This is a genomic window from Paenibacillus barengoltzii G22 (assembly GCF_000403375.2).
Classification (GTDB): domain Bacteria; phylum Bacillota; class Bacilli; order Paenibacillales; family Paenibacillaceae; genus Fontibacillus; species Fontibacillus barengoltzii.
In genome coordinates this window covers 1,244,817-1,475,502 of record NZ_KE159653.1, presented here as the reverse complement: position 1 = coordinate 1,475,502, position 230,686 = coordinate 1,244,817, and the positions used below count along the sequence as shown (strand labels likewise).

Genomic DNA, 230,686 nt, shown 5'->3' with positions numbered 1-230,686 from the left:
TTACTCACTTGACTATTTTCGCACCTGGGGGTATATTTGAACCATTAAGGAAATGTGAGTAAGTACTCACATCAATAACCTGTCCCCTAGAGGAGTGGTGCAGATGTCTAGCCAAGAAGTTTGTATTCGAACGCAAGGTGTGACTCGCAAGTTCAATGATAAAGAGGTGCTGCACGGGATCAGCCTGGAGGTGCGGCGCAATGAGATTTTTGGACTGCTGGGACCGTCGGGCTCGGGCAAGACAACGCTTGTCAAAATGATCGCCGGCATCGACGAAGCGACTAGCGGCGAGGTTGAGGTGCTGGGCATCCGCATGCCCAAGCTTAGCATGATGAACCGCATCGGCTATATGGCTCAATCTGACGCAATGTATAACGAGCTTACTGCGAAGGAGAATCTGGAGTTTTTTGGGGCGTTGTTTGGGCTGAAAGGTGCAAAAATGAAGCGTCGGATCGAAGAGGTGATGGCGCTCGTCAATTTGACGGATCATCTGAAGCGTCCGCTCAGCGCATACTCCGGCGGGATGAAACGCCGCTTATCGCTGGCGATCGCGCTTATGCATGAGCCCGAGGTGCTCATTCTCGACGAACCTACCGTCGGGATCGACCCGGTGCTGCGCAAGTCAATTTGGGACGAATTCGAAAACCTGAGCCAAAAAGGCACAACGATTCTCGTCACGACCCACGTCATGGACGAAGCTGACAAATGCCATCGGCTGGGGATGGTGAGGGACGGCCATCTGATCGCCGTAGGTACGCCGGAGGCGCTGAAACAAGAGACTGGCAGCGCAACGATTGAGGAAGCATTTTTGCATTACGGAGGGGTTCGTGTATGAGAATCCGGGCTGTCATTGTTCGTATCGCTCGTCAGTTTATTCATGATAAAAGAACGATGGCGTTGTTGGTTGTCGCTCCGCTTCTGGTCTTATCCTTAATGTATCTTGTGTTTAATGGGGATACCTACCAACCGAAAATTGGTACCGTAGAGCTGCCGGCGGCGATAACGGAGAAATTAACCGCTGCTGATGCGAAAGTCACTGCCTACGATACCGTGGAAGCGGCTGAAGCAGCCTTGGCTGATCAAGAGATTGATGCATTTATTCGCTTAGATCAGGGGGCAGCGCAGGTGAAGCTGGAAGGCAGTGATCCCTCCAAAAACCAGGCGGTCATGCTTCTTATGCAAAAAACGCTTCAAGGGCAAGCGGCTCCAGCCGGAGTCGCAGGAAGTTCGAACGGGCAGGCCGTTGCACCGGAGTTCCAATACTTGCACGGATCCGCAGACATGTCGAGCTTCGACAGCTTTAGTCCGGTGTTGATCGGATTGTTTGCTTTCTTCTTCGTGTTTCTGATCGCGGGGGTGTCTTTTCTGCGCGAACGAACAAGCGGCACGCTGGAACGGCTGCTCGCGACGCCGCTGCGTCGATGGGAAATCGTCGTTGGTTATATGGCGGGCTTTGGGATTTTCACCAGCCTGCAGGCGGTGTTGATCGCCGGGTTTACGGTGTATGCGCTGGGCAGCTTGATGGTGGGCTCTTTTGGATATGTGTTGCTCATCATGTTACTGCTGTCCCTGACGGCACTGAGTTTCGGCACGTTACTGTCCGCGTTCGCCAATACCGAGTTCCAGATGATTCAGTTCATCCCGATTGTGATCGTGCCGCAGGTATTTTTCTCCGGATTGTTTGACCTGGAGAGCATCTCGCCTTGGCTGCGCTGGATCACGCATATCACACCGCTGAAGTATGGCGCGGATGCGCTGCGCGGCATCATGATCCGCGGCGAAGGTTGGAGCGGAATTGCCCTGGATGTGTATGTGTTGGCTGTCTTGTCCCTCGTCTTTATGCTCGCGAATGTCCTTGCGTTGCGCAAGCACCGTAAAATATAGTACGCTGGACAAAGAAGCTAACGATACGAAGGGAAAGGAGAGAGGCCTCTATGTCGGAGAAGAAAGAGCAGTGGCTGGAGGACTTGATCCGGTTGACGGAAGAGGATACGGAGAAGAAGACGGAGAAGCAGATCAAAATTTTGGAGGCAGCCACGGAGATTTTTGCCGAGAAAGGGTATGCCGCCACATCCACCAGTGAAATCGCGCAGAAGGCCGGGGTAGCTGAGGGAACGATTTTCCGCCACTATAAGACGAAGAAGGATCTGCTGCTATCTATCGCCGGACCTATTGTGATCAAGCTGGTTGCGCCGTTTCTGCTGCGGGATTTTGCCAAAACGATTGATATGCCGTATGAACGGGCAGAGGACTTCTTTCGCGCGCTGGCGAAGGATCGGTTCAAGTTTGTTCGGGAGAATATGCGAATTATCAAAATCTTGATCCAGGAGGTCCCGTTTCAGCCGGAGCTGCTGGAGCAGGTGAAGAGTCTGGCCTCCGAGATCGTGTTTGAACGACTCAAGCGAGTGGTCCAGCATTTTCAGGAACAAGGGCAGCTTGTTGATGCGCCGCCTTGGCGAATCCTCCGAACCGGTGCCAGTGTCATGATTGGAATGATTTTGGTTCATGTGCTCTTGGTGCCAGATTTTTCGATCGATGAAGACGAAGAAATTGAGTATACGGTGGACCTGTTGATGTATGGGATTGCTGGTCGTCCCCGATAAATTAAATAGAACTTAAACCCGTTTTAGGCTGAGCCTGAACTGTGACCCAGTTTATGGACAGTGAAAGAAGCCCCGTTTAGGCGGACAATAGATGGCTCCTGTATTGATCAGGAGTCATCTTTTTTAATGTCCATTGGTAACGTTCTGCGTTGTAGTACTGGATATATTCCTCAATCTTCTGGCGTAGTTCCCCTAATGTTTCACAACGACGGTACTCGAGCTCATCCTTTAAGTGACCGAAAAATGTCTCCATAGAGGCGTTATCCCAGCAGTTTCCCTTGCGGGACATCGACTGTTGAATTCCTATCCTGGCGACGCGTTGACGGAACCTAGGATGGGTGTAATGGCTGCCCTGGTCAGAGTGAAGGATCGCTTCGGGATGAATGTTCCCGTCCAGTCGTTCAATCAAATTGTCCAGCGTCCGCTCTACAAGAGACATCTCTAGTGAAGAGGATACGTAGTGGGCGAGGATCTGGCGAGTAGCGCCGTCTTTAACACAAGACAGATAAGCCCACTGCCCGTTACCATATCGGAGATACGTAATGTCTGTCAGCAGTACCTTCTCCGGCACACCTGGGTTAAACTGACGGTTTAACAGATTGGGGCATGTCTTGTGTTCCTGTGTGGCTCTTGCCATTTTACGATAAGGATTGGCTTGGCGTATTCTGGCGACCAGATTGTACTTTCGCATTAATCGGCGAATCTTCTTGTGATTCATGATTACGCCGTTATGCCCTTCTAAACGCATCTTAATAGTCAGTGCACCGGCTTTGCCGCGTAACTGGTCATAGTGACCCTTAATGAGCGCTAAATCCTGCTCATCTGAACGCTTACGTAGTTGTCGCTTTTCTTCAGCCCCCAGCCAGCGATAGTAACCACTGCGGCTGACGCCGGCGAGGATGCACAAGTATTGCGTCATCTTTTTAAAACCGTAGGCTCGAATCGTATGGTTGATTATGGCATAGCGCTCTGCGGACGTTAAAACTGTTTTTGTCTTTCGAGCGCTTCGAGCTTTTTTAGCAGTTCATTCTCTGCTTCAAGTAGTTTGATTCGAGCCTCTGCTCGTTTCAACTTCTGCTCAACCGATAACTCACCTTGAGATGGTCTTCCAACACTGTTTTTGCCTCGTCGATCCTCAAGCAGTCCAGCTTCTCCAAGTTTTTGATACTGCTCTCTCCAACGCTTTAGGCACTTCTTGGGCTTTTCGTTGCCGATAGCTGCGATGTCAAATCCCGCATTCAGAAAGATCTCCATCGGTGTTTTACCTTCTTGATAGGCCTTAATTGCTGCTAGCTTAAAAGAGGGCGTATACGTGATAGTGCGATCTGTGACATGCTGCACGTTAGGATTACTCTCCAGCTGCTTTCTTTGCTGTTCCGTAAACAGCTTGTTTTCGCCTCTTACTTTCCTCATGTTCTTCTCTCCCGTTATCAGATATTCTGATTAAAACACAAATGACCCGCAAGAGGGGCACTTTTTCTTAAAGTGTCCATCTTACGGGTCACAGTTCAGCCTGAAGCGGGTTTTGTTATTTTCTTGGGGGGTGTAAGACTTTCGTAAGACTTTTCTAACACTTTTGCAAGTGGTTTGTTCTTGGATGGTTAGCATTATTCGCTAAGATAATGGGCGAACCAAGTTAAATAATGAAAGGAAGAGAGAAATGAAAAAATTTGGATTGATTCTTATGCTGGGGGCCATGTTGACGTTAGCCGCATGTGGGGCCAAAAGCAATGACATGAACAAAGAGAACATGATGAATGACGGGGGCAACGCCTCCACGGAGATGAACAATTCCTCCGGCAGCGGTGAGATGAACCAAGAGATGATGGGTGAAGAGATGAAAGAGAGCGATATGGACCAGGACATGATGGGCGATGAGATGAAGGATAAAGAAATGATGGACAATGAAATGATGGATGATATGGGCAGCGAGATGGGCAAATAACTTAAAGTTCGTAACCAATCAAACTTCAAGGTATAATGTGATTAACATTGCAGGGAAGACTTACCATATGCCAGGGGGCCATTGTTGTGAGCGCCAAAATTGTAGTTGCCGACGATGAACAAAATATAACAGATGTCTGCCGCCGCTATCTTGAGCGAGAGGGCTGGACGGTTTGGGTCGCCTCAGACGGAGAGGAAGCGCTGCGCCTTTGGGAAGAACATCATCCCGATTTGCTGGTGCTTGACCTCATGATGCCAAAGCTTGGCGGTCTGGAGGTGTGTGATCGGATCCGGCAGCAGGAGGATACGCCGATTATCATGCTAACGGCCCGAGGGGAGGAAGCCGACCGTTTGCTGGGACTCACTATGGGAGCGGACGATTACCTGACCAAGCCGTTTAGTCCACGCGAGCTGGTGCTGCGAATCAAAAACATTTTGCGTCGCACAGGCGTTCAAACGGGTAAAGCCGCTGCAGCGGTCCCCTCAAATTTATCGATGGAAGAAGAACACGGGCCGGCGATTGCGTTTGACGGTCTGGAAATTTATCCGCAGGAGCGGCGGGTGCTGATCAGGGGAGCAGAAGTGGATTTGACGATGAAGGAATTTGATCTTCTGCATTTGCTTGCGAAGTACCCGGGTAAAGTGTTTTCCCGTAGCCAACTGCTAAACCAGGTGTGGGATGTGGCCTATGACGGTGATACTACAACGGTGACCGTGCATATCCGCCGGCTGCGGGAAAAAATCGAGACCAACCCATCGACCCCGGACTGGATCAAAACGGTCTGGGGAATTGGTTATAAGCTGGAAGCGAGGGGGCAGGAGCGATGAAGCTGCGAACCTATCTCCTGTTGGCCAACCTGCTCAGTATCGCGATGATCATCCTTCTGTTGCTGGCATTTTATCGATATATGTTGTTGAACAAGGAGCAGTTTGTCTGGCTGACCGTCGCCTCGATTGGTGCGGGGCTGGTGTCGGCGCTGCTTCATTTCGTGCTGGTGCGGCCGCTGGAAGCTTCGGTGAAACGAATTGGCGAAGGGGCCAAACGGATTGCCGAAGGCGATCTGAAGGCACGGGTGGAGTACACGGGGTTGAAGGAGTTCCGTCAACTCGCCGATCGGTTTAACCATATGGGCGACAGCCTGGAGGCCAGCTTCAAACAAGTATCGGCAGCGGAAGCCGCCCAGCGTGAGCTGGTCGCCAACATGGCTCATGACTTGAGGACACCGTTGGCATCGGTTCAATCCTATGTGGAGGCGTTGGAGGACGATGTCATCCAAGATGAAGCTACATTTCGGCAATATTTAGCGACCATTCGGACGGAGACAGTACGGTTGGGGGAGCTGATTCAGGACTTGTTTGAGCTGTCAACGCTTGAATCGGCCAAACAGGAAACAGAAGAATTCAAGATTTCAGTCGCAGAAGATGTGCTGATTGAGCTGCTGCCGCGATTCGTCAAGCCGTGCGAAGCGAAGTCGCTGCAACTGAAGGTAGAGCTGCCCGATCGTCCGTTAAAGCTGCGAATGGCCCCCCGACACCTGGAACGAGTGCTGCAAAATTTACTGGAAAACGCCGTCAGGTATTCTCCCAAAGGGGGGACAATTTCATGCTCGGCTGTGGAGGTCGACGGCGGTCCTGCAAGTGGTTGGATCCGTTTTGCGATCGAAGATCAGGGACCGGGTATCCCTCCCGAAGAGAGGGAGCGGATCTTCGAGCGGTTTTATCGTTCGGATCGATCACGCAACCGAGAAAGCGGGGGCGCCGGTTTAGGGCTGTCCATTGCGAAGCGTTTAGTGGAGCAATACGGCGGTGAGATCGGCGTCGTTGAATCGGAGACAGGGGGCAGTACGTTTTGGTTCACAGTACTAGAAGCGAATGATGGCAGGCATGCTGAGAATATACAACTAAAATAAGGAGGAGGTGGAGGTATGAAGGGGGTACTGGAGCGCCTGCGCAAAGGGTATGGCAAGAAACTCGTAGCCCTGCATACCTGGAACGGCTGGATCATTGTGATCCTTGCACTGACGGGGCTGCTGCTGGTTGGCGGGTTTTGGCGCGGTTTGCTTGGCGAGGGCCGGGTTTGGCTCAAATGGCTGCATATTGCGGTAGGCGTTGCTTCGATCCTTCCGGTCATTTATTACTTGCTGTTAGCGGGGCAGCATTGGAAGCAACTGAGACAAAAGCCTTGGCAACGGTTGAATGTCATCGTGGTCCTAGCCTTGTTGTTAGGCTGGTTTGGCTCTGGCGTGCTGCTCTGGCAGTTCAAGGCCGTGGGGCCGAGGGTGTCTAATGTCGCGCTCGTCGTGCATGATCTCTTGACCTGGATTGGCTTGCCGTATATCATTTACCATTCCATCACCCGAACCAAATGGTTGAAGGAACCGGCCCGACGGTCAATTAAACCTGAGGCTCGCCCAGCCGCTGCAGGCAAGAAGGCAGAGGTTGTGGCGGCGGGAGGCGCTGGATCCCAGCAAGGTCCCTCATCTCCTCAGCCGGTCTATACCCGCCGAGCGTTTATCCGCGGAGCTATCGGCGTAGGGTTGGCGGTCACGGTAGGGCCAACCTTTCTGAAATGGTTGGGGGACTCCTTTGGCAGCATCGGCGGTACGACAGCGGTGGATAAACTGCTGGAGGAGAATGCGAACAAGCTCGTCCCCAATCCGGTGCCGCTGCCGGACTCCGCACAGGTGGTTGGCGGCGGAGCGCAGGGGCGTTTCCGGATCTATACGGTGACGGATATTCCTACTTTCACCAATGAGAACTGGTCGTTCACGATCGATGGGCTGGTGAACAACAAGTTCAAGTGGAACTGGGAGGAATTCCTTAAGCTGAAGCGTAAGGTGCAGGTCAGTGATTTTCACTGTGTGACAGGCTGGTCGGTGTACAACAATACTTGGGAAGGCATCCCGCTGCGCGAGTTGCTCCAACAAGCCGGCGTGAAGCCCAACGCTCAAACGGTGAAGTTCTACTCGGGGGACGGGGTCTACACCGATACCCTCACTTTGGATCAGGCGAATATGGACGATGTGATGGTTGCGGTGATGCATGATGGCAAACCGATCCCAAGCGATTTGGGCGGCCCGGTAAGGCTGATTGTGCCGAAGATGTACGCCTACAAGTCGGTGAAGTGGCTGAACCGCATCGAGCTTATCGAAGGCGAGCATGTCGGATATTGGGAGCAGCGCGGTTACTCCAACGATGCGTGGGTAGGGCTGAGCTGATGATTCATATCGTAAAAGAAGAAGCTGGATACTCCGTTCAGGAGTTCCGGCTTTTTTGGTTGGAGTCTGTTTTTTGCCCCCTCTTTTTGAGGATTATCCCGTTGCATCAGATCGGTCGCGAAAAACTCATGAAGTATAAACCAAAAAAACGACGATCCCCAGTTCTGATCCAAAGGGATAATCTTGAGATGAGGTGTGCGGAAGATACAGATCCCCATTTTCATCCCCCCGTTTGCTGGGTGTTTTTTTGGTGTAGAGTAACAAATTTGGGGTGCGGTGCTTTATGTTCCGGCTGCGGACGGCTACAATAACAGAAAAGAGAGAACGCGACAAGGAGTGCAAGAGCCATGAATATCCACGAACTCAGAGAGCACCGCCAATACCCGGACAATATCGGACATGAAAATAACCGCGCCACCTTCGAACGCGATTATTCACGGCTGATCCATTCCCCGACCTTCCGCCGGCTGCAAGGGAAGTCGCAAGTATTTGGGGCCGGCACAGGCGATTATTATCGAACCCGGCTGACACATTCGCTGGAGGTCGCCCAGATCGCCCGGGAAGCCGCGCGCAGTCTGCTGCGCACGTATCCGGAGCTGGATGCTGACCGCGCTCAGCATCCAGGATTGGTTATCGATCCGGAGGTGGTGGAATGCGCCGCCATTTGCCATGATTTTGGTCATCCCCCGTTTGGGCATAAAGGCGAAGAGGTACTGGATCAAATTTTGGAGAAGCTCATTGAGGAGAAGGTACGGGCAGCTTTAAAGGGCAAACAGCCGACTCCGGAAGAAGAGCAGCAAACGAGGGCTGCCTTCCGTCAGAAATACGAGCATTTTGAAGGCAACGCCCACAATTTCCGGCTCATGATGTTCCTGGAGAAGCGGGAAAACATCGATGGGTTGAACCTATCCGATGCGGTGTTACTCGGAACAAATAAATACCCTTATCCCGGTACGATCAACAAGAAAGGGTTATATCTGCATGAATGGGAGTACATCTCTTACATACGCGACCGCTGGGGCATTCCTGAGGGCAAGAAGACGTTTGAGGCGCAGCTCATGGACCTGTGCGACGACATCGCTTATTCGGCCCACGATCTTGAAGATGGCATCAAGGCGGGAAAAATCGAGGTGCACGAGCATTTCCTTAAGGACTCGCACATTCAGCGGCTGATTGTCGAGAAGATCATGACGCTGGAGGATGCTTGCTGGACGGGATGGCAACCGCCACAAATTCAGGTCAAGGTGGCCGAGGTGCTTGACGATTTCCTGCGCATCTGGAACGTTAAAATGCCGGTGTGCGATCATGACTATTCCCGCACGCGCCGGGAAGTCAAGGCTTATTGGGTCAGCTTGTTCGTTGGCAGCCTGGGAGTGACCGACGACGGCAATTGGCAGAAGGTTACGTTCGTGAAGGACGGGCAGGAGGACATGGATATGCTGCGGACGGTGAGCGTGCTGAAGAGCTTCGCTTGGGTGACGATGATCCGAGATTTGCGGGTTCAACGGCTGCAGAAGCGCAGTGCTTGGATTATCAAGCGGTTGTGGGATGCCTTTGTTGATCCGGAGACCAGCAAATCGATTATCCCCGGCGACTGGCTGCGCAGATTTGATCGGGACCAAGCTAGACCTAAGCCGATTTGGACATGGGAGCATATGATCATCGATTATATTGCCGGCATGACGGACGCCTACGCGGAAAAGATCTACAACGAGCTGTACGGACTGAAGGTAGGCACAATTTACGACATGGATTAGAAAAGACAAACGGACCGGCGAATAGCCGGTCCGTTATTTTAGATGTGGAAGCTTTACAGCGGCGGATTGGCGTGACATTTCCGGCACACCGGATAATACGACTCGTTGCCGCCGATTTGGATCTGCTCGCCGGTGTAAACAGGTTTACCGTTCTCCACCCGCAGGTTCATTGTCGCTTTGCGTGCGCAGAACCAGCAGATCGTTTTCATTTCCTCGATTTTGTCGGCATAAATCAGCAGCAGGCGGCTGCCCTCAAACAACTGGTTCTGGAAATCGTTCTTCAATCCGAACGCCATCACAGGAATATCCAGTTCATCAACGATACGAACCAGCTGCTTGATATTGCTCTCATTCAGAAATTGGCATTCGTCCACCAATACGCAGTATAAGCGCGGCGTATGATTTTTGACGATTTCAAAGATGTTCGTATCCGGATAAATCGGAATCGCCTCTCGGCGCAATCCGATCCGCGAGGAGACGTAACCAACCTCATCACGGTTATCGATCGCCGAAGTAAAGAGCAGCACCGGTTTGTTCTGCTCTTCGTAATTGTGGGCAACCTTCAAAATTTCGATCGATTTGCCGCTGTTCATTGCTCCGTACTTGTAAAATAATTGTGCCAACGATGACGTCCCTTTCTATTCGTTCTATCGCAAACCATGCTCTTTATTCTAGCATACTTCGCTTCGGTTGTTGGATAGGCTGGCGCGAAATTTGGAGAAAATCAGCGTCTGGAAAAAGTTACATCGCTGCTTCGACCGCGCGGCTGTGCGCTTTGCGGATTTGCATCGCCATCACAGATACCTTGCATGCTCCAGCAGGTGTATAATGGAAATTGGGTAAAAGGCCCAATGAAGGGAGAGGTGGAAATGTCCGTCCATACGGAGAAATCGCTGCCTAGAAAAAGCCTGAAGGAGCTGGGGATCTCGGCTCGGAACGTGATTCATTTTTTGGAATATTTGAAAGCGCATTCGATTGAATTGCATAGCTTCATGCTCATGCGGCAGGGGCATGTTGCGGCGGAGGGCTGGTGGGCGCCTTATGGGCCGGATCTGCCGCATATGTTATTTTCCCTGAGCAAAAGCTTCACCTCAACCGCCATCGGCATGGCTGTTTATGAGGGCAAGCTGAGTTTGGATGATCCGGTTGTTTCTTTCTTTCCGGAAGATGTGCCGGAGGAAGTATCGCCGAATTTGGCTGCCATGCAGGTCAAGCATCTGCTGATGATGGGGACGGGCCATGCGGTGGATACGATGGGGGCGCTTGCTGGGGCGAAGGACGGGAACTGGGTGAAGTCGTTTTTAGCCTTGCCGGTAGAGCATGAGCCGGGGACGGTCTTCGTGTACAATACGGGAGCGACCTACATGCTGTCCGCCATCCTGCAGAAGATCACCGGGGAAACCTTGCTGGAATATTTGCAGCCCCGTCTGTTCGAGCCGCTGGGTATCGAGAATCCAACTTGGGAGAGCTGCCCGCGAGGCATTAATACCGGGGGATTTGGACTCAAAGTAACGACAGAGGATGTTGCGAAATTCGGCCAGCTGTACTTGCAAAAAGGCGTGTGGCAAGGCAAACGCCTGGTGGAGGAGAGCTGGATTGATGCCGCAACCTCCAAGCAGATCTCCAATGGAAACGGCGGAGACAGCGACTGGGCGCAAGGCTACGGGTACCAGTTCTGGCGCTGCCGCCACGGTGTATATCGGGGGGACGGAGCGTTTGGCCAATTCTGCATCGTTCTGCCGGAGCAGGAGGCCGTTCTCGCGATGACGTCCGGGACCAACGATATGCAGGGAATTCTGAACGGCGTATGGGAGCACCTGCTGAGTGCCTTCTCTGAAGGAAATGGAGGCTCTTCCGAAGAAGATGCGGCGGCGGAGCAAGAACTGCGGCATGTATTGGAGGGGCTGGTCTTGGAGCCGCCTCGATTGCAGGCGGATTCGGAGGGGGAGGCTGAGCTCGGCAGCGGTAAAGAATGCGTGCTGGAACCGAATGACTTGGATCTTCAAAGCACGAAGATCGAGATTCAAGGGGATACGGCTGTGCTGACGGTTAAGAACCCGCGCGGTGAGCACCGGATCGAATTAGGTCGCCACACGTGGCGATTGGGGCGGACGGCGCTGTTTGGCGGGGAGGAGCAGATTGCAGCCTCCTTTACCTGGAAGTCGCCGGAAACGCTGCTGCTCACCATCCAGCGCATCGAGACGCCGTTCCGGTCCAGCATCGACATCGAATGGCTGGCCGAGGGCGTTGAAATCCGCCATGCCATCAACGTGTCCTTCGGGGAGACAGCTTCGCCTCCTATCCGGGGGCACGAACAGTAACCGCCGAGAGCAGTTATTCCCTTGGGTAACGTTCCGTCAGCAACCGGTTCACCAAGTCGCTCATGCCCTCCCATGAATCCTTCATGAGGAATTGCTGCTGAATCGGGGCGTTCCATGGGCGCGGGATCCCGATCGTGAGCCGTCCGGCTTCCTTGGCTGGCAGCAAATTATGCGGTCCGTCATCGATGAGCAGATCGAAGTCGAGTAACGTTTTTCGCTTGGCGACGAAGAAGTTTTCAAACGGGATAAACGGTATCCAGCGTTGCAGCCAGTTCCATTTTTCCTGTACAGATGAAGGGCGGGCGGCGGTAACGATGATGACATCATGGTCCTGCGTCATCTTGCGTACTTCCTCGACGGTGTGCTCATCAAAGATCTCCAGCTCCTCATACAAGCCGGGGCGCCCGAAGAAGATGTCTTCATTGCACTCGGGATGCCAAATTTTCGTCATATCGAAGCTGATCATTTGATCCATCGTGAGCGGACGGTCGGGGAACTGCAAATTATGATAATAGATCGCCTTGGGCACGAGATGACAGAGGGTATCGTCCATATCGATGGCTACAATGTGTTTGCGCATGAGGGAAATCTCCTGATTCGATGTATTCTTGGATTGGTATGACTTCCTCTAAGATATCAGAAAAATGCGGTTTTGGGATACCGTAAGGCATGTAAAAAAAGAACCCGGCTCCGTAGCAACGGAACCGGGTTCTTCTGCATGAACAGCCATAGGCGGTTTACAGCTTCACTTCATCTCTGAGAATCTCTTCGATTCGTGTCAATACGTCTTCGCTCAGCTTGATGCCGGAAGCTTTGGCGTTCTCGATCACCTGCTCCGGACGGCTGGCGCCAACCAGTGCGCTAGCCACGTTGTTTTGACGTAAAATCCAAGCCAGGGCCAGGTTACCTACCGTGATTCCAAGTTCAGCAGCAATTCCCTCAAGCTGCTTCACCTTGGCGATGTTCTCTTCCGTAATTCCTTTGCGGACCCATTCCAGCTTAGCTGCGCGGCTGTCCTGCGGAATGTCATTTGCCGATGTATATTTACCGGTGAGCAGACCTTGAGCCAGCGGGGAGAACACTACCTGGCCGATGCCGTGGCGTTCGCTGACCGGAATAACTTCCTTCTCGATATAACGATTAAACATGTTATATACCGGCTGGTTCACAACGATGCGATCCAGCAGGTAACGATCCGCCAAGCCCACGGCTTCCGCAATTTGCGAAGCCTGCCATTCGCTGACGCCAGCGTACAGGATTTTACCTTGGCGAATCAGGTCATCGATCGTGCGCAGCGTTTCGTAAAGCGGTGTTTCCGGATCGTGACGGTGGCAATAAAAGATATCAATATAGTCATGGCCAAGACGCTTCAGGCTGGCATGAACTTGCTCCATCACGTGCTTGCGCGACAAGCCGCGATCGTTAGGTCCGTCCCCCATCGGCCAGAACGCTTTCGTAGCGAGTACGTAGGATTCCCGCGGATAAGCTTTCAGCGCTTTGCCTACCAGCTCTTCGGCAGCTCCTCTTTCATATACATTGGCGGTGTCAAAGAAGTTGATCCCTAGATCGTAGGCGGTTTTGATCGATTTCTCCGCATTTTCACGTTCGACATACCCGCCGTAAGTCAGCCAGCTTCCCAAGCTGATTTCACTGACTTTGAGGCCGCTTCCGCCTAGTCTTCTATATTCCATGTTTCGTCATCCTCCTTGAGCATTTGAATTGTAACCATTTTCATTCTATAAAAGTTCATATACAATTGAAAGAAGTGAAAACTCTTTCACTAAATTATATCCATGATACTTACTATACAAAGTATAGTGTCCTATATCGAATCTATAGGGCCTGAGATAGCACCATGAATCCATCATACGAAACCATCGATTTCAGGGGAGGATATACCGAATGAACAGCATCCGTAAAGCAAGCAATTACATTCCGAAAACACCGGAGCATATCGAATGCAATATCGAAAAAACGTTGGACGTCCTTGGTGGAAAATGGGCGTTTCTGGTGATTCGCGAGCTGTTTGGGGGGACGCTGCGTTTTGGGGAGCTGCAGCGCCGCATCCCGCAAGTGAGCCCGCGGGCGTTAACCAGTACGTTGCGCCATCTGGAGGAGAAGGGCGTACTGGAGCGGACGGTGTATCCTACCGTTCCCGTGACGGTCGAATATACCCTTACGCCGAAGGGGATGGACTTGCATGTGATCTGTCATGAGATGAAGGTTTGGGCTGCGCGGTGGACCTAATGGAACAGGGGAGGGGGGCCATGATTAAACTGATCGGCCGAAGCATCCGTGACTTCCGCAAGTATTCCGGTAAGCTGCTGCTGTTTCAACTGTTATATATGCTGGCTACGAGCGTCTTTGTCCTGCCGGTGACGACGTTTCTGTTCAACCGCGTTCTCCGGGTCGTCGGCTCCGGTTCTCTATTAAACGGGGAGGTGTACCGGCTCGGGTTGAGCTATAAAGGTGTGGCGGGACTGATTCTCATCGGGCTCGTTGCCTCTTTTACCCTGCTGATTGAATTGTTGGTCCTTATCGTGCTGATTCAGCAGCGCTTTTTTGGCAAATCGATCGCCATTTCTGACGCCGTGTTAACCGTGCTGCATAAAATGCCCAAGCTGTTCGGGTTCGGCGTCTTCCAACTGCTGCTGTTGTTGCTGCTCTTGATTCCGTTTGTAGACTCGCCGTTGTCAGCTTCGTTTTACGCGTTGTTTAACGTTCCGATCTTCTTGAACAATCAAGTGCTGGATGCTTCATTCACCATGACCGTAGCTTATCTCATGCTGATCGCAGGGCTGCTGTATACTTTGCTCCGCTGGATTTTTGTCCTGCATTGCATCGTGCTCGAGGATATGAATCTCCGGCAGGCGGTTCGCCAAAGTCATCAGTTGACGCAAGGTCGGCGGTGGCGGCTGTTTGGAACGTTGCTCCTATTCAACTGCATGGTAGTGGGGGTCACCTCTGCGGTGGTAACTGCTCTGGGGAACATTCCGTCCTGGCTGGATCTAGATGTGCTTGCGCTGGTGTCCCAACACTATTCACTGACGGTTTCGACGGTACTGGCTTATCTGCTGGAGCTTCTGTTGCTGCCCATCAACCTGTTCGTACTGACGAGGCTTTATTATGCGCTGGGCCGCTTAAAATGGATTCGGCCAAAGGATCAGCTGCAAGTGCGCCGCAGCCGAATCGGTCGCCTGGAGAACCAGATCATCGATTGGTGGAAGGGGCTAAAGTGGAAAAGGATGGCGTACGTCCTGAGCGCCGCCCTCTATATCTCCCTAGCGTTGCTGATCGGTCTGCGGGCAAACGAGAGCCTCGTCTACGCAAAATGGAACGTGCAGATCGCAGTCCATCGCGGGGATACGTCGAACGCTCCGGAAAATTCGCTGCCTGCCCTGATCTCCGCAATTGAAAAAGGCTTTCAGGTTGTGGAGTTGGATGTGCAGTTGACCAAGGATGGCATCGCCGTGTTAAACCACGATTCTGACCTGCGGCGGATGACTGGCTTGAAGAAGCGGGTCGCGGATATGAACTTCAATGAAGTGCAGCAACTGTACATCGGGATGGATGCGAATGGTTATCCGATACATATTCCCTCGTTATCCAGCGTGCTCGCTGAGGCGCAAGGGCGCATTAAGCTGCTGCTGGACCTGAAGCCTAACGGCGCGCCGAGTGAAGCGCTGGCGGAGGAGGTTGTCCGCCTCATCAAGGAAGCGGGAGTCGAGGAAGAGGTGAGGGTGCAATCCTTCGACGGCGAAGTGCTTGGCCGCATCCGTGAATTGGCTCCCGAGATCAAGATCGGGCGCATTCTGTTTTTCGCCCTTGGAGATCTGTCGGTGCTCGACGTTGATTTCTATACGATCGAGCAGGTGATGTTAACCGATTTTCTCGTGGACCAGGCCCATGCCGACGGCCGCGAGGTTTGGGTGTGGACCGTCAATTCCCGAAGAGATATGAAGGAAGTGCTCAAATATCCGATTGACGGCATCATCACCGATTATCCGGAGACCGCCCAGTCGATGGTAGAGGTGGATTTGTGAACTGAATAGATCAGAACCCAAAAAGCGCCATCCCGTTGAAGGGATGACGCTTTTGATTATGGCTTTAGCCAGTTGAGCTCGCGAAGCGTGCGAAACAAAAAACCACCCGCTATGCGGGTGGAGGAACGAAGGTTTGACCAACTAGACCATTCCCATAAAATTGAGATGTTCAGGCTCAATAAAAGAAAGGAATGGTCTTAGATGGCAAACAAGAGCTATAGTTTAGCTCACACGAAGTGGATGTGCAAATACCATATCGTGTTCACCCCGAAGTATAGACGGAAAGAGATCTATAATCAAGTGAGGAGAGATTTGATCGAAATATTTAAGCGTCTGTGCAAATACAAGGGAGTGGAGATCATAGAAGGCCACATGATGCCGGATCATGTACACATGCTGGTAGCGATACCACCCAAAATCTCAGTATCCTCATTTATGGGGTATCTGAAGGGAAAGAGCTCACTAATGATATTCGAAAAGCATGCCACCCTAAAGTATAAATATGGAAATCGGAAATTTTGGGCGGAGGGATACTACGTAAGCACAGTGGGCTTGAATGAGGCCACTGTCGCAAAGTATATCCGCGAGCAGGAAGCACATGACCAGGCAATCGATAAACTGAGCGTCAAAGAGTATGAAGATCCATTTAGCAGAAACGGTAGCAAGAAAAAGTAAACCAGTTTAACTGGTAAGTGAAAGTGACAAAAACACTGAGCCTGAACAATTTTATTGTCAGGCTAGCGTCTTTAGGCGCAGTTTGGCAACAAGGGGTTATACCCCAAGAGCAAACCACCCGTTGGACGGGTGGTTATGATTTCATGCTGACTGGCCAAGTATGGAATTCTTCTACTCTTCCCCCGTTGCGATCGGGTTCTCGGGGTACGAGATCCAGTCGCTCCAGCTGCCGGCGTACAGCTTGACCTGCGGGTAGCCGAGCCGGTAGAGGGCGAGCACGTTCGGGCAAGCGCTCACGCCGGAGCCGCAGTAGACGATGGCTTCGCGGCCTTCGTCGAGTGCGGCGATGACCGGCGCCAGCTGCTCGCGCAGCTCGCCCTCGCTTTTCCAGGAGCCGCTGTCATCCAGCACTTGCTTCCAGAACCGGTTGATGGCCCCGGGAATGTGGCCGGCTTTGGCGTCGAGCGGCTCCTGGCGTCCGGCGTAGCGATCCGCGGCGCGCGAGTCCACCAGCAGGACGCCGGGATCGCTGAGCGCCCGGCGGATGTCCCGGACCTCGGCCAGCAGGTGCGGCCGGGGGGAGGGGGTGAAAGCGGCGGGGACGATCGTCCGCCGCTCCGAGGTCACGGGATAGCCGCCGGCTTGCCAGGCGGCGAACCCCTCGTCCATGACGTAGACCTCGTCATGGCCCAACCAGCGCAGCAGCCACCATAGGCGGGAGGCGTTCATGCCTCCCTGGTCGTCGTAGGCGACCACCCTGGTGGCGTTGCCGATGCCGGCGCGGGCGAAGCGCGCGGCTAACTCGTCCGGGGCGGGCAGTGGATGACGCCCGCCATGCGTGGTGACCGGTGCCGACAGATCCTGCTCCAGATCGAGATAGACGGCACCGGGAATATGCGCAGCGTCATAAGCCGCGCGCCCGGCCTCCGGCTGGCCCAGCTCAAAGCGGCAATCGACGATCACGAGATCCGGTTCATACATTCTAGCTAACAGCCAACGTTTGGATACGATTGGTTCCATAAGGCATACACATCCTCTGCACACATCATATGGAACCATTATAAGCTTAAAACTTAGATCAGGCGATATCCGCTAGGCAATGTTCCGCTGGTGCGAATTTGCCGAACTTGTTCTACCGTGAGCCGTTGGTTGGTCGCAATGAGAGATTCCACGTCTTCGCCGCCGATCAGATCATCTAAGTCATTCAGGCGCCGGCTGCCGCGGAGGATCCGGAAGTTCCCTCTAAAGCGGGGCCGCGTAAAGAGTACAAGCGTTGCGTTAGGATTGGAAGAAACGAAGCGCAGGCTCTCGATTCCGTCCAAAATAGCATCGGTGTTACGGATGCCGAGGTTCCCGGTATAGACACGGCTTCTTCCCGTCAGATTTTCCTCGGAATAAACCGTCAGCCGGGGAGAAGTTTGAGAGATGTGAACCAGCTTTTTCATAGAAAGCTCCTCCTTATCTTTTTTGGCGATAGATTGGGGCTGCTTCTATTAGATCTTAAGGGTCTATGAATATTGCATATTACTCTATTCTTTTTAGTGTTGAGGGGTGAAGATAAAAGTAACCCCCGGCAGCCCGATTCTATAAAAATCAGGCCAAAAGAGGAGAAGGCAATGGATAGAGAGGTGCGGGAGGAACAGGCTTGAAACACAGCTATTTTTCAATTGAGGAACCGCCATAACTTAGCTATAATGAAGTGGTTTGCAGCCCGAATGGGTGACAAAATTTGATAAGAAAGCTGGGACCTTAACACAAATGCATACCACCACGAAGTCCATGGGGAAATACGAAATCCTCTACGTGATAGGCATTATCGCCATCTCGTTTTCTTCGATCTTCATCCGCTGGTCTAATGCCGAAGTGTCGGTGATTGCCATGTACCGGATGTATATCACGAACATCTTGATGCTGCCGCTGCTGTGGCGCTACCGGGGAGAAATTGCGCAACTGACGGGTAAGCAATGGGGGCGTCTTATGTTTTCGGGGCTGATGCTGGGGCTGCATTTCTTGCTTTGGATGGGCTCCCTGCGCTTGACGACGGTCGCAAGCTCCACGGTCCTCCTGACCTTGGAACCGATCATCGTGATGTTTGGATCGTTCTTCTTGTTTGGGGCAAAAATCAATAAAGCGATGATCCTCGGCATTACGTTGGCCTGCATCGGTTCGATTGCGATCGGCTCCGGAGATTTTGCCTTATCCGGTAAGGCGGTGAAGGGAGATTTGCTCTCCTTGCTCGGGACAATTGCGGTCGCGATTCATATTTTGGTCGGCAAGCAACTGCTGCAGACAATCAGTGCGTTTGTTTATAACTTCCTCGTGTTTGCCGTGGCAGGAACGTCGATGGCGGTATATAATGCAGCTGCCGGCATCCGGTTTACCGGCTATGAACCGCGGGAATGGGGCATTTTCCTCCTGCTGGCGATCGTCCCTACGTTATTTGGCCATTACCTGTTCAACTGGCTGATGAAATACCTCAGTGCTTCGGCGGTGTCGATGGCCGTTCTCGGCGAGCCGGTATTTGCCTCTCTGCTGGCATGGTTGCTGCTGAAGGAAAGCTTAACTCCGCTGCAGCTGTCAGCAGGCGTGCTCATCTTGTGTGGGGTATGGATCTTTATTCGCTATGGCAAAGAAACGCCTGCCGTAACTAAGGAAAATCCAGTATTACCGACAGGGCAGGAAGGGAAGGCAAGTTAAGGTCAGGCGGAGGGACATAAGAACAAAGGGACGAACCCGGAGAAAACTCGCTTGGTTAACGTCCCTTGGGGTTATTTTTTGAGCTCAAAAAATTGACATTCGCGGCGCGGATGATAGGACAACTCGTCCACACCCGCCTGCGTGATAATGGTGTCCTCGGTGAATCGGATAATCATGCTGCCGTTGTCGATCATATGATCGTCGCGGAATACGCGAATGCGCAGCTTCCGGTCCAACGCTTCCTGAAAGTCCTGATCAGTAAACAGTTCTCTGAGAGTAGGCATCGTACGATATCTCCTTCGGTTACTAGATGGGCGGATCGGCGGATCGTAAAGAATGACTCCTGTTATTGTACCTGGAAGCCTGCTGATTGAAAAGGGAACCTCTCCGACGCGAGGGCACGTGTAAGAGGTGCCTCCCCCTCGGCGGGCGCTTTTGCATGATTATCCCGTTCGTTCAGAACAGAAGTAATTTGAAGCCCCGGTCCTTCTTCCCTTACCAAAAGGGATAATGATGCAAAGGGCCGTGCAGATAGACATATTGCGCGCTTCCAGCCCCCACACTCTTCGAAACAAAAGTCGACCAGGATTTTCACCTCCTGGTCGACTTTTGTTATGATTGCGGCAAATCCGGTACAGCCCAGCGCAGGATTAAACCGGCGTGGGTTAGGCCGCTGCCAAAGCCGTACACCAGCACGCGGTCGCCATATTTCAAGCGGCCCTCATCAATGCCAGCCTGGAGCGCCAGCGGGATGGAAGCAGAGGACGTATTCCCCATGTCCTGCACGCTTTGCAGGGTTTTGGCGAGGGGGAGATCTGCTTTCTCGCAGATCGATTCGATCATGCGCAGGTTAGCGCTGTGCGGCACAAACCAGTCGATGTCCTCGCGAGCCAGACCCGCCTGCTCCAGCAGCTGCTCGATACCGGCGGTCACGGTGCGGACGGCCCATTTGAATACCTCGCGGCCGTTTTGGACGATTTTGCCTTTCCCTTCAAGGGGCTCCCCGTTCATTTGATCCGACAGCCCGGTGCGATACACATGGATGCCGCCGGAACCGTTCGTTCCTAGAATAAACGATTCGAATCCCGGCCATTCGGCTTCCGCCTCAGGGGTTGCCTCGACCAACACGGCCCCGGCTCCATCCCCAAACAGGATGCAGGTGCTGCGGTCGGTGTAGTCTGTAATTTTGGACATCGTTTCCCCGGCCACGACCAGAATTTTGCGATGCAGGCCAGCGCTGATCATGCCGTTCGCCAAATGAAGTGCATAAGCGAACCCGGCGCAGGTTGCGTTTAAATCAATCGCTCCTGTCTGTTCCATGCCAAAATGCTCCTGAATCCGGCAAGACACGGTCGGAAACGAATAATCCGGCGTTGTCGTCGAGGTGATGATGAAGTCGACGTCGTCCAGCGAAGTCTTGTATGTCTCGCGAAGCCGTTCTACTGCCTTAATGCTCAGGTGGGAAGTGAATTCGTGCTCCGCAGTAATATGTCGTTCTTTAATCCCCGTGCGCTGCACAATCCACTCGTCGCTCGTATCCACAAGCTGCTCCAAATCCGCATTGCTCAGGATTTTGTCCGGAACATAGGTGCCGATTGCGGTAATACGAGCCTTGGATGGCGGTGTTTGTACGGTCATCGATGATCACTCCTTTGTCGTGAAGTTATTTATTTTATGATCTGATATTAGTACCTGGTTCTAAAAACAGTATATCATGTTTTCAATTTCAAGCAACCGTGACTTGAATGCTATAATGGTTCAGTGGAAAGGAGTGTTCGATCGAACTTATGAAGACATTGGTGTTAGCCGAGAAGCCCTCGGTTGCCAGAGAGATCGCGCGAGTGATCGGCAGTCGAGATAAGCATAAAAGCCATTTTGAGGGACCTCAATATGTGGTAACCTGGGCATTAGGCCATCTGGTGGGGTTGGCCGAGCCGGAGGATTATGATAAGAAATACGCGACGTGGGCGCTGGAGGATTTGCCGATTTTGCCGGATAAAATGAAGCTTAAGGTACTGCGCGAAACCAGCCACCAGTTTAAGTCGGTGCAACAATTGATGCGCCGTCAGGACATCGACGAGCTGATCGTGGCGACGGACGCTGCGCGCGAAGGGGAGCTGCTTGCCCGCTGGATCATGGATATGGCCAAGTGGAACAAGCCGTTTAAGCGGTTATGGATTTCGTCGCAAACCGACAAAGCGATCAAGGAAGGGTTCGCGTCGCTGAAGCCGGGCAAGCAATATGAACGCTTGTACCAATCGGCGCGCTGCCGGGCGGAAGCCGACTGGATGGTGGGACTGAACGTGACCCGGGCGCTGACCACCAAGTTTGGCGCTCCGCTCTCCGCGGGGCGGGTGCAGACACCGACCCTTGGCATGATCATGCAGCGGGAGAACGAAATTCTTCGTTTCCGCTCAGAGGAGTATCATGTGCTGCGCGCGGACTTCGGCAAGTTCGAAGCGGTTTGGCGCGGTGGGAACGGCGATGCGCGTATTTTTGATCAGGACAAGTTAAATGCGTTGAAGCAGAAGCTGGAGGGCACTTCCGGCCAAATCGTGAAGCTGGTGAAGCATGAAAAAACGGTGCCCCATCCGCTCGCTTACGATTTGACCGAGCTGCAACGGGATGCCAACCGGATTCTGGGCTTTTCGGCGAAGCAGACCTCAAACGTACTGCAGCGGCTCTATGAGCAGCATAAGCTGGTGACGTATCCGCGGACGGACTCGCGGTATTTGACCTCGGATATGACAGGTACGCTCAAAGAGCGCCTAACGAGCGTTGCTGTCGGCCCTTACGCAAGTTTGGCGCGTCCGTTGCTGCGAGGTTCACTGCATCTGAGCAAACGAGTGGTTGACGACAGCAAGGTCACCGATCACCATGCGATTATTCCTACGGAACAGACGGTGCTGTTGAACGCGCTGAATACGGATGAGCGCAAGCTGTACGATTTAATTGTTCGGCGGTTTATCAGTTTGTTTTATCCTCCGGCAAGGTTTGATCAAGTTAGTGTGACGGTACAAATTGCCGGGGAGACGCTGCATGCCAAGGGGACGACGATTAAGGATGCCGGATGGCGGGCAGTTTATGACGGGCAGGTCATGGAGGATGATGAAGGCGGCGAAGACGATGCCGAGAGCGGCTCCGTGCTGCCGGAGCTGACGCAAGGTGAGGCCGTGAAGGTGCAACGCTGCCGCGTGACGCCGGGGCGGACCCAGCCGCCGAAGCGCTACACGGAAGCCGCCCTGCTGACCCAGATGGAGAAGCATGGGCTGGGCACGCCAGCTACGCGAGCGGACATTATTGAGAAGCTGATCAGCTCCGATACGATTGAGCGGCAAGGGAACTACCTGCACCCGACCGGCAAAGGGAAGCAGCTGATCGAGCTGGCACCGGCCGATTTGCGTACGCCGGAGCTGACAGCTCGCTGGGAAGCGGAGCTGGAGCGGATTGCGCGAGGGCAAGGCCAGCCGGAGCCGTTTTTAAGTGGAATCCGTGAGATGGCGACCAACCTCGTGCAAGGCGTGAAACGCAGTGAAGCGACGTATAAGCCGCATAACGTCTCCAACAGCCATTGTCCGGAATGCGGAACAAGGCTGCTTGAGAAGAAGACCGGGCGCGGCCTGATGCTGGTCTGCCCGAGCGAGGATTGCGGCTATCGCCGATCCGGCGAGAAGCGCCTGTCCAACCGTCGCTGTCCACAATGCCACAAGAAGATGGAACTCAAGGAAGGCAAAGCTGGCAAGTATGTACAATGTCTGTCCTGCGGGATTACCGAAGTGTTGGGGAAAGACAAGGATAAGCATATGAGCAAGCGCGAGCAGCAACGCCTCGTGAAGCAATATACACAGAAGCAGGAGTCCGGCGGCATCAATCTTGGAGAACTGCTGAAGGCAGCATTGGAGAAGCAGGGTGACGACTAAGCCTGATCACCAGAAGGCGGCAGCTTAGTGATGATGGGAGAGCCTGAGTTAGGACAGTGTCACGGCATGGAGGTGCAGCGCAGGCTTTGGTGGGCATGTTATCACCGGATAACGCCGAATAAATCGGCGGCTTATACGAGACGCTAAGTAGCGGAGGTGATGAAGGTGCCGCATCATAAAGCGCGGAAGACCGAGAACCAGCAGAATAAGTCGAGCATTTTGGAACCATCCATCGCGGCCAAGCCTAAGAAGCAGGCGGAAGTTGCGCCCAATCTGAACGGAATTTCAAAGAACGAATCCTGATATGGATGCGTCTGCAGCTCCCCGTTAGGGGAGCTTTCTTTTGTATGAGGCGTATGGGCGGCAAGATGCGTAGGGTGGTTAGATTGAGGTATAATAGATATATCTATTTGGTGGAAATACTAAGCAATAATCGAGCCAGGAGCTCGAAGGGGGCGGCGAAGATGAGGACGGGCTTACTCGTATGGTTTCTATTTATCAATGCGGTCGCCTATCTGGTGATGTCCGATGACAAGAGGCGGGCGCGGCAAAGGCGGGATCGGATCCCGGAGCGAACGCTGTTTCTGCTTGCTGCGTTGGGCGGAGCGCTGGGGGTCCTCATTGCGATGAATACGAAGCGCCATAAAACGAAGCACCTCAGCTTCCGGGTGGGCATCCCCGTATTGCTGCTTTTCAACGCCGTACTATATGGGTATTTTATGATATAGACTCTTGGGACAAGTGAGGTGCTTTCCATGCTATTTCAAAAAATATTAGCCGCGTATGACGGTTCGAAAGCAGCCAACAAAGCGCTGGACAAAGCGATTGAATTGTGCAAAACGACACCCGAAGCCCAGCTGGAGGTCCTGCATGTGTACGACTTCCCGCGATTTTACGTGGCCGAGGGCTTTGCGCCGGTCCCCGCTTCGATGAATAAGGATTTCTATGAGCTTGCAGAGCGAACGGCAGAGGAAGCGAAGAAACGCGTGGAAGCTGCAGGTCTGGAGCCAAAAGTTGAAATGATTCAAGGACCTCCAGCCGAGACGATTCTAGAGCATGCCCAGAAGAGCGGAGCCGATCTGATTGTCATTGGCAGCCGCGGATTGGGCGGCATTCGCGAATTTGTTCTTGGCAGCGTCAGCCACAACGTCGTCCAGCATGCCCGGATCCCGGTGCTCGTGGTCAAATAAATAAGAGCGATTTTGTACCAGAAAGTCTGACCGATTGATTTCGGTTGGGCTTTTTTTGCTTGTGGGGAGCATGTTGGGAGCAAGCAGAGAGCATGTTGGGAGCAAGTAGAGAGCATGTTTGGTGCATGATTGGAGCGTGTCTGGCATGTTGAGGGCATGTTTGGTGTTGTTCAGAGGCTCATCGATTCTAACGCTTGCCAGAAAGCTTATTGCGCCCCAAAACAGTAATTTTCATTTCTAACGCTGATCAGCGTTCTTATTTGGGTTGGGAGCCGCCTTTTTCGGGGGAAAACCGCGAAATAAGATGTCCCATAAGCGTTACAAGTTGCACGTACCGATTTTAGCCCAAATAGCGTTCCACCCAAGCGTTAGAACTTTTTGACGAAGCTAGAACATGACTCCCCAATTGTAGAACATCACTCCTGCACCTCCACAAGTGGAGATTTCTGTAAGGAAAACTAACGCTTGTCCGACAAGTTTGGGGATAATGCCCAAACTTTTTTGGGCGTTTTTCTGGTTCGTGTGTAGGGAACTGTAGTTTTTTATAGTCTCCAAAGTAAGGTTATGTTCAAATGTTACGATTACTCACATCGAATAGAGGGATGTGTTTGGTCGCAAGAGCATGAGGAAGAGGAGTTAGCGAGGACTGCGCGGGCTGCAAGGGCCGGGTGAACTGCAAGAGCAGCAAGGTGAGGACATCGAGGACTGTGTGAACTACAAGGGCTGCTAGCGCTACAAGAAACTGTGAGAGCAGCAAGAACGGCAAGAACTCCAAGAACTCCAAGATCTTCGGGATCTGCCAGAACTGGTAGCTCAACAGACATCGGGAATGTCAGCGAGTGATCTTACGGAAAGGGATAACGGAAAGAGGTGCCTGCAGGCACGTCCAATAACCGAACGCGGAAAGGAGGGCTGCCGTTGATTCGTTTTCGACAGGTAGATAAGCATTTTGGTCATTTTCACGTCCTGAAGGGGATTGATTTACAGGTTGAGGAAGGGGAAGTCGTCGTTGTTGTTGGCCCGTCGGGCTCCGGAAAAAGCACGATGCTGCGCTGCATTAACCGGCTGGAGACGATCACGAGCGGGGAGTTGACGGTAGGCGGCCTTCCGGTCCATGACCGCAAGACAGATATCAATAAGCTGCGCCGCGATATCGGGATGGTCTTTCAGCACTTTAATTTGTATCCGCACAAAAAGGTGATCGACAATATCACGCTGGCGCCGATTAAGGTGCTGGGCATCTCCAAAGCGGAGGCGGAGCAGACGGCGATGTTTTATCTGGAGAAGGTGGGAATCGCCGATAAGGCGTCCGCCTATCCGTCCCAGCTGTCTGGCGGGCAGCAGCAGCGGGTGGCGATCGCCCGGGGGCTGGCGATGAAGCCGAAGATCATGCTGTTTGACGAACCAACCTCGGCGCTGGATCCGGAGATGGTCGGCGAGGTGCTGGATGTGATGCGGACGCTCGCCCGCGAAGGCATGACGATGGTGGTGGTCACGCATGAGATGGGGTTTGCCCGCGAGGTGGCGGACCGGATTGTGTTTATGGACCAGGGGCAAATCGTGGAGGAAGCAGGGCCGGAGGAGTTCTTTGCCAATCCGCGAGAAGAGCGGACGCGAACGTTCCTGAGCCGTCTGTTGAGCCACTAAATCAATCGATAATCAAGGGGAGGAAGAGAAATGAAGAAGCGTTGGAGGCTAATCAGTATTGCGGTGGTATGTGCGTTGACGGTGCTGGCCGGATGTGCAAGCAACGGGGCAGGCGGCAACGCAGCAGGGAACGGCGGGAATGCCGCTTCGGCAACCGGGGAGAGCGGAAGCGGGGCCTTGGCGAAAATTAAGGATCGCGGCAAACTGCTGGTTGGCGTGAAGTATGACACGAAGTTGTTTGGTCTGAAAGACCCCTCCACCGGGAATGTCGAGGGATTTGATATCGATATCTCCAAGGCGATCGCCAAGCACATTCTCGGTGATGAGAATGCCTTGGAGCTGAAGGAAGTGACGTCGAAAACACGGATTCCGATGCTCAATAACGGGGAGATCGATATGATCGTAGCTACGATGACGATTACCGAGGAGCGGAAGAAGGAGGTTGATTTCTCCGACGTCTACTTCCAAGCAGGGCAATCGTTGCTGGTGAAGAAGGGCAGCCCGATCACCGGCATTGAAAGTCTGACGGCCGATTCGACGGTGCTGGGCAGCAAAGGCTCGACCTCGGTGAAAAATATTCGTGAAAAAGTGGATGGCATCAAGGTGCTGGAGTTCGACAACTATCAGGACGCGTTTAACGCCCTGAAGGCAGGGCAAGGCGATGCGCTGACGACGGACGATGCGATTCTTTACGGGATGGCGGCCCAAGACCCGAATTATGAGGTGGTCGGCAAGCCGTTTACCGATGAACCTTACGGCATTGCGGTACAGAAAGGCAACTCGGATATCGTACAGGCGATTAACGATACCTTAAAAGAGCTTCATGACAGCGGAGAGTACGACAAGATATACGAAAAATGGATCGGCAAGAAGCCGGGCGAATAATTCGTGATGGATTTTACGATTCTGACTGACTATTTTGACGTGTACCTGGAAGGGTTCCGGGGGACGGTGCTGTCCAGCTTGCTGGCGCTGGTCGGAAGCTTCGTGCTGGGCGCCTTGATCGCGGTGTTCCGCATCGGCCCCGTCCGGCCCCTGCGCTGGTTCGGAACAGGTTACGTGGAATTTATCCGCAATATTCCGTTGCTGCTTGTCGTATACATTTTCTATTATGGACCGGCCGCTTTAGGTTTACCGCTGGACGGTTTCACGGCGGGGACAATCGGGCTTGCGGTATACACCTCTTCGTTCATTGCTGAAGCAATTCGTGCCGGGATTCAAGCAATCCCCCAAGGGCAAATGGAGGCGGCCCGCTCGTCCGGGTTGAGCTACGTGCAAACGATGCTGCATATAATCCTGCCGCAGGCCATCAAGCTGGTGATTCCGCCGCTCGGGAACCAGTTTATCAATTTAATCAAAAACTCATCAGTTTTAACGATTGTGGCCGGGCTTGACCTGATGTATTTTGCCGACATCGTGAATGCCGATACGTATCGGACGTTTGATACTTATATTTTTGTCGCGTTGTTCTATCTGGTGCTGACCTTGCCTTTAAGTTATGGCGTAAGGGTGTGGGAGCGAAGACTTGAGAGAAAATACTGAAAGGAGGCCTGAAGTTCGATGGATTTTGCTGGGGCGTACAGTGCGGAGAATTTGCGCTTCTTAGCGGATGGACTTTACGTGACGTTGATTGTCGCCGGGCTGTCCATCGTGCTAAGCTTCCTGATCGGCTGCATCGTGGGCGTAATCCGGTATACGAAATTACCCGTGCTGTCGCCCATCATGCTGGTGGGGGTTGAGCTGATCCGCAATTTGCCGCTGCTGCTTATCATCTTCTTCATGCGGTTCGCCTTGCCGGAGGTCGGCATCAAGCTTGGACTTGTCGCCGCGACGGTGACCGGGCTGACGATCTTTGAGGCCGCGATGATCTCCGAAATCGTGCGCAGCGGCCTCGCCTCCATCGACAAAGGGCAAATCGAAGCGGCCCGTTCGTCAGGACTCAGCGCTGTTCAGACGCTATGGCACATCGTGCTGCCCCAAGGCTTGCGGCGGATGGTGCCGCCATTAGTGAGCCAGTTCATTTCGCTGCTCAAGGACACGTCGCTGGCGGTAGTCATCTCCTTGCCGGAGCTGATGCATCATGCGGGGATCGTCATTGGTCACGGCTACACGTATACGATACCGATTTTGATGCTGGTGGCGTTGATATATTTTACCGTCAACTTTGTGCTATCAGTGATCTCAAGGCGATTGGAGGCACGGCGAGCGTAGGCATCAACTGACACAAAACTAACATATAATGGTATATAAGGTATAGTCATCCTTCTCCGGATGTGGTACGATATGGAACAAAATCACTCACGGGATCCGGGGGAGCGGGGATGCGGAGCGTGATTATCAAGACCTTTCAAAGATCCGCTTACGTTCAGATCGCGGTCATCGCGATCGGGACGGCCTTGGCGGGGGAACTGAAGATCAATCCGTTTGTTGGTGACATCTTTCGGATTGGTCTGGGGAGCAGCGCGTTTTTGTTGTTTTTGCTGCTGCTGCGGCAGTTGCCGTACCTCGTGACGGGCGTCATCACCGGCGTGGTAGTGCTGCTGTTTCGTACAGGACTGGATCAGGTGCTGGACAACGGCTTGACTGTGGCGGAGAGTGTGACAAGGCACTGCTCGGCAGCGGTGTATTATATCGTGTTCGCATTAGGGATGAGTCTGATCAAACGGCGCTTGGATCGCTTCTATCCCTTGGTGCTGGGGGCCGTGACCGCGGTCATCGATCTGATGTCCAATGAGTCGGAGTTACTGACCCGGTTGCTGGTGACTGGCACGGCGACGTTTAAGCTGAACGAGTGGGCGTTTCTCATGATGATCGCCATGCTGCGCACTTATTTTGTTACCGGGATTTACAGCAGCATTTCCGTCAGCCGGATGCGGATCGTGCAGCAGGAGCAGAATCGGCGGATTGAACAGATGCTTAGTTTTAGCTCCGGCCTATATGGAGAGGTCTTCTACTTGAAGAAATCCATTGGTACGTTGGAGGAGCTGACCTTGCGCAGCTATGAGATGTACCGTCGGTTATCGGAGGAAGGCCTGGAGGAGCATAAGCGTCATATTCTTGGGATTACGGAGCAGATCCATGAGGTGAAGAAGGATTCGCAACGGATTTTGGCGGGGCTGATTAAGCTGACCGACCGTGAAGTCCCGGGGGATATGCCGCTGTCGAACTTGGTCCAATATATCATTGACAGCACGCAGCAGTATGCCGATTATTTGGGCAAGCAAATCGTGTTTACGCAGAAAATCACCCTGGATTACGACATGGCCAACTACATACCCTTGCTGACGCTGCTGGGGAACTTGACGGCCAATGCGGTAGAGGCGATCCAGGGCCGGGGGCAGATTCATTTGGAGATTCGCGAGCAGTCGGGATCGACCTTGCTTACGGTGAGTGACAGCGGCGGCGGCTTCCCGCAGGACGAGCGGGAGCTGGTCTTTGAACCAGGCTTTACGACCAAATTTGACGAGGAAGGCGTCGCGGCGACGGGGATAGGGTTATCCCATGTGCGCGATATCGTGACCCGGTTCGGCGGGGACATCTCGCTGGGGACAGCCCCCGGGCTGGGCGGCGCGATGGTCCAAATCCGGATTCCGACTCCAAGCTTGCAGAAGTCGGCGGCGCCGGCTTAAAGCTATTTTCGTTTCAACCGTATCCTTGGCAAACCGCTAATAACCTAAAGTGTGAGGAGGTTATCCGATGCCGCTCTCTTTTTGTATCGTTGACGATGATGCCAGTGCACGAAAAATGCTGCAGTACATTATCGAGGACAGCGGTCTGGGCGAAGTGACGGGAACGGCTGGCGGCGGAGCGGAGGGAGTGCGGCAAATTTTGAGCGAGCCGCCGGATATCGTGCTGATGGATTTGCTGATGCCCGATCAGGACGGTATTGAGGTGATCGATTCCTTGCGCGCTCAAGGCTGCAGCTCCCGGTTCGTGATGATCTCCCAGATCGAAAATCAAGACATGGTTGGACGGGCGTACCGAAGCGGAATTGAGTTCTTCATTCGCAAGCCGATCAACCGGATCGAAGTGGAGACGGTGCTGCGGAAAATCAACGAACGTTATGCGTTAGGACATTATTTAGATGAGATCAAATCGAGTCTGAAGAAGCTGGAGGACTTGCGCAGCGCACCGCTAGCTGGTCAGAACAAACGGACAGTCCGAGAGGCGATTCAACCGATTCTGATGAATATGGGGTTGATTGGCGAAAGCGGCAGCCGCGATATGATCAACATCATGGAGCTGCTGCTGGAGCGGGGAAGTGAGCCTGGCGGTAATCTGCCGCCGCTGAAGGAGTTGTATCGTCAAACCGCAGCCACGTACAAGACAAGGCCTGAGGAGATCAACAAGGAGGTCAAGGCGATCGAGCAGCGGTTGCGCCGCGCATTGATGGCCGGGCTGACGAACTTGGCTTCGCTGGGCTTGACAGATTACGGAAACCCTCGGTTTGAGTATTATGCTCCGCTCTATTTTGATTTCGAGGATGTGCGGCTCAAGATGAAGGAGATCGAGGAAGGGCGCGAGCCGGGCAACAGCAAGGGGAAGGTGAATATTAAGAAGTTCCTGCAGGTGTTGTTCATTGAAGTGCAGGAGCAGTTGGGCGGCTGAGAGATGAATTGGAATTGGGGCTAATGCATCGCGGGTGTGCAACTAAAGTAAGGGACGCCGATGTCGCCGGAAAAAGTGGTAGAGTGCAGGTTGTCGCCCGGTCGTCAGGCTGCAAGCTAAAATAACTGGAAAAAGTAAGGTTAAATTCGGGGAATCGACGAGAATTTGGCAATTTAACTGGAAATCCTGCTGTTAATTTGAGCGGTAGATTGGAATTTTGGGGTTTTGGTCCGAATTAAGAGTAACTTTTACATCTAATTGTTTTCAAATACGGAGGATAGGCAAAATTAAAGGTACTTTTTACAGTAAATTTGCGGTAGACTTCTGACCCAGAACCGCATTCGATAGAGACCCTAGTCTGTTTGACAGACTAGGTTTTTTGTGTTGGGGAGACATTGTTCAAAAACGAACATTCGGATTTTACATTCTTTTAATGTTCGGATTTGAGTTGACATCCCGTGTCCGCCATTGGTACACTAGGAGAGGAAAGGCGGCTCGCCGCCGAACATCATAATCTCGTATAATGCCGGGAATAGGGCCCGGAAGTTTCTACCCGAGAACCGTAAATTTTCGGACTACGAGCGAATACGTGATGAAGGTAAGGCTACTCCGCACGGAAGGCCTTCTTTTTATGAGCCTGGGCTTGTAAGCACCGGGCTTTGCGTTGCCAGCGGCGAGGCTGTAGCTGCCCGCACGCAGGTGTCGTATTTCGCAGGGTCCGCGAATTTCGGGAAATAGTGTTCCCAGGAAGTTCGGGGCCCTTTTTTACGTATTCGGCTAATTCTATAGATAGGTTCACAAGAAATATGAACGTGGAGGTTGAGGCATGACAGCACAAGTCGCCGTAATCATGGGCAGCAAATCGGACTGGGAGACGATGTCCCATGCCTGTGCCGTTTTGGATGAACTGCAGATTCCTTACGAAAAAAATGTCGTATCCGCGCACCGCACCCCGGATTTGATGTTTGAATTTGCCGAACAGGCCGCAGCCCGCGGTTTGAAGGTCATCATCGCCGGGGCTGGCGGAGCCGCCCACCTGCCGGGGATGGTGGCGGCCAAAACTACGCTGCCCGTCATCGGCGTGCCGGTGAAGTCGGCCGCGTTGAACGGGCTTGATTCGCTGCTGTCGATCGTGCAGATGCCAGGCGGCATCCCGGTGGCGACGGTAGCGATCGGCAAAGCCGGGGCGATCAACGCCGGGCTGCTGGCGGCGCAAATTCTGGGTGCGTTTGACCCTGAGGTCATGCGCCGGGTGCAGGAGCGCCGCGATCGGATCAAAGCCGAGGTGCTGGAGAGCAGCTCGGAGTTGGGAGCCGCGGAATGAGCAGCGGCGTGATGGGCAATGCAGGCGGCGGCAACGGCGCTCCGGTGATTGAGCCGGGCGCAACGATCGGCGTGCTGGGCGGCGGACAGCTTGGCCGGATGATGGCGCTGGCCGGGAGCAATCTTGGCTACCGATTCGTAGCCATGGATCCGACGCCGGATGCGCCTTGCGGTCAGGTAGCGGGGCAGATCGTCGCCCGCTACGATGACCAGGACGCGGCGCGTGAGCTCGCGGCGCGGGCCGATGTGATCACGTACGAGTTCGAAAACGTCGACGCCGGCGTAGCCGCGTTGTTGGAGGAAGCGTCGTACGTGCCCCAAGGCAGCCGGTTGCTGTATACCACTCAGCATCGGCTGCGGGAGAAGCGAGCCATCGAAGCAGCGGGCGTGAAGGTCGCGCCGTACGCAGAGATCGGCAGCGAGGAAGCGTTGCGCGCAGCCGTGGCTCGCTTGGGCCTTCCGGCTGTGCTGAAGACGGCCACCGGCGGGTATGACGGCAAAGGCCAATGGGTCATTCGCAGCGAGGCCGAGATTGCGCCGGCATACGCCGAGTTGAGCCGGGCCGGGACAGAGCTCGTGCTCGAGCAATTTGTCCCGTTCGTCAAGGAGCTGTCGGTGATTGCGGCGCGCAGCCCGCGCGGAGAAATAAAGACGTTCCCCGTAGCGGAGAATATTCATATCGACAATATTTTGCATGTCTCGATTGTGCCGGCTCGCGTGGAGGAGCAGGTGCAACGGGAGGCGGAACGGCTCGCGGCCCGAATCGCCGAAGGCTTGGAGGCCGTTGGCCTGCTGGCGGTAGAGATGTTTCTGACCGAGGACGGGGAGCTGTTCGTCAATGAACTGGCGCCAAGACCGCACAACTCCGGTCATTACACGATGGAGGCCTGCACGACTTCCCAATTTGAACAGCATGTTCGGGCGATCTGCAATCTGCCCCTGGGGCCGGTGGAGCTGTTAACACCGGTCGTGATGGTCAACATTCTGGGCGAACACTTGGAGGCGGTACGCAAGGCCGTAGTTACGGGCCAGTGGTTTGGCGAAGCCCGCGGTGAAACTGGATTCCCGGTGATCCCCAAAGTACACTTATATGGAAAGCACGGAGCCGCTCCTAAACGGAAAATGGGGCATATCAATCTGATCTGCCGCAATGTGGAGGACGGGCTGCGTTGGATAGAGCAAACCAACATTTGGAGGAATGAACGTAAATGATCGAACGCTACAGCAGACCGGAAATGAGAGCGATCTGGACGGAGGAGAACAAATTTAAGGCGTGGCTGGAAGTGGAGCTGTGTGCTTGCGAGGCTTGGGCCGAGCTTGGCGTGATCCCGAAGGAAGACGCCGCGCTGCTGCGCGAGAAGGCTTCGTTTGACATCAACCGGATCTATGAAATTGAGCAAGAAACCCGCCATGACGTCATCGCGTTTACCCGCGCCGTCTCGGAAAGTCTGGGGCCGGAGCGGAAATGGGTGCATTATGGCTTGACCTCGACCGACGTCGTCGACACGGCGCTGGGGTATTTGTTGAAGCAGGCCAACGCGATTTTGGAACGGGATATTTTGAACTTTATCGACATTCTCAAAGAAAAAGCCTTGGCTTATAAAGATACTCCAATGATGGGCCGGACCCACGGTGTCCATGCGGAGCCAACCACGTTTGGTCTGAAAATGGCGCTTTGGCATGAAGAAATGAAACGGAATCTGGAGCGGTTCCGCCGGGCAGCAGAGAATGTTCAATTCGGAAAAATCTCCGGTGCCGTTGGGACTTACGCGAACATCGATCCGTTTGTAGAAGAATTTGTTTGCCGGAAGCTGGGCACGACACCGGCGCCGATTTCGACGCAAACGCTGCAACGCGATCGTCACGCCGAATATATGGCAACCTTGGCTTTGATCGCAACCTCGCTCGACAAGTTCGCCACGGAAATTCGCGCGTTGCAGAAGAGCGAATTCCGCGAGGTGGAAGAAGCCTTCGCCAAAGGACAAAAAGGCTCCTCGGCCATGCCGCATAAACGTAACCCGATCGGCTGCGAGAACATCTCCGGCTTGTCCCGCGTGATCCGCGGCCATATGATTTCAGCTTACGAGAACGTGACGCTGTGGCATGAACGCGACATTTCCCACTCTTCGGTGGAACGGGTGATTCTGCCGGACGCAACGATGCTGCTGAACTACATGCTGAACCGCTTCGGCAATATCGTGAAGAACCTAACGGTGTTCCCAGAAAATATGAAGCGCAACATGGCTCGCACCTATGGCGTACCGTTCTCCGGCCGCGTGATGACGAAGCTGATCGACAAAGGCTTCAGCCGCGAGCAAGCGTACGACACGGTGCAGCCGCGGGCGATGCAGGCGTGGGAGACCCAACGTCAATTCCGCGACATTATTGAGGAGACGCCGGAAATTACCAGCGTCTTAAGCAAAGAAGAAATTGATGATGCTTTTGATCCGTCCTGGCATCTGAAGCATGTGGATACGATTTTCCGGAAGCTTGGATTGATTGAGTAGGATCTGATCTTGCAGTGATAGGGAGGAGAGCTTCATGGCGGTACCGGCAATTTCCACTGCGGCGGATTTGGTGAAGGCCCCGCTGCTGTACAAAGGCAAGGTCCGGGAGCTGTACGATCTCGGTGAGCATTATTTGATCGTGGTCACGGACCGCATCTCCGCGTTTGATTATGTGCTTGAGCCGGCGGTGCCGGACAAAGGGAACGTGCTGAACCGGCTGAGCGCGTTTTGGTTCGACAAGACGCAGCATTTGCTGGAGAATCACGTGATTCATACGGACGTGGAGCGGTTGGGGGACGTGATTCCGTCAGAGCATCGCGAGGCGTTGCGCAACCGGATCATGGTGACCCGCAAGGCCGAACGCATTGACATTGAATGCGTGGTGCGCGGTTATGTGACCGGCGGCGGCTGGCGGCAGTATGAGAAGACCGGCGCGATTAACGGCATCGAGTTGCCGGAAGGGCTGCGGAAGAACGCGAAGCTGGCGGAGCCGATTTTTACGCCGGCGGCGAAAAATGACGTGGGCCACGACGAGGACATCTCGTTCGCTGAGATGGTGGACAAAGTCGGCCAGGAATTGGCTGAACAGCTGCGGGATCGCAGCCTGGAGATGTACGCCTACGCCCGGGATTACTGCGAGGAACGCGGCATCCTGCTCGCAGACTGCAAGCTGGAATTCGGGATGGTGGACGGCAAGTTGATTGTGATCGACGAGATGTTTACGCCGGATGCATCGAGATTTTGGGCCAAAGAGAACTACGCGCTGGACATCGAGATCGACAGTATGGACAAAGAGCCGGTGCGTACGTATCTAGCCGGTTCCGATTGGGATAAAGAGAGCCCGCCTGATCCGCTTCCGGCGCAGGTGGTTGAAGAGACGACACGGCGGTACCGTGAAATTTACCGGCGATTGACGGGAGCCGAGTTGGCGTAGGAACTGTGTTCAATATAGCCTTTTAGCTCTAACGGACCCTAGGGCCCTTATTGGCACAGATTCGCAGGGAAGACTGATATAACGGACCGAGGGGACCTTATTTGGCCGGGGCGGTCCAGTTTGTTGCCGGATGGGGCCCAATAGCGGCGATAGAGTCCGTTAGCCGGGGAAATATTCGGGAAATGAGTAAATAACGTCGCTGAGGTCCGTTGCTATGAACGTTTTTGTCAAGCCCTCAGTTTAAACCTTGCCTGAGCACGTGGCGCGAGAGCAAAAATGCGAGCGACGGTCGGCACGCTGCTATCCGTGGGTTGGTTACCACATGTTATGCCTTCGTCAAGGAGAGCTTTTGCAAGCTAGAAACGCACGTTCAGTCCCTTCCGAAACTTAGTGCAAACGGACAACGCAATTTCTCTCCCAAACCTTCGTTTGCTCCCGGGCCTCGTGCTCAGGCGTGAGCTTGTCAAGCGTCTTCCTTGACAAGCGGGTAGTTACAAATCAACACTTTTGCAATTCCTCATCGAAGATGAGGAACGCCACACGGCGAGTGTGGGGGTGCAGGGGGCAAGGTCCCCTGCGTCCTTCATCATCGAAAAGCTGTTAGGATGCGGCGGGCTGTTCCACGGTTCGGGCAACAGCCCATACAAACCCAATCAGTTCCCTGGCCACCGCACCGACGGCCACATTCTTGTGTTTGTTCTTTCCAAACACAAGATGGCGGTATTTGGAATGCAGTCTTTCTTGGGCCTTCCAGGACAACAGTTGTACGTCGGCCGGCATGCCATCTAGTCGTTTGGCGAGATCGCCCTTCACGGCAGGACGATGACGGTAACTCCAAGCGGACTCCACTAAAGTCCGGCGCAAGCGGCCGTTTCCGGCTTTGGTCATGCTGCCTCGACGAGTACTTAGGCCCGTGGAATACTCACGAGGGACCAGTCCCAAGTACGCCATCAGTTGGGCTGGGGAGCGAAAACGCGCAAAGGTTCCGATTTCAGCCGCAAGGGTGATGGCTGTGAGCAATCCAATCCCGCGTAAGGACTGAAGAACTTGAATTAGCGAAGCCTTGGAGCCGGTCGCCGCTTGCTCTACCAGTGCTTTTTCTAGGCGACCCATGCGCTGCTCGATCTCATTCAAAGCATGAAGCATCTCATCGAAGGCCACCTGCATGGGCTCGTACGGGAATACCAGTTGCCCCAGCCAGACGCGATACTTCTTCGTCCAGCGACGCTTGATTGTGGCCGGTGGCTCTATCTGGTGACGGAGCAAGAACTTCAAGACCCGCTGACGAGCCCGGTGGGCATCTTCCTTGGCAGCTTCACGGGCGCGAACCAATTCCCGTAGAGCCTCATCTTCCCGTTCGGGGACGTAAACGGGAGCGAGCTCTCCTGCACGATACAAACGCGCGAGTTGCTCGGCATCCCGTCGATCTGTTTTCACTTGGTCGCCGGGGCGTTTGGGAATGAGCGATGGAGCAATGACGACACAGTGGGCCCCCATGGAGGTGATCCAGCGATAGGTTTCGTAACCTGTGGGTCCTGCCTCGTAGCAAAACGATAGCGTTTCGGCCGCTCCCAGCTCTTTGATAAGCTTGCGTAACGCTGCCGGTGTGTGGGGAATGGTTCCGTAATAGCGTGGAGCTTCCCCGCTCACATCTGCAATCGCAACCGAAATTTTTTCTTTGGATACATCTAAACCGACGAATTTTGTGGTAGACTGCATAGTATCAGCTCTCCTTTGCTATGTAGCTCTGAAATGGTTTGGGTTAATCACTATCCATTTTAACCTACGAGATGTAGCAATTTGGAGGGCTGTCTTTGTTTTACGTTCATCTTAGCTAGAGAATGGACATGGGGTACTCTGAGGCAGGTCTTCTAAGCATTATCCCTTTGGATCAGAGGGGCAGGAGCTTGGGAGACAAGAAGACCCTCAACGAGCGAGACAGCAAGGAAATTAGACAGGAAAGTTGGAAGGCAAGCTTAAAGCATGAAGGAAAGTTGGAAGGCAAGCATAAGCACGAAGGCAAGTTAGAAGGCAAGCTTAAAGGTTAGCTTTAAGGCAAGCTTGAAGCCAAGCTTGAAGGCAAGAAATGCCCCAAGCGATAGCACAAGCAATTATCAAATGTAATTATCATTTCCATCCAGATACCAAGCGGCCGTGCCGCACAAGTCCAAACTTAGGAGGAACACGAGGAACATGATTAAAGCGAGCGTTTATGTCACGATCAAGCAAAGCGTACTTGACCCGCAGGGGGTTGCCGTTCAAGGGGCACTCCATTCGATGGGGTTCAGAGAGGTGGACAGCGTCCGCATCGGTAAATATATGGAGCTGACGCTCGATACGAACGATCGCTTCGAAGCGGAAGCTCGAGTGAAAGCGATGTGCGAGAAGCTGTTGGCCAATACGGTGGTAGAAGACTACCGCTTTGAATTGGAGGCTTAAACTATGAAATTCGCGGTACTCGTATTCCCCGGTTCCAACTGCGATATCGACTGTTACAAAGCGGTGGAAGAGACGTTGGGTGAACCGGTTGACTATGTGTGGCATACAGCCACCGATTTGTCTGCTTACGATTGCATCTTAGTTCCCGGCGGGTTCTCCTACGGCGACTACCTGCGGTGCGGGGCGATTTCCCGTTTTGCGCCGGTTATGGCGGAAGTGGCCAAAGCTGCGGAGCAAGGGAAATACGTGCTGGGGATCTGCAACGGATTCCAAATCCTTACGGAAGCTGGATTGCTGCCAGGCACGTTGCGCCGCAACATGTCGCTGAAGTTCCGTTGCCACGACACCAAGCTGCGCGTGGAGAACAACGAAAATCCATTTACATCGCATTATGCGAAGGGCGAAGTCATCACGATTCCGATCGCGCATGGCGAAGGCAACTATTATTGCGATGAAGCAACGTTGGAGCAGTTGAAGCGGAATAACCAAATTATTTTCCGGTATGTTCAAAATCCGAACGGCTCGGTGGACGACATCGCCGGCATTTCCAATGAACGCGGAAACGTCGTCGGCATGATGCCGCACCCGGAGCGGGCGGTCAGCGATTTGCTGGGTTCGACGGACGGCAAGAAGATGTTTACATCCATTTTGAAAGCTTGGAGGGATCGGCATGAGTCAGCAAGTGTCCGCTAAGGAACCAAATGCAGAACAAATTGCAGAGCAGAAAATTTACAAACAAATGGGCGTTTCCGACAGCGAATACGAACTGATTTGCGGATTCCTTGGGCGGAAGCCGAATTATACGGAAATCGGCGTATTTAGCGTCATGTGGTCCGAGCACTGCGCCTACAAAAATTCGAAGCCGCTGTTGCGTCGTTTCCCGACCAGCGGCCCGCGCGTGCTAATGGGCCCGGGCGAAGGCGCCGGGATCGTGGATATCGGCGACAACCAAGCGGTTGTCTTTAAAATCGAAAGTCATAATCACCCTTCGGCCGTGGAGCCTTATCAAGGCGCCGCAACCGGCGTGGGCGGGATTATTCGCGATATTTTTTCCATGGGGGCAAGACCTGTCGCGCTGCTGAACTCTTTGCGATTTGGCAAGCTGGAAAGCGAGCGCGTGAAATATTTGTTCGAGCATGTTGTATCCGGAATCGCGGGCTACGGCAACTGCATCGGGATTCCGACGGTTGGCGGAGAAGTGGTGTTCGACGAGAGCTACGAAGGCAATCCGCTCGTAAATGCGATGTGCGTTGGGCTGATCGATCATGACAAAATCCAACGCGGCGTTGCCAAAGGCGTCGGCAACCCGGTGTTCTACGTAGGGCCGCCAACGGGCCGGGACGGGATCCATGGCGCGACATTTGCGTCGGAGGAACTGACAGAGGAATCCGAAGCGAAGCGGACAGCGGTGCAAGTAGGTGACCCGTTCATGGAGAAGCTGGTTATGGAAGCTTGTCTGGAGTTGATCGACAGCGGCATCGTGCTGGGGATCCAGGACATGGGCGCGGCAGGCTTGACCTGCTCCAGCGCGGAAATGGCCAGCAAAGCCGGCAACGGTCTGGAGCTGTACCTGGATGAGGTGCCGCAGCGCGAGGAAGGCATGACGGCATATGAAATGATGCTGTCCGAATCGCAGGAGCGGATGCTGTTCGTCGTGGAGCCGAAAGATGAGGCGAAGGCGCGGGAGATTTTTGAGCGTTGGGGCGTCATCTGTGCGAAGGTTGGTAAAGTGACGGACGACGGCCGTCTGAAGCTGTTCCATCATGGCGAACTGGTCGGCGACATGCCGGTGAAGGCGCTTGTGGACGAATGTCCAATCTATGAGAAGCCTTCGGCAGTTCCTGCTTATTATGTGGAAAATGAAACGGTCGACACCACGCGTTACGAGGAAGTTCAAGATCTGGGCGCGGCGCTGGAGAAAGTGCTGTCCTCGCCTTCGGTAGCTAGCAAAGCGTGGGTGTACAACCAATACGATTATATGGTTCGCACGAGCACGGCGGTTCGTCCGGGTTCGGACGCAGCCGTGGTGACCGTTCACGGCACGCGCAAGGCGCTGGCGATGACCACCGACTGCAACGGGCGGTTCGTGTATCTGGATCCGGAAGTTGGCGGACGAATCGCGGTCAGCGAAGCGGCGCGCAACATCGTGTGCTCCGGTGCCGAGCCGCTGGCAATCACCGACAACCTGAATTTTGGCAGCCCGGAGAAACCGGATATTTTCTGGCAGATGGAACGGGCGGTAGACGGGATGGCGGAAGCTTGCCGTGTGCTGGACACGCCCGTTATCGGCGGGAACGTCAGCTTGTACAACGAGAACGCCAAAGGTGCGATTTACCCGACACCGGTGGTAGGGATGGTTGGTCTGGTGCATGATACGGATCATATTACGACGCAAGGCTTCAAATCGGCCGGAGATGTCGTGTTCCTGCTGGGTGAGACGAAAGCTGAGCTCGGCGGCAGCGAATTCCAGGCGGTTGTTCATGGCGTTGTAGAAGGCCGTCCGCCGCAGCTTGATTTAGAAGTGGAGAAAAAATTGCTCAGCGCGGTGCTGGAAGCGATCCAAGGCGGGCTGGTGCGTTCGGCGCACGACTTGTCCGAAGGCGGTCTGGCTGTGGCGCTGGCTGAATCGTGCATCAGCGGCGGGGTTGGTGCCAAGGTGAATATTACAAGCGAGCTGCGCCCCGACTTTACATTGTTTAGCGAATCTCAATCTCGGATTCTGCTGTCGGCTTCGCCGGAGCAAGCGGAGGCGCTGGAGAAGCTGCTCGCGGAACGCGGCGTGCCAGCAGCACGAATTGGGGTTGTGGAAGGTTCTGAACTGAACGTTGCTGTGAATGGAACGGAGGTTCTGAGCAAGCCGGTGGAACAGCTGAGACGCGTCTGGGAGGATGTCATTCCATGTCTGATGCAATAAGACCAGCGCAGAGACTTTGGACCGGAGACTACTATAACGAAGGGGCAGGGCATGCGGATCCGTTTGATACGTTACGCGAGGAATGCGGCGTGTTTGGCGTATTTGGTCATGCCGAAGCCGCCTCTCTCTCCTACTATGGGCTGCACGCCTTGCAGCACCGGGGGGAAGAAAGCGCGGGGATCTGCGCTACGAATGGGGAGGACTTCCATTACCACCGCGGCATGGGGCTGGTGAAGGAAGTGTTCGACCGCGACAAGCTGGCTTCGTTGCGCGGGGACCGTTCGATTGGCCATGTCCGCTATTCGACAAGCGGAGACAGCAAGCTGACGAACGCCCAGCCCTTGATCTTCAAATACCGTGACGGCGATCTGGCGGTGGCTACGAACGGCAACATCGTCAATGCACCGAAAATCCGCCGCCAGCTTGAGCAAAGCGGCTCGATCTTTCAAACGACCAGCGATACGGAAGTGATCGCGCATCTGATCGCCCGCTCGTCGAAGGATTTCGTTGAGGCGGCAAAGGACGCGCTTCGTCAATTGGTTGGGGGCTTCGCGTTCCTGCTGCTGACGAACGACAAGCTGATTGCCGCCAGCGATCCGAACGGCTTGCGCCCGCTGGTGATGGGCCGGCTTGGCAATGCGTACCTGTTCTCGTCTGAGACGTGCGCGTTCGAGGTCGTTGGTGCGGAGACGATTCGCGAAATCCAGCCGGGTGAGATGCTGGTGCTGGATAAGGACGGCCTTCGCGAGGAGCGTTATGCCGAGCCGCAGCGGAAGGCGCTGTGTGCGATGGAGTACATTTACTTCGCGCGTCCGGACAGTGACATGAATGGCTCGAACCTGCATGCCAGCCGCAAGCGGATGGGGCAGGTGATGGCCCAGGAGTCTTTTGTGGACGCCGATGTGGTTACTGGGGTTCCGGACTCCAGTATTTCCGCCGCGATTGGCTATGCGGAGCAGACCGGCATCCCTTACGAGCTGGGTCTGATCAAAAATAAATACACCGGCCGCACGTTCATTCAACCGAGCCAAGAGCTGCGCGAGCAAGGGGTCAAAATGAAGCTGAGCGCGGTGCGCCGTGTCGTGGAAGGTAAACGCGTCGTAATGATCGACGATTCGATCGTTCGCGGCACGACCTCGCGGCGGATTGTAAACTTGCTGCGCGAAGCCGGCGCGACGGAGGTGCATGTCCGCATCACCTCGCCGCCGTTCAAAAATCCTTGCTTCTATGGCATCGATACGCCGGACCGCGGGGAGCTGATCGCCTCCTACAAAACGGTAGAAGAAATCTGCAAGGAGATCAATGCCGACTCGCTGGAGTTTCTCAGCCCGCAGGGGTTGATCCAGGCGGTAGGCGGAGATAACGCAACGGACTACAAAGGCGGCCTCTGCATGGCCTGCTTCGACAACGATTATCCAACCCGGACGGATTTCGACGGGGAAGAGAAGTTTGGCTGCACTTGCTGAATTCGTTAGCGTAGATTCGACTTATTTCACATGATGAATTGATTTCGCGATAAATGGGTTTTCCGTGTTCAAAAAGTTAAAGGAGTGGGTCCATCTCGTGTCTGAAGCATATAAGAAAGCCGGCGTTGATATCGCAGCCGGGAATGAAGCGGTAGAGCGCATGAAAAAACACGTCAAACGGACGTTCCGGCCGGAAGTGATGACCGATCTGGGCGGATTTGGCGCTTTGTTCGGTTTGAACAAAGACAAATACGCAGAACCGGTGCTCGTGTCGGGAACAGACGGTGTGGGCACGAAGCTGAAAATTGCCTTTGCGATGGATAAGCACGACACGATCGGCATCGATGCAGTGGCAATGTGCGTGAACGATATCGTCGTACAGGGGGCGGAGCCGCTCTTCTTCCTCGATTATTTGGCGTGTGACAAGGTTGTCCCTGAAAAAATCGAGGCCATTGTCGCCGGTATCGCTGAAGGGTGCAGCCAATCGGGGTGCGCCTTGATCGGCGGCGAGACTGCGGAAATGCCGGGCATGTACAGCGAAGGCGAATACGACATCGCCGGGTTTACGGTAGGTGTCGTTGATAAGAGCAAGATCGTCAACGGCAGCCGCATCGCTCCTGGCGACACGGTGATTGGCCTGGCCTCCAGCGGTGTGCACAGCAACGGGTTCTCGCTGGTACGCAAGCTCTTGCTGGAAGAAGCGGGCTACGCTTTAACCGACAAGCTGCCGGAATTAGGCGGAGCATCGTTGGGTGACGTGCTGCTTACGCCAACGAAGCTGTATGTGAAGCCGGTATTAGCCCTGTTGGAGAAAGTCGATGTCAAGGGAATGGCTCATATTACGGGCGGCGGCTTCATCGAGAACATCCCGCGCGTTCTGCCGGAAGGCGTAGACGTGGAGATCAACTGCGGTTCTTGGCCGATTTTGCCGATCTTCGACTTGCTGCAGAAGAAAGGGAACGTAAGTAACCGTGATATGTTCACGACGTTTAACATGGGCATCGGGCTTGTAATTGTAGTGGCGGAGGACCAGGCTGAGGCTGCGGTCGCTGCATTGAAGCAAGCCGGGGAAACGCCTTATGTCATCGGTAAAGTGACGGAAGGACAACGGGCTGTGACTTTTGCAGGAGCGGATGTCTAATGGGAGCGAAATACCGGATTGCTGTATTTGCCTCGGGAAACGGCAGTAATTTTCAAAATTTGCTTGACGCAACGCGGTCGGGTGGGCTGGATGCTGAGATTGTGCTGCTCGTTTGCGATAAGCCGCAGGCTTTTGTCGTCGAACGGGCCCGTCAAGCCGGCGTGGAATGCTATCTTTTTGACCCGAAGGCTTACGCGCGTCGAGAGGATTATGAGGCGGAAATTGCCGCCGAGCTGGACAAGCGGCAAATCGATTTAGTCGTGTTGGCCGGTTATATGCGGTTACTCACTTCGGTGTTGGTTGAACCGTACGCCGGGCGCATGATTAATATTCACCCATCGTTACTGCCGGCTTTTCCGGGCAAAAATGCAATTGGACAGGCTTGGGAATACGGCGTGAAAGTAACAGGTGTTACGGTTCATTTGGTGGACGGCGGAATGGACACCGGCGCAGTGGTTGCCCAGGCGGCGGTAGAGATTACGGCGGACGATACGCTGGAAACACTTGAAGCCAAGATCCATGCGACAGAAGGGCGCTTATATCCGCAGGTCGTGTCGTGGTTTGCGAAGAACCGCGTGCGCGTGGAAGGCCGGAAAGTGACGATTCTGTCGGAATAGGAAGCATCGAAAGAACGCTTGGCTACAGGACTTTTTTCGGGTGATTGGATAGGTTTAGAACAGGTGCTGGGTTTCGATATTTCCCGAGAAATATCGGGGGCATGATTCGCCAAAATAAAGGAGGAGCCGATTGTGAGTATGAAAAGAGCGCTCGTAAGCGTGTCGGATAAAACAGGTATCGTGGATTTTTGCCGCGAGCTGTCGCAGCTGGGTGTGGAAATCATTTCGACTGGGGGCACAAAAAATCTGTTGGCGAAGGAAGGCGTACCGGTTATCGGTATTTCTGACGTTACCGGGTTCCCTGAAATCCTTGATGGACGCGTTAAAACGCTGCATCCTGCTGTACACAGCGGCTTGCTGGCGGTGCGCGACAGCGAGGAACACCAAGCGCAGATGAAGGAACTGGGATTGGACTATATCGACCTGGTGGTCGTTAACCTGTACCCGTTCCAAGAAACGATTGCAAAGCCGGATGTCACCTATGAGGACGCCATCGAAAATATCGACATCGGCGGACCGACAATGCTTCGTTCGGCTGCGAAAAACCATGCGTTTGTTACCGTTATTGTCGATGCGGCTGACTATGGGACCGTGCTCGAGGAAGTACGTACGAGCGGTGATACGACATTGGAAACGCGTAAACGGCTTGCCGCCAAAGTTTTCCGCCATACGGCGGCTTACGATGCCTTGATCTCCGATTATTTGTCGAAGGTGACGGGCGATCCGTTGCCAGAGCGTTTCACGGTCACTTACGAGAAAATCCAAGATTTGCGTTATGGCGAAAATCCGCATCAAAAAGCGGCGTTTTACCGCAAACCGTTGGCGGCAGCGGACACGCTGACGAATGCAGAGCAGCTCCACGGCAAGGAGCTCTCCTACAATAACATCAACGATGCGAATGCGGCGCTGCAAATCGTTAAGGAATTTGAGGAGCCGGCGGTCGTCGCGGTCAAGCATATGAATCCTTGCGGCGTTGGCGTCGGGGCCAGCGTGCTGGAAGCTTACAAGAAAGCATACGAGGCTGATCCGGTGTCGATCTTCGGCGGGATCGTCGCTGCCAACCGCATCATTGATGCGGACACGGCGATGCTGATGAAGGAGATTTTCTTGGAGATTATTTTGGCGCCAGGCTTCACGGAAGAAGCGCTGGAGATTCTCACGAAGAAGAAAAACCTCCGATTGCTGAAGCTTGGCGGTCTGGAGCTGGGCGCAAGCCGCAGCAGCCAGTTTGTCGTCACCTCGATTGACGGCGGGATGGTCGTGCAAGAAAGCGATGTGCATACGCTGAAGGCGTCCGACTTGACGGTGGTTACCGACCGCAAGCCAACCGAAGAAGAGCTGAAACAGCTGCTGTTTGGCTGGAAAGTCGTTAAACATGTGAAGTCGAACGCGATTGTTCTGGCGAAGGACGATATGACCGTTGGCGTCGGCGCGGGGCAGATGAACCGCGTTGGTGCTGCGAAGATCGCGATCGAGCAAGCGGGCGAGAAAGCGAAAGGCAGCGTCTTGGCGTCCGACGCGTTCTTCCCGATGGGCGATACGGTCGAAGCGGCGGCCCAAGCCGGGATTACGGCGATTATCCAACCGGGCGGCTCCGTGAAGGACGAGGAGTCCATCAAAGCGGCCAACGAGCATGGCATCGCGATGGTCTTCACCGGCGTGCGCCATTTCAAGCACTAAGATTGAGCTTAACGGCAGGACCGCTGCGGCGGCCTGCCGTCTTTTCGCAGATGCGCTAACCTGCATGGGACAATTAACTGTAAAACCTACCGTTATTTCAGCTGAAACGCTGGATTTTGACGAATTAGCTGTAAAACCTGCCGTTAATTTGAGCAAAAATGCTTAGATTGATGCTTTGGGCTTAAATTAGCGGTACATTTTCCAGTTATTTTCGTTTGAATTCGGGTTGAGTGGAAAATTAACAGTAGAATTTCCAGTTCGTTTCGAAAAAGACTAGTTTGTAGATCAAACGGTAATCGACATATTTCATTTCGTTAACGAATTTGTGCAGAAACAGGCGAGACTGGACAACTTCTAAATTTTGAGCTCAGAAGTGAGGAGGAGACTATGGATATTTTGGTGATTGGCGCCGGAGGGCGCGAGCACGCGATTTGCTGGAGCCTGGCGAAAAGCCCGAAGGCCGATAAAATTTATTGCGCTCCAGGGAACGCGGGAATCGGACAAATCGCCGAGCTGGTGCCGATTCAGGTGAACGAATTCGAGAAGCTGGCGGCTTTTGCGGAGGAGAAGCGCGTGGGTCTGGTCGTTGTGGGGCCGGACGATCCGCTGGCTGACGGCATCGTGGATGTGTTCGAAGCGAAGAACATCCCGGTATTTGGCCCGCGTAAGAATGCTGCGCATATTGAGGGCAGCAAGACCTTCATGAAGGATCTTTTGAAAAAATACAACATTCCAACGGCAGCCTATGAGAAATTCGACAACTACGAGCAGGCGCTTGCGTATCTCCAAAGTCGTCCGGTTCCGATCGTAATTAAGGCGGACGGACTTGCGGCAGGCAAAGGCGTTACGGTCGCCTTCACTCGCGAAGAGGCGGAAACGGCGCTCAAGAACATCATGATTGACAAAGTGTTTGGCGAATCCGGTAGCCAAGTCGTGATTGAGGAGTTTCTGGAAGGACAAGAAATGTCGATCCTGTCGTTCGTCGACGGAGAAACGGTCCGTCCTATGGTTGCGGCACAAGACCACAAGCAGGTGTATGACGGTGACAAAGGCCCGAACACCGGCGGCATGGGAACCTACTCCCCGTTGCCGCATATTGCAGATTCGATTATCGAAGAGGCCATTGAAACGATTATCAAACCAACGGCAAAAGCGATGGTTGCCGAAGGCCGGCCATTCCGCGGCGTGTTGTTTGCCGGCTTGATGATCACGCCGGACGGCAAACCGAAGACGATCGAATTTAACGCCCGGTTTGGCGATCCAGAAACCCAGGTGGTTCTGCCGCGCTTGAAAAGTGATCTGCTGGAGATTTTCTTGGCGGCGGTGAATGGGACGCTGGACCAGGTCGATATCGAGTGGAGCGAGAAAGCGGCGGTTTGCGTTGTATTGGCTTCCGGCGGATATCCAGCCTCCTATCCAAAGGGACAGCCAATTCAAGGGCTGGAAGAAGCCCAATCTGCAGGGGCTTTGGTGTTCCATGCCGGCACGGGCAAGAACGAAGCAGGCGAGTGGGTCACGAACGGCGGCCGTGTACTTGGCGTGGTTGGCCGTGGAAGCTCGATTGCCGAAGCCCGGGACAACGCCTACGAGGCGGCGAACCTCATTACGTTTGAGGGCAAGCATCAACGGTCGGATATTGCCGCTAAGGCGCTTGTATAGGGAGATAGTCCGGCTAGGATAATCCGTTGCCGATTCGAGCATGTTAAGGGATATTGGGGATTCTCTTTACGAAAGTCCCTGGAATACTCGAATGGGAGGCGGCATCATCATGAGCGACAAAATGAAGGAAATGCTCCCGGTCTCGCGCGAAGAAGTGGAAGTCGACGGCGTATACCGGGATGAGCTGGGACGGGAAGTCTATTTGCAAAAAGGCGAGGAGTTCCCTTCCGACCCCGTGTACGGCACGATGGAATGGGAACTGACCGAGCTGGCCCAAGAGACGAACTCGAAAGGTCATACCGATGACCGTCTAATACCAAAGAAACGATAAGCTATAGGTTTGAACGTGAAACGCCCTTCCGAGCTCGGGAATATTTGCCCGTCCGGAGGGGCGTTTCCCTGACTAGACAAAATAACTTGAACCGGAGGCGGTTTCAGGTGTAACTTTATAAGAATGAGAGAACTCAGTTAAAGCGAGGAGAAATAGATGAACCAGGCGGAACGACAAACGGTAGGCATGGAAGACATCGTCAAAGCGCATCACGTGCTGAAGGAAGTAGTTATTCGAACTCCGTTGCAGCTCGACGCAACGTTATCGGCTAGATATGAATGCAATGTCTATTTAAAAAGAGAGGATCTGCAGGTCGTACGCTCCTTCAAGATACGCGGGGCATACAACATGATCCGCAGCCTGCAGCCGGAGGATTTGAAGCGAGGCATTGTGTGCGCGAGCGCCGGCAACCATGCGCAGGGGGTAGCCTTCTCCTGCAATGCGCTAGGCATTCAGGGGAAAATCTATATGCCCAGCACGACGCCCAACCAGAAAATCAAACAGGTTAAAAGATTTGGCGGCGAGCACGTGGAGGTCGTTCTGATCGGCGACACTTACGATGATGCTTATGCGGAGGCGATGAAAGCTTGCCAGGAAGGCGGGATGACATTCATTCACCCGTTTGACGATCCGAAGATTGTGGCCGGAAACGGGACGATTGGCATGGAAATCATGGAAAGCTTGACCGTACCTGCAGATTACGTTTTCGTCACCATTGGCGGCGGCGGGTTGGTGTCGGGCATTAGTACTTATTTGAAAACAGTAAGCCCGGATACGAAGATCATCGGCGTTGAGCCATCCGGTGCGGCGTCTATGACGGAAGCGTTAAGACAGAAGCAGGTTGTCACGCTGGAATCGATCGATAAATTTGTGGACGGTGCGGCGGTGAAACGGGTTGGCGACTTGAACTATGAAATTTGCGCGAACCTTCTGGACGACATCGTTCAAGTTCCGGAGGGCAAGGCATGTACGACGATTTTGGAGCTGTACAATGATAGTGCCATCGTCGTCGAACCAGCGGGGGCGCTGCCTGTCTCGGCATTGGACATGTACCGCGACCAGATTCGCGGGAAGACCGTCGTCTGCGTGATCAGCGGCGGCAACAACGACATCGACCGGATGCAGGAAATGAAGGAACGGTCGTTGATCTATGAAGGGCTGAAGCACTACTTCTTGATAAACTTCCCTCAGCGGGCCGGAGCGCTTCGCGAATTCCTGGAAGAGGTGCTTGGGCCAAACGATGACATCACGCGGTTCGAGTATACGAAGAAGCACAATAAGGAGAACGGTCCGGCTTTGGTTGGCATTGAGCTGAGTGATAAAGCTGATTACGAACCGTTGATCGGACGTATGACTGCGAAAGGCATCGTATATACCGAGCTGAATCGGGATTTGAATTTGTTTAATTTGCTGATTTAAGCTTAAATAGCGAAAAAAAGATAGGTGAGCAGCCCTCTTCGACATTGGTCGGGGAGGGCTTTTTGGCATGTATAGAAGTTTGGAGCGGGAAGGAAAGAAGTATTGATCGGGGACGAAACAGGTTGTTCCTGGGTTCGGGAAGGAATCAGGTTGGGCCAGAGGTCGGGAATGGGTCAGGTTGGAGACTGGCAAGGAGGCAGGGTTCGGAGCGGGTGCGCTTCCGGTCAGTTTCCGGGTCGTTTCCGGTTCGTGTCTGGCCTGTTTGCGGCCCAGATCCGGGCTGGTGTCCGAGTTGGTTGCCTGTGCCGGATCGAGCTGGGTTCGAGTCGGGACCTGCGTCGTAACGGAATGTACGGATCTTATTCGTAGATTACAAGGCTCTTCTGAATTCTAACGGAACTCAGAGGCGTTATTTGGACGGATCATCGTTAATTAGGGCTCTTTTTCACTTCATAAGGTCTCTACGTTCCGTTAGCTCGGGAAATGGCGCGGGAAATTGCAAATAACGTCGCTACGTTCCGTTAGACTTGCACGTTGAAAAAATTGATTCGATCCTTGTTGACAATACTAATATCCTAGTGTACTATTTAACTATCACACCGATACAATGTAATCGAAACCATGGAATCGAACACGTCGAACACGTTACTCATCATCAGATTCAAACACAAGCAAGGGAAATTTCAGTATCGCATTTACGAGCATCGATCAAATAAAGGAGTGAATGAGTGTGCAACAACAATCTATTGAAAATGCTGCCCAGGGCTTGGGAGCAGCTGCGACGAAATCGTTAGGACAACAGCAGGGGAAAGGGCAAATGCAAGTGCAAGGGCAGGAGCCGGCGGTCTTGGCGGTACAACAGGTGACGAAAGCGATTGGTAACAAACGGCTGGTCGATAAGCTGTCTTTCGAAATTCGGCGGGGAGAGATCGTAGGTCTGCTCGGACCTAACGGTGCCGGGAAGACGACCACGATTCGGATGATCGTGGGTCTAATCGGAATGACTGAAGGCGATGTGAAGATCAAAGGTTTCAGCATCCGAAATCATTTCATGCAAGCGATCGCCCATGTCGGCGCGATTATTGAGAATCCGGAGTTTTACCCGTACATGACGGGATATGACAATCTGAAGCAGTACGCACGAATGAGTGAAGGAATTACGGAGGAGCGGATTCAAGAAGTCACCCGATTGGTAGGCTTGGAGAAGGCGATGAAGAAACGTGTCAAAGCGTACTCGCTAGGTATGCGTCAGCGCTTGGGCATCGCACAAGCTTTGTTGCATCGGCCGTCGATTCTGATTCTCGATGAGCCAACCAACGGGCTAGATCCGGCGGGGATTCGGGAAATGCGTGACTATCTGAAGCGTATTGCGGCTGAAGAAGGGATTGCCGTTCTGGTCTCCAGCCACTTGTTGGCCGAAATGGAGCTGATGTGCAGCCGCGTGGTCGTCATTCAGGAAGGGAAGTTCGTGACCGAACGCGCCTTGGGTGAGCCGGTTGAGAAAACCGAGGAACGGGTGAATGTGACGTTCCGGGTCGGCGATGTCGAAGCGGCCAAAGCTCGGCTCATCCGGATGGAAGAAATCCGCCTGCTGGGAATGTCCCCAGAACGGAACGAAGTGACGGTCGCCGTGCGCGACAGCTATATCCCACGCGTCGTGAGCGCGCTGGGCAATGAAGGCATCGCTATCTACCGGATCGAAGAAGTGAAGCAATCCCTGGAAGACGAATTCTTGAAATGGACAGGAGGAAATCAAATTGCGTAAATTTACTCCACTTGTTGTGAACGAATGGTTGAAGATGTCCAAGAAAAAAAGCTTTATCGTTCCCTATGCCCTGATCGCCGCAGGGATTGCCGGGATGCTGTACATGATGCACGCGTTCTCGCAGGAGACATTAGGGTTCCTGGATTTTGCATCCATGGCCATTGCTCGAAACGGCTTGGGTCAAATGACAACGTTGCTGGTCATTATTTGCACTGCGGGGATTGTGGCGAAGGAACACAGTCTTGGTACGATCAAGCTGCTGCTGATTCGCTCGCAGAGCCGCAGTCGGATCTTGGCCTCGAAATACGTGGCTGTGCTGCTGTTTACGCTGTCGCTCTTCGTCTTTTCCCTGGCGGTTGCCCTGCTGGGCGGAGGGCTGGTCTACGGGTTCGGATCTGCCAGCGTGCAGGGAATCAGCTGGAGCGAAGTGCTAACCAACACCTTGTATTCGTTCATCTATACCGTGGTTTACGTTACGATCACTTTTCTAGCAAGCATTCTTACTCGTTCCACCGGAGCGACGATTGGGATTGGCATGTTCCTTGTTGTGCTGGAGGAGCTGGTAGTGGCCCTGCTTTCGAGATACGCCTTCGCCAAGTACCTCATCTTCGCCAACGCTGATTTGTCGGTATATCTCAACGGTAATCCGCCGATGCCGGGCATGACATTAACCTTCTCCTCCGTGGTGATCGCCGCCTATTTGGTCTTGTTTCTTGCAGTAAGCTTTGTTACGTTTAAAAAACGGGATGTCGCTTGACCGGTAGAATCATGAACGGCGGCACGGCGGAAAGGAGCCAAGGGAACGTGAGCATCGAATTTGATAATAATCTGCCGATCTATCTGCAAATTATGAATTATTTAAAGAGAGAGATTGTCACCGGTCGACTGAAGGCCGGTGACAAAATTCCGTCGGTCCGCGAGCTTGCGGCCGAGCTGCAAATTAATCCGAATACCGTGCAGCGGACTTTTCAGGAATTGGAGCGTGAAGCCATCGTGGAAACGAAACGCGGACTCGGAAGATACGTGACAAGCGAGGAATCGAAAATTATGACCATCAAAAAAGAAATGGCCGGCGAGCTGCTGGATCGCTTTATCGGAGGCATGCAGGAGCTGGGCTTCAGTAACGAGGATATTGCGGCGCTGGTCGCCGACGCTATGAAGGCTAATGAGCGACGTTAAAGGAGGGCAACCATCAATGAAACCGCTACTGGAAGTACAAGGTGTATCCAAATCGTACGGCAGCAAGAAAGCATTGCATGGGGTGTCTCTCAGCGTCGATAAAGGAAAAATCGTTGGCCTGCTTGGTACGAATGGCAGCGGCAAAAGCACGCTGATGAAAATCGCCGCCGGCCTGATTCATCCTTCGGCAGGCAAGGTGTCGGTGGACGGAACACCGGTGGGACTGGCGACAAGATCGTTAGTTTCCTTCATGCCCGATCGACCATTAACAGAATCGTGGATGAAGGTACGGGATGCGATTGGATTTTACCGCGATTTCTACCCGGATTTCGACGAGGAGAAGGCACGCACGATGCTCGACTTCATGAATCTGAATGAGAAGGATAAAATCAGCTCCCTGTCGAAGGGCATGAACGAACGGCTTCAGCTGACGTTAACGTTATCGAGAAATGCCAAGCTGTATCTGCTCGATGAGCCGATCGGCGGGGTGGACCCGGTGGCCCGGACCAAAATTTTGGACGCGATTGTGGAATTTTACAATGAAGATAGCAGCCTCATCATCTCTACCCATCTGGTTTCGGATATTGAGCGGATTTTCGATGAGGTCATCTTTATCCGCAGCGGCGAGGTTGTCATGCAGGAGGAAGTAGAGAATTTGCGGATTCGCTATGGCAAGAGCGTCGACGACATGTTCAGAGAGGTGTTCGCATAAATGATGAAGCTGCTGAAGTACGATATCAAACAAAATGCCAATACCGTGCTGGGACTATTCGCCGTCTTGGTGATCTTGCAAGTCCTTCTGTCGATCACCGGCAACCTTCGCCAGTGGGATGCAGAAACCATCTTTGGCTTATCCCTTATTCTGTATTTTACGGCTGTCATTTTCATGCTCGTGCAGTCCTGTAAAACATTCGCCTACAATATTAAAGCCTATCATCGCCGTCTGCTCCCCTTGCATCCGGTATGGACGATTCTCTCCTCGCTGGTGTTCAGTTGGCTTGTGGCGCTGATCATCGGGGCCATTGTCTTGATTCATGCGGCGATCTATTATCGGGTGGCTCAAGTACAGATCGATTTTGTTCAGATCGGGACCACGGGGTTCGGGAACACGGTGCTCATTATTTTGAGTATCGTTTGGATATATACGATGCTGGTGTTAACGATCTTTACGGCGATCACGATTGGTGCCAGCGTCAGTATCCGGGGCAAAGCCGGGACATGGGTCGGCATCATTTCCTTCTTCGTCATTCAGAACGGAATGTCTTGGGTGGAAGGTTTGCTCTTTAAAGGCACCAATAGTACCTTTGCCAATTTCGGGATCATTCAGATTGGGATGGCCGAGGAGAACGGCGCAGTGACGAGGGAATCGGTAAATCTGCTCCCGCTCGGGCCTTTCCTGCTTGAAGTGGTTGTAGCAGTATTGATGTTTTACGCGATCACGTATTTACTCAAGAAACGGATTGAGATTTGATCTCCCTAGGATAAAGCAAAAGCCGCATCTTCCTCATTGTTGGGGGATGCGGCTTCTGCTATTTTTGTTTAATTTTTCGAGCGGCGACCAAAAAAGAAAATTTGCCCAGCCAGTCCCACGGCAAACAAGATCAGGCTGTCCCAAGGTGAAACGGTAAACGACGGCATGATTCGATTTAATACGGTGCCCACAACGATCAACACGGCCGCAACGGCAATGTAAGTGCCGAACGCACGAAGGTTAAAGCCGCGCGGCCCCGCGTTGGGCGGCATGCCTGGTCTCGCTCCGGGCCCTGCTGGTTTTGCTTCTCCGGCAGGCTCTTGACCTTCGCTGGCTTTGGAGCTTTGCCCAAGGAAGCGAGTGACCAGCTCAACCAATACAATGGACAGAACGGCGATAATCAACAGCGAGGAGGTGCTGATCAGGGTATACTCGAGCTCCCCGCCAAACCATTTGCTGAAGAAACCGGTGATCATATAAATAAAGAAGACCCAGGTCAAAGCTACCCAGGGGATCATCGTATAATATTTGATTTTGTCCTTCAGCGTTCGGGGCTTCCGTGCCTTTACGTCCTCCGCCAGCTCTGCGCAATAAGCCTTTGGATCGGGGCCGAAGCGTTCTGCCGCCGAAATGCCTTTGGCTTGGCTCTTGATGATTTGCCGGGCAATGTCTAGCAGGAGCTCTTCCCCCTTGGCCTCACTAAGCGAGCTGGAGCCGGAACGGAAGTACAAGACCATTTCCCCGAAATACGCTTCGTTCTCCGGCGTCATTTGCTGTCGCAGCCGTTTGGTTTCGCCGATCATTTCGTGGATGTACATGGTAGTATCTCTCCTCCCAGTTTCTTCCGTAGTATACTGCATAGATTGTCTCATTCGCAAGGGACCAAGGCACGGCAGAAGTGGAAGGGAAACAGAACTAATGGATTATGAACATTCCTTGAACCAGGAATAAAAAGCGTCCTTCCCACCAAAAACTAGTTCCTAAGCAAAACGGCAGGCGTCGGCCTCAGCCTAAATTTGGATTTGATGCCTGACAGGCCGGTCTGCACATCATCATACTAAAGTTGCGGGAGGCAGAGCCATGGGAAAATATGAATCGGAGCTGACCCGGAGGTATTTGCTGAACAGCAACTCTCGGGGAAGCCTGGAAGAAGTCGTAACCAATGAGAGCGATGAAGAAATCGCCATGTTATGCGGGGATGACGAGGCATGTGACGAAGGGGATTTGGGGAATCACCGGTTTATGAAAGAATGGGAGGGCCGGGTTACGACCCATGCGTACTTCCGCCAATCCTACGAGTAAGTGAGTTTCTTGCGATTCTTCAGCGATCCGATTGACACCTCGGCTCGGGTAATGATAAGATAAGTTTAAATCATATTAAACTTATCGGATTTAAAGTATATATCATTGCCGAAGTACGGGGGAGGAGACGGGTTATGGAAAGACAGATCGTCATCAATCATGGAGAAGAACAGCTTGCGGCCAGCATACATTACCCGGCCGAGAACAAACAAGGGGGGCGCTGCCATCGCGCTCCCTTGGTCGTCATCTGTCACGGATTTGTAGGCAGCCGTATCGGCGTCGACCGTCTATTCGTCAAGACTGCAAGGGAGCTTGCAGCCGACGGCTTCCTCGTGCTTCGCTTCGACTATCTCGGATGCGGCGAGAGCACCGGTTCTTACGGCGACCACGGCGTAGAGTCGATGATCGCCCAGACCCGTTCAGTGCTGGATTATGGCTTAAGCGCATTTGACGTTGATCCGACGCGGGTATCTTTGCTTGGACATAGCCTTGGCGGGTTGATCGCTCTCTTAACCGCAATTCGCGATCGGCGTGTGAAGAACCTTGTCCTATGGTCGGCGGTGGGCTATCCGTTCAGCGATATTGTGAAAATCACCGGACGCGATCTCTATGACCGGGCGGTCAAGCAAGGAAGCGCCGATTATTTGGGTTATGGACTAACGCCGAAATTTTTTGATTCGCTGGGCGAATATCAACCGTTCCAGGAAGCCGTTAAATTTGCCGGTGACGTCTTGGTCGTGCATGGAACCTCAGACGATATTATTCCGGCGGATTATGCTTTCTTATATCAGAAGGTATTCTGGCTGCGCCCCGAAGGGCGCTGCGATAAGGAGATTATTTTCCAAGGCAATCACACGTTTTCATCCGGCGATCATCAGCAACAGGTCATCCGGAAGACCAAGGAATGGCTTGGAGGTTTGGAAGCTCTGCAGTCGGAGTGGCAGCATTGGATGATCTGAGATCATTACAGGAGAACAACGTCAAACCCACGCGTACAAAAACTGGTAAAATCCTTCGGGGATGGATACAATGAAGGTGTAACCATTTTTTGGCGTAGGGAGGTTTGGGAGATGTCTCAGCCTGCATTGTTTATTGCACATGGATCGCCTACATTAGCGATTGAGAAGAACGCGTATACGGATTTTCTTCACCGTCTAGGTCAGGAAATGCTGGAGCCGCCCGATGCCATTGTGGTCTTCTCGGCGCACTGGGATGCTCCGGATCAATGGGTCTCAACGGATGCGAAGCATACGACGATGCACGATTTCTACGGCTTCCCGGAAGAGATGTATGAAATCGAGTACCCTGCCCCGGGCAGCCCTGAGCTTAGTGAAGAGATCGAGGCGATTTTTCGAGCACACAATCTGCCTTACAAAGCATCAACCGGCAGAGGCCTGGACCATGGAGCCTGGGTAGTGCTGCGGCTGATGTATCCGTCTGCCAATATCCCTGTCGTAGCCTTGTCGGTGGACGCCAAACGCGAGCCGGAAGAGCAGTATGCCATCGGCAAAATGCTCACAGAGCTGCGGCAACGGAACGTTCTGGTCATCGGCAGCGGCGGACTTGTTCATAATCTTCGTTTGCTCGACTGGGAAGGCCGAGAACCGGCAGCGTGGGCCGTGGAGTTTGACGATTGGATTGGCCAGCAGCTGGAGAACTGGGACTTGCGGCAGCTCTTTGATTATGACCGCAAAGCCCCGCATGTCCGAATGGCGATCCCTTCGTATGGACGGGAGCATTTTGTTCCGCTCTTCTACGCCATGGGATCGGCAGACGATGAACGGCATGCTGTGAAGTTGTTTCAGGATTATCAATACGGCAGCCTTAGCTTAAACTGCTGGAAGTTCGGCGGTCGTTGACGGGCAATTAACCTGGTTCGGAACGACCGATCCATATAAATAAGCGCAGAACCTCAAGGGTTGGGGTCTGCGCTTTTCTTTTTTTGAAGTTGTGACCGGTTAACGCCGCCGTCCATAGCGGTTGCGGAAGTGAGGCTGGATGAAGTAGTCCAAGCCGATCCGCCCGGCGTTCGTGCCGGCGACGACGATAAAGATTTGGAGCAGCAGCAGCTGCGGGTTCGTACTTACGGTGCCGGAGAACAGGAAGGCAAAGTTCATGACCATGCCAAAGAAGGCTGCCAGCCAAGTAAAACCGCCCAGAATTAAGCCCAGCCCGACGAGCACCTCGCCGTAAGGGACAAGGATATTAAACAAACTGACATTTGGCAAAGCAACATGCTCGAGAAAAGATGCCCACCAGCCTTGCACCGCGGGATGGTCGCCGCCGCTCTTGGCCAATGCGCCTGTTAGAAATCCAGCGGAATCAAATCCGCCGGTAATTTTGCTCCAACCGGAAGTAAGCCACTCATAACCTACATATAGTCTGAACAGCAAGAGGAGCCAAGAGGCAACAAGGCTCTCCCTTAACCATTTTACGATCATCTCTTCATCTCTCCTTTCCTGTAGTATGCAGATGAAGAGCTCGATTTTAAACCCCCAAATCAAGAATTAAGGTGAAATAGAGGAGTTTGCGAGGAAGTTTGCTTTGTTTCCGGCTTCCCCCAGTAGAGGAATTCAACGTATAATGTAAAAAACTTAAGAATTTTGACGGAGGACATGCCTTTGAAATCATTGAAGTTAAGTTGGCTGCTGCTCTTATTCTTGCTTATCATGATGCTCGCCGCGTGCGGGAAGGTCGGGGAGACGGCCTCGCCTGAGGAAACCCAAGTGCCGCCGCAACAGACGGAGACCCCGGAGGACACTCCTGAACCGGCGCCGCCCGCCTATACGGCTCCGCTGACGGGATTGCCGCTGGAGGAGCCGCTGACCCGCAGACCGCTGGCGATCATGATTAACAATGCGCCAGCCGCTCGCCCGCAATCCGGATTAATCGACGCGGATGTTGTATACGAGGTATTGGCGGAAGGCGGAGTCACGCGTCTTGTCTCGATTTTCCACAGTCATGCGGACAACGCCAAGATCGGCCCGATTCGCAGCATTCGCCCGTACATGATCGATTTGGGCGAGAGCTACCACGGGGTGTTGGTGCATGCCGGGGCGAGCAACGAAGCGTTTGCGATCCTGCAAAGACAACATAAAGAGGATTTGGACGAGATCACCAATGCCGGTGCTTACTTCTGGCGGGACAAGTCCCGGAAGGCGCCGCACAATTTGTATTCCAACGTAGAGAAGCTGCTGGAAGGCGCCGCGAAGCGCGGGTTTGCTACGGAAGATACAGCGGTGCCGGGGTATCTTTTTTATAAGGAAAATGAACAGCCTGATTCGCTGGAGACCGCCACTCACGTAGAGATTAAGTTCCAACTGGACAGCTACCGGGTTGGTTACGATTATGATGCTTCGTCCGGGCTTTACAAGCGGTTTATGAATGGGGAGCCTCACAAGGACTTGGAAACCGGTGATCCAGTGACCGCTGCGAATGTTGTTGTCATGGGAGCAGACCACCGGGTACTGGACGATGTCGGTCGTCTGGAAGTCGGACTGCAACTGGGCGGGGACGCGATATTGTTCCAGCAAGGCAAAGTCATTCGGGCCAATTGGATCCGCAAGGAGGGCGATATCATCCGGTTCATTCAGGATAACGCGGAGATTCCGATGGTGCCGGGACAGACCTTTATTCACGTCGTTCCCAATTCGCCGAGTTTCGACAGTCATGTAAAGGCAGAGTAAAGGCGAAAAAAGGCGAATTATGTATTTTTATGGTGATTAGAGGATAACTTTGGGAGAATCAGGGGAAATATAAGCGAATGATGGTGAAATGTTTGCGACAATATTTCCTATCTATGATGCAGTTGTGATAAGATATTCAGGGTTGTGTAAAACATCAACCCAAGAACTACCTTATGGAGAGAAAAGGGGATACTGATGCGACTGAAGAAGAAAGATATCTTTTTCCAGACGTTAGAGGATATGGCAGATACGATCGTGCACTCGGCGGACTATTTCGCCCAGCAGGTTGCGGACTTCAAGGACGTTGAAGCCTTCGCCAAGAAGATGAAGGAGTTCGAATCCCAATGCGATGAGTACACACATAAAATCATCGTGGAATTAAACAAAACGTTTATTACGCCTATTGAGCGTGACGATATTATGCATTTGATTACCGCGCTCGACGATGTGATCGATGGTTTGGAAGCCACGACATCCCGCTTTTTCATGTACAATCTGAACGGGCCGGATGAATATATCGCGCGCTTTGCCGAAATTTTACGCAACTCGGCTTATGAGATTCAAAAGGCGATTCATTTGCTGTCCCAGAAAAAACTGCTGGCGATCCGCGAATATACGATTCGTCTCAACGACCTGGAGAATCAAGGCGATGAGCTGCTGCGGATTTGCATCAAGGAATTGTTCATGAAGGTTACCGATCCAATCGAATTGATCAAGAAGAAAGAGATCTATGAGCGGCTGGAGACGACAACCGATGCTGCCGAGAAGGTTGCCAACATGCTGGAATCCATCATCATGCGTAATTCTTAAGAAACTTCACTATATATTTGATTTTCGGGAGGTTGGAATTGCGCGGATTTATATAGAGAGATAGCCATCTGTGCAAAAATGCTATGGATACGAGTTTAATGATTATGCTTATCGTTATCATACTGGCGTTGGCGTTCGACTTCATTAACGGGTTTCATGATACAGCCAATGCGATTGCGACCTCGGTATCAACACGCGCGATGAAGCCGCGTACTGCGATCATGATGGCAGCGGTCATGAACTTCTTAGGTGCTATCATGTTTACGGGCGTCGCGAAAACAATTGGGGGTAGTGTCGCCGATCCGGCGAAGCTGGATAACGGTCTGGAAGTGCTGGTCGCCACGCTGTTGTCGGCAATTATTTGGAACCTCATTACTTGGTGGTTTGGCATTCCGTCGTCTTCTTCCCATGCACTGATTGGTTCCCTGGCCGGGGCGGTGTACATGGGGGCTGGACCGGACAAGCTGAACTGGGGCGGATTTACGACGATTGTAGAGGGATTGGTGTTCTCCCCAATCATCGCTTTTGTGATTGGTTACATCGTCATGACCATCTTGAGATGGATCTTTGCCCGGCGTAGTCCGCATACCGTCAATAAAGGCTTCCGGTCGTTGCAAATCGTGACTGCAGCGATCCAAAGCTTCACGCACGGCACCAATGATGCCCAGAAAGCGATGGGGATTATTACGTTCGCCTTGGTGACGGCAGACTTCCAAGATCATATGGAAGTGCCGCTGTGGGTTAAACTGGCCGCAGCGACGGCGATGGCGCTCGGGACATCGGTTGGCGGTTATAAAATCATCAAGACGATGGGTACGAAGATCTTCAAAATCGAGCCGATCAACGGTTTCGCCGCGGATCTTTCCGCTGCATCGGTTATTTTCGGGGCCACGTTGTTTCATTTGCCCGTCAGCACGACGCATGCGATCACCTCGTCTATCCTTGGTGTAGGTGCTGCTAAACGGTTCTCTGCCGTACGTTGGTCGATGGCTGGGCGCATCGTGATTGCCTGGGTAATTACGATTCCGATTGTGTTTGTCATGGCGGGGTTAATCTATAAATTGTTGTTCTAAATGGAGTTAAGCCAATCTGTTGAGGATTGGCTTTTTTTGGGGTTAGATTTGGTGCTGGGCAGCCAAGTAAAAATAAAGCCGCCGCCGGGTTAACGGCGGCGTTTTCCCGATTTAACCGACTTGCTGGATTTGCCGGTTGCGGAGCGTTTACCACTGCGGCCAGATCCGGTACGGCTGCCGCTTTTCTTGCGATTGGATTTGCGGCGGCGGGGCGGGTAATCGTCCCGGCCGAGGCTGCCGGGTCTGCTTTTGCCGCCGGGCAAGAGCGAGGTAAGCAGCTTCGCCATCGGGGCGAATTGTTGTACGGTCTGCATAACTTTCTGCACCTGGCCCATCGTCGCCAAGATGCCGTCGATCCCGCCCATGCGGTCGACGATGCCTTTCAAGTCGCTTAAGCTGGGCAAGGACAGACCGCCGGCTTTTGGCGTGGTTGTCGCAGCCGGGGTAGGTGTTGGCGCCTGGGTCGGTGTGGGTGTCGGCGGAGAATAAGGAACCAGCGAGGAAGCCTCCGCTTTAATTTCGTACGGATTCACCCCCGGGTAAAAATGGGTGTACGGATGGAACGGGGGCACCGGACCCTGGCGGGAATCATAGTTATGAGGCATGGGTATCACTTTCCTTTTCGGATATTTTGCCCGGGCAGGCTGACCGTAAGGCCCGTTTCCTTCTTGTCCGCCCTCCCGAGACAAGACCTAGGAGCGAAATGACATCCGCCGAAGGGGACACGCGCGGATGGTGAGATCGGCGTGGTGATCCCTGGCTAGGCGTTTGTATTACTATACTGTATGTGCCCGCCCTGCCTTGCGTATGGACGAATGTCCCGGTTCTGGTGGGCGTTCGCGGAATTTGGGCGTTCTTTCTGTGATGCGTGAAATCGTTAATGCTTGAAAAGGAGTACGCCCCTCGGGTACAATGGGGGTGTGGTACAGTAACGGTAGGGGATGATAATTCAGTGCAGCTGAAGAAATTAAATGACAAAACGATTGATCAATTATTTGAAGCCATTTTAACGTTAAAGAACATCGAGGAATGCTACATCTTTTTTGATGACCTGTGCACCGTTAACGAAATTCAGTCTTTGTCGCAACGTCTGGAAGTCGCCCGAATGTTGGGCAAAGGCAACACATACAACCAGATTGAAGCAGAAACCGGAGCCAGCACGGCGACCATATCCCGGGTGAAGCGCTGCCTAAATTACGGCAACGACGGCTACAAAATGGCGCTTGACCGTTTAGGTCGCTAAGCTTATGACAGACGAAATTCAAGCAAGGTCGATGAGGGTGGCGGACGATGGCCGGGAGATGCTCCCAATGGAGGACGCCAAGAAACCGGGTGTGCTTGTCATCAGCCACGGCTCCCCAGATGAGCACTGGGTAGCTCTTGTGGAGGCGGCGGTAGCGGAAGCGGCGGACGATTTGCCCGCCGGGCTTCCGCTCGCCTGTGCTTTCCTCGAAACGGTGGAAGGCCGCCTGATTCAGGACGGCATCGATCAGCTGGAAGGTCAGGGAGTGACGGACATGATCGTCATTCCCTTATTCGTGTCCTCAGGAAGTACCCATATCGATGAAATCGCTTATGCCCTTGGGGTGAAAGATGCACCGGAGAAGGAAACCGACCTGGAACGTTTTCGGGTTTCCGCTCGGGTGTTTTTTGGCGATCCTATCGATGATGGTCCGCTGGTCGCTAAGATGGTGTGGGACAAAGTGAAGGGGCTGTCCGTACGGCCGGAGCGTGAAGTGCTGCTTCTCGTCGGACACGGCAGCAATCATCCCGGCTTCTTGCAGCGGTGGGAGCGCGGAATTGCCTCGCTGGCGGCGCAATGTGCGGAGCTGGCCGGCCTCGCAGGGGGGGGCGATTATGCGCTTCTGAATCCGGACAGCTTATCGGCCAAAGTCCGTGATTGGTCAGAACGGGGAATGGACGTGATTGTGGCTCCGCTTTTCCTGAGCGCCGGATATTTTACGAAGGTCACGATTCCTGAGCGGCTGAAGGGGCTGGCTCATCGTTATTCGGGAGAGGCGTTGCTGCCCCATCCTTTGATGGCTCGCTGGATGTCGCAACAAATATTGAATATAATGGGATCAGTGATAGGTTGACATTATGAGTTCAGGTGGCGTTAGGAAGATGAAAAGAGCTAGGTTGATTTATAATCCAACCTCGGGAAGAGAAGAGATGCGCCGCCTCCTGCCGGACGTGCTGGAGCGTCTGGATCAGGGCGGCATCGAGACGTCGTGTCATGCGACGACCGGGGAAGGCGATGCGACGCGCGAGGCGGCTTTGGCGGTCGAACGTGGATACGACATCATTATTGCGGCCGGCGGTGACGGGACGCTGAATGAGGTTGTGAACGGCATGGCTGGGAAGAGTGATTTGCCTCCGCTAGGGGTGTTTCCGCTTGGTACGACAAATGATTTTGCCCGTGCCATGGGAATTCCTCGGCGTTGGGAGGATTATTGCGACTTGGTCATTGAGAATAAAACCAGACCGATCGATATCGGCAAAGTGAACGGCCGACATTTCATTAATATCGCCGGCGGCGGCAAGTTGACCGAGCTGACGTATGAGGTGCCGAGCCGACTTAAGACGCTGATTGGGCAGCTAGCCTACTATATGAAAGGCATCGAGAAAATGGCCAGCTTGTCGCCAACGAAGTTGATTATCGATGCGGAAGGGCACGAGATCATAGAAGGCGAGTTCATGCTGTTCTTGATTGCCAACAGCAACTCCGTTGGCGGCTTCGAGAAGCTGGCGCCGGATGCGCGGATCGACGACGGGCTGCTGGACGTGATCGCGCTCAAGAAATGCAACCTGGCGGAATTTATCCGCCTGGTGACGATGGCGCTGCGCGGCGATCATTTAGGCGACTCGCACGTCATTCATTTCAAGACGCGGCGTATGGAAGTCACCTCACCCGGCCGTGTGCTGCTCAATCTCGACGGCGAACTGGGCGGCGAATTGCCCGGCGTGTTCGAGATTTTGCCGCAGCATTTGCGGATTTTTGCTTGAATTCTCGATATCCGTCCGTGATTCATAGGCTTAGACAGTAATTTACAGGGTTGCCTGAGGCACATCATCAGGAAGCTGAGGTTGTGAGGTCCCCCGCCGGGTTGGCGGGGGATTTGATTATGGCTTTAGCCAGTTGAGCTCGCGAAGCGTGCGAAACAAAAAACCACCCGCTATGCGGGTGGAGGAACGAAGGTTTGACCAACTAGACCATTCCCATAAAATTGAGATGTTCAGGCTCAATAAAAGAAAGGAATGGTCTTAGATGGCAAACAAGAGCTATAGTTTAGCTCACACGAAGTGGATGTGCAAATACCATATCGTGTTCACCCCGAAGTATAGACGGAAAGAGATCTATAATCAAGTGAGGAGAGATTTGATCGAAATATTTAAGCGTCTGTGCAAATACAAGGGAGTGGAGATCATAGAAGGCCACATGATGCCGGATCATGTACACATGCTGGTAGCGATACCACCCAAAATCTCAGTATCCTCATTTATGGGGTATCTGAAGGGAAAGAGCTCACTAATGATATTCGAAAAGCATGCCACCCTAAAGTATAAATATGGAAATCGGAAATTTTGGGCGGAGGGATACTACGTAAGCACAGTGGGCTTGAATGAGGCCACTGTCGCAAAGTATATCCGCGAGCAGGAAGCACATGACCAGGCAATCGATAAACTGAGCGTCAAAGAGTATGAAGATCCATTTAGCAGAAACGGTAGCAAGAAAAAGTAAACCAGTTTAACTGGTAAGTGAAAGTGACAAAAACACTGAGCCTGAACAATTTTATTGTCAGGCTAGCGTCTTTAGGCGCAGTTTGGCAACAAGGGGTTATACCCCAAGAGCAAACCACCCGTTGGACGGGTGGTTATGATTTGGTTGGGGCGAGTCGTTAGTACCTTAAGGCTGCTTCCGTCCAGGGGCTGCAACTATCTGTGGCTTAAGGGACTCCTTGCCTTGGTACGTTTAAGCTGCCACAATGGTACGAATGGAGTTTGGATGGCGCATAGCGGTCAACGTTCGAAGTGGTGGCGATGCGAAATAAGTGGAAATTCTACCGTTATTTTTGGAGTAACTGTGGGTTTGGCATGGATTAGCTGGAAAAAGTACCGTTAATTCCGCAGGCTTTGCTGAAAACAGGGGAAATGGGCCAAATTAGCTGTACGATTTCCCGTTATTTTTGCGAAAATGGCCCAAACGGGGTAAATTAGATGGAGGATTTAACGTTAGTTGTTTGATGGGTGGGCTGAAACAGGTGTGTTAACGTCGAACGGATGGTCTTACCTTATGCAAGGATTTAGAGTACAGGATTAAAGTATATCGAGAGTTTTGAATTACAGTAGATCACGTGAACTGGATGAGATGATGCCAAGTTGGAGTAACCGGTTCAGTTGAACATAGAAGGAGTCCATGATGAAGAAGCAACGGAATAACTATCGTCGTCCGGAAGCGGGGCGGACAGGCAGCCCTCGGGGACAAGGACAAAAAGCAGCTGGCGGCGGGAAAGGCAACCGCGGCGGACGAGGGGAAGCTTCCTCGGCGAGTCTTCCACCGCGGGGACGTGCGGCCGTGGCTGCGGAACGGCCTGTCAGCGCGCGGCCTGTTGGGCGCGCCGGGAGCCGCGCGTCTGAAGCCGCGCTGGCGGGTCTTCCCGTCGTGAAGAATGATGAGGTCGTCATCGACATCATCGGGATGAACCACGACGGGGAAGGCGTGGGCCGGGTGGAGGGCTACACGCTGTTTGTCGCCGGCGCCTTGCCGGGCGAGAAAGCCCGGGTCAAGGTGCTCAAAACGAAGAAGCAGTATGGCTATGCCAAACTGCTTGACGTGGTTGAGGCGAGCCCGGACAGGGTGGCCGCGCCCTGTCCGATCTACGACAAGTGCGGCGGCTGCCAGCTGCAGCACTTGAGCTATGACGCGCAGCTCGCGTGGAAGCGTCAGCACGTCGTCGACGTGCTGGAGCGCATCGGCAAGCTGCGCGTGGCAGAGGGCGCGCCGGGTACGGGCGCGCCAGCGGCAGGCGGCAGCGGCGACGCCGGCGCTGCCGCAGGGGCGGCGGCCGCCGATGCCGACCGCCGCGCCGTCGTCGTGCGACCGACGATCGGCATGGCGACGCCTTGGCGCTACCGCAACAAGGCGCAGGTGCCCGTCGGCGTCGTCGACGGTGCCCTGGTCGGCGGCTTCTACGCCCGCGGCAGCCATCGCATCATCGATATGGAGACGTGCCTCATTCAGCACGAGAGCAACGATGAGGTGATCCGCCGCGTCAAAGCCATCGGCCGCCGCCTGGGCATCACCGCCTACGACGAAGAGACCGGCCAGGGCCTGCTGCGCCACGTCGTCGTGAAGGTGGGCTTCCGCACCGGAGAAATGATGCTGGTGCTGGTCACCAACGGCGATCGGATCCCTCGTGAAGACGAATGGATCGCGGCGATCCGCGAAGAACTCCCGTCCGTGGTGAGCATCTGCCAGAACGTCAATACACGGCAGACGAACGTAATCTTCGGAGACGTAACCCGCGTCCTGTGGGGGCGCGAAGTGATCTATGACTATATCGGAGACGTGAAGTTTGCGATCTCGGCGCGTTCTTTTTACCAAGTGAACCCGATCCAGACAGAAGTCCTCTACGGCAAAACGGTTGAATATGCTGGTCTAACCGGGCAAGAGACCGTCATTGACGCTTATTGCGGCATTGGCACGATCTCGTTGTTCCTCGCGCAACATGCGAAGCGGGTGTACGGCGTGGAGATTGTCAAAGAGGCGATCGAAGACGCTCGCGTCAACGCCCAGCTGAACGGGATGGAGCATGTCACCTTTGAGGTCGGTGCCTCCGAAGACGTGATCCCCGCCTGGAAAGAGCAGGGCATCGAAGCTGATGTCATCGTCGTCGACCCGCCTCGTAAAGGCTGCGACCCGCGCCTGCTGGAGACGATCCTTGAGATGAAACCCGAGCGCGTAGTTTACGTATCGTGCAATCCAGCGACGCTAGCTCGTGACCTGCGCATCCTGGAGGACGGCGGGTATCGGACCGTTGAGGTCACGCCGGTGGATATGTTCCCGCATTCGGTGCATGTTGAGTGTACAGTAAGACTTGAAAGAAAAGATACAGCTAAGTAAACTGTATCTTAATTCGAGGGGAGAGTATGGGAAAGGTTGTAGTTAATCTTAATCTTTCCATCCTCGAATACTTCGATTGTTTGGATAAGCCTTTGGAGGACTTGCTTCAATACCTGTTCATCGCTAATGTCGAGGTCAATGAAGCGTTCAACTTCCTTTCTAAAGGCTTCTTTACGTTCCGCGAGGTTCTTTCCTTCTTCTAAGGCTAATATGAGTTCAGCCTTCTTATTATGAAGTAATTGCTGTTGATGGGCATTGCGCTCTTTCTGATGCTTGAACTGGTCGGTTGTTATAGCTTCCTCAACATGTAAAGACAGCAGTTTATCGAAACGATTATCAAGTTCTGCTAATTGTTTCTCTACACGTTTCAGTTCCCTCTGAACGTGAGATTGAATAGCCAAGGCTTTTTCCTCTGCAATTCCGTATAGGTTCTCAATCTTCACCGAATCGTTAATTATGGCTTTTAGGTCATCCTTGACAGCTTGTAATAGCACCATCTCCTCGATGATGTGAGAAGAGCAATACGAAGAAGTGTACTCTTTACGTAGCCGCCACAGACGTAAGCACCCTTTCGTCTATCAGGCTTAAAGTGCATACCGCTCCCACAATCAGGACATTTATCGATATATGAGAACAAGCTCTCTTTGCCATTGCTCTTATGCTTGCCCTTCTTTTTCATCAGTTCTTGAACGACATTAAAGTCATCCTCTGATATAAGAGCAGGATGTGAGTTCTCAATGAAAACCTGTTCTTCTTCGTTGACCTTACGTCTTACCTTGTAAGTTTCAGAAGCGGCTAATATACGTGTTGTTTCCTCCCTGTGGAACACTTGTTTACCTGTATAAACTGGATTGGTCAAGATGCCTTTAATCGTATTTTGATGCCACTTCTGTCCTGCGTCTGCCGCCCCTGAATTTGCTCTAGGTGTCGGTATTCCCCTTCGCATAAGGAGGTTACTAATGCTGAACATTCCCCATCCCTCATGCAAGTAAAGTCTGAAATCTCCTTGACGATGGGGGCGGCTGTTTCATCAATCTCCACTTCTTAGTAACGAGATTTGTACGATAACCAAATGGAGGTACAGTTACAACTCGGTTTTCTTGAGTTGCGCTGGATTTTAGCCCTCACTTAATCCTATTGGACAATGCTAGATTCTTTCTCTGCTAGAACGGCTCTCAAATTGAAAGTTAGCCTGCTATTACTCGATTTGGTGTCGTATCCATCTTCGGGCAAGATAAGACGGATGTTATTTCTCTCAAGCTCAAGCGGTATTCATACTGTTAATACTATTTCTACCCAACCGTGAAACCGCTTTTGCGATGACGACATCGAACTTTTTCTTCTTAGCATCATCAAGCAATCGAAGATAGTTCTCTTGCAATTTCCGATAAAGTGTAATTGTTATCCATTTTGAATCACTCTTGTTCTTTTGTTTTGCCGCGAATACTTGTAAACGAGTAGAGGTTCCATTCTCCAAACTCCCCCGACCTTATAAACAAGGAGATCACCCTCGTATATTTTCCTGTAAATTGTTCGCGGCGAAAGGTTCAAATAATAAGCCGCTTCATCAATCGTCATCAGCCTGTCGCTTCGGATAATCATGCTATCACCACCTTAGATTTAGTCGATAACAGTATAAGAACAGAAGTGTCATGACTTAACGAAGAATGGGTAAAGATTTCAACCGCATATATCTGTAAATAACGCGAGAAAGCGAAAGTAACTATTAATGATGGTATCTAGTGAGTTTGAGTACATGGTGTTAAACGGGATTGCTAAAATAAGGTTATAATTATTGACACATCAATTTTACAGAAGGAGCCCTTTTAGAAAAATTACTCACGGAGCATACGGTGCAGATACTTGCAAGAACGATCAATCAGGCACTGGCCCCCCATAAAAATAGTAACAAATTAAATAGACGAACCGTGGATAGGTTCGCCTACTCTTAAATCTGACTATAGATTAATAGAACGTAAATGTGTTTGTATTTTGTTGCAACCCACCAGTATAATTCAAGGTGTCGTCTCCACCCTGTTGATTATCTGTAGGTACTATAGTTCGAGCTGCTTGTCTAGCTGCAGTAGGAGTGAAGGTTGGAATTTGTCGTGTTGTATCGTAGAACTCAACATTATGGGAGTTTAAATCAGAAAATAATGAACCTGCAGTAAAAAGAGTTCTTCCGGCATTTAGCCACCCTTTAACTTGTGCTTCATAATTTAATAACCATTGTTCTTCGTACATATTATTAACGGTCAAATATGTTTGCCAGTTAGTTGTATTTAGTCCGACGAGTAAACCTGAGTTACTTAAATCTAGAGCAACTAGTGCCACAATAGAATTGTTGAGTTGTGAAACGGCATTTGCAACTCTGATGTCCAAAGAGATACCTAGGCTTTTGCTTATCCATAGTGCCCATGATATTTCGAAGAAGTGGTTGAAATTTGCATGGTGTAAAATAATCTCTGTGATGGTTTCGGCAATTTTTGTTCTATTAAGCGGATATCCATGTAGGTCATACGATAACAATATCTGCAACGAAACCTGTAAAGTGCTAGGTTCAACAATCATTGTTTTTAACAAAAGAGATTCGTAAATATCCCAATTTGATACACTTATATTGAATGTCTTTGATCGAGTTACAGCATATTTTATTACAGGATCAGTAGGATATTTGATCGAATAATCAAAAGCTTTACTAAAGAAGCTAACTATGTCGTTTTTCTGTGCTGTAAGATTTGACCGAACGTCAAATATTCTAAGTTCAGTAGCCCATTCTTTTTCAAGGATTTCCGGCAGATTCATCATTGTTGTTTTAGCTAGGTTATGATCTAGCTCAAATTCCCTTAGTGTTTGATGTAGAGCTGAGCAAGCTTGTTCAGCATCAGACATTGACTCAAAATATAAATAGTAATCATCTACGAATCTAAATCCCTTAACTTGCCCTACACGTTGTTGAAAAAGGAAATCAATTTCTGAACCGATGATTTCTGATACTATTAAAGAGGTATCAGGTCCGATTGGAATTCCTATTGTTTGCCCATCCTGGCAATTACGCATGCATTCGTCTAACAGATTACCGTAGTGCGTATTCTGCCTATTTCTTTTAGCAAAGGCCTTTGTATGAACTGCCCAAGGTATGCTATGGGTGTAGATTGTCGAGTAATAACGAGATATGTCAGTTCTAAGTAATACCCTGCTACTAGATGAGCGAAGAATTCTTTCAAAAACCATGTCTTCAAAACCTCTATTTGGTGTGACTGCACGTATAGTCGAAACAACAGGAGTGCTGATTGATATTTGTGATTTAGCATAATGTCTCTGTATGTTTGTCCAATTAGCCTCGATTGCTTCACATAGTTTTATTTGGTGTAATGGGTTAGGAATAGATAGATGACGTCTTTGGAGTTTTACTCTTGGTATGTCATAAGAAATGTATCTGCTCGTTTTAACTCTATAATTGCTTGTAGGCTGTAGCATCGGTAATGCTTGGCTTAATAAGTTAGTTGAAAAAGGGGGTGGTAACTCCTGAGGGAAGTAACCCCTTTCAATAAGATCAACTGTTGTTGTCATTTTTTCACCTTTTTCTACAAAATAACTGTTTACCTTGTTAATGATAACTAATGTTACAAAATAATACAATTGATATAGAGCAAATATCATTCCAATAATAATGTTCTCCCTGTCACCTCGTCACATGTGGAATGCTGTGCGTTGATAGTTAGAAGTAAAGAATAAGCAGAGGGGGCCGAGAATCTGTAGAAGATTCTCGGCCCCCTCTGCTTTTATTTCAATGCGATCAATTAGTCTGTGAAGGATTTCGGGCGTTAGCTCGTCGAATAACAGGAACTCCTCCAAGGAATTCTTTAGTTGGGAAAATGCTAAAGTATCGTCTTGGATTTGAAGCGATTCATCGTATGCACCTGTACCTCTGTCAATAGAGTAGACACAAAGAATCGAGAAAATTATGCGGCAGATCGGTACATACGTTCGCACTCATTGGGCGTAGAATACCCAATCGCGGAATGGATTCGTTTTCCATTGTAGAAGCAGGTAATATATTCAAAAATGCGTTTCTTGGCTTGCTTGCGTGTTTTGAACTTCTCCAAGTAGACAAGTTCTTTCTTAAGCACACTGTGGAACGATTCAATACACGCATTATCGTAGTCAGTTCCCTTTGCGGCTCATACTGCCTTTCATCTTGTAGGTGCGCAGCCGCGCCTGGTAGTCATGAGAAGCGTACTGGCTGCCGCGATCCGAATGATGCAGAACCTCTTCGCACGGTCGCTGCTGGCTGTGGGCGCGGTCCAGCGCCGTTAACACGAGTTCTTTCGTCATTCGCTCATCCATGTGAAATCCAACGATTTTACGACTGTACAGGTCCATGATGCTTGCCAGGTATAGCCAACCCTCATCGGTCGGGATATACGTAATATCAGCCACCCAGGCCTTGTTTGGAGCGGACGGATTAAACTCGCGGTTCAACACGTTCTCTTGGACAGGCAGGTTGTGCTTCGAGTTGGTTGTGGCCTTGTATTTCTTCACCGTGCGAGAACGTAAACCCAGCTCCTTCATGATCCGAGCGACTGTTTTCTCGGACACTCGTATGCCCTGCTTGTGCAGTTCTTTTGCTACTTTGGGGCTTCCATATAATCGACGGGATTCTAGAAAGATACGACGGATCCGCCGCTCCAGCTTGCGACGTCGCTTTTCACGTTTGCTGGCTTTTCGCTGGGTCCATTTGTAATAGCCGCTTCGGGATACTTCAAAGGCTTCGCACATCTTCGAGACTCGGCACTTGAAGCGATGATCGTGGATGAAGGCATAGATCAGCGCCGGTCTTTGGCGAAGTAGTGCATCGCCTTTTTTAAGATGTCGTTCTCCTCTTCCAGATCACGAAGGCGTTTCTGAAGATCTCTCATTGCTTTATCGTCGGCTTTCAGTTGCCCACTGCCTGGAAAGGCCTGTGCGCCGTCTTTCTTGTATTCCGCCATCCAACGATACAGGGTGTTGTCGCTGATCCCCAGTTCGCGGGCGACCTGCGCCACCGCTTTCCCTTCTTCCTGGATCATCTGAATCGTTTGCAGTTTAAATTCTTTATCGTATTTTTTCGTCATGGTAGCACCTCGAATTTGGATAGATTCATTTTACCCGATTCTCGGTTCTCCATGTCTACTTTTTAGTCTAGCAGCATTGTTATTGACTGTACAGGTGAAGATCAAGTATTGCATTCGCTTAATCAGATTTCTTGGGATAGCTCAAAAATATTTATTTCGGCGTCGTTAGGCTTTGCAGCAAGACGGTTATTTTTTTACACAGAATATAGTAAGTCATTTTCGTCATCTACATATTTTAAGTTAGTAGCTCCGTGGATCGAAAGAGAACGTCAAAGTTACACGGAGAATGACTTGCCGCGTGATGGCATTGGATGTTGGAATCCAGTTTTTCCTGCCCGAGTTGATGATGTTTGGATGATGTCTTCGGTTGCTGTTAAGAACATTGAAAAATACATTCAAAACCCAAGTTGCCGACCCGTTCTACTTGTTTATGAGCAAATATGGGATGGAGACAGTTTCTGTGGTATAGAATTAATAAGCAAAGAGGAAGGGGATGAATAAAAAATCATTTTCTATCATGAACACCTTCCATATAGTGTAGTTTTTGAGGAAAATATTATTGCTGAAATGTTAGAGTTATGCAAAGAAAAGATGCCTCTTGAGACTGGAGGCATATTAATTGGGAAATATTCTGAGGATGGAACTAAAGCAATAGTACGTAAAAATACGGGACCACCACAGGATTCTAAGCATGGAAGTCATTCGTTTTACAGAGGAATAAAGGATCTAGCATTGTTATTATCTAATCTTTGGAGTTCCACAGGGGAGTTTTACTTGGGGGAATGGCATTTCCATCCAAACTCTTGGCCAATTCCAAGCTTAACGGACAAAAAGCAAATGAAAATGATAGCAAACGATACTCGGTATCACTGCCCAGAACCAATACTTTATATTATTGGCGGAAATCCATTTGCACAATGGAATTCATCGTGTCATGTCTTTTTGGAAAGAGAGTTAATAAAACTTATCGAGGATATATAGTGGAAAATGGATAATGACTAAGGAAGCATCACACATTTGTGTGCCGAGTCACGGCCACGAGATCTGATTCTAACATAACACATTTTAATAGGGCCAGAGTTTGGTCAAGGTATACCGTCAGTTGCATCATGGTTGATGATTCCGGCGGTTTTTACTTTAGATAGCGATTCGGTTTCCTTACATATCTTCTAGTCTATGAAGCGAGAAGTGTAGTACGATATACCTATAATGTTTGGGATCGGTGGCTGGAAGATGATGCGATACAAACAAAAACTGATAGACTTTTTATGCACATTTCCCAAGGTAACGGTTGGTCTCTCGGACCTTGAGCGAGCGTTCCAAGGCGAGCAGATTGACTATGAAACATTCGCCGGGATCGTTTTGGAGCTCGAAAATGAGGGGAGTCTTGGAGCAGTAAATTCGCACGGCCGGAACGGAAAGCCTCTTTCGTTAGCCTACCACTATCGCATACACAAGCGACTGCTGCAAGAAGAGTATGTTCGAGAACTGCATCAGTGGAGCTCGAGATTGCACCCCGACATTAGTCTAGATATTTATTATGGCCTCAGTCCGGACATATGGCGTGCGGACCTGCCTTATATTGAACAGATCGACGCGTATTTAAAGCGGGGATCGCGGCCAACACGGCAAGCACCGGCACCCGAACGCAGCTATGAGCTTGTCCGAGACGAGAAGTGGATTACGGATCACGGAGGACAAGCCTTGTTGGAACGTTTGGGCATCTGGGAGCAGCTCCAGATTGTCCCGGTCAGCGATCCCTTGATGTTAGCGGTTAACCCTTCAATCAGATTTGCAAGCAAAAAACACTTGCATCTCATCGTGGAGAACAAGTCGACATTCCAAGGGTTGGTGCCGGAGCTTCCGGGGATGGCCTTCTCTTCCTTGATTTTAGGCTATGGCCGAAAAATTGTAGGAAATCTGGGGATGCTCCGTCTGCAGTACCCGGTTCAAAGCGCGGAACATGAAATTTACTATTTTGGCGATCTCGATCTGGAAGGGATACTGATCTGGTACGACCTTCATGTGAAATTCGGGGTAGAGCTGGCGCTGCCCTTTTATCAGGCATGCTTGAAAAAGCCCCCGGCTAGAGGGAAACAAAATCACCGATTGAATGAAGAGGCTTTACGGGCCTTTACAAGACGTTTTAACAAAGAGGAATCAAATCAGATCATCGCCATGCTGGGTGAGGGGTGCTATATCCCGCAAGAAACTTTGAAAAGTGAAGAATTGATTCGAGTTGGGAGGGAAGCCGTATGGAGTCAAAAGGGATGCCAATCGAATTGAATGACATACTGTCCGGCTTCCAAGAGCGAATGGGCAAGCTCGCATTGTTCGATCCGTTATTCGAGCTGAGTCGGCAAAGGAAAACTGACCGCAGCGGGAAACAAGTGGCGATGATGGAGCTGGGACTGTTGACGCTGCTGTTTTTCTTTGAGAAAAAACTGATGCGAAGTAGGAAGATCAGTGTGAAGGATCTGGTCGGTTTTCTGGCCGTTGTGCTGGAGGACAAGTATGATCTCGACCAGGAAGAGCTGGAAGATATCGGCCGAAGGATTATGCATGTATTTCGTCCTTCATCCGGACGGAAGCGGGAGTTTCCTTTTTTTCATTTGGGAACGGGGCAAGAAGGGATTCATTATACGTCCATTCTGCGCACCGATTCGTATGATGCGGCAACCAATACCCAGTATTACGCATTGGACGAGGATGGCCTTGAGTTGGTATTTGCAACGAAGGAGTTTTATTTGGAGTTTCAGTTGTCCATCCATCAGCTTTTGTTGCGCAAGCAGTTGGAAAAAGGGGAATTCCAGGGAGCACTGCGCCAAATTGACGAGATGATGATCGATGTGGAAACGCTGCAGGAGAGAATTATCGCTCTGGGGCATGAAATTAAGCGGAGCATTGTGTCTGAAGAAACCTTTAATCGGTACCGATCTTTGTTGGAGGATATTTTTCTGAGGCTGAAAAGGGAAAATGAAGAATTTAACGAGCTCCGGGATTTTGTGAAGGAGACGAAGGACCGGATTTACGCCGAACGGGAACTTCTGAAAAACAGGCTGCCCTATGAGCTCATTGTACGCATCGGTGTCGAATTAGAAAAAGTCCACAACGAGCATACACGGCTGCTGCAGCAAAGTATGGAACTGGAAAGCAGCGCTCTTCGCGCGGCCAAGGAGTCGCTTTATTACACGGGAATGAATGCATTTAACTTTGAGCAAGATATTGCGTCGTTTATCTTCGGCACTCCATTGCCGATTGAGGCGATGAAGGGCGTTGCAGCGCCGTTCCTGCAATTGGAACAGGCCGAATTATGGTCGCCTCTTACGGTATTTGCCAAGCAACAGCTTTCGGGCCATGATGATGGGTCTGTTATTGAGGAAAGCCTTCTTGCTCTGTCTGAGGAAGAAGGGAATTCTTCTTACATGCGGAAGCGTACGGAGCGTTTTGTCCAAGTGCTGGAGGCTCTTTTCCGCTGTTATGAGAAGTTGGATCGTGATGAAGTCCGATTGAGTGAATTTATCGCATTTTTGGATCTGGATGAAGCTGTAGATCTAAAGAAGGAACGGGATTTTTACGATTGCTGGATGATTTTGCATCAGCGCAGCCCGATTCGTCCGGTGATGGATGATGAGGAAGCCGGGGGATCCGATCAAAGCCTCTATGAGGCCTTCCGGTCTCAACTGCAAGGGAGAACGTTGATCGTTCAGGAGTCGGAGGGCATTCTTAGGGTCAATGAGCGGTATTCCATTCAAGAACTTATCATTCGGTTGGGGGGATATGGAGAATGAATTATACCGGTGATGAGGTCATGAAAGCTTTCCGCATCTATGCGCAGTTGTCTAGAAGCGGGGTTGCCGATAAGGAAAGTCTGCTCCAGGTGGAATCGGACGACCGCGTCCGCGGGTTGCTGGATCAATTTGCATCTGAAGTGGACTGCGTCGTGATGGGAGCGGGTGACCGCTTGATGCTAATTCCGCTGGTCAGACTGTCTCCTTTTCATATTACCAATGAATCGCTGAAGCGTACGTATTTGCGCGGCAATGCGGTGAATGCGGACCTGTATTTGATGTATGTAGCCATTATTGTGTTCATCGGGGCGTTTTACGATAGTTATCAGACGACGGAAGCGACGCGGAATTTCCTTCAGATGGAAGAGTGGATGAATTTGGTCCAGCAGCGGATCAATGGACTGAGGGAACATTCCGCAGAAGAATTGAAGGCGCTTAGTCAAGAGTACTCCTACCACTGGCCGGACATTATTGAAAAGTGGGATGCGATGGATGATGTGAAGGAGACAGCAAAGCGGCAGAGCGGTGCTACCATCAGCAGGTTAAGCTTTCTGGATGCGGTTCGGAGATTTATGCTCGATCAGGATCTGGCGAAGCAGGTCGGGCCCGATGAGTTGGATTTGACGGAGAAAACGAAAATGATCGTTCAGCGTTATTTTATGGAACGGGAATATAATCGCGGCATTTTGGAATTTCTATATGGTCTGGAGCCAAAACGGAAGGAGGAGAGTTAAGTCCGATGCCTGTTATATCGAAAATCCGGTTTACGAATGTGGTCTATGAGGGCGGAGCCAAGCGCTATAATGATTCTACCTTTTATTTTGACGGTCATAATGGAGCGATTGTGCTGGAGAACGGGGGAGGAAAGACGGTATTCATTCAAACCGCGATCCAGGCCATACTGCCTCATAGTGATGTAGCGGGAAGAAAGATCAAGGATACGCTCTCCCTTGAAAATGGCCCGGCCCATGTGGCGATCGAGTGGATCTTAGCTGATAAGCCTCGGCGAAGATATGCCCTTACTTGCGTGAGCTTGTTTATGAGTGCGACGGGGTTGGACTCCCTGCGTTATGTTTACGAGTATTCCGAGCATGACGATCATCGAATCGGAAAGCTTCCCTTTACGAAAGAGATGGGCGGCGGGAAACTTAGGGTAACGGAGAAGGGCGAGATTCAGGAATATTATCAGTCCATGCAGTCGAAAAATCCGGTGTCGGCCAAAACCTTCGATACCATTATGGGATTTCAGAAATATATCGAAGAACATTTTCATATTATCCAGTCGGAATGGGAGGCGATTGTGAAGGTCAATTCCAGCGAGGGCGGGGTTGAGGCATTTTTCGATGAATGCAAAACTTCATCCCAATTGGTGGACCGATTGCTCATTCCGACGATTGAAGAATCGATGGAAGGATTTAAGCAGGGCACCTTCGCAGATTTGTTCCAGTTACAGCGTGAGGGTTTCAAGCAGTACAAGGAACTGAAGGAAAAAATCGAGGAGAATCGGCGTATTCTTGCCGAGTTGCACAAGTATGTGGGCTGCTATGAGGTTCTGCACCGGGAGATGCTTCGGTACGAGGAACTGCGGAAGGAAGCGAAAGTATTTCTTCAGACAACGATGAATGTCGAACAGGAGCAGCAAGCGGAACAGGACCGGCTTCAAGAACGTTTGGAGGAATGGAAGCAGGAGTACAAGAATTGGCGAAAAAGAGAGGCATCCCTTGCAATCGCCGATGAGAGACAAATCGCGGGGAGTTTGGAGACCGAACTGCAGTTGGTTGGAACTGAAAAAGATGAATTGGAAGAACAAGCGTCTTCCGCTGCGCGGTACTACTACTCGCTGGAATATGCGGAGCAGCGGGAGAAGCTTCGTGAAGCGGAAGAGCGAATGGCCTACCTGCAGCGGGAGTTGGACAGGTTGGCGCAATCGCAGGATGAGGAGGAGCTTGAGCAGGCGTGGAAGCTTAGCGGACGTAAGCTCAAAGCATGGTTTGATCGGGAAGAAACGAGACTGTCCGAGCTTCTGCAGGAGGTGCAGCTAGGACTCGACGCGTTGGCGGAGCAAAGGCAGGACTGCCTTCGCGAACGGGATGCCGCGGCCAAGGAGCGGGAAAAGCAGTTGCTGCGCATTCGCGAATTTGAGACGAAGGTTCAGGAGAAAAAGGATCAGCAATACGGGATTGCGCGAAGAATCTTGTCCCAGTTGTCCTCGCAAACCGTGGAGCAGCAGATGCCGCTGTGGCTTAATGAACTGCAGCAACTGGAGCAGGATGGATTGGAGCAATCGAGGGCGTTGCAAGAGCTGGACCGTAACAAAGTAGAGCTTCAGCAAGAAAGAAAAGCTGCATCCGCAGAGCAACTCAGAATCCAACAGGAGTTGACGGAGTTGCAAGCTTGGCGGGACCGCTACGAGCAGGAGCATCAAAAGGTCAAAATCGCTTTAGCAAATTTACATCCCTCCTGGGAGCGGATGGCTTCCGTTCATGACAAGATGGATTCGATTCGGGAGAAGTTAGCGGACGGGCTGGCGCTGAGAATGCAGCAGAAGCAGCAACTGCTGCATAAGGAACGGTTGGCCTTCCGCTACGTGGATGATTATGGGGAGCAGGAGGAGTTTTTCGCGGATCCTCAAGTTGCAAGACTAGCTGAGCAATGGAGCAACCAATTTTCCCTTTTGGAGATTGGGATCCGATACGCATCGGCTGTTCCGGATTCGTCCGATGATAAGCAGTTATGGGCTGTGACACTAGTGACGACTTCGCAGGAGAAGCCGCTTCTTATACGCAAGCTATCCGAGACAGCTGATCAACTGCAGTATCCGATCCGCATTTTGTCCACTCAGGAAGCAAAAGTGTTGGTCAACGGCAGTCCCGCGGACGAATCCGTTGCGGAGGAAGATGGAGCATGGGTGGAACCGGCCCATTGGAAAACCCTCCGCCAAATCGATCGATTCCAGGAATGGAAACGGGAGATCGTACGGGAGTCAAAGGCGGCTGAGGAGAACAGGCGGGAGAAGGAACGGGAACTTGAGGCATGGCGGGATGTCCAGAAGCTTGCAGAAGAGTTTTTTCGCGACTATCCCTTGATGGTCGTTCATGAGCAAGAGCAGGCTAATGCCGATCGATTGGAGCTGCTTAAGAGTCTGGAACAGAAGCTAACCCGTATCGAGCAGGAGCTTCAGCAACTGGATAACAAGAAGGATAAGCTGAGGGAAGCCCAACAATTGCTTGCCCAGCGCCAGAGGCAAGTGGAGCATCAGTTGGAGCAAGGGCAGATCTACATGCAACTTGCCGGGGAACTAACGAGGATCAAGGAGAAATTGCAGTTTGCCCGGGAAGCTCTTCACAAAGCCGATCGATCTCTGCACAGATGGAATCAGAGAATGGAACTTCTTGACCAGAGGCTAAAGGTGCAGGAGGAAAAACGTGCCGATGTTCACGGGAAACTGCTGCGGCTGCGGGAGGACGAACTGTATCAAGAGGTTCAGGATTGTGTGCCGCTTCCTGTGGATGAATCGATAGTTCAGTTGCGTGAAGAACGCAAGACGCTTGAGTTGCAGCGGCACCGTATCATGAAGGAACGGTCGGCGCTGGAGCGGGAACTCCGAGATCAACGGGATCGGCGGACAGAGGCTTCCCGGCAAATGAAGCGTCTGGCGGATGCCCATGACGGTTTGGATACGGAGTTGGAGCTTCCGCTGCATGTCGAGTCAAAACTTGAGGCCGCTTTGGCAGAGTTTCGTACACTGGAGAAGAGAGTTCTGCAGGTTCGTGAAGTCTGGTCTCAGATGAATCACGAATTGACCAAGCAGGAGGCCAAGGTACGTTTCCAACAAGAGCAATATGCCAAGGAATTTGATAACGAGCAGCCGATGATGTTTTTGGAGCCGCTCAGTCGCGTGCGCGAGAGGCAAGCAATCGAGCGACAGCAACAGGATGAGGTCCGAAAAGAACTTGACCGGCTTTATCTTGTTGTGGAACGAAGATTGGACGAGACGCGGCGGGTACTGCAGTTGTGGAACAGCTATGTCCGGGTGCACAAGTTGGATGATCCTCTTCTTGAAGTGCCCGATTCGGATGTGGAGTCCATAGGAGAGATCGTATATCGTCTGGAGTCCGGCAGTCAGGACGTGATCAGACGGTTGGAACAGCAGCGGGAAGCCATCGAGAAAGAGCGGGGGAACGTTGCTCGGGGCCGTCAGCGATTCCGGGAATTTTGCCAGCGGCATGTTAAGGATGTAAAGCTGCGGGAGATGGCCGAGCGCGGTGTGGAGGTAAAGGATAATTTTGCCGAGCTGCAGGAATTCGAGGCGATGATGGGTGCCGGCATCCTGAAGGCCAATCAGATCGCTGAGCTGCGGATGCAGTCGGAGGATCAGAAGCTTCAGCAGTTCATTACACATATCCAAGCCCACTTAAGGCAGATTGCACAAGAACTTCGGGAGCTGCCCAAGAGGACTCGAGTCCGCACCGACAGCGGCAATAAGGACATTTATGTTTTCCATGTCCCGGATTGGGATGAGCAGGAGGGCAAGGAGCGAATCCGCAACTATATTGAATGGATTACGGAGCAGTTGGAGCACGCCAAGTATCGAGATTTGGATGGAACGGAACAGCCGGTGGTCATCCGCAAGGATCTCGAGAAGTGGCTGGATGCCAAACAGTTGCTGCAAAAAGTATTCCAGCAAGGTGCAGCTATTCGTATCAGTTGCCGTAAAGTGAATAACGACCAGCAGGTGACAGGGGCGACTTATTCCTGGGAGGAATCCAACCGCTGGTCAGGCGGAGAGAAGTGGAGCAAGAACATGACCTTGTTCCTTGGGATTCTGAATTATGTGGCAGAGAAGCGCCAGCATATTCATAGTCAGATGAAGCGTCACCGTTCGGTCATTCTGGACAATCCGTTCGGCAAGGCTTCGAGTGACCATGTTCTCAGCCCCGTTTTCTATATCGCAGAGCAATTGGGCTTCCAGTTGATCGCTTTAACCGCGCATGTGGAGGGCAAGTTCCTTCAGGACTATTTTCCGATCGTTTATAGCTGTCGCTTACGTGCAGCGGCTGGCGGAGGAGGCAAGCAAATCATCGATCCCCAGCAGCAGGTTCAACAGGCGTACATCCGTGATCACGCGCCGGAATCGATGGACAGGATCGGCGGAGAGAAAAAACAGTTAGAGCTGTTTTAGTGCAATATCACAAAGTATGTTATTGCCATCTCCCCGTATAATTTTAAGCCCCACTGCAACCTTCAGGTCAAGGCTTGTGGTTGATGTAAAACTGATGTAAAACATCAACAGAAACGTGCGGATATCAGCCTTCCAGAACGGAAGACCATTGAAAACAGCCAGTCAAATCAAGGTTTCTGCGGAATGCAACAGACCACACCCCAGGATAGAATGTTCCCGCATTCGGTGCATGTGGAATGCTGTGCGTTGATAGAACGGAGCAAATAAGAAGCAGATGGGTTCGAGAGAGAATCTGTAGTAGATTCTCGGTGACCCGTCTGCTTTTATTTTTTTATACACCTAAAAATATAAACAGCATTTTCATCCGATTGGGGGAGAATGAGGGAAGACAGGCGCTTGCTTAATTCCATAGTAAAATCGCTCGCTTCTCATAGGAATTTTGGGGAACTGGCCAAGAACAAAGAACGACTTCGGGTCTGTATTAGAAGCGCGGTTTTTGCGTCCATCTTCTCTACACAGGCGGGATAATCGATGTCATGCTTCCAGCTATAGCCATCCGTTACGTCTGGGAAAGAGCTGAAGTGGGGCATACCGTTATTTTCCTTGTCTGAAGATCAAGCTCTCAGGGCTATTTGGTTTCATAATGAAATTCTGACGAGATATGTATGAATATGCCTCTCATTGGGATAATGGTATTATTAATGTCATTATTGATGTCGCACAATTGAACTTGTGCGACATTTTGTTCATTTTTTGTTCAATATAGCATAGAAGATCGGGGATATTCAAGGATTAAAACGCTTCTTTTAGACAGTCTTCGACAAAATCCGGAGCTGCTTTTTTGATTTGTTCCACAGTATGTATATAACGCTGGGTCGTATTGATGTGGGAATGCCCCAGCGTCTGCTGCACCTGTTGAAGGGACGCCCCGTTGAGCAACGCCAAAGTTGCATTGGTGTGCCGTAACCAGTGAGGCGTAACTTTTTTGGAAAAATTGGCTTTTTTACGGGCGATTTCGATGATTCGTTCAATCTGACGGGGGGTAAGCGGGAATACTTTGCCGCTTCTTCTATTTTCCATACGGTATGTACAAAGCAGCTTCCAGAGCATATCCGGCACTTTGACCTCCCTTTCTTTCCGCCCTTTGCCATTACGCACGGTCAACCAAATCGAAGTTCCCATGGGATCGGTATGAAAATCGTCCCATTCGATAGAAACCAATTCGGAAACCCTCAAACCGAGCATGACCAAGGTCAGACCGATAGCATAATTGCGAAGCCCCATCGTGTTTAATTGCTGCAATATCTTTACAACCTCATGTTTCGTTAAAAAATGACGGCTGCTGTTATTTGACACTTTAGGCTTCTTGATACATGCTGACGGATCGTGGGTAAAGCATTGAATATTCGGGCTATTCCCCCACTTATATAGGGAACGAAGAGGAGTCAGCAAAACGGAAATCGTTGCCGCTGCATATTTGCATGGGTGATTCCCATCCCCTTCGAGCAAGCTCAGTTTATATAGCTCGATATCCCTCCAGGTAATGTCATTCAGCCTCTTTGGATTGATGAAGCTTTGAAATCGCTTAATCGCGTATTTATAATTTCGCAACGTATGTTTTGAATGGTGGTAGTTCGCCAAAAACATGCTGACAATGACTTCGTCCGTTAATTTCTCTTGCCCTTTCTCAGACAACTCCAAAATTCCGTGTTTCATGTTTGTCCCTCCTGTTGTCGCACAAGTTCAATTGTGCGAAATTGTACATCGTATGTCGCAAAATGTACATGACTTTATTTAGCAGCTATTCCATATCCCTAAGGAGGTGTAAACAAGTGGAAGTTTCACAGCTAGAGCAGCATCAAGACCAGTACATCGTGATTGAACTGGGCGCGGAAAAATACGCTCTAAAGCTTGCTGAAGTCTATGAAATTATCAAAATGCAAAAAATCACGGCCATCCCTAACAGCAAGACTTTTTTGGAAGGCGTTACGAATATTCGGGGGAGAATAGTGCCGATCATCAGCTTGCGTAAAAGATTTCAATTGAAAGAGGCGCCCGTCATTCCTAAAGCGAGAATCGTCGTGGTGAATTATAACGAAGAAATGATCGGCATCGTTGTAGATGGAGTGAAGCAAGTGATCAAGTTTGCCGATTTCCAGCCTTCTAGCGAAATTGTTTCCGGAGTTGACGGCAGTTATTTTGAAGGGATTGGCCAGTCGGAAGAGGGGCTGATCGGCATCTTAAATTTAGAACATGTTCTTGTAGGGTAAGGGGGGAACCCGTATGAATCGTTCGGAAATGATGGGAGTCTTCCTGTCTGAAGCGGAAGAATTGCTCCAATTGCTGGAGATCGAGTTTCTGAATTTGGAACAGCAAGGCGAGTCGCCGCAAATCATACAAAACATTTTTCGGATTGCTCATACATTAAAAGGTTCGTCCGCGGCGATGGGTTTCGAGGAAATGAAGCAACTGACCCATGAAATGGAAAATATTTTAGACAAGATCCGAAATCAGCTTCTGCCGGTGACGCAGCAGGTTGTGGATGTGTTATTTCAATGCTTGGATTATTTAAACGGGTTGAAAAGGGAAATTGAACAGGAAGGGGCTACAAAAACCAATATCGATGCGATCGTGCAGCAATTGCGGCTATTGGGCAATGGGACGGAAGAGACCTTCGAATCGAAAAGCGGGATGTTGAAAAGCAAAAAACAGAGCTTAAAAAAGTGGATTTGCAAAGTTCGTTTATCCGAGCATTGCGAGATGAAGCTTCCTCGGGCACACCTTGTGCTGCATCATCTTAAGAAATGGGGAGACGTTATTTCGACGGAACCGGAATTGGACAGCGTCATCGAGGAAAGTAATCTCCATGAAGTTTCCTATATCGTCGAGACGAACGGGGATTCCGAATACCTAGAGCATTCGTTGAGCCAGCTTATGGATGTGGAAGCTGCTGAAGTGGCGCCTTTTTCAGATGAGAACTTGGCCTTGGCCGATGCTTTCATGCCACGGACAGATGCCGACAAGGAGGCGGAGCAACAAAACCCGATCCCCGGCCCGGACAGCAAAGAAGAGAAGAAAATAGGACAAACGATTCGCGTCGATGTGGAACATTTGGATAGCATTATGAATCTGGTCGGCGAATTGGTCATCGACCAGACAAGAATCGCCCAAGTCGGAAATTTGTTGCGCGATCGTTACGCTTCGGATGAAACGATCGATGATTTGGAGCTGATTTCCAATCATGTCGGCCGACTAATCGGAGAACTTCAAGAATCCGTGATGAAGACGCGAATGCTTCCCGTCGAGCGGTTATTCAACCGGTTTCCAAGGATGATGCGCGATTTATCCCGTACGTTGCACAAGGAAGTGAATCTGCTGCTTGAAGGGAAAGAAACCGAACTGGATCGGACTGTCATCGAGGAAATTAGCGATCCGTTGATTCACCTGATCCGAAATGCCGCAGACCACGGTATCGAAGAAGCGGAAGTTAGAAAAAAACTAGGGAAATCCCTTAAAGGGACGATCAAAATTAGGGCATCCCATCAAGAAAATCAAGTGGTGCTGACGGTAGAGGATGACGGGGCGGGAATCAACGCGGAGAAAGTAAAAGAATCCGCCATACGCAAACAATTGATTACTGCGCAAGAAGCCGAAACGATGTCTCGGCAGGAATTGATTCAACTTATTTTTCTTCCCGGTTTTTCGACAGCCGCCTCTGTCAGTGATATATCCGGCCGCGGAGTCGGGATGGATATTGTCCGCAATCATATCGAGAAATTAAACGGATTAATCGATGTGGAAACCCGTTTAGGCGAAGGGACGAAATTCACGATTAAGCTGCCTCTCACTTTAGCTATTCTTCGGGGACTGCTCATTAAGCTGCAGGAAACGACTTTTGCCTTGCCTATGAACAGTGTGATCGAAATCGTTCGTATATCGCACAAAGAAATCCACTCCGTTAAGGGACAAGCTGTTGTCAAAATCAGAGAAAAAATTGTTCCGCTCATCGCTCTACACGATCTGTTTGGCATGCCCGGCGGCAGAAGAAAAACAAAACATGTATTTATCGTCGTTGTCGGACTGGCGGAAAAACGGCTCGGCTTGGTTGTTGATGAATTGATCGGCAGCCAAGAAATTGTAGTCAAATCGATCGGTTCTTATGTCGGACAGGTCGAGGGCGTTTCGGGGGCAACGGTGCTGGGCGACGGAAGCGTAGCGTTGATCCTGGATGTAACCGGCATATTCAAAGCGGCAAATAACCTTAAGTCTATCGAATCCAAACTTTTGGATGTGCGGGAGGGATGATCCGTTGACAGCTCCCCAACAAATCCAGCAATTGGTTACCTTTCGAATCGAAACGGAGGAATTCGGGCTTCCTATTGCGGATGTATATGAAATCATTTTTGTCCCTGCCATCACCCCGATTTCGCAAGCGCCAAAATCGATCGTCGGAGTGATTAATCTCCGCGGGGAAGTCATACCGGTCGTCGATCTTAGAATTCAATTTTTGAAAGAACCGGTGAAGTCGAAAAAACAGCGCATTATGATAACCCGCTTCCAAGAAAGAGCGATCGGGTTATTGGTCGATGAAGTGAAAGAGGTGCTGCGGATCGATGAAAACAGCTTGGAGCCGGTTCCCGACACGCTTGTGACCGCACAAACGGCTTATATGCGAGCCATCTGCAAAATGGATCATCGTCTCATCGTTTTGCTTCATCTGGAACATTTGATAGATATCATGGAAATGAATTCTATCATCCGTGAAATTGATCATAAGGAGGAGAACGTTCTATGAGCACTTTGAAGAAAAACATGGCTTACAAATTTATGAGAGCCGCAGGCGTTTCCGAAACGATTGAAGCGGCTATCGCCGATTCCAAAAGGTTAGAACAAAATTTGCAGGATCTGGCCGCAATTGCGGAACAGATCTCTTATGGGACCAGCCAGCAGGCGTCAGGCATGGAATCCACATCCGGCGTTGTTGTGGGGATATCGACATCCATTGAAGGGGTAAGTAACCATTCAGATCGTCTGGCGGCTTCCGCCAGTGAAATCTCGGAGGCTATCCAAGAGATGGTCGCTTCCGTACAGCAGGTAGCCGGGAACAGCGAGAGTACGGCAAGCTCGGTAGAGCAAATTTCCGCGTCGATTGAAGAAATGGGGCAATCGATCAAAGGCGTGGCCGGCAATGCGGCGAGCCTGACCGCTTCAGCGGAAGAAACATCGAATGCCATTCAGGAGATGGTCGCCTCCATTCAGCAAGTAGCCGGGAACAGCGAGAGTACGGCAAGCTCGGTAGAGCAAATTTCCGCATCGATTGAAGAAATGGGGCAATCGATCAAAGGCGTGGCCGGCAATGCAGCGAGCCTGACCGCTTCAGCGGAAGAAACATCGAATGCCATTCAGGAGATGGTCGCTTCCATTCAGCAAGTAGCCGGGAACAGCGAGAGTACGGCAAGCTCGGTAGAGCAAATTTCCGCATCGATTGAAGAAATGGGGCAATCGATCAAAGGCGTGGCCGGCAATGCAGCGAGCCTGACCGCTTCAGCGGAAGAAACATCGAATGCCATTCAGGAGATGGTCGCTTCCATTCAGCAAGTAGCCGGGAACAGCGAGAGTACGGCAAGCTCGGTAGAGCAGATTTCCGCGTCGATTGAAGAAATGGGGCAATCGATTAAAGGCGTGGCCGATAATGCGGTGAGCTTGACCGCTTCGGCGGAAGAAACTTCGAATGCGATCCAGGAGATGGTCGCTTCCATTCAGCAGGTTGCCGGAAATGCTGCAAGCACGGCAAGTTCGGTTGAACAAATCTCCGTCTCCATTGAGCAGATGGGTAAATCGATTCGCGGCATTGCTGCCAATGCAGATGAGTTGGAGCAAATCGCCGGTGATACCTCCGCTTCGATTCAGCAAATCGCGGCCTCGATTGAACAGGTGGCTCAAAATGCGCAAAACGTGAATTCACTGACAAGCCAGGTTCAAACGGATGCCCAAAATGGCCAAAAGGCGGTTAGTCAGTCCCTCGCGGGAATGAAAGAAATTGCGAGCGTCGTTAAGCAGGCCTCCGGCGTCATGAGCAATTTGGGAAAAAGTTCGGAAGAAATCGGAAGCATCATTGAAGTGATCGATGATATTGCCGAGCAGACCAACCTTCTGGCGCTTAACGCCGCAATTGAAGCTGCGAGGGCGGGCGAACACGGAAAAGGGTTCGCAGTTGTGGCCGATGAAGTGAGAAAACTCGCTGAAAGGAGCGCAAAAGCCACCAAGGAAATTGCCCAATTAATTAAAGGGATCCAAAGCGAAACAACCGATGCCATTAAAGCGATCGAAATCGGCATGGTCAAAGTCGAACAAGGAAATAAATTGGCGGATGAAACAGGCATAGCCATCGAAAAAATCGTAACCGGAGTCGAGAAAATTACGAACGAAATCAGACAAATTACGACGGCCACCGTTGAACAGGCTAAAGGAAGCGAACAGATTGTTAAAGCCGTAGGCGCATTAACCAATCAAGCGGAGATGATGACGCAGGCGACGAAGGAACAAGCCGCCGGCGTCGAAGAAATCGTGAAAGGCGTTGTGAACGCCCGTGAACAGGTGCGCCAGATCACCGTAGCGACCGGCGAACAGGCCAGACAAGGTGAAAATATCGTAAGAGCGGTGGAAAATGTAGCAAGTCAAGCAGCGATGGTGACGCAGGCGACGAAGGAGCAGGCCATCGGCGTCGAAGAGATCATCAAGGGAGTCGTGAACGCCCGTGAACAAGTGCATCAAATTACCGTAGCGACGGGCGAACAAGCTAAGCAAGGTGAAAATATCGTAAGAGCGGTGGAAAATGTCACAAATCAGGCTGCAATGGTGACGCAGGCGACGAAGGAGCAGGCCGCTGCCGTCGAAGAAGTCGTTAAAGGTGTCGTGAACGCCCGCGAACAGGTGCGGCAAATCACTGTAGCGACGGGCGAACAGGCTAAGCAAGGTGAAAATATCGTAAGAGCGGTGGAAAATGTAGCAAGTCAGGCCGCGATGGTGACGCAGGCGGCGAAGGAGCAGGCCATCGGCGTTGAAGAGATCATCAAGGGAGTCGTGAATGCCCGCGAACAAGTGCGTCAGATTACTGCAGCTACAGTGGAACAAGCAAAACACGGACAGGATATTGTAAAAGTTGTCGGTAACCTTACAAAACAGGCTGCCGAAATTACGGAAGCGGCGAAATTTCAAACGAAAGAAACAAACAACCTTGAAAAGGCGATATCCGAAGCAAAGCGCGCTGCTGAGCGGAATATTCAAGATGCGGGAAGAATGGTTGCAGTGGCGAGAGAATTGGCAGACCAATCTTCCACAATAAAAAATTCACTTCGTATTTTAATATGAACCATGGAGAGGACGCTAAAGGCTTAGTCCAAGAGCTGCTCATATAGGAGTTGCAAGATGAAATGAATATGGAGTACTTAAGCGAAATTCAGGATCATAAGATGCGCCTCAAAGATTTGGCGCAAATGATTTATGATCTTTGCGGACTGAATTACTTGGACAATCTTCCGCTACTGGCCTCGAAAGTTTCAAAGAGACTATCCGGTCTGAATATGACGTTCGGGGAGTACATCGAATGCTTAACAAGGAACCCGCAAGAATGGGATCACCTTGTTGAACTCATTACGAACAACGAAACCTATTTTTTTCGTGAAGAGAGTCAGCTCAATGAATTGAGCCATGTGATTCTTCCCCAATTCCGTGATAAAAAATGTATTCGGATTTGGAGCGCCGCGTGCTCCACGGGAGAAGAACCTTACAGCTTGGCGATGACCATCGCAGAATCAGGCATTGTACCGCTAAAGTCTGTACATATCATTGCAACCGACATTAATCGAAAGGTTCTGCAAATCGCAAGACGCGGGTGGTACCCTAAGAATTCGTTATGCTTCCGCCGGACTCCTAAGGAGATGTTGGACAGGTATTTTATTCCGCAAGATGATGGATTTCAAATCAAGGGCTTCATCAAAGACAGGATTGAATTCCGGTATGCGAATCTCTTAAATGACCAGGATTTGGCGCCGGTCGAAAAAGTCGATATCCTTTTTTGCAGAAATGTGCTCATTTATTTCGATTCGGAAGCCACGCGACGGGTCATAGCGAAGTTTGACCGTTTATTAAATCCGGGGGGCTATTTATTTCTGGGACATGCCGAAACGCTCACAGGCATGAACACCAATTTCGAGACGATTCATGCTCATTCGACATTTTACTACCGAAAGCGGAGCAATGATTCGGGAGTTCATCATTTGGACGAGACTTTATCACAGGGAGGCAAAGCGAATTGAGTCGGTACGGTGTGCTCATCGTCGATGATTCCGCCTTTATGAGGAAGGCGATCAGCACCTTGTTCGAGAAGGATCCTGATTTTTTTATCGTGGGAATCGCCCGCAACGGCCTTGAAGCCATCGAAAAGATAGAGCGTTTCAAACCGGACGTCGTTACGATGGATGTGGAAATGCCGGAGATGGACGGAATCACCGCCTTGGAATTCATCATGAAGCATCATCCGGTATCGGTCGTGATGCTGAGCGAACTGACCAGCAAAGGAGCAGAAGCAACGCTAACGGCGTTGCAATTGGGCGCGGTAGATTTTTTCCCGAAAAGCTCTTTGATCAAGGACCCGATCGATCCGAAAATGATAGACGATTTTCTGATGAGGGTAAAGGCCGCCGCCAGCGCGAAATTGCCGATCAGAAACCATATTGCGTCTGCGAAAGAAATAGCGGCAGAAAAAAAGAGAAAGGGGGCCGCTGCCGTTGAACTGCTTATGATCGGATGCTCTACAGGCGGACCGTCGGCTATCCAATCCATTCTGCCCCGGTTTACAACCGACTTTCCTGCGGGAATTGTCGTTATCCAGCATATGCCGCCGGGATTTACCAAACCGTTGGCGGACCGTTTCAACACCATTTGTAATTTGCAGGTGAAAGAAGCGGAGGATGGCGATGTTGTGAAGCCAGGGGTTATCTATATTGCGCCTGCGGGGTATCAAGCCTTGTTTCAAAAAACAAATGACGGAAAGACGATTCTCAAAATCGTAGAGGATGACGGCAGATTGTACAAGCCGTCGATTGATGTTTCGCTTCAGTCCGCAGCTCCGATTTACCGCGATCGCTTGTTGGCCGTTATTCTTACCGGAATGGGGTCGGACGGGTTAATCGGCTGCGGTGAAGTGAAGCGGCAACAAGGTCATGTGATCGTTGAATCCGAAGAATCGTGTATCGTCTATGGGATGCCTAAAGTGGTTTATGAGGCGGGATACGCCGACCGGCAAGTCGCTTTGCCTCATATTTATCAAGAGATCCTATCTTTTATTTAGGACGATTTCTGTTCATGACTCGGTAACATTGCAAGGAGGTTCTAAATATGGAAAAAGAAAAGGAAATCCTCACACCTGAAGAAATCGAGGAAATCATCCGCAAATTGGAGCAAATCGATACATCAGATTCGGCGGGAGTGGAGTGAAATCGTTCAAGATCAACGTTGATCGGTACGTATAAAAATGTGATTTTTCGCCCGCCGGGATTTCCGGCGGACGAAAACAATCGCATCAATTCCGTTTGCTTAAAACATCCACGGCCAAAATGGCGTTGGCCACTTGTTCTGCCGTGATTTCACGGGAAAGGTTGTTCATCGTTTCATTCGGCGCCGTGGCGGCCTCGCCGACTTTCAGCAGCTCCTCAAAAGTCACATTCTCCAAATGCAGTTCCTCTAAAGTTGTCGGTAGACCGAGCTCCCGGTAAAAGTTAATGTACTTAACGATCTCCTCTTCGGGGTGAAGCTCAAGCACCAACTGAACAAGCGTTCCGTAAGCTACTTTTTCGCCGTGCGTTAAATGATGGATTTCGCCGGACAACACCGTCAATCCGTTATGAATCGCATGCGCGCCCGCTAGGCCGCCGCTTTCAAACCCAAGACCAGATAGCAGCGTATTGGCTTCGATCACCGCTTCGACGTGCTTGGTCACCAACCCTTTTTGCACGGCTTTATAGGCGGGAATTCCGTATTGGAACAATGTTTCTTCGCATGCCTTGGCGATGGCTTGCGCGGCGATGCTAGGTTTCCCGCCGGACATCGCGGTGCCGCCGCTTTTGACCGTAGCGCGCACTTCAATCCATGTCGCCGTCGCGTCGGCAATGCCGGAAGCGAACAAGCGGGCCGGAGCTTTGGCCACGATGGCGGTGTCGACCAGGACGAGATCGGGATTTTTGTTGAAGAACCGGTAGGACTCGAACACGCCTTCGTCGCTGTAAATGACGGAGAGAGCGCTGGTCGGCGCGTCGGTCGAAGCCGTTGTCGGGACAATCACCACTTTAGTCTTAAGCTCATCCGCCACGACTTTGGAGGTATCCAGCGTTTTGCCTCCGCCTATCCCGATGACAAAATCAACCGATTGCGCTTGTCCTTCCTCGGCAATACGGCGTATTTCATTAACGGAGGCTTCGCCGTTGAATAAAACAAAATGATGTTCAATCTGCTCCGACGATAAGCTTTGGGTCACCGTTTCTTGGGTAATGCGCCAAACGACATCATCGGCGATCACGAGCGGTTTACGTCCCAACGCTTTGACGTATTTCCCCAAATCCCGCAAAGCGCCTTGACCTTGGATATACTTGTTGGGTGAAACAAAAACGATGTTTGCCATGTAGCTCTCCTCCTGCAACATTATAAATTCATCTTTCATTAATATCGCCTGCGCTTGGAAGAATATGCATTTTTAACATAATAACATAACAGACGGGGAAAGGCGCCCTTTAGAAAAGAGTTTATAAAATTTTAAATAAATTGCTTGAAAAATCTCCCTTCTCCCATTACAATCCTAATTGATAATGAGTTTCAATATCATTTAGGATAAACAATAGGGGGAGAAGGGGAATTATCTTGAAATTCAACAAAACGTTTCTAAGTATGATCCTTATTTTGATGATCGCCGCTTTGGTCGGCTGCGCAGCCGGCGGACCGGCAAAAGGGACTTCCGATACCGGCAGCCAGGCTGGCGCAGCCGTCGATTCGAATCAAGCGAAGAGCGGCGGAACGGACGCGGCTGGGGAAGAGATCCGGGTCGTCAAGCACGCCATGGGCGAAACGGAGATCAAAGGAACGCCTAAAAGGATCGTAACCTTGTTCCAGGGAGCCACCGATGTGGCCGTTTCGCTTGGAGTGAAGCCGGTCGGCGTGGTGGAATCCTGGGTGCAGCAGCCTATCTACGAATATTTGCGGGCCGATCTGGAGGGCGTAGCGATCGTCGGTCAAGAGACGCAGCCGAATCTGGAAGAGATACATAAACTTCAGCCTGATCTGATCATTGCCACGAAGACGCGGCACGAGGATGTTTACGAACAGTTGTCGCAAATCGCACCGACGGTCATGACGGAAACGCTTTTTGACTGGAAAGAAACGCTGAAGACGGCAGGTGAGGCGTTGAATCTCAAGGACAAATCCGATCAGTTGCTCGCCGATTGGGATGCGAGAGTAGCCGACTTCAAGCAGAAGATGGGCGACCGCTTGCCGATCGAGGTAACGATCACCAATTTCAGAGCTGATCAGGTACGGATTTTCTATATGGGCTACGCGGGGAAAATTCTCAAAGAGCTTGGCTTTACAAGACCTCCCGGACATGATCAAGACATCTGGGGCGTTCAACTCGCTTCCAAAGAGAGCATCCCGGATATGAATGCCGACATCATCTTCAACTTCAATTCCGGCACCGATACCGAAGCGATTCAGAAAAACTATGAGGAATGGACGAAGAGCAAGCTATGGGCCAATCTGGACGCAGTTAAGAACGGCAAGCTCGTTCAGGTGGACGAAGTGGTGTGGAACAGCGCCGGCGGCTACAAGACGGCCAATATGCTGCTCGACGATCTGTACGAATATTTCAAGCTGAATTAATCGCAAGCAGGAAGGCCTGCCTTGAGCAGGCTTTTTGCCGCATTTTAAATGACGAAGACGAAAGAGTGAGGAAATGTTTCCGCTGTTTGTACGGGAGAAATCGAAGCTGTTGGGGCTGGCGGCGCTGCTCGTTCTGCTTGTTGCGTCATGTGCCGCCAGCATGATCTTCGGCCGCACGGAAATTACGATTTCCACGGCGGTGGAGGCGTTCAGGAATTACGACGAAGAATCCGTCGAACATATCGTACTGCATACCGAGCGGCTGCCGCGGACGGTTATTGCCGCCGTCGTAGGGGCCGGCCTGGCGGTTGCCGGAGCGCTCATGCAGGCATTGACCCGCAATTCGCTGGCGTCGCCGAGTGTGTTCGGGATTAACGCCGGAGCGATTTTTTTCATCGTGCTGGCGGTCGTGCTGCTGTCGGTGTCCTCGTTAAAAGCGATGATGTGGTTCGGCTTTGCCGGAGCGGCGATTGCGGCGGTGATCGTCTATGCGCTCGGCTCGATCGGGCGGGACGGCTTAACGCCGATCAAAATCGTGCTGGCGGGCACGGCGATTACGGCTTTGTTCTCATCCTTCACGCAGGCCGTGCTCGTTCTGGACGGGACGGGGCTAGAGGATGTGCTGTTCTGGCTGGCCGGCTCCGTCAGCGGGCGGACGCTGGAGATGCTCTATCCGGTTCTGCCGTATATGGCTTTGGCGGTGCTAACCGCTCTCTTCATGGGCCGGGCGATCAACCTGATGTTGACCGGCGATGATATTGCCAAAGGCATGGGGCAGAACGTCGTGCTGGTCAAAACGCTGATGGGGGCCGTCATTGTGCTTCTTGCCGGAGGTTCGGTGGCCGTCGCCGGCTCGATCGGTCTCGTCGGACTCATCGTGCCCCATATGATGCGCGCCCTGGTCGGGAACGACTATCGCTGGCTCATTCCTTACTCGCTCGCAGGGGGAGCGGTACTGCTGCTATGGTCCGATGTAGCCGCCCGGTTGGTCATTCTGCCGGACGAACTTCCGCTTGGCGTCGTGACCGCCTTGATTGGCGGGCCGTTCTTCATCTATATCGCCCGCAAGGGGGTGACGAAGATATGAAGGAAACGATCATGGTTCGCAGCAAAAAAGATACCGTATCTTTCCTGATCGAGCGCAAGGCGGCGCTCGCCATTGCCGTGCTAGCCGTCCTGGTTCTGCTCGCCGCTGTGGCCGGAACAAGCCTAGGCGGCGACATCCTGTCTCCGCTGGAAGTGCTCCGGACGATCTTGGGGCTAAACGCCGGGGAGCATGATTTCGTCGTGCTCACGCTGAGACTGCCGCGGGTGCTGCTGTCCCTGCTTGTCGGCGCGGCGCTGGGCATGTCCGGCGCCATCCTGCAGGGGGTCATCCGCAACCCGCTCGCATCTCCGGATGTCATCGGCATCACCGGAGGCGCGGCGGTGGCGGCGGTCGGTTTCGTCTCGCTGCTGGGAGGCGCGCTCAGCATCAAGCTGCTGCCGGCGTTCGCGGTTGCCGGCGCCATTACGGCTTCGCTGGTCATTTACGCGCTGGCTTGGAAAGAGGGGGTCACGCCGATTCGCCTGGTGTTGATCGGGATTGGCATATCGGCCATCACCGGCGCCGGCACCACGTTTATGCTGATCCTAAGCCCGTTCTACACCGCCGGGCAAGCTTACATTTGGCTAACCGGCAGCGTATACGGCGCTTCCTGGGCGGATGTTTACACCATTCTGCCGGTGATCGTGCTTATCGTGCCGCCGGCCCTTTGGCTTGCGCGCAGCCTGAATGCGCAGGCGTTCGGCGACGACCTGGCCGCCGGGCTTGGCGTTGCCGTTCAGCGCCACCGTCTGGCGCTGCTATTTTGCAGCGTGCTGCTCGCCGGATTTGCGGTATCCGTGGCCGGCACCCTCGGATTCGTCGGCCTGATCGCACCGCATATCGCCAGAAAGCTGGCGGGCCGCATGTTCGGCAGCGTGCTGCTCGTGTCGGCGCTGCTCGGGGCTCTGCTTGTGTTCAGCGCCGATTTGATCGGACGGACCGCGTTTGTGCCGCTGGATGTTCCGGCCGGGGTGTTCACGGCGGGAGTGGGCGCGCCTTTCTTCTTGTACTTGCTGTTTAAGAACAGAAACCAATTTTGAATAGGGGGAGAACCGTGAGTATTTTGGAAGCGAAAGACCTTACTATCTCCTATGGAGCGGAGCCTGTGATCGAAAATTTGAACTTGAGGATACCGAAAGGCCAAATCTCGGTCCTGATCGGCAGCAACGGCTGCGGCAAGTCCACGCTGCTGCGCACCATTGCGCGCCTGCAGAAGCCCCGTTCGGGCACGGTGCTGCTGAGCGGGGAAGAGATCGCCAAGCTGCCGAGCAAGGAAATCGCCAAGCGGATGTCCATTTTGCCGCAAGGTCCTTCCTCCCCGGAAGGCTTGACGGTGAGCCAACTCGTCAGGCAGGGAAGATACCCGCACCAGAGCTGGCTGAAGCAATGGTCGCGTGAGGATGAACGGATGGTTCGCCTGGCGCTTCAGGCCACGCGCCTGACGGAACTCGCGGACCGACCGGTGGACGCGCTGTCGGGAGGGCAGCGCCAACGCGCCTGGATCGCCATGACGCTCGCCCAGGGAGCGGAAACGTTGCTGCTCGACGAACCGACGACCTACCTCGATATGAGCCATCAGATCGAAATCCTCGATTTGCTGTTCGAATTAAACGAGAAGGAGCGTCGCACGATTGTGATGGTTCTGCACGATCTGAATTTGGCCTGCCGCTACGCCCATCATATCGTCGCGGTCCACGGAGGGTCCATTTACGCCCAGGGACGGCCAGAGGAGATCGTGACCCGCGAGATGGTCCGCACCGTCTTTCGGATGGACTGCGAAATTGCTGTCGATCCGCTGTTTGGCACACCGCTGTGCATTCCACATGGAAGGGGCAGGAATGTTCATGAAGAACAACGCTATGGCCACCTGGCTTGAGCCGGAGGAATTTCAGGTGCTGTCCGACGAGTACCGCTTAACCCGAGAGCCTTCCGCCGACCGGACGTTCTCCATTCCGTTTACCGACCTTTTAAATCCGGAGAGAAGCGAGGCTTATTTTCGCGGCGTAAGCGGCATTTTCGAGACCAACTCGCAGTCGGCGGCCGTCTCGCTTTTCGCCAAGCGGTATGCCTTTCTCGTTATCGCTTCCAATTTATACGCGATGTCTTGCTTCAATAAGGGATTGAACCTGGAACTGGAGAACGGCTGGATCGAGTCGTGCTATCAGGGGCAGGCCTGGCTGCCCAAGGCGCGGCTGAAAGACTGGCAGGCCAGCGAGCCGCAAGCGGATCAGCGCAGCGAATGGCGCGATCTGATCCTTGAACGGATGTTTGCCGGTAATCTGTCCCGGGTATGGAACGGCGTTTCCAAAACGGCGCGGATCTCCAAAGCGCTGTTATGGGAAAACACGGCCATTTATGTCTATTGGTTGTATGAGAAAAAATTTGCGGAAGGAGCGGGGCCCGAGCAACAGCGGCGGATGAAAGAGGATTATCATTATTTGCTTCACGACGCGCCGCCCCGCCTGTTCGGCGAATCCCGCAATCCGCTCAAGCGGTTCGACAGTCCGAAAGTGTTCAGGGACGGTTACGACAAGCCGCTAAGAGTGCGTAAAACCTGCTGCCTTTATTATTTGACGTCGGATGAGCCGGGCGATTACTGTTCGACGTGCCCCAAACGGACTTAATACGCCTTCTCCATCAAAGATAACCGCTACATCACTGCCACGCCGACGATATCGGTACCCGCTTAGAATCCCCTTGTCAGAATATGAATATCGGCTTTCCTGCCGCCATATCAAAAAGCATGTTCTGCCGTTTCCGCGCCGTCGGTCTAGCGCAACCCGCATGGCCGATGGCTTTTGCCTCCGCATTCCTTTCCCGTGCAAAAGATGAATATTTTCCCTTTAAAGATGAATATTGACAATTATAAATCAGGTCACGTAAGATAGTTTTATAAATGATAGTGATTATCATTATCATCAAAACAATCCGACGGGCTTTCACAAACCCTCCTTAAGTCAACAAAGGCAAAGCTCGCCGGATAGGAAGGAGGGGTTATCATTGACGTATCCGACCGGGAGCCGAAATGCGCTTAACCGGCTGCTGATCAACAAAGCCAGAGAAATGGGCATCGGCTGCCGGCTGCTCCTTGCGGGGTGCGAGGATTTTTTGGAGCTGAGCTATCAGGGCAGGAGCATCGTGATCAACAAAACGAGATCGCATCGGCTGTCCTTGATTGCCGGGCTGCTGGCCAAGAATAAAGAGGCTACAAATTTGCTGCTCTCGCAACGGGGGCTTCCCGTGCCGCCTTATATGGTCGTTTCGGAAACGGGGGCGGAAGCGGTCCGGTTCCTGCAAACTCATTTGTCCGTTGCGGTCAAGCCGCTCGACGCAAGCGGCAGCGCCGGCGTCACGTTGGACGTCCGGACCGTTCCGCAGCTTGAAACGGCTATCCAAAGGGCGGGAAGCTATGGCGGTAAGGTTATGCTCCAGCGGTTTGTGCCGGGGGCGGATTATCGCGTCCTGGTGATCAACTACCGCATCGCGGCGGTCACCGAGTATCGCCCTGCCTTTGTGACCGGCGACGGCGCTTCATCGCTCAGGGAGCTGATCCGGCGTCTGAACGAGACCCGAACCCGCCAAAGCGAGATCGGCGAGATCGAGGCGTTTGCCGAAATCAAAACCGATTCAAAGCGCTTGCTGGCGGCGCTGGACCAGCAAGGCGTGGCGCTAGACGATATCGTTCCGGCGGGATGTCTGGTAAAGCTGCAAGATATTCGCAACGCTCCGGCCGGGGAAATCAGCGAAATTTATGCCGACCGCACGGATTTGATCTGTCCGGCTAACGCGGCTATGGCCGTTGAAGCCGCCAAGGCGCTGCAGATTGACGTCGCCGGCATCGATATTCGCTGCCCGGATATCGCCGTTCCTGTCACCGAGGCGTCCGGCGGCATCCTGGAAGTCAATGCGCTGCCCGACATGATCCACCATGTTGTTCCGTATGAGGGCGCTTCGCGCGATGTCATCCGCATCTATTTGGAATACCTGTTTGAAGAGGCGCTTACTTGGAATCGATAGACGAGAATAAAAGGAGCGTAGGCCCGATATGTCAGCTAAGGTCCGCAATGTACAAAACGAATATTTAAGGCGGCAGGAAGCAAAAGAGTCCAATGCCCGCACGTATCCCCGGCATTTTCCGCTGGTCATCAGCAGCGCGAAGGGCATCACGGTGACGGATACGGAAGGCCGGACGTACTATGACTGCCTGGCCGGCGCCGGCACGCTGGCGCTGGGGCATAATCATGAAGTGGCGCTGGAGGCGATCCGCAGCGCGCTTGAGCGGCAAATCCCGCTGCACACCCTCGATCTCGCCACTCCCCTCAAGGTGGATTTTATGGAGGAAGTGTTCTCGTTATTGCCCGAGGAATTAAAGGATCGCAGCAAAATCCAATTTTGCGGCCCGACCGGGGCCGACGCGGTAGAAGCGGCGATTAAGCTGGTCAAACATGCGACCAAAGGCAAATCCGTGCTTGCCTTCCATGGCGGCTATCACGGTTCGACGCAGGCGGCCATGGCGCTAAGCGGCAATCTGGATAAGAAGCAGCATTTGCAGAGCCTGCTGCCGGATGTGCATTTTCTGCCTTTTCCTTATGAATACCGCTGTCCGTTCGGGATGGGCGGAGGGATGACCGCGAAGCTGAGCGCACGGTATATCGAAAACTTGCTCGACGACTGCGAAAGCGGCATCGCCGCGCCTTGCGGCGTTATCGTGGAGACGGTGCAGGGCGAGGGAGGAGCGATTCCCGCCGATCTGGAATGGCTGCGGGAGCTAAGACGCATTACGGCCGAACGAAACTTGCCGCTGATCATCGACGAGGTGCAGACGGGGATCGGCCGCACGGGGCGGATGTTTTCGTTCGAGCATGCCGGGATCGTCCCGGATGTCATCGTCTGCTCCAAAGCGATCGGCGGCGGCCTGCCGATGTCCCTGGTGATCTACAAGGAGGAGCTGGATGTGTGGCAGCCGGGCGCGCATACCGGAACCTTCCGCGGCAACCAGCTTGCCATGGCCGCGGGATTGGCGACGCTTCGCTATATCCGGGAGCATGACGTGCTCCTTAACGTGCAAAAACGCGGCGAGCAGTTCATGGCAAGGCTTGGCGCCTTGAAAGAAAAATACGAGGCGATCGGCGACGTTCGCGGCCGCGGGCTGATGATCGGGGTGGAAATGGTCGACACCGCCGGCCCGAAGGACCGTCTCGGCCATTATCCGCCGCACGGAGAACTGGCTGCAGCCATCCAACGAAGCTGCTTTCAAAACGGCTTGATCGTGGAGGTTGGCGGCCGCCGCTCCGCCGTTATCCGCTTTCTTCCTCCGCTTACGATCACCGAGCGGGAGACGGAGGAAGTGCTGGACATCTTCGAGCGGTCGGTAGCGGAGGCTTTGGCCTCAGCCGCCGTAGCGTCCGCTCCATGCTGAGCGCGGTTAATATGTGAAGCAGTTGGACTATTTTATTTTTCCAGGAAAGAAGGTTGGCATCATTGTTGGGGACGGAAAGCAAGCTTCGGCCGGAAAGCCTGAAGCAAGCGAACGAGCATACGTGCAAGCTGCTGCTGAACTGTTATATCCGCGAGCTGGGACACGAAAGACGCAGGCACATCGATCTGAATGCCCGCACGCTGGACTATGCCGTAGTATTTCCGGCAAGCGGGATTACCGTTTTCGGCAAGCTTGCTTATTATTCCGCCGCAGGAGAGCATGAATATCACAGTATGCGCTGGCTCGGCGGGAGTGAGGAAGGCGCCGTCGGGTACGAAGAGCTGGTGCGCTGGATCGTCGGCGAGCTTACGGAGAACGAAGGCCCGTTAACGGGCGGGCTATGGATTACGGTGGAGAAGAAACGCAGCTTTGTGGAACAAGTCGGAAATAGCTGCCGCAATCTGGCGTTATTTATCGAACGGGCGGCAGAGCATGGCGTGTTCGACTACCGTTCGTCGGAGCAGGCGCTGATTTACGGGCATCCGTTTCATCCTTTTCCCAAGAACATGTCCGGATTTACCGAGCGGGATGTGCTGCTTTACAGTCCGGAGCTGCGCTCCTCGTTCCGGCTAAGCTATTTTGCCGTAAGGAGGGATGTGTACCGGGAGGAATGGGTGTCAGAGGGCGGAAAAGTGCCGCCGTATGAAAGCGTGCAGGACCATCTGGGGCACGTCCTTGGCGGCCAAAGCGGCGAATACGCCCCGCTGCCTGTACATCCTTGGCAATACCGGCACGTGCTGGGCCTCGCCAAGGTTCGCGAATATATCCGCGACGGGAAATTGATCCCCTTAGGCAGCCTGGGGCCGCTCGCTTATCCGACCACTTCGGTGCGCACGGTCTATATCCCCGAGATGAACTGCAACATCAAGCTGCCTTTGAATATGCAAATTACCAATTTAGTCCGCACCAACAGCGGCGAGCAAATGCGCAGAACGCTAGATGCTTCCCGCTATTTGCTGCGGCGGGGCGGATTCGGCCCGGACTCGCCCGCGGGTATCGCTTACGAAACGGGCATTGGCACGTGCCGCTTCGAGGAGGAGGAGCTGACCCGGCAGTTTACGGTTGTCTACCGTCCGATCGAGTTCGATCCATCTTGCACCTATGTGCTGGCCAGCCTGGTGGAAGCGCCGCGGCCGGGAAAACCGTCGCGCCTCATGACGCTGCTCGGCGGCGGCGAGGTTCCCATCGAGCGCTGGTTTGAGCGCTATCTGGAGCTGTCGATGCTGCCGATCGTGCGCCTCGCCGGGGAACAAGGCATTCATTTCGAGGCCCATCTGCAGAACACGCTGCTCACCGTGCAAGGCGGCATGCCGGCCGCCTTCATCATCCGCGATCTGGAAGGCGTCAGCGTCGAAATCGACAAGGCGCATGCGAACGAGGAGGAGGCTCCGTCCCCGCCCGGTCCCCTGTTCTATCCGAGGGAAGAGGCTTGGAAGAGGACGGGGTATTATTTTTTCGTAAACCATTTGGGCTTGCTCATTCATTCCATAGCTCGGGACGTGAACGCTTCGGAAGAGCAGTTCTGGGGAATCGCCCGCGACATGCTAATGCGGGAATACGCTAGAAGCGCTAATCCTTTCGCCAAGCATTTGCTGACGGCCGAAACGTTTCGGGCCAAGCGGAATATGCTCAGCTGTCTTGCGGGTAACGGCGAAACGCCGTCTTATGTGGAAGTGAACAATTTGCTTAGAAGAGAGGGTGAGCCATGTGGAGACTACGATCCGTTTGCCTGACCACAAACCGGCCGGCTATGCCGACGTGCAGGAGAGAATGATGCGCCAGACGCTTGAGGCGTTATGGTTCGAAGGCATCCTGGACTGCGCGAAAAACGGGAGGATTTGGCGCACGCACGGCATCGGCGCGGACGGACAGCCGGTCGTCTATACCTGCGAGGCGGAGGAGAAGTATTCGTTCGGCCGAGTGAAAATCGCCAAGGGCTCCATCCGAAGAGAAGGGGAGCCCTGCGCCGATCTGCATCTATTTCTGGAGGAGCTGGTGCTTAACCGCCTGCAGGGAGAGCGGATCGGCTCGTTTGTCCGCGAACTGCTGGAAACGCTGGCCAAGGACAGCCAGTGCAGGGCCGTGCTGCCGGAGCGCATCCCGGACGGCGACAAGCACTACGATGCGCTGGAAAGCCATATGACAGACGGGCATCCTTACCACCCCAGCTACAAGTCCAGAATCGGCTTTACGCTGAAGGACAATTTGGCGTACGGTCCCGAATTCAATCAGCCCATCCGCCTGTTCTGGGTCGCCGTCAAACGGGAGCTGACCGATACGGCGCTGGCTGCGGGCTCTACGGCGGAAGATTTGTACAGGCCGCATTTGACGGAACAAGATATGGACCGATTCGGCCGGATTTTGCGGGAAGAGGGCGACGGAAGCTCGTATACGTTCATCCCCGTCCATCCCTGGCAGTGGGAGCATCGGCTGGAATCCGTCTTCACCCGCCAGCGGCAAAGCCGCGAGCTTATTCCGCTCGGGTTGTCAGACGGAGTATACCGGGCGCAGCAATCGATCCGCACGCTGTCGCACAGAGAGCACCCGCAGGCTCCCTATCTCAAATTGTCGCTCGGCATCACCAACACCTCGACCGGCCGCATTTTGGCGCACCATACGACGCAAAACGCCCCGTTGATCAGCGACTGGCTGGATGGCCTGATCCGCGAGGACGAGCTGCTGCAGCGTGAGCGATTCGGCATCCTTAAAGAAATTATGGGCGTGTCCTTCCGGTACGATAGGCTGCCCGCGGTTCAGTACGGCAGTGCCTACGGATCGCTCGGAGCGATCTGGCGGGAGAACGTATCCGTTCATTTGCGGGACAAAGAGGAGGCTTGGCCGCTAAACGCGCTGACGCTGGTGCAACAAAACGGCGTGCCTTTCATCCAAGACGCCGTTCGGCGGCACGGGATCGGAACCTGGAGCGAAGCGCTCGTCCGAACGCTGACGCTGCCGATGATCCATCTGCTGTATGCGCACGGCATCGCCTTGGAATCTCACGCGCAGAACATCATTCTCGTGCTGAAGGACGGGCTGCCGAAGCGGATCATCGTCAAGGATCTGCACGACGGGGTGCGTTTTGTCCCGGGCAGGCTGCGGCATCCGAAGCGGGCGCCGAAGCTGCATCCCGAGCCGGAAGCGCACCGCAAATTCAACCGGTATTCGTTCATCCACGCCGAGACGATGCCGGAAGTGCGGGATTATGTGTATGACGCGTTCTTTTTCATCTGCATGAGCGAGATCGCCTGGACCCTGGAGACGTTCGGGCTTGCGGAGCGGAAGTTCTGGAGCCTGTGCGCGGCGGTCATCTTGGAATACCAGCGGCAATATCCCGAGTATGGGGAAAGTTTTCAAGGCTATGACCTGTTTAGCACCGACGCGTTGGTGGAGGAGATGACCAAGCGGAGGCTGTACGGCGACGGCGAGCTGTATTTCCGCAAACCGCTCAACCCGCTGCGGCTGGCGAGGGAGAGTCTGGCGGCGTTATGAGACCCAATGCACTTAAGCTGAAAATAAACCGTAAACAGCCGGTGTTCGGCCTGTTCGTCTCCATTCCGCATCCCGTGATCGTGGAAATGATCGGCCATGCCGAATACGATTTCGTCATTATCGATTGCGAGCACGCTTCTACGAACATGGAAAGCGTCGAGGAGCTGATCCGCGCCGCCGAATTGATGGGCGTGACTCCGTTGGTCCGCGTTTCGGGTGTGAACCGCTCCGAAATCTTGAAGGTGCTGGACTGCGGAGCGCAGGGCATCGTCATCCCTCATGTCGAGCGGCGGGAGCAGGTCGAGGAAGCCGTCCGCTGGGCGTATTACCACCCGCTTGGAAGCCGCAGTCTCAATAGCGGCCGGCCGGGCGCGTTCGCCAAATATTCGCTGACGGAGTATATCCGGGAGGCCAACGAAGCGGTCATGGTGGTGCCGATGATCGAAAACATGGAAGGTATTAGGCAATGCGAGGACATTTTAGCCCATCCGCAGATCGGGTTTGTGCTGGAAGGCGCGGCGGACCTGTCGCAATCCCTCGGCTTGCCGTGGCAAACCGGGCATCCGGAGGTGCGGCGGGAGTTGGAGCGGCTGCATGCGGCCGCGCAGCGTCTCGGGGTTCCGTACGCCGCGGTTGCGAGAAGCAGGGAGGAAATGCGGATGTGGGCGGAGCGCGGGGTGCGCATTTATGTGCTGGGAGATGACCGAAATACGGCGTTTCGCGCTTATATGCAAAAGCGAAACGACTACCGGGATATGGGTGATTGGACATGAAAGCATACGTGCGGGAAGCGATCAACAGGCTGCAAGCGGAAAGCCGGGAGCCGTTTTGCGCTTATCTGTATGACCTGGGCGGCATTCGCGCGCATGTGCGAAGGATGCGGCGGTATATGCCGGAACGGACGGGGCTGTTTTACGCGATTAAAGCCAACCCGGACCGGCGCATTATCGAAGCGCTGCTGCCGCTGATCGACGGATTTGAGGTAGCCTCCGCCGGCGAGCTGCTCAAGGTCAGGGAGGTGAGCGGCAGCGTTCCGGTTCTGTTTGGCGGCCCCGGCAAAAAGGAAGCGGAGCTGGAGGCGGCCATCCGGCATAATGTTTCCTATATTCATGTGGAAAGCCTGCTGGAGCTGAGAAGGCTGATCCGGCTTACACAAGGGCGGAGCGAGCCGGTCCGGATTTTGCTGCGCATGAACCTGAGAACGAGCGCGTTGCCGCAGACCCAAATTACGATGGGCGGCCGTCCGACCCCCTTCGGGCTGGACGAGGAGCTGCTTGATGAAGCGATCGCCATTATACGGGAAGAAGGGCGGGGCGCGGTTAGGTTATGCGGCTTTCATTTTCACTCGCTCTCGAACAACTTGCGGGCGGAGCTGCATGCCGAAATGATCGAGCTGTATTTGCGAAAAGCGGAAGAGTGGATGGAACGCTACCGTCTGGACATTGAGATCGTCAACGCGGGAGGCGGCTTTGGCGTCCCTTACGATGACGCTCCGGCGTTCGACTGGGCCTTGTTCACTTCCCTGATCGCACGAAGCGAAGCTAGAAAAAGGCTTGCCAGAGTTCAGTTGTGGTTCGAGCCGGGCCGGTTTCTCGTAGCAGACCACGGTTATTACGCCGCGGAGGTGATCGATATCAAGCCTTCGCATGATCGGTATTTTGCCGTGCTGAGGGGAGGGACGCATCACAACCGGCTGCCCGCTTCCTGGGGGCATAATCATCCGTTTGCTGTTTTGCCGGCGGAGCGTTGGGCGTATCCTTTCGCCAGGCCAGAGATCAGGCGGGGCAAGGTGACGCTGGTCGGCGAGCTTTGCACGCCCAAGGACCGGCTGCATGCGGATGCCGAAGTCGAGCTGCTGCGCGTCGGCGACATCGTTGTGTTCGAGAAGTCGGGCGCTTATTGCTGGACGATCTCGCACCACGATTTTTTGGGGCACCCGCACCCGAAATTTTATTATTTAGCGGAAGGAAATGATCATGCATACCATGCGAACATGGACAATTGAATCAGGACGGCAGGCGGCGGAGCTACGGATTACCGGCGATTTGATGAACGCCTTTTTGACGGAGCGGTTTTTCCGGCTGGATGAGGGGACTTTCGGGACGCTGTCGGCCGCGCCCGAGCAGATCCGGCGGTTATACGGCGGGTATGGCGGTAATGGAGCGATTCGCATTTTTGCCGGGGAAATCGCGTTTTTGGTTGAAGACAGCCCCAGGCTTGGCGTTCAGTGGGTGCAGGATTCTCCAATTTTTAAACGCGCGTCCGACGGAAGCTGGGCTTTCATCAACTCTCCGGCGGAGCTGGCGAAAACGGTGTTGCGTGCGGTGTTGTCGGAGGAAGCCTACAGCCATCCGGGGGTTGCAGACTTTTTGACCGGCGTGGAGGTGGCGGCCCGGCAGCTTGCGTTGAGCCTGAGCCCGGAATGCGCGGAGGGGTTGCTGGCGTTTGCTCCGTCCTCGGCTTACGAGTGGTTTATCAAAGGAGAACGAATCGCTGCGCTGCGCGATCGCCCGTTCCATCCGTCGGCCAAAGCGAAAATTGGGTTTACCGAGCAGGACTGCCTGAAGTATTCGGCGGAGTTCGGGGAGCCGATCCGCCTGCGCTGGGTAGCGGTGCGCGCCGATTCGGTCGTACGGGGTTGCCCGGAAGGGCCGTTGTCTTGCCTGGATCTGCTTGCGGCTGAGCAGCGGGCCGCCGTGGAGGACGAGATGCAGCGGCGGGGGCTTAGGCCGGACGAATACGTGCCTCTGCCTGTGCACCCGTGGCAGCTTCAGCAGGTGATTTTGCCCCGCTTTATCCGGGAAATCGAGGAGGGGACGATCGTAGTGCTGGATGCGGAGGCTGGTGAATTTCTAGCCACCTCCTCCTTGCGTTCTCTTGCTCCGCCATCCATCGTGGAGGTGGGGAGTGGAGCGGACGTTAACGCTGTGGCCGCTGTGGCGATGCTCAAGCTGCCGGTCAGCGTGCTGTCGTTGGGCGCCGCCCGCTATTTGCCGGTCGTGAAGCTGCTGAACGGCTTGGCCGGGGAGAAGCTGCTGCGTCAGGCCATAGCTTGCGACGACACACTGCAGGGACGGGTTTTCCTATGCGAGGAGCGGCACTGGTGGGGATACATGCCGGCATCGATGGGGCTGTTCGACGACCATCCGCGCCATTTGGCCGCCCAGCTTCGCCTATACCCGCCGGAGCTTTTTGAGGCGGAACGCAAGGTGATTCCGATGTCCGCGCTTGGCGTCCATTTGGGAGGCCGGCATATTTTGTCGGAAATCCTGGGCAAGGAGCTTTCCCGCGAAGAGGTGTTCAGCTTCTATAGCGACCTCGCGCACCTGTTCTATGACGTGGTGATGCGGCTGTTCAAGATCGGAATCGTCCCGGAAATTCACGGGCAGAACTGCTGCCTGGTTCTGGAGCGCAATCAAGTGAAGGGGCTGCTGCTCCGCGACCACGATTCGGTGCGCCTGCATCAGCCATATCTCGATAAGCACGGCATCGGCGATCCCGGGTACCGCATACGGCCCGGCTATTCCAACAGCCTGTACAACGAGACGATTCACAAGCTGATTTTTTACGTCCAATCGCTGGGGACGCAGGTCAATCTGGCTTCGATCATGGAAGCTTTGTCCTGCGCGTACGATCTGCCGGAGTCCCGGTTGTGGACGATCACGGAGCAGGCCTGGAAAGAAGCGCTGCAAGGGGCGGGGCTGCCGGAAAGCGACCGCGCCGAGCTATACCGGGCGATCTTCGAGAGCGGAGAGTGGCCGGTGAAGCTGGTCGTTCGACCGCTGCTGGAAGCGGACGGGGTGCCCGGTGCGATGCCGTCGGGAAAAGGAACCGGGCATAATCCTTTCCTTAGAGGACGGTTGTAGGAACAAAGTTTTTAGACTGCAAGGAAGTAATTTTCTTGCAGTCTTTTTTTGTTAGTCTAGTGAGCTGATCTTCTGGGCAATCAATTTCGTCATGGCATGTTTGTGGTGAATCCCTGAGGAATGGCAGTCGAATACAACTTCTGAGCTGTCTTTGATCAGCCAATTGTGGTAGTGGGAGAGCAGTTCACCCGAGTACCACTTGTAGGCGTTGGGCTCTTTCTCAGGGGGCGGGGCGATAAACGGTTTATGGACAAACACGTTCAAGACGTGCAGGCCGTTTTCGTTCGTAAATTGCTTATAGTTTTCAAAGATATCTTTACGATACTCCGGTTTGATATAGTGCAGCACCCCGCTGGAAAAGATGATGTCGTAATGCGTATCTAAACGGTAATCTAAAATGTCTGCTTTAAACACATTTACGCGAACACCGGCTTGCTCGGCAAGTTTTCTCGTTTTCTCAATCCCGGCATCCGAGACATCAAAGGCTGTGACATCATATCCATTTCGTGCAAAGAAAACCGCATCTTTCCCTTCGCCGCACCCCACATCCAGCACTTTCAAATGCTTCGTTGGCGGCATAAGCTGAAGAACCTGATAACAGGCTGAATTCGGCACAGTCCCCCAATAATATTTTTGGGTTTTATACGCATCCTCATAAATCGTAATCCGTCTATCTTGCGAGGCATAGCCCAGAAGTTTATCGATGCTGACTTCCAGGGTTTTGGATAACAGAGGTAAGAGCGAAATGTCCGGCATTGTCTGGGCATTTTCCCATTTGGATATGGCTTGAAAAGAAACCCCGAGGATTTGCGCCAGTTCTTCTTGCGTCAGCCTCTTTTCTTTGCGGTAGATACTTATGTTTCTCGCTAATTGTTCCTTCATGCTTGTATTCACGCTCCTTCATGTATCCCCATTGTAGGGGGCGCGCCTTGGAATGAACAATAACTTCCTATTTGAATTTTTCACAGATTCAACTACCAGTTGAGAAGAAATAAGTATAGTTAACGTTGCGTTTTTATGAATCGTTTTTTATCAGTTATTTAGTCATTAAGTACTATTGGAATTATTTGTATCCTTTTGTATGATCGAAATGTAATATATTTCTTTTATTAATTGAGCATTTTGCATAATTTCATTTTCGAGAAAAAGACAACAGATTTATATGGCCTGTGGTTGGCTTCAATATCATGATGTGATGGCTTTTGGAAAAATGGGCAGACCTGCAGAATTTTCGTCTATGCCGAAAAATTTAAGCTGCGGCTTTGCTTGAATGCCTAACCATGGCTAGTGCAGAAGCCAGCAATACAATGGCGTTAAGGTACTGGTGCGTTGTGACTTTCCGGATTCCCCACACGTGCATCGCATCGGCAGTTAGATAGGTTTTCAAGCGGGAATTGCATCGTTCCACGCTAGTTCGTTCGTTGTACAGTTCTTTCCAACGCTTGCTATCCCGATGCGGTGTGGAGTAGCGGCGTAGATCACTGGTTATATCCATCTTAACGACCATCCCATAATTGGAAGACGAACAAGCGGCCATTCCGAGCGGACAGTCTACCTTGCCTGTAGCATGGGGACAACGGAATTTCAGAACATCACCATCCGCTCCCCAATAGATCATCGGAAACCCCATGGAGCAGCAAGGCGTTCCGTTCGACATCATGCCGGCAGGAGGCTCTTTCTCATTGCGAAGATTCATCGGGATGATCGCCTGTGCGTTCAAATTCCGGGTTGCCTCATAGTTTTTTAGTTGGTCATACCCAGCATCGAGGACAAAGAAGCTGACCTTGGTTTTTGCCGCGACTTGTTCCATCAGATCTGGCGCCATATCGCCGTCATGGACATGAGCCGGTGTCACGGCGAGCGCCATCGGCAGTTCGCTTTTGGTATCGACGGCGAGATGAAGTTTGTAGCCAAACCACTTCACCTTATTGCCGAAGGAGTCGAACTTGGCACCCCAGTTTGCATTGCCCGTGAGCTCGCTTTTACGTTTCGGCTGTTTCTTCTCATAAGCATGGATCGCGGCACTATCGATGGCCACATGACTTCCGTCGATGATGCCTTCTTGCTTGCAGCGTGTGACCAGATCCTCAAAAAGTCGCTTGGCCAGGTCTTTACTCGTCAAATCGGCAAATACGCGGCTCAACGTTGCCACGGAAGGAGCCTCCCGATCAAGGCGAAGTCCGCATTGATAGCGAAAACGAAGATCCATATCCAGCCGGCGATGCAGGCCAGTGAACGTACTGATATTCTCTAGCGGAGCTGCAAGCAAAGCCCGAAGAATTCCTTGTCTGCAATGACCGTCAGCGCCTCGGGGGGAACGGCTTCTCAGTTCTTTGGCGTAGGGACGTAGATCAAGAGCGCTGAAAAAGATAGGCAAACGTTCTTTGGATTCAAGTTTTTGCAGTTCCTCGAAGGAAAACAGACTTTCTTGGAGAATATACAAGGTGACTTCCTCCATTCTTGAAGTTTTGGGTTTAGTCACTTGAAAACTTCTCCAAGTTGGGGTGAAGTCCCTTTTTTATCCCTAGAAATCCTTGTGCCATAGGTACTCAGAATTCTGCAAAATGCTCAATTAATATATGTAAAAATAGAATATAAAGCGGTTACAAGTTTGTGGCTCATATCCGGAGTGAGTCGCAAATTATAATACTAGGAGGTATCCAAATGATTCGTAGAAAGGTGTCTATTAAAGCTGCTTCACTTCTAGTTGCTTTAGCCGTATTCCTATCTACATTTCTCGCAGTTCTTCCAGCGAGTGCAGCCTCCAGAGGAGCATGGGCTCCTAATACTTCCTATGCCGTCAACGATACTGTAACTTATAACGGAAGTACTTATACTTGTATTCAAGCGCATACTTCCCTTGTTGGTTGGGAACCGCCAGTTGTTCCTGCTCTATGGTCGTTAAGCAGCGGCGGCGGTGGCGGCGGAGGAACTACACCATCCGATCCACCAACTAACCCGCCTACTACAGTAACTAAGCCAGCGGAGGTTCCAAGCCGCATCTGGACCTATGTCATGAATGCAGACAATGCCTATGGTAAAGGCGGGGATTTTGCCTTATTGCTCAGTGCCGTCATCAAGAAGGAAAGCTACTTTGGGGATGGATTGTCGGGCAGCCCTTCAGCCGGTGACGGATTGATGCAGGTTGAACCTAACACGCGGAATGCGTATTTGTCTCAATTTAGTGCAAAATATGGGCATGCCTATAATCACAGCAGTGAGCAGGATCAGGTATATATGGGTTCACTGATTTTGAATGAGAAGATTGTTCGATTCGGCAGCATCTACAGCGGCTTACTGCATTATAACGGGGGAGATTATTGGTATCCAGGAGCTACAGATTCCTATGGCCGCCCGATTCTGGCCGATCAATACGCTAATACCGTTTATGCTCAGTATAAGAGCTATGGCGGCAGATATTAAGGAGTAGAGGATCAGCAAGATTGCAAGATCCACCTCAACGTTAGGTTTGGGTGGGTCTTGCTTTTTTTATTCCCCATCGAGATTTTCAGGTACATTTTCCTAGGATGATGTTATTATTGATTTAATCAAATATTTTTTGTCGTAATTTGTAGATTGGAGTCGGTTTTGTTCATGAGAGGGATGCTCCGATTCAGTTCACGTAAAATTATCCTGTATATCGCTGCGGCCATTATGGTTGGTTTGGTGACATGCTATGCCGTCATCTCCGCCTCGAACTCCACAGAAATCCAAAGTGACAAGGGGACATTGGATTTATCCCAAGTTCAAGTGAGTGAGCGTCCGATAAAGCTACAAGGGGAATGGGAGTTTTATTGGCATGAGCTGCTGTCGCCTAATGACATACATGATCGCATAGCAAGCGATGGAAATCCGAACCGCTGGATCAACCTCCCGAACTCATGGCTAGGTTATCGGCTAGATGGTCAGCAGTTAAGCGGTACAGGCTTTGCAACCTTTCGGGTGATGATCCAGCTTAGCGAGCAGGATCGTCATGAGCGGCTTGCACTAAAGATGCCCTCGATATTTCACGCGTATAAATTGTGGGTGAACGGAGAACCGCTGGCCGAGGTGGGGGTCGTTGGTCAGGACAAGAGCAGCATGACACCGCGTCTGGCAACGAAGTTTGTGTACTTCCAGCCGGAAAATAACACCGTAGAACTGGTGATCCAAGTTTCCAACTTCCATCATAAGCGGGGCGGCATCACCAAGTTTATCGAGTTGGGCGGCAGTGATGTGCTTACGGTTAGGACTCACCTGAAAATCGCGGGGGAGATCTTTATCACCGCAAGCCTGATGGTCATCGGACTTTATCATTTGTTGTTATTCATCTTGCGACGCAAAGACAGGGCGCCTCTGTTTTTCGGGCTGTTTGCCTTGTTGTTAGGCATCCGTTCCTTGTTGGTTGGTGAGCTCTTGCTTACTCAATTATGGCCGAATTTTCCATGGGAGATCCAGTTCAAAATCGAGTACCTGACGCTCTGCAGCAGCGGGTATATCATTACGCGGTACTATATTAGCATTTTTGCAAATTATGTGTCGCGTTGGTTTCGTCTTGGCTCGCGGATCGTAACGGGTCTGCTCTGCCTGATTGTTGTGGCAGCTCCTGCGATAATTTATACCCATTTATTGTCGGTAATCGGTGTGGTCGTTGTTCTGCATATGCTGTATCTGATGGTTGGACTTGTCCAATCGGCAGTGCAGCGCAAGGAGGGAGCGCTGATCTTCCTGCTGGCTTCGATGGTTACTCTGGTTACGGTCATCAATGATTTTTTATATTTTAACGAATGGTCCTCCATCGGTAATACTTCTCCGCTGGGTCTCTTGATCTTTACGGTCGCACAGATGTTTTTGCTCTCCTCGAGATTTACGAAAACAGCCACGAACGAAGAAAGAATTGCCCGGGAATTACAGGAGGCGAACGACAAGCTGACGGAAATGAATATGAACTTGGAACAGACAGTCCAGGAACGAACCCATGCCTTATCTGTAGCTCACGATAATCTGCGAATTTCCTATGATCGGCTGCTTCTCTCCGAGCAGGGAAGGAAGAAGTTGCTGTCTTATATTACCCATGATCTGCGGTTACCGCTGTCCAGCATGCTAGGATATGTCGAAGCGGTGCAGGATGGGGTTAAGCCGGAACGCAACGAACAGTATTTGAGGTATATCCGGGATAACACGATTCGGGTGAACCGTATGATTGAGGAATTGTCCTATTTATCGCATTTGGAGACGGGACAAGTGATGTTCCAAATGGAGCCAATTCCTGTGGCTCAATTCCTGCGCCAGTTCTATGATCAATATGAGCTGGTTGTACGCGACACAGGGTTGGAGTTCGTATTGGATCTAGGGGATTCGGAAGATCCGGGGAGCGAGTCGTTAGTGGCCGAGATAGATATGCAAAGATTGGATCAGGCGTTATTTAATATCGTGTCGAATGCCATGAAGTTTACTGCGAGCGGCGGGGCCGTGCGGATTGGGTTAGCTGTGAACGAAGTGAAGGATCGCCGTTATGCCAATATTTGCGTAGAAGATACGGGAACCGGGATACCACCGGAACACCTCGAACATATCTTTGAACGCCATTACCGGTATGAACAACCTGGTGCCGATAAGGATGTAGATGGCAGCGGGCTTGGGCTGGCGATTTGCCGGGAAATTGTACAAGTCCATGGCGGGACAGTAAGAGCGGAGAGTGACGGAAAGACGGGAGCGGCATTTTACATATCGATTCCTTGTATTCGTCGAGAAGAGGGGTGAGGGCGTGGTTCATACACATAAAATTATGGTCGTCGATGATGATCCCAACATCTGCGAGATTGTACAGATATATTGCGAACGGGAAGGTTTTCGATGTGCCTGCAGCTATAGCGGGACGGAAGCGATGAAGTTACTAGTGACGTTCGAGCCGGATTTAATTCTACTGGATGTCTTGTTGGCGAATGAAAATGGGATCGCTTGGTGTATAAACGCACGTAACTACACGAATGCACCGATTGTGTTTCTGAGCAGCCGTGAGGATGACGAGGTGAAAATTGACGCCTTGTCCTATGGAGGCGACGATTATGTCACCAAACCGTTTAGCCCCGGAGTCCTTATGGCTAAAGTCAAGGCTCATCTTCGCAGGGCGTCGACAGGGAGAAAGGAACAACTGCTGGAGCTGCCAGGATTGACGCTTGATTTCTACGCTCAGTCTGTCATTCTGGGGAGGGAAACCATCTTTTTATCGAAAAAAGAGTTTGGTTTGCTATCCTTCATGGCGCAAAACGTGAATCGCGCCGTCAGTGTGGATGCGCTGTTTCAGGTGATCTGGGGAACGGATAGCTTGGAGGATACGCGGACGGTCGCTGTACACATCAGTAACTTACGCAAAAAAATTGAGGCTGACCCCGCCAATCCGGAGCGCATTGTGACGGTTCGTGGGATCGGGTATATGCTGGTTGCCCGGGGGGCGTAGTAAAAACAGCGGCGAAGGGATATTCCCTTGCGCCGCTTTTGAGTTTATAGGCTATCCAAATATTCGTCAATTGCAGCTTGGATATCTTGTTTAGAGGAGCCAGAGTATAATGGTGCACTGGAACCGCCGCCTGGGGATCCACCGCCAGGGAAGCCGCCGCCAATATCGCCAGGGTCGCCGCCTGGGAATCCACCACCAGGGAAGCCGCCGCCAATATCACCAGGGTCGCCTCCAGGGAAGCCGCCGCCTGGGTAACCGCCGCCAATATCACCAGCACCGCCTCCAGACCCACCGCCTGCTCCTAGATATTTCGATTGAAGGTAGCTTATGATCCCCGCCAAGTTCTGATCGGTTACTCCTTTTAAACCAGCATTTTCAAAAGTTTGCTTGTCAGGTTCATTTCCGGTGCCGTATGCGAAGTAATTATTGATGGCATTGATTTTTATCGTTTCTGTAACAATTGTTTGAATCTCATTTAATGTTTTCGGAAGTGCACTTGAAGGGTAATCATAGTCTTGCAATATCCCTTGGATGCCATATACATTCTCAGATGTAACTCCCGTAATCCCCGCATCCGCAAAGGTCGACTCATCAATTCCGGTCCAATCCCCGGATGCTGCTGCTTCATTAATCAAGTCTAGCGATGATTTGCTAGAAACAGTGACCGTGTATACGAAACTCGCAACCGAACTGTTTTTCAATCCCGACTTCACAGCGATCGCCTTGATCGTTGTGTTGTTTGTAATCGTAATTGGCCCTACATACATCGTGCTGGATGTCGTTGGTTCACTCCCATCCAACGTATAGTACACTGCAGCAGTAGCCGTTGCTGAAGTCAAAGTAACTTGCGTTCCCGAAGTCACCTCGCCGCCGGATGGAGATGCCGTTGGAGTCGCAACGGTAGATTGTACTGGCGGCTGAATAACTGGAGGGGAAGAGGAATCCGGTTGTGGACCAGAAGGCGAAGACGGCACGGTTTGTTGTTGTTTCTTTTCTTCTTCCTGTTTCTTTAGTTCCTCTTCCTTTTTCTTCTCTTCTTCTTCCTTCTTCTTCTGCTCTTCCTCTTGTCTCTTTGCTTCTGTATATTGCTGCTGGGCTTCGTATGCGCCTAACACGAGCAGATCGCGTGTCGCATGAGATTGCCCACCGAACTTCCCGTCGGCACCATTAGACATTAATTTAAGTTCAAGCGCTTTGGCGACATACCCCTTTGCCCATTCGGAAACGGTATGATCATCCACACCAGGTGTTGCCCTGGCATCGGCGTCCTTACCCAGCCCGCGAATCAGGAAAGTAGCTAACTGTTCCTTGGTAACCTTACCTGCCGGATCGTAGACACCATCTGCAACACCATCCGTAATCCCTGCGGCTTTTACTGCCTCTATAAATGGTACTGCATATCCATTTGCAGGATCATCCGCATTGACGTCAGAAAATGAGGATGTCTTAAGATCCTTATCTACTTTCAAATTGAAAATCAACGCGGCAACCTTAGCAAATTGCGCACGGTTCATCTCATCTTTGAGACCAAATGTGCCTTCACCCACGCCGTCGAAAATACCAGCGGAGATGAGTTCGTCAAATTTGGCTTTTGTGGCAGCATCCAGATCTTTCAGGTCCAAAAAATCGGCTGATGTCTTCTCGGCAGCTGTTACGCTATCGGCAGAGTAAATGACGGAACCTACGCACAGCAGTACTCCCATCAAGAATCCGGCAACCTTATTGCCCATCGTTTGTCCCTCCTAAGAAGTGTGATAAATGTTATTGATCTTCCTACTTTATCATGATTCATTCGACAAATTTCGAAAGTTAAAGAAATCTTTAAAATTGTCGTGGAGGGACATGAGCTAAGGGGTTCTGATCGAATCACGCCTTCTTCGCGATCCAGACCGTCCAAGCGTCCTTTTCTTGAATGGGAAGCGGGGCAGCTTCGAGCTTACCCGTGATAAAAGAAACCAATGCTTGCAATTCTTCATCCGTAAGTTCATGCAAAATCGAGCGTCCGGTTCTTTGCATCAAGTCCTCACTTAACTCTTCCAAATGCGTATACTTGCGCCGGGTTTCCCAAAGTCTAGTACTATGAACGAGCTGGAGGCCTGCCGCTTCCAGTGCCTTACGCACCTGACCATCCTCATGTCTGCGGCCGACTTCTTTCTCCTTCAACGAAGGGAAACGCTCGAAAAAATATCCTCGAAGATGATGTTCATCCCCAGGCAGCAGGCAATCTTCAGGCGTTCGATCCTGAACGATCAGCATTCCGCCGTCATCTAGCAGGCGAACGGCTTCTCTAAAGCATGGTTCCAAATCGTCTAGATGGTGAATTAGGGCTCTTTCCAAAACGACGTCGAACGCGTTGGAGGGAAGACCTGTTTGAGAAGCCTCACCTTGATGAAACGCGGCATGGGGGAGGTCCTTACAGTGATTTGCCGCAGCCTTCAGCATTTCCTCCGAGAAATCTACACCTACGACATGGGAAGCTCCCATTTGAATGAGCGCCTTCGTATAAATTCCGCCGCCGCATCCTATGTCGGCAACCCGTTTGTTGGATACATCAACAATCGAGCTGAGGAAAGAACTCCAAGATGCATCTGCCTCTCTTGTCGTATAAGTCAGTCGGTTGTTCGGGTCATGAAAATCGATAGGCATTTCGTTTCACCTCTCATCATCATTGTTTCACCAGATAAAACAAGGTTTCATTAATTATATTTTAATCCATATCGAGTGGATGCGAAAGGGGGGAGCATTCTATTGTGACAAAAAATCGCGGGATCCAAGCTGATCCAGCTTCAATCCCGCGATTTTTAGATGTAACCTTTAGAACTTCTCCGGAAACTGCTTCACAATGCCTTCTGTCAGGATATCCGCGATGAACCGGTAACCATCTTTTCATTGTGTATCTACTCCTCTGGGATTTGTGAATGTTACAACGATCTTAATATGAACGAGAAATCTCAACCTCATGCGCCCGGTATCTGGACTTCGCATGCATGATCACTTGAAGAAAATGGGGATGCTTAAGAGCGAGGCAGCCTTTATAATAGATTAGGTATTATAACGAGAGGATTTGAGGTTGAAGTGAACCGGAATTTTTGGCGTGATTTACCGCGACCTTTTTTTATACTTGCACCGATGGAAGATGTGACGCATGTGGTGTTTCGTCATGTCGTGAGTCAGGCGGGCAGACCGGATGTCTTCTTCACGGAGTTTACCAATACGGAGAGCTATTGTCACCCGGAAGGGAACCATAGCGTCCGCGGACGGTTGCTTTTTACGGAGGACGAGCAGCCGATGGTGGCGCATATTTGGGGCGATAAGCCGGAGTTTTTTGCCAAGATGAGTATGGGCATGGCGGAGCAAGGCTTCCAGGGGATCGATATCAATATGGGATGCCCGGTTCCGAATGTGGCGACGAATGGGAAGGGGAGCGGCTTAATTCTCCGACCCTCGGTGGCCGCTGAAGTGATCCAGGCCGCCAAAGCCGGGGGCTTGCCAGTAAGCGTGAAGACACGACTGGGTTTCACCGAGGTGGAGGAATGGCGGGAGTGGTTAACCCATATTCTGAAGCAAGACATTGTCAATCTGTCAATCCACCTGCGCACCCGAGAAGAAATGAGCCAAGTTGCAGCCCACTGGGAACTGATTCCGGAAATTAAGGCGCTGCGCGATCAAGTCGCACCACAGACCCTGCTCACGATTAACGGCGATATTCCCGACCGACAAACCGGCTTGAAGCTGGCTGAGCAGTATGGGGTAGATGGAATTATGATTGGGAGAGGGATCTTTAAGAACCCGTTTGCCTTTGAAAAAGAGCCAAGAGAGCACAGCACGACCGAATATCTGGATCTGCTGCGGTTGCATTTGGATCTCCATGATCAGTATTCCAATCAATTGGAGGCGCGTCCGTTTAAGGCGCTGCAACGTTTCTTCAAGGTGTACGTCAAAGGATTCCGCGGGGCAAGTGAACTAAGAAATCAACTGATGAGCACCTCATCAACCGATGAAGTGCGGAAGATGCTGGACGAGTTTACTCAGCAAATGGCCAGCGAATAAAGTAAACATAAGCAAAACAGGTCAACTATGGGCAGAACGCCACCATAGTCGACCTGTTTTTGTATAACTGTGTATTTCCCTGATTTACTTATGCTCTGCAAATCTCCACCAAGCCACGGTTCCGGCGAAGCCCACGATCGCCGTGAGGACGAGAATGCTGTAGCTGATGAAGCCGATATCTACACCCTTCGTCAGAAGAACCGGAATAGTCCATGGGAAGTACGGGCCGAGGCCGAGCTGAACAACCGCATTGGATGCGATGATGATTACGAAGATCAGCCCAATCGGGGCGAGATACCCTTTCGTGATATTGGCGATTAAAGCACTGGTTGAGCTGACAGCCATAATAAGCACGGATGTAAGCATGAACGTCCCGAAGAACTGAAGGATGGAGGAACCGGAACTGCCATTCACCCCAATGAAAGATCCGGCGATCGTAATTAGGGCAAAAGTGAAAAGGGCGATCAATATATTCCAGATCGTAATCACGATGAATTTCGACAGCACGCTATACGATTTGGGAATAGGCTTTACGATCAAATCTTTAATGGTTTTATCGGTGTATTCTCGTCCAAACACCCATGCTGAGGTGAAGGAGAACCCAACCACCAGCAGCGAGGCGATGGAGTCAAAGATATCCGTATAGTACATGTCCCAAGAAACGCCGGGCTCCTTGAAGAGCCCAATCAATAAAGGCATGGCGATAAAGACGATAGCCACGACCCAAAATACGATAGACTTCCATACTTTAAGCAGCTCGTTATGAATAAATGAAAGTAACATCAAGCGTTCACCCCTGCTGTGCGAATTGTCCGTAAAAAGTAACTTTCCAGATTTTCAGTGACTACGCTGAGATGGGTTGGCGGTTGGCTTGCACGTACTAACAGGTCTGCCAGTTGTTCTGGATTCCCCAAGGCACGCTCTTCAGTCAGCTCCAGCCGTTCATCCTCAGTATCTTTGAACGTGTACCCATTCTCGGCGAGAATATGTCGAATGGCATCGATATCTCGTCCGCCCACAACCAGTTTCTTCTCCACCGAACGCTCCAGTTGATCGATATTCATGTTCTGGACAAGTTGCCCTTTGTGCATGATCGCCACACTGTCAACCAGCTTAGACAGCTCCTCCAAGAGATGGCTGGAGAGGAAGATCGTGACGCCCTCGTTACGGGAAAGGTCAAGTAACAGCTCCCGGATTTCCACGACACTGGCTGGATCCAGCCCGTTGACCGGCTCGTCCAATATCAAAACCTCTGGGTTATGAATCATCGCTTTTGCTAACCCTAGGCGTTGTCTGTTCCCTAGAGACAGGTTTTTGGCTTTCTTCTTACGGTGAATTTCTAAATCCAGCTTCTTAATGACGCGGTCAACGGCCCCTCGGTCGGAGATCCGGTGCATTCTTCGGGCGATCTCCAGATTTTCCACCACGGTAAGATCCGGATAATAAGAAGCTTCCTCCAAGTAACCAACGTGGCTCCAAAGCTTATAGTTACCGGAGTCCACCTTGCTGCCCAACATATAGATGCTGCCGGAGGTAGGCTTGAGCAGCGACAGGAGCATCTTAATTGTTGTTGTTTTGCCAGCTCCATTCAAACCGAGGAAGCCCATAATTTCCCCTCTGTGTACTTCAAGCGAAAGGTTGCGAACCGCATGAAAATCGCCGAAGCTCTTGCTGACATTATCCAATTGGATGGCGTTGGTGCCGCCTCTTCTTCCATTACTCATCTCTCTAACCACCCTTTACTTTAAAATTTAGAGAAAACACGATTTGGTGTTTCACCTGAGCACAGCTTGTACTTTAAACGACGAATCTCAACTGAACCTCAACCCAGGGCGCCGAGTTGTTGATTTTTGGTTTATTTTTGGGGAGTATATTCAGTAGAAAAAAGGGGGAGATCCTGTGTTTGATATCTTGGTGGTCGAAGATGACGTCAATACGCAGCGACTGATCTGCGCCGTGCTTCAACGCGGGGGCTACAACTCGCATGTGTCCGGAAATGGGATCGAGGCACTTAACCTGATGGAGGAACGTCACTTCGATTTGGTTGTACTAGACTTGATGATGCCGGAGATGGACGGATACCAATTATGTGAGGATTTACGAAGCGCGGGGGACAACATTCCGATCCTGATGGTGACTGCGGCCCATGATATCAAGTTTAAGCACAATGGCTTCCTTGTCGGAACCGATGATTATATGACTAAGCCCTTCGACGAGCAGGAACTGCTGTTCCGAATCAAAGCGCTGTTGCGTCGCGCACAGATCGCGAACGAGCGCAGGCTAGTTGTCGGGGAAACGGTATTGGATTACAACGCACTCACGGTGACAAGGGGAGATCAACAAATCTCTTTGCCGCAGAAAGAATTTTACCTTCTGTTTAAGCTGCTTAGTTATCCGAATAAAATTTTTACGCGATTGCAGCTGCTTGAGGAGATTTGGGGGCCAGATACGGAAACGGATGATCATACACTGAACGTTCATATCAACCGGCTGCGCGACAAATTTAGAGACAGTCCCGATTTTGAGATCGTGACGGTGCGCGGTTTGGGATACAAAGCGGTGAAGAGGGGATGAACTTGATCCAACAGTTTTTGCCGAAAAAAATCACCCTAGCCGTGACATTAGTCGCCTGGGTCTTTCTCGTCATGGTGCTGTCGATTACATCTGCTGGCTTGCTTGCCTTCTTGCTGAACCGCGCAGGCTGGATTGACCTGAATCAGCCGAATTCCTATCGCGGCATTTACGTCCTGATCTACATCAGCATTTTTATGGGCGTTGTCATTGCCGCGTTGTTAAGCAGACGATCCGTCAAGCCGATTCGCGATATGATGGAGGCTACCGCGAAGGTGGCCAAAGGGGATTTTTCAGCCCATGCGACGGTGAAGGGGAGCGTCGTTTTTGAACTAGACGAGCTTGCCGTCAGTTTTAACAAGATGGTGCAGGAGTTAAAAGGAATCGAAACGCTGCGAAGCGACTTCGTGCGGAATTTCTCCCATGAGTTTAAAACGCCGATCGTCTCCATCAGCGGCTTCGCCAAGTTGCTGAAGCAGGGAAATCTCAGCGAAGAAGACAAGCAGGATTATCTGGATCGCATCATTCAGGAATCCGAACGACTCGTGGAGCTGTCTACCAGCATTCTCAACTTGTCCAAGGTGGAGAACATTGAAATTTTGAGCGAAAAGACGAGCTATCGGCTGGATGAACAGATCCGACTTGCCGTTCTGATGCTGGAGCCAAAGTGGAACGCGAAATCGCTTCAGCTGGATATCACATTGGACGATGTCACGATTCACGGCAATAAAAACCTGCTTCAGCAAGTGTGGATCAACCTTCTCGACAATGCGATCAAATTTACGGAAAGTGGCGGAAAGCTGAAAATTACGCTTCAGCGGAGGGGGCAGCAAGCGATCTTCCGGCTTGAAGATAATGGCCGCGGGATGGATGAAGAGACGATGCGGCGCATGTTTGATAAGTTTTACCAAGGCGATTCGTCCCGCTCCATGACAGGCAACGGATTGGGATTAACCATTGTCAAGCGCATTATCGATTTGTGCGAGGGGACGATTGAGGTGGACAGTGAGCTTGGAGTGGGTTCGATTTTTACGGTTCGGCTGCCGCTGGGCATGGTTCTCCAAACTAAAGGTCAATAAAAAATGACGCCCCACATCACTAGTCGAATTCAGGGTGAAGGGGCGTCTTCGTCTGTTCACTTCTCATTTCAGCAGCGGCAAAAAAATCTCATCCACGATCTCCTCAATGGTCTTCATAGAAACGGGTTCCAACGTAATTAGCAGTTCATGTCTCACAAGATCTACAGGCAGCCTGGTAATGCGCGGCGTAACCTTCTCCGGACGAATTTCCCCTCTTTCTATGGCTCGGTCCAAAATAACGGTCATCGTATTCGTTCTTCGAAAATTGAGAATATCGGAGAAAGGAATGTCAGATACTACGGACATCAGGCCGTGAATCGTTTTGGGGCCAATTTGCTGCAGCATCTCATTTAACTCATTCAGCAAGAGGAGGACATCGCTGCGCAAATTCCCGGTATCCGGGACTGAAACCGTCGGCAAATGGTTCAGAATCGCAGCTAAGACAAGCTCTTCCCGATTCGGCCAACGACGATAAATGACAGGTTTGCTGGTTTGAGCCCGAGCGGCAACTCCTTCAATCGTAAGGTGATGAAAGCCAATTTCCATCAATTCGTCCCATGCGGCTTGAAGAATCGCCCCCTCCAATTCAGCTCCTCGTCTTCGCGTTGATCCTTCTCCTTCATTGATTTTATTCATAATACAAACCTCCAATAAAATACGTTGCGTTTCTTATTCGATTGTAGTATGATGAATCCGAATAAGAAACGTTTGGTTTCTAAATGGATAAGGAGTGATACACGTGAGTAAACCAGGCGAACTTGCAGCATCACCATCAAAAATGAAAATCGATCCAGCTGTCATGAAAGTGGCATGGATTCTGTTGGTGGGGATGCTTGCCCCTTTATTCGATACTACCATAATGAACGTCGCCATCGATACCCTTGGCAATGTACTGCATGCTCCAGTTACATCGATCCAGTGGGTGATGACGAGTTATTTGCTCGCGATTAGCTTGGTTATTCCCATTTCCGGCTGGTTGGTTGATCGTTATGGCGGTAAAAATATGTGGAATTTGGCTTTAAGTTTGTTTCTTGTCGGTTCTGTATTGTGCGGCTTGTCTTGGAATGTGGGAAGCCTCATTGCTTTTCGCGTCATTCAAGGCTTGGGCGGCGGTTTGATGATGCCGATCATGCAGACGATGATTGTCCGCGCAGCAGGCGGGCAGAACTTAGGCCGGGTTATGGCGATTGTGGGGTTGCCGGTTCTGATCGGGCCGATTCTTGGTCCCGTATTGGGCGGGGTGATTATCCATAATCTAGATTGGCGTTGGATTTTCTATGTTAATATTCCGGTGTGCTTGATTGCCCTGTTCTTATCTCTAAAGGGATTGCCCAAAGATGATGTCGCAAATCATCCGCAGAAGCTGGACTTACTAGGTTTAACTCTGGTGTCTCCGGCGCTCGTGCTGATGATTTATGGACTTACGAAAGTCAGCTCGGAGCATGGTTTCTTTAAAAGTCCGGTTCTTGTTCCTATCGCGATTGGACTGTTGTTTATGATCGTCTTCTGCTGGTATGTACTCAGAAAAACCGATCATCCGATCGTCGATCTGCGAATCTTTAAGAGCACAACGTTCTCTGCATCTGCCTGTCTGTTGTTTATCTCAGGGCTTTCTTCCTATGCCGGCATGTTGTTATTGCCGCTGTATTATCAACAGGTTCGCGGTCACAGCGTGCTTGCTTCAGGGTTGCTGTTGATTCCTCAAGGCCTCGGGATGTTAATGACCCGCTCCTTGGCAGGGAAGCTGACGGATACCATCGGCTCCCGATGGGTGGTTCTCGGCGGTACTATTCTGACGCTGCTCGGAACTTTACCTTTTGCCATGAGTTCAGTAGATACCAGTGAACTGATGCTGGCCATATCCCTGGTTGTCCGCGGCGGAGGACTTGGGGGCTTGATGCTTCCGATCATGGCCACCGCCTATGAGGGGTTATCGAAGGAATTGGTACCGCATGCCAGCAGCGCAACCCGGATTCTTCAGCAAATTGGGGGTGCGTTTGGGGCTTCGGTCTTTGCCGTCATCTTGCAGAATCAAATCAACAGCCAACCCGTTCACGATGTCTCAACGCTGAACACAGCGTTTAACCATACCTTTATGTGGTCCGTTGTCTTCACGATTGTATCGCTTGTGTTTATCATCTTCTTGCCTCATAAGAAAAAGAATACTGTTCTTAAGCCCAGCATCAACTGATGAGGTAAAACGGGTTTGAAATAGTCTTTCTTGAGGGGAATCCCTTGAGAAAGACTTTTTTTATTGGCCCCCTGTAACGCTGTTGGCATGGGGCTCACCGGTTCCCATTGTACCATGATTTGATGACTGGATGACTAGGTGGTGCCATTCTAGCAAAATTGCGTTATAGTAGGTAATGCAATCGGAACATTCGAAAGGGCAGTCATCATGAATAAAACAAGTTCCTTCTTCCTTCGCAAGAAAGAAGAATTAGGTGTTGAATTAAATGAAATCCAGAAGCAAGCGGTCCTTCAAACAGAGGGACCCTTGCTTTTGTTAGCTTCACCGGGATCGGGGAAGACCACAACGATCATTATGCGAATTGGGTATCTGATCGAAGAAAAAGGCGTTCTCCCCAGAAGGATTAAGGCGGTGACGTTTAGCCGCGCTTCAGCGCACGATATGAAGGAGCGGTTTAACACCTTCTTCCCAGAGCTGACGCCGGTTGATTTCTCGACGATTCATAGCTTGGCCTTCGAGGTGGTGCGGGAGCATTTTCGTGCGACCCAGACGCCGTTCCAGATCATCGAAGGCGATGTCGACGCCGCTCAGCAAGAAGCCAGCGGTTCGGAGCAACTTCCGTTACATAAGAAGATCATATTGCGGAATCTCTATAAAGCGATCACCGGAGAGAATATCACAGATGACCAGCTGGACGAGCTGACGACCTATATTAGCTATATCAAAAATAAAATGATCCCCTTCGAGCAATGGTCCGCGGTTAAAGTGGAGGTGCCCCATGCCGAGCAGATCTTGCGGGAGTACGAGCATTTCAAGCAATCCGGCACCCATTCATTGCTGCTGGATTATGACGACATGCTGGTGGTTTGCGAACGCATCCTGGCGGAGCATGAAGGGGTGCTCCGCAGGTACCAGAGGCGTTATGATTATGTCCTCACAGATGAAAGCCAGGATACGTCCAGGGTGCAGCATGCGATTATCGAGAAGCTGGTGCAACAGCATCGTAACCTATGCGTCGTTGCCGACGATGATCAAAGCTTGTATAGCTGGCGAGGGGCCGATCCTGCATATTTACTGAACTTCAAGCAGGTCTATCCGGAGGCGTTGATCTTGTTTATGGAGCAAAATTACCGATCCACACCGGATATCGTGAACGTTGCCAACACGTTGATCCAGCGCAACCAAGACCGATACCCGAAAAAGATGTTCACCGAGAATCCGCCTTACAAGCCGATTGAGATTCGCTGTTTGGACGATTACGGCGAGCAGGCCAAGTATCTGGTGAACGAGATTCAGCAGCTCAGGAACCTTGCCGAGGTAGCGATCCTGTATCGGAACAATTCCTCATCCGTCGCGTTAATGAACGAGTTTGATCGTGCGGGCATTCCTTTTTATATGAAGGATGCGGATAACCGGTTCTTCTCCCATTGGGTTGTCGAGGATATCTTAAATTTCATGCGGATGACGTTCACGGATAAACGTCCCGATATTCTGGAGAAGATCCATCTGAAATTTAATGGATATATCAGCAAGGAGCAGATGGCGGCGCTGCTCAAGATTCGAAATGAGGAATCCGTCTTTGATAATCTGTTGAACCGGGTCCCGCTTAAGGATTATCAGGTGAAGCAGCTGCAGATGTGTAAGGAGACGTTTCAGGAAATGAAAGGGATGCCGCCGCTGCATGCGATTCGGGTGATCCGCGATCGACTGGGCTATGAGAAAGCCTTAGAGAAGATTTGCGAGTGGAAGGGATTCCGTATGGAATATCTCTTGGGGATCTTGAACACGCTGGAGGAAATCGCGGCGGAATTGGCGACCATGGAGGAATTCGCCGCCAGATTAAAATACCTGGAGTCGGTCTTGCGAACAGCTAGGTCCAAGCGAGGGCAAAATGCGGTCACCTTCTCTACGCTGCACAGCTCCAAGGGCTTAGAGTTCGAGCGCGTGTATATGATCGATCTAGTGGAAGGGATCATTCCGTCTAAGGCGGATAAGGAGAACACGGACATGATGGAGGAGGCGACCCGGCTATTTTATGTGGGGATGACCCGGGCGAAGAAACATCTGGAGCTTCTGACTTACAAGAAACGGGATGGGGCAGAGGTGACGGAGTCGAGGTTCGTGGCCTACGTGAGGTACATCCAACTTCCACCTCAAGCGGCCGCGGCTTCGTCTGCGGCTTCGCCTTCCATCCCTGCTTCAGCACAGGACAATCCCAATGCCATCCGAACGTTGGCTGAGCTGAGGGAGGGGGAATCAATCGTCCACCGGGCTTTCGGAAAGGGAACAATTCTGCAAGTGAATGGGGAACGAGTTCATATCCGATTTGAGGAGGGGGAAAAAGCTTTATCAACGACCACCTGTCTCCAAATGGGCTTGTTGGAACGGGCGGAGGATGCATCCTAGCTAAGCGATTAAGTCAAATGGTCACTGCGAGCTGGCGTCGATAAGTATTCGGCGTCAGCCTTTTTTACGAACACAAGACCGAGGAACCCTTGACATCTTATCACTTGAGTAGTAAATTGAAGGCAAATCATCGAAAGAAGAGGAAAGACCATGAACGATTACACCCTGGGCGTGTTAACCTGGCTGCGTCTGGTCCGGTTCAAGAATCGCAGCGATCAATTAACGAACGATTTTTTGAAGCGGTTTGACTTGACGACGGCTCAGTTCGATGTCCTGATGCAAATCCGCACTTTTCAGCCCCTGAACCAGATGGAACTAGCTAAGAAGGTAACGGTGACTGAGGGCGGAATTTCGCGGATGCTTGTTAGACTAGAGAAAGAAGGGTACATCGAACGCAAACAAGATTGGAAGACGAAAATGATCAGCCTGACGGAAAAGGGAGAAGCGATCATGAACGAGGCGTTTCCGGCGCAGCTGGCCTTTCAAACTTCTTTCTTTGACGAAGTGTTGTCCAAGGATGAGCAGAAAACATTATTGTCGTTGATGTCACGACTGGAGAAGCATAGCCGCAACAAACAGGTTCCACCGCAACCTTAATTTTTTTACCCTATCACTTGATTAGTCAAGTGAATAATCCAAATAACAATCCAAAAGGAGAGAGAACCCATGGAACAATATCGCATCAAACCGGATCAAGGAATGGAGATCGGATTTTACTCTGTAGGGGATTATGTATCCAATCCGCTGACGGGCCAACAAATCAGCGCGCAACAGCGGATTAAGGAGTTGATCGAGGCAAGTAAACTGGCCGAACAAGCGGGACTCGATGTCTTCGCTGTTGGGGAACGACATCAGGTGGACGGCGCGACCCAGGCGCATTCCGTCATCCTCGGCACGATCGCGCAGGCGACGGAACATATCAAGCTTGCCAGCGCAGCGACGGTGCTCAGCGTACACGATCCCGTGCGGATGTATGAGGATTTTGCAACGATTGATCTGATCTCTGACGGCCGGGCCGAAATGATCGCAGGCAGAGGCTCCACAATTGGAACTTATTATACGATGGGCTATGATGTGAAGGATTACGAGGCATTGTTTGAAGAAAAATTCGATCTGCTGCTCAAGTTAAATCGTGAGGAGGTCGTGAATTGGGAAGGGAAGTATAGATTGCCGCTTCACGATGCGCATATTTTGCCGCGGCCGCTTCATGGGAAGCTGCCGATCTGGCGCGCAGTTGGCGGTACGCCGGAGAGTGCGCTCAAGGCTGGAATTGCGGGAGTTCCCATGACGTTGGCCACGCTGAGCGGTCCATCCGCCCTCTTCAAGCCGGCGGTGGACTTTTATCGTCAAGCCGCGGCGAAAGCCGGCCACGATCCGGCCCATCTGCCTGTGGCGATCACGTCGATGCTCTATGCGGCTGACAACTCGCAGGATGCAAGAAACGAGTTCTATCCGCATGTGAATCATGTATTTGAGGTGATGCGCGGCTCCTCTTTTCCGAGAGAGCAACTGATGCGTTCAGCGAACGTCGAGGATGCCCTGATGGTCGGCAGTCCGCAGCTGATCATCGAGAAAATCTTGTATCAACACGAATTATACGGTCATCAACGAGTGCTGCTTCAAATGGATCTAGGCGGTTTGCCTTTTGATAAGGTGGCCCGCAACATCGAGCTCGTTGCCACCCAAATCGCACCGGCCATCCGCAAGTATACGGGGAAGAAATAAGCGTGGGCAGAACAGGAAACCACTTGATTCTCATCAAGTGGTTTTTTGTCGAGCTCGGGTGGAAAGAAAGCGGTTGGTTTGGTGGTTTGAGAGTTTTTTGAGAGAGACGTGTGATAATTTGATATTTGAAATTTAATCAATCAACTTTGGAACAGTCAAAGTGTGGTCAGAAAATTACAAGATGGGAGAGGCATATGAAGAAAAAAATAATTTCGATGGCAGTGGCGTTGATGTTAACGGTCTCGAGTATGCCAATGGCGAATGCACTATCGTCAGTAGCAGAGGTTTATTACAATGTCGGGACAAGCCCTTATGAATCTGGTAATTTCGAGAGACTGTTGAATGAGGCTGTCCGATTAAAACTGCAAGGGGAAGGCATTAATCCTAAATACGTATCCATCATGGACGCGAGTGCAGATCCCGCATCTGTAACGAATTCGACGTATCATTACGTCCATTCCGGTTATGACAGCTGGTATATGGGATTCCCGCCGGAAGTGGAAACGGCCGATTACAACCACGTTCAAATTTCGAACAACGGGAAATCATTAACTTTCTATGGTTATACCGTGCCGGGATATAAGGATTTCATGCTTACGGAGGGAAGCCCTTCCGGCAAGAAGGTGATCACCTTTGACATGGATGAATCCAAGGTAAATTATCACAGTATGGAAGGCGGAGGCTTTCTATTTAACACCCGCATCGACGGTGAGGATCGACTGAGTGGTTACGCGATTTTATATGTTCAAGGATTTGTTAACGTTTATGAACTGAATCAGGTTGACGTGATGACTCTTCACGAGAACAGCAATTTTACCTTGCAATTTATACCCGGCGTTTCGCTGCTTCAATCTTATCCGAAGGGATCAGCTCAGCAGCACAGCATCAAAATTGTAGCTACAGATACCCAATTAAATATGTGGGATAACGGCGAACAACTGATCCGGGATCTTCATCTTGCGAACACTTATGGAGATGAATTTGGCCCGCTTGTCAGCCATATCAGCCATGGATGCGAGATTATATCCATTTTTGCCTATGATAATATGAAGCTGTTCTCGACTTCAGAGAAAGCCTTGGATGAGGCAGCTCATCAAATCAATTGGGAGCCGCATGCTCCGCTTCGCTATCTTGTGAATCTGAACAATGAAGATCCTAGCGATATTTTGGTTCAAAATGATGTAAAGGAACTGTTTAGAGATCGGGATATCCAATATGTTGGAGTAACTGACGCCACTTACAAGACCATCGATGAAAGTTTCATTGATGACCTTGGAAACGGCGGGCTACACATTGACTCCGGCGGAGATATCGATGATATCGTGGAGCAAATTGCCAATCGTATTGTAGACAACATTCTTCAATATAAGGATGACATTATCGCTATTGAAGCAGCCGAGGCAAATACTCAAATCGGTTATGCTCCCGGTGAATCCAAAAGCGCAGTGAAAACAAATCTCACGCTAAACCCAACGGATGACGCTGAAGTGGTATGGTCCTCTGACCAGCCATCGATCATTGCGGCCGATGGAACCGTGACGAGACCAGTCATTGATCAGCAAGGAACTTATGTTAACTTGACAGCAACCATCACTAAGGGCCATTTAACCAGTGAAATGACATTTACCGTATATGTACTTGCGGCGGATCCGGCCCCATTAACGACCTTGGCGGCTACTCCAGGGGATGGTCAAGTGACCTTGAGTTTCCCGCCGTTGAGAGGTGCAACAGCCGGGGATATTATAGTTGAGATGTCGACAGACGGTGAGAACTTTACGACTGTCAGCCCGGAAGAAACCTTGGATGCGACATCTACCAGCGCTACGATCACCGGTTTAACGAATGGAACAACTTATTACTTCCGGTTAAATATCGGATCTGGTAAATATCCAGGCATCTCGAATGTGATTACGGTGACGCCAAGCGCAGTTGTCGTTCCGACGCCACCAACTCCATCTCCTTCTGTGCCATCGGCTCCATCGACACCAATTATTGAACAGCCGACCACGAAGACGGAAGCAACGGTTACGGACCAATCGCATGGCGGCAAAGTCGTTCAGGACAAGATTACCAAGCTTGTCGGAGATAGCCTGAAGGTATCTGGAAGAATTAAGTCAGCAGACGGCAAAGAACTGAATCTACCGAATATTGTAATGAACTCGGATGGAAGCTTTAATTTACCGAAAGTGCCTCCAGGCGAGTATCATCTAGCGCTGAATGTGTTTGCGCCAAATGGAGAGAAGCTGGCAGGTCCTGCCGGTAAGCTTGTCGTCGACAGCGCCGGCAAAGCAAGTATGTCAGTAGATTTGATCGACCCATACGGAACAATTCTGGACACTGTAACAGGACAACCGGTTTCGGGAGTCCATATGCAACTGTACTGGGCGGATACGGAGCTGAACCGTTCCAAAGGCAGAACGCCGGGTACTCTGGTGAATCTGCCGGAACTGCCGGATTTTGCACCAAACCAAAATCACAACCCGCAACGTAGTACTGACGACGGCGAATATGGCTGGATGGTTTACCCGGATGGGGATTATTACTTCCTCGGCGAGAAAGATGGGTACATCGTATTCGATAGCCGTAACGACGAGCGAGAAGAAACCTTTGGGGTCGACAGCTACATTAGAGACGGGATTATTCATGTGGGAGATACAATCGTCAAATTCAGTTTCTCCTCACAGCCGGAACTTAAAGATGCTGGTGAACACGGAGCATATATGGTCGGTTATCCGGACGGAACCTTCAAGGCGGACCAGGGAATTACGAGAGCTGAGGTTGCTGCGATTTTGTCCCGTTTGTATAAGCCTGTCGCCAGCACTAATAAAGTAAAATATGCAGATGTAAGTGCAAAATCCTGGGCAGCAAATGCCATCATGATTGCCACCAACAATAAATGGATGGTGGGTTCCGGCAACAATCAATTCAAGCCGCAAAATCAAATTACCCGTGCTGAATTCGCACAAATTCTGATGAATTTGTATAAGTGGGAAGATGTGACGGGAAGTAACTACACGGATGTATCTGGACATTGGGCTGAAAAGGCAATTACTGCAGCTGAGAAGCAAGGAATACTTGCTGATTTCACGGACAAGACCTTCAACCCGAATCAGCCGATTACAAGATTGGAAGTTGTTCGGATCTTTAACGATCTGTTAGGACGTAAACCGTGGAATGTCAAGGTTGCACCGAAGTGGACCGATGTTCCGGTAAATCACAATTATTATACTGATATTATGGAAGCTTCAACTCCGCATCCGTTTGAGCAATATAAGACCGGAATTGAAGATTGGAAAAATTAATCGATATCGCTTGCCTAAAACCCGCTCTTAGAGCGGGTTTTAGGCATTTACAATACTTTAGCCTCAGCTCATATTTCTATTTCTTGAAGTGACGTGACATGTTATAATAAATTTGTCGTATTTTGTCGTTGTTTGTTGTTTTATGCAGGGCTAATGTGACATAAGGAAAGTAGAGGGGCTGTTGTTGATCAAGAAACGCAACTTCTTCATGATAATTCTAGGGATTGGGATAATTGCTTTTCTTGCCCTCTATTATATTGGACAAGCGAATATCTCCCGTAATCATCATAATCCCCGGGTTGTAGAGGGGGTTATGGATTTAACCGAGTGGGATTTCGCGAAAAATGGAACAGTCAAGCTGCAAGGCTCTTGGGAGTTTTATTGGAATCAACTTCTCCCGTACAGGCAACAAGAGAGTTTGACCGGTTATCTCAATGTTCCTGGGCAATGGAACAAACAAAACTTCCCGGCGGAAGGTTCAGCAACATACAGGGTTATCGTCAAGGTAAAGCCCTCTTCGATGATGTACGGAATGCGCATCTCAAATGTTCAAATGGCTAGTGCGGTATATGTAGACGGACTAAAGATGGGGCACAGCGGTCACCCTGCGATGACAAGGGAAACGTACACCCCGGAGAACAAACCCTACACCTTTTATTTCCCGATCCATGGGGAGTCAGTCGAAATCCTGCTTCAAGTCACTAATTTTGATTTTATCAATGGCGGAGTTACAAATCATATTCAGTTCGGCACAATGAAGGCGATCAGCAATCTGGACAGAACAGCGACTGGATTGGACATTGTCGTTGTTGTGGCATTAGGGATGGTCGGGCTGTATCACTTGGGGGTATTTTCGAAGCGGAGACAGGATCAAAGCCTGCTATTTTTTGGTGTGTACTGTCTAGTGGCAGGATTCTCCTTTATGTGTTTAAGCGAACGCCTGTTTACCCAGCTTTTTTACTGGTTGCCGTTTGAATTGTCCCATCGGCTTCAGCTTGTAGGGATCTATGGCTCGATGATTGTTATTACATTATTTATCCGAACCATTTGTCACAGCCTGTTTCCCGCATGGTTTTTTAGGACGGTTTTTGTTACCTTCGGTTCTTTCATCCTGTTTGGTTTTCTCTTTCCATTCTCTACATACTCGCAATTCACCTTTATCTTCAGTACGCTTCAAGTTCTAGTATATCTTGTTGTGGTATGGATCCTATCCACGTCCAAAGAGGAACGTTACGGGAATTTTAGCAGACAGAGCATCTTGATCTTGATTTTGGCCTTTTACATGTTGTTGATTTGTCTGATTGACAACTCCTTATATGTATTGGGGCTTTTGCCCAACAATTACTTAGGGATTATCAGCATGATGTTGTTCACAATCCTGATTTCTTTGATGCTGTCTTTTCGCTTTTCCGATGCTTACAGAACGATTGAGTTAATGTCTGTTAGGTTAATAGAGTCCGATCGGCTGAAAGATGAATTTTTGGTTAGAACATCTCATGAGTTTCAGACGCCTTTAAACGGAATACTGAATATTTCGCAGTCCATGTTGGAGAAAATACCGGATCATGCTATGGACAAACACAATATGAATTTGACGGTGATCCAAGGAATGGCAAGAAGGTTATCGACGCTTGTGGGGGATATCTTGGATCTGGAGAGGATTAAACGCGATGATCTACCATTGTTTCTATCTGCAATTGATCTGAAGGTAACGGTATCGATTGTCCTGGAGGTATTCGAGCATGTTGCCCCTAGCAAGCAGATTGAAATGATCAACCGAATTCCGGACGATCTTCCACTTGTGCATGCGGATGAGAATCGATTGAATCAAGTGCTTACGAATGTCATTGGAAATGCTGTCAAATTTACGGAACGTGGAACAGTTGAAATTTGGGCCGAACAGCAGAATGAGTTCATCAAGGTGGTTGTGGCGGATACAGGCATAGGCATGGCTGCTTCAGACTGGCAGCGCATCTTTGAACCCTTTACGCAAGCGAATGGAGACAGGGGCGAAGCCTATGGCGGCATCGGTTTGGGCTTAAGTATTTCCAGTAGGCTGATCCAAATGATGAATGGTCGTATTTATATCGAGGACTCCACACCCGGACAGGGGACTAGGCTTGCTTTTACCTTACCAGTATCGCCTGAATCGAAGGAGTTAACCGCTCGTGGGCGGGTCAACCGGAAACGGGAGACACTCCCTCAGACCTATAGAGACTACGATAGCGCTGAATTGCAAAACTCGGAGCCGGGTGTATTTACGTTGCTCGCCGTGGATGACGAGCCTACCAATTTACAGGTCTTACAGAATCTGTTTTCTGCCCAAGAATGCCGTCTGCTTACCGCGACTGACGGTCGTCAAGCCCTTCAACGATTAAAGGAGAATCCACATATCGATATGGTTCTTCTGGATGTGATGATGCCACAGTTATCCGGATACGAAACTTGCCGTGAGATTCGCCGGGATTATTCATTATTTGATTTGCCGGTTGTGATGTTAACAGTGCGGAATACCCCCCAAGATATTGCAGCCGGCTTTGCCGCTGGAGCCAATGACTTTATTGTTAAGCCTTTCAATATGCTGGAGGTACGGGCAAGGGTGAAGACCTTGCTTAAACTGAAGAAGTCGGTTCGGGATGCGATGGATGCGGAGATGGCTTTCCTGCAGTCTCAGATCAAGCCGCATTTCCTGTTTAATGCTTTGAATGCCATTTTATCCATATGTTATACCGATAGCCTCAGGGCAGCGCAGCTAATAAACCATCTAAGTCACTATTTAAGAAGAAGTTTCGACTTCTCAAGCCATGACCAGTTTGTCAGCATTCGTGATGAAGTGAAGTTGGTGGAATCCTACGTGGAAATCGAAAAGGCACGGTTCGATGAGCGGCTGGAAGTGGAATATGACATTGATGATACGTTGATGGAGTGCCGAATTTTGCCCCTTACCATTCAGCCTTTAGTAGAAAATGCGATCCGGCACGGCATTATGAAGAGAAAGCAGGGAGGAAAACTCCAATTGATTATCCGTGAAGCAGCGGTCGCCTCCCCCCAAGCATTTGAGGCTTCAGAGAAGATGCTCATCGTCACAATTCGGGATAACGGGGTTGGCATGAGCCAGGGGAAGATTACAGAGGTGCTTGACCTTCATCGAACTCGGGCAAAACGAGGGGTCGGCTTGGTTAATATCCATCAACGACTGATGCTTTTATATAGGGAAGGTCTCCACATTGAAAGTAACGAGGGAGAAGGGACAATTGTACAATTTCGGTTTAAATGTTCCAAGCAAACCTGATAAATTTTATTTTCTGAATGGAGTGAGTGATGTGGAATGATGAAAGTGGTACTGCTGGATGATGAAAAACCGGCATTAAGGGTGCTTGGCAGATTCATCGGGGACCGAAACGATGTACAGGTTGTTGGTGCTTATACTGACCCTACGGAGATGCTAAATGACGTAAAGGAACTTATGCCGGATCTCATTTTTATGGATATTGAAATACCTGAAATGAATGGGTTGGAGATCGCAGCTCGCTTGCGGGAGATTCAGGAGAACACCGAAGTCGTTTTTGTTACAGCCTACCGCCAGTATGCTCTGGAGGCTTTCCGGGTCAGTGCCGTGGATTACTTACTGAAGCCCATAGATCCGGAGATGCTGCACCATACCCTTGATCGAATCTTGAAACGTAGAGTACGACGAACGGTTGGGACGGAGACAGGCTCCTCCCCCGGGATCAGATGCTTTGGAGGATTTGACATCACTAAGAAAACGCAAGTCCCTGTACATTTTCCTACCGCTAAGGCCGAAGAACTGTTTGCTTATATGCTGGTACATCGGAATACAACGATTTCCAAATGGACCATTTGCGACAACCTCTGGCCGGACATCTCCTCCCCGGAGAACGTGATGCATAAACTGCATGTGACCATGCATCGTATGAAGAAGACCCTGCAGGAAGCCGGAATTCAAGTTCGTATCTCCTCTCTCAAAGGATACTATCGGATGGAGTGTGAGGAATCCTGCGATTATTTTCAGTTCGAACAAAGGGTCTCCAGGGAGTTAAGTGCCGATCAAGGAAATCCCGAGGCTTTGATGAAGATGCTGGGTCTTTACAAAGGTCCTCTCTTCGCTCACAGGGATTATCCTTGGTGTGAGGAGGAGCGGGAAAGAATGTTTCGTTATTTTGCCACAGCATCCAAGAGAGTGGCAAAATGGTATCAGGAAAGAATGCAGTATCCCCAGGCTTCCGAGGTATTGCACGCCCTGATCCTTCATGATCCAATAGACGAAGAGGCTCATGAGATGCTCTTGCGAATGTATCTCAATCTTCAAGACAAGCACTCATTCCTTGCCCATTATGAGAAAGTGAAAAAGACCTACAGCGAAGAGCTAGGTACCTTCCCTCCGGAAATCTTGAGCAGCATGGCTGATAGCCTTCGCTAAAACATCATCACAAAAAAGACGCTGATCAGTTCAGCGTCTTTTTTGTGATCAACCGCCTTGCAAGAAAAATCAATTCCAGGAAATGTGCGGTCCCTCCTGAGCAGGAGCCGGAGATCCGCGCAAGGTTACAGACCTTTGGCTGGTCCTCGGAATCGCAATGGTTTGGACTTATGCTGGCGCGGGTTACGGGGGTGTCCAAGGCCGATAACCGATTTATGGAGAACGATGAATACCTGATCTCCTTTGCTGCAGCCAATATCGCGCAAGAAATGGTGCGAATCCGGGGGATTCAAGCGGAAATCATCAATTTCCATGACCTCACCGTGGGAATCCTGCTTTCCTATCCGTCCGAAACCAGAAAAATGCATGTCAAAGAAGAGCTGTTCAGCCTGGCCGAGGATTTAGTCCGCACGATCAGTTCGCTGCTAAAGATGCAAACGACGATCTGCATTGGGCGGTTAACCACCGAGATCAAGGATATTCCGGACATGCTGCCGTTTCTTCAGAACGCGATTCTGTATCGGGACCTGAAGGAACAATGCCAGGTGCTTGATCTGGAGGAGATTCTGCCCTATACGCCGCAAGAGGTTCATTATCCCTTCGCTTTGGAGAAGGAGCTGCTTCAAGCGTTGCGGATGGGACAATGCGAGCAGGCGATGCAGCGGATCGAGGCCATTATCTCTGAGCTGGTCGTGCGTTCGCGCAAAGAGAAGCTATTGAAGGAAGGCGTCATGCAGGTGCTGGGAAGCATCATGCATACGTTATTGGAGACCGGCTACCAACCTCATCAGTTGTACGAAGGAGATAATCTCTTTGAGCAATTGAGTCAAATTCGGGAGCCGGAGCAGATCGTCCGTTTTTTTCAGCAAAAAATTATCCTTCCGTATGCCCAGAAGTTAAGCGAGGATCAGACGGCCCGAGCGAAGCCGCTCATCGAACAGGTGACGGCAATGCTGAAGGATCAGTTCGCCGAAGGGATTTCGCTCGAAGCGTGCGCGCATCATTTTAATACAACGCCTTATACGCTGAGCCGCTTGTTCAAACAGGTAACCGGCATGAATTTCATCGATTATGTAACGGCTCTCCGGATTGAGAAGGCGAAGGAGCTGCTCAGTGACTCCGATATGAAAGTGAATGAAATTGCGGAGCAGGTGGGGTTACAACCGTCCTATTTTATTCGGCTGTTTAAGAGGTTTGAACAGATTACACCGGGACAATATCGAGAGAAAGTTATGAAATAAAGGAAAAATTTCATATCCCTACCCACAGCCTTTTTCATTATAATAGAGAAATATAAAAATATATGGGGGTTGTTATGAATACTAAGCAAACTCAGCTCGGCGAGGGGCGGAGTGATCGATTCTCTTCTGCCGGATTTATTTTGGCCGCGATCGGCAGTTCCGTTGGTCTCGGCAACATGTGGAAGTTCCCTTACATTACAGGCCAAAACGGGGGAGCTGCCTTCTTCCTGATCTTCATTATCTGTTTGATCTTGATCGGCTTGCCTCTGTTGTTAGCGGAGCTGGCCATTGGGCGCTCAGGGCGCGGAAGTGCATCCACGTCCTTTGTAAAAGCCGGCGGTCCTAAAGTGTTTGGCCGTCTTGGGCTGCTGCAAGTTATCGCTCCATTTCTTATTTTGAGCTTCTATGTCATCGTTGCGGGATGGACGCTCCATTATGCGGTTCAGTCCTTCAGCGGAGGTTTGTATGTCGATTCGGACTATAGCGGGAAATTTGGCTCGTTCATCCAAGGCTTCATGCCGCTCGTATGGCAGGTGGCGTCTGTGTTGATTACCGCCATCGTGGTAGGGAAAGGGATCTCCGGCGGGATTGAAAAATTCAATAAGGTGCTGATCCCGGGGCTCGTCGTCCTTCTGATCATTTTGATGATCCGGGCATTAACCTTGCCGGGAGCCGGGGAGGGCGTTTCCTTCTTCCTTCAACCGGATTTCTCGAAGCTGAGTCCGGAGGCGGCTTTGGTTGCTTTGGGACATGCCTTCTTCTCGTTATCGCTGGGGATGGGGATTTTGCTCACCTACGGGGCTTACGTGGACAAGCGCCAATCCCTAGGCGCGGCTACGCTGGCGATCGGGGCTGGGGACTTGATCTATGCGTTTATTGCAGGCTTGATCATCTTCCCGACAACCGCTTCTTTTGGTTTAGAGTCGAATGCCGGGCCGTCTTTGGTCTTCATCGCACTGCCGGCCGCGTTCTCGGCGATGCCGTTTGGCGCCTTCTTCGGTGGGTTGTTCTTCGTCCTGCTGGCGATTGCGGCGCTAACCTCCGCGGTATCGTTGCTGGAAGTGCCGGTCACCTTCGTCATGGACCGCTGGGGATGGGGGCGCGGAAAATCCGTAACGATCATCAGCGTGTTGGTTCTGTTGATCGGGTTGCCTTCCGTCTTGTCCTTTGGGATCGTACCGGCTTTGTCGGACATGGGCGGGAAGAACTTCTTCGACTGGCTTGATTTCATTACCTCGAACATTTTGCTGCCAATCGGCGGCTTGATTACGACTCTTTTTGTAGGGTACTTTTGGAAAAAGGCTGCGGAAGCCGCGGGGCTCAAGTCCGGTTGGTTCCGGTTATGGCTGTTTATGGTTCGGTATATCGCACCGGTACTCGTCGTACTCGTGCTGCTGCATACTACCGGAGTGATCAAGTTTTAGGAAGTTTAAGCAAGGGGCGCGGTCTATCGCGTCCCTTTTTTTGTTTGACTTATTTACAAAGCTTGCTATATATTTAGATAGCATGCTCTGTAAAAGGTGGTGAAGGGATGCAGCATGAAAGCAGAAAACCAATCCTGATATCTTCTTTGAAGATCATCGGGAATCAGGCGAGCAAGGTCGGAGATCTCCACCTGAAGGAAATTGGATTAACCCATAGCCAAGCCAATTTGATCCTTTTTCTGGCTCACCACGCGGATCGAAAAATCCGCCAACGGGACATTGAGGTCGCTCTCAATTTAACGAACCCAACCGTGAGCGGATTGATCAAACGGCTGGAACAGAAGCAATTTATCATACGGGCGGATGATCCGGAGGATTCGCGAGCACGGATGATTTTGCTGACAGAAAAGGCCAAATTGTTGGTAGATCAGATCTTTGAACATATACATCAAACAGAAACCAAACTGCTTGAAGGGTTTACGGAGGAAGAAGCGGAGCTCGTGTCGAGCCTGCTAAGACGAATTGCAGAAAATGCGCTCAAAAATTTCTAACCCGGGGACCTGGAAGTAGATATGAATGATGGAGGGATGGCAATGGCAAAGCGCTCATCACAGTTTTGGGCGTTATTCCTGTTCTCGATTGGTGTCTTTATGGCACAGCTCGACAACGGGATTATCAGCGCGGCGCTGACAACGATTAACCGTTCTTTTGACGTGTCCGCCAACTGGGGGGCATGGGGGATTACGATTTACACGCTGGGCCTTGCGATCAGCTTGCCGATCGTGGGGAAACTGTCGGACCGATATGGCCGCAAAAAGCTGTTTATCGTGGAAATCGCCCTGTTTGGGATCGGCTCGTTGTTGGTTGCACTGAGCCCGTCTTTTGGCTTTTACTTATTTGCCCGCGTCGTGCAAGCTTTAGGGGGCGGCGGGATTTTCATTATCGGCAGCTCGCATATTTTAAGTACGGTGGAGCCGGATAAACAAGCGAAATATTTAGGTTTGCTTGGGGCGATGAACGGGATTGCCGCCGTGCTCGGCCCGAATATCGGCAGCTTGCTGCTGGATTTGACGGGGAAGTGGCATGTGCTGTTCTTGATCAACGTCCCGATCGCCATCGTGCTGTTTATTTTGGGACTGCGGAAGCTGGAGGAATCGTCGGATCCGTCGCCGGGACGGCTTGACCTCATCGGTACGATCATCCTGTCGCTGGGCATCTTGTCCTTGATGCTGGGGCTGACCAATATCGACGTGGATTTTGCGGAGAGCCTGACCCGTCCAAACGTATGGGGATATTTGCTTGGCGGGGTCATACTGATCACGATCCTGTTATTTTTCGAAGGGAAAATGGAGCGGAACCAATCCGGCGATCCGATTCTGCCGGTCCGTCTGATCAAGCAACCTCGCTACCTGATGGTTCTGCTGATCGGTACTTTGTCGGGCGGTTTGCTCGCTGCGATGATCTATATCCCGTCCTTCACCGAGCAAGTGCTTGGCATTGCGGCGGAAAACTCGGGGTATTGGATGACGCCGCTGGCGCTCGCGGCCGGAATCGGTGCAGGGTTAGGCGGGATGCTGGTCTCCAAGCGTGGCCCGGTCTTTACCGTCATCATGTCTGGACTGATTGCCGCCATTGGTTTTATGCTGTTCCCGCTATGGCTTGAGACGAGATGGCAGTTTATCATTGCCAGCGCCATTGCAGGCGTTGGGATTGGGGTCATTCTCGGAGCGCCGCTGAACATTTTGGCTACGGAAGGCTTAAAGAAGGATAAGGGGTCAGCTCTGGCTTCCTTGTCGCTGCTGCGCCAAATCGGGATGACGCTGGCTCCGGCGATCTATGCCGGATTTATCGCTCGTGCGTTTAACAATATGGGCACGTTGTTTGCTGAGAAGTTCCCGGGCATTTTGCAGCAAAATCTGGCTAACGTCACCTTGTCGGCCGAGGCCCAAGCGGAGCTTGCCCAGATCGGGCAGCACATGTCTTCAGGCGGATCCGGAGTGTCGGAAAGCGAGCTGAGCGGGATGCTTCAGGCGATCCAGGATCCTACGCTGAAGCAGGTATTGGCCGACAGCGTGGGCGAGATCACGAAGACCGCCGCTCAGACCGGATTTAGCGGATTGTATTGGACCGCTGCCATTTTAGGGATGGCCATCATCGTGGGGGCGCTGGTTCTGATTCCGTTAAGAAAAAAGAGCCCGCAAGACCTCGAGGTCACAGAAGAGACGGTATAAGCTTAAGCGAGACGGTTGAAGGCACCTGAACGGAGTTCAGGTGTCTTTTTTATGGCATATGAATCTAGCATAAGAAGTTAAAAATTAAACATTTCACCTGCCTAACCTTGCATAAAATGAATTTGAATCGCTTACATATATTGGGTGATTACCAAATTTAGAGATTTGGAGGGTGAAGGATGGCTGCGAAAGCTGCAAAAGGTGCGAAGGCCGCGAAAGCGGCGAAAGGGAAGAGCTACAACGAGGTGTGGCATTCCGCCAAGTTCAAGACGCTGATCTCCCGAAAGAAAAGGTTCATTATTCCGTCGACGGTCTTTTTTTTGCTGTTTTACTTCGCGCTCCCGATCATGACCTCGTATTCCGAGGTGCTCAATCAACCGGCGATTGGCCCGATATCCTGGGCATGGCTGTTCGCGTTCGCTCAGTTTATCATGACCTGGGCGTTGTGTATCCTGTACTCGCGGGTTGCGCGAAGGTTTGATCGGCTGGCAGATGAAATTCGGCGGGAAATGGGGGCGTAACGAACATGGCATTTACTTTATTTTGCGCGATTGTGCTGTTGACGTTGGTTATTACCTATTTTGCCGCGAAAAAAACGAACAACACCAGCGAATTCTACACCGCAGGCGGCGGGCTGAAGGGTTGGCAAAATGGAACCGCCATCGCCGGTGACTACATGTCAGCTGCGTCATTTCTCGGTATTGCCGGGTCGATCGCCTTGGTTGGGTTCGACGGATTCTTTTACAGTATCGGGTTTCTTGTTGCTTATCTCGTCGTGTTGTATCTGGTGGCGGAACCGCTGCGGAATTTGGGCAAGTATACCGTTGCTGACATGATTGCGTCCCGCTTTGCGAACAAGGAAGTCCGGGGCTTTGCGGCACTGAATACGATTGCGATCTCGATCTTCTATATGATTGCACAACTGGTTGGAGCGGGGGCGCTGATCAAGCTCCTGCTCGGGCTCGATTACGCCACATCGGTGCTGATCGTTGGGGTGCTTATGACCATCTACGTTGTATTTGGCGGGATGCATGCCACCAGCTGGGTGCAGATCACCAAAGCGATCTTGCTGATGGGCGGCACCTTCGTGATCTCGTTGATGGTCTTGGCCAAGTTTGATTTTAGTCTGACCGGCATGTTTGAGCAGATGAAGACCGCAACACCGCTTATGGAAAAATACTTGAATCCGGGCAACAAATACAACGTGCCGTTGGAGACGATCTCGCTGAACCTCGCGCTGGTATTGGGTACGGCGGGGCTGCCGCATATTTTGATCCGGTTCTTTACGGTGAAGGACGCCCGCACGGCTCGCAGCTCTGTGGTGTATGCGACCTGGATTATTGGCATCTTCTATGTCATGACGATTTTCCTTGGCTTCGGAGCTGCTGCGTTCGTGGGCACCAAGGAGATTACCGCCGTCGACAAAGCCGGCAATATGGCGGCTCCGCTGCTGGCGAAGGCGCTGGGCGGCGACTTCCTGTTCGCGTTTATCTCAGCGGTTGCATTTGCGACGATTCTGGCCGTGGTCACCGGCCTTGTGCTGTCTGCAGCGTCGGCTTTTGCCCACGACTTCTACGGGCAAATTGTCCGCCGCGGCAAAGCGTCGGAAGGCGAGCAGCTGCGGATGGCGCGTTGGGCTTCGATCGGCGTCTCGATCATCTCGATTCTGTTGGCTCTGTTCGCCCAGAAAATGAACGTAGCCTTCCTCGTCTCGTTGGCATTTGCCGTTGCAGCAAGTGCGAACCTGCCGATCATCCTGTTCACCGTGTTCTGGCGAAGATTTAACCGTACGGGGGCGATTTCCGGCATGCTGGTTGGCTTGTTCAGCACAATTATCCTTGTAGCGCTGAGTCCTAACGTCTGGGATCCGGAGCCGGGCAAGGCGATTCTGACCGGAACAGCTCTCTTCCCGATGACCAATCCGGGAATTATTTCCATTCCGTTGGGTTTTCTTGCAGCGTTTCTCGGCACATTCCTGTCCCGGGAGAAGGATGAGGCGAAATACGCCGAGGTGCTGGTGAAGGCGAACACCGGAGCTTAAGCTCTGGCTAGGTTTCAACCAAACGACTCCTATGGGGTCGTTTTTTTTATATGAAAAAAACAAGATAAAACCTTTAATTCGCGAAGTGAAATGAATGCGCTTACCTACTATAATTTTCTAGCAAAGGGGGGTGATAGTAAAAAATGTGCCTACATGAGGTTCCAAGGTAGGTGATGTCCTGGAAGACGAAGCTTGACCAAGGTAAGAAGCAGGGAGCAAGAATCTTTTCATTTTAGGCAGTCAAATTTATTTCTGAGGAGGAATGTTTGATGAAGTTAAAAAAGAAGATGCTTACTTTACTCCTGACGGCTTCGATGAGTTTTGGTTTATTTGGGGCAACTTCAAGTGCAGCAACGGATTATTGGCAATATTGGACGGATGGCGGCGGAACGGTGAATGCGGTAAACGGGTCCGGGGGCAATTACAGCGTGACCTGGCAAAATACCGGAAACTTCGTCGTTGGCAAAGGCTGGACCGTCGGCTCGCCTAACCGGGTGATCAACTACAATGCCGGCATCTGGGAACCTTGGGGGAACGGGTATTTAACTCTTTACGGATGGACGAGAAACGCGTTGATCGAGTATTACGTTGTGGACAGCTGGGGGACGTACCGGCCTACCGGCACTTACAAAGGTTCGGTGTACAGCGACGGAGGCACTTACGATATTTATACGACCATGCGTTATAATGCGCCTTCCATCGATGGCACGCAGACGTTCCAACAGTTCTGGAGCGTGCGGCAATCGAAACGACCTACCGGCAGCAACGTGTCCATCACCTTCAGCAATCACGTAAATGCTTGGAGAAACGTGGGCATGCACCTGGGCAGCAGCTGGTCTTATCAGGTGTTGGCGACAGAAGGTTATCAGAGCAGCGGAAGATCTAACGTCACGGTGTGGTAATGGTTCATCGCTAAAGTTAGTTTCAAGGCCGCTCGGTTTGCCGCCGGCGGCCTTCACGGATCATCAATCAAAGGGGAGCTGACCTTGAGGAAGCGATACATCTGCATGATTTTGTCCATTGCCATCATGATGCTAGTCTCCGCCTGCTCGCAGGCGGCAATGGGAAGACCGGAACGGCAGAAAGACTCGTTCGTGCTCGTTCAAGGCGGAAGTGTGAAGAACACCCGGTCTAATTTTTATGGCTCGGGTGTGGTGTTAGCTGATTTTTATATCGGAAAATATGAAGTAACCCAGCGAGAATGGGTGGAAGTGATGGGCGGCAATCCGTCTCAGTTCCAAGGCGACGATTTGCCGGTGGAGATGGTGAGCTGGTACGACGTGATCGAGTATTGCAATCAGCGGAGCATAAAAGAGGGCTTGAAACCTTTTTACAATATAGATAAGCAAACCGTAGACACCCGCAATCAAAGCGAATACGATCCTGTGAAATGGACGGTCACCGTCAATCCGGATGCGAACGGATATCGGCTCCCGACGGAAGCCGAGTGGGAGTATGCAGCTGGGGGCGGGCAGCTCAGCCAGAGCTATAAATACAGCGGAAGCTCGCGCCTGGATGATGTGGCCTGGTATTGGCGAAATGCCGGGGAGGAGTATCTCAGTGGGGATTGGAACTGGCCGATGATTGAAAGTAATCAAAGCCGCACCCAGCCGGTTGGCGGCAAGAAGCCGAATGAACTGGGGTTGTACGATATGTCCGGCAATGTGAGGGAATGGTGCTGGGATTGGTACGGGGACGAGGTGAACCAGGACTACGACCGCGGCTCGTTTCGCGTGGTGAAAGGCGGCGGCTGGATCGGGGATGTCAGCAGCAGCGAGGTGGCGTTTCGCGGCAAGTTTGAAGCGAGCGGCTTTGGTCCAGATCAAGGGTTCCGGTTGGCGCGCAATAAGTAGTTTGGAAGTTTGGGGTGTTTGAGGAGTTTGAGTAGTTAGGTAGATTGGTAGATTGGTAGATTGGTTGAGTTAAGCTGAGATAGGCAAGTTCGGCCGTGCAGGATAGTTGGGCTAGTTAGTAGGATAGATGGGGGAGTTGGCGAGTTTGACTAGTTAGGCTCGTTATCGTTGGGCTAGTTCGGCTAGTCTGGCGAGGAAGCTTGGAGGGAGCTTGGCTAGATTTTGGAATTGAATCCAGCCCTTTTCACGTAGTAAGCTAAGGGGAAAGAAAGAGCCCATACGGGAGGAAGGGAGCTGGCTCCATTTATGAAGGTTGAAACGGTGATGCAGGAGCTTGAGGCACTCGGTAAGGAGCGCCTGAAGAAAATGTATATGTCCAACGGGGCACAAGAGCCGCTGTTTGGCGTTGCGACAGGAGAAATGAAGCCGTTGTTCCGGCAAATCAAGATCAATCATTCCTTGGCCGAGGAGCTGTACGCGACAGGAAATTACGATGCGATGTATTTTGCGGGGATGATTGCGGATCCGAAGGCGATGACGCATGCGGATTTTGAGCGCTGGATCGAGAAGGCGTATTTCTATATGTTGTCGGACTTCGTGGTTGCCGTCACCTTGGCGGAGGCGGATATTGCTCAGGAAGTGGCGGACCAGTGGATCGCCAGCGGGGACGAGCTGAAGATGTCGGCGGGCTGGAGCTGTTACTGCTGGCTATTGGGGAGCCGACCGGACAGCGAGTTTGACGAAGGCAAGCTCGCCGGCATGCTGGAGACGGTGAAGAACTCGATCCACGATGCGCCTGAGCGTACGAAGTCCGCGATGAATAACTTTGTGTACACCGTCGCGGTTTCCTATGTGCCGCTGCACAAACAAGCGGTGGAGACCGCCCAAGCGATTGGCCCGGTCGAGATGAAGCGGGACAAGAAGAAGAGCGCCATCCTGAACGCTTCGGAAAACATCCAAAAATCGTTGGACCGCGGTCAGCTGGGCTTTAAGCGCAAGTATGTGCGGTGCTGATGGGAGAGGGGATGACCCGAGGGGCCGCGGGGGAACGGGTTACCCTTTTTGAGGGCGATCTGCTCTCATAAAGGGGGTGATCCCTCTTAGAGGAGTGATTCCCTCTTAGAGGTGGGCTCTTCTCTTAGAGGAGTGATTCTCTCATAGAGGAGCAGAGAGGTTCCCTCTTAGAGGTGCTATCCACTCTTAGAAGAGCGCTCTCCTCGTAGAGGATGTTTCCTCTCTTAAAGGGGCGCTCCTTTCTTAGACGATGGATCCTCTTTAAAGGGGATTCCTTTTCAAGAGCGGGATCCCTTCTAGAGGGACGATCCTCTTGTTAGTGGGGATCCCCTCCTTTTAGCGAGATGATCCGCCCTTTTGCCCCAAGGCTTGACCGTGCTGCGCAGTGTAGGGGGGATTCTATATGAAAAATCGAGTACAATGCACCCCAATCCAGCGATTTCGCTGAAATGTACTCGAAAAATCATACATAATCGGCCCAGATGCGTGTGGGACCGCGAAATGTACATGAAAAATCGAGTACAATGCGCCCCAATCCAGCGATTTCGGCGAAATGTACTCGAAAAATCATACATAATCGGCCCAGATGCGTGTGGGACCGCGAAATGTACATGAAAAATCGAGTACAATGCGCCCCAATCCAGCGATTTCGGCGAAATGTACTCGAAAAATCATACATAATCGGCCCAGATGCGTGTGGGACCGCGAAATGTACATGAAAATTCGAGTACAATGCGCCCCAATTCAGCGATTTGGGCGAAATGTACTCGAAAAATCATACAGAATCGGCCCAGATGCGTGTGTGACCGCAAAATGTACATGAAAAATCGAGTACAATGCGCCCCAATCCAGCGATTTCGGCGAAATGTACTCGAAAAAATCATGTACAGTATGGGCCTGACGTGGCCGTAATCGCACTACAACGGTTTCCCGTTCAACGTCGGCGGGGCCTCCGGCTTCATCACGGGGCCGAAGTCGTCCGTTGCAGCGGCGGGGTTGCCGTCTTGGTTCCAGGCGTCTTTCATCATGAAGGCGCCTTTACGTCCTTCGTCGGTGGAGTCCTTCGCTTTGGCTCGTTCCAGTTGCTGCTGGGCGTAGTCCTCTTTTTTACTCATCTGACGCACCTCCTATACTGTGTGTGGTTACTTAGTATTCCCAAAGTTCCTTTCCGCAAAAAAAGAAAACCCGCCAAAGCTCAACCTCCTGGGAGTTCAAGCCTTGACGGGTCCTATCTCAGGATCGTTCTGCTTATTGCGCCTTCACGAACTCGGCCGCCTTCACGCCGGCCTGCCGTCCGAAGATGATAATATCGGCTACGGAGTTGCCGCCGATCCGGTTATCCCCGTGCAACCCGCCGGTCACTTCGCCAGCGGCGAACAGGCCTGGGATCGGGTTGCCGTCCTTGTTCAACACTTCCGTGTTGGTGTTGATTTTCACGCCGCCCATGGTGTAGTGGATGCCGGGAGCAATTTTGATGGCGTAATACGGTGCGCCGGACAAATCATAATCCATCCCGGTGGTTCTGCCGAATTCGGCGTCATTTTTACTTTGTACAGCGGCATTCCAAGTTTCCAACGTCTTCGCCAAAGCATCGGCCGGTACGCCCATGGCCTCAGCCAAAGCTTCAATCGTGTCACCTTGGATCACAAAGCCCATCTTTTCATATTGTTGAATCGCTTTAGCCCGGGATTTTACGCCGGAATCAAAAACAAGGTAGGCTGATTTCTCAGGCAGGGCATTGATCGCAGCCGTCACCTTATCACGTGTATCCATTTCATTGTAGAAACGTACGCCTTCGCTGGAAACTAGAATCGCACCTTCACCGCGCACGGCCTCGCCGATCAGATAGGATTTCTCCTGTTGAACGGTTGGGTGAACTTGGATCTGATCCATATCCACGGTAACGCCGCCCAACTTCTCAATCATCGTAATGCCATCACCGGTGCTGCCAACTTGGTTGGTCGTGACATATCCCTTTAAGTCCGGTCTAAACTCGGTGATCATTTCCGGATTCGCCCCGTAACCGCCGGTTGCGACGATGATAGCTTTGGCGGTAATCGTTTTTTCCTCGGTATCGTTCAAAACGACCTTCACGCCGCTCACTTTGCCGTCTTGCTGAATAATTTCCTTGACGTTGGCGTTGACGAACAGCGGAATGCCTTGTTCTTCAACGTTTCGCACCAGGCCGTCCACCAGGTATTGTCCCACGGCGGAGCCGTCTTCCGGACGATGGGTGCGTTTTTCGCTCATACCGCCGGTAATCGTCAGGTTATTCAAGCGGATGCCGATGGCATCAAGCCAATCGATCGCTTCGGCGGAATGGTCAACGAAGTAACGAAGCAGTTCGGTATCATTCGTATTATGGCCGCCTTTGAGTGTCTCTTCATAGAACTTGTCGTTGCTGTCTTCAATGCCTTGTTCCTTTTGGAATTTCGTTTCTGAGGCGTTCATGCCCGAGGACGATTTCGTTGTATTGCCCCCAGCCACCGGCATTTTCTCAAAAATCACCGGGTTCATGCCGCTCGCTTTCGCTTCAAGTGCCGCGGTCATGCCAGCACCGCCTGCGCCGATGATAATGATATCGTAGCTATCCTTCAACTGATCGTGGGGCGTATAGCTTTTTTCGGATGCGCCGGCTACGGCTTCGGCTTCGCTTTCCTTGGCCTTGTTCGTCTGTCCCCCAGCCTGCGTCTGGTTCTGATCTTGAGCCTGGTTCTGAGGCTCGTTCCCATTGTTGCCGCATCCCGTGATGACCAGCATCAAGGATAAGACGAGAATGAGTGCTGCTGTTACTTTCTTTTGCATGATAAACCCTCCACTTTTGTCTTAATAGGGGAGCTGTTTCTCTTTCGTTCCCCTTGGCGAGGATAACATAAGGGCTTGTTATGGTAAGTGAAACTTTTCACAATCAAACAGCTATCAAACAAGTTTTGATCTTCCCTGCGCCAAAAAAAACGAAAAGGCAACTCCACCAACCCCAATAGCTTGGCGGAATTGCCTTTATTTTGGCATGCTCTACACAGCTTCCATCTTCTGCGCGGTATACAAGCGGTAGTATAGACCGCGTTTGGCCATCAGCTCGTCATGCGAGCCGGATTCGGCAATCCCCTTGTCGGAGACGTACATGATGCGGTCGCAGTTCTTCACCGTCGACAGCCGGTGCGCGATGATAAATGAGGTGCGTCCCTTGAGCAGCTCGTTTAGGCCTTGCTGGAGCAGACGCTCTGTCTTGGCGTCGATCGAAGAGGTCGCTTCGTCCAGAATCAGAATACGCGGATCGGCCAGCAGCGTCCGGGCGAACGAGATGAGCTGCCGCTGTCCTTGGGACAGCTTCGAGCCGCGCTCATTCACTTCCGTGTAGTAACCTTGCTCAAACTCGCGGATGAACTCGTCAGCGCAGACGGTTTTGGCCGCAGCAATGACTTCCTCTTCGGTGGCGTCCAGCTTTCCATAGCGGATATTATCCATGATCGTACCCGAGAAAATAAAGCTGTCCTGCAGCATAATCCCCATCTGGCTGCGCAGCGACTTCAATGTCACCTGCGAGATGTCGTGACCATCGATCAGAATCGCGCCTTCGCTCACATTGTAGAAGCGAGAGATCAGGTTCACGACCGTGGTTTTGCCCGCACCTGTCGGTCCGACGAGGGCGATGCTTTCCCCGGCTTTGACCTCAAAGTTCAGGTGCTCCAGAATGTTCAGGCCGGGATCGTAAGCAAACGTAACGTCTTTGAATTGGACGTTGCCCTGTACTGGCGGCAATGCCTTCGCCCCCGGAACGTCGCTGACCGTCACCGGTTCATCCAGCGTTTCAAAGATCCGTTCCAGGTACGCTACGGCGTTAATAAAGTTGTTGTACAACTGTGACAAGTTCAGGATCGGCTGCCAGAAGCGGGCTGCGTAGTTACTCATCGCAAGGATGACCCCGAAGGTCACGCCTTGCGGCCCCATCGCAAGCAAGCCAACCATATAGATCAATGTCGTGACGATCGTCGCCAGGTTATCCACGGAGAACGGGATCAGCGCGTTGTAGCGCAGCGCCCGCATCCATTCCTTGCGGTAGTTGCCGGCGAGGCGAGTGAAGATGCCTTCGTTATGCTTCTCACGGGAGAAAATTTGCGTCACGCCAATCCCGCTGATACTCTCCTGCAAATAGGCGTTCATGTTAGAGCTTTTGTTAGATACAGCCTGCCATGCCCGGCGCTGCCGGGTTTTGATCAGCAGCATGACGCCGAGGAACACCGGCAATCCGGCCAAGGTGACGAACGACAACCGAACATCCACCGCGAACATAAACACAGCGATAAAGATCAAGTTGACGATCTCCAAAATAAAGTTGATGATCCCGTTGGACAACACGTCGGATACCGCATTGACGTAGTTAACGACGCGGATCAGAATTTTCCCTTGGGGACGGTCGTCGTAATATTTGAACGGCAGCTGCTGCAGATGCTTAAACAGATCCGTCCGGATATCGAAGATGATATCCTGGCCAACCCGGGTCATGATCCGGGAGCGGATTGTCGCCAGCTCAACGCTGACCACGATCGTGAGCAACATCAGCGCAGACCATCCGACCAGCGCGCCAAACGCTTTTTGCGGAATCGTCACGTCAACGACATGCTGGATAATGAGCGGCGCGGACAGCGCGATCGCCGCAGACAAGGCGCTCAGCACGAACGCGATGATCATCGGCTTTTGCTGCTTCCGGATGTACACCATGGCACGTCTGAAGTGTTTTATATCAAAAGGAGACTCTAGATTCTCATCCACATCGAACTTATTTCTAGCCATGGCTACTCACCGTCCTTCCGATCCCTTCATTTTGAAGCATAAATACATCGTAATAATAGCCGCGCTTCGCGAGCAATTCGGCATGGGTGCCTTCCTCAATCAGCCGTCCGCCGTCCAGAATCAGAATACGGTCTGCTTCGGCCGTGGTCGACACACGCTGAGCAATGATCAGCTTCGTGCACGGGAAGTTCAGCTCGCGCAAGCTCTTCTGGATATGCTCCTCGGTCTCTAAGTCTACCGCGGATGTAGTATCGTCGAGGATCAGAATCGGCCGGCGTACCGCCAGCGCCCGAGCCAGCGCGATCCGCTGCTTCTGCCCGCCGGATAAGCCAACGCCGCGCTCCCCAACGATGGTGTCATATCCTTCCGGCATTTTCGTAATAAAATCATGCGCCGCCGCAAGTTTGGCATACTCTCTCGTTTGATCCTCCGGCAGCTCGGGATCGCCGTAAGCGATGTTTCCGTCGATCGTATCGGAGAACAGCAGCACGTCCTGGGTCGCGATGCCGATGTTGCTGCGGAGCTCATCAAGCTCCAGTTCGCGGACGTCCACGCCGTCAACCAACACTTGCCCATCGGATACGTCGTAAAAGCGCGGGATCAGGTTCACGAGCGACGTTTTGCCTGAACCGGTTGAGCCCATAATGGCGATCGTTTCTCCCGGATTCACCGAGAAGCTGATATCGTGAAGCACTTCGTTGCTGTCATATTTGAAGCTGACGTGCTTGAATTCGATGCGTCCTTCGTAACGGCGCTTATCGATTGCGTTGTGCTCGTTGACGATTTTGGGTTTGGCGTAATAAATTTCTACAATCTTACTCAAGCTGGCGAAGAAACGTTGGATATCGTTAATGATAATGCCGATGTTGCGCATCGGGTTGGACACGGCCCAGATCAGTGCGGAGAACGCGGAAAATTCCCCGAACGTAATCCTTCCCTGCATGACAAAATATCCACCGGCCAGCATCAAGATCACGTTAAACGCTTGGGCGAACGTCTCCAGGTACGGGAAGTAGTCCAGCCACACGAGCGCTGCTTTCTTGTTCGCTTCAGAGAAGTGAACGTTCTTATCGGTAAATTTCTCAATTTCAAATTCTTCACGAGCAAAGGCTTTAACGACGCGGTTCCCCGAGATGTTCTCTTGGGTGATCGTATTCAGTTGGGACAACCGCTCGCGCAGATCTACGTACATCGGACGGACCTTTTTCGCGAAGATGTAAGCCACGACGAAGATGGGAGGCGCCAAGACCAGCAGCCACAGCGTCAACACGGCATCAATGGTGAAAAAATAAGCGACGGCCGCAATAAAGATCGTCAGCGATTCAATAATCGTTTTGATGATCCACGCCATCGAGTGCCGCACCATGTCCAAGTCCCCGGTCATCTTGGTCATCAGGTCCCCGGTCCGGTTATGGTCGTAGTATTCCATATCTTGGCCTTGGATTTTGTTGTACAGATAGATGCGGACTTTGTACAACATATTTTGCGAAGCCTGCTCATATTGCATCGTCGTCAAATAAGCTAGCCCCGTCCGCAGCAGCGAGAACCCGATCATCCCCAAGCAGAGCATGATCAGCAGTCCCCGTTGCTCCGTTAAATTTTGCATTGCATTTTCACCTGTGATAAACGTGTCAACAATCTGCTGGCCGATGTACGGATTGATAATCATGAGCGAGGAGCCCACGACGGAAAGCACCAGCGCGGTGATATACCTGGCCCGGTTGCCTTCCAAATTCTGCCACAGCCATTTGAGTTCAAACAATTCTGATCACCCGTTTCTGTTTGTTGTTGCAAGCTGTTAAAGCAATCTTCATTTTCGCAAATCATCGTGATTATACCACAACCGTTCACAGGTAAAACCCGCATATTCCAGCGTGTTGTCACGTAGGTTTGCGTTTTCGTGATGGGATCGCCTCTTTGCTTTTATTTCGGTAAATTCTTTAGAATATGAAGTGAATTGCTCCAATTTTGCAGGCCGATACGAAAAAAATTTGAAGGAGGGATCGCCATGGTCGAAAATTTCGTGATCGTACCGCTAACCACAGAAGATCGAGAGCAAGCCTGCCGCGTATTCGAGCAGACGATTCCGGAGGCGTTTGCCGCGGAAGGGCTCGGACATTTAATAGAAGATATCCGCGAAGAAGTGGATGGAAAAAGAAAGCTGGTGAACGCCGCCCTTGGGGCTGCATCCAGCTCTGATCCGCATGGGAAAGGGAAAACAGCGGGGGAGAGCCCCGTCCTATTTCTCGTTGCGAAGATCGGGCGGGAGGTGGTGGGAACGATTTCCTATGGCCCTTGCGGGAAGGAAACGAGGGATTGCACCCGGAACGCGTTGGACGAGGTTGGCGAGCTGGGAAGCTTATACGTGCTCCCCGCCTATCAAGGACAAGGCATCGGAGCGGCGTTGATCGAGGCGATGGCGAAGGCGCTGCAAGAGCGGGGGATCGAGCGCTTCTGTCTCGACAGCGGCTATAAGCGGGCGCAGCAGAAGTGGCTGCGCAAGTTCGGCGAACCTTATGTCGTGGCTAAGGACTACTGGGGGCCGGGGCAGGACCATATGGTTTGGTTGTGTCAGGTGGGGGATTACGTGGTGCGCAGGTAGATAGGGGCATCTCCCATTGTCCCAGTCGATGTTGTTGAAATAAGGGTGAAAAATGGCCTTATTCTTCCCCAAATACACGTTCCGCTTAAAATAAGGCCCTAAAAGGGTCTTATTGATCTCAGATCGAGCTCCTATGCGATGTTTCATCCTCTTTTTCTTCAAATAAGACCTTAAAAGGGTCTTATTTTCTTTCATGAGGTGCAAAGAGGAGGAAATAACGCCACAAAAGGGCCTTATCAGAAGGCCCTGTCGCTATGAGAACGGTCGAACGGTCAACCAACATGCACGCATCGAACCGATCCGTACCCAACCCAACCTAACCTAACTTAACTCTCCATTTGCCGGGTTACCTGTGAAGTGTTATATTGATAGGATTGGTGGAACGAGCTTCAAGCCTTGGGCACTTCCTGCCAAAATTAGCGATTCCGGCAGTAAGGCCGGCAAGGAGTTATTTATGCAATTTAAAGAACTGAACCTGATTCCTTCGATCTTAAAAGCGTTGGAGCAGGAGAACTATACGGCACCTACGCCAATTCAACAACAAGCGATTCCTCCGATTCTGGGCGGCCAAGACTTGCTGGGCTGCGCGCAGACCGGTACGGGGAAAACCGCAGCATTTGCCATCCCTACCCTGCAATTGCTGCATAAGGATGGCACCCCGCGAGCAGGCCGGCGGAATATTCGCGCGCTGGTGATCACGCCAACCCGCGAGCTGGCGCTGCAGATTTACGAAAATTTTTGCGCCTACGGGAAGTACCTGCCTCTGAAATGTGCTGTCATCTTTGGCGGCGTGTCGCAGAAACCGCAGGAGGCTGTGCTTCAGAAAGGCGTAGACATTCTGATCGCCACGCCGGGAAGGCTGAACGATCTCATGCAGCAGAAGCTGATCGATCTGAAGGACGTGGAGCTTCTGATTTTGGATGAAGCGGACCGCATGTTGGACATGGGCTTTATCCACGACGTGAAGAAGATCATCGCCAAGACGCCGTCCCAACGGCAAACCTTGCTCTTCTCCGCCACGATGCCCGGCGCGATCGCGCAAATGGCTAATTCCATCTTGAGAAACCCCGTCAAGGTGGAGATTACACCGGTTTCCTCCACGGTGGACACGATCCGGCAGTATCTATATTACGTGGACAAAGGTAACAAGAGGGATCTGCTGATTCACCTTTTGCAAGACCCGTCCATCGAATCCGCCATCGTCTTTACGCGGACCAAGCATGGGGCGGACCGGTTAGTGCGCTACTTAACGAAGGCGCAGGTCAGCGCCAAAGCCATCCACGGTGACAAGTCGCAAGGCGCTCGGCAGACGGCTTTGCAGGATTTCAAGAACCGCACCTTGCGCGTCCTGGTCGCCACCGATATTGCAGCGCGGGGCATCGACATCGACGAGTTATCTCACGTCGTCAACTACGAGCTGCCGAATATTCCCGAAACCTACGTTCACCGGATCGGGCGAACCGGTCGGGCCGGACAAAGCGGTGTCGCCATTTCGTTCTGCGATTTTGACGAGAAGCCGTACTTGGCTGATATTGAGAAATTGATCGGAAAGCGAGTCCCTGTCATTAAAGATCACCCTTATCCGATGCAACAAACGGCTCCGGCCCCGAAGCCGGTACAGCCGGCAAGGAATACCAAGAAGCGTACGGATTCCTTTACCCCTCATCGCGTAAGACAATCCCGCTAAATGAAGAAGGAGTTGCACCTCCCATCAAGATGATGGTATAGGGCAACTCCTTTTGTTTCTAAATTTCCCGATAGCTCAACCCTCGCCTGACAACAATTTCAGCAGCTTCTGCGGGATGTTGAACTTCTGGTTGTCGATGAGCAACTGGAATTCTTCGGAGGCTTCGGCTTGATGCGCGTGCTTGATTTCCTCCATTTCCTGTTGCAGCTGTTCCATTTTCAAGTCCAGCTCGAAGGCAGTGTCGGCGGCGGTCTTCAGGTCCTGGAGCAGACGATCCGGGACGGACTCGTTATATTTGTAGAAAATCTTGTGCTCCAGGCTGGCCCAGAAATCCATCGCAATCGTACGGATCTGGATTTCGACGCAAACCATTTCCTCACCGTCTGACATGAACACGGGCACTTCAACCAGCATGTGCAAGCTCTTATATCCGTTGGGTTTAGGGTTCTTGATGTAATCTTTGATCGTAAGGATCTTCAAATCCTTCTGTGCCTGCAGCATTTCGCTGATTCGATAAATGTCCGAAATAAACGAACAGGTGATGCGGATGCCGGCGATGTCGCGAATGCTCCGTTTAATATCCTCTAGGGAGGAAGCGCCGCCTTTGCGATGCAGCTTCTTCATGATGCTCTCCGGAGACTTGATTCTCGATTTCGTGTGCTCGATCGGATTATATTCGTGGAGGAGCTGAAACTCCTCTTGCAAAATTTCGATCTTCGTCTCCACCTCGTGGAGGGCAAATTTGTACATCATCATAAATCGGGTCAATGACTTCCGCAGGACCTTCATTTGCTCCAAGGGGTTCACATAAGATTGATTTATCATTAGGGCTCCGTCCTTTAACAATGTTCATGACATGATTACCATTTCCATTATAGCTTAGGAGACAGGCCAGATGCCAGAAAGGGGAAATCATGCAGAGAACGCCCTTAGGATTTCTCTCACCTACGTAGTTTGCAGAAGAGGCAATGCGTCCGTCAGTTGAATCTTATACGATTTGACCAGGGTCTCCCCATTGATCGTATCAGCTTCATAAGCTCGTTCAAACCCGAGGCTTTCATACAGCTTCACCGCAGCCGCCATCATGTCAGAGGTATGCAGGTACAGCGTTTGGGCACCAAGCTCAAGCGAGCGGCGGGCCGCCTCGCGAATCAGCCGCTTGGCAATCCCGCGTCTGCGGGCATAGGGGGATACCGCGAGCAGCCGGATGATGGGCGAATGGATGCTTAAGTCCGATCTCCCATAGGCCGCTTCCGAGTTCAGGAACAGCTGCACGCTGCCAACAATCTCTCCATTCAGCTCAGCGACGAGGCGGGCATAAGGCCCGTTGCCGTAGACAGAGCTTCGAATGTTCGCGCGATATTCCTCCCATCGTTCGCGGGGCATCTCAAACGCATATTGCTGGTAAGCTTCCAGCATGACTTTGGCAATTTGTTCCCGTTCATCTTCCCGGGCATCCCGGATGAACACTTCCTGCTCTATACGGCTCATTTCCAACACTCCTTATCGAGGTAGTTCATTCATCATCCAAATCCCAATCAATTAAGTGAAGTGAACCTAGTATAGATCAAATGCCTACTAAACGCATCGGAATATAAAAATATTTACATGAACATTAAAAAAATCTATATCGAACGATTGACAAAAAGTGGCGGGCTCCCTAAGATTAAGGATAATTTACAAACCCGTCTATATAGATTGGTATAGTAAGATATATAGAAAACAGGGGAGGGGATCAGTTTTGAACATCGATCATATTGAGGCGTTTGTATACATTAATCACTACGGCAGCTTCAACAAGGCGGCGGAGGTGTTATTTCTATCGCAGCCAACGGTGACCGCGCGGATCCAATCGCTGGAGCGGGAGCTGGATTGCCGGTTGTTCGACCGCTTGGGGAAGCAAATCCAACTGACGGAGAAGGGGAAACAATTTCTGCCCTATGCCCAGCAAATCCTTCAGACCTACCAAAAGGGAAAACATCATCTCCATTCCCGGCCGGGAACCCCTGAGGAGCTGCGAATTGGCAGTACTGTATCCGTGTCCAACTATTTAATGCCGCACCTGCTCGTACTGTTGCATAGACGCTTTCCGTTGATCAACTTCAAGGTGACTACCGCTCCAACTGACGTTCTGGCCGGGAAGCTGGCGTCCAAAGAAATCGACGTGGCCTTTGCGCGCAAGCAGATGAGCCCGTCGTTTCAATCCTATCCCTTTTACGATGATCCGATCCGGCTGTACGTATATAAGGATCACCCGCTTGCCGCTGCCGGCAGTGCATCCATCCGCGACATCCGGCGGGAGCCGCTGGTGTTCTTCGAATGCGGTTCCCTCGACTGGATGCGAATCCACCGCGCGTTCGAAAGCCTGGAGCAGCCGCCTAACATCGTGTATCAAGTCGATAATGCCGAGACCGCCAAGAAACTTGTGATCAACCGGGCCGGCATCTGCTTCCTTCCTGGTTTGTCCGCGAGACAAGAAGTGCAGGAGGGCATCCTCGTGCCGGTAGACATCCTAGAGACAGCCGGCATTTCTTTACAAACCCACCTCATCTCCCTCAGCGGTGATAACAACGTGTTCTTGGACGCTCTGTTAGAGCTGAGCGCTTCTCCTATTGACGATTTGCATGTACCCATAGAAAAACTCGATTAGACGCGTAACAAAAATCACAGTAAAGTAGTGTCAACATAATCCTGACTAAACTTATAGGGATTGTAAACCAAAGATCACCGTGAATGAGGAAGGGGTTAGAGACATGAAGAGATGGTTAAGTGCAGCGGCTGTACTGGTGTTAGCGGGGGCGCTGGCAGGATGTGGAGCGGGAGCGTCCGGCGGGACGGAAGGGAAGGATACGGCGGCAAGCGCAGCCTCAGGGTCGGGGGAAGTCAAGAAAATCATTGTCGGGACGGGCACGGGATTCCCGAAAGTATGCTTTATCGACGAGAACGGGAAATTAACCGGATTTGACGTTGAACTGGTCCGTGAGATCGATCGGCGTCTGGCGGAATATGAGTTCGAGTTCCAGACCCAGGAATTTTCCAACCTGCTGCTGAGCTTGGAGACGAAGAAGATCGATTTTGTTGCTCATGAGATGGAGAAGAACCCGGAGCGGGCTGAGAAATACCTGTTTAACAAAGAGCCCTACGCGCACTGGAGAAATAAGATCATCGTCGCGAAGGACAATCATACGATTCATTCCTTGGACGATTTGAAGGGGAAGAAGGTACTAACCTCGCCAACCAGTGCAGAGGCGCAAATTTTGGAGAACTACAACAAGGAAAATAACAATGCGATCGAGATCGTCTACCAAAGTGGTGCAGCCAACGATACGGTCAGCCAAATCATTTCCGGCCGCGTCGAGGCCACACTGGGAGCAGACTTCTCGCTGTCGCTGATCGACCCTCAGGGGAAGCTGAAAACGACCGGTGAGGATCTGTCTGAAGCGGATATCTTATTCGTTTTCCGCAAAGACGATCCGGAGGGACAGAAGCTGGCAGATGCGATCGACGAAGTAATCAAGGAATTGAAGGCGGATGGAACCTTGAGCAAGCTGAGCAAGGAATGGCTCGGAGAAGACTTCACTTCGGATAACTAATCCATAAGGCGGGAAAGGAGGGGGATGTTCGTGGGAGCACCGTTTGATTTTTCTTTCGTGATCAGCGCTTTTTCGAAGCTGTGGTCGACGCTGGGCATCACCTTGCTGATCGTGGGCGGCTCGCTGTTGACGGGGATCCTCATCGGATTTCTGATCGCGTTCCCCCGGCTGTATCGGATTCCGGTGTTGGAGCAGTTTTCGAAGGTGTATGTTTCGTTTTTCAGAGGGACGCCAATCTTGATTCAATTGTTCCTGTTTTATTATGGCTTGCCGGAGCTGTTGAAGCTGGTTAACCTGGATATCTCCCGAGCGCCTGTATTGTTCTTCGTCATCTTGACTTACGGCCTGCATACCGGAGCCTTTATGTCGGAGATGATCCGTGCTTCGGTGACGGCTGTGGATCGGGGACAGGTCGAAGCAGCTTATGCCATCGGCATGAAGGGGCATCAAGCATTCACCCGTATCGTAATGCCGCAGGCACTGGCGGTTGCGGTTCCGGTTTTTTCAAATATGGTGATTGCCTTGCTGAAGGATACTTCGCTGGCATTTACCCTCGGCGTCATGGAACTCACCGGCAAAGCCCAGACGCTTGGTGCACTCACGCAGCATTTTATCGAAGCGTATTTGGCTCTGGCGTTCATTTATTTGGTCGTGAGCTTCACGTTAGAGAAACTGCTGCGTGCCGCCGAACGGCGTTTACTGAAGCATGAACAATCGGATGGGGCGGAGAGAAGGAAGTTCCGGATCGAGCGTAAGCCATCGCTTCGGGCCATGTTTGCCGGAATCGGCGCGGAGAAGGGAGGCGCAAAACTATGAAAATCGATCCTTCATTTATCTGGACGGCCTTCGTTCAACTGTTGTCTGCGATTCCCACCACCTTAATGATCACCGCTGTGTCTGTCTCGGTTGGCTTTGTGATTGGCGTGATCACCGCGTTGTTCCGACTGTATCGAATTCCTGTGCTGGGACAAATCTCCACCGCTTATGTCACCTTTATCCGCGGAACGCCGATGTTGACGCACTTATTGCTGATTTACTTCGGGTTGCCGGTCATTATTGACGGCTTATCGGGTTGGTTTGGCTGGGGCTTTAAGTCCGCTTCCATCCCGATGATCGCTTTTGCCTATATTTCCTTCTCTATCACCGCTGGAGCTTATATGTCTGAGGTCGTCCGCTCGGGGCTGCTGGCAGTGAACCGCGGGCAGCTCGAAGCGGCTTATTCCATCGGGATGACGACGTTTCAGGCGCTGCGACGAATCGTGTTCCCCCAAGCGCTGGCGTTCAGTCTGCCGAATCTCTCCAACTCAGCGATCGGCATGCTGCACGGGTCGACGCTGGCTTTTACCGTATCCGTCGTGGACATTAACGCGAAAGCACAAATCGTTGCCTCGACCAACTGGAAGTTTTTTGAGGCCTATGTGGCGGCGGCGGTGATTTTCTGGGGGCTGACCGTCCTGATCGAACGGCTTACGGCGCGGCTCGAGAAACGAATCCAACTTTACAATCGGGGGGGAGTGGCATGATTCAGCTTCGTCAATTATCCAAGTCCTTTGGACGCCAGCAGGTCTTAAAATCGATTGATTTGACGGTGAATCAAGGGGATGTTGTCGTCATTCTGGGACCCAGCGGCTCCGGCAAAACAACGCTGCTGCGATGCATCAACTATCTGGAGAAGCCCAGCGGCGGCGAGATTGCCATCGGGGATTACCGCGTGAACTGCAGCCGGGCGTCCAAGAAAGACATTCATACCCTCCGTCAGAAGACGGCGATGGTGTTTCAGCAATATAACTTATTTCGGCACAAGACGGCGCTGGAGAACGTGATGGAAGGCTTAGTGATCGTCAAAAAAATACCCAAGGAAGAAGCCAAAGCCCGCAGTATCGCTTTGCTGGAGAAGGTGGGTCTGGCCGGTAAACTGGACGCTTATCCGAGCCAGTTGTCTGGAGGTCAGCAGCAGCGAGTGGGCATTGCCCGAGCGCTGGCTCTCGAGCCAGAGGTGATTTTGTTCGACGAACCTACATCTGCGCTGGACCCCGAGTTGGTGGGCGAAGTGCTGGAGGTCATTCGCAAGATTGCCAAGGAAGGGATTACGATGATCGTCGTGACCCATGAGATGGGGTTTGCCCGGGACGTGGCGAACCACGCCGTATTTATGGACGGCGGTGTCATTGTGGAAGAAGGGAGCCCGGCGGAGCTGCTGTACCATCCGCGCGAAGAACGGACGAAGCAGTTTTTGAAGCGGATTACCCCTGAGCCGAGCTATAGCATTTAGCATTTTTACGATTAAGGAGGCGAACGAGAGATGGGACTCACGATTAGCGTGTTGGACCAAAGCCCAATTTACCCGGGGGAAACCGCGGAGCAGGCGTTCAAGCACACCGTAGCGCTAGCCCGCAAATCTGAGGAGCTGGGGTTCCGGCGGTTTTGGGTATCTGAGCATCATGATTCGGAGCAAGTGGCCGGTTCCTCACCAGAGGTGTTGATTTCTTACCTTCTGGCTCAAACGAACACGATCCGAATTGGATCCGGCGGCGTGATGTTGCAGCATTACAGCCCGTATAAAGTAGCGGAAAACTTCAACGTGCTGGCTTCTCTGGCGCCGGGAAGGGTCGACCTTGGCGTTGGCCGGGCTCCGGGAGGTTTGCCAAAGAGCACGCAGGCTTTGCAGCAGGGGGTAAGGGAAGCAGCGACCTTGACGGACAAAATCGTCGAGCTGCGCAAATACGTGCAAAACCGCCTGGAGGCAGACCATCCGCTGGCTGGATTGCGCGCAGCCCCGATTCCTGCGCAGGCACCGGAGCTCTATGTGCTTGGCGCGAGCGTGGATAGTGCGCAAATCGCTGCAGGATTAGGTTTGCCATATGTGTTCTCCCTGTTTATTAACGGAGACCCATCGGTAGCACTTAAGGCGATCCAAGCCTACCGGGAGCGATTTGATGCATCCCATGGTACCGAGCCTCAAGTGATCCTGGCGGTGTCCGTCATCGTCGCCGAATCGGAATCGGAAGCTGCCGAGCTTGCCGGGCATCAGAAGGTGGTGAAGGTGCGGCTCGCCAGCGGTAAATTGGTGACGCTTGGCACACGGGAGCAAGCGGAAGAGTTCGGCCGTCAGGCCGGAGAGCCTTATACGATCGAAGAGCAGGAGCCTTGGATTGTCAAAGGGAGCAAGGAAACGGTCCGGGAACAGCTGCTTGCGCTGCAGAAGGATACCGGTATCGACGAAGTGATTGTCACGAGCAATATCACGCCTTTTGAGAAGCGACTTCGCTCCTATGAACTGCTTCACGAAGCTTTGGTTGAAGCGACGGTGGAGGCGTAATATGTCCAACGATACTTATACGAGACAAGCGATAGCGTTGAACAGTGCAGCGTCAGAGCGGTTCGTAGCGATTCGCCGGGAGCTGCACCGGTACCCGGAGCTGTCGAATGAAGAGTTCGAGACGACCCGTCGAATTCGCGGCTGGCTGGAGGAAGCGGGCATCCGGATCCTGGATATCCCGCTGACAACGGGGTTGATTGCCGAGGTGGGCGGTCTCCAGGGCGGGCCGGTCATCGCGGTTCGAGCGGATATCGATGCGCTGCCGATTCAGGAGGAGACCGGTCTCCCGTTTGCTTCGGCGCATCCCGGCAAAATGCACGCCTGCGGGCATGATTTCCATACCGCCGCCCTAATTGGCACGGCGTATGCGTTGAAAGCCCGGGAGGCGGAGCTGAAGGGCACGGTCCGGCTGATCTTCCAGCCGGCCGAAGAGAAGGCCAAAGGCGCGCGGCAAGTCATCGCCAGCGGGGCGCTCGACGGGGTGCAGGCGATCTTTGGCATGCACAATAAGCCCGATCTTCCCGTCGGGACGATCGGGATCAAGAGCGGCGCGCTGATGGCCGCTGCCGACGGCTTTGTCGTTGAGGTCGCGGGACGGGGGACCCACGCGGCGGTGCCGGAAGCCGGCAATGACCCGATTGTGACCGCCGCGCATCTCGTGACGGCGCTGCAATCAATCATCAGCCGGAACGTCGGCTCCCTGGAGAGTGCCGTGATCAGCGTCACGAAGCTCCACAGCGGCACCGCCTGGAACGTCGTCCCTGAGACAGCGCTGCTGGAGGGCACGATCCGCACCTTTGATGAAGCGGTGCGGCGGCGGGTGCTGCAGCGCTTCGAAGAGGTGGTTCAAGGCGTGGCGGCTACGTTTGATACAACGGCTTCCGTTCGTTGGATTGAAGGTCCCCCGCCCGTGCTGAACGATGCCAAGCTGGCGGAGCTTGGAGTGGCCGCGGCGGAGGCGGCGGGATACCAGGCGGTGTCGCCGGTTCCGTCGCCGGCGGGAGAGGATTTTTCCTGGTATCAGCGGGAAGTTCCGGGGCTCTTCGTCTTTATGGGGACGGATGGACCTAAGGAATGGCATCATCCGGCCTTTGACCTTGATGAGCGGGCGATTCCGGTAAGCATCGGCTTCTTCACGAAGCTGGCGGAGCTGGCGTTGGAGGAGCTGGCACGGGATCCCCGCCTCCGCAAGGAAGGAGCGTCCCCATGAGCGCGTCCATTGCTTATGACGTCATCGTTGTTGGCGCAGGCTCCATGGGGATGAGCGCCGGATATTATTTGGCCCGCAAGGGACTGCGCACGCTGCTGATCGATGCCTTTGATCCGCCGCACCGGGAAGGCAGCCATCATGGCGAACCTCGGCTCATCCGGCATGCTTACAGCGGAGATCCCGTGTATACGGAACTTGCGGTTCGCGCCCACCGCTTGTGGAATGAAGTGGAGGAGCTGACCGGAACCCAGTTGCTGGTGTCATCGGGCGTTTTGAATCTCGCGGATCGCGGCGTCTATTCCTTTAAGGAGCGAATGGCACAATCGGCGGCGCTGGGCGTCCACACAGAATGGCTGGATGCGGCAGAGATCCGCGCCCGCTGGCCGGAGCTGACGATTCCGGATTCATTTGAAGCGATGTATGAGCCGCACGCCGGGTACTTGTACAGCGAGCGATGTGTGGAAGCGTATCGCCAGTTGGCTTTGGCGCAAGGCGCGAAGCTGCTGACGTACGCCATAGTCAGGGATGTGAAGGTACACCAAGGAGAAGGCGGAGTAACGGTGTATACGGCGGACGACAGGTTTCATGCCGGGGCCGTCCTGTTGACCGCCGGAGCGTGGTTCAGCACGCTGTCTCCTTTCGTCAACCTTCCTATCCGCGCCGTGCGCAAGGTGGTCGGGTGGTTTGAAACCAGCGGGCCTGGCTTCGACGCGGGACGATTCCCCGGTTTCACGTTGGGAACGCCGGAGGGCGGGTTTTACGGGTTCCCGAATATCGGCGGAGCCGGACTGAAGATCGGTCGTCATGACGGCGGGGTCCCTTGGACACCGGGGGAGACGTTGGCGCCTTTCGGAAGCCGGCCCGAGGATGAAGCAGATCTGCGCCGTGTGCTGTCGGCCTATATGCCGAAGGCAGCCGGCCGCTTAAAGCAAGGCGCGGTCTGCAAATACGAGATGTCGCCGGATGAGGACTTCATCATCGACCGACATCCCGAGCACCCGCAGGTGTGGGTGGCGGGTGGCTTTTCCGGACATGGCTTCAAATTTGCCAGCGCGATTGGGGCACGGCTTGCAGACTTAATTGCAGAAGGGAAGAGAGATGACTCGCTGCGGCCGTTTGCGCTGGATCGTTTTGGCCAGTTGGCGAAATAGCACGATGCGTGCTGGCCCGGATCGGGCTGCTCGCGAAGCAAGGAGTTTGATAAGGGAAGAAGCTTAATTTTGAATCGGAGGCGATGGCATGACGAAAGTCAATTTTGAAGCTTTTTTAAATACACATGGGCAGCTTCTTACGGCGATTGACGGCCTCAGCGAGGAGCAGACCACTTGGAAGCCCAAGCCGGAGAGTTGGAGTGTCCTGGAGGTGTTGACCCACTTGGTGGATCACAGCATCGTTATCTCTTTCCGGATTCGGGATATTCTGGCAGGGACGGAGGCACGGCTGCCGGCCTTTAACCAAGACGCTTGGGTCAGCGGGCAATATGCCAACGCGGGGAAAGTCTCCGATGTACTGCAGGCCTTCCATGCGTTGCTGCTATACAACAGCCTGCTGCTAAACCGCCTAGATACGGCCGACCTGGAGAAGACCGGCGTGAACGCCAAGGGAGAAACGGTCTCCATCAAGCAGATTGTCGAGGGCTTCACCAACCACGTTCAACGTCATTTAGGGCAAATCGATCGCATCAAACAAGCCGCCGGGCTAGCGATCAGCAAGAGTTAAGAGACCGGAACGATTACCGAAACGATAAGGAGGAACGAGATCATGGCGAAACCAAGACAACTCAAATTAGGTGCATTGTTGCACGGGGTAGGCGGGGGAACCTCCCTGTGGCGTCATCCGGACGCGCAGGCGGATGCCAGCGTCAATATCGACGTTTATAAACGTTGGGTGCAGAAGGCGGAGGCCGGCAAATTTGACCTGGTGTTTATTGCCGACGGCTTATATATTACGGAAAAGTCGATCCCCCATTTTCTGAACCGGTTCGAGCCGTTAACACTCCTCAGCGCCTTGGCGGCGGTCAGCAAGCATGTAGGGCTGGTCGGAACGTTGTCCACTTCATACAGCGAACCGTTTACCGTCGCCCGGCAGTTCGCTTCCTTGGACATGATCAGCGGAGGGCGCGCAGGCTGGAACGTCGTCACTTCCCCATTGGAAGGCTCGGCGCTGAACTACGGGAAGAAGGAGCATCCGGACCATGCCAAGCGTTACCGGATTGCCACCGAGTTCCTGGAGGTGGTCCGCGGGCTGTGGGATTCGTGGGAGGATGACGCCTTTGTGCGGGATAAGGAGACGGGGGTATTTTTTGATCCGGAAAAAATGCACACCCTGAACCACGTCGGAGAATTCTTCTCGGTGAAAGGGCCGCTGAATATCGCCCGTTCCAAGCAAGGGCAACCCGTGATCTTCCAGGCGGGCTCCTCTGAGGTTGGCAAAAATTACGCCGCTAAGCACGCGGACTCCGTATTCACCGGGCATGAAACGATCGAGGATGCGCGAATCTTCTACCAAGACGTGAAGTCCCGCGCCGCCTCGTTTGGTCGGAATCCGAACGAAGTCCTGATCTTCCCGGGAATCGCTCCGATTCTTGGCCGTACGCCAGAGGAAGCGGAACGCAAATATCAAGAGGTCGCCAGCCTGGTGACGATCGAGAATGCGCTGGACTATTTGGGCCGCTTCTTTGAGCATCACGACTTCTCCCAATATCCGCTGGATGAGCCGTTCCCGGATCTCGGAGATTTGGGCAAAAACAGCTTCCAAAGCAGCACGGATAAAATCAAACAAGACGCCAAGGAAAAAGGGCTGACGTTAAGACAAGTGGCGCTTCAAGTCGCAACGCCGCGCGGCGGATTTATCGGGACACCGGAGCAAGTCGCAGATCGGATTCAAGCCTGGTTCGAGGGAGGCGCTGCCGACGGGTTTATGATCACGGCTGCCGTTCCAAACGGCCTGGAGGATTTCGTGGACTTGGTCGTACCGATCCTGCAGGAGCGCGGTCTGTTCCGGACCGAGTACGAAAGCGATACGCTGCGCGGCAACTTAGGGCTGCCGATTCCGGAGAACCGGTATACGCTGGAGCGGAAAGCGGTAGCGGCTAAGTCTTGAGGTGGGTTCATACATGCTGAGCCGTGAGTTAAAGCAGACGGTGGGGGGAGACCCCCTGCAATATGCAGCCGGATTGCGAAGCGAGCTCATTCGCATCCGCCGGGACTTGCACCGCCACCCCGAGCTGTTGTACGAAGTCTCGCGTACGGCGGAATTGGTAGGGAATCTGCTGGAATCTTGGGGACTGGAAGTCAAACGGCAAGTCGGCCGGCATTTCGGGATGGGCGTGGTGGGTACGCTGCACGGCAAGGCCGGCCGCGGTCGGACGTTGCTGCTAAGAGCCGACATGGATGCGCTGCCGATCCAGGAAGAGAACGAGGTGCCCTACCGTTCATTGCGCGATGGAGTGATGCACGCCTGCGGCCATGACGCGCATACCGCGATGCTGCTTGGAGCAGCCCGCACGCTGGCCGAATATCGGCATCTCGTTAGAGGGACCATCCGCTTCGTCTTTCAACCTGCCGAAGAGGGGGCGCTGCCAAGTCCGCTGGACGGCAGGCTCCTGTCGGGCGGACGCGATTTGATTGAAGATGGCATTCTGGACGGGGTGGACGAATGTTATGCACTCCATGTCCATCCGGAATTGCCCGTCGGAACGCTGGGGATCCATACTAAGTATGCGATGGCGGCTTCCAGTCACTTTAAGGTAAAGTTCCATGGCGTATCAGGTCATCACAGCGAGCCTCACCGAGCGGCGGATGCGATTCAGATGGCCGCACGTTTCGTCACCGAGGTTAACGGTTTGATGGCGAACCGGGTGAACCCGGCGGAGCCGGCTGTGCTCGCCTTTGGTACTCTGCATGCCGGTCGCGCGGTCAACGTCATCGCGGATTACAGCGAGTTGACGGGGACTTTTCGAGCATTTCGCAAGGAGACCGTGGCTACGATCCGAGACGGGTTAATCCGCCAAGCCGCATCGATTTCGGGAGATGCGGGAGGCGGTTATGAGATGGAGCTGCGCGACGGCATTGCTGTTGTCAACGATGAAGGTGCGGTACAGCGTATCATATCTGCCGCCTCTGAGGTTCTGGGAACGGAGCAAGTCAGCTTGCTTCCGGAGCCCAGCCTTGCTGGGGAGGATTTTGGCTGGTATCTGGATCAGGTGCCGGGGGCGTTTGCCTTCATCGGCTGCGGCAATGACGCTCGGGGAATCACCCATGCGCTGCATCGCCCTCGATTCGATGTGGATGAGGAGGTTCTGGTTCACGGGACACAGATCTGGGTGCAGTTGGCTTTGCAAAATCAAAAGGTAGAACACGAATAGGAGGAGATTCGATTATGAGCAATATCGTTATTCTCGCAGGGAGTCCTACACTAGGTTCACGGTTATTCGGATTAACGGATTATGTACAGGAGAAGTTGACTGATGCGGGGCATTCCATCGATTGGTTCTCGGCGGCGGAACTGCCGGCGGAGGATTTGCTTCGGGCGAACTTCAACAGCGAGGTTGTGAAGGATCTGAACGCCTCGGTTGAAGCGGCCGATGCTGTCATCATCGCCAGCCCGGTCTATAAAGCGTCTTATTCAGGTGCGCTGAAGACGATCCTGGATCTGATCCCGCAAAAAGGGCTGCAAGGCAAATTGGTGCTGCCGCTGTTCATCGGCGGGACGATCGCCCATTTGCTGGCGGTGGATTACGCGCTGAAGCCGGTGGTTGCGGCGCTGGGCGGAACTCACATTCTCGGCGGCGTATTCGCCGTGGATCAATGGGTCAGCCGGTTGGAGAACGGCGGGTTTGCGTTGGAGGAGCAGCTCCGGGAGCGGCTGGATGAGGCGGTAACGCAGCTGAACCTGGAACTGGCCCGCTATCGGCTGGTGACAGAGGAGCAGAAGCAAGGCCAGGTTGTGTAAATTCAGACAGACGGCAATGCAATTGCAGGTGACGAGAGCCTCCGGGCTTCTTTGTTGCACTAATGCCGACTAAACACATGGGTTAATAATTAATTAGAGTTCATAAATTCCATGATTTCCAATTCAAAAACAAAGGTGGAGTGAACAATGGGGACCCATTCCAATAGACAGCTCCGGTTCGGAGCCGCGATTCATGGCGTAGGGAGCAGCCATACGGCGTGGAGACATCCGCAGATTCCCTCGGATGCCAGTGTAAGCCTGGCCTTCTATACCCAACAAGCGCAAATCGCCGAGAACGGAAAATTCGATTTTGTATTCATTGCGGATGGTCTCTACATCAATGAAAAATCGATCCCGCATTTTCTGAACCGGTTCGAACCGATTACAATTTTGTCCGCGCTGGGCGCTGTGACTTCACGGATCGGCCTGGTCGGAACGCTGTCGACCTCGTACAGCGAACCGTTTACGGTCGCGCGGCAGTTCGCCTCGATCGACCATATTAGCAAAGGGCGGGCCGGTTGGAACGTGGTGACTTCACCTTTGGAAGGAACCGCCCTCAATTTTGGTGGCAAACCGCACCCCTCGCATTCGGAGCGATATCGAATCGCCGAGGAATATTTGGAGGTCATTAAAGGTCTGTGGGACTCCTGGGAGGATGACGCCTTTGTTCGCGACAAGGAGAGCGGTGTATTCTTTGATCCGTCCAAAATGCATCGGTTAAATCACAAGGGCGAGTATTTCTCCGTACAGGGCCCGTTAAACATCGCGCGTTCCAAACAGGGCCAACCGGTTGTGTTCCAAGCCGGCTCCTCCGACAGCGGCCGCAAACTTGCGGCCAAGACGGCAGACGCAGTGTTCACCGGGCCCGAGACGCTCGAGGAAGCCAAGGCGTTCTACCAAGATGTGAAGCGGCGCGCCGTTGAACTTGGGCGTTCTCCTGATGAGATTCTGATCTTCCCGGGAATCGGTCCCATCATTGGCCGGACTGAGGAAGAGGCGGAGCGAAAATACCGTGAAATCGCTGAATTGGTGACGCCGGATAAAGCGCTGGAGTACCTTGGACGGTACTTCGAGCACCATGATTTCTCCCAATATCCGCTGGATGAACCGTTCCCGGACTTGGGCGATTTCGGTTCGAACAGCTTCCGCAGTACAACGGAGCGGATTAAGAAACGGGCGAAAGAGCAGAACCTGACGCTGCGGGAAGTAGCGCTGCAGGAGGCGACGCCAAGAACGGTGTTCTTTGGTACGCCGGAGAAGGTGGCGGATATTGTACAGCAATGGTTCGAGGAACCGGCGGCGGACGGTTTTATTGTCGGGGAAAGCGTACCGGGCGGGCTGAGAGATTTCGTGGAATGGGTCGTGCCGATTCTGCAGGAACGCGGATTGTTCCGCACTGATTATGAGGCGGATACGCTGCGCGGCAACCTGGGGCTGCCTGTGCCGGTGAACCGTTACACGGCGCAGCGAGCGCAGCAACAGGCCGGCAGCGTTCGGTAAGTCTATGAAATGAAAGTTGAAGCAGAGGGAGGGCGTTGATGCCATGAGATTCATGAAAACCAAACGCAGTAAAGCCATCTTCGCAGCGGCAATGATGATGGTTGTGCTGCTATCGGCCTGCGGGAGCCAACCAACGGCACAAGAAAGCCCAAAGGCTGAGGCATCCGCCTCGGATGCCGAACAAACAGCTGCCGCCCAAGGCGGGGAACTCACTTATGCACTGGCGACCTCACCCGATACGCTGGACCCGCATCGCAGCGGGCTTGCCGTAGCGGTCCGAGTCCTTCGCACGATCTATGACAGCCTGGTTGTCCAGCTGCCGGACAATACCATCAAGCCGTGGCTGGCGAAGGAATGGACAGTCTCGGAGGATGGGCTCAGCTACACCTTCAAGCTCCGGGAGGATGTCAAATTCCATGACGGAACCCCGTTTAATGCCGAAGCGGTTAAATTCAACTTCGACCGCATTCTCGATCCGGCAACGAAAGCGGCGAATGCGGCTGCCTTGCTTCAGCCGTATAAGTCCTCCGAGGTGATAGACGAGTACACCGTGAAGCTTAATCTTTCGACGCCGTCCAGAGCGTTCCTCGGCAATCTAAGCCAGGCGCTGCTTGGCATCGTCTCACCGACAGCAGCCAAGCAGTACGGCGACCAGCTGGGACAGCATCCGGTGGGAACCGGACCGTACAAATTTGTGAAATGGGAGGAAAACGCTGGCATTCAAGTCGAGCGCAACCCCGATTATCAATGGGCGCCTGAATTGGTCGATAACCCGGGAGCGCCTTATCTAGACGGCGTGAACTTCCGCATTATTCCGGAGGAAGCGACCCGGATCGGAAGCGTGCAGAGCAAGCAAGTGCTCGCTGCCGAAACCGTGCCGCCTCAGAACGCAATCGCTTTGAAGAACGATGCCGAGCTGCAGCTGCTTCAGGCCAATACGGTGGGCCTGCCATATACGTTATTTTTTAACCTGGATCATACCCCTTGGAATGAACTGAAGGCCCGGCAAGCCGTGCAGCTGGCGGTGGATGTGGATGCGATCGTTAAGACCTTGTACTTAGGCACTTACGAGCGAGCTTGGTCCCCATTGTCACCTGGAATATTTGGCTATGATCCATCGCTGGAAAATTTGATTAAGCCCGATCTGACGAAGTCCAACCAGCTTCTGGATGAGTTGGGTTGGGTGAAGGGAGCAGATGGCATCCGCGAAAAAGACGGCAAGAAGCTCACCCTGCATTACGTCGATGGAACCCCGAACCGGGAAAAACGCAACGACATCGCGGTGATCATTCAGCAGCAGCTGAAGCAAATCGGCATCGCTGTAGAAGTGGAGATTACGAAGGATGTCCGAACCGTGGTATTTACCAACGGCGATTATGATTTATACGGCAACAGCCAAGTCAACTCTGACCCGAACGCGCTTTATTCGTTCTACCATTCTTATGATCCGGACGGACAACCCACCTTGTCGCGGCTGAACAGTCCGGAGGTGGATGAGTGGCTGGAGCAAGGCAGAGTGGAGCCGGATGACGCCAAACGGGCGGAGCTGTATCAGAAGGTTCAGCATTACATTATCGACAATGCCATCATTCTTCCGATCTACGTGTACCCTTATACGGTTGCCGCATCCCAATCGGTGCAAGGAATCAAATTCGATTCCCTCGGCTATCCGCTGTTTAACGATGTTTCATTAAAGAAGTAACGCGAAGGGAGTTGTATTAGGAAAATGGTTTGGACGATTTTCCAGCGGCTGATCGCCTCGTTGCTGGTTATTTTCGGATCGCTGGTGCTGGTCTTCACCATTTTGTACATCCTGCCCGGTGATCCGACGGACGTGATGATTGACCCTTCGCTGGCCACGCCGGAGGCAATTGCGGCTTTACGACACCAACTTGGCGTTGATCAGCCGTTCCATGTTCAGCTCCTGCGGTATTTCGGCGGTATTGTCCGAGGGGACTTCGGCAACTCGCTGCTGAATTCGGACCCCGTGCTGCCTAAGATCGTGGAGAGCTTGCCTGCTACGCTCGCCCTAACGGCTGCCAGCGCCTTCGTGTCCGTCGTTGTCGGGATTCTGCTGGGCGTTCTATCGGCGATCCATCGCAACCGGGCGATTGACATCATTGCCCGGATCGTCGGATTATTTGGCATCTCCATGCCGACGTTCTGGTCAGGCATTCTCCTGATCCTCATCTTCTCGATTACGCTGGGGTGGTTCCCGGCAATGGGGTCGGACGGTTGGAGAACTTTGGTCTTACCGGCCCTTGCGCTGGGCACCGTCGGGGCGGGATTTATCCTCCGGATGGTTCGAAGCAGCATGCTCGACGTCATTGGGGAACAATTTATCGTCACTTTGCGCTCTAAAGGACTCACCGAGCGAGCGGTGATGTACCGGCATGCGCTCAGGAATGCCTTAATCCCGGCTGTGACGATGATCGGCATGCTGATCGGTGAGATGCTGGCCGGCACCGTCGTCATCGAGACCGTATTTTCCCGGCAGGGCATCGGCAGGGTGATTTCAGATGCCATCCTGGCCAAGGACTTGCCGGTGGTTCAAGGCGTCATCCTGTTTTCTGCCGCTATTTATGTCCTCGTTAATCTGCTCGTGGACATTTCTTATGCGATGATCGATCCACGAGTTCGACGATCCACTTCATGAGGCTCACGTACTCTATAAACGGGAGGGATATCGAGTGAGAGAAGCGATTTTCTCCAAAACAGTCTGGCGTGAACGTAAGGCCGGAGCTTCGGCTGCACCGCGAAAAGGTCGATTTTCGGTGAATGACCTGCTTCTGGTGTTGGCCGGATTATTCATCTTGTTTATCGTCGCATGCGCGATCGTCCCTTCCTGGATCGCTCCTTACGCTCCGACGGAAATGCTGACGGACCGCATCCTGCAGGCGCCGGGCCGAGCGCATCTGTTTGGTACGGATTATTTCGGCAGGGATGTCTTCAGCGTGATCGTGCATGGAAGCCGCGATTCTCTTTTTATCGGGCTCGCTTCCGTGCTGACCGGCGGGTTAGTCGGCGGGGCTTTTGGCGCCGTCGCCGGGTATGCGGGCGGCTGGGTCGATACAGTCATGATGCGAATCAACGATATTTTGATGACGATTCCGGGGATTCTGCTTGCGCTTGCCATCGCAGCAGCCCTTGGCCCCAGCCTGTTTAACATTGTGCTGGCTGTTGCCGTCTCCTCCGTACCGGGGTATGCCCGCGTGATGCGAGCTCAAATCATGAGCATCAAAAACCGCACGTTCGTGAAAGCTTCCGCCTCCATCGGCGCCTCGCCTTGGTCAATCTTCTGGAAGCATGTGTTGCCGAATTCCCTTTCTCCGCTGCTGGTTATGGCGGCTGTGGGGATCGGAACGTCAATTCTTACGGGATCGGGGCTGAGCTTCCTCGGTCTGGGCGTGCTTCGCGAAATCCCGGACTGGGGGACGCTGCTGTCCCAGGGCAGAGGTTATCTGACCGTAGCTTGGTGGATCTGTACCTTCCCCGGTTTGGCGATCACTCTGTTTGTCCTGGCGGTGAATATGCTGGGGGACCGTCTGAGAGATCATCTGGATCCGAAAAAACTTACGCAGCGATAGGAGGAGGCCATGAGGAGCGCATTGTTGGATATTCAGCAGCTATCCGTTGATTTCAGCACCCGGAACGGACTGATCCAGGCGATTCGGGATGTCACCTTAACGATTGGAGAAGGGGAAACCGTCTGTCTTGTCGGCGAGTCTGGAAGCGGCAAGACGGTCACCTCGAAAGCTATTATGCGCTTGATCGATCATGAGAACGGCAGAATCACAGGCGGCAGCCTCCGCTTAGGGGAAACCGAACTGACAGGACTGTCTGAGGCAGAGCTTCGCCGGGTTCGTGGAAAGAAGATGGCGATGGTATTCCAAGAGCCGATGGCCGCCTTTGACCCGGTCTTTACGATCGGCAGGCAAATTCGGGAAACGATTCTGCAGCATGAGCGGATTTCCAAACGGGAGGCCGATGAGCGTGCGGTTCGCCTGCTTGAACGCGTGGGCATTCCGGAACCGAGGCTGCGGCTGAAGCAATACCCAGGCGAGCTGTCGGGCGGAATGCTTCAACGGGCGATGATCGCGATGGCGCTGTCCTGCGGCCCGGATCTGCTGATTGCAGATGAGCCGACAACTGCCCTGGATGTGACGATCCAAGTGCAAATTCTTAGCTTGCTGAAGGACCTGCAGCAAGAGTTCGGAATGTCGATTCTGCTCATCACGCATGATTTGGGGATTGCTGCAGATATCGCTGATCGTATTGTCGTGATGTATGCCGGAGAAATTGTGGAGGAGGCGCCGGCAGAGCAATTGTTCCGACTCCCACACCATCCGTATACCCGTGGGCTGCTTCGCTCCATCGCCACACTGGATACCGTCCGCGGGACCCGGCTGCATTCCATCGAAGGCTCAATTCCCAGCCTGGCTGAGCCGCCCAGCGGGTGCCGGTTTCATCCCCGTTGCGCTTACGCCACAGAAAGCTGCATGAGGGAAGCGCCGCCTCTAGTGACAGATGCAAAAGGCCGGCGAACCGCCTGCTGGCACTCCGAAGAGCTGGTTCGGCAGGACAGCTGGCTTGCGCCGCCGCAGGAACCGGAAATCGAAGCTGCCCAGATCCACGCAGGCCGTTCTTCCTCGGTGGGCGAGGGAGCCATCTCAACGACCGAACCGATGGATGGAAACGAAGGTGAGGTGCTGTTTGCCGCTGAGCATTTGCGCAAGTATTACCGCGTTCACGGCGGAGGCTTAGGGAGGCGGGCCCGGCTGATCCGTGCCGTAGACGATGTCTCGTTTACGATTAAGAAAGGGGAAACCTTTGGCCTGGTTGGTGAATCTGGCAGCGGGAAGTCGACGCTGGGGAGGGTGCTGTTGCAGATGGAGAGAGCGACTGCGGGCAAAGTATTGTTCGCCGGCGAGGATCTTACCCAATTAAGCGGAGCTGCCTTGCGTTCAGCCCGTCGGCATATGCAGACGATTTTTCAAGATCCTTACGGCTCGTTTGATCCAAGGTGGAAAATTGGAGACAGCATCGCCGAACCGCTTAAGGTTCACGGAGAATTGCCTCCGGGGAAAATCAAGGAGCGCGTTCGCGAACTGTTGGAGCTCGTTGGTCTGGATCCGTCCTGGGACGAACGATATCCGCACGAGTTCTCCGGCGGGCAGCGGCAACGTATTGGCATCGCTCGGGCTATTGCCTTGAACCCGCAGTTCATCCTGGCGGATGAAGCGGTCTCGGCTCTGGACGTATCCGTCCAAGCCCAGATTATCAACCTGCTGCAGGACCTGCAGCAGAGGCTGGGGCTGACCTATCTGTTTATCGCTCACGGACTGCAGGTCGTACGTCATATTTCCGACCGAATCGGCGTGATGTATCTCGGGAAACTGGTGGAAATTGCCCCAAGCGAATCGCTGTTCCTTCGACCGGCCCATCCGTATACCCGGGCGTTAATCGACTCCATTCCCCGCAGCCGCCCAGGCGAGGGGCAAAGGCAGCTCCCCCGCGGCATCGCTGGTGAAATCCCGTCTCCGGCTAATCCCCCGGCGGGCTGCCGGTTTCACACGCGCTGCCCGTTTGCCGTCCCGCGCTGCCGGGAGGAGGAGCCGCAGCTCAGGCCGCTCGAAGGCGGCCATTATGCGGCCTGTCATTTTCCGTTATGAACACCCTAACGGAACGCCGGTTTTGGTCGATTCTCCTGACGTTGTTTTTAGGCTCTTTTGCCGGGGTCTATCACGTCGTGTCGCTAAACGTCTCGCTTCCTGGCTTCATCGACATCTTTCATGCCGAGTTGAATACCGTGCAATGGGTGATTACCGGATTTTCGTTGGCTTGCGGCATGATCGCACCGATCAGCGGATATGTCTGCCTTCGATTTGGGAGTAAACGGGTGTTTCTGTGGTCGCTGGCAGGAATCACCGCGACCTCGCTGTTGTGCGCCATCTCTTGGAACGTTCAGGCGCTGATCGGATTTCGTATCCTGCAGGGAGTGTTCTGCGGCCTGATCCAACCGGTCTCCCTGATGATGATTTATCAGACGCTGCCACGCGAACGCCAACCGGTTGCCGTGAGCGTCTGGTCGTTCTCCACCGTACTGGCCACAGCGATAGGTCCTTCGTTAAGCGGTTGGTTTCAACAGGTAGATTGGCATTTGATTTTTCTCGTAACTGTGCCGCTGGGCATCGGAGCTTGGATCGCTGCGAAGGTAATGCTGCCGGCCGCAGGAGGCGCTGACGCTTCAAGAAAATTAGATATCGCCGGGCTGCTTCTTGCCACCGGAGGAAGCCTGGCCATGCTGCTGCTGTTCGGCAATTTGCATCAATGGGGGCTTGCTTCACCCTTGACCTGGGCGTGCTTGATCGCCGGCGGTGCAGCCTTTGTAATGTTTGTACGTGTGGAGTTGCGCACCCCAGAGCCGCTGTTGAATCTGCGCTTGTTTCGTAATTTACCCTTTACAGCCAGCTTAAGTCTAACCCTGATTCTTACGGTAGCCCTGTACTCCGGGGTGTATTTCATCCCGCTGTTCCTCGAGGAAATCCGCGGAATGACCGCCTTCCATATCGGGCTGCTGTTCCTTCCGGCCGCGGCGTGCTTGACCTTGGCGACCTTCCTCTCAGGGAAAATGTACGCTTCCCGCGGTCCTGCGCTCTTGATTGGTGCAGGCTGCTTGCTGCTGCTGGCGGCCAACCTGCATTTCAGCCGCCTGCATCCGGAGATGACACTGATTTCAGTGATCGTCTGGTTATGCATTCGTAATGCCGGTACGGGGCTTGCCCTCACTCCAGCCACCGGCAGTGCGATGGGGGCAGTATCCGAGCAAGAATCGGGAGATGCTTCGGCATTGCTCAGCTGGCTTAGGCAAATTGTCAGTTCCATCTCATTGGGAATGTTCACGTCCGTCTTTTACGTTCGTTTGGGCATCCATGAAGCTCGCCTCAATATCGGTCCTGAGGAGAGATTGAGTCGAGAGTTATACAGGGAGGCGTATACGCAGAGCATTGGCGATGCCTTTTGGCTGGCGAGCGGGTTGATTGCTGCGTCGATCCCGCTGGTTTGGCTGATCCGCAGAACAAGACAGCCACAAGATGCCGGTGCTCCTGCCTTCAAACGTTCTCTATGAGGAAAAATAAGGAAACACAGCTTATTAACCGGCAGGAGGCAAGAGCCTGATGAAAGTTGCTTTGTTCAGCTTGATGATGAATGTTCCTAATGCGGTAACCGGAGAATCGTGGACGGCACAGCAAAAATTTCAAAATGTGATCGACCAGGCCATCCTCGCCGAAGAGCTGGGGTTCGATGCTTATGGGATCGGAGAGAGACACGGGGAACCCTTTCTCTCTTCTTCCCCTCCGTTGTGCTGACCGCGATTGCTGCACAGACCAACCGCATTCGCCTTCTCACCACCGTTACGGTGTTAAGCGTGCTTGACCCGGTTCGGGTCGCTGAGGATTATGCTACCTTGGACCATTTGTCCGGAGGAAGGCTGACGATGATCATCGGCAAAGGTAACGATCCTCGGCATTACCCGCTATTTGGCATCACAGAAGAAGAGCAGTGGGAGTCGCTTGCCGAACGATACGGTTTGTTGAAGCGGCTCTGGACAGAGGAGAAGGTAACCTGGTCGGGCCGTTACCGACCGCCGCTACAAGAGGTGACGACCTTTCCGCGACCTTTCCAGCCGGAAATCCCCATATGGCATGGCAGCGCGTCCAGCACGTTGTCTACCGAGCTCGCCGCCCGGTATGGGGAGCCGATTTTTTCTTCGAACTCTTTTCACCAAATGGATAAATATAAAGCCTTAATCGATCATTATCGTGAACGATTGGTTTATTACGGCCACGATCCCGATCAAGCGGTGGTGGGGGCGGGTTCGGGCAGTTTGTATCTTGCGGATACGTATGAGGAGGCCTTGCGGCGGTTTCGGCCTTATTATGAAGTGTTCAGCGGAACGGAAGCTGCCAAGCACAATCAGTCGCCGTTCACTTCACTGGAGGATGTGGTGGAACGGGGGCCGGCCTTGATCGGCAACGCGGAACAGGTCATCGCCAAAATCCTGAAATATCACAAAGCATTCGGCCATACCGTGCTGGGAATCAGTGTGGATGGATTAAGCGAGGCTGAGCAACGCGAACAGCTTCACCGGTTTGCCGAAGAGGTGCTGCCTGTATTGAAACGGGAGATTCCCAGCCCTGTGTTCCGCGGAATTTAATAAAAAGAGCTTCTTTACACCCATAAGGGGGAAGAGAAGCTCTTTTTTGCTGTGCGCTCAACCGCCCAGCTGCGATTTCACTTGCTGCACTTCCTGATGGTCCGCTATCATCGCCGGTTGGTAGAATCCCTTCGACTGAGCCAGCTGGAACAGCTCGTATTGCGATTTCTCGCAATTGTCCCGAATTTGCTGAATCGTTGATCTCAGCTGGGGATTCGCGCATTCAGAAATGACGCTGGAGTAGGTGGTCAGGCTGCTTTTGACCATAGACAACGCGTCGTTCACCATATCTTTATCCTGCATCATCGTGTCAAGCTCCTCCTAATTTAGAAATGACATCAGCTGCTGCTTCGTATTTAGTGCGTCTTGGGCTGATTTTTGGAAATAGGCTTTGACCTGCGGATCAACGGCTTGCTGGGCGTAGGCAAGCATTTTTTGATGGGCCGTTTCATGAGCGCCGATCAGATGCCGCAGGCTTTGCAGCTCTTGTTGATTGATATGGGACATGCCATCTGCTCCTTTCACTTGGTATTCGCCGGTTATTGTTTGCATAACTGGAGCAAATATGCGGAGGAGGCGTTTTTTCTTGGAAAAAAGCAGCGGATCTATGAAGAGCATTACAATTCTCATCCCATGTGAACTATTAAAATAGTCACTGTAATTTTGCGGAAAATAGTTAAAAATAAAGATGAAACGTTATCTAGACTCATTCCAATGAGGCAGTTCAAGCAGCAGGGTATCAATCTATGAAAATTTAATACAAAGGTGGAATCATCATGTCCAGGCGAGGCAATCCTTTCCAATTGTTGAAGAGATTCAGGTTTCATTCGCTAACTGGCAAAATGCTGGGAATGATCGTGCTGCTTATGACGATATGCGCCGTTTCTTTCACGTTGGTGGCCTATTATGAGGTTCAACGATCCATGACCAGTCAGATGAAGAGTGACGGGACGACTCTGGTGACCAATATTAAACGCGAAATCATCAGCAATAAGTTGTTGGATAAGAAAGAACTGCAGAAGGTATTTCAAACCATCATGGAGGAAGGCGACGGCAATCTTATTTATGTCTCGCTCTACGATGCCCAGGGGAATCTGATCGTATCGGATAACAGTCAGATTGCTGGAGGCTCCGCAGGAGAAAATGACGCCGTTGCTTCTGCATCGCTCACGAAGTCGAGCATGGATTTAACCACCGTGGTGGCCAAACAAGAGACCACAGGCCAAATACTAAAAACGCCAAGCGGTGAGAAGGTTTATAATATTTCAACGGATTTTACATATAACCAGGAGCTCTCCGGTGCATTAAATTTGGGGATCTCGCTGAAAAGCATGAATGAGCAAATTCGTGATGCCCTGATTGAGACGATCGGGATGTCGCTGATCATATTGCTGCTAGCAGTTGGCTTGGGCATTTGGATGGGGCGCCGGATGATCCGTCCGATCCAGAAGATGTCTGAATGCATCAAGCGGTATGCTGCAGGGGATTTTACAGAAGAATTTCACCATCACAGCCAGGATGAAATCGGCAAAATGGCTCAGGATCTGGCCCATATGCGCAGCAAGCTGGGCGGAATGATGGAGAACATCCAGCAACGTGCCAGCCAAGTCACCTTCGGTTCGCAGCAGCTCTCGGTAATGATCGGAGAGAGCTCGCAAGCGGCGAAGGAAATCTCAACCGCGACCGAAGCGCTGGCGACCGGTTCCAGCGATTTGGCGGTGCATGCGCAGGAGGGGTTTGAGCGGCTGAATAGCTTAGCCGAAGAGATTGTTGCCCTGACCGCGCGGGCAGACCAGATGAAGGCAAGAATTGAAGAGACGCAGGAAGCGAACCAAACGACGATGAACAGCATGAAGCAACTGCAGAAGGCGATCCGGGATAACGCGGAAGTTACCGTCAACATCGAGGAGCAGGTGAACGACCTCAGCGACAAATCGCAGTCAATCACCCAGGTGACGACCGTGATTAAGGCGGTTGCCGAGCAAACACACTTATTGGCGCTGAACGCTATGATCGAAAGTGCAAGGGCTGGCGAACAAGGTCGGGGCTTTGCGGTAGTGGCGGAGCAAATTCGCAAGCTGGCGGAACAAACGACAGGTTCGGTGCAGGGGATCGAGGAGATGGTGCGAGAAGTGGCTGCTGCGGTTGAGAAGACCCGGGAGTATATGCACCAGGGGACCGAAGTCATTACTCGGACGAGCGAGGTGTCGCGGGAGACGGGACAAGCGTTCCGGCAAATCGATCAGACGATCCATCAGATGATTGCAGGCATGCAAGAGCTGATCGAAGGCATCACGCAAGTAAACAGCGACAAAAACGAAGTGATCGGCACCATCGAAAACATCTCCTCCATCGCTCAGGAATCTACGGCATCGACTGAGGAAATCTCGGCTTCTACCGAACAGCAACTCGCCAGCATGGAGCAGGTGTCCGCTTCGGCCGTCGAGATGAAAGAGATCGCCGACGATTTGCATCGGATGGTGGGACAATTTAAGTTCTAAGTTGATAGCCACCAAGAACACCCCGTTTCTCTCAATTTTTTCGGAGGAACGGGGTGTATTTTCTTCCGCTTCAGATATTTTGCTTTATAATAGAACCCAGGCAATGGCTTGAACGATGACATGAGAGGTGGAGGGTGCATGAAGACGACAGAGCTGGCTGTTCCCCGATTAGGGGTGGGCGCGGTCATTCGGAATGATCGGGGAGAGATTCTAATGGTGCTGCGTAATCGGGAGCCGGAAAAGGACACTTGGAGCATCCCCGGCGGCAAAATCGATATCTATGAGACGATGGAGCACGGCGTTGTGCGGGAAATCAAAGAAGAGGTGAACCTCGATATCGCAGTCATTGGGGTACTGTGTACGGCAGAGACGATCCAACCGGAAAAAGCAGAGCATTGGGTTTCGGTGATTTACGAAGCGGAGGTTGTTGGCGGCGAGCTGCGGAATATGGAGGAAGGGGGCGCGATCGGGGCGATCGACTGGTTCCCGCTCCATCGCTTGCCGGACAAGCTGGCGAGTTTCACGGCGGCGGCGGTTGAGGCGTTAAAGCAACGGAAGTAGGCGGGGGAAAAGTAAAAAAGAGGAGAGATCTCTATGCCATCAACGTGGAATCAGATCTCCCCTTCCGTTTGGTGCGCGTTGTTATCCTCGCTTCGCCAAGGACAGGCGAAGCTCGCGCCGCTGTCCGCGCACCTGTGCGTACACCGCAACGAGCTGGGTTAACAAGCCGGCGATGCACACGCCGGTCCAGCCGAAATGCGCATAGCTGAACGAGCCTATCCAAGAGCCCAGAGCTCCGCCGATGAAGTACGAGACCATATAGATCGTATTGATGCGGTTGCGGAACTCGTCGCTGATGGCGTGGATGCGGGCCTGGTTGGAGATCTGTGTCGACTGGACGCCAAGGTCGAGCAGAATGACGCCGACAACCAGGCCCGCCAAGGTGTAGCCGAAGCCGAGCATGCAGGCGTAGGCGAGGATCACCGCGCCCATGCCGATGGCGATGGTGAAGCGCGGGCTGCGCCGATCGGCCATCCGCCCGGCGACCGGCGCAGCCATGGCCCCGACGACGCCGATCAGGCCGAACAGACCGGCCGCGTCAGGTCCAAGACCGAAGCGCGGTTCGGCCAGCAGGAATGACAGCGTCGTCCAAAACACGCTGAAGGCGGCGAACATCATGCCGCCGTTCAGCGCCGCTTCGCGCAGCAGCGGCAGATCTTGAATCAGTGACGCCATCGAGCGGAACAAATCCCCATACCCAGCCTTGGTCGCGGACGGGGACTTGGGCAGGCGGAACGCTAAGAAGAAGGCCAGAAGGATCATGAGGCCGGAGGCGATGAAATAAACAGCCGGCCAGCCGAGATATTCGCCCACCAGCCCGCTGAACGTCCGGGAGACGAGAATCCCGATCAGCAGTCCGCTCATGACGGTGCCGATGATCCGGCCGCGTTCCTTCGGGTCGGCCAGCTGTGCGGCGAGCGGGACGATCAGCTGCGGGACGATGGAAGTGAAGCCCACAGCGAACGAGGCGATGCTCAGATTGATGCTGTTCCAGGCAAATGCCAGAAACAGCAGGGCGCCGGCGGAGCAGACGAGCATGAACAGGATCAGCTTTTTTTTCTCACGGATATCGGCCAGCGGCAGGATCATCAGCATCCCAAGGGCATAACCGACTTGCGTCAGGGTGGCCGCGTACCCGACCTGGGATTGCGTAACGCCAAACGAGGCGGCAATCTCCGCCAGCAGCGGTTGAATGTATTAGAGATTCGCCACCGCGATGCCGGCGGTGACCGCCATGATCAACACTAGAAACCGGCTCAGCCGGATCGGCGTGCTATCGGTAGACATCTTTTTTCGGCCCCTCCTTTCGAAAAATTGGGCAAAAAAACAACCTAAGTCCTGTGGAAACGGGGCTTAGGTTGTTTCGCTTCGGGACACTAGGTTTATGGCAAAATGTTCCCCGCCGCACGGTAAATTTCGTACCATTCCTCGCGGGTCAAGCGGACGTCGCTGGCTTTGATGCAGTCTTTCAAGCGGTCGATGTTCATCGTACCGATGACCGGTTGCATTTGGGCCGGATGACGCAGCAGCCACGCGATGGCAATTGTCGTATTGGTCACACCGTATTTCGCGGCGATTTCGTCAATTTTTTGGTTCAGCTCAGGGAACTTCTCGTTGCCGAGGAAGACGCCTTCAAAGAAACCGTATTGGAACGGCGACCACGGTTGAATCGTGATATCGTTCAAGCGGCAGAAGTCCAGTACGCTGCCGTCACGGTTAATCGCGGCTTCGTTTTCCATATTCACGTTAATGCCCGCCGAGATCATCGTGGTGTTCGTGATGCTCAGCTGCAGCTGATTGGCGACAATCGGTTGTTTCACGTATTTTTGCAGCAGTTGGATTTGCATAGGGTTCTGGTTGGATACGCCGAAATGACGTACTTTACCCGAGCTATGTAACTGGTCGAACGCCTCAGCAACCTCCTCAGGTTCTACCAAGGCATCCGGACGGTGCAACAGCAGAACGTCCAAATAATCGGTTTTCAGACGCTTCAGAATGCCGTCAACCGACGACAAAATATGCTCTTTCGAGAAGTCAAAGAACCCTTGGCGAATGCCGCACTTTGATTGCAGGATAATTTTCTCCCGAATCTCCGGGTTCATATGAATTGCATCGGCGAAGATCTCCTCACAGGAGCCGCCGCCGTAGATATCCGCGTGGTCAAAAAAGTTAGCGCCTTCTTCCAGCGCGGTTTGGACGAAACGTTCCGCTCCGGCTTTGTCCAGCGAGTTAATTCGCATGCAGCCGACAGCGATGACAGGGACCTCCAGTGTACTCGTACCAAGCTTGATCGTCTTCATGAATCGGATCCTCCTCTATGAATAGGAATAGATGGTGTATTCACCCGGGCCGGATAAGTAAAAAATCAATTCAAATCCAGTTCTACCCATGGCGCCTGGATGCCCCCATCATTGTGACACAGAAGATCGACGGATTCAAGAGCCGGCAAAGGCATGAATGAAAAACAACCCCAAAAGGCTGCCGGATCATGCTCCGGCAGCCGTAAGCGGAAAGGAAGGGAAGCCCTTGATTGTTAATGGAGGGCTCCGCTGGCAGCAGCAACGCGTTTGTCTTTCAGCACAACGTTGTTGCTGTACAACATTGAGTCGCTGCTCAATCGGTAAGTTGGGTAATTTTCATGGGCATATAAACGTAAGACGTCGTCAAACAAAATTTCTTGCTGGCGATCCACCAGGAATGTGAAGCCGCTGGATTCAAATGCGATGTCAGTAGGAAGCGGTTCGCTGACCAAATGCAACGAATAGACGCCAGCCGCGCTGCACCCTTCCGATTCGCCAACCAGCTTGAAGTATCCCGGTTGACCGCCTAAACTTTGGGCAAGTTTTTCTTTCGTCAGGTTCGTCATGTCTACTCTCATTTGGCACACATCCTTTAAGCTCTATTTATATTTACTAAAATTAAATTGTCTACAATTCATTTATAAACGATTTAATATGGAATGTCAAGTGGGGGAAAGATCACTTGTACATCGAAGAGCTGAGCGTATAATAGTGACTATGATTTCGAAAGTTCAAAAATACAACGCAAAGGACTGCAGCGAGCATGGAACTCATTGAGAAAAAACGGGCAGAGGAATTGCTGAACGCTTTTGTTGGATCTGATGTGTATCTGCATAGTGAAGCTACTTCGTATTTATTTGTCCGCAACTTTAAGGTCAGCTTGACCGCTGCATTTATTGCCGGGGAAGGACCTTACCGCGCGGCCTTAAGGTTTGATGGGCACGGTTGGCTGCGGATTGAAGGGCTGACGCATATGGAGCTGGACGAGCAAGGACGTCTTCTGCTGGAAGGTTTTGATGACCGGGGACGTATGGATGTCGCACTCCATTTGGGAAGGGAGCCGTTTCCGGAATGAATACGATCAATTCACTCTCCCTTAAGGGACGTAAACTGCTGGCGGTATTCGCTCATCCTGACGACGAGTCGTTTATTTGTGGAGGCACGCTGGCTAAATATGCTGCTGAAGGCGCAGAGGTTACGGTTGTGAGTGCCACCCGCGGCGAGATGGGGCGGAGAATGGGCAATCCGCCGTATTTGAACCGGGAGACGATTGCGGCGGCTCGAGAAGTGGAGCTGCGTCAGGCGTGTAACCATTTGGGCGTACATGAATTGAAGTTCCTGGATATTCGGGATAAGACCGTAGAATTTATAGATGAAGAACAGCTAATCGGACGGATCGAAGCAATGATGCATGAGATTCAGCCCGATGTGGTGCTCACCTTCCACGAGAAGTTGGGCGGGCACCCGGACCATTGTGCGATTGGCAAAGCGACCACAGCTGCATTTCGCCGGTACGGGCAAGGCGCGCTGTACTTTGTCTCCTTCGGTGATATGATGCAACAGCCGGGCAAGTATGGCTATACCCCAGATGCTATCGTCCAGGTGGATGTCCAAGAGCATTTGAAGGCCAAGCTGGCTGCCTTCCGCGCTCATCGCTGTCAATCGGAGCTGATGGAATGGGTTTGGCAACGGGATGACCGAGCGCTGCGGAACCTCGGACGTTACGAGTATTTTATTCGCGGCAACGAGTCGCAGACGGGCAAGGATTCACTTTTCTAGGGAAAAAAAAGTAAAAAAACAACTGTTCGCCATAATGGCAGAATAACCGAATCTACTACATATGGATGCGCTTACCTGAATTGGGTGGGCGTATTTTTTTAACCTTTTTATGCTTGTATGCCTTATAAATGGGAATATATTGAAACCTCACCCAATAGATATAAAGTCAGCAGCTTGTATAGGCTCCTTGGAAACTATGAACGGTGAGGGAGATGAGAGTTTGAGCAAGAAAGTCGTTGCAGGAATCTTAAGCTTCCTCCTCGCATTTAGTCTGCTTCTGCCGATGGCAGAAGCCGAAGGCGACGCTTTGGCGGGAGCCGATGCAAGGAGGGACGGCGTTCCTCGGCTGAATCAGGACGTCGTGACGCAGGAAGTGCTGCGTAAGCAAGTATCGGACGTTCAGCTGAAAGGCAGAGAGCAACGGGAGGTTTTGGACCAAGCCTCTCCCGCAGGCAATAAGTTGCAGCTGGAACGCCAGAACGCCGAAGCGGCTGCGGTTCAACCGCAAAACTTCGTTCCGCTTACGGACGGCAGCGAGTTAACGACGGTGATCGTCGAGCTGCAGGAAGCGCCGTTAAAGGTGTTCGAGGCCACGCAGAGCAAAATGAAAACAAGCCAGTCGCTAAGCTCCCATAGGAAAGCGATCGATTTGCAGCAGCAAACGTTTAAGACGCAAGCGATTGGTAAATTGAAGGCCAAAATTAAGCGCGAATACGAAAATATTTTTAACGGGTATTCGTTAACACTTCCGGCCAATGAGATCGAAAACCTGCTCAAGCTTCCGGGAGTGAAGGCCGTTTATCCTAACGAAACGGTCTATGCCACGGAGGAGAATGCGTCTCCAACTGCGCCGATGGACAGCGTGACGTTTATCGGCAGCGATAACTTCTGGGCCGAAGGAAATGAAGGTCAGGGGATTAAAGTGGGCGTTATCGATACCGGCGTAGCGAAGGACCATCCCGATTTGGCGGATGCGATTCCGGAAGGGTATTGGGGTTATGACTTTGTGAACGATGATAACGAGCCCTACGAAACAACGAAGCAGGATTATTTGGATGCACTTAAGCAGGATCCTTCGTTGCCTGAGTTTGATAAAGATGGCAGAGCTTACTATACCTCGCACGGCAGCCACGTCTCGGGGATTGTCGCCGGTCGCGGCGTAGGCCTAGACGAACTCGCGGGGACCAAAGGGGTTGCACCTGAGGCTGAAGTTTATGCCTATAAAGTGTTAGGTCCATACGGCAGCGGTTCGACGGAGAATGTGATTGCCGGGATCGAGCGTGCGGTCGTGGATGGCATGGACGTCATCAACCTGTCGCTGGGCTCCAACACGAATAACCAGCGCTCCGCTGATTCCATTGCGGTGAACAATGCGGTGAAAGCTGGCGTTGTGGCGGTGGTATCCAGTGGTAACTCCGGACCGGGAGACGCCACTGTGACCGATCCGGGCAGCTCGGAGCTGGCGATTACAGTCGGCGCGTCCAAGCCGCCGCTGATCACGCCGATCATGCGGATCCCAGAGATGGGCGGAGAAGGCTTCTTCATGGACACGTTTGATAAATCCGCCGGGATCGAGGATTTGACCGAGTCTTTTCCGTTGGTGGATGTAGGACTTGGGAAAGCCGAAGATTATGTTGGTAAGGATTTGACCGGGAAAATTGCTTTTATCAAACGCGGTGACATTTCCTTTGCGGAAAAGGCGCTCAACGCCCAAGGCGCGGGTGCGGCGGCCGCGATTGTGTTCAATAATGCGCCGGAAGCATTGGAAAGCGGGACGTTGGGAGACGCCGACGTTCAAATCCCGGTATATGCCCTTTCTGGAGCATATGGGAACCGAATTCTTGACGCGCTGAAAGAACAGGAGCTGTCTGCAGAATTCAGTACGACAGTAGAAGAAGATATTATGGCGGGCTTTAGCTCGCGTGGACCGGCCAAACCGGGGTATGACCTTAAACCGGACATCTCCGCGCCAGGGATGGGCATTGTCTCCAGCGTGCCGGAGTATGAAGGTTGGTATGCCGCCCAGAACGGCACCAGTATGGCCGCACCGCATATTGCAGGTGCAGTCGCTCTCGTGCTGCAAAAGTATCCAAACCTGACACCTTACGAAGTAAAGTCCTTATTGATGAATAATACCGTCAAACTCAGCGATCGGAACGGTGACCGATATACTCATATGGATCAAGGAGCCGGACGGGTCGCGCTGGATCAGGTTTTGGAGGCCAAAGCAGTAGCGATGGTGGAGGATTCGACATCGAACGTGGATGGGGATCTCCCGGAAACCTTTTACTCGGGCAGCCTGTCGTTTGGATATGTTGGCAACGGTTATTCTGCCAAACAGCAGGTGATCGTGAAGGACATCGTTGGGGAGTCCTCGACCTACACGGTCAGCTCGCAGTGGTATGACGGTGTGCCGATTGACCTGACTCTGTCCGCGGCGGAGGTTGCGGTCAGCGCCGGCGGGGAAACCGGCTTTGACGTTACCGTTGCCGTACCGGAAGAAGCCGTGAATCAGCGATATGAAGGTGAAGTGATCCTGACGGAAACGGCAACCGGGCATGTGATCAACTTGCCGGTATCAGTCTATGTTGGTGATACGCCGCAGATGGATGTGGTGACGGATGTTGATCTAACGAACAACCCGATTTCGCCAAATCACGATGGACTTTTTGATACCACTGACATCTCGTTTACGGTAAACGAGTATGCCGACTACTTCTCCCTGGAAGTCCATGATCTGAACGGTAATTGGCTGGGCGTGATCCTGGAAACGGATGAAGGCATTGATCCCGGCAGCTATTCTTTGAGAGGTTGGGACGGAAGTATTCTTGATGAAAATTACGACGAAGTGTTGCTTCCCGATGGCGGATTCCTGCTGATTCCTTACACTGGAACATCCTTATATGATTCCATTCCTTCGGAAGACTCGGCGTATGTCTTCTTCGTCGACACGCAGGCACCCGTATCTCATCTTAGTGATCCGCCATTAAAAGTGAGAGCTTCCGGTCAAACGGGAGTTATCTCCGGCGAAGTGACGCAGGATATGCTGATTAATTATCTCGTGACCTTCGGCGGGCTGGATATGGAGCTTGTGATTGGGGTTGAGGCATGGTATGCAGATCCCGAGGGCAATGTTGATTTTCAATACGGAACCATCGATAACCAAGGGAATTTCAAAATTGAGGTTCCTGTATATCCTGGCGACAACGAATATGAGGTGTACATCTATGACTTGGCCGGGAATGGGTTCTTTGATCCAGCTCATGTGTTCAACTACAATCACGCAATAGAGCCGGAATTGATCGTTAACACTGAAAATCTGACGCTTCAAGCAGGCGAAAGCAAAGGGCTCACTGTAACGTATAAAGCGGTAAACGGTGAAGAGAGCGACGTGACAACGGAAGCGGGATATACCGTGGCAGACTCCGCGATTGCGACAGTTGACCAAGGTGTCGTAACCGGGGTAGCGGAAGGTACGACGACGATTACGGTAACTCATGAAGGACTCTCGAAAACTGTCCAAGTGACTGTAACTGCTGAAACCGGCGAAGAACAACCCGAGCTGCGGGTCAATCCGGAAAGCGTGGATCTTCAAGTAGGCGATAACCAAGCACTCACCGTAACGTATAAAGCGGCAAACGGTGAAGAAAGCGACGTCACAAGCGAAGCGGACTATACCGTGGAGGATTCCACGATCGCAACGGTTGACCAAGGTCTCGTCACCGGGGTAGCGGAAGGTACGACTACGATTACGGTAACTCATGAAGGACTCTCGAAAACTGTCCAAGTGACTGTAACTGCTGAAACCGGCGAAGAACAACCCGAGCTGCGGGTCAATCCGGAAAGCGTGGATCTTCAAGTAGGCGATAACCAAGCGCTCACCGTAACGTATAAAGCGGCAGACGGCGAGGAAAGCGACGTTACAACTGAAGCGAATTATTCGGTGGAGGATTCCACGATCGCAACGGTTGACCAAGGTCTCGTCACCGGGGTAGCGGAAGGTACGACTACGATTACGGTAACGCACGAAGGTCTCACGAAAACTGTTCAAGTGACTGTTATCGCAGAGGGCAGTGAAGAACCAGAACCTGGGGAACTTTCACTGATTGTTACACCAGATCGCCTGACCCTGAAAGTCGGAAACAGCGACCAGTTAGTCGTGACTTATCGGGATGCGGATGGCAATGAAACCACTGTAACCGATGCAGTTTACCAATCGCGTGATCCGCAAATTGCCGATGTTTCAAGCACAGGACTGGTTACGGCCTTGAAACCGGGATCTACCGTGATCGACGTGACTGCCCAAGGCTCCTCGAAGTCCGTCCACGTCACAGTCACCCCTGTCACCCCGCCTAATAATGGCGGCGGAGGCAATGGTGGAGGTAACGGCGGCGGCAGTGGTGGTGGAGCGGGATCCAGCAGCGGCGGTTCCACTTCTACGCCAACTGTTACACCAACAACGACGCCAACTAAACCAGCAATCCCTAAGGATGCCGTAGCCATTAAGGCAGGCGAACCAACGGTAGTGAAGCTGCCTAATGGGTTTACGTTGACGATTCCGGACGGCGCGATCACTTCCCCGGATGCCGCATATGTTCAAGTCACGGCGGCAACGGAGGAGGAGACGAAGAAGCTGCTGGAAAGCTCGAAGTTGCCAGCAGGTGTTCAAGCGTTTGGAATCTATTATGATATTAACGTTTTAACGAAGGACGGGAAGGTGCTGGAAAATATCCAGCTCAGCAAGCCGGCTGAAGCCGCGATCCCGCTTACGGCCTTGAACCCTGGAGCAATGAACGGGTGGAAAATCAGCCTGTTCAAGCTGGGGGATGGCGGAGAACTCACTCCATTCTTCGGTCGATTGAAGGACGGTAACGTGGTTGCGAATCTGTACGGCTTCAGCCGGTACATCTATCTGGCTAAGAACGTCACCTTTGCTGATGTTACCCCAGCGAAGTTTGCGTGGGCGGTGGATGCGATCGAAATTCTGGCATCGAAAGACATTCTTGCTGGATCCATGGATGGCAATTTCCATCCGACCACGCAAGTTACTCGGGCGGAATTCGTATCCATGTTGGTACGTGCACTGGAACTGAAGGCTGATCCAAACGAAGTCAGCGTCATTTCCTTCCAGGACGTTCCTGCCGGAAGCTGGTACGAGGAGGCTGTGAAGATTGCGACATCCAAGGGGCTGATCAGCGGTTATTCCAACGGTACCTTTGCACCGGACCAACCGATTACGCGCGCTGAAATCGCAGTGGTCTTGGCGAAGGCGCTGGAGGTTTTGGGCCAATCGGCAGGGGAAGGCGGAGCAAATTACAGCTTTGCCGACCAAGCTCGCATTCCGTCTTGGGCCGCTGAGGCGGTTGCCAAAGTCACGAGCCTTGGCATCATGAACGGCAAAGCAGAAAGCCGCTTCGAGGCCGCATCGCCAACGACTCGCGCTGAAGCAGCCGTTGTGGTATACCGCATCTTCAAGGACTTTACTCATTAAAAGATTTGATCGTTCCGCCGTCGGCACGCATGAGGCCGGCGGCGCTTTTCATATACATGAGGGAAGGTTCGATCTCACCGAAGGAGCGTGGACAAGTGGAACAGAAAGTGCGTCGTTATCATGAACTCAAACAGCTGCAGAAAGAAACAGAACAAGAGCTGACCGCATTACGCAGCGAAATTTTAGAACATTTTCAGGAACAAGGCATTTCGGAACTGGACGTCGGGGAATACCGGGTTAGAACGATCCATCAGGAACGGAAGGAGTACGATGACCGCAAGCTTTACGAAGCGCTTCCCGATCCTGGCGTATGGAGATTGGTTTCCAAAGCGGATGCCCAGAAGATCGCCGGACTCATCAAGCTGAACGTAATCCCTGCGGAAAAGCTGGAAGGGACGTTCTCCATCAAACAAGTTACGTTGGTGCAGGTGGATAAGAAGTAGAAGCATCGGCAAGAATCCCCAAATGTGACGCAACACTTGCCAGGGAGCAGCTGACCGCTCGCAGTGTGAATGATATCAAAATGGCAGAGGAAGAAGATGAACGAGGGTGTTCCTTAGGGGAGCCCGCTTTGTTTGCAGGTGATCTTCAAAACGACATATCCGTCGTAAAAACCACATATTTACCCCTCATGCCGCCATCAACTATCGTTAGGAGGAACAAGCTTAGAGGGGGAACTGACGATGTTACCATGGTTTGAAGACGCGAAGCTGGGAATCTTTATCCATTACGGGATTTATGCGGTTGACGGGGTTTCTGAATCTTGGTCCTTTCATAACGGCGTGATTTCCTATGAGGACTACATGAAACAGTTGGACGGGTTTACAGCTTCCCGGTTTGATGCCGACCAATGGGCGGAATTGATCGAGAAATCCGGGGCGAAGTACGCGGTGTTGACGACAAAACATCATGACGGCGTCGCGCTGTTTGATACTCAGTATAGCGATTTGAGCGTGGTCAAGCGAACCCCGGCCCAACGTGACATCGTGAAAGAGTATGCTGAAGCGATCAAGAAGCGGGGGATTCGGCTCGGTTTGTACTATTCGCTGATCGACTGGTCGCATCCGGATTATCCTAGCGTGTATCCAGGTGGTGTCGTGCCTGAGGATCTGAGCCAAATGAATCGTTTCTCGGAACCGCTGGACGGTAACCAGGACGAAGCGAAGTGGCAGAAATTCTTGCAATTTAATCGTCATCAACTGAGCGAACTGTTAACGAAATATGGCAAGGTTGATTTGCTCTGGTTCGACGGGGATTGGGAACGAAGCGCGGAGCAATGGGGATTGCCGGAGTTTAAGGAGTATTTGCTGTCTTTTAACCCCGATCTGATCATCAACTCGCGCCTCGCTGGCTACGGGGATTATAAAACGCCGGAGCAAGGGCTGCCAATCACAAGGCCCGAGGGACCTTGGGAGTTCTGCACGACGATTAACACCTCATGGGGTTATCAACACAAAGATCACAAATATAAATCGTTAAAACAAATCATCCGCATGTTCTGCGACTGCATCTCCATGGGCGGCAACATGTTGTTAAATATCGGTCCCCGCGAGGACGGGACGATCGATCCGAGACAAGCCGACATTCTGCTTGGGCTAGGCGATTGGATTCGCACGCATAAAGAAGCGGTGTACGGAACCGTCGAAGGGATTATGACCCGTTATTGGTTGGGCGGAAGCACATTAACGAAAGATCGCAAGACGTTGTATCTGTTCGTTTACGATGACCCGAAGGAAAGCGTCTGCCTCAAGGGCTTATGTAATTCGATCCAGAAAGTGACCGTGCTCCATTCGGGTAAAGAACTGAAACATGAAATTCATGGCGGGGTGCCTTGGTTTAATATTCCAGGTACGACATGGATTTACTTAACACCGGAAGATTGTCATGAGCATGTTACCGTACTGAAGCTGGAGTTTGCGGAGCCAGTTGAAATGTACGGCGGCTCAGGTGCTGTTGTCACTCATAACTAAGAAAGAGAGGAATACCGATACTTCCATATCTAGTCTATGAAAACGGCCAAATGAAACGGCCGTTTTTTTGTTGCTCAATTAAACGGGTTTTTCTGAGCAATAAGCTGTAATTTTACAAACTTCACACGGGCAGATGAAACGGGTTTAACAAAACCGGTTTAATCTAGGTTCGTACTAGTACGAATTGTGGAGAGGAACGATTGAACGTGGCAACGATTGATGATGTGGCCAAGGCGGCGGGGGTTTCAAAGAGCACCGTATCCAGTGTGTTCAGCAAAAAACGCCCTATCAGCAAAGAAGTGACAGAACAGGTTCTCCGGGTGGCAAGAGAGCTGAATTACCGGCCAAACTACTGGGCCCGTAGTCTGGTGAGCAAAACGACGCGCATCATCGGCCTGAACATGCAAGGCGAGCAGAAGGCGAAGATGAACCAGTTTCAGTATTCGCTGCTCAATGGCGTGTTACCTGTATGTTATGAGCAAGGATATCGCCTGTTAATCAACACCGTGTCATCGACTTATAAAAATCAGGTGGAACACATCGCCTCCGATCCGGTGGACGGTGAGATCATCCTTGATGCGGTGGTCGGGGATTCCCGAATTGACGATTGTTTACAGCGGGGGATTCCCATCGTGGTCATCGGTCGTCCGTCAGAGGAGGATCAGTCCCGGGTCTCCTATGTCGACAACGATAATGTTGTGATCGCTACGCAGGCGACACAGTACTTAATGTCGCTTGGGCACCGGCGCATTCTGTTTCTGAATGCGCCGGTGAATCGAACTGTGGCGGTTGACCGCGGGCAAGGTTACCTGAATGCATTCGAGCAGGCAGGGCTAACGCCTCCGAAGGACATGATCGTGCATAAACCGGACGGCGGCACCTCGTCTCTCACCTTTGGCTGTAACACGGTATTGGCTCAGCTACGTGCGGATCCGAGTATCACCGCGGTTATTGCTGACACCGACTCGATGGCGTTAGGCGTTTACCAGGCCGCAGAGCAACTTGGGCTCTGTATACCGGAGCAGTTGTCCGTATTGTCCTTCGCCTACGATAGCCCATTGGCGCAGGAATTTTCACCGCCCCTCACCGGGGTTCGTTTACATGCCGACCAGCTCGGGCAGGAGTCCATGCTGTTATTGCTGGAGCAGCTCGAATCCGGCAAGCGTCTCGCCAAGCGAACGCTGATTCCGGCAGAGATTGTGGTACGTGGATCTTGCGCGCCACCCCAAGGATAGGATTCTAGAAGAGAAACCAAGGAGGAAATCATCCCGTGAAAAGGAAAGCGACTCATCTCATCGCACTGCTGACGATTAGTTCCATGCTGCTATCGGCCTGTGGCGGAAATAACGGTACTGCGGCGAACAGCGGAACGTCAAGCAATACTTCTACCGGAGCGCAGACAGACGCGTCGGCAGGGGACATGAAGCTGCGGATTCTATCGGCCAACGTAGGCGGCAAAACCCCGGAGGAAAACGCCAAATTTGAGCAGGAAATCAAGCGGTTGACCGGTATCGATGTGACGATTGAGCGTCCGGCCAGCGACTATGATCAAAAGGTATTGACGGCGCTGGGTTCCGGTGAGAAATACGACCTCATTGAAGGCAGTGACCTTGGCAAACTGAACAGCTTCATCGATCAAGGCGCACTGACGGACTTAACAGACTTCGTGCAAGGATCGAGTCAATTGTCGGATCCCAGCGTCATTCCGTCCGAGGAATGGGAGCAGTTGAAAGGGAAGGACGACAACATTTATGCCGTATTCGCGAAGTTTCAAGGCGGTACGATGCCGATCGTCCGCAAGGACTGGCTGGACAAGCTGAACCTGCAGGAGCCCCAAACGCTGGACGATTACTACAACGTGCTGAAGGCGTTCAAGGAACAGGACCCAGACGGCAATGGCAAAGCCGATACTTATGGACTCAGCACCTCCGGGCTGTATGATATTCAAGGCTTTATGAGTGCGGCTGGCTTGAAATATCGCTACGTACTGAAGGACGGCAAACGGACGATTCCGTACGCGTCGGATGCCGCCATCCCGATGTACGAATGGTTTGCTAAACTGACGAAGGAAGGTATCATGGACCCGAACTTCGTCACGAACGATACCGGTAAGATGCGCAACCTTTTCTTAACCGACCGCGTTGGCATGGTTACGTACTGGGATGCTTGGGTCGGGATGTTCAACAGCACACGCAAGGAAGCCGACCCGAACACTACGTTTGAAGCGAAAGCTTTGGCTAGTGCGGCAGGACCGGATGGCAGCCTGTTGATGCGTCGCGGGGATCCTGACTACTGGATGATGCCGGTGAATGCGGAGCATCCGGATGCGGCGGAGAAGTTCCTGGAGTTCTGGCATTCCGAAGCCGGAATTATGCTGGGCAGCCTGGGGATCGAAGGCGTAGATTACACGAAGGATGGAGATCAATACACCTTGACCGCCACCGGCAAGGAGCACAACATGGACCACGGCGTACCGTTCTGGTACAACGAGAACGTGAAGCCGCCGTTCGGCAAGTTACCAGGTGTGCAGGAAGCGCAAGATCTGGTCAAGCGATATGCCACATTGGAGTTGTCTTTGCCAGGATGGGCGGATGCTGAAAAAATCGTCCAAAACTACGCGCTGAAGGCCATGTCCGGAGAAATGCCGGCAGCCGACGCTGTGAGCCAAATGCAGAAGGAACTGAAGGCAGCCAACCTCATCGACGAATAGGCCAAGAACAAGAATAGGATGTGACGATCAACCGTGAAAGCTCTGCGGAAGTATGCCGCTCTATATCTCATGATGATCCCTGTAGCCATCTATTTTCTCGTCTATGGTTATTATCCGCTCATTAAGGGGCTGCAGGTCAGCTTTCAGGATTATCGGCTCATGGGGGACGGTCCGTATGCCGGGCTTGCGAATTATTCGCAGGTCTGGCATGACCCGTTCTTCTGGAAGTCATTGACGAACACGTTGGTGATTGGAGGAGGGATTCTGGCTTTAGGATTTATCGCCCCGCTGGTGCTGGCGTTGTCCTTAAACGAAGTGCTGCATGCCCGTTTCAAAAAAACCGCCCAAATGGTGCTCTATATCCCTCACTTGCTGTCCTGGGTTATCGTCGGGGGGATCTGGATTTTCCTGCTGTCTCCCGATACCGGACTCGTGAATTTACTGTTGCAGCGCTTGACCGGCACGCAACCCATTCATTTTCTGGCCGAGTCCTTCTGGGCCCGCTGGGTGATGATCCTCGTCGCGACCTGGAAGGACATGGGCTATAGCTGTATCTTATTCCTGGCCGGTATCGTGACGATTAATCCATCACTCTATGAAGCGGCGCGGATAGACGGGGCATCCCGCTGGCAGCAGGTTCGTTACGTTACGCTGCCTCAGCTGCTGAGCACGATGAAGGTAGTTTTTCTGCTGAATACGATGGGGGTGCTGCGGATCTTTGATCAGGTATTTGTGCTGCGCAATCCGTCGACGGCACCGGATGTTGATGTACTGATGGTGTACACGTTCGAGAAAGGGATTATGAACATGCAAGTCGGCGTCGCCGCGGCCGCCAGCTTTCTGGTGCTGCTGTTCACCCTGGCGCTGACGCTGGTCGTGCGCAAATTAACCCGATTTGACGAGGTGGGATAAATGATGGGGAGCGAACGTTTCGAACGCTTGGGTTGGAGAAATAAATCATTTGACGCCATAAATCTGCTGTTTCTGCTGCTGTTAATGCTTGTGATGATCGTTCCTTTTCTGAACGTGTTGGCCTTGTCGTTTTCGTCGGGGCTGGCTTCCATGCAGCCGAATATTGTGCTGTTTCCGACCGAGTTTAGCGCGGAGGGCTACCGAACAATTTGGGAGAGCCTTGATCTATGGCGGCCGTTCCTGAACAGCACGATCGTCACCGTTGTAGGAACGGTCCTGCACGTGCTGCTCTCCTCGCTTGCGGGTTATGTCCTGATTCATCCGCATGTACCGGGGAAAAAGGCGATGATCACGTTTATTTTGCTTACGATGATGATCCCGCAGGAAGCGGTGCTGATTCCGCTGTACGTGGTTAATAAGGATTTTCATTTGATTAATACGCTGACGGTGTTGGTGTTATCCGGTTTAGTGTCCGGATTTTCGATCCTGCTGATGCGGAACTTCTTCATGGGCATCCCTTACGAGATTGCCGAAGCAAGCCGGATGGACGGGGCAGGGGACTTCTGGATTTTCGCGAAAATCTATTTGCGTCTGGCCGCGCCCGGGCTTGCCACCGTCTCGCTGTTCGAGTTCGTCGGGCGTTGGAACATGTTTACGGCACCGCTCATTTTCATTAACGACAGCATGAAGTATACGCTGCAGGTTGCGCTCAAGTCGATCATTATCGATACGGGCAGCGTGTCGAGCAATTACCTGGTGACGACCAACGTCAAAATGGCCGGCATCGTAATCGCGATTCTCCCGCTGATTGCGGTGTACCCGTTTGTGCAACGGTTTTTTATGAAGGGCATTATGCTGGGCGCGAGCAAGGAATAGAAAGGATGCTGCGAAGATATGGCAAAACATCGGTTGGAGCACCGGGTTTGGCTTGTTCCTGAACAAGAGCGGACGTACCCCGAAGTCGTTTTCTCCGTTCCGGAGGGGGTGGAATTCATTGAAGTCCATTATCGTTATGAAAAAAATGACCGTTCCGTGGTTGATCTTGGTTTGCGTTCGCCGGACCGGATCGTGGGCTGGAGCGGCGGAGCGCGGGACGGTTTTCAAATAGGGTTGGAGAAAGCAACGCCCGGTTACTTGGCTGGGCCTATTGTAGCCGGTGAATGGGCGGTGCTGTTAGGGGCTTATAAAGTGCCCGCAGAAGGGATATTAGTCGTGGTTGAGATCATGATCACCATGAAGCATCCGCATTGGCTTAAAGGCGATTTGCACGCCCATACTGTTCACAGCGACGGGAAGTACACGATCAGTGAAGCGATAGCCTCATGCCGGGACAAAGGCCTCGATTTCCTAGCGTTAACCGACCATAATACGGCCTCTCAAAACCGCTTTGCGATGGCGCAGGACGAAACGCTGTTGTTGATTCCCGGCGTGGAACTTACGAGTTACAAAGGCCATGCTAACCTGCTTGGCCAACCGGATGCATTGACAGACTTTCGTGTGTTAACGGCAGAAGACGCAGCCAAGGAGCTGCGTCAGGCGCAAGCGAAGGGGGCGTTGGTTGCGCTGAATCACCCGTTCTGCCTGGATTGTCCATGGGAGCTTGGTTTCGATGTTCCGTTTGATGCAATTGAGGTGTGGAACGGGCCATGGCGGGAGCTGAACGAAACAGCAGTAACCTGGTGGCAGCAGCGCCTTGCCGAAGGCCGGCGCATCGTGGCGGTGGGAGGCAGCGATACGCATGAGAACCATTCGCTCGTTCGGCACGGAGGGCCAACCACGCATGTGTACGTCGCAGAAGAGACGGTTGCGTCTGTGCTAGACGCCGTAAAGCGCGGGGCGGTAGTGCTGTCGATGGGGCCGGATGATACGTTCCTCACGTTGACGGTCGATGGCGTTGGTATCGGTGAGGAATTGGAGGTAGCGGATGGACGGGAAGAGGTTGAACTGGTGATCACGATTCGCGGGGCGCAGGGAGATCGCGTTAGCGTATGGTCAAACCACGGTCAGGAGCAGGAATGGATCGTGCAGGGGGGCGAGCGTGAGATCGCGTGCCGCATGCCGGCGGATCGGTTGTTTTATCGTGTGGAAGCGCGGAGATTCTTGCCGGATTGGCAGCTTGAGGTGATGACCTGCCTGACCAATCCGGTTTATCTCGCGCAGGAACCACGGGCGAATCCGCATGAAACCAGTGATTACGGATTCCCCTTCGGTGTCTGCTAACTCGGCGGTGTTGGACCGTCCTGCCAAGGTGCTATTGGCGCAGGCGATGGCCTGTCGTTCGGCGTTTTTGCAGGATTATCCCGTTTGATCCGGTATAAGGATGGATAGCCCCTTCGAACTATTGCATAACGTTTCTGAGCCGAGTTATTCGGGTTTCTCTGACCCAAGGGGATAATGGTGCAAAAAGGGGGCAGACCTATCTGCTGCCCCCTAATCTAAGTTATACACGCTCGATTCAACCGTTGGTTGAGCCGAGCGTGTTTTTTTTCGCCAAGCAAAAAAATACAGCGGTCGTTTCCCAAGCGTCAGAGGGGTGTAGAGCCATTTCTCCGGTGAAGATATGGGAGCCCTTCTGCCACAAACGGCGCAGAAAATAAGTCCGGATGAAGGTGGAGCGTTTTAACGACACGAGAAATCATCCTTCAAGGAGATAGGATCGCAGGCCAGCCCTGCTTCTACAGCCTATGCTTCCGGACGGCTGGACATGCCATAAATGTATTTTAGTCCATGTTTTATTTCTGAGAAAAAGGGTTTATAGAGAGATACATGGAATAAAAGGGTTATACATACCAGGGGATAGTCGAATCAGCCAATAAAGGGTGAGCATGCATGACAATTCTTAAAGACATTATTCTTCAAATGTTCTTTGCTCATATGCCATTTGTAATGTACAACATCTTCTACCGGGATCAGTCCCGTAACTATTCGAAGAGCTTCATTGTGCTCTCCAGCGCGATATGTTTGTTTCTTTCGATGACGTTTGGCGCCTCTGTCGTCCACGGATATTTTTATGATATACGATACACGATCATTTTCTTCGGTATGATCTTTGGGGGATTACAGACGGGATTTATCCTTTTAGCGGAGTTTCTATTGTACCGTTTATACATTGGAGGCGACGGGGTATTCATCGCGATCGTAATCATGCTGATGACGTTCCCTGGTTCTTACCTGCTGTATCGCATTTATTATCAATCGGAAAAGCGGTCATTGATCTTACTCTTGGCGGGGGTATTCTTTTCGATCACGCCGCTGGTGGCTGTCTATTTGGAAAATCCGGTATCGATCATCGATAATTTGACCTTTCACATGGTGGTCATTCCGATGCAGAACTTGTTGGGTTGCTGGATGCTGATTACATTGTTCCGAAAAGCGGTCATTGAGAAGGATCTGTTTATCAGCTATGCGCAAAACGAGCGGGTGCGGGCCATTAGCCATGTCGCGGCTTCATTGGTCCACGAAGTTCGGAATCCGCTTACCGCAGTGAAAGGGTTCCTTACCTTGATCCGCGACGGGGTTTCAGACCGAGACCGAATCGAGCGCTATATTGAAATCTGCATGAGCGAGATCGCCCGGACAGAGTACATATTATCCGAGTACCTAGCGATATCTAAACCGATTGGCAATAAGCAGGAACCTACCAATCTTGAGGAATTGCTCCGGATTACGAAGGATGTCATGAGCCCATATGCCAATATGCATAATGTATTGCTTGAAATTGGGAACCCACCGGAGCCGGTCTGGATCTTAGCCAATCCCGATAAAATGAAGCAAGTCCTCGTCAATTTCATCAAAAACGCGGTCGAAGCATGCGCCGAATTGCCAAATACCCGGGGCATCGTTACCTTGCGTTTGCAGGTTGAGGCGCGTAAGGTCGTTTTAACCATTCAGGATAACGGGATTGGGATGACGGAGGAGCAGGCCAAGCGGCTGGGATCCATCTATTTTTCGACGAAATCGAATGGAACAGGGCTGGGGATGACGTTCTCCTATCAGGCGATTCTTTCATTTGGCGGTACGGTGAGCGTGCAAAGCGCACCTGGAGCGGGGACGAAGTTTACAATTAGCTTGCCGATCTATAACCGGGGAGAAAAAGCAAAGGAGATGGATAAAGGATGAACAAATCCGTTGGAGAGCTTGCGGCCAAAATTGTACTCTGTGTTCTATTGTCCAGCGTGATCTTATTCTTAGGTTTTGTTGCCAGTTTGATCGTCTCTTTGGCCGGCGGCGCGCTGTTCTATGCGCCTTTGGTGCTGGTTGCTGCGGCTGTGTTGGTTGTCTTCCTGGCCTTCTTGATGTTTTTGCCGAAGCGGCATCGGCGCAAGTTGTATTTCTCGCTCCTTGCTGTCGTGATTTTGGTCAGCTTGACCACGGCGGGGTACGAGATTCGCCAGGCTTACCATCAACGCATCCCGGTCGTCAGCGACCAGGAGGTAGATATGTGGCCATATCGGCCGTTTGCTGACACGGGGAAATTGGCAGTATTGCCGGAACCTTCTCAATTGACATTAACAGAGGATTTACCGCGGCTTGACGGAGCAACAGCCCTTTATCCCTTGTATGCCGCATTTGCGCAGGCGGTATATCCTCGTCAGGAGTATGATCTCTACGATAGTGAGGTTATGGTGAATACGACGCCCGTGGCCTATAAGAATCTGATCGAAGGTCGGGCGGATATCATTTTCGCCGCTGCGCCGTCGGAGGGGCAAATCGCTGCTGCACGCAAGCAGGGCAAGGAATTGAAGCTCACCCCAATTGGCCGTGAGGCGTTTGTTTTCTTTGTGAATGCGTCGAATCCGGTAACCGGGCTAACGACAGAGCAGATCCGCAGGATCTACTCGGGGGAAATTACCCGCTGGAGTGAAGTGGGGGGCCGAAATGAGCGAATCCGCGCCTTTCAGCGTCCGGAGGACAGCGGAAGCCAGACGATGCTGATCCGGGTGATGGATGGACGGGAGCTGGCCACACCGCCCAAAGAGAATGTAGCTTCCGGAATGGGCGGCATCATCTCGCGGACTGCGGATTACCGCAACTACAAAAACGCGCTGGGCTATTCGTTCCTATACTATGCCACGGAGATGGTGAACAACGGGAATATCCGCCTGTTGACCATCGATGGCGTGAAGCCGGAACGAGCGACGATCGCCAGCGGAGAATATCCGTTTGCGGCTGAGTTTTATGCGGTGACGGCGGGCAGCGACAATCCGAACGTGGAGAGGCTGATCGAATGGATTCAATCCTCGCAGGGGCAGTACCTAGTAGAGCAAACGGGGTACACACCGCTTGTCCCCTAGTACGTATTGACACTCGAATTACGGATCGATAAACTAAAAACTAGGAATTAGCACTCTGCTCTGTAGAGTGCTAATATGTTGTTAGACAAGTTCCCTCATGGGGTGAAAGGAAGGAGATCCGATTCATGGCGAAAAAGCAGTTTAAAGCAGAATCCAAACGACTGCTGGAAATGATGATCAACTCGATTTACACACAGCGGGAAATTTTTCTGCGTGAGCTGATTTCGAACGCCAGCGATGCCATTGATAAAATCTATTATCGGGCGTTAACGGACGACAAGCTGGTATTTAACAAGGACGACTATTTTATTAAAATTAAGCCGGATAAAGCCAACCGCACCTTGACGATTTCCGATACCGGGATCGGCATGACCAAGGAAGAGTTGGAGAAGCACCTCGGAACGATCGCTAACAGCGGTTCGTATGCGTTTAAGAACGAAAATGAGTTGAAGGATGGCCATAACATTATCGGGCAGTTTGGCGTTGGCTTCTATTCCGCGTTTATGGTCGCCGATGTGGTTACCGTGATCAGCCGGGCGCTGGGTTCGGACGAAGCTTACAAATGGGAGTCCAAAGGGGCGGACGGCTATACAATCGAACCGTATGAGAAGGAAACGGTGGGTACGGATATTATTTTGAAGATCAAAGAAAACTCCGAAGACGACCAATATGACGAGTATCTCGAGGAATACCGTTTGAAGTCGATCATCAAGAAATACTCGGATTTCATCCGTTACCCGATCAAGATGGACGTCACGAGCAGCCGGCCGAAGGAAGGCAGTGAAGGTGAATACGAGACGTTTACCGAAGAACAAACCATCAACAGCATGGTGCCAATCTGGCGCAAGAACAAATCCGAGCTGACGGAAGAGGATTATGTAAACTTCTACATGGAGAAACGCTACGGGTTCGACAAACCGGTATCGCATATCCATATCAAAGCCGACGGTGCGGTCGTGTACAACGCGATTTTGTATATTCCGGAGAAAACGCCGTTTGACTATTACACCAAGGAATACGAAAAAGGGCTGGAGCTGTACTCCAACGGCGTACTGATCATGAACAAATGCCCGGATCTGCTGCCAGACTATTTCAGCTTCGTCAAAGGGATGGTGGATTCCGAGGATCTGTCGCTCAACATTTCTCGGGAAATGCTGCAGCATGACCGTCAGTTGAAGCTGATTGCGAAGAACATCCAAAGCAAGATCAAGGGCCAGCTGCAGACGCTGCTGAAGGAAGACCGCGAGAAATACGAGAAGTTCTATGCCTCGTTTGGCCGCCAGCTGAAGTTTGGCGTATACAACGACTACGGCGTCAACAAGGACGTGCTGCAGGATCTGCTCCTGTTCACTTCGTCCAAGGAGAAGAAGCTCGTTACGCTGGATGAATACGTCTCCCGCATGCCGGAAGACCAGAAGTATATTTATTATGCGGCCGGCGAATCGGTGGAACGGCTGGAGAAGCTGCCGCAAACGGAGCTGGTACTGGATAAAGGATATGAGATCCTGTATTTCACCGACGACATTGACGAGTTCGCGATCAAGATGATCATGAAATACAAGGATAAGGAATTTAAATCGGTATCGAGCGGGGATTTGGGCATTGAAGCCGACAATTCCGAAGATAAGGCGAATACGGATGAGAACAAGGAATTGTTCGCCGCGATGAAGGACTTGCTGTCGGGCAAGGTGAAGGAAGTCAAAGCGTCCAAACGTCTGAAATCCCATCCGGTCTGCTTATCGACAGAAGGCGAGCTGACGATCGAGATGGAAAAAGTACTGAACTCGATGCCAGGCGCTAACGGCCAGTCGGTGAAAGCCGAGAAAGTGCTGGAGATCAACGTGAACCACGACGTCTTCCAGTCGCTGAAGAAGGCTTACGAGAACGACAAAGAGAAGCTGGCGTTGTACACGAACCTGCTCTACAATCAGGCGCTGCTGATCGAAGGGCTGCCGATCAACGATCCAGTCGAATTTACAAACGACATTTGCAAAGTGATGGTATAAGCGGAAGAACCACCTTCCTCCGAAAAATGCGGGAGGGTGGTTCTTTTATTTTTGGCCTGAAATATGCCATCATGAGGGTGGGGGCGATACAGGGTGTTTCATGAATTTAAGCTTGCGGCGGAGACGCCGGTTTACGTACAGGTGAAAAATTATATCAAACGGCTGATGATGCAAGGCGCTTTGCAGGCCGGGCAACAGCTTCCCTCAACCCGGGAGCTGTCGGAGCTGCTGGGCGTCAGCCGGGGCAGTATCATTGCCGCCTACGAAGCCTTGCAGGATGAGGGGCTGGTGTATGCGGTCACAGGCAGAGGGAACTTTGTCGCCGAGGTCTCTGCCCGCAGCGGGCAGGCGGCCCCTGCTTGGCGGATAGATTGGCGCGAGCGAATGAACCGGCAGGCCCGGTTGTCTGTGGAGCTCGACCATATGAAGCGCAGCAAGCCCGGATTGCGGGCGGCGAAAGGCGCTATTTTATTTACGAGCATCGCCCCTGACGAGCAGCTGTTTGATCTGGAGAATGTCAAACGCGCATTTCTGGATCGGATGGCAGTGGAAGGCCGCGTCTTGTTGAACTATGGATACGCAAAAGGATATAAACCGCTAATCGAATATTTGCTGAATTATATGGAACGCAAAGGCGTGGATTTGCATGGCAAAGATTTGCTGATTACGAGCGGGTTTACGGAAGGGCTGGACATCGTGTTGTCAGCGATGGGGCGCGCTGGAAGCGCAGGCGGGCGCATGTTTTGTGAGAACCCAACGCATCAGACCGCGATCAAAAATTTGCGGCGTCACGGGTTTGAGATCACCGGAATCCCGATGGAGCCGGACGGAATGGACCTTGCAGCGCTGGAGCGCGAGCTGAAGGCGCAGCCGTTCGACGGCGCGTTCCTGGTGCCCTCCTATCACAATCCGACCGGCATTGTGACGTCTGCCGAGAAGCGACTGGCCATCCTGGAGTTGCTTAGCCGCTACCGGGTGCCTGTAATCGAGGATGGTTTCAATGAGGAGCTGAGGTATTCCGGCTCTCACGTTGCGCCGCTGATTGCGATGGCTGGGCAGGGGAACGGCGTGGTGTATTTGGGAAGCTTCTCGAAGGTGTTGTTCCCGGGGATTCGCGTTGGCTGGATCTTAGCGGATCGGGAGCTGATCGAGGTGCTGGAAAGCGTCAAACGGGCGCGCAGCATTCATACCTCAACGTTAGACCAATCTTTGCTGTATCAATATTTGCTGAACGGGAATCTCGAAAAATATCTGAAACGGGCCAGGACCGAATATCGGCGGAAGTACGAATGGACGAAGGACTGCTGTGAACGGTACGTCCCATTCTCTCGGCTGTCGGGAAGCGGCGGGTTACATTTGTTCCTGGAGTTCCCGGAGGAGTTCGATACGTGGAAGCTGCTCGAGCTTTGTGCAGATCAGGGCGTCCTCTTCACTCCGGGGGATATGTTTTACGTTGACGGCGGGGGGCGGAATACGATGCGTATTGGCTTCTCGCGGGTGTCGGAGGAAGACATTGAGAAAGGGATTCGTCTGATTGGTGAAATGGCTGCAAAGCTGCTAGGGGATCTGAATTAGTTGCAAGAGAGTTCGAGTTAGGTGCTGCATGGACGTAAAACAACGGGTGAAGGAGAGAAACAGAATGAAGGTTGGCGTCATTATGGGCGGCGTCTCCTCGGAACGCGAGGTCTCGCTGATGACGGGGAAGGAAATCGTGGGGAAGCTGGACCCCAATAAATATGAAGTGATACCGATTGAGCTAACGAAGCGCGAGGAGCTGATCGACCGGGTGAGGGGGATTGACTTCGCTTTACTGGCGCTGCATGGTGTGTTTGGCGAGGATGGGACGGTGCAGGGCGTGCTGGAGACGATGGGCATCCCGTATTCGGGCAGCGGCGTCTTGTCCAGCAGCTTATGCATGGATAAGAATCTGACGAAGCGGCTGCTGCAGACCGAAGGGATCGCGACGCCGGACGGAGCCTATTTGGATCGGCGAATGTTCGCGGACGGATCGTGGGAATCCAAGATTGCAGGACTAACATATCCACTGTTCGTCAAGCCAAATGAAGGAGGCTCCAGCATCGGCGTTCAACGCGTCGATCGGCCGGAGTTGTTGCGCGGCGCGCTGGAGGAAGCGTTCTGCTGGGGCGAGTCCGTGCTCGTCGAGTCCATGGTGTCCGGCCAGGAAATCACGGTCCCGATCCTGGACGGGGAGCTGCTCCCGGTGCTGGGCATCCGCGCGGCCAATGGGGCGGAGTGGTTTGACTACGAAGCCAAATACAGCGATGGCGGGGCAGAGGAAAAGCCGATCACCCTGCTTCCCGACGTTGAGGCACGGGTACGCCAAGCAGCGCTGGCTTGCTATCGGTTGCTGCAATGCCGTGTTTACGCCCGGGTCGATATGATTCTCAAGGACGGAGTGCCTTACGTGTTGGAGGTAAATACGTTACCGGGGATGACGGCGAACAGCTTGCTCCCGCGCAGCGCCGCTGCCGCTGGAATCCCTTACAGCGAACTGCTCGACCGGATCATCGAGCTGTCGCTGGCCGAACGGGGGGAGTCGTCTTTCACACCACAGCATAGCGCCCACATAAAATAAGAGACCCGCGATAGCGGATCTCTTCATGATGTAAGTGAAATCGCCTAGTTCACTGGCGGGCTGGACAGCTCCAGCGCCTCTTCAACCGGCACATACTCATAGTGCAGGTCACGGGCTACAGAGGCGTAGGTGATCGCACCCGCGGCGACGTTAACGCCTTTGCGCAGAGCGGCCCGTTCACTGAGTGCCGTGTAAAGGCCCTTCGAAGCGATCTCCAGCGCATAAGGCAGCGTAGCGTTAGCCAGCGCGAGCGTAGAGGTGCGCGGCACGGCCCCCGGCATATTCGCTACGGCGTAATGCACAACGCCATGCTTCACGTAGGTCGGATCGGAGTGGGTCGTGATTCGGTCGACCGTTTCAAAAATGCCGCCTTGGTCGATAGCCACGTCCACGATCACCGAGCCGGGGCGCATCGTTTTCACCATGCTTTCGGTGACCAGCTTTGGCGCCTTGGCACCAGGGATCAGCACCGCGCCGATCACCAGGTCGGATTCTGCAACCGCTTCGGCAATGTGCTGCGGATTTGACATCAGCGTCTGCACGCTGGCGCCAAAGATGTCCTCCAGCTGCCGCAGGCGATCTGGATTCAGGTCGATGATCGTCACATCGGCACCTAGGCCGATGGCTACTCGGGCTGCATTCGTGCCAACGACACCTCCGCCGATGATCGTCACTTTCCCGCGCTTCACGCCAGGCACACCGCCGAGCAGGATGCCTTTGCCGCCATGCGGCTTCTCCAGAAACTGCGCTCCGATTTGCACGGACATCCGCCCGGCAACTTCGCTCATCGGCGTCAACAGCGGCAGCGTTTTGTTCACTTCGACCGTTTCATATGCGATCGCGGTCACGCCTTGATCTTTTAACGCTTGGGTCAGTTCCGGTTCCGGCGCCAGATGCAAATACGTGAACAGGATCAGACCTGGACGGAAGAAGCCATACTCCGACGGCTGCGGCTCCTTTACCTTCATGACCAGATCGGCCGACCAAGCTTCGGCGGCACTGCTGACCACCTTGGCCCCGGCGGCTGCATATTCCGTATCCTCAAAGCCGCTGCCAGCACCCGCCTGGGTCTCGATCCATACCAAGTGACCAGCTTGAACCAGCGAATAGGCGCCCGATGGGGTCAGGGCAACTCGATTTTCATTATTTTTAATTTCTTTGGGGACTCCAACGATCATGCTGTAACCTCCTCTGTCAAACGATCTGACATCAGTATAGGACAGGAGCTGCGATTTTTGTTTGTGGAGATATGAGAAAAAAGACCGCTCGTATTGTGAAATTTCACAATGCGTTGCTGCCGCCGAAACGTTCAGCTTTGAGTTCCAAATATAAGGTTACTTTCTGCTCCATGCTGGTTAAGTCGATCCGGCCGATTTCAGCGATTCGCTTCAGCCGATAATTCAGGGTATTCGCATGAACATGCAGCGCTTCGGCGGCTGTCTTCGCATTGCTGTCATGCGCCAAAAACACTTCCAGCGTGTGCACCAGCTCGCTGTGATGCTCCTGATCGTAGGCCCGCAGCCGGGCCAGTTGGCTGCCTGCGCTGCCATGTCGCTGAAGCTCTTCCCAGATCCGGGGCAGGTAGCGGTAATACCCGAGATCCCCATACATCACGAGATCTCCCGTCTCCTTGGGGAACCGCTGCTTCACTTCAAGCAGGAGCAGCGCTTCGCGGTAGCTGTCTTCCAGCCGTCCGTATTCGCTGTAGAGACATCCGCTGGCCAAACCTAGGAATTGCGGCGAAAAAAAGGTGCGCAAATTCTGTTGAAGCAGCCCCAGCTGGCTGGCGACTCCATCCATCGTATCCAACGTTAGCGGTGCGAATAGCAAAATCAGCTGATTCTTATTAATGGCGCACAGCACGATCCGGCTGTTCGCGGAGAGGGGAGCGCATCTCTCCAGCGCTTGCCGTTGCCAGGATTCCTTCACTTCGGCGGCAAACTGCAGAACAACCACATGGAACTGCGGAGGGAGTGTGATCCCGATCCGCTGGGCTTTATCCCGAATCAGGGTTTCATTGGATAGATGCCCGGTCAGCAGCTGCCAGAAAAAATCGCGATGCGCCTCTTCCTCCTTATGGCGCTGCAGCTGCCACCTAGCCATTTTGGTGCGGGCCGCTTGGGCCGCCTTGGCGACCAACGCCATTTCCTGGTCCGAAAAAGGCTTCTCCGCTTCCAGCACCCAAATAAAACCGACAACCCGGGAGCCTGAGCGGATTGCTGTCGCCACGCGGCCGCTAAGCCCTACCTCTTGAATCGGGGCGACGCGAATCGGAGCTTCGCTCTCCAATAGGCGAGGCATAACACCATCTCGCCAGAGACTGCCAATGATCTGGTCAGGCACCCGGCGCCCGACGATGGTGGCCAGCCGCGCAGCGTCGGTCTCCGGCTCGTGCGAGCTGTAGGCAACCAGCCGATGGTTGGCGTCTTCGATCGTGACCGGACGCCCCAACACATCGCTGATCTTCTCCGCGAGCATTTCCAGATTGTCGGAATAGGGCTCGAAAATATCGTCTTGATCTTGGCACATAGGCGAACGTCACCTCCGATGCGATATGGTTTGTGAAGCCGCACTAGGATTATGCCGTTTTTTTGGGATAGGGAGACAAACCCCGGCAGGAGCGGCTGAATTATACTTAATTTCAAGATGCTTCATGATGACTATTTATGAGGAAAGAGGTATTCCACGATGACTATGATGCAATCGAGGGTCTCCACCCCTACCGGCTATCGGGAAACTTGGGCGGAGGTGTCGCTGGACGCCATCGCCCACAATACGAGGCTCTTCCGCAAGCAAATCGCCGAGGGCTGCCGGCTGATGGCCGTAGTCAAAGCGAACGGCTACGGTCACGGAGCGGTGCAAGCAGCGCAAGCTGCCATCCTTGCCGGCGCCGATGATCTTGGCGTGGCCCTCGTTGATGAGGCGCTAGAGCTGCGAGCGGCTGGTATATCACAACCTATTCTCGTGCTCGGCTACACGCCACCGTTTGGCGTCGAAGCAGCGGTTCGGCAGGGCATTACCTTGACGGTGGATACCAGGGAAGTCCTGCAGGAGACGATCGCTTGCGCCAGAAAGTACGGGCGTGCAGCACGCATCCACTTGAAGGTGGATACCGGGATGTCCCGGATCGGCTTATCCAGCACCCGGGCGGTGATTGAGCTCGCTGAACTTGCGGCAGCGGCTGCGCCCTTCGTCATCCTGGAAGGCGTGTTTACCCATTTCGCGGATGCGGACGGACCCGACCCGACGTATACGTGGGAGCAATTCGCCCGGTTCCAAGCTTGTCTCGATGCCCTGGAGGCTCACGGATTGCACGTACCGATCAAGCACTGCTGCAACAGTGCTGCCGCGATGCGGTTCCCGCAAATGCATCTGGATCTCGTTCGCATCGGGATCGCACTCTACGGGCTATATCCTTCGCCGCAGCTGCGGCTGCCGGAATATCCTTTGCAGCAGGCGATGCAGCTCAAGACGAAAATCGCTTCGCTCCGGCGGATCCAGCCGGGCCAAACCGTCGGCTACGGCCGGACGTTCCGGGCGAGTGAAGAGCGGCTGATCGCCACGGTTCCCATCGGATACGCCGACGGGCTGTCGCGGACGCTTTCGAACCGAGGGTTTGCGCTGGTTCGCGGACAGCGGGCGCCAATCATCGGCCGAGTGTGCATGGACCAGACGATGTTGGATGTCACCGAGGTAGAGGGCGTCCAAGCGGGAGAGGAAGTGATCCTCTTTGGCGGAACGAGCGATACGGCGGCGATATCGATTGACGAGGTCGCCGATTGGATCGGAACGATCAACTATGAGGTCGTTTGTCAGCTCGGAGTCCGAGTCCCGCGCGTATATCCTCAAATCTTAAATATGTAAGATTAGGTATCATGCTTATGGCATCATAATCCAAGCTTCCGGTTTTCGTAAAGAGGTTTTTGCGGTATTTCCCGTGAAAAACCTCTTTTATGTCATATATCTTAACGTTGTATGCGGACAGGTTTCAAGTAGGAAAGGGGGGGAGCGGATTTCTCCTTGCGCGGCTTACATGATCCGGTCTAGAATTGGGGCATGAGTTCCTTTATTTAAAATCCAAACATCGCAGGAGCGTGAGAGGATGAAGTACAGAAGGTACGGAACAACCGGCAAGCAGGTATCGGAAATCGGCTTTGGTGCTTGGCAGCTTGGCAACAAGCAGGATTGGGCAGGGATGGAGGATGATGAGGCCATTCGGCTCGTGCACGAGGCGCTGGATCTTGGGGTGAACTTTTTTGATACCGCTCCCAATTACGGGCAAGGCAAAAGCGAGGTCTTACTCGGCAAAGCGTTGGAACGAAAACGGGACAAAGCGGTCATCAATACGAAGTTCGGTCATTCCCCGGAAGGAACCGATTATTCCGCATCTCAGATCCGCAATTCGGTGGAACGCAGCCTGATGCGGCTGCAAACCGATTATTTGGACTCGGTATTGATCCATAATCCGCCGTTTGATGTTCTGGATGGTAAATACGGTCATTATCAAGTGCTGGAGGATCTGAAGGCGGAAGGCAAAATTCTGGCATATGGCGTGTCCGTCGATTCCAGCCGTGAGATGTTGGAGGCGCTGGAGCATTCTCAGCTTGGGGTTATGGAAGTGATGTTCAACATCTTTTATCAGGAAACAGCACAAGCGTTCCAGGCCGCACAGGAGAAAGATGTTGCGCTCATTATTAAGGTGCCGCTGGATTCCGGCTGGTTGTCGGGCAAATATGACGAGAACAGCTCGTTCTCCGGCGTGCGCAGCCGCTGGTCTCCGGAAGTGATTCAGACCCGTGCGAAGCTGGTGGAGCAAATTCGCTTCCTGGAAGATGAGCACACGACGATGACGATGGCGGCACTTCGGTTTGTTTTGGCGTATCCTGAGGTGACAACGGTGATTCCCGGCGTCCGAAACAGCGCTCAGCTTCGTGAAAATGTAGCTGCAAGCAGCGCGCCTCTGCCGGAGGAATCACTGCGAAAACTGCAAGAGCTATGGGAACGGGATATCCGCTTCAAATCGTTGGGCTGGTAAGCAAACGTGAAGGCTAGTAAGCATACATGAAAGCTGGTACGCAAACATGAAATTTCTGGTGCAGGATAAGGCTTTTTATCACAGCTTCTTTAGACTAACTTTTGTTATTGCTCTGCAAAATATCATTTCCTTTGGCGTTAACTTATCGGATAACATCATGCTTGGCGGTTACAGTGAATCGGCCTTATCCGGTGTAGCTCTGGCTAACCAGATCCAGTTTTTGCTGCAAATGCTAGTGATGGGCGTAGGGGAGGGCGTCGTCATCCTCTCATCGCGGGCATGGGGGGCGCGGGATATCCGAACCATCAAGCGGGTGGCCAGCATTGGAATGCGCATCGCACTGCTGCTGGCGTTCCTGCTGTGGCTGGCGGTATTCTTGTTCCCGCACGGTTGCCTGTCCTTATTCACCAACGAGGAAAGCGTCATCACAGAAGGGGCTAAGTATTTACGGATTATCGGTTTTTCCTATCTCTTCTTTGCGGCAACCAACCTGCTGCTCGCTTCTCTGCGCAGCGTGGAGACGGTCAGAGTTGGATTTATCCTCTCCGTATCGACGTTACTGATCAATGTTTGTCTGAACTATTTGCTGATCTACGGGCATTTCGGGTTCCCGGCTTGGGGGGTGCGCGGCTCGGCAACGGCGACGCTAACGGCCCGAATCATCGAGTTGGCCATCGTGTTAGTGTATCTCAAACGAGTGGATCGCAAAATCCGGTTCGCGCTGCGGGACTTCTTCCAATTTGATCGGGGTACATTCAAACAATACCTTAGTGTGGGCTCTCCCATCCTGATGTCCAACGGCCTCTGGGGGCTGGCCATGGCGGTGCAGTCTGGAATCTTGGGGCATATGGGGGAAGCAGCGATTGCCGCGAACAGTATCGCCACAACAGTCTTCCAAATCGTATCGGTCGTCACATACGCTTCGGCCAGTGCAACGGCTGTGATTATCGGGAAGACGATTGGCGCCGGACATCCGGAGAAAATCAAGCCTTACGCCCAAACGCTGCAGGTTCTTTATGTGTTAATCGGTTTGGCGACAGGGGCTGTGCTCTTCTTGATCAAAGACATGGTGCTGGGCTTCTATGCCATATCACCGGCATCCAAGGATATGGCCTTGCAGTTTATGACGGTGCTCTCCATAACAGCGGTAGGCACGGCTTATCAAATGCCGGCGCTGACGGGAATTGTGCGCAGCGGAGGAGATACGAAATTTGTGTTATACAACGATTTAATCTTCATGTGGCTGATCGTATTGCCTTCATCCTTTCTCTGCGCTGTAGTATGGGGGTTGTCGCCGCTGCTGACGTTTATCTGTCTGAAATCCGATCAAATCCTGAAATGCTTTGTAGCGATCGTGAAGGTGAATCGCTATCGGTGGATTCGGACGTTTGGAACCCCGGAGCCGCGAGCATAATCCCCACGATAAAAAAAGGACCGCCATCGATCGGCTGTTGCCGGATCCATGCGGTCCTTTCTTTTTATGATAGCATGCTGATTATTTCGATGGAGCGCCCAGCACCGGCTGGAATCCGGCTGGAATGTATGCGACGGCCTTCACCTCGGAAATGACCTGCGGATAAAATTGCCCGGGTTGAGGCTCGACGATGCGATAGTCGATGACTGCCTTGTCATCCTTAAAGGAGATGCTCGACACTTCCAGACCGTAGCCCGGGTGCGGCGCCATCGCCGTAATCGTCACCTTCGTCACGTCGCTGGTGAGTTTGTCTGTGCTCACGGTAAAATTGGACAAGCCGGGAACTGGGTTCACAATCGGCTCATTGTCTTTAATAAATTGCAGCGTCCGGTCAAGCATGCCTGCGGCTTCACTGCGGGAGATCGGTTGCTTTGGCCCGAAGTTGCCCTTCTTATCCAAGGTAACGATTTTGGCTTTCAGAAGCGCTTGAATGCTGTTCATATAATCTTTGTTGATTTGTTTCTCGTCATTGATGGACAAATATTGCATCGTAAACGCGTATTCGCCCTTCACGCTCAGCGCTTTGAACAGCCAGTGGCTAAATTGCTCCTTCGTTACTTTGGCGGCCGGGTTAATGTCCTTCGGAATGCCCAGCCCGTAGTAGTTCGCGATCACAAAGGCTTCGGAAAACCAAGCATGGTCCTTTACCTTGGTGTAATAGTCGCTGGCTTTGGGCAGTTTGATGAACCGGATCGTATCGAAGTTGAGATCCAGCGTTTTCACGATCAGCGTGACGGCTTCCGCACTTGTCAGCTTCTGGGCCGGATAATAACGGCCGTGAAGGTCGCCTTTAATGATTCCCATCTTCTCCAAGCGTTCGATCGCCTTCTGCTCCTGGTCACCTTTAATGTCGCTGAAAGCTGAGGCCGTACCGCCAAACATCATCGTGAACGCGATGACCATGAGCAGCGTCAGCTTGGAAAGTTTAGAGAAAGAGAACGTTCTGTTCCGTTTCATTCGTCAAGTCCCTCCTGGAAACATTAATGAGTTAAACGAATCAGATCCGCCGTCTGCTCTGCTCTCGCATAGCGTCCGGCGAGGCTTAAGGTATCATTTCCCTCCTTCCGGATTCAGACTGGTTTAACCATTTGACGCAGGAAGGGCTTAAGATGTTTCAAAGAATCTCTTATTTTTAGCGAAAAGTCTCAGTTAATCAGTCCCGCATATCGCAGACCCTGACGGATGCCGCCCTCATCCACAGCCGCCGTGACATAATCGGCATGAGGCAGCAGGTCCGGATGTGAATTGCCCATGGCGATCCCTAAACCGACCTCCTGCAGCATTTCCTTATCATTCAGACCGTCCCCGAAGGCGACTGCAGCGGACAGAGGGATGCCGAGACGCTCCAGCATGGCTGCGATGCCCACCGCCTTAGAGCCGCCGCGGAGCGTGACATCCATCGCTTTCGAGTGCCAGCGGATCAGGCGCAGGTCATCGAATTGCCCATCATACAGCGATTCGTCCTGCTCCTCACAATGCAGAAAAGCTTGATACACCGGGGATTTGCTCCAAAATTCCGGATCGAATCCCGGATGCTCGACCTTCAGCGAATTAATGGATTCCACGACAAAGGGGTGAGCTTCGGTATTGGTGTAGTAACGGTCATGCCCCTGAAATACGAGTGGATGCTGATGGCGCCCAGCCAGCTCGACGAGCTTCTGAAGGCTTCGCGCAGGCAGGGGACGCTGAAGCAGCGGCTCGCCCCGGTAGACAACGTAAGCCCCGTTTAGGCTGACGAAGGATTCGATGTGAAGCAGCTTGGCGATCGGTTCAAAAAAATACGGCGCCCGCCCGGTTGCAATCACCGGCTCGATGCCGTTTGCTTTGAGTTCAGCAATGGCCTGAATCGTATCCTGCGGAACTTGCTTGTCCTCGTTCAGCAGCGTGCCGTCGAGATCAAAGAAGACGATGTTGTACTTGTTGTTCATAGGTATGGCTCCTATCCGTTTCGTTTTTTTATCTCTTCATCTATAAAAATAGTGTACCATGGGCGCGCAAACCGGTCATCGCCTCCCATCCACTTGTATAGAAAGCGTTGTCAAGCTATACTGTGAGCGATGGCCCGGCAACTGCTGCGGCAGTTCAGCCGGACGGTGAAAATCAGCCCCTATTGTGGAGAGAGGAAGAGGTTAATGCCGGTTATTGACAAGCCCTTAGACGAGTTGCGCAAGTACAAAGGAATTAACCCCAAGCTGCCGGATTTCGACGCTTATTGGGAGACAGCGCTGCGCGAAATGCGCGCAGTGGATCCACAGGTTCAATTGGAGAAGGCGGAATATCAACTGCCGGGTGTGGAGTGCTATCATCTTTATTTTACCGGAGTAAAAGGAGCCCGCATCCATGCGCAATACGTACGTCCGGCCAAATCAGACGGCCCGGCGCCGGCGGTGATTTTGTTCCACGGTTATTCCGGGAATGCCGGCGACTGGACCGAGAAGCTGGGGTACGCCTCGCTTGGCTTCCACGTCTTTGCGATGGATTGCCGCGGTCAAGGCGGTAAATCGGAGGATGTTGGCGGAACGATCGGCAATACGCTGCAAGGCCACATCATCCGCGGGGTAGACGGGGATCCGCAAAATATGTTGTTCCGTCATATTTTCCTGGATGCTGTACAATTGACGGGGATCGCTATGGAGATGCCGGAGGTGGACGAGAACCGCGTTGGCGTCACCGGTTGGTCGCAAGGCGGCGGGATCACGTTAGCATGCGCAGCGCTGGAGCCGCGGGTACGCCGGGCTGCGCCAGTCTATCCGTTCCTCTCCGATTACCGCCGGGTATGGGAGATGGATTTGGCCAAGAATGCATACGAGGAATTACGCTTGTACTTCCGCCGCTTTGATCCGCAGCATGAGCGGGAGGAGGAGCTGTTTGCCAAGCTAGGCTACATTGATGTGCATCATCTGGCCAGCCGCATTCAAGCGGAAGTGCTGATGGGGGTTGGATTGATGGACGAGATTTGCCCGCCATCCACCCAATTTGCTGCCTACAATGCGATCACTTCGCCGAAGAAGCTGGAGATTTACCCGGATTTCGGCCATGAGGGGCTGCCGGGAATGCACGACAAGATCGTTCAGTTTATGCTAGGTATGTAGGGGGAGCCCGCCGAAAAAAACTGACATACAGGCTGAACAGGCAGGCAGAAAGGAGCGGTGTTCGTGACGGGCACGTTATTTATCAACGGGAGAATCCAAGCGCTGGAGCCAACCGGACTCTCTGAAAAAGAAGCCGATGCGATATATGTGGAAAACGGCCGCATCCGCGCCATCGGGCGGACGGCGGAGCTGAAGCTGCAGCTGGCAGGCCGGGCGGTGCAGACTGTGGACTGGGGAGGAGCGGTAGTGCTCCCTGGCTTAACCGACTCGCATATGCATCTGTCCATGCACGGCATGAAGCTGGCCATGCTTGATTTCAGCGGCGTTACTTCAAAGGAGGAGATGCTGGGACTCGTCCGGGAGCGCGCGGCGGTGACGCCGCCCGGCGAGTGGATACTCGGCTTGAATTGGGACGAGAATCGGTTTGTACCCGCAACGGCGCCAACCCTGGAGGAGCTGGACGCGGTCAGCACCCGCCATCCAATCTTCCTGACACGCACCTGCTTCCATGCGTATTTGGCCAATTCCGAGGCGTTCCGCCGCGCGGGGATTACGCCGGATACGCCGGACCCGGAAGCCGGGGCATACGGCAGGGATGAGGAAGGCCGCTTCACCGGCTGGGTGTATGAGGAAGCGTCGGTGCCGTTCACCCGAGCGCAGCCCGAACCGGACTACGCCGCGAAGAAGGACGCCATTCGCCGCGCTTGGCTCGACGCGCTGCGTCTGGGGCTCACCGCCGCCCATACCGAGGACCTGCGGTTTCTCGGCAGCATCGAGACGATGCAGCGTATTTGCCGCGAGCTGCGCGAGGAAGGGATCGCCTTCCGCACCCACCAGCTGCTGTACTATCCGTTTCTGGAGGAAGCGGAAGAGCTTGGGGTGCGGGCCGGCGACGGCGACGACTGGCTGCGTATCGGCGCGGTGAAGCTGTTCGCCGACGGAGCGATCGGCGGCCGCACGGCGCTGCTGAAGCAGCCGTACAGCGATGCGCCGCACACGCGGGGGATGGCGATCCATCCGGAGGAGCGGCTCGCCGAGATTGTGCGGGCGGCGCGGCGCCAGGGCTTCCCGATCGCCGTGCACGCGATCGGCGACGGCGGCGCTGACCTCACGCTGCGCGCGATGGAGGCACAGCCGCTCACGCCGGGCAGCCGGCTCCCGGACCGGCTGATCCACGCGCAGGTGCTGGACGCCGGGCTCGTCCAGCGCATGGCCGCGCTGCCGCTCGCGGCGGATATCCAGCCGCGGTTCGTGGCCAGCGACTTCCCCTGGGTGCTGGAGCGGGTGGGGGAAGGGCGTACGGCGTACCTGTACGCCTGGAAGAAGCTGCTGGCGGCCGGGATCCCCTGCGCCGGCGGCAGCGATGCGCCCATTGAGCCGCTCAGCCCGTTCCTTGGGCTGCATGCGGCGGTGACCCGGCGGGCGCCGGAGGTGACGCACGAGGGCTATTTGCCCGAGGAGAAGCTGACGACGGCGGAGGCCGTGGCGCTCTTTACACGCGGCAGTGCCCAGGCCGCCGGGGAAGCGGAAGAGCGCGGGGAGATCGCTGTGGGGAAAGCCGGGGATTTTACGGTCATTGACCGGGAAATTGAAGGTGACCCCGAGCAGCTTCTCCAGGCGCAGGTGCTTATGACCGTCGTCAACGGGGAGATCGGTTACCGGGCGCCATAAACTTGCGTGCGACAAAGCCGTCCCCCCCTCTTGCGCCAATGTATATGAAAAATCGAATACAATTTAACAAAACGGGCGGATTTAAGGGGATCTGTATGAAATTTCATATAGATTTGCTCGTTTCCGCAAGAAACAGCCTAAATCTATATGAAAAACCGAGTAGATTCCCTTTCTCCTTCGCTATTCCGCCACTTTATATATGAAATTTCGCATAGATTTCCGATATGACCTAAAGAAGCCGTCCCAGGGAGCTTAAACTCCTCGGGACGGCTGTTAGCAAGCGGATTTTTAGCGCAATCTTCATGTCTTGTATGAATTTCACGTGATTGTCCCCCTAGGTATGTATTCGTATAATGGATATGACCAGTGTATCTGGGGGACTGAATCCAGCATGAATAACAACCGAATGGATGATGAAAGACCGCTGAATTCACGATGAACGGTTACTGCATTTTTACTGAAAAGAACATGAGGAGGTTTTTTCCGTTGTCGCTGGAAATTGAACGCAAGTTTCTGTTGCCGGCGTATCCGGAGCAACTGATTCGGGAAGGAGAGCTGGTGGTTCGGTCGGAACATGCGATCGACCAGACGTATCTAGCCCTGCATGAGGATCAGGAGCTGCGGGTTCGCAGAATCGAGGACTTGCGTACCGGAGAGATTCAATTTACGCATACCTTCAAAAGAGGGTTTGGCCTGTCCCGGGAAGAAGTGGAGGTATCCATTTCGGAAGGGTTGTATCAGCAAATTATCGGGATTCATCAGGCCATTCCTTTAACCAAACGACGGGTGACTGCCGAATGGGACAAGCGTACAGTCGAGATCGACGTTTACGACCAGATCGATTTTATCGTTCTTGAAGTGGAATTCAGCTCAGAGGAGGAGGCGCGGTCCTTTGAGCCGCCGGCCTGGTTTGGTCCAGACATTAGCACCAACAAAGAATATAGCAACAAGAAGGTTTGGAGCGATTTGCAGCACAGCAAAAAAGAGACCTGACATCCTCAGGTCTCTTCGTTTTATCACATCTCTCTATTCCAGCGCCAGTCCGCCGCCTTCCCGCAGCAAAAAACCGTAGTTATTGCGGACAAACTCCAGCACTTTATTGCAGATGATCCGGTGCCCGTCTTCGTTTGGATGGATGCCGTCCGAGCAGAGGAACTTCGTGTAATCGGGGTGCTCGAGAAAAGCGCCGCGCACGTCAATCATTTTGGTCTTGGTCATTTCCGATACTTTCAGAATCGTTGAATTGTACCGTTCCTGCCACCAATAAATCTTCGTGACGCTCCCCAGCCATTTCATGATGTTCTTCTCCGCTTCCGGGTCGTTGCGGCTGACCCATTTGAAGTAATTGTCGGCGTTGAGCGGCGGCAAGCTCATCAGGACCGGGACAATGTTCTGACTCTTTACGAATTGGATCGCTTCGGTCAGCATTTTCTCAAATAGAGGAAAGTCGGTTTTCGGGTGGTGTTCCGCCTCGGGATGCTCAGCAATTTCATTCCAGTTGAAATCACAGTCATTGCCTCCGTACTCAATCAAAACGATGTGGGGTTTATCCTTCTCCACGTCCCGCTTCAGGTTCGTGAGCCCCTTCATTAACGTGTTACCAAACCGCGCGGTATTATGAACCGCACCCTTCAATTTCTGCTGCAGCAGCGATACATAGTTGTTCTCCAGGACGACGTACTTACGGCGTTGCTCATCGTAGATAACGCCTTTGGAAATGGAGTCTCCGCTGACCATATACTTGATTTCATTTTTGGAAAAAAACTTGCTGTCGTTGATCACAATATCACCCCTCTTAAACCCCGAAACCTTGTTCATTTCGTTATATCTATTGTAGATGAGTTCTCTTCGCCTGTGCAAGTAAACAGTTCGTATTGACAAGAAAACGGAAGCATGCGAAAGTGGACAAGTCTAACCGGGAATGAGAGAATACGAGTGAAGCAACCATGAACAAAGGGAGGAAATCAGTTTGATACGTTTCGCCACGATTGGAACGAACTGGATTACGGAACGTTTTATTCAGGCAGCACTGGAAACGGAGCAATTTGCCTTAACGGCGGTTTACTCCCGGACCGAGGAGAAGGGCAGAGAGTTTGCTGCCAAGTTTGGCGACCCGCAGGTCTATACGGATTTGAAAGCCTTAGCGGCCAGCTCTGACGTCGATGCCGTTTATATCGCCAGCCCGAATTCCTTTCATGCGGAGCAGGCCATCTTGATGATGGACCACGGCAAGCATGTGTTATGCGAGAAACCGATGGCGTCCAATGCGGCAGAGGTTCGCCGGATGATCGAAGCGGCGCGTCGCAATGATGTGTTGTTGATGGAGGCGCTGAAGTCGACGCTGATGCCGAACTTCCGGGCCGTGCAGGATAATTTGTACAAAATCGGCCAGGTGCGGCGCTATTTTTCAAGCTATTGTCAGTATTCTTCGCGGTATGATGCCTTTAAGCAAGGCAAGGTGATGAATGCCTTTAATCCCGCGTTTTCTAACGGGGCTTTGATGGACCTCGGCATTTATTGTATCTATCCGATGGTGACACTGTTCGGGAAACCGGAATCGGTGCAGGCTTCTGCGGTGATGTTGTCTTCGGGCGTGGACGGAGAAGGCAGCCTTGTTGTGCGGTATCCGGAGATGGACGGCGTGATCATGTATTCGAAAATTACCGACTCCTATCTGCCAACGGAAATCCAAGGGGAAAACGGTACGATCGTGATCGATCGGATCAATCAGCCCTATGAGGCTAAAATTCTGTACCGTGACGGCACAACTGAGGAATTAACCTGCTTCCAGCCGCAGGAGTCGATGTACTATGAAGCGTTGGAGTTCATTGAGCTGATTCTCAGCGGCAAGCGGGAAAGCCAGATCAATACCCATGCCCGTTCGCTAGCCGTTGCCGAGCTGATGGAGGAAGCCAGACGCCAGTTCGGATTGCGGTACGCGGCGGACGAGGACCAAGCCTGAGTCGTCGTTGGCCAGCCTGCTGGAATTGTCCTCAATGATTTAGCCCAAGCCGGTAGATCGGTTTGGGCTATTTGCGTTCTGACGCATCCTCTCTTATGGGGTTGCTTTTGCACCATTATCCCCATGAGTCAGGTAGGCAAGTAGGGCAAGTGTGGGAGTAGTGGGGCAAGAAGATCATCAGAGATCCCCTCCTCAGTTCTAACTCCAATTTCCCTGAGTATAAGGGATAATCATGAAAAAGGAGCGTTGGAGATATTTGCGCCCCCCAAACTGACACAAATTCCCGTTGCAACCGCTTACATACTGAGATAGGATTATCGGAAGAGGTGAACTGGTTCATGAAGGACAAGAAATGGCTGGCGGGTATGTTGATTTGCATCGTGGTTTTGGTCTATTTGTTCATCGGCTTTGCGAGGTACTCGGGGAAGATGGGCAGCATTGTTAAAGAGCTGCAAGGGCAGCCCGCGAGCGGTGAGCCGCGCTATCATATCGTGCTGATCGAGCAGGAGCGGTATCATCCCTATTGGGAAATGGTCGAGAAAGGGGCGGCGGAGGCAGCGGAGAAATACGGCATCGACATTGAGTTCACGGGACCGGTGCGCAACAACATGGAGGAACAGCTGAATTTGCTGGAAAAAGCGATCGCCGCCCGCGTCGATGCAATTATTGTGCAGGGGTTAAATGAAGAGCGGTTTACGCCAGTCATCAATAAGGCGGTACGCCGTGGCATCCCCGTTGTGACCATTGACACCGACGCGCCAAACAGCCAGCGGCTGACTTATGTCGGCACTGACAATTTAGCCGCGGGCGAGCGGTTGGGGCGTCTTGTGGTAGAGACGACCGGCGGCATCGGCAAGATCGGCGTGATCATCGGCAGTGATCAGGCCGCCAACCAGCTGCAGCGACTGGACGGGCTCAAGAAAATCGTCGCGGCGTACGAGGGGCTGGAGATTGTGGACGTTCGCAGCTCGAACATCTCCCACATGGAGGCGATTCAGCAGGCGGCTAACATGCTTCGGAACCATCCCGAGATCACCATTATGGTCGGTACGAGTGCAACCGATGCGCTTGGCGTGCTGCAGGCTGCCAAGAACCGCGACGACCTGACGATCATCGGCTTTGACAATCAGAAGGAAACGCTGGAGGCTATTCGCAAAGGGGAGATTGAAGCGACGGTGGCGCAGCAGCCTTTTTTGATGGGAGAAACGGCGGTTCGGCTGCTCTATGAGCACTTCGGGGGACAAGCGCTGAAGAAGGCCTACTTCACGGAAGTGAAAGTGCTAAATGCGCACAACGTGGAGGAGGGCGAGAGTTTATGAGCATCCGCCGCAAATTGTTTCTGTTTATTCCGTTGTTGGTGCTGGTGATGAGTTCGGTGTCCTTCTTCCTGTTCCAAAGCGGAAAGAGTGTTCAAGAGAGCTATCACCTGATGATGAAGCGCATTCTGTTGTACAAAGAGATCTCCTACGAGGTGGGGGAGAACATGCGGTCGATGAACCGATTCATTATGCAGTTGGATCAGGAGAGCTTGCCCGAAGTCGTAAAGCATTTGAATGCGGTCAAGTCCTTGCGATCGGATCTCGACGGGCTCCGGACGATTGGCGGCAGCGACCTGGCCCTCGCCAATTATCGCAACCTGATCGACACCTTCCTGGAGCAGGCCGAGGCGATGATTGAGCGGATTAGCTACGAGGATTCCGATACGATGGCCGGGGCTTATATCGAAGCGGAGCAGACACAGCGTTTTATCCGCGAGGAGGCGCAGGAGCTGGTCGACTTGGAGCTGGAGCAATATAAACCGATCTACGAAGAGATGATGGACGCGACCGGAAATCTGAACAAGCTGGGCATTCTATTGGTGGTGACGGCAGCGGCATTCAGCATTCTGCTGGCGATTTGGCTGTCACGCAGCATTACCAATCCGATCCGCCGGCTGGTCGCGACCGCCAAACAGATTTCTAAGGGGCGGATGGACACGAAGGCGCCGGAGAGCGACAGCAACGATGAGATCAGTATTTTGTGCCGGGCGTTTAACGGGATGATCGACAATATCCAGCAGTTGATGGCGGAGAATATTAACAATTTGGAGAAGGACCGGCTGGTGAAGGAGCTGGAGCTCAAGACGCTGCAAAGCCAGATCAATCCGCATTTTTTATTTAATACGTTAAACTCGATTTCCAAGCTCGCCTATCTCGAAGGAGCAACTAAGACAAGCGATCTGGCTGTTTCCGTATCGCGTCTGCTGCGCTACAACCTGCAGAAGCTGGACCAGGCGGTTCCGCTGCGCGAGGAGGTGGCCCATGTGACGGAATACATGAACATCCAGAAGGCGCGCTTCCGCGATCGGATTGCCTTCAAGATGAACATCGACGAACGGGCATTGGACGGGCGAGTTCCTTGCTTAACCCTTCAGCCGATTCTGGAGAACGCTTTTGTTCACGGCATCGAGCATATGGAGGAAGGGGCTGTGCTGGAGCTGGCAATTCGCCTTGGCGAGGAGGATCGGGTCGAAATCGAAATCCGCGATAACGGGGTTGGCATGAGCCGAGAAACGGTGGATCGGCTGCTGCAATCGGTGCGCGGAGACGCTCCGCAATTTGGTGGTAAACGGCATTCGACCGGCCTGGGTACGCATAATGTGTTCAAGCGGCTGCATTTATTTTTTGACGGAGAGGAACAAATTGAGATCGACAGCGAGGAAGGGGCAGGGACCGCCGTCCGGTTCACGCTGCCACTGCGCATAGGGATTTCATAGGACGGGAAGGGGGAATCCGAAATGTACACTTTGCTGATTGCGGACGATGAAGCTTTGGAACGAGAAGGTCTTGAAATGATGATCAGTCACGCGATGCCGGATACCTTCCGGTTTGTTCATGCGGAGAATGGGCGCAGGGCGATCCAACTGGCGGAGGAGGAACGACCGGATTTTATTTTTATGGACATCAAAATGCCCGGGATCCAAGGCCTGGAAGCGGTGCGGGAGATCATGGCCCGTCAGCCGGGGGCTCGGGTGGTGATTATCACGGCCCATGATTATTTTGCCTATGCGAAGGAGGGGTTAGGGCTTGGCGTACGGGAATATCTGCTGAAGCCGGCTCGCCGGGAAGAGATTCTAGACGTGCTGAAGCATCTGATCGCTGAAACCGAAGAGGCTAAGCGGGCCCGCGATGAGAAGCTCTCCCTGCAGGAGAAGCTCTCTCACCTGTTGCCGCTGGCGGAGAACGAGCTGTCGCTGATGTTGATGCTGGAATATGCACAGGAGGTTGAAGCCGACCAACTGGCTCGGATGCTGAACCTCGAGTGGCGAAAAGGCTATGCGATGGTCCTGTCGTTTGCGAAGCACAACCCCAAAGAATGGGCCAGCTTCCAACTGGTTAAGAAGGAGATTTACGAAGCGGTCAAGCAATGGGCGAAGCCGGGTTTGTCCTGTCTTGTCAGCCCGGTGGTTGGCCATAAGATTGCTTTGTTTATCCCGTTGCCGCCGGGACGGCCGGGGTATGAGCAGCGGGTGATGGCGCTGGAATGGGGTGAGCGGCTGCGCAGCCAGGTGGAGGAGCGCTTTGGGCTGCCGCTGTCTGTTGGGATCGGCGGGGTTCGCGAAGGCTGGGACGGGCTAAGCCGCTCGTACCGTGAAGCGGTCCGCGTCTGCGCGGAGGAGCAGGATATCGTCTGTGTCCGGCATTATGACGATATCGCCGAAAGCTCAGGCAGCCCCGTGATTTCGCTGGATGAGGAGAAGAAGCTGTTGGATGCATTGCTGCAGCAGGACAAATCCGAAGCTGCAGAGCGCTTTGACCTGCTATTTGAACGCCTGCAGGAGGAGCGTTCGGATGATTTTCCGCATCTGCGCGGGGATGTAATTGGGCTGCTCCTCTATTTGAGCCGCGGCGTGGAGGCAGGGGACGGTCCCGAGTTAATTGAGGATCTTCGCGCTTGCGAGAATGCGGAAGTGCTGCGGGAACGCGTACTGCACCGGCTTGGCATCTGGATGGATAGCCTGCGGGAACGAAAGGAACACAGCCGTTCACATGTGGTGCAGCGGGCGATCCTGTTCGTCACCCAGCGGTTCAAAGAAGAGATCTCGATGGAGCAAACGGCGGAATATGTGAATCTCAGTCCTTACTACTTCAGCAAATTGTTTAAGCTGCAGACCGGAGAGAATTTCAGCGACTATCTCACCCGACTGCGGATTGAGGAGGCGAAGCGGCTGATCGCCGAGCGCTCGTTAAGTCTGAAGGAAATTTGTTATGAGGTAGGCTACAAAGATCCCAATTATTTTAGCCGGGTATTCAAGAAAGCCGTCGGCATTAGCCCAAGCGAATATCGTCAGCAAATCGAAACGGAATAATAATGCTTCCGTGCAGTTCAGTGAGTCCTTGTCCCAGACAAGGACTTTTTTGTTGTGATTGCACAAAAAAATCCAGTGAAAGCATCGATTATGAAAGTATTTACATCCGATGGCAAAGGAATGCAGAACAAGCGCAAACGAGTGCAGGCTTTGACCGAACCGAAGTAAGGGAAGCAGTGCTACGATATTCATGTAAGCGCAATCATTACTCAATTCTTCAAAAAGAAGGGGCGTAGGCATAGTGAAAAAACACAGTCATTTTGTACGGTTAAGTTTGGCGGCCATTTTGTTGGCTTCCACCCTGGCAGGCTGCGGAATTGTATCGGATGGCAGCGCCAACAGCGGGAACGCAACGAACAATGCGGGCAGCACGGCTGGAGGCAAGGACGACGGGAAAATCGTGATCGGGATGTCGATGGACACCCTGAAGGAAGAACGCTGGCAGAAGGACCGGGATTTATTCACCGCTAAAGTCGAAGAGCTCGGGGGCGAAGTGAAGGTGCTTGCGGCAAACGGTGACGATGCAACCCAGTTGAGCCAAGCTGAGCAGCTGATTTCGCAAGGCGTTGACGTATTGGTCGTCATCGCGCATAACGCGGAAGCGACTGCACCAATCGTGGAAAAAGCGCACAAAGAAGGCATCAAGGTCATTGCGTATGACCGTTTGATTCGAAACTCGGACGTTGACTACTACATCTCCTTCGATAACGTTCGGGTCGGTGAACTCCAAGCCCAAGCTGTCATTGATGCCGCACCAAAGGGCAACATCGTTTACATCGGCGGTGCGGATACGGACAACAACGCGCACATGTTTAAGGAAGGCGCGATGAACGTGCTGAAACCGCTGGAGGAGAAAGGCGACATCAAGATCGTCTATGACCAGTTCTCCAAGGACTGGAAGCCGGAGGAAGCACTGAAGAACATGGAGAACGCGCTGACTGCCAATAACAATGACATCCAGGGCGTAGTTGCTGCAAATGACGGTACGGCCGGCGGGGTTATCCAAGCGTTAAACGCCCAAGGGATGGCAGGTAAAATCCCGGTATCCGGGCAGGATGCTGACTTGGCTGCAGTTCAACGGATCGCTGAAGGAACGCAGCTGATGACCGTCTACAAGCCGATTAAATCGATTGCTACCACCGCTGCAGAAATGGCTGTTGCAGCCGCCAAAGGCGAGGAAGTCCAAGCCGATAAAACGGTCAACAACGGTAAGATTGACGTACCTTCCGTGTTGCTGGATCCGATTCCAGTCAACAAGGATAGCCTGAATGTCGTAATTGATGATGGGTTCCACAAGCTGGAGGACGTGTACAAAAACGTACCCAAGGATCAATGGCCGAAGTAATACGAACCGGATACCCGGTTAGGGCGGAAGCGGCGAAAATCAGGGAGCGCTTCGGCGCCTCCTTGGTTTCGCGCTATTCGCCGATCCTTAGGCGAATGAAGGAGAGCTAAGCCTATGTATGTATTGGAAATGGTGAACATCAGCAAGGAGTTTCCTGGCGTGAAAGCCCTTGACCGCGTAAACTTCCAAGTGCGTAAAGGGGAAATTCACGCGCTGTGCGGCGAGAACGGAGCGGGTAAATCTACGCTGATGAAGGTGCTAAGCGGCTTGTATCCAGCCGGCACCTATAGCGGGGACATCGTCATCGGCGGCGAGAAGAAGCAGTTCCAAGGCATTGCCGATGCGGAAAAAGCCGGCATCGCCATCATTCACCAGGAGCTGGCGCTTGTGAAGGAGATGACGGTTGGCGAGAATATTTTCCTTGGGGCAGAACCCACCAAACGCGGCGTGATCCAGTGGGATGAGCTGTATCATAATGCGGCGCAATGGTTGAAGCGGGTTGGACTGAATATTTCTCCGGACACCAAAATCGGCAGTCTCGGCATCGGCCAGCAGCAATTGGTGGAGATCGCCAAGGCACTGTCCAAGCATACGCAGATATTGATTCTGGATGAACCTACAGCCGCTTTAACGGAAAGTGAAGTGGCGATCCTGATGGACATCCTAAATCAACTGCGCAGCGAAGGGGTGTCTTGCGTATATATCTCGCACAAGATGCCGGAGGTGTTTGCTCTGGCCGACTCGATTACGGTACTTCGCGACGGCCGCACGATCGCGACGTTGGATCGCAAGGAAACGAATGACGACCAAGTCGTATCGCTGATGGTCGGACGGGAGCTGACGGAACGGTACCCGCGGGTGGAGCATCGCCCATCGGATACCGTGCTGGAGGTTCGAAACTATAACGTGTGGCATCCGGAGAAGCGGAATCAGAGGGTGATTAAGGATGTCAGCTTCCAGGTGCGCAAAGGGGAAATCCTCGGCATCGCGGGATTAATGGGGGCCGGCCGGACGGAGCTGGTCAGCAGCCTGTTTGGCGCTTACGGCGGCAAGGCGACAGGTGAGGTCTTCGTCGAAGGCAAACCGGTGCGGATTCGCTCCGTTTCCGATGCCATTCGGGCCGGACTCGCCCTCGTCAGCGAGGATCGCAAGCGTCAAGGTCTCGTCATGGGGATGGACGTCAAGACGAATACAACGATGGCGACGTTGGCGAAGGTCTCGAAGTTTGGCGTGATTAACGATAACGAGGAAATCCGCTGGGGCTTGAAATATGTGCAGGATTTAAAGACGAAAACCGCGTCGTTGGAAACTCCGGTCGGCACGTTGTCCGGCGGGAACCAGCAGAAGGTCGTTGTCGGTAAATGGCTGATGTCTGACCCGAAAATTCTGATTATGGACGAACCAACCCGCGGCATTGATGTCGGGGCGAAATACGAGATTTATCATTTGATGAATCAGCTGGTTGACCAGGGCGTGGCGATCATCATGATTTCCTCGGAGCTTCCTGAGGTGCTCGGGATGAGCGACCGGATTCTGGTGATGAGTGAAGGCCGATTCGTCCGGGAGTTCGACTGGCGCGAGGCGACCCAAGAAAATATCATGCAAGCCGCTACAGGAGGGAAATAAACATGGAGCTTCAAAAGGAAATCGGTACACAAACGGACGGTTCGGCGGTGAAGTCGACGCTGTGGGGCAGCCTGTTCGGCAAAATGGACGTGCGCGCCTACACGATGGTGGGGGCGCTGGTGTTGATTTGGGTATTTTTTGGCCTGCTGGACCCCACCTTTTTGACGCCGCGGAACTTATCTAACCTGTTTACGCAAATGTCGGTGACCTCGATCTTGGCAATTGGGATGGTCTTGGTCATCGTCGCCGGGCATATTGACTTGTCGGTGGGCTCTATCTTGGGGTTAACCGGCGGGCTTGCCGCGATCTTCAGCAACTGGCTGGAGCTTCCGGCGATTGTAGTCATTCTCGCGACGCTGGCGGCTGGCGCGATCTTAGGCTTGGTGCAAGGCTGGCTGGTCGCCTACAAAATGATCCCCGCCTTTATCGTCACATTGGGGGGCATGATGGTCTTTCGCGGGACGCTGATGGGCGTGACGAAATCGATGACGATCCCGGTCTCCGATAAAGTGCTGGCGCTGTTAGGTAACGCGTATTTTGCCTCGGGATTCGGCATCATCCTCGGGGTTTTAGCCATCGCTCTAATTGTATGGAGCACGCTGCGTAAACGCCGTTCTCGGCAGAAATATGGCTTCGAGGTGGCGCCGTTTGTGGTGGACGTGATCAAGATGGCAGCGCTCTCCCTGCTGGTTATCGCTTTCGTACTTGTGATGAATGCCTACAAAGGCATTCCGTTCCCAATCATCTTCGTTATCGTGCTGGCGGCTATTTTCTTCTTCCTGTCCACCAAAACGACCTTCGGCCGGCATATTTATGCCATTGGCGGTAACCTAGAAGCGGCTCGGCTGTCCGGTATCAACATCCGCCGCAAGACGATGACTGTCTTCCTGCTCAGCGGGTTACTGGCGTCCATCGCGTCGATTATCTTGACATCACGTCTGGCTTCGGCAACGATCACCGCCGGGAACATGGCAGAGATGGATGCGATCGCGGCATGCGTCATCGGCGGGACATCGTTGATGGGCGGCGCGGGGACGGTGCTCGGCGCTTTGATCGGTGCGCTCGTTATGACTTCGCTCGACAATGGGATGTCGCTGATGGGGCTGGAGTCGTTCTGGCAATACGTGGTGAAGGGTTCGATTCTCGTCTTTGCCGTATGGCTCGACATTTCGAACCGGCGTAAAGGGTTGAGATAAGAGGTTGATGAATAAAGACGGCACTTCTTAGGAACCTGTTCCTTTGTTGGGGAGCTCCTTGGAAGTGCCGTTTTTCGTTTCGTTTGGTTTGGCTTGGTTCTGTGGTTCGATTCTTAGGTTCGGTATTTTTTGGTTCGGTTCGCTTGACGGTCCTTTGGTGGCTTTAGCCGAGGCTTCGTTGTTAAGTTAATCGGTGACTTATTTATTGGTAGGTGACAATCAGCGCATTGCTGATTTTGCGGCCCGGCTGGGTTAGGTATTTACCGTTATAATATAAGCCGCTGGAAGCGCCGCCGTCGAGGTTCATCGCTTGGTACGCGCCGGCTTGCTTCATGATTTCTGCCAGCTGCGGAATCGTGGCGCCGCCGGTGGTCAGCAGGATCAGCTTATGGTCCTGCGTGATCCCTAAGGCGCTGCGGGCACCGCCGCCGGTGAGGATTTTCGGGTCCTTGAAGCCCTCAGCTTTAACGTCGATGGCCACTTTACCATTCACCACAAGTCGTGGTCCAGCTTGAAGCGCTCCTTCCATCGTGCCTGCGTTAAAGGCATCATTGAAGTCTTCGCCAGGGATTAACCGCGCCAGCAGGTTGGAGTCATAGGTGAAGATGGTGCGCTTGTCGCCGGAAGCCTTCATCTTCATCACGCCGCCGCTGACGATATAGCCGTAAGGCGCTTTGTAGGCGTTATCGGTGTAAGCGTTGAAGAACGTGCCGTTGATGGCGACAACCGCTTTGTGGCGCTTGGCGAGGCTGCTCAGCTCCTCAACCTTGCCAACTGCGTCGCCAGCGAGCGCGACCTTCAGGCGGACCTTGGGATCCATCAGCGAGATGGTGACCATCTGCGTAGAGAAGGAACGTCCGCCGACTTTGAACGTCTTGCGCGCGCTGACGATCGCCTTGGAGGCGCCAGCGCTGGTAAGCGCGCTGCGGCTTGCGTACGGCAGGGTCAAACGGGCATCGCCTTGACCCAGCGTAATGGAGCCGACGGTCTTGTCCCATTCCGCCGGCAAATTGAACGTGGCGCTGACGAACTGCAGCGGCACGTAGGTCGCGCCGGCCTGGGTGAACGGCGCGTCGGCTAAGGCGACCGGCTCGCCATTGACTTCGGCTTTGGCGGAGCCGACCTTCACGATCGCGGACGTGGCTTCGCTCTGCGCGATCGTCAGCTGCTGCCGGGCCGCGTCCCACTGAACGTGGATACCGTTCAGTCCGTCCAAGGCCCGGCTCGGCACAAACGCACGTCCGCTGGCCGCGTCCAGCAGGACGACGTTTTTGGCCGGCGCCGCCGTCGCCGTGCTTGCGGCGGTAGCGGGAGCCGGGGCGGCGGCCCAGCTGATGCCGCCGGAAAGAAGGCAGACTAGGGCGAGCCCTAGAAGCAACAGGCGTCTTGCATTGTTGCGAGAGAACATGCTCGTTTCGTTCATCAATATGGTTTCTCCTTTTTTATGTATATTGGGAATCGCTACTCTATGTAATATCGGAAATGTACTCGATTTTTCATATACAAAATGGTGCGAATGAAGAAAAATTTGGAATATACTCGGTTTTTCATATAGATTTCGGTCAGTTACCTTGAAATTGGGTAATTCTATATGAAATTTCATATATAATCCCTAAAAACGGCCGAAATCGTTAAATTATACTCGATTTTTCGAGTACATTTGGTGCCGAGAGGGAGTGCGGCGAATAAACAGTGGTGCGAGGGAGAGCAGGCCGGATAAACAGGGGGAGAGAGTAGAGTGGATGAGCAACAGTGGTGATGGAGAGTAGAGTATAGGGGTAACGGCAATGTGCGAGAGAGTAGAGAGCATGAGTAACAGTAGTGCGAGAGAGTAGAGAGCATGAGTAACAGTAGTGCGAAAGGGTGGAGCGGATGAGTAACAGCGATACGAGAGGGAGTAGTTGCGGATAAACATTAGTGGGGAGGGAACCAGGGCAAATAGCAACCATGCGAGGGGATAGTGCTGGCATTCAGGCTACAAAAAACGGTGCAAGGGGCAGTCCCTCACACCGCGGTATGGGCTTAATGAGTCTGTAAAATAGTTTGTGTAAACTCCCAAATCTATTAAAATGGAAAGTAATAGAAAGGTTGGGAGAACACATGGGACTATGGACAAAAGAGCAACTACGGACGTTTATTAAGGAGAACAAGCTGGTAACGGCTCAGGATGCGCAAAATGCCTTGAAAGAACTGTTTGCTGAAACTCTTCAAGAGATGCTGGAAGCAGAGCTCGATACGCATTTAGGCTACGAAAAGCATGAGGTCAAAGCCAAGATGACGCCAAATAGCCGAAATGGCAAGAGCAAGAAGACGGTGGTCAGCGAATACGGAGAGCAGGAAATTATGGTTCCACGGGATCGGATGGGTGAGTTCGAGCCCGTTGTTGTGCAGAAACACCAGAAGAATGTAACTGGCATCGAAGATCAGATCATCGCCCTGTACGCCAAAGGAGTCAGCACACGAGAGATTCAAGACCATCTGCAAAACCTGTACGGCATCGAAGTCTCGCCTACGCTCATTTCCAATGTTACCAACAAAATCGTGCCTCTCATTAAGGAATGGCAGAATCGGCCGCTTCAAGGCGTGTACGCCGTCGTTTACATGGATGCGATTCACTTCAAAGTGAAGCAGGACGGTGCCATTGTAAACAAAGCGGCCTACATGGTTATCGGCATCGACCTGGACGGAAACAAGGATGTGCTCGGCATGTGGATCGGGGAGAATGAATCCAGTAAGTTCTGGCTAAGCGTCCTAAATGACCTGCGAAATCGTGGTGTCCAAGACATTCTCATCATCTGTGTGGACAATCTCAGTGGTTTCTCCGAAGCGATTGCTGCCTGCTATCCAAAGACCGAGATCCAAAAGTGTATCATCCACCAAATCCGTAATTCCACTCGCTACGTGTCGTACAAGGATCTCAAGAAAGTCACTGCGGACCTGAAGCCGATTTACAAGGCAGCAACTGAGGAAGGGGCGCTCTTGGAACTGGACCGCTTCGAGGAAGTCTGGGGCGTCAAGTATCCGCTCATTGTCCGCTCTTGGCGCAACAACTGGGAGGGGCTCTCGACCTTCTTCAAGTACCCACCTGAGATCCGCAAACTCATCTACACAACAAATATGATTGAGAGTTACCACCGACAGCTTCGCAAGGTGACCAAGGGAAAGAGTATTTTTCCGACTGATGAAGCTCTGCTGAAAATGCTCTATCTGGCCACGATGGATGTGACCCGCAAATGGACAGGCCGCGTCCAAAACTGGGGACAGATGCTGCTTCAGCTTTCGGTCTTCTTTCCGGATCGGATCAGCAACTACTTACGTTAGAAACGCCAAATCCCCCCTCGGGGGGATTGCTTGGAACTGAGTTTACACAGAAATCTTGACAGACCCGGCTTAATCTGCCACATTCGCCATTCACAGCTCATCTACCACTTTCGCCACCTGCACCCCGGCGGCCTTCGCGGCTCTCACCACGTTAGCGCATCATCCACCGGCGGCCTCCGCGGCTCTCACCACGTTAGCACATCATCCACCGGC

The 230,686-nt window shown here is 52.6% G+C and carries 193 protein-coding genes, 3 pseudogenes and 1 riboswitch; of the genes and pseudogenes, 153 read left to right on the top strand and 43 right to left on the bottom strand.

Annotation, left to right across the window (positions count from 1 at the left end):
• The first annotated feature begins 103 nt into the window (after positions 1-103).
• From C812_RS14915 to C812_RS14905, 3 genes are read left to right on the top strand one after another with little or no spacing between them, the layout of a single operon-like run.
• Entirely contained in the window at positions 104-835 is a 732-nt protein-coding gene (locus C812_RS14915) for an ABC transporter ATP-binding protein (RefSeq protein ID WP_016313484.1), read from the top strand.
• The gene (locus C812_RS14910) at positions 832-1,884 is read left to right on the top strand and encodes an ABC transporter permease (protein ID WP_016313483.1); all 1,053 of its coding nucleotides are present in this window, start codon (positions 832-834) and stop codon (positions 1,882-1,884) included. Before C812_RS14915 ends, C812_RS14910 begins: the two co-directional genes overlap by 4 nt.
• 50 nt (positions 1,885-1,934) lie before the next feature.
• Complete coding sequence (locus C812_RS14905) at positions 1,935-2,603, top strand: TetR/AcrR family transcriptional regulator (RefSeq protein WP_016313482.1); 669 nt, start codon at positions 1,935-1,937, stop codon at positions 2,601-2,603.
• A 76-nt stretch (positions 2,604-2,679) separates the two neighbouring features.
• Here C812_RS14905 and C812_RS21930 read toward each other — a convergent pair.
• A pseudogene (locus C812_RS21930) lies at positions 2,680-4,016 on the bottom strand (IS3 family transposase).
• 247 nt (positions 4,017-4,263) lie between these two features.
• Here C812_RS21930 and C812_RS14890 point away from each other — a divergent pair.
• From C812_RS14890 to C812_RS14865, 5 genes are all read left to right on the top strand, one after another.
• Complete coding sequence (locus C812_RS14890) at positions 4,264-4,548, top strand: hypothetical protein (RefSeq protein WP_016313481.1); 285 nt, start codon at positions 4,264-4,266, stop codon at positions 4,546-4,548.
• Between the two features lie 86 nt (positions 4,549-4,634).
• A complete protein-coding gene (locus C812_RS14885) occupies positions 4,635-5,375 on the top strand; it encodes a response regulator transcription factor (protein WP_016313480.1) in 741 nt (246 codons plus the stop codon).
• A complete protein-coding gene (locus C812_RS14880; RefSeq protein WP_016313479.1) occupies positions 5,372-6,457 on the top strand; it encodes a sensor histidine kinase in 1,086 nt (361 codons plus the stop codon). The genes C812_RS14885 and C812_RS14880 overlap by 4 nt, the downstream gene beginning before the upstream one ends.
• A 15-nt stretch (positions 6,458-6,472) precedes the next feature.
• Positions 6,473-7,765 (top strand): molybdopterin-dependent oxidoreductase, encoded by a 1,293-nt coding sequence (locus C812_RS14875; RefSeq protein ID WP_016313478.1) that lies wholly within the window; start codon positions 6,473-6,475, stop codon positions 7,763-7,765.
• Positions 7,766-8,112: 347 nt separating this feature from the next.
• Complete coding sequence (locus C812_RS14865; protein ID WP_016313476.1) at positions 8,113-9,522, top strand: deoxyguanosinetriphosphate triphosphohydrolase family protein; 1,410 nt, start codon at positions 8,113-8,115, stop codon at positions 9,520-9,522.
• Positions 9,523-9,575: 53 nt separating this feature from the next.
• Here C812_RS14865 and C812_RS14860 read toward each other — a convergent pair whose 3' ends face one another.
• Positions 9,576-10,145, bottom strand: coding sequence for a thymidine kinase (locus tag C812_RS14860; RefSeq protein WP_016313475.1), 570 nt, complete (start codon positions 10,143-10,145; stop codon positions 9,576-9,578).
• A gap of 246 nt (positions 10,146-10,391) precedes the next feature.
• On the opposite strand from C812_RS14860, the gene C812_RS14855 reads away from it, so the two are divergent.
• Positions 10,392-11,843, top strand: coding sequence for a serine hydrolase domain-containing protein (locus tag C812_RS14855; RefSeq protein ID WP_016313474.1), 1,452 nt, complete (start codon positions 10,392-10,394; stop codon positions 11,841-11,843).
• 13 nt (positions 11,844-11,856) lie between these two features.
• On the opposite strand, the gene C812_RS14850 is transcribed toward C812_RS14855, so the two are convergent.
• Both C812_RS14850 and C812_RS14845 read right to left on the bottom strand, forming a co-directional pair.
• Positions 11,857-12,423, bottom strand: a complete 567-nt coding sequence (locus tag C812_RS14850) for a 5' nucleotidase, NT5C type (RefSeq protein WP_016313473.1) — start codon at positions 12,421-12,423, stop codon at positions 11,857-11,859.
• A gap of 157 nt (positions 12,424-12,580) precedes the next feature.
• Positions 12,581-13,534, bottom strand: coding sequence for an aldo/keto reductase family protein (locus C812_RS14845; RefSeq protein WP_016313472.1), 954 nt, complete (start codon positions 13,532-13,534; stop codon positions 12,581-12,583).
• Between the two features lie 211 nt (positions 13,535-13,745).
• Between C812_RS14845 and C812_RS14840 the strand changes: the two genes are divergently transcribed.
• The 3 genes from C812_RS14840 to tnpA (C812_RS14830) all read left to right on the top strand — a co-directional run bounded on the left by C812_RS14840 (position 13,746) and on the right by tnpA (C812_RS14830) (position 16,561).
• Complete coding sequence (locus tag C812_RS14840) at positions 13,746-14,090, top strand: winged helix-turn-helix transcriptional regulator (RefSeq protein ID WP_009224498.1); 345 nt, start codon at positions 13,746-13,748, stop codon at positions 14,088-14,090.
• A gap of 20 nt (positions 14,091-14,110) precedes the next feature.
• Positions 14,111-15,886 carry a glycerophosphodiester phosphodiesterase gene (locus tag C812_RS14835; protein WP_016313471.1) on the top strand — a complete coding sequence of 592 codons (1,776 nt, stop codon included), beginning with the start codon at positions 14,111-14,113 and terminating at the stop codon, positions 15,884-15,886.
• Positions 15,887-16,087: 201 nt separating this feature from the next.
• Positions 16,088-16,561 carry an IS200/IS605 family transposase gene (tnpA, locus tag C812_RS14830; RefSeq protein ID WP_016311435.1) on the top strand — a complete coding sequence of 158 codons (474 nt, stop codon included), beginning with the start codon at positions 16,088-16,090 and terminating at the stop codon, positions 16,559-16,561.
• A 171-nt stretch (positions 16,562-16,732) separates the two neighbouring features.
• Here tnpA (C812_RS14830) and C812_RS14825 read toward each other — a convergent pair whose 3' ends face one another.
• On the bottom strand, positions 16,733-17,581 hold the full coding sequence (locus C812_RS14825; protein WP_016313470.1) for a sulfurtransferase: 849 nt from the start codon (positions 17,579-17,581) through the stop codon (positions 16,733-16,735).
• A 53-nt stretch (positions 17,582-17,634) separates the two neighbouring features.
• Positions 17,635-18,006 carry a hypothetical protein gene (locus C812_RS14820; RefSeq protein WP_016313469.1) on the bottom strand — a complete coding sequence of 124 codons (372 nt, stop codon included), beginning with the start codon at positions 18,004-18,006 and terminating at the stop codon, positions 17,635-17,637.
• A 313-nt stretch (positions 18,007-18,319) separates the two neighbouring features.
• On the opposite strand from C812_RS14820, the gene C812_RS14815 reads away from it, so the two are divergent.
• A complete protein-coding gene (locus tag C812_RS14815; protein ID WP_016313468.1) occupies positions 18,320-19,258 on the top strand; it encodes a DMT family transporter in 939 nt (312 codons plus the stop codon).
• 71 nt (positions 19,259-19,329) lie between these two features.
• On the opposite strand, the gene C812_RS14810 is transcribed toward C812_RS14815, so the two are convergent.
• Both C812_RS14810 and C812_RS14805 read right to left on the bottom strand, forming a co-directional pair.
• Positions 19,330-19,542, bottom strand: a complete 213-nt coding sequence (locus C812_RS14810) for a hypothetical protein (protein ID WP_016313467.1) — start codon at positions 19,540-19,542, stop codon at positions 19,330-19,332.
• A 328-nt stretch (positions 19,543-19,870) separates the two neighbouring features.
• Entirely contained in the window at positions 19,871-20,896 is a 1,026-nt protein-coding gene (locus C812_RS14805; protein WP_016313466.1) for a ketoacyl-ACP synthase III, read from the bottom strand.
• 149 nt (positions 20,897-21,045) lie between these two features.
• Between C812_RS14805 and C812_RS14800 the strand changes: the two genes are divergently transcribed.
• The 14 genes from C812_RS14800 (at position 21,046) to C812_RS14740 (ending at position 35,387) form a co-directional block, all read left to right on the top strand.
• Complete coding sequence (locus C812_RS14800) at positions 21,046-23,178, top strand: DNA topoisomerase III (protein WP_016313465.1); 2,133 nt, start codon at positions 21,046-21,048, stop codon at positions 23,176-23,178.
• 165 nt (positions 23,179-23,343) lie between these two features.
• Complete coding sequence (locus tag C812_RS22580) at positions 23,344-23,481, top strand: hypothetical protein (protein ID WP_167669324.1); 138 nt, start codon at positions 23,344-23,346, stop codon at positions 23,479-23,481.
• A gap of 161 nt (positions 23,482-23,642) precedes the next feature.
• On the top strand, positions 23,643-23,906 hold the full coding sequence (locus C812_RS14795; RefSeq protein WP_016313464.1) for a DUF1294 domain-containing protein: 264 nt from the start codon (positions 23,643-23,645) through the stop codon (positions 23,904-23,906).
• Between the two features lie 27 nt (positions 23,907-23,933).
• On the top strand, positions 23,934-24,368 hold the full coding sequence (locus C812_RS14790) for a universal stress protein (RefSeq protein WP_016313463.1): 435 nt from the start codon (positions 23,934-23,936) through the stop codon (positions 24,366-24,368).
• A gap of 918 nt (positions 24,369-25,286) precedes the next feature.
• The gene (locus C812_RS14785; protein ID WP_016313462.1) at positions 25,287-26,015 is read left to right on the top strand and encodes an amino acid ABC transporter ATP-binding protein; all 729 of its coding nucleotides are present in this window, start codon (positions 25,287-25,289) and stop codon (positions 26,013-26,015) included.
• Between the two features lie 30 nt (positions 26,016-26,045).
• Complete coding sequence (locus C812_RS14780) at positions 26,046-26,900, top strand: glutamate ABC transporter substrate-binding protein (protein ID WP_016313461.1); 855 nt, start codon at positions 26,046-26,048, stop codon at positions 26,898-26,900.
• A gap of 3 nt (positions 26,901-26,903) precedes the next feature.
• Positions 26,904-27,557 carry an amino acid ABC transporter permease gene (locus C812_RS14775; RefSeq protein WP_036625214.1) on the top strand — a complete coding sequence of 218 codons (654 nt, stop codon included), beginning with the start codon at positions 26,904-26,906 and terminating at the stop codon, positions 27,555-27,557.
• An 18-nt stretch (positions 27,558-27,575) separates the two neighbouring features.
• Positions 27,576-28,226 carry an amino acid ABC transporter permease gene (locus C812_RS14770; RefSeq protein ID WP_016313459.1) on the top strand — a complete coding sequence of 217 codons (651 nt, stop codon included), beginning with the start codon at positions 27,576-27,578 and terminating at the stop codon, positions 28,224-28,226.
• A gap of 110 nt (positions 28,227-28,336) precedes the next feature.
• Positions 28,337-29,644 (top strand): ATP-binding protein, encoded by a 1,308-nt coding sequence (locus tag C812_RS14765; protein ID WP_016313458.1) that lies wholly within the window; start codon positions 28,337-28,339, stop codon positions 29,642-29,644.
• Between the two features lie 67 nt (positions 29,645-29,711).
• On the top strand, positions 29,712-30,623 hold the full coding sequence (locus C812_RS14760; RefSeq protein WP_016313457.1) for a response regulator: 912 nt from the start codon (positions 29,712-29,714) through the stop codon (positions 30,621-30,623).
• A gap of 496 nt (positions 30,624-31,119) precedes the next feature.
• Positions 31,120-31,221: riboswitch (purine riboswitch) on the top strand.
• Between the two features lie 228 nt (positions 31,222-31,449).
• On the top strand, positions 31,450-31,947 hold the full coding sequence (gene purE / locus C812_RS14755; protein WP_016313456.1) for a 5-(carboxyamino)imidazole ribonucleotide mutase: 498 nt from the start codon (positions 31,450-31,452) through the stop codon (positions 31,945-31,947).
• A complete protein-coding gene (gene purK / locus C812_RS14750; RefSeq protein ID WP_016313455.1) occupies positions 31,944-33,158 on the top strand; it encodes a 5-(carboxyamino)imidazole ribonucleotide synthase in 1,215 nt (404 codons plus the stop codon). The genes purE and purK overlap by 4 nt, the downstream gene beginning before the upstream one ends.
• A complete protein-coding gene (gene purB, locus C812_RS14745; RefSeq protein WP_016313454.1) occupies positions 33,155-34,453 on the top strand; it encodes an adenylosuccinate lyase in 1,299 nt (432 codons plus the stop codon). The genes purK and purB overlap by 4 nt, the downstream gene beginning before the upstream one ends.
• A gap of 34 nt (positions 34,454-34,487) precedes the next feature.
• Entirely contained in the window at positions 34,488-35,387 is a 900-nt protein-coding gene (locus C812_RS14740) for a phosphoribosylaminoimidazolesuccinocarboxamide synthase (protein ID WP_016313453.1), read from the top strand.
• Between the two features lie 600 nt (positions 35,388-35,987).
• Here the strand turns inward: C812_RS14740 and C812_RS14735 are convergent.
• On the bottom strand, positions 35,988-37,106 hold the full coding sequence (locus C812_RS14735; RefSeq protein ID WP_016310904.1) for an IS110 family RNA-guided transposase: 1,119 nt from the start codon (positions 37,104-37,106) through the stop codon (positions 35,988-35,990).
• 188 nt (positions 37,107-37,294) lie between these two features.
• On the opposite strand from C812_RS14735, the gene C812_RS14730 reads away from it, so the two are divergent.
• From C812_RS14730 to C812_RS14655, 16 genes are all read left to right on the top strand, one after another.
• Positions 37,295-37,435, top strand: a complete 141-nt coding sequence (locus C812_RS14730) for a hypothetical protein (protein ID WP_157274719.1) — start codon at positions 37,295-37,297, stop codon at positions 37,433-37,435.
• Between the two features lie 145 nt (positions 37,436-37,580).
• Positions 37,581-37,826 (top strand): phosphoribosylformylglycinamidine synthase subunit PurS, encoded by a 246-nt coding sequence (gene purS / locus C812_RS14725; protein ID WP_009224523.1) that lies wholly within the window; start codon positions 37,581-37,583, stop codon positions 37,824-37,826.
• 3 nt (positions 37,827-37,829) lie between these two features.
• The gene (gene purQ, locus C812_RS14720) at positions 37,830-38,519 is read left to right on the top strand and encodes a phosphoribosylformylglycinamidine synthase subunit PurQ (RefSeq protein WP_016313451.1); all 690 of its coding nucleotides are present in this window, start codon (positions 37,830-37,832) and stop codon (positions 38,517-38,519) included.
• A complete protein-coding gene (gene purL / locus C812_RS14715; RefSeq protein ID WP_016313450.1) occupies positions 38,497-40,740 on the top strand; it encodes a phosphoribosylformylglycinamidine synthase subunit PurL in 2,244 nt (747 codons plus the stop codon). Before purQ ends, purL begins: the two co-directional genes overlap by 23 nt.
• A complete protein-coding gene (purF, locus tag C812_RS14710) occupies positions 40,725-42,206 on the top strand; it encodes an amidophosphoribosyltransferase (RefSeq protein ID WP_016313449.1) in 1,482 nt (493 codons plus the stop codon). Before purL ends, purF begins: the two co-directional genes overlap by 16 nt.
• 97 nt (positions 42,207-42,303) lie before the next feature.
• Positions 42,304-43,347: a phosphoribosylformylglycinamidine cyclo-ligase gene (gene purM / locus C812_RS14705; RefSeq protein ID WP_016313448.1), complete on the top strand. Its 1,044-nt coding sequence runs from the start codon at positions 42,304-42,306 to the stop codon at positions 43,345-43,347.
• Positions 43,347-43,964 (top strand): phosphoribosylglycinamide formyltransferase, encoded by a 618-nt coding sequence (gene purN, locus C812_RS14700; protein ID WP_016313447.1) that lies wholly within the window; start codon positions 43,347-43,349, stop codon positions 43,962-43,964. Before purM ends, purN begins: the two co-directional genes overlap by 1 nt.
• A 132-nt stretch (positions 43,965-44,096) precedes the next feature.
• A complete protein-coding gene (gene purH / locus C812_RS14695; RefSeq protein ID WP_036625210.1) occupies positions 44,097-45,644 on the top strand; it encodes a bifunctional phosphoribosylaminoimidazolecarboxamide formyltransferase/IMP cyclohydrolase in 1,548 nt (515 codons plus the stop codon).
• A gap of 387 nt (positions 45,645-46,031) precedes the next feature.
• Positions 46,032-47,303, top strand: a complete 1,272-nt coding sequence (purD, locus tag C812_RS14690) for a phosphoribosylamine--glycine ligase (protein ID WP_016313445.1) — start codon at positions 46,032-46,034, stop codon at positions 47,301-47,303.
• Positions 47,304-47,412: 109 nt separating this feature from the next.
• A complete protein-coding gene (locus C812_RS14685; protein WP_016313444.1) occupies positions 47,413-47,634 on the top strand; it encodes a hypothetical protein in 222 nt (73 codons plus the stop codon).
• 156 nt (positions 47,635-47,790) lie between these two features.
• A complete protein-coding gene (gene ilvA, locus C812_RS14680) occupies positions 47,791-49,053 on the top strand; it encodes a threonine ammonia-lyase IlvA (protein ID WP_016313443.1) in 1,263 nt (420 codons plus the stop codon).
• A 724-nt stretch (positions 49,054-49,777) separates the two neighbouring features.
• Positions 49,778-50,818 (top strand): ABC transporter ATP-binding protein, encoded by a 1,041-nt coding sequence (locus C812_RS14675; protein WP_084770752.1) that lies wholly within the window; start codon positions 49,778-49,780, stop codon positions 50,816-50,818.
• Entirely contained in the window at positions 50,811-51,575 is a 765-nt protein-coding gene (locus C812_RS14670; RefSeq protein ID WP_016313441.1) for an ABC transporter permease, read from the top strand. Before C812_RS14675 ends, C812_RS14670 begins: the two co-directional genes overlap by 8 nt.
• A 47-nt stretch (positions 51,576-51,622) precedes the next feature.
• On the top strand, positions 51,623-51,997 hold the full coding sequence (locus C812_RS14665; protein ID WP_016313440.1) for a GntR family transcriptional regulator: 375 nt from the start codon (positions 51,623-51,625) through the stop codon (positions 51,995-51,997).
• Between the two features lie 16 nt (positions 51,998-52,013).
• The gene (locus C812_RS14660; RefSeq protein WP_016313439.1) at positions 52,014-52,709 is read left to right on the top strand and encodes an ABC transporter ATP-binding protein; all 696 of its coding nucleotides are present in this window, start codon (positions 52,014-52,016) and stop codon (positions 52,707-52,709) included.
• Complete coding sequence (locus C812_RS14655; protein ID WP_016313438.1) at positions 52,710-53,468, top strand: hypothetical protein; 759 nt, start codon at positions 52,710-52,712, stop codon at positions 53,466-53,468.
• Between the two features lie 68 nt (positions 53,469-53,536).
• On the opposite strand, the gene C812_RS14650 is transcribed toward C812_RS14655, so the two are convergent.
• A complete protein-coding gene (locus C812_RS14650; RefSeq protein WP_016313437.1) occupies positions 53,537-54,286 on the bottom strand; it encodes a DUF1129 domain-containing protein in 750 nt (249 codons plus the stop codon).
• Positions 54,287-54,548: 262 nt separating this feature from the next.
• Between C812_RS14650 and C812_RS14645 the strand changes: the two genes are divergently transcribed.
• From C812_RS14645 to C812_RS14635, 3 genes are all read left to right on the top strand, one after another.
• Positions 54,549-54,770 (top strand): hypothetical protein, encoded by a 222-nt coding sequence (locus tag C812_RS14645; protein ID WP_016313436.1) that lies wholly within the window; start codon positions 54,549-54,551, stop codon positions 54,768-54,770.
• Positions 54,771-54,904: 134 nt separating this feature from the next.
• Complete coding sequence (locus C812_RS14640) at positions 54,905-55,729, top strand: alpha/beta hydrolase (RefSeq protein WP_016313435.1); 825 nt, start codon at positions 54,905-54,907, stop codon at positions 55,727-55,729.
• A gap of 111 nt (positions 55,730-55,840) precedes the next feature.
• On the top strand, positions 55,841-56,629 hold the full coding sequence (locus C812_RS14635) for a DODA-type extradiol aromatic ring-opening family dioxygenase (protein ID WP_016313434.1): 789 nt from the start codon (positions 55,841-55,843) through the stop codon (positions 56,627-56,629).
• Between the two features lie 99 nt (positions 56,630-56,728).
• Here the strand turns inward: C812_RS14635 and C812_RS14630 are convergent, their stop codons facing one another.
• Complete coding sequence (locus tag C812_RS14630; protein WP_016313433.1) at positions 56,729-57,211, bottom strand: DoxX family membrane protein; 483 nt, start codon at positions 57,209-57,211, stop codon at positions 56,729-56,731.
• A 174-nt stretch (positions 57,212-57,385) separates the two neighbouring features.
• On the opposite strand from C812_RS14630, the gene C812_RS14625 reads away from it, so the two are divergent.
• From C812_RS14625 to C812_RS14615, 3 genes are all read left to right on the top strand, one after another.
• Complete coding sequence (locus C812_RS14625) at positions 57,386-58,456, top strand: DUF3048 domain-containing protein (RefSeq protein ID WP_036625204.1); 1,071 nt, start codon at positions 57,386-57,388, stop codon at positions 58,454-58,456.
• A gap of 195 nt (positions 58,457-58,651) precedes the next feature.
• On the top strand, positions 58,652-59,266 hold the full coding sequence (locus tag C812_RS14620; protein WP_016313431.1) for a DUF47 domain-containing protein: 615 nt from the start codon (positions 58,652-58,654) through the stop codon (positions 59,264-59,266).
• Positions 59,267-59,349: 83 nt separating this feature from the next.
• On the top strand, positions 59,350-60,339 hold the full coding sequence (locus C812_RS14615; RefSeq protein ID WP_009224545.1) for an inorganic phosphate transporter: 990 nt from the start codon (positions 59,350-59,352) through the stop codon (positions 60,337-60,339).
• Between the two features lie 89 nt (positions 60,340-60,428).
• On the opposite strand, the gene C812_RS14610 is transcribed toward C812_RS14615, so the two are convergent.
• Entirely contained in the window at positions 60,429-60,944 is a 516-nt protein-coding gene (locus tag C812_RS14610; protein WP_016313429.1) for a hypothetical protein, read from the bottom strand.
• Between the two features lie 347 nt (positions 60,945-61,291).
• Between C812_RS14610 and C812_RS14605 the strand changes: the two genes are divergently transcribed.
• From C812_RS14605 to rlmD, 5 genes are all read left to right on the top strand, one after another.
• Positions 61,292-61,582 (top strand): YerC/YecD family TrpR-related protein, encoded by a 291-nt coding sequence (locus C812_RS14605; protein WP_009224548.1) that lies wholly within the window; start codon positions 61,292-61,294, stop codon positions 61,580-61,582.
• 67 nt (positions 61,583-61,649) lie between these two features.
• Positions 61,650-62,435, top strand: a complete 786-nt coding sequence (locus C812_RS14600; protein ID WP_016313428.1) for a sirohydrochlorin chelatase — start codon at positions 61,650-61,652, stop codon at positions 62,433-62,435.
• A gap of 28 nt (positions 62,436-62,463) precedes the next feature.
• On the top strand, positions 62,464-63,345 hold the full coding sequence (locus tag C812_RS14595; RefSeq protein ID WP_016313427.1) for a diacylglycerol kinase: 882 nt from the start codon (positions 62,464-62,466) through the stop codon (positions 63,343-63,345).
• A 262-nt stretch (positions 63,346-63,607) separates the two neighbouring features.
• Positions 63,608-64,081 (top strand): IS200/IS605 family transposase, encoded by a 474-nt coding sequence (gene tnpA, locus C812_RS14590; protein ID WP_016311435.1) that lies wholly within the window; start codon positions 63,608-63,610, stop codon positions 64,079-64,081.
• A 675-nt stretch (positions 64,082-64,756) separates the two neighbouring features.
• Complete coding sequence (rlmD, locus tag C812_RS14585; RefSeq protein WP_244268328.1) at positions 64,757-66,463, top strand: 23S rRNA (uracil(1939)-C(5))-methyltransferase RlmD; 1,707 nt, start codon at positions 64,757-64,759, stop codon at positions 66,461-66,463.
• An 8-nt stretch (positions 66,464-66,471) separates the two neighbouring features.
• Here rlmD and C812_RS22880 read toward each other — a convergent pair whose 3' ends face one another.
• The 5 genes and pseudogenes from C812_RS22880 to C812_RS14570 all read right to left on the bottom strand — a co-directional run bounded on the left by C812_RS22880 (position 66,472) and on the right by C812_RS14570 (position 71,580).
• The gene (locus tag C812_RS22880) at positions 66,472-66,906 is read right to left on the bottom strand and encodes a hypothetical protein (protein ID WP_244268327.1); all 435 of its coding nucleotides are present in this window, start codon (positions 66,904-66,906) and stop codon (positions 66,472-66,474) included.
• A 20-nt stretch (positions 66,907-66,926) separates the two neighbouring features.
• The gene (locus C812_RS22305; protein ID WP_016313424.1) at positions 66,927-67,433 is read right to left on the bottom strand and encodes a recombinase family protein; all 507 of its coding nucleotides are present in this window, start codon (positions 67,431-67,433) and stop codon (positions 66,927-66,929) included.
• Between the two features lie 431 nt (positions 67,434-67,864).
• Complete coding sequence (locus C812_RS23075) at positions 67,865-68,041, bottom strand: excisionase family DNA-binding protein (protein WP_368017501.1); 177 nt, start codon at positions 68,039-68,041, stop codon at positions 67,865-67,867.
• Between the two features lie 387 nt (positions 68,042-68,428).
• Positions 68,429-70,126 carry an RNA-directed DNA polymerase gene (locus C812_RS14575; RefSeq protein WP_084628955.1) on the bottom strand — a complete coding sequence of 566 codons (1,698 nt, stop codon included), beginning with the start codon at positions 70,124-70,126 and terminating at the stop codon, positions 68,429-68,431.
• Between the two features lie 302 nt (positions 70,127-70,428).
• Positions 70,429-71,580: pseudogene (locus C812_RS14570) on the bottom strand (IS3 family transposase).
• Positions 71,581-71,688: 108 nt separating this feature from the next.
• Here C812_RS14570 and C812_RS22290 point away from each other — a divergent pair.
• The 6 genes from C812_RS22290 to C812_RS14545 all read left to right on the top strand — a co-directional run bounded on the left by C812_RS22290 (position 71,689) and on the right by C812_RS14545 (position 80,553).
• The gene (locus C812_RS22290; protein WP_157274718.1) at positions 71,689-72,081 is read left to right on the top strand and encodes a hypothetical protein; all 393 of its coding nucleotides are present in this window, start codon (positions 71,689-71,691) and stop codon (positions 72,079-72,081) included.
• A gap of 3 nt (positions 72,082-72,084) precedes the next feature.
• Positions 72,085-72,561, top strand: a complete 477-nt coding sequence (locus C812_RS21920) for a Mov34/MPN/PAD-1 family protein (RefSeq protein ID WP_341860324.1) — start codon at positions 72,085-72,087, stop codon at positions 72,559-72,561.
• Positions 72,562-72,813: 252 nt separating this feature from the next.
• Complete coding sequence (locus tag C812_RS14560; protein WP_016313420.1) at positions 72,814-73,866, top strand: Wadjet anti-phage system protein JetD domain-containing protein; 1,053 nt, start codon at positions 72,814-72,816, stop codon at positions 73,864-73,866.
• Positions 73,836-75,371: a hypothetical protein gene (locus tag C812_RS14555; RefSeq protein WP_016313419.1), complete on the top strand. Its 1,536-nt coding sequence runs from the start codon at positions 73,836-73,838 to the stop codon at positions 75,369-75,371. The genes C812_RS14560 and C812_RS14555 overlap by 31 nt, the downstream gene beginning before the upstream one ends.
• Entirely contained in the window at positions 75,368-76,105 is a 738-nt protein-coding gene (locus C812_RS14550; protein WP_016313418.1) for a DUF6063 family protein, read from the top strand. The genes C812_RS14555 and C812_RS14550 overlap by 4 nt, the downstream gene beginning before the upstream one ends.
• A 5-nt stretch (positions 76,106-76,110) precedes the next feature.
• Positions 76,111-80,553 carry a coiled-coil domain-containing protein gene (locus C812_RS14545; RefSeq protein WP_016313417.1) on the top strand — a complete coding sequence of 1,481 codons (4,443 nt, stop codon included), beginning with the start codon at positions 76,111-76,113 and terminating at the stop codon, positions 80,551-80,553.
• A 792-nt stretch (positions 80,554-81,345) separates the two neighbouring features.
• Here the strand turns inward: C812_RS14545 and C812_RS14540 are convergent.
• Positions 81,346-82,269 carry a tyrosine-type recombinase/integrase gene (locus C812_RS14540; RefSeq protein ID WP_016313416.1) on the bottom strand — a complete coding sequence of 308 codons (924 nt, stop codon included), beginning with the start codon at positions 82,267-82,269 and terminating at the stop codon, positions 81,346-81,348.
• Between the two features lie 116 nt (positions 82,270-82,385).
• Here C812_RS14540 and C812_RS14535 point away from each other — a divergent pair, with 116 nt between their 5' ends.
• Genes C812_RS14535 through C812_RS14510 form a run of 6 tightly spaced genes read left to right on the top strand, consistent with a single transcriptional unit; the run spans position 82,386 to position 89,905 of the window.
• Positions 82,386-82,823 carry a chemotaxis protein CheW gene (locus tag C812_RS14535; protein WP_016313415.1) on the top strand — a complete coding sequence of 146 codons (438 nt, stop codon included), beginning with the start codon at positions 82,386-82,388 and terminating at the stop codon, positions 82,821-82,823.
• A 13-nt stretch (positions 82,824-82,836) separates the two neighbouring features.
• Entirely contained in the window at positions 82,837-84,858 is a 2,022-nt protein-coding gene (locus C812_RS14530) for a chemotaxis protein CheA (protein ID WP_016313414.1), read from the top strand.
• A gap of 4 nt (positions 84,859-84,862) precedes the next feature.
• Positions 84,863-85,348: a chemotaxis protein CheW gene (locus C812_RS14525; protein WP_016313413.1), complete on the top strand. Its 486-nt coding sequence runs from the start codon at positions 84,863-84,865 to the stop codon at positions 85,346-85,348.
• Positions 85,345-87,924, top strand: coding sequence for a methyl-accepting chemotaxis protein (locus C812_RS14520; RefSeq protein WP_016313412.1), 2,580 nt, complete (start codon positions 85,345-85,347; stop codon positions 87,922-87,924). Before C812_RS14525 ends, C812_RS14520 begins: the two co-directional genes overlap by 4 nt.
• A 50-nt stretch (positions 87,925-87,974) precedes the next feature.
• Entirely contained in the window at positions 87,975-88,871 is an 897-nt protein-coding gene (locus C812_RS14515) for a CheR family methyltransferase (protein ID WP_244268325.1), read from the top strand.
• Positions 88,868-89,905: a protein-glutamate methylesterase/protein-glutamine glutaminase gene (locus C812_RS14510; RefSeq protein ID WP_016313410.1), complete on the top strand. Its 1,038-nt coding sequence runs from the start codon at positions 88,868-88,870 to the stop codon at positions 89,903-89,905. The genes C812_RS14515 and C812_RS14510 overlap by 4 nt, the downstream gene beginning before the upstream one ends.
• Positions 89,906-90,136: 231 nt before the next feature.
• On the opposite strand, the gene C812_RS14505 is transcribed toward C812_RS14510, so the two are convergent.
• Positions 90,137-91,231 carry a glycerol dehydrogenase gene (locus C812_RS14505; RefSeq protein ID WP_016313408.1) on the bottom strand — a complete coding sequence of 365 codons (1,095 nt, stop codon included), beginning with the start codon at positions 91,229-91,231 and terminating at the stop codon, positions 90,137-90,139.
• 233 nt (positions 91,232-91,464) lie between these two features.
• Between C812_RS14505 and C812_RS14500 the strand changes: the two genes are divergently transcribed.
• From C812_RS14500 to C812_RS14440, 13 genes are all read left to right on the top strand, one after another.
• Positions 91,465-92,478, top strand: a complete 1,014-nt coding sequence (locus tag C812_RS14500; RefSeq protein ID WP_036625198.1) for an ABC transporter substrate-binding protein — start codon at positions 91,465-91,467, stop codon at positions 92,476-92,478.
• 73 nt (positions 92,479-92,551) lie between these two features.
• Positions 92,552-93,565, top strand: coding sequence for a FecCD family ABC transporter permease (locus C812_RS14495; protein ID WP_016313406.1), 1,014 nt, complete (start codon positions 92,552-92,554; stop codon positions 93,563-93,565).
• Entirely contained in the window at positions 93,562-94,605 is a 1,044-nt protein-coding gene (locus C812_RS14490; RefSeq protein WP_016313405.1) for a FecCD family ABC transporter permease, read from the top strand. Before C812_RS14495 ends, C812_RS14490 begins: the two co-directional genes overlap by 4 nt.
• Positions 94,606-94,619: 14 nt before the next feature.
• Entirely contained in the window at positions 94,620-95,441 is an 822-nt protein-coding gene (locus C812_RS14485; RefSeq protein WP_016313404.1) for an ABC transporter ATP-binding protein, read from the top strand.
• Positions 95,410-96,189 (top strand): IucA/IucC family C-terminal-domain containing protein, encoded by a 780-nt coding sequence (locus C812_RS14480; protein WP_016313403.1) that lies wholly within the window; start codon positions 95,410-95,412, stop codon positions 96,187-96,189. Before C812_RS14485 ends, C812_RS14480 begins: the two co-directional genes overlap by 32 nt.
• 83 nt (positions 96,190-96,272) lie before the next feature.
• Positions 96,273-96,425 (top strand): hypothetical protein, encoded by a 153-nt coding sequence (locus C812_RS22575; protein ID WP_167669323.1) that lies wholly within the window; start codon positions 96,273-96,275, stop codon positions 96,423-96,425.
• Between the two features lie 140 nt (positions 96,426-96,565).
• On the top strand, positions 96,566-97,582 hold the full coding sequence (locus C812_RS14470; protein ID WP_016313402.1) for an ATP-grasp domain-containing protein: 1,017 nt from the start codon (positions 96,566-96,568) through the stop codon (positions 97,580-97,582).
• Positions 97,583-97,610: 28 nt separating this feature from the next.
• Complete coding sequence (locus C812_RS14465; protein WP_016313401.1) at positions 97,611-98,984, top strand: diaminobutyrate--2-oxoglutarate transaminase; 1,374 nt, start codon at positions 97,611-97,613, stop codon at positions 98,982-98,984.
• Positions 98,985-99,037: 53 nt separating this feature from the next.
• On the top strand, positions 99,038-100,777 hold the full coding sequence (locus C812_RS14460; RefSeq protein ID WP_244268324.1) for an IucA/IucC family protein: 1,740 nt from the start codon (positions 99,038-99,040) through the stop codon (positions 100,775-100,777).
• Positions 100,752-102,533: an IucA/IucC family protein gene (locus tag C812_RS14455; protein WP_016313399.1), complete on the top strand. Its 1,782-nt coding sequence runs from the start codon at positions 100,752-100,754 to the stop codon at positions 102,531-102,533. Before C812_RS14460 ends, C812_RS14455 begins: the two co-directional genes overlap by 26 nt.
• Positions 102,530-103,306, top strand: a complete 777-nt coding sequence (locus C812_RS14450) for an HpcH/HpaI aldolase family protein (RefSeq protein WP_016313398.1) — start codon at positions 102,530-102,532, stop codon at positions 103,304-103,306. The genes C812_RS14455 and C812_RS14450 overlap by 4 nt, the downstream gene beginning before the upstream one ends.
• Complete coding sequence (locus C812_RS14445) at positions 103,303-104,538, top strand: type III PLP-dependent enzyme (protein ID WP_016313397.1); 1,236 nt, start codon at positions 103,303-103,305, stop codon at positions 104,536-104,538. The genes C812_RS14450 and C812_RS14445 overlap by 4 nt, the downstream gene beginning before the upstream one ends.
• Complete coding sequence (locus C812_RS14440; RefSeq protein ID WP_036625496.1) at positions 104,519-106,399, top strand: IucA/IucC family protein; 1,881 nt, start codon at positions 104,519-104,521, stop codon at positions 106,397-106,399. The genes C812_RS14445 and C812_RS14440 overlap by 20 nt, the downstream gene beginning before the upstream one ends.
• 51 nt (positions 106,400-106,450) lie before the next feature.
• Here C812_RS14440 and C812_RS14435 read toward each other — a convergent pair whose 3' ends face one another.
• Positions 106,451-107,281, bottom strand: a complete 831-nt coding sequence (locus tag C812_RS14435) for a methyltransferase domain-containing protein (RefSeq protein ID WP_016313395.1) — start codon at positions 107,279-107,281, stop codon at positions 106,451-106,453.
• A gap of 367 nt (positions 107,282-107,648) precedes the next feature.
• A complete protein-coding gene (locus C812_RS14430; protein WP_016313394.1) occupies positions 107,649-108,842 on the bottom strand; it encodes a transposase in 1,194 nt (397 codons plus the stop codon).
• A gap of 221 nt (positions 108,843-109,063) precedes the next feature.
• Here C812_RS14430 and C812_RS14425 point away from each other — a divergent pair, with 221 nt between their 5' ends.
• The 3 genes from C812_RS14425 to C812_RS14415 all read left to right on the top strand — a co-directional run bounded on the left by C812_RS14425 (position 109,064) and on the right by C812_RS14415 (position 112,838).
• Positions 109,064-109,822, top strand: coding sequence for a carbohydrate-binding protein (locus C812_RS14425; RefSeq protein WP_016313393.1), 759 nt, complete (start codon positions 109,064-109,066; stop codon positions 109,820-109,822).
• A 171-nt stretch (positions 109,823-109,993) separates the two neighbouring features.
• Entirely contained in the window at positions 109,994-112,141 is a 2,148-nt protein-coding gene (locus C812_RS14420) for an ATP-binding protein (protein ID WP_016313392.1), read from the top strand.
• Between the two features lie 4 nt (positions 112,142-112,145).
• Positions 112,146-112,838 (top strand): response regulator transcription factor, encoded by a 693-nt coding sequence (locus C812_RS14415; RefSeq protein WP_016313391.1) that lies wholly within the window; start codon positions 112,146-112,148, stop codon positions 112,836-112,838.
• Between the two features lie 44 nt (positions 112,839-112,882).
• Here C812_RS14415 and C812_RS22705 read toward each other — a convergent pair whose 3' ends face one another.
• Both C812_RS22705 and C812_RS14405 read right to left on the bottom strand, forming a co-directional pair.
• A complete protein-coding gene (locus tag C812_RS22705) occupies positions 112,883-114,568 on the bottom strand; it encodes a chitobiase/beta-hexosaminidase C-terminal domain-containing protein (RefSeq protein ID WP_016313390.1) in 1,686 nt (561 codons plus the stop codon).
• Positions 114,569-114,704: 136 nt separating this feature from the next.
• Positions 114,705-115,484, bottom strand: coding sequence for a class I SAM-dependent methyltransferase (locus C812_RS14405; protein WP_016313389.1), 780 nt, complete (start codon positions 115,482-115,484; stop codon positions 114,705-114,707).
• Between the two features lie 483 nt (positions 115,485-115,967).
• Between C812_RS14405 and C812_RS14400 the strand changes: the two genes are divergently transcribed.
• Positions 115,968-116,888 carry a tRNA dihydrouridine synthase gene (locus C812_RS14400; RefSeq protein WP_244268323.1) on the top strand — a complete coding sequence of 307 codons (921 nt, stop codon included), beginning with the start codon at positions 115,968-115,970 and terminating at the stop codon, positions 116,886-116,888.
• 84 nt (positions 116,889-116,972) lie between these two features.
• Here C812_RS14400 and C812_RS14395 read toward each other — a convergent pair whose 3' ends face one another.
• Together C812_RS14395 and C812_RS14390 are read right to left on the bottom strand one after the other, a co-directional pair.
• Positions 116,973-117,671: an ABC transporter permease gene (locus C812_RS14395; protein WP_016313387.1), complete on the bottom strand. Its 699-nt coding sequence runs from the start codon at positions 117,669-117,671 to the stop codon at positions 116,973-116,975.
• On the bottom strand, positions 117,671-118,612 hold the full coding sequence (locus C812_RS14390; RefSeq protein WP_016313386.1) for an ABC transporter ATP-binding protein: 942 nt from the start codon (positions 118,610-118,612) through the stop codon (positions 117,671-117,673). Before C812_RS14390 ends, C812_RS14395 begins: the two co-directional genes overlap by 1 nt.
• A gap of 175 nt (positions 118,613-118,787) precedes the next feature.
• On the opposite strand from C812_RS14390, the gene C812_RS14385 reads away from it, so the two are divergent.
• Together C812_RS14385 and C812_RS14380 are read left to right on the top strand one after the other, a co-directional pair.
• Entirely contained in the window at positions 118,788-119,462 is a 675-nt protein-coding gene (locus C812_RS14385; RefSeq protein WP_016313385.1) for a response regulator transcription factor, read from the top strand.
• The gene (locus C812_RS14380) at positions 119,459-120,538 is read left to right on the top strand and encodes a HAMP domain-containing sensor histidine kinase (protein WP_016313384.1); all 1,080 of its coding nucleotides are present in this window, start codon (positions 119,459-119,461) and stop codon (positions 120,536-120,538) included. Before C812_RS14385 ends, C812_RS14380 begins: the two co-directional genes overlap by 4 nt.
• 63 nt (positions 120,539-120,601) lie before the next feature.
• Here C812_RS14380 and C812_RS14375 read toward each other — a convergent pair whose 3' ends face one another.
• Positions 120,602-121,174, bottom strand: a complete 573-nt coding sequence (locus C812_RS14375) for a TetR/AcrR family transcriptional regulator (RefSeq protein WP_009225746.1) — start codon at positions 121,172-121,174, stop codon at positions 120,602-120,604.
• 103 nt (positions 121,175-121,277) lie between these two features.
• On the opposite strand from C812_RS14375, the gene C812_RS14370 reads away from it, so the two are divergent.
• From C812_RS14370 to C812_RS14295, 16 genes are all read left to right on the top strand, one after another.
• Positions 121,278-122,729, top strand: a complete 1,452-nt coding sequence (locus C812_RS14370; protein WP_016313383.1) for an MDR family MFS transporter — start codon at positions 121,278-121,280, stop codon at positions 122,727-122,729.
• Positions 122,730-122,936: 207 nt separating this feature from the next.
• A complete protein-coding gene (locus C812_RS14365; RefSeq protein WP_016313382.1) occupies positions 122,937-125,135 on the top strand; it encodes an ATP-dependent helicase in 2,199 nt (732 codons plus the stop codon).
• 150 nt (positions 125,136-125,285) lie between these two features.
• Positions 125,286-125,732, top strand: a complete 447-nt coding sequence (locus C812_RS14360; protein WP_016313381.1) for a MarR family winged helix-turn-helix transcriptional regulator — start codon at positions 125,286-125,288, stop codon at positions 125,730-125,732.
• A 69-nt stretch (positions 125,733-125,801) separates the two neighbouring features.
• On the top strand, positions 125,802-126,860 hold the full coding sequence (locus tag C812_RS14355) for an LLM class flavin-dependent oxidoreductase (protein ID WP_016313380.1): 1,059 nt from the start codon (positions 125,802-125,804) through the stop codon (positions 126,858-126,860).
• 194 nt (positions 126,861-127,054) lie between these two features.
• Positions 127,055-130,162: an S-layer homology domain-containing protein gene (locus tag C812_RS14350; RefSeq protein WP_016313379.1), complete on the top strand. Its 3,108-nt coding sequence runs from the start codon at positions 127,055-127,057 to the stop codon at positions 130,160-130,162.
• 184 nt (positions 130,163-130,346) lie between these two features.
• Positions 130,347-133,454 (top strand): ATP-binding protein, encoded by a 3,108-nt coding sequence (locus C812_RS14345; RefSeq protein WP_051134954.1) that lies wholly within the window; start codon positions 130,347-130,349, stop codon positions 133,452-133,454.
• Between the two features lie 39 nt (positions 133,455-133,493).
• Positions 133,494-134,603, top strand: coding sequence for a response regulator (locus tag C812_RS14340; protein ID WP_167669322.1), 1,110 nt, complete (start codon positions 133,494-133,496; stop codon positions 134,601-134,603).
• A 44-nt stretch (positions 134,604-134,647) separates the two neighbouring features.
• Positions 134,648-135,844 carry a helix-turn-helix transcriptional regulator gene (locus C812_RS14335; RefSeq protein ID WP_016313376.1) on the top strand — a complete coding sequence of 399 codons (1,197 nt, stop codon included), beginning with the start codon at positions 134,648-134,650 and terminating at the stop codon, positions 135,842-135,844.
• Positions 135,845-135,906: 62 nt separating this feature from the next.
• The gene (locus C812_RS14330) at positions 135,907-137,268 is read left to right on the top strand and encodes a sodium-dependent transporter (protein ID WP_084770746.1); all 1,362 of its coding nucleotides are present in this window, start codon (positions 135,907-135,909) and stop codon (positions 137,266-137,268) included.
• Positions 137,269-137,414: 146 nt separating this feature from the next.
• Entirely contained in the window at positions 137,415-137,819 is a 405-nt protein-coding gene (locus C812_RS14325; RefSeq protein WP_167669321.1) for a MarR family winged helix-turn-helix transcriptional regulator, read from the top strand.
• Between the two features lie 36 nt (positions 137,820-137,855).
• The gene (locus tag C812_RS14320; RefSeq protein ID WP_036625481.1) at positions 137,856-139,499 is read left to right on the top strand and encodes an MFS transporter; all 1,644 of its coding nucleotides are present in this window, start codon (positions 137,856-137,858) and stop codon (positions 139,497-139,499) included.
• A 179-nt stretch (positions 139,500-139,678) separates the two neighbouring features.
• Positions 139,679-140,020, top strand: a complete 342-nt coding sequence (locus C812_RS14315; protein WP_016313372.1) for a DUF485 domain-containing protein — start codon at positions 139,679-139,681, stop codon at positions 140,018-140,020.
• Positions 140,021-140,025: 5 nt separating this feature from the next.
• Positions 140,026-141,540: a solute symporter family protein gene (locus C812_RS14310; protein WP_016313371.1), complete on the top strand. Its 1,515-nt coding sequence runs from the start codon at positions 140,026-140,028 to the stop codon at positions 141,538-141,540.
• 266 nt (positions 141,541-141,806) lie between these two features.
• On the top strand, positions 141,807-142,442 hold the full coding sequence (locus tag C812_RS14305) for a glycoside hydrolase family 11 protein (protein ID WP_036625189.1): 636 nt from the start codon (positions 141,807-141,809) through the stop codon (positions 142,440-142,442).
• Between the two features lie 84 nt (positions 142,443-142,526).
• Positions 142,527-143,393 carry an SUMF1/EgtB/PvdO family nonheme iron enzyme gene (locus C812_RS14300; RefSeq protein WP_208855755.1) on the top strand — a complete coding sequence of 289 codons (867 nt, stop codon included), beginning with the start codon at positions 142,527-142,529 and terminating at the stop codon, positions 143,391-143,393.
• 306 nt (positions 143,394-143,699) lie between these two features.
• The gene (locus tag C812_RS14295; protein WP_016313368.1) at positions 143,700-144,407 is read left to right on the top strand and encodes a DNA alkylation repair protein; all 708 of its coding nucleotides are present in this window, start codon (positions 143,700-143,702) and stop codon (positions 144,405-144,407) included.
• Between the two features lie 917 nt (positions 144,408-145,324).
• Here C812_RS14295 and C812_RS14290 read toward each other — a convergent pair.
• The 4 genes from C812_RS14290 to C812_RS14275 form a co-directional block, all read right to left on the bottom strand.
• Positions 145,325-145,522 carry a hypothetical protein gene (locus C812_RS14290; protein ID WP_016313367.1) on the bottom strand — a complete coding sequence of 66 codons (198 nt, stop codon included), beginning with the start codon at positions 145,520-145,522 and terminating at the stop codon, positions 145,325-145,327.
• A 133-nt stretch (positions 145,523-145,655) separates the two neighbouring features.
• A complete protein-coding gene (locus tag C812_RS14285; protein WP_016313366.1) occupies positions 145,656-147,212 on the bottom strand; it encodes a flavocytochrome c in 1,557 nt (518 codons plus the stop codon).
• Between the two features lie 210 nt (positions 147,213-147,422).
• Positions 147,423-149,201 carry an ABC transporter ATP-binding protein gene (locus tag C812_RS14280; RefSeq protein WP_016313365.1) on the bottom strand — a complete coding sequence of 593 codons (1,779 nt, stop codon included), beginning with the start codon at positions 149,199-149,201 and terminating at the stop codon, positions 147,423-147,425.
• Entirely contained in the window at positions 149,194-150,963 is a 1,770-nt protein-coding gene (locus C812_RS14275; protein ID WP_016313364.1) for an ABC transporter ATP-binding protein, read from the bottom strand. The genes C812_RS14280 and C812_RS14275 overlap by 8 nt, the downstream gene beginning before the upstream one ends.
• 246 nt (positions 150,964-151,209) lie before the next feature.
• On the opposite strand from C812_RS14275, the gene C812_RS14270 reads away from it, so the two are divergent.
• Both C812_RS14270 and C812_RS14265 read left to right on the top strand, forming a co-directional pair.
• Positions 151,210-151,803 (top strand): GNAT family N-acetyltransferase, encoded by a 594-nt coding sequence (locus C812_RS14270; protein WP_016313363.1) that lies wholly within the window; start codon positions 151,210-151,212, stop codon positions 151,801-151,803.
• Positions 151,804-152,257: 454 nt separating this feature from the next.
• Complete coding sequence (locus C812_RS14265) at positions 152,258-153,490, top strand: DEAD/DEAH box helicase (protein ID WP_016313362.1); 1,233 nt, start codon at positions 152,258-152,260, stop codon at positions 153,488-153,490.
• Positions 153,491-153,565: 75 nt separating this feature from the next.
• Here the strand turns inward: C812_RS14265 and C812_RS14260 are convergent, their stop codons facing one another.
• Together C812_RS14260 and C812_RS14255 are read right to left on the bottom strand one after the other, a co-directional pair.
• Positions 153,566-154,315 carry a GTP pyrophosphokinase gene (locus C812_RS14260; RefSeq protein ID WP_016313361.1) on the bottom strand — a complete coding sequence of 250 codons (750 nt, stop codon included), beginning with the start codon at positions 154,313-154,315 and terminating at the stop codon, positions 153,566-153,568.
• Positions 154,316-154,435: 120 nt separating this feature from the next.
• Entirely contained in the window at positions 154,436-154,981 is a 546-nt protein-coding gene (locus tag C812_RS14255; RefSeq protein ID WP_016313360.1) for a GNAT family N-acetyltransferase, read from the bottom strand.
• A gap of 250 nt (positions 154,982-155,231) precedes the next feature.
• Between C812_RS14255 and C812_RS14250 the strand changes: the two genes are divergently transcribed.
• The 19 genes and pseudogenes from C812_RS14250 to C812_RS14160 all read left to right on the top strand — a co-directional run bounded on the left by C812_RS14250 (position 155,232) and on the right by C812_RS14160 (position 176,283).
• Positions 155,232-156,140, top strand: a complete 909-nt coding sequence (locus C812_RS14250) for a LysR family transcriptional regulator (protein WP_016313359.1) — start codon at positions 155,232-155,234, stop codon at positions 156,138-156,140.
• Between the two features lie 103 nt (positions 156,141-156,243).
• Complete coding sequence (locus tag C812_RS14245) at positions 156,244-157,083, top strand: transporter substrate-binding domain-containing protein (protein WP_016313358.1); 840 nt, start codon at positions 156,244-156,246, stop codon at positions 157,081-157,083.
• A 30-nt stretch (positions 157,084-157,113) separates the two neighbouring features.
• On the top strand, positions 157,114-157,899 hold the full coding sequence (locus tag C812_RS14240; RefSeq protein ID WP_016313357.1) for an amino acid ABC transporter permease: 786 nt from the start codon (positions 157,114-157,116) through the stop codon (positions 157,897-157,899).
• Positions 157,896-158,606: an amino acid ABC transporter permease gene (locus C812_RS14235; protein ID WP_016313356.1), complete on the top strand. Its 711-nt coding sequence runs from the start codon at positions 157,896-157,898 to the stop codon at positions 158,604-158,606. Before C812_RS14240 ends, C812_RS14235 begins: the two co-directional genes overlap by 4 nt.
• Positions 158,603-159,355 (top strand): amino acid ABC transporter ATP-binding protein, encoded by a 753-nt coding sequence (locus C812_RS14230; protein WP_016313355.1) that lies wholly within the window; start codon positions 158,603-158,605, stop codon positions 159,353-159,355. Before C812_RS14235 ends, C812_RS14230 begins: the two co-directional genes overlap by 4 nt.
• Before the next feature lie 30 nt (positions 159,356-159,385).
• Positions 159,386-160,402, top strand: a complete 1,017-nt coding sequence (locus C812_RS14225; RefSeq protein WP_016313354.1) for an LLM class flavin-dependent oxidoreductase — start codon at positions 159,386-159,388, stop codon at positions 160,400-160,402.
• A gap of 1 nt (position 160,403) precedes the next feature.
• Complete coding sequence (locus tag C812_RS14220; RefSeq protein WP_016313353.1) at positions 160,404-161,612, top strand: amidohydrolase; 1,209 nt, start codon at positions 160,404-160,406, stop codon at positions 161,610-161,612.
• A complete protein-coding gene (gene solA, locus C812_RS14215; RefSeq protein WP_016313352.1) occupies positions 161,609-162,763 on the top strand; it encodes an N-methyl-L-tryptophan oxidase in 1,155 nt (384 codons plus the stop codon). Before C812_RS14220 ends, solA begins: the two co-directional genes overlap by 4 nt.
• 88 nt (positions 162,764-162,851) lie before the next feature.
• The gene (locus C812_RS14210; RefSeq protein WP_016313351.1) at positions 162,852-163,331 is read left to right on the top strand and encodes a DinB family protein; all 480 of its coding nucleotides are present in this window, start codon (positions 162,852-162,854) and stop codon (positions 163,329-163,331) included.
• 42 nt (positions 163,332-163,373) lie between these two features.
• Positions 163,374-164,714, top strand: coding sequence for an LLM class flavin-dependent oxidoreductase (locus tag C812_RS14205; protein WP_016313350.1), 1,341 nt, complete (start codon positions 163,374-163,376; stop codon positions 164,712-164,714).
• A 13-nt stretch (positions 164,715-164,727) separates the two neighbouring features.
• Positions 164,728-165,978, top strand: coding sequence for a M20 metallopeptidase family protein (locus C812_RS14200; RefSeq protein WP_016313349.1), 1,251 nt, complete (start codon positions 164,728-164,730; stop codon positions 165,976-165,978).
• Positions 165,979-165,992: 14 nt separating this feature from the next.
• Entirely contained in the window at positions 165,993-166,565 is a 573-nt protein-coding gene (gene ssuE, locus C812_RS14195; protein ID WP_016313348.1) for an NADPH-dependent FMN reductase, read from the top strand.
• A 147-nt stretch (positions 166,566-166,712) separates the two neighbouring features.
• Positions 166,713-168,065: an LLM class flavin-dependent oxidoreductase gene (locus C812_RS14190; protein WP_016313347.1), complete on the top strand. Its 1,353-nt coding sequence runs from the start codon at positions 166,713-166,715 to the stop codon at positions 168,063-168,065.
• A 43-nt stretch (positions 168,066-168,108) separates the two neighbouring features.
• Complete coding sequence (locus tag C812_RS14185) at positions 168,109-169,767, top strand: ABC transporter substrate-binding protein (RefSeq protein ID WP_016313346.1); 1,659 nt, start codon at positions 168,109-168,111, stop codon at positions 169,765-169,767.
• A 24-nt stretch (positions 169,768-169,791) separates the two neighbouring features.
• Positions 169,792-170,721 (top strand): ABC transporter permease, encoded by a 930-nt coding sequence (locus C812_RS14180; RefSeq protein ID WP_016313345.1) that lies wholly within the window; start codon positions 169,792-169,794, stop codon positions 170,719-170,721.
• 34 nt (positions 170,722-170,755) lie between these two features.
• Positions 170,756-171,652, top strand: coding sequence for an ABC transporter permease (locus tag C812_RS14175; RefSeq protein WP_016313344.1), 897 nt, complete (start codon positions 170,756-170,758; stop codon positions 171,650-171,652).
• Positions 171,653-171,661: 9 nt separating this feature from the next.
• Positions 171,662-173,737, top strand: coding sequence for an ABC transporter ATP-binding protein (locus C812_RS14170; RefSeq protein WP_016313343.1), 2,076 nt, complete (start codon positions 171,662-171,664; stop codon positions 173,735-173,737).
• Positions 173,734-175,194 carry a DHA2 family efflux MFS transporter permease subunit gene (locus tag C812_RS14165; RefSeq protein ID WP_016313342.1) on the top strand — a complete coding sequence of 487 codons (1,461 nt, stop codon included), beginning with the start codon at positions 173,734-173,736 and terminating at the stop codon, positions 175,192-175,194. Before C812_RS14170 ends, C812_RS14165 begins: the two co-directional genes overlap by 4 nt.
• A 49-nt stretch (positions 175,195-175,243) precedes the next feature.
• Positions 175,244-176,283, top strand: a pseudogene (locus C812_RS14160) (LLM class flavin-dependent oxidoreductase).
• 57 nt (positions 176,284-176,340) lie between these two features.
• On the opposite strand, the gene C812_RS14155 reads toward C812_RS14160, so the two are convergent.
• Positions 176,341-176,589 carry a spore coat protein gene (locus C812_RS14155; protein ID WP_016313339.1) on the bottom strand — a complete coding sequence of 83 codons (249 nt, stop codon included), beginning with the start codon at positions 176,587-176,589 and terminating at the stop codon, positions 176,341-176,343.
• A gap of 15 nt (positions 176,590-176,604) precedes the next feature.
• Entirely contained in the window at positions 176,605-176,790 is a 186-nt protein-coding gene (locus C812_RS14150; protein ID WP_016313338.1) for a hypothetical protein, read from the bottom strand.
• 344 nt (positions 176,791-177,134) lie between these two features.
• Here C812_RS14150 and C812_RS14145 point away from each other — a divergent pair, with 344 nt between their 5' ends.
• Entirely contained in the window at positions 177,135-178,784 is a 1,650-nt protein-coding gene (locus C812_RS14145; RefSeq protein WP_244268322.1) for a methyl-accepting chemotaxis protein, read from the top strand.
• Positions 178,785-178,922: 138 nt separating this feature from the next.
• On the top strand, positions 178,923-179,345 hold the full coding sequence (locus tag C812_RS14140; RefSeq protein ID WP_016313336.1) for an NUDIX domain-containing protein: 423 nt from the start codon (positions 178,923-178,925) through the stop codon (positions 179,343-179,345).
• An 81-nt stretch (positions 179,346-179,426) separates the two neighbouring features.
• Here the strand turns inward: C812_RS14140 and C812_RS14135 are convergent, their stop codons facing one another.
• From C812_RS14135 to C812_RS14125, 3 genes are all read right to left on the bottom strand, one after another.
• Complete coding sequence (locus tag C812_RS14135) at positions 179,427-180,518, bottom strand: MFS transporter (protein WP_244268336.1); 1,092 nt, start codon at positions 180,516-180,518, stop codon at positions 179,427-179,429.
• Between the two features lie 209 nt (positions 180,519-180,727).
• Positions 180,728-181,645, bottom strand: coding sequence for an aldo/keto reductase (locus C812_RS14130; protein ID WP_016313333.1), 918 nt, complete (start codon positions 181,643-181,645; stop codon positions 180,728-180,730).
• A 233-nt stretch (positions 181,646-181,878) separates the two neighbouring features.
• The gene (locus tag C812_RS14125) at positions 181,879-182,223 is read right to left on the bottom strand and encodes an iron-sulfur cluster biosynthesis family protein (RefSeq protein ID WP_016313332.1); all 345 of its coding nucleotides are present in this window, start codon (positions 182,221-182,223) and stop codon (positions 181,879-181,881) included.
• Positions 182,224-182,408: 185 nt separating this feature from the next.
• On the opposite strand from C812_RS14125, the gene C812_RS14120 reads away from it, so the two are divergent.
• From C812_RS14120 to C812_RS14050, 15 genes are all read left to right on the top strand, one after another.
• Positions 182,409-182,720, top strand: coding sequence for a DUF1806 family protein (locus C812_RS14120; protein WP_016313331.1), 312 nt, complete (start codon positions 182,409-182,411; stop codon positions 182,718-182,720).
• A complete protein-coding gene (locus tag C812_RS14115) occupies positions 182,717-183,424 on the top strand; it encodes a PIG-L family deacetylase (RefSeq protein WP_016313330.1) in 708 nt (235 codons plus the stop codon). The genes C812_RS14120 and C812_RS14115 overlap by 4 nt, the downstream gene beginning before the upstream one ends.
• A gap of 220 nt (positions 183,425-183,644) precedes the next feature.
• A complete protein-coding gene (locus C812_RS21550) occupies positions 183,645-188,915 on the top strand; it encodes a S8 family serine peptidase (RefSeq protein WP_051134953.1) in 5,271 nt (1,756 codons plus the stop codon).
• Between the two features lie 95 nt (positions 188,916-189,010).
• Positions 189,011-189,358 (top strand): hypothetical protein, encoded by a 348-nt coding sequence (locus C812_RS14105; RefSeq protein ID WP_016313328.1) that lies wholly within the window; start codon positions 189,011-189,013, stop codon positions 189,356-189,358.
• A 240-nt stretch (positions 189,359-189,598) separates the two neighbouring features.
• Entirely contained in the window at positions 189,599-190,885 is a 1,287-nt protein-coding gene (locus C812_RS14100; protein WP_016313327.1) for an alpha-L-fucosidase, read from the top strand.
• A 206-nt stretch (positions 190,886-191,091) separates the two neighbouring features.
• Positions 191,092-192,120: a LacI family DNA-binding transcriptional regulator gene (locus C812_RS14095; RefSeq protein WP_036625470.1), complete on the top strand. Its 1,029-nt coding sequence runs from the start codon at positions 191,092-191,094 to the stop codon at positions 192,118-192,120.
• A gap of 35 nt (positions 192,121-192,155) precedes the next feature.
• Entirely contained in the window at positions 192,156-193,595 is a 1,440-nt protein-coding gene (locus C812_RS14090; protein ID WP_016313325.1) for an extracellular solute-binding protein, read from the top strand.
• Positions 193,596-193,664: 69 nt separating this feature from the next.
• A complete protein-coding gene (locus C812_RS14085) occupies positions 193,665-194,507 on the top strand; it encodes an ABC transporter permease subunit (RefSeq protein WP_244268321.1) in 843 nt (280 codons plus the stop codon).
• 3 nt (positions 194,508-194,510) lie between these two features.
• Complete coding sequence (locus tag C812_RS14080; RefSeq protein ID WP_051134951.1) at positions 194,511-195,383, top strand: carbohydrate ABC transporter permease; 873 nt, start codon at positions 194,511-194,513, stop codon at positions 195,381-195,383.
• Between the two features lie 18 nt (positions 195,384-195,401).
• Positions 195,402-196,727, top strand: a complete 1,326-nt coding sequence (locus tag C812_RS14075) for a CehA/McbA family metallohydrolase (protein WP_016313322.1) — start codon at positions 195,402-195,404, stop codon at positions 196,725-196,727.
• Between the two features lie 609 nt (positions 196,728-197,336).
• Positions 197,337-198,626, top strand: coding sequence for a sensor histidine kinase (locus tag C812_RS14070; RefSeq protein WP_016313321.1), 1,290 nt, complete (start codon positions 197,337-197,339; stop codon positions 198,624-198,626).
• Positions 198,623-199,801, top strand: coding sequence for a PstS family phosphate ABC transporter substrate-binding protein (locus C812_RS14065; RefSeq protein WP_016313320.1), 1,179 nt, complete (start codon positions 198,623-198,625; stop codon positions 199,799-199,801). Before C812_RS14070 ends, C812_RS14065 begins: the two co-directional genes overlap by 4 nt.
• 125 nt (positions 199,802-199,926) lie before the next feature.
• Positions 199,927-201,807 carry a molecular chaperone HtpG gene (htpG, locus tag C812_RS14060; RefSeq protein ID WP_016313319.1) on the top strand — a complete coding sequence of 627 codons (1,881 nt, stop codon included), beginning with the start codon at positions 199,927-199,929 and terminating at the stop codon, positions 201,805-201,807.
• Between the two features lie 93 nt (positions 201,808-201,900).
• The gene (locus C812_RS14055) at positions 201,901-203,382 is read left to right on the top strand and encodes an aminotransferase-like domain-containing protein (protein WP_016313318.1); all 1,482 of its coding nucleotides are present in this window, start codon (positions 201,901-201,903) and stop codon (positions 203,380-203,382) included.
• A gap of 64 nt (positions 203,383-203,446) precedes the next feature.
• Positions 203,447-204,403, top strand: a complete 957-nt coding sequence (locus tag C812_RS14050) for a D-alanine--D-alanine ligase (RefSeq protein WP_016313317.1) — start codon at positions 203,447-203,449, stop codon at positions 204,401-204,403.
• A 44-nt stretch (positions 204,404-204,447) separates the two neighbouring features.
• Here the strand turns inward: C812_RS14050 and ald are convergent, their stop codons facing one another.
• The gene (gene ald / locus C812_RS14045) at positions 204,448-205,581 is read right to left on the bottom strand and encodes an alanine dehydrogenase (protein WP_016313316.1); all 1,134 of its coding nucleotides are present in this window, start codon (positions 205,579-205,581) and stop codon (positions 204,448-204,450) included.
• 103 nt (positions 205,582-205,684) lie between these two features.
• Positions 205,685-206,932 carry a PucR family transcriptional regulator gene (locus C812_RS14040; RefSeq protein ID WP_016313315.1) on the bottom strand — a complete coding sequence of 416 codons (1,248 nt, stop codon included), beginning with the start codon at positions 206,930-206,932 and terminating at the stop codon, positions 205,685-205,687.
• Between the two features lie 159 nt (positions 206,933-207,091).
• On the opposite strand from C812_RS14040, the gene alr reads away from it, so the two are divergent.
• From alr to C812_RS14025, 3 genes are all read left to right on the top strand, one after another.
• Positions 207,092-208,267, top strand: coding sequence for an alanine racemase (alr, locus tag C812_RS14035; protein WP_016313314.1), 1,176 nt, complete (start codon positions 207,092-207,094; stop codon positions 208,265-208,267).
• 238 nt (positions 208,268-208,505) lie between these two features.
• Positions 208,506-209,438 (top strand): aldo/keto reductase, encoded by a 933-nt coding sequence (locus C812_RS14030; RefSeq protein WP_016313313.1) that lies wholly within the window; start codon positions 208,506-208,508, stop codon positions 209,436-209,438.
• Between the two features lie 46 nt (positions 209,439-209,484).
• The gene (locus C812_RS14025; RefSeq protein WP_016313312.1) at positions 209,485-210,852 is read left to right on the top strand and encodes an MATE family efflux transporter; all 1,368 of its coding nucleotides are present in this window, start codon (positions 209,485-209,487) and stop codon (positions 210,850-210,852) included.
• An 81-nt stretch (positions 210,853-210,933) separates the two neighbouring features.
• Here the strand turns inward: C812_RS14025 and C812_RS14020 are convergent, their stop codons facing one another.
• The gene (locus C812_RS14020) at positions 210,934-211,869 is read right to left on the bottom strand and encodes an S-layer homology domain-containing protein (protein ID WP_016313311.1); all 936 of its coding nucleotides are present in this window, start codon (positions 211,867-211,869) and stop codon (positions 210,934-210,936) included.
• Positions 211,870-212,057: 188 nt separating this feature from the next.
• Entirely contained in the window at positions 212,058-212,840 is a 783-nt protein-coding gene (locus tag C812_RS14015; RefSeq protein WP_016313310.1) for a Cof-type HAD-IIB family hydrolase, read from the bottom strand.
• 204 nt (positions 212,841-213,044) lie between these two features.
• On the opposite strand from C812_RS14015, the gene C812_RS14010 reads away from it, so the two are divergent.
• The 3 genes from C812_RS14010 to C812_RS14000 all read left to right on the top strand — a co-directional run bounded on the left by C812_RS14010 (position 213,045) and on the right by C812_RS14000 (position 216,668).
• Complete coding sequence (locus C812_RS14010; protein WP_016313309.1) at positions 213,045-214,004, top strand: alpha/beta fold hydrolase; 960 nt, start codon at positions 213,045-213,047, stop codon at positions 214,002-214,004.
• A 63-nt stretch (positions 214,005-214,067) separates the two neighbouring features.
• Positions 214,068-215,675 (top strand): amidohydrolase, encoded by a 1,608-nt coding sequence (locus C812_RS14005; RefSeq protein WP_016313308.1) that lies wholly within the window; start codon positions 214,068-214,070, stop codon positions 215,673-215,675.
• Between the two features lie 486 nt (positions 215,676-216,161).
• Positions 216,162-216,668, top strand: a complete 507-nt coding sequence (locus C812_RS14000; RefSeq protein WP_016313307.1) for a CYTH domain-containing protein — start codon at positions 216,162-216,164, stop codon at positions 216,666-216,668.
• A 33-nt stretch (positions 216,669-216,701) separates the two neighbouring features.
• Here the strand turns inward: C812_RS14000 and C812_RS13995 are convergent, their stop codons facing one another.
• Entirely contained in the window at positions 216,702-217,493 is a 792-nt protein-coding gene (locus C812_RS13995; RefSeq protein ID WP_208855754.1) for an SGNH/GDSL hydrolase family protein, read from the bottom strand.
• A 154-nt stretch (positions 217,494-217,647) separates the two neighbouring features.
• Here C812_RS13995 and C812_RS13990 point away from each other — a divergent pair, with 154 nt between their 5' ends.
• The 7 genes from C812_RS13990 to C812_RS13960 all read left to right on the top strand — a co-directional run bounded on the left by C812_RS13990 (position 217,648) and on the right by C812_RS13960 (position 227,152).
• Positions 217,648-218,637: a Gfo/Idh/MocA family protein gene (locus C812_RS13990; RefSeq protein ID WP_028539639.1), complete on the top strand. Its 990-nt coding sequence runs from the start codon at positions 217,648-217,650 to the stop codon at positions 218,635-218,637.
• Positions 218,638-218,975: 338 nt separating this feature from the next.
• A complete protein-coding gene (locus tag C812_RS13985; RefSeq protein ID WP_016313304.1) occupies positions 218,976-219,956 on the top strand; it encodes a sugar-binding protein in 981 nt (326 codons plus the stop codon).
• Entirely contained in the window at positions 219,953-221,392 is a 1,440-nt protein-coding gene (locus tag C812_RS13980) for a sensor histidine kinase (protein WP_016313303.1), read from the top strand. Before C812_RS13985 ends, C812_RS13980 begins: the two co-directional genes overlap by 4 nt.
• A gap of 21 nt (positions 221,393-221,413) precedes the next feature.
• Positions 221,414-222,985, top strand: coding sequence for a helix-turn-helix domain-containing protein (locus tag C812_RS13975; protein WP_016313302.1), 1,572 nt, complete (start codon positions 221,414-221,416; stop codon positions 222,983-222,985).
• 241 nt (positions 222,986-223,226) lie between these two features.
• Entirely contained in the window at positions 223,227-224,330 is a 1,104-nt protein-coding gene (xylF, locus tag C812_RS13970; protein WP_016313301.1) for a D-xylose ABC transporter substrate-binding protein, read from the top strand.
• Between the two features lie 114 nt (positions 224,331-224,444).
• Positions 224,445-225,956, top strand: coding sequence for a xylose ABC transporter ATP-binding protein (locus C812_RS13965; protein ID WP_016313300.1), 1,512 nt, complete (start codon positions 224,445-224,447; stop codon positions 225,954-225,956).
• A 2-nt stretch (positions 225,957-225,958) separates the two neighbouring features.
• Complete coding sequence (locus C812_RS13960) at positions 225,959-227,152, top strand: sugar ABC transporter permease (protein ID WP_016313299.1); 1,194 nt, start codon at positions 225,959-225,961, stop codon at positions 227,150-227,152.
• A gap of 202 nt (positions 227,153-227,354) precedes the next feature.
• Here C812_RS13960 and C812_RS13955 read toward each other — a convergent pair whose 3' ends face one another.
• Positions 227,355-228,575: a phosphodiester glycosidase family protein gene (locus tag C812_RS13955; protein WP_016313298.1), complete on the bottom strand. Its 1,221-nt coding sequence runs from the start codon at positions 228,573-228,575 to the stop codon at positions 227,355-227,357.
• 677 nt (positions 228,576-229,252) lie between these two features.
• Here C812_RS13955 and C812_RS13950 point away from each other — a divergent pair.
• Positions 229,253-230,473: an IS256 family transposase gene (locus tag C812_RS13950; protein WP_016313297.1), complete on the top strand. Its 1,221-nt coding sequence runs from the start codon at positions 229,253-229,255 to the stop codon at positions 230,471-230,473.
• Positions 230,474-230,686: the final 213 nt, after the last annotated feature.

What these genes read in the sequence shown, in the direction of transcription:
- C812_RS14915 (WP_016313484.1), top strand. Translation starts at nt 104, where the DNA reads ATGTCTAGCCAAGAAGTTTGTATTCGAACGCAAGGTGTGACTCGCAAG.
- C812_RS14910 (WP_016313483.1), top strand. Translation starts at nt 832, where the DNA reads ATGAGAATCCGGGCTGTCATTGTTCGTATCGCTCGTCAGTTTATTCAT.
- C812_RS14905 (WP_016313482.1), top strand. Translation starts at nt 1,935, where the DNA reads ATGTCGGAGAAGAAAGAGCAGTGGCTGGAGGACTTGATCCGGTTGACG.
- C812_RS14890 (WP_016313481.1), top strand. Translation starts at nt 4,264, where the DNA reads ATGAAAAAATTTGGATTGATTCTTATGCTGGGGGCCATGTTGACGTTA.
- C812_RS14880 (WP_016313479.1), top strand. Translation starts at nt 5,372, where the DNA reads ATGAAGCTGCGAACCTATCTCCTGTTGGCCAACCTGCTCAGTATCGCG.
- C812_RS14875 (WP_016313478.1), top strand. Translation starts at nt 6,473, where the DNA reads ATGAAGGGGGTACTGGAGCGCCTGCGCAAAGGGTATGGCAAGAAACTC.
- C812_RS14865 (WP_016313476.1), top strand. Translation starts at nt 8,113, where the DNA reads ATGAATATCCACGAACTCAGAGAGCACCGCCAATACCCGGACAATATC.
- C812_RS14855 (WP_016313474.1), top strand. Translation starts at nt 10,392, where the DNA reads ATGTCCGTCCATACGGAGAAATCGCTGCCTAGAAAAAGCCTGAAGGAG.
- C812_RS14850 (WP_016313473.1), bottom strand. Translation starts at nt 12,423, where the DNA reads ATGCGCAAACACATTGTAGCCATCGATATGGACGATACCCTCTGTCAT.
- C812_RS14845 (WP_016313472.1), bottom strand. Translation starts at nt 13,534, where the DNA reads ATGGAATATAGAAGACTAGGCGGAAGCGGCCTCAAAGTCAGTGAAATC.
- C812_RS14840 (WP_009224498.1), top strand. Translation starts at nt 13,746, where the DNA reads ATGAACAGCATCCGTAAAGCAAGCAATTACATTCCGAAAACACCGGAG.
- C812_RS14835 (WP_016313471.1), top strand. Translation starts at nt 14,111, where the DNA reads ATGATTAAACTGATCGGCCGAAGCATCCGTGACTTCCGCAAGTATTCC.
- tnpA (WP_016311435.1), top strand. Translation starts at nt 16,088, where the DNA reads ATGGCAAACAAGAGCTATAGTTTAGCTCACACGAAGTGGATGTGCAAA.
- C812_RS14825 (WP_016313470.1), bottom strand. Translation starts at nt 17,581, where the DNA reads ATGGAACCAATCGTATCCAAACGTTGGCTGTTAGCTAGAATGTATGAA.
- C812_RS14820 (WP_016313469.1), bottom strand. Translation starts at nt 18,006, where the DNA reads ATGAAAAAGCTGGTTCACATCTCTCAAACTTCTCCCCGGCTGACGGTT.
- C812_RS14815 (WP_016313468.1), top strand. Translation starts at nt 18,320, where the DNA reads ATGCATACCACCACGAAGTCCATGGGGAAATACGAAATCCTCTACGTG.
- C812_RS14810 (WP_016313467.1), bottom strand. Translation starts at nt 19,542, where the DNA reads ATGCCTACTCTCAGAGAACTGTTTACTGATCAGGACTTTCAGGAAGCG.
- C812_RS14805 (WP_016313466.1), bottom strand. Translation starts at nt 20,896, where the DNA reads ATGACCGTACAAACACCGCCATCCAAGGCTCGTATTACCGCAATCGGC.
- C812_RS14800 (WP_016313465.1), top strand. Translation starts at nt 21,046, where the DNA reads ATGAAGACATTGGTGTTAGCCGAGAAGCCCTCGGTTGCCAGAGAGATC.
- C812_RS14795 (WP_016313464.1), top strand. Translation starts at nt 23,643, where the DNA reads ATGAGGACGGGCTTACTCGTATGGTTTCTATTTATCAATGCGGTCGCC.
- C812_RS14790 (WP_016313463.1), top strand. Translation starts at nt 23,934, where the DNA reads ATGCTATTTCAAAAAATATTAGCCGCGTATGACGGTTCGAAAGCAGCC.
- C812_RS14780 (WP_016313461.1), top strand. Translation starts at nt 26,046, where the DNA reads ATGAAGAAGCGTTGGAGGCTAATCAGTATTGCGGTGGTATGTGCGTTG.
- C812_RS14770 (WP_016313459.1), top strand. Translation starts at nt 27,576, where the DNA reads ATGGATTTTGCTGGGGCGTACAGTGCGGAGAATTTGCGCTTCTTAGCG.
- C812_RS14765 (WP_016313458.1), top strand. Translation starts at nt 28,337, where the DNA reads ATGCGGAGCGTGATTATCAAGACCTTTCAAAGATCCGCTTACGTTCAG.
- C812_RS14760 (WP_016313457.1), top strand. Translation starts at nt 29,712, where the DNA reads ATGCCGCTCTCTTTTTGTATCGTTGACGATGATGCCAGTGCACGAAAA.
- purE (WP_016313456.1), top strand. Translation starts at nt 31,450, where the DNA reads ATGACAGCACAAGTCGCCGTAATCATGGGCAGCAAATCGGACTGGGAG.
- purK (WP_016313455.1), top strand. Translation starts at nt 31,944, where the DNA reads ATGAGCAGCGGCGTGATGGGCAATGCAGGCGGCGGCAACGGCGCTCCG.
- purB (WP_016313454.1), top strand. Translation starts at nt 33,155, where the DNA reads ATGATCGAACGCTACAGCAGACCGGAAATGAGAGCGATCTGGACGGAG.
- C812_RS14740 (WP_016313453.1), top strand. Translation starts at nt 34,488, where the DNA reads ATGGCGGTACCGGCAATTTCCACTGCGGCGGATTTGGTGAAGGCCCCG.
- C812_RS14735 (WP_016310904.1), bottom strand. Translation starts at nt 37,106, where the DNA reads ATGCAGTCTACCACAAAATTCGTCGGTTTAGATGTATCCAAAGAAAAA.
- purS (WP_009224523.1), top strand. Translation starts at nt 37,581, where the DNA reads ATGATTAAAGCGAGCGTTTATGTCACGATCAAGCAAAGCGTACTTGAC.
- purQ (WP_016313451.1), top strand. Translation starts at nt 37,830, where the DNA reads ATGAAATTCGCGGTACTCGTATTCCCCGGTTCCAACTGCGATATCGAC.
- purL (WP_016313450.1), top strand. Translation starts at nt 38,497, where the DNA reads ATGAGTCAGCAAGTGTCCGCTAAGGAACCAAATGCAGAACAAATTGCA.
- purF (WP_016313449.1), top strand. Translation starts at nt 40,725, where the DNA reads ATGTCTGATGCAATAAGACCAGCGCAGAGACTTTGGACCGGAGACTAC.
- purN (WP_016313447.1), top strand. Translation starts at nt 43,347, where the DNA reads ATGGGAGCGAAATACCGGATTGCTGTATTTGCCTCGGGAAACGGCAGT.
- purD (WP_016313445.1), top strand. Translation starts at nt 46,032, where the DNA reads ATGGATATTTTGGTGATTGGCGCCGGAGGGCGCGAGCACGCGATTTGC.
- C812_RS14685 (WP_016313444.1), top strand. Translation starts at nt 47,413, where the DNA reads ATGAGCGACAAAATGAAGGAAATGCTCCCGGTCTCGCGCGAAGAAGTG.
- ilvA (WP_016313443.1), top strand. Translation starts at nt 47,791, where the DNA reads ATGAACCAGGCGGAACGACAAACGGTAGGCATGGAAGACATCGTCAAA.
- C812_RS14675 (WP_084770752.1), top strand. Translation starts at nt 49,778, where the DNA reads ATGAGTGTGCAACAACAATCTATTGAAAATGCTGCCCAGGGCTTGGGA.
- C812_RS14660 (WP_016313439.1), top strand. Translation starts at nt 52,014, where the DNA reads ATGAAACCGCTACTGGAAGTACAAGGTGTATCCAAATCGTACGGCAGC.
- C812_RS14655 (WP_016313438.1), top strand. Translation starts at nt 52,710, where the DNA reads ATGATGAAGCTGCTGAAGTACGATATCAAACAAAATGCCAATACCGTG.
- C812_RS14650 (WP_016313437.1), bottom strand. Translation starts at nt 54,286, where the DNA reads ATGTACATCCACGAAATGATCGGCGAAACCAAACGGCTGCGACAGCAA.
- C812_RS14645 (WP_016313436.1), top strand. Translation starts at nt 54,549, where the DNA reads ATGGGAAAATATGAATCGGAGCTGACCCGGAGGTATTTGCTGAACAGC.
- C812_RS14640 (WP_016313435.1), top strand. Translation starts at nt 54,905, where the DNA reads ATGGAAAGACAGATCGTCATCAATCATGGAGAAGAACAGCTTGCGGCC.
- C812_RS14635 (WP_016313434.1), top strand. Translation starts at nt 55,841, where the DNA reads ATGTCTCAGCCTGCATTGTTTATTGCACATGGATCGCCTACATTAGCG.
- C812_RS14630 (WP_016313433.1), bottom strand. Translation starts at nt 57,211, where the DNA reads ATGATCGTAAAATGGTTAAGGGAGAGCCTTGTTGCCTCTTGGCTCCTC.
- C812_RS14625 (WP_036625204.1), top strand. Translation starts at nt 57,386, where the DNA reads ATGCCTTTGAAATCATTGAAGTTAAGTTGGCTGCTGCTCTTATTCTTG.
- C812_RS14620 (WP_016313431.1), top strand. Translation starts at nt 58,652, where the DNA reads ATGCGACTGAAGAAGAAAGATATCTTTTTCCAGACGTTAGAGGATATG.
- C812_RS14615 (WP_009224545.1), top strand. Translation starts at nt 59,350, where the DNA reads ATGGATACGAGTTTAATGATTATGCTTATCGTTATCATACTGGCGTTG.
- C812_RS14610 (WP_016313429.1), bottom strand. Translation starts at nt 60,944, where the DNA reads ATGCCTCATAACTATGATTCCCGCCAGGGTCCGGTGCCCCCGTTCCAT.
- C812_RS14600 (WP_016313428.1), top strand. Translation starts at nt 61,650, where the DNA reads ATGGAGGACGCCAAGAAACCGGGTGTGCTTGTCATCAGCCACGGCTCC.
- C812_RS14595 (WP_016313427.1), top strand. Translation starts at nt 62,464, where the DNA reads ATGAAAAGAGCTAGGTTGATTTATAATCCAACCTCGGGAAGAGAAGAG.
- tnpA (WP_016311435.1), top strand. Translation starts at nt 63,608, where the DNA reads ATGGCAAACAAGAGCTATAGTTTAGCTCACACGAAGTGGATGTGCAAA.
- rlmD (WP_244268328.1), top strand. Translation starts at nt 64,757, where the DNA reads ATGATGAAGAAGCAACGGAATAACTATCGTCGTCCGGAAGCGGGGCGG.
- C812_RS22305 (WP_016313424.1), bottom strand. Translation starts at nt 67,433, where the DNA reads ATGTTCAGCATTAGTAACCTCCTTATGCGAAGGGGAATACCGACACCT.
- C812_RS23075 (WP_368017501.1), bottom strand. Translation starts at nt 68,041, where the DNA reads ATGACGATTGATGAAGCGGCTTATTATTTGAACCTTTCGCCGCGAACA.
- C812_RS14575 (WP_084628955.1), bottom strand. Translation starts at nt 70,126, where the DNA reads ATGATATTTGCTCTATATCAATTGTATTATTTTGTAACATTAGTTATC.
- C812_RS14560 (WP_016313420.1), top strand. Translation starts at nt 72,814, where the DNA reads ATGATGCGATACAAACAAAAACTGATAGACTTTTTATGCACATTTCCC.
- C812_RS14555 (WP_016313419.1), top strand. Translation starts at nt 73,836, where the DNA reads ATGGAGTCAAAAGGGATGCCAATCGAATTGAATGACATACTGTCCGGC.
- C812_RS14550 (WP_016313418.1), top strand. Translation starts at nt 75,368, where the DNA reads ATGAATTATACCGGTGATGAGGTCATGAAAGCTTTCCGCATCTATGCG.
- C812_RS14545 (WP_016313417.1), top strand. Translation starts at nt 76,111, where the DNA reads ATGCCTGTTATATCGAAAATCCGGTTTACGAATGTGGTCTATGAGGGC.
- C812_RS14540 (WP_016313416.1), bottom strand. Translation starts at nt 82,269, where the DNA reads ATGAAACACGGAATTTTGGAGTTGTCTGAGAAAGGGCAAGAGAAATTA.
- C812_RS14530 (WP_016313414.1), top strand. Translation starts at nt 82,837, where the DNA reads ATGAATCGTTCGGAAATGATGGGAGTCTTCCTGTCTGAAGCGGAAGAA.
- C812_RS14520 (WP_016313412.1), top strand. Translation starts at nt 85,345, where the DNA reads ATGAGCACTTTGAAGAAAAACATGGCTTACAAATTTATGAGAGCCGCA.
- C812_RS14505 (WP_016313408.1), bottom strand. Translation starts at nt 91,231, where the DNA reads ATGGCAAACATCGTTTTTGTTTCACCCAACAAGTATATCCAAGGTCAA.
- C812_RS14495 (WP_016313406.1), top strand. Translation starts at nt 92,552, where the DNA reads ATGTTTCCGCTGTTTGTACGGGAGAAATCGAAGCTGTTGGGGCTGGCG.
- C812_RS14490 (WP_016313405.1), top strand. Translation starts at nt 93,562, where the DNA reads ATGAAGGAAACGATCATGGTTCGCAGCAAAAAAGATACCGTATCTTTC.
- C812_RS14480 (WP_016313403.1), top strand. Translation starts at nt 95,410, where the DNA reads ATGAAGAACAACGCTATGGCCACCTGGCTTGAGCCGGAGGAATTTCAG.
- C812_RS22575 (WP_167669323.1), top strand. Translation starts at nt 96,273, where the DNA reads ATGAATATCGGCTTTCCTGCCGCCATATCAAAAAGCATGTTCTGCCGT.
- C812_RS14465 (WP_016313401.1), top strand. Translation starts at nt 97,611, where the DNA reads ATGTCAGCTAAGGTCCGCAATGTACAAAACGAATATTTAAGGCGGCAG.
- C812_RS14450 (WP_016313398.1), top strand. Translation starts at nt 102,530, where the DNA reads ATGAGACCCAATGCACTTAAGCTGAAAATAAACCGTAAACAGCCGGTG.
- C812_RS14445 (WP_016313397.1), top strand. Translation starts at nt 103,303, where the DNA reads ATGAAAGCATACGTGCGGGAAGCGATCAACAGGCTGCAAGCGGAAAGC.
- C812_RS14440 (WP_036625496.1), top strand. Translation starts at nt 104,519, where the DNA reads ATGCGAACATGGACAATTGAATCAGGACGGCAGGCGGCGGAGCTACGG.
- C812_RS14435 (WP_016313395.1), bottom strand. Translation starts at nt 107,281, where the DNA reads ATGAAGGAACAATTAGCGAGAAACATAAGTATCTACCGCAAAGAAAAG.
- C812_RS14425 (WP_016313393.1), top strand. Translation starts at nt 109,064, where the DNA reads ATGATTCGTAGAAAGGTGTCTATTAAAGCTGCTTCACTTCTAGTTGCT.
- C812_RS14420 (WP_016313392.1), top strand. Translation starts at nt 109,994, where the DNA reads ATGAGAGGGATGCTCCGATTCAGTTCACGTAAAATTATCCTGTATATC.
- C812_RS22705 (WP_016313390.1), bottom strand. Translation starts at nt 114,568, where the DNA reads ATGGGCAATAAGGTTGCCGGATTCTTGATGGGAGTACTGCTGTGCGTA.
- C812_RS14405 (WP_016313389.1), bottom strand. Translation starts at nt 115,484, where the DNA reads ATGCCTATCGATTTTCATGACCCGAACAACCGACTGACTTATACGACA.
- C812_RS14400 (WP_244268323.1), top strand. Translation starts at nt 115,968, where the DNA reads ATGGAAGATGTGACGCATGTGGTGTTTCGTCATGTCGTGAGTCAGGCG.
- C812_RS14395 (WP_016313387.1), bottom strand. Translation starts at nt 117,671, where the DNA reads ATGTTACTTTCATTTATTCATAACGAGCTGCTTAAAGTATGGAAGTCT.
- C812_RS14390 (WP_016313386.1), bottom strand. Translation starts at nt 118,612, where the DNA reads ATGAGTAATGGAAGAAGAGGCGGCACCAACGCCATCCAATTGGATAAT.
- C812_RS14380 (WP_016313384.1), top strand. Translation starts at nt 119,459, where the DNA reads ATGAACTTGATCCAACAGTTTTTGCCGAAAAAAATCACCCTAGCCGTG.
- C812_RS14375 (WP_009225746.1), bottom strand. Translation starts at nt 121,174, where the DNA reads ATGAATAAAATCAATGAAGGAGAAGGATCAACGCGAAGACGAGGAGCT.
- C812_RS14365 (WP_016313382.1), top strand. Translation starts at nt 122,937, where the DNA reads ATGAATAAAACAAGTTCCTTCTTCCTTCGCAAGAAAGAAGAATTAGGT.
- C812_RS14360 (WP_016313381.1), top strand. Translation starts at nt 125,286, where the DNA reads ATGAACGATTACACCCTGGGCGTGTTAACCTGGCTGCGTCTGGTCCGG.
- C812_RS14355 (WP_016313380.1), top strand. Translation starts at nt 125,802, where the DNA reads ATGGAACAATATCGCATCAAACCGGATCAAGGAATGGAGATCGGATTT.
- C812_RS14350 (WP_016313379.1), top strand. Translation starts at nt 127,055, where the DNA reads ATGAAGAAAAAAATAATTTCGATGGCAGTGGCGTTGATGTTAACGGTC.
- C812_RS14340 (WP_167669322.1), top strand. Translation starts at nt 133,494, where the DNA reads ATGAAAGTGGTACTGCTGGATGATGAAAAACCGGCATTAAGGGTGCTT.
- C812_RS14330 (WP_084770746.1), top strand. Translation starts at nt 135,907, where the DNA reads ATGGGGGTTGTTATGAATACTAAGCAAACTCAGCTCGGCGAGGGGCGG.
- C812_RS14320 (WP_036625481.1), top strand. Translation starts at nt 137,856, where the DNA reads ATGGCAATGGCAAAGCGCTCATCACAGTTTTGGGCGTTATTCCTGTTC.
- C812_RS14315 (WP_016313372.1), top strand. Translation starts at nt 139,679, where the DNA reads ATGGCTGCGAAAGCTGCAAAAGGTGCGAAGGCCGCGAAAGCGGCGAAA.
- C812_RS14310 (WP_016313371.1), top strand. Translation starts at nt 140,026, where the DNA reads ATGGCATTTACTTTATTTTGCGCGATTGTGCTGTTGACGTTGGTTATT.
- C812_RS14295 (WP_016313368.1), top strand. Translation starts at nt 143,700, where the DNA reads ATGAAGGTTGAAACGGTGATGCAGGAGCTTGAGGCACTCGGTAAGGAG.
- C812_RS14290 (WP_016313367.1), bottom strand. Translation starts at nt 145,522, where the DNA reads ATGAGTAAAAAAGAGGACTACGCCCAGCAGCAACTGGAACGAGCCAAA.
- C812_RS14285 (WP_016313366.1), bottom strand. Translation starts at nt 147,212, where the DNA reads ATGCAAAAGAAAGTAACAGCAGCACTCATTCTCGTCTTATCCTTGATG.
- C812_RS14280 (WP_016313365.1), bottom strand. Translation starts at nt 149,201, where the DNA reads ATGGCTAGAAATAAGTTCGATGTGGATGAGAATCTAGAGTCTCCTTTT.
- C812_RS14270 (WP_016313363.1), top strand. Translation starts at nt 151,210, where the DNA reads ATGGTCGAAAATTTCGTGATCGTACCGCTAACCACAGAAGATCGAGAG.
- C812_RS14265 (WP_016313362.1), top strand. Translation starts at nt 152,258, where the DNA reads ATGCAATTTAAAGAACTGAACCTGATTCCTTCGATCTTAAAAGCGTTG.
- C812_RS14260 (WP_016313361.1), bottom strand. Translation starts at nt 154,315, where the DNA reads ATGATAAATCAATCTTATGTGAACCCCTTGGAGCAAATGAAGGTCCTG.
- C812_RS14255 (WP_016313360.1), bottom strand. Translation starts at nt 154,981, where the DNA reads ATGAGCCGTATAGAGCAGGAAGTGTTCATCCGGGATGCCCGGGAAGAT.
- C812_RS14245 (WP_016313358.1), top strand. Translation starts at nt 156,244, where the DNA reads ATGAAGAGATGGTTAAGTGCAGCGGCTGTACTGGTGTTAGCGGGGGCG.
- C812_RS14235 (WP_016313356.1), top strand. Translation starts at nt 157,896, where the DNA reads ATGAAAATCGATCCTTCATTTATCTGGACGGCCTTCGTTCAACTGTTG.
- C812_RS14230 (WP_016313355.1), top strand. Translation starts at nt 158,603, where the DNA reads ATGATTCAGCTTCGTCAATTATCCAAGTCCTTTGGACGCCAGCAGGTC.
- C812_RS14225 (WP_016313354.1), top strand. Translation starts at nt 159,386, where the DNA reads ATGGGACTCACGATTAGCGTGTTGGACCAAAGCCCAATTTACCCGGGG.
- C812_RS14220 (WP_016313353.1), top strand. Translation starts at nt 160,404, where the DNA reads ATGTCCAACGATACTTATACGAGACAAGCGATAGCGTTGAACAGTGCA.
- solA (WP_016313352.1), top strand. Translation starts at nt 161,609, where the DNA reads ATGAGCGCGTCCATTGCTTATGACGTCATCGTTGTTGGCGCAGGCTCC.
- C812_RS14210 (WP_016313351.1), top strand. Translation starts at nt 162,852, where the DNA reads ATGACGAAAGTCAATTTTGAAGCTTTTTTAAATACACATGGGCAGCTT.
- C812_RS14205 (WP_016313350.1), top strand. Translation starts at nt 163,374, where the DNA reads ATGGCGAAACCAAGACAACTCAAATTAGGTGCATTGTTGCACGGGGTA.
- C812_RS14200 (WP_016313349.1), top strand. Translation starts at nt 164,728, where the DNA reads ATGCTGAGCCGTGAGTTAAAGCAGACGGTGGGGGGAGACCCCCTGCAA.
- ssuE (WP_016313348.1), top strand. Translation starts at nt 165,993, where the DNA reads ATGAGCAATATCGTTATTCTCGCAGGGAGTCCTACACTAGGTTCACGG.
- C812_RS14190 (WP_016313347.1), top strand. Translation starts at nt 166,713, where the DNA reads ATGGGGACCCATTCCAATAGACAGCTCCGGTTCGGAGCCGCGATTCAT.
- C812_RS14185 (WP_016313346.1), top strand. Translation starts at nt 168,109, where the DNA reads ATGAGATTCATGAAAACCAAACGCAGTAAAGCCATCTTCGCAGCGGCA.
- C812_RS14180 (WP_016313345.1), top strand. Translation starts at nt 169,792, where the DNA reads ATGGTTTGGACGATTTTCCAGCGGCTGATCGCCTCGTTGCTGGTTATT.
- C812_RS14170 (WP_016313343.1), top strand. Translation starts at nt 171,662, where the DNA reads ATGAGGAGCGCATTGTTGGATATTCAGCAGCTATCCGTTGATTTCAGC.
- C812_RS14165 (WP_016313342.1), top strand. Translation starts at nt 173,734, where the DNA reads ATGAACACCCTAACGGAACGCCGGTTTTGGTCGATTCTCCTGACGTTG.
- C812_RS14155 (WP_016313339.1), bottom strand. Translation starts at nt 176,589, where the DNA reads ATGATGCAGGATAAAGATATGGTGAACGACGCGTTGTCTATGGTCAAA.
- C812_RS14150 (WP_016313338.1), bottom strand. Translation starts at nt 176,790, where the DNA reads ATGTCCCATATCAATCAACAAGAGCTGCAAAGCCTGCGGCATCTGATC.
- C812_RS14145 (WP_244268322.1), top strand. Translation starts at nt 177,135, where the DNA reads ATGATCGTGCTGCTTATGACGATATGCGCCGTTTCTTTCACGTTGGTG.
- C812_RS14140 (WP_016313336.1), top strand. Translation starts at nt 178,923, where the DNA reads ATGAAGACGACAGAGCTGGCTGTTCCCCGATTAGGGGTGGGCGCGGTC.
- C812_RS14130 (WP_016313333.1), bottom strand. Translation starts at nt 181,645, where the DNA reads ATGAAGACGATCAAGCTTGGTACGAGTACACTGGAGGTCCCTGTCATC.
- C812_RS14125 (WP_016313332.1), bottom strand. Translation starts at nt 182,223, where the DNA reads ATGAGAGTAGACATGACGAACCTGACGAAAGAAAAACTTGCCCAAAGT.
- C812_RS14120 (WP_016313331.1), top strand. Translation starts at nt 182,409, where the DNA reads ATGGAACTCATTGAGAAAAAACGGGCAGAGGAATTGCTGAACGCTTTT.
- C812_RS14115 (WP_016313330.1), top strand. Translation starts at nt 182,717, where the DNA reads ATGAATACGATCAATTCACTCTCCCTTAAGGGACGTAAACTGCTGGCG.
- C812_RS14100 (WP_016313327.1), top strand. Translation starts at nt 189,599, where the DNA reads ATGTTACCATGGTTTGAAGACGCGAAGCTGGGAATCTTTATCCATTAC.
- C812_RS14085 (WP_244268321.1), top strand. Translation starts at nt 193,665, where the DNA reads ATGATGATCCCTGTAGCCATCTATTTTCTCGTCTATGGTTATTATCCG.
- C812_RS14080 (WP_051134951.1), top strand. Translation starts at nt 194,511, where the DNA reads ATGGGGAGCGAACGTTTCGAACGCTTGGGTTGGAGAAATAAATCATTT.
- C812_RS14075 (WP_016313322.1), top strand. Translation starts at nt 195,402, where the DNA reads ATGGCAAAACATCGGTTGGAGCACCGGGTTTGGCTTGTTCCTGAACAA.
- C812_RS14070 (WP_016313321.1), top strand. Translation starts at nt 197,337, where the DNA reads ATGACAATTCTTAAAGACATTATTCTTCAAATGTTCTTTGCTCATATG.
- C812_RS14065 (WP_016313320.1), top strand. Translation starts at nt 198,623, where the DNA reads ATGAACAAATCCGTTGGAGAGCTTGCGGCCAAAATTGTACTCTGTGTT.
- htpG (WP_016313319.1), top strand. Translation starts at nt 199,927, where the DNA reads ATGGCGAAAAAGCAGTTTAAAGCAGAATCCAAACGACTGCTGGAAATG.
- C812_RS14050 (WP_016313317.1), top strand. Translation starts at nt 203,447, where the DNA reads ATGAAGGTTGGCGTCATTATGGGCGGCGTCTCCTCGGAACGCGAGGTC.
- ald (WP_016313316.1), bottom strand. Translation starts at nt 205,581, where the DNA reads ATGATCGTTGGAGTCCCCAAAGAAATTAAAAATAATGAAAATCGAGTT.
- C812_RS14040 (WP_016313315.1), bottom strand. Translation starts at nt 206,932, where the DNA reads ATGTGCCAAGATCAAGACGATATTTTCGAGCCCTATTCCGACAATCTG.
- alr (WP_016313314.1), top strand. Translation starts at nt 207,092, where the DNA reads ATGACTATGATGCAATCGAGGGTCTCCACCCCTACCGGCTATCGGGAA.
- C812_RS14030 (WP_016313313.1), top strand. Translation starts at nt 208,506, where the DNA reads ATGAAGTACAGAAGGTACGGAACAACCGGCAAGCAGGTATCGGAAATC.
- C812_RS14025 (WP_016313312.1), top strand. Translation starts at nt 209,485, where the DNA reads ATGAAATTTCTGGTGCAGGATAAGGCTTTTTATCACAGCTTCTTTAGA.
- C812_RS14020 (WP_016313311.1), bottom strand. Translation starts at nt 211,869, where the DNA reads ATGAAACGGAACAGAACGTTCTCTTTCTCTAAACTTTCCAAGCTGACG.
- C812_RS14015 (WP_016313310.1), bottom strand. Translation starts at nt 212,840, where the DNA reads ATGAACAACAAGTACAACATCGTCTTCTTTGATCTCGACGGCACGCTG.
- C812_RS14010 (WP_016313309.1), top strand. Translation starts at nt 213,045, where the DNA reads ATGCCGGTTATTGACAAGCCCTTAGACGAGTTGCGCAAGTACAAAGGA.
- C812_RS13995 (WP_208855754.1), bottom strand. Translation starts at nt 217,493, where the DNA reads ATGAACAAGGTTTCGGGGTTTAAGAGGGGTGATATTGTGATCAACGAC.
- C812_RS13985 (WP_016313304.1), top strand. Translation starts at nt 218,976, where the DNA reads ATGAAGGACAAGAAATGGCTGGCGGGTATGTTGATTTGCATCGTGGTT.
- C812_RS13980 (WP_016313303.1), top strand. Translation starts at nt 219,953, where the DNA reads ATGAGCATCCGCCGCAAATTGTTTCTGTTTATTCCGTTGTTGGTGCTG.
- C812_RS13975 (WP_016313302.1), top strand. Translation starts at nt 221,414, where the DNA reads ATGTACACTTTGCTGATTGCGGACGATGAAGCTTTGGAACGAGAAGGT.
- C812_RS13965 (WP_016313300.1), top strand. Translation starts at nt 224,445, where the DNA reads ATGTATGTATTGGAAATGGTGAACATCAGCAAGGAGTTTCCTGGCGTG.
- C812_RS13960 (WP_016313299.1), top strand. Translation starts at nt 225,959, where the DNA reads ATGGAGCTTCAAAAGGAAATCGGTACACAAACGGACGGTTCGGCGGTG.
- C812_RS13955 (WP_016313298.1), bottom strand. Translation starts at nt 228,575, where the DNA reads ATGAACGAAACGAGCATGTTCTCTCGCAACAATGCAAGACGCCTGTTG.
- C812_RS13950 (WP_016313297.1), top strand. Translation starts at nt 229,253, where the DNA reads ATGGGACTATGGACAAAAGAGCAACTACGGACGTTTATTAAGGAGAAC.